The organism is Endozoicomonas sp. SCSIO W0465, from assembly GCF_023716865.1.
In the GTDB taxonomy this organism is placed as follows: Bacteria; Pseudomonadota; Gammaproteobacteria; order Pseudomonadales; family Endozoicomonadaceae; genus Endozoicomonas.
Genome location: NZ_CP092417.1, coordinates 3,897,296 through 4,127,981, shown reverse-complemented (window position 1 = coordinate 4,127,981; position 230,686 = coordinate 3,897,296). Strand labels below are relative to the sequence as shown.

The window sequence follows — 230,686 nt, the reverse complement described above, 5'->3', positions numbered from 1 at the left end:
CTGAAGGAGCAATTCCATCGGTTGAACGGGAATAAAGCCGTAGGTATTGACCGTGAGACAAAGGAGACTTACGGCGTAAAACTGGATGAAAATCTGAAACACCTTCTCCAGCGCATTCGCCGTGGGACTTACAGGCCAAAACCCGCGAGGGTCACTGAAATCCCGAAAGAGGATGGGAGCAAACGGCCACTGGTCATATCCTGCTTTGAAGACAAACTGGTGCAACTTGCAGCCAGTCAAATCCTTGGCAAGATATACGAACCGCTGTTTCTACCGTGCTCATACGGATTCAGGCCCGGCTTGAGTTGTCACGATGCTTTGAGGACTTTGCTGCAGTCCAGTTCCCGAATTCGGGATGGTGCTGTGGTAGAAATTGATATCTGCAAGTACTTCAACAGAATTCCTCACAGGGAGCTGATGAAGATTTTGCGAATGAAGATATCAGACCAGCGTTTTCTCAGGCTGATAGAAGTCCTGATTACAGCACCTGTGATGGAACACAAGCAAGTATCCGACAATCGGGAAGGATGTCCGCAAGGGGCTATCCTGTCGCCAGTGCTGGCCAATATCTATCTGCACTACGTGATAGATGAATGGTTTGCCGAGGTAAGCCGTTCTCACATCAAAGGGCGGGCGGAAATGGTGAGGTACGCTGACGATATGGTATTCCTTTTTGGGGATGCCAGTGAAGCAGAGCGCTTTTATAAAGTGTTGCCAAAACGGTTAGAGAAGTTTGGTCTGGAGTTGCATAGAGAGAAATCGCAGATAATTCCTGCAGGATGGATTGCAGCTCAGAGGGCCAATCAATCAGGTAAGCGTCTTTCGACGTTTAACTTCCTGGGGTTCACCTGTTACTGGGGTAAGATGCGAAAAGGTGGTTGGCGACTGAAGTTCACCAGCCGTAAAGATCGTTTTGCATCGAAGCTCAAAGGGTTAAGGGAGTTCCTCTGGAAGCGCCTGAGTTCTGACCGTGTGCAAACGCTGAAGAGAGCGATTCGGGGGATCAAGGGATGGATCAACTATCATGGGATCACAGACAATCAAGGACGGGTCAGGCAGTTCATTCTGCAAGGCAAACGAACGATCCACAGATGGCTTAATCGTCAGGGAGGAAAAGGATACTTGAGCTGGGGAAAGCTGGTGAAAATTCTTAAAGTGTTGGCGTATCCAGAGAGCTGGAAAACGGTGTCAATGTTCCGGTCTCACCGAACATGTGTGGGGACACGGGTCTATCGGGAGCCGGATGCGGTAATTCCGCAAGTCCGGTTCTGAGGAGGGGCTTGCCCGGGTGACCGGGCAGGTCTACTCACCCCGGAGCCTGCCAGATGCAAAACAATCTATTTATGCCCGAAATCATGAGAGTTTAATGGAGACCTACAGTTCCACAGAGGCCCGGGGTGAGTAGACCTGCCCGGTCACCCGGGCAAGCCCCTCCTCAGAACCTGACTCTTGATCACATCTCTCCAGCGCTGAACTGCCGGGCTATCTGCCAGGTTTTTACCCGATCCTGCAATTTCGCCCAGCCTTCCCATACCACTAACCAGCCGGGCTGCCCTGTATGCTTTGAATCACCCCAACCACCAAGCCGAGCAATCGTTTGAAGCAGCCAAGTGACTGTTGGCGGCTTATCGGGCAACGCTTTTTTTTCATAGGTTAGCCAGAGAACCTGCCATTCATCATCACTGACCACCTCATTCGCGAGTGTTTTTTCACTCCAAAGCTTTCTGTCTTTGTGCTGCCTGTCATTCGGTAACATTAATGCTTCACGGATTTGCATTAGTCTGACAGCGACAAACATTAATATGACCGCAAGTCGTTCAATGTTATCCGGAGATTGCAGACGAAGCCTTTCTACTCCTGCTCCCGATTTCCAAGCCTTATGGAACTCTTCTATTCGCCATCGGAGCTCGTAAAATCGAATGATAGAGCGACAGTCTTCGAATGTTTCAATATCTTCAGTTGTCAATAGTACCCAGTGCAAACGGTCTTCGGAGTCATTGCCAATCTCTTCAGCCGACACAATATTCATAGTTACCGGTTCCGGCCTGCCGCCTGGCCTTTGCGGCGCCTGTATTGTCATCTTCTTTCTTTTGACCTGCAGCGTTGCCTTTCGCTTCTTTCTACCTCCTTTTTGAGGAACCACTATCGTATATTTCCCCAACACTTCAGTCTGAGCTAAGGAATCAAATAATAAGAGTTCGCCATCCACCAGGATTCTGTTTTGTGTAGCTCTTACAACAAACCGCTGTCGGTTATCCAGTTTGTAGTGCATATATTCGTATATATCCGCCTCCCGGTCGCAAACACTGATGATGTCAGGCATTTTACCCCCCATCCTTTGTTCTGTGTTTTCAGAGGCTCTTTGCCACTTAAAGCTTTCCTTTCCCTCGTAAGGTAGCTGACGACGTTGGTTCTTTTTCCCCCGCTGAACGTCCTCTCTAACCCATCGTTCTTGATCAATAAGCCCAATGCTTCGCTCTGTATCCGCATCAACCAAGAAGACAGAGTGGACGTGGAATCCTCTGGTTTTAGAGCCTTCAGGACCTCCAAGATCACCAAGCTCGGATCTGACAGCATGTTTATAACCCAGGGTTGTTGTATCTTCGAGAGCCAGAAGTAGGCGAGACTGTCTCGCTATTTTGGCAGTTGCCTGAAAGCCTGCCTCAGCTATTGCTTCAGGCTTTACGGCCTCATTCTCAATCAGCCGGTAAGCTCCAGTTACCAGTGCGGTATAACCTTCGCATGAAGATGACAAAGAATTACCGGTATGAGCTGAAAGCTCGGCAGCAACTTTGACAAGTCGTTTTGTACGTCGAGTATCGCCCAAATCAGCACATCCAAAAGTTAGTTCTGACCATGGTTTAGGAGAAAGTGGAAGCATGACCTGTTTTATCAGTGAGAAATGATAGAACAAGGTAGCTATTTGTGATCAAGAGACAGCTCAGAACCCGGACTTGCGGAATTACGGGGCTTTTACAGGTTGGCTGATCATTTCAGAGCCTCCTGTCTAATTTTCAAATATAGGTAATCAAGGTCATTGTAACCGCATGCTTTATAGATGATCCGTTTGATAACCCCATTGAAGGCTTCGATTTTCGCGCTGGTTATACGATGCTGGCAGTATGACAGTAACCCTTCTCTAGCTCTGTCTAACCCCTTGGCGAACTTCTTTAACTCGGATATCCCTGTTTCTTTGGCAAGTGCTATCCAGTTGTCCAGGCACTTTCTGGCACAGGCTTTATATTTGTACGTCCATAGCTGTTTTAGCATATCTTTCAGGATATATGCCTGATTGAGATCCTCATTCATGGCTAACAACTCCTTCAGATTACTTTGCCCTTTTGGTGTTAAATTCTCAGGATTTCTGAACAGGTTAAAGCGTTGCCCTTTGATAAACGGCTTGTCCTCTTCTTCTGCCTGTCGCCACTCCCTGCGCCTGATTTGGTCAATCACATCGTTGTAATTGGCAATAATATGAAACTTGTCGTATACAATATCGGCGTTTGGCAGATGCTCTCTCACTGAAGCCTGATAGCTTCCACCACGGTCAATACCAACGCATTCAATGCTTGCTTTTTGTTCTTCTGTCAGACTGGAAAGGAACCGATCCAGAACTTCTTTCTTTTTTCCTTCACCAAGGAACAGCGTTTCACCGGTATCAGCATTCAGAGCAACGGTTAAAAAATGATGCCCCTTACCAATGGATTTTTCATCGATAAGAAGAGCGCGAATACCATCCCGCTTGGGTGCAGGCAGCATCTTCATGAGCATCTCTTTATCCCAGCGACGAGCGGTGCCGCCAGAGATAGCAATGAATTCAGGAACCTTGTCACATGGCATATAGCGGCATAGATGGCTGACATGCCTTTTAAGTCGCTCTGTTGCTTGAGCTTTAGGTGCAAGCCCCGGAGGCGTGACTGTTTCTATATTACCGCAACGAGAGCAACGCCCTTGAAATGCAGTGAAGAGAAGATTTACCTGAAGAGTCCCCAGTGGCAGATCCTGAACGCTTCGATCGTTTGTCTTCATCTGCCCCATAGGTGTTTCGCACTTACTACATCTGACGTGTTGTATACGGCCATCCCGACGGAGATGGACAAAGGCATGTTTGATATTCCAGTCAATATCAATTCGCTCGATTACCCAGCCAGGAAATGCGAACATAGGACGAAGTGATGGGGTTGCAGACATGTCTGATCCTTCAGAAGTTTTGATCCTTACAAATCAATCTTCCTCTGAAGGCTATTTCTGTTGCAACCCCTCACTTTTCATCCGCCAACCTGTAAAAGCCCCGGAATTACCGCATCCGGCTCCCGATAGACCCGTGTCCCCACACATGTTCGGTGAGACCGGAACATTGACACCGTTTTCCAGCTCTCTGGATACGCCAACACTTTAAGAATTTTCACCAGCTTTCCCCAGCTCAAGTATCCTTTTCCTCCCTGACGATTAAGCCATCTGTGGATCGTTCGTTTGCCTTGCAGAATGAACTGCCTGACCCGTCCTTGATTGTCTGTGATCCCATGATAGTTGATCCATCCCTTGATCCCCCGAATCGCTCTCTTCAGCGTTTGCACACGGTCAGAACTCAGGCGCTTCCAGAGGAACTCCCTTAACCCTTTGAGCTTCGATGCAAAACGATCTTTACGGCTGGTGAACTTCAGTCGCCAACCACCTTTTCGCATCTTACCCCAGTAACAGGTGAACCCCAGGAAGTTAAACGTCGAAAGACGCTTACCTGATTGATTGGCCCTCTGAGCTGCAATCCATCCTGCAGGAATTATCTGCGATTTCTCTCTATGCAACTCCAGACCAAACTTCTCTAACCCGAATATTTCATAAATAAGAGCAGGTTCCGCCCAATCACCTGATATGATTGGGTCGACCAAAAAAAGCTTCGGAAGAAGCAATCCGGAACCTGCTATGACGAAACATACACAAGAAACCCTTCGTTTTCACCCTGTTAATGGTAAAACTGTCAGAGCTGACTTTAACGGAGGAGAGTTGTCCTCCGATTTTGGCGCGCTGTTACTGCATGAAATGGCCATCCGCAGTGAGCTAATTCCCCGGCTCGTCAAGGCAATCCAGGACAAACGACATCAATCCTATATTGACCATTCCATGCAGGATCTTCTGACGCAACGAGTGCTTCAAATGGCCTGCGGATATCAGGATGCCAATGACAGCAACCACTTGCGTAAGGACCCGATGTTCAAGCTGGCTGTCGGTCGCAGTCCTCTGAATGCCGAGACCCATCTGGCATCAGCCCCCACATGTTCACGACTCGGGAAGGGCTTGTCCCGCAGGGATATATACGACCTGGCCTACGCCTTTGCAGAGCATTTTCTCAGCAGCTATAAAAAACCGCCCAAGCTGGCAGTCATTGATCTGGACCACACAGCCAGCCTGACCCACGGCGCTCAACAGTATAGCTTGTTCAACACCAAATACGGCAATACCTGCTATTTGCCACTGATGATTTTTGAAGGCTTGAGCGGGAAGTTGATTACAGCCATTCTGCGGCCAGGGAAAACACCCTCAGGACGGGAAAATGCCGCCATTGTTAAACGTCTTTTGACGCTGATCCGGCAGTCATGGCCGAAAACACATCTCATCATCCGGGGAGACAGTCACTTTTCCCAGCCGGAGCTGATGCGCGTTGTTGAGCAGGATAAAGCTGCTGATTACGTGCTGGGTAAAGGCGCTGGGCATCCAACGGCCTTACGGCCAATGTCGGATGAAAGCATGGCGGAAGCTCGCCTCTGCCTGCAAGCACGAACAGCTTACGCTCGATTGAATAAAATTACCGATACCTTACCGAGTGCGTCTGTATGGCGAGGCACAGTATCAGGCGAAGAGCTGGAAAGGGCTGGATACACGTGTCATATATAAGGCTGAAGTGAACCAGATGGGTGATAACCCTCGCTTTGTTGTAACCTCCATCAAGAATGCCTCGGCCCGGTGCATTTATGAGCAGTTCTATTGTCCCAGAGGACAGGATGAAAACTACATCAAACACCTGAAAAATGATCTGTCCTGTGATCGGACATCGGATATGAGCTTTCGGGCGAATGCATTGCGTATGTACTACGCCTGTGCCGCGTATGTTCTGCATTACGAAATGAGAACCACTGTATTGAAGGATACAGAGATGCAGAGGGCTCAGCCTTCAACAGTGATCGCCAAGCTGTTCAAAATTGCCGTTAAGGTGGTGGAGTATAAAGACCGAGTTAAGTTACATCTGCCCAGCAGTAACCCAATGAAAGTGTTGCTACAACGAGTGACGGAAGCTTTTGCTGCCATTCCAGTTCTCAGACCGGGATAACAGACACAGCTTTTCGGTTGGGGAGGCGTTTTATTGGATCAGCTGAAGGAGGTTGAGGGTTCGGTGCGCCTGGTGTCAGGTAAATCGTTATGTTTTTTGACATAAAGCCATGGCGGGACGCAATATCAATGCAGAAAAATACGCTGCTACGATTTGGCAGGCCATGTTTGTTCAAAAAAACATCAGCCGTTCGAGCAGCGTTTATGAAACATTCGGGCTAACGCTCTCGCAAGCTTTTCATGTGCAAGACTGGCATCGCACATACGACAGTTTCAATATTTATCCGACCATTTAAATGGCGACAGAGTTCATCTGCGCTCTCATTTTTCAATACACCATCAACCGTCTGACTTCCTCGGTCTCTAGCTACCATGACTGGTATTTTTCGACAGTCTGTCTTCTTATCACTACCTCGTTTCCTCGCGGGTCTTGGTAGGCCTTTTTTTTGACCTTTGTAACTGTTCAGCACCCCCACATAAATCTGGAATTTTCTGATTTTTATACCATCCTCTTAAGCACCATTTTTCCACAATATTCGCCAGCATGATTCCAGAACTACCCGCAACTATGTCGGCTGAGATTCTCTTGAAAGAGAATGCAGAGCTGCGGATGAGAGTTGCCTGTCTGGAAGAGCGATGTCGAGAATTGGAAGAAAAGGTTGGCAAGAACAGTCAAAACAGCAGCAAGCCGCCATCGTCTGATGGTTATCAAAAACCTTGTAAAAACAGTAATTCTCCAGATCATTCTGACGACCTTTCCGCAGATAAAGATACCGATCCATCGGATGAAAAACCCAATCCTAAAAGTCTGAGACAGTCTTCTGGTAATAAAGCCGGTGGAAAGAAAGGGCATCAGGGCACTTGTCTTAAACAGGTCGATATCCCTGACTATATTGAGTACCTTCCGGTTAAAGAATGCAATAAATGTCAGGCGTCTCTTCTTGATAGTGAGCCGGTCAAATATATTGAACGACAGGTGTTTGAACCAGGGAGACCGGGTGAATTTGAAGTAACGGCCCATAGAGCTGAAGTAAAAATCTGCACTTGTGGTTGTCGGAATCAGGCTGAATTCCCGGAAGGTGTTACCGCTGCCGCACAATATGGCTCAGCCACACAGGCTATGGCCGTCTATCTTAACCAATACCATTTCCTGCCTTTTAAGCGCGTGTCAGAGTATTTTAATACTCTCTATAAAATGAGTGTAAGTGCAGGCACTGTCGCCAATTTTGTGGCCAGAACCTATGAAAATCTGGCTTCTACTGAAGAGGTTATTCGTGACGCCTTGCGGGAATCGTCTGTTGCCGGAGCCGATGAAACGGGTATGCGGGCCGAGGGCTCTTTGCACTGGCTACACGTTATGCGGGATGAACAATGGACGCTCTACTACTTGTCTGAAAAGCGAGGTCGTGAGGCCATGGACACGATGGGCATACTGCTAACATTTGCAGGCGTTCTGGTTCATGATCATTGGAAATCCTATTTTGCATATGCGGCAACTCACGTACTTTGCAATGCCCATCACCTGAGGGAGCTTTTGGGTGTTGTTGATAGGGACAGCAATCAACTGGCGTTGCGATTGATGAAGCTACTGAGGCTTTCCTGGCATTACTGCAAGGGCTTTAAGACCATAGGTATGCTACAGATGCCAAGTGTTGTCTGTGAACGAATCGAGAAGATTTATGACCGGTTGCTTCAGCGGGCTCTAATGATGCGTATTCTGGTTAACTTGAACACCTATTCTGTTTCATTTGAACACCCTGAACTCCTTACACATTGCCCAGTGTGATTTTTAGACCAGGTGTTCAACTGCGTCCAATTTTCCAAGCTTTTTGCGCATGGATTCGCCTTTGAGTTCAATCCGGTGGGCATTGTGCATAAGCCGGTCAAGAATGGCGTCGGCCAGAGTTTCATCACCAATGCTGGCATGCCACTTCCGGGTGGGCAATTGACTGGTAACCAACGTGGAACCTTGCTCGTGCCTGTCATCCATGACTTCCAGCAGATCGTTCCTTTGTTGCTGCGTCAGTGGTTCCAGGCCCCAGTCGTCCAGAATCAGCAAGTCTACTTTTGCCAGTTGTTTCAACTGCCTGCTGTAGCTGCCATCACCGTGGGCAAGGATCAGTTCATCCAGTAGCCTGGACATCCGATAGTACCGGACACTGTAGCCTTTCAGACAAGCCATGTGCCCAAGGGCGCAGGCCAGGTAGCTCTTACCGGAACCACAAGGTCCGGTGATCAACAGGTTCCTGTACCGGTCAAGCCAGCCTCCTCCAGACAGGCTGGCCATCTGGTTCTGTTTGAGACCTCTGGGGTGTTCATAGTCAATGTCGTGTATCCGGGCAGCCAGTTTAAACCGGGCGCTTCTGAGCAGCCGAGCCAGACGTTTATTGTTTCGCTCTGTTTCTTCCTGCTCAGTAAGCAACGACAGTCGTTCTTCAAAGCTAAGGCTACTGTAGGTGCCCGGCTGGTCCAGCTGTTGATTGAGGGCATCTGCCATTCCGGTCAGTCGCAGTGACCTAAGGCGAGCCAGTGTTTCATTGATCATGTTCGCCTCCGGTTATTGATAGCAAATAGCGCCACGAATATTTTCGTGATCATCATGCAAGGGACCTGTCGTTTGTTTTAACTGTGGCTCCAATGGCATCAGGTCTTTGCCTGACTGGAGGATTGATCGGACATTTTTTAACCGATAACCCCCGATGTTCCTGGCATGGGCGCAGGCGTTGTTGAGTCGTTCAGTTCCATATTCCCGCTGCAGGTTTAGCAGCCCCAATGAAGCTCGATAGGCTTGTTCAGGATGCTCCTTGCTATCCAGCAGTGATTGAATAAAACAATAGACTTCCTGACCAATGTCGTTAGCCCAGTTAAGTAAACGCTCAGGCGTCCAATCCTGATGGTGACGATGTCGTTCCGGCATATGAACTGCTAACGTCGTAAATCCACGTGTGTGCTTGCGAGCGTGGCTGGCCACCACTTTACCGTTAGCGTAGATCGTGACGCAGTGCTCAGTCGCCTGTACTTCTACTTCCTGCCTGGCAAGCTGATGGGGAACCGAGTAGGCGTGCCCCTTGCAGATAATATGATAATCCACATTCACCCGGGCCTTGATAAACTCAGCGAACACAAAAGATTGCTTCGGCAGTGGCTTGAGGGCTGGTTCATCCAGTTGTTCAAACGCACTACGTCGCGTTCCTGGCAACTGCTTAAAGGGCTTCAGGTTCAGTTCGATTAACAGCTCACGTATCCGCAGGTTCAGCTCTGCCAGGGTAAAGAACATTTCATGACGAAGCCTGGCCAGTATCCACCGCTCCACTACCTGTACACCGACTTCTGCTTTGGCCTTGTCTTTGGGTTTGTAGGGGCGTGCCGGAATGACTGCCACCTGGTAGTGACAAGCCAGGTGCTGGTATGATGGGTTGAGATCCGGCTCGTACCGACAGGCTTTGATAACTGCGCACTTTGGGTTGTCTGGCACAACAATTTCTGGCACCCCACCAAAGAACTCAAAGGCCCGTTCATGAGACCCCAGCCAGTCCTCTGTTTTTTGTGACAGAGTCGCTTCAGCGTAGGTATAGTTGGACGCTCCCAGCACTGCCACAAATATCTGGGCATTGTGGGCAATTTCGCCGGTGTCCGGGTTGATGATTGGCATGGTTGGCCCGGCATAATCAACAAATAACTTTTCACCTGCATTGTGCAGCTGTCGCATAGATCGCTTTTGACAACCACGCCACTGATTGTAACGGTGACAGTACTGGGCATAGCTGTAGGCATTGAGGGGGTGGGCCTGACAGTATTCTTCCCAGAGTCGTTGTTTGGTCACTTCCTTGCGCTTCAGTTCCTGATGCACCTCAGCCCAGTCAGGATCAATCAACCCTTTTCGATTGGCTATCGAGGCATCGGGAAACAGCGCCTGAATAAGCTCAGGCTCAGATATATCCTCTGCCAGGGGCCAGCTTAATTCCGATTCCTGAAAGGCCTTAACGTAGTTGGATACCGTCCCCACACTGACCCGTACACTGCGGGAAATTTGTCGGAAGCTGAGTTGGCTGCCAAACCGCATCCGGAGTATTTCTAGTAGCTTACGCATGGTAATCCTGTTTTCTGTCATGGCCGGTTCCCTCTCTTGGTACAGATAAGAACGGCCAAAGTTATGGAAAATCAATGCATAAGAAGATATTTGTTAGCTGTATTAGACCGGTTTATGGTCTGTTGAACAGCGTTTCTGGAAGCTTGAACGGTGATTCTGGAAATCATCAAAAAGTGTTCAAAAGAAACCAGAATAGGTGTTCAAGTGTTACCAGAATGGGTGTTCAAGTGTTACCAGAATGAGTGTTCAAGAGTTACCAGAATATGCAAATGAAAGAAGTCGTCTATATGGAGAAGCAACGAGAGGAGCTTAAGCGCAAGAAAGTCAAGAATACTAAAGCTTACAATCTCTTCAAACGACTCACTGAGTTCAAGGCTGAGACACTGCGCTTCATGTCAGATTTTACCATTCCCTTCGATAACAATGGCAGTGAGCGGGATGTTCGAATGGCCAAGTTAAAGCAGAAAATCTCAGGCTGCTTCAGGAGTGCAGACGGTGGTTCTATGTTTGCACGGATTCGCAGCTATTTGTCGTCTGCCAGAAAACAGGGAATGGACATATATCAATCACTTCATAGAGCTGTTCGGAATTACTGTAATATGCCTTTGCTCAGTGCTGAATAGTTACTGACCTTTAAAAGATTCGCGAAAAAAAGTTTCATCGAGTTCGGTAATACCACTGAGTTCTGGTGCCTGATCATGCTCAATGACCTGTAAAAAACGATGTCGCCAACGGAATGATGTATTTAACGAAACTCCGCATTGCTTGGCAGCCGGGCGAAGCGTTAAAGAGTGGGTCATTTCCTCAAGATATGTCGGCCATGCTTCAGGGCGTCTTAAACGGGCCAAAGGTATTTTGGAAAAAGCGTTCAGTGTTTTTCGGCAAACCTTGCACCGAAATCGTTGGCGTTTGTTCCTTTTCCCCAGCGCTGAAGGGCTTCCGATCCACAATGAGGACATTTTGGAGCCCGCACAAAACTAAAACTATCTGTCAGGCAAAGTTTTAGTTGACTATTGAGTCATTTATCAAATCGAGAGAGTACCCATCTGAAATCTGAAATCTGAAACTTAATTAAAGACTTTTTTTCTAAACAAACATAAGTATCTGGCTACTTGCCTTGCTCCCAATATGAAAGCTGTTTACCCTATTACTTGTAAAATATTATCTGGAGATAACAATGCAACCTACAGAAAGCTCTGCCCGTTTATTTGAAAATATTGTGCAGAGAGGTACCAGCTCAGAGATTCATACTCAAGCAACTGCATTCAATAGAAACGTAACTGAAGATGAGATAACCTTAAATCGGGCCAAACAATTATTTTCAGATTACGGTGAAACTCGTAATCAAATAAAATCAGACGACGCATGGTCTAATGTTCGTGAAGCCTGTAAGTCTCAATTAACTCATGTCAAAGGTGTTGCATCAAATTTAAAACCAGCAATAGACCTATGTTTTGCCAAACAATACTTTTCTGATTATCGAGCCACTGGTAATCTAGAAAAACTAGAGTCATGTCAAAATACTTTGTCATTAAATATTGTTGTTACAGACAAAAAAGAAAATGTTTATGCTGTTACTGGCCCTTATAGAGGCAGGGCGTTTCCGCTAGAAGCGTTAGTATTTTCTATAGATGGTCATGAATTTAATGGAATTGACATTCATAAGTGTAATAACAATAAAAAACTGAATGAGCTTTTAGCTCAGTCTATGATGAATCCCATATCTTTTACTATTAATAGAAATGGTCACTCAACAACTTATACATGTTCTGATTTGATTTCTCAGCGACTTAGACGCTGCTTTCAACAAGGGCTATGTAATTTTTTGGAAGTAAGAGTAAATCCATTTTTTCCTTCATGCACTGACCTGTTAGAGTATTTAAATACTGGAATTACAATTCTTCCTAGCCATGACGTTAGAAGAGAATTTAACTCTTTGGAAACAGTTCATGAATCATCGTTTTCAAAGAATATTTCAACATTTAAGATGTTAGGTAGGACTGGTAGAATGCACTATTGCATGTACATAGGAGAAGGGATTTGTTTTGGCATAATTGGTCATAGCAAACTTTACTTTCATACGATTGAAGCAATCATTAATGCCTACGGGAGTTATATCGGAATGCCTCTTCAATACTATGAAGTAATTTATAAAAATGATGAACTTCCACCACATCCTTCCGCAGGAACAGCTTCAGCCATGTAACGTTTGGTTCAAGTGCGCCGTAGGCGTCACTTGGAACCGCTTGGTACGCCCGGCATGGGCATGAACTGATGGGGTGAAAGTCCCCTGTGGGAGAACCTACATCTGACTGGCGGTAAAGACGCCTGCTGATGACAACCACTAGCTTAAGGCAAGTGCAGTCCCGCGAGGGGCTGTGCGGAGGCAGTCTGAGTGCAAAGGTGCGAGCCGACGTACAGAAATCGCATATAAGGCTGAGTCTCTGGGCGAGTGAGCCAAGGATCACAAAGCCCTATGGTTCGTGAGACACGGTAAATGCGGCGGTTGTGCACTGAAAGTTCATGTCCTTATCCGGGGAGATCTGTTCAACATGCGATTGGTAATTCCCAGTTCTCAGCCACTGGTTACAACAGGCTCGGCGAACAGGTCTCATCATCCTGTTCGAGCAAACCCGATGGCAACCAATAGCGCCAGCAGAGGTAACTCCGCGTGGTGATTGGACAGAAGTCAGCAGAGGCCATAGTAGCTGTACGACAGAAGCCATTAACGGATGGGAAGTCGTTAGCGAAGGGCCGAACATCGACGACAAAGAGGAGACTGATTCCCTCAAGGCGATGCAGCCGTCCGGCGACTCACCGTACTTGGCGACAGAATCTTTAACCAGCTTTGAACCATGATCTACTAAATTGCGTACTTGAACCGGCTAATCTGGCAAGTGCATGGAAACAGGTCAAAAGCAACAAGGGTGCTCCGGGTATTGATGCTGACTCTTGATCACATCTCTCCAGCGCTGAACTGCCGGGCTATCTGCCAGGTTTTTACCCGATCCTGCAATTTCGCCCAGCCTTCCCATACCACTAACCAGCCGGGCTGCCCTGTATGCTTTGAATCACCCCAACCACCAAGCCGAGCAATCGTTTGAAGCAGCCAAGTGACTGTTGGCGGCTTATCGGGCAACGCTTTTTTTTCATAGGTTAGCCAGAGAACCTGCCATTCATCATCACTGACCACCTCATTCGCGAGTGTTTTTTCACTCCAAAGCTTTCTGTCTTTGTGCTGCCTGTCATTCGGTAACATTAATGCTTCACGGATTTGCATTAGTCTGACAGCGACAAACATTAATATGACCGCAAGTCGTTCAATGTTATCCGGAGATTGCAGACGAAGCCTTTCTACTCCTGCTCCCGATTTCCAAGCCTTATGGAACTCTTCTATTCGCCATCGGAGCTCGTAAAATCGAATGATAGAGCGACAGTCTTCGAATGTTTCAATATCTTCAGTTGTCAATAGTACCCAGTGCAAACGGTCTTCGGAGTCATTGCCAATCTCTTCAGCCGACACAATATTCATAGTTACCGGTTCCGGCCTGCCGCCTGGCCTTTGCGGCGCCTGTATTGTCATCTTCTTTCTTTTGACCTGCAGCGTTGCCTTTCGCTTCTTTCTACCTCCTTTTTGAGGAACCACTATCGTATATTTCCCCAACACTTCAGTCTGAGCTAAGGAATCAAATAATAAGAGTTCGCCATCCACCAGGATTCTGTTTTGTGTAGCTCTTACAACAAACGCTGTCGGTTATCCAGTTTGTAGTGCATATATTCGTATATATCCGCCTCCCGGTCGCAAACACTGATGATGTCAGGCATTTTACCCCCCATCCTTTGTTCTGTGTTTTCAGAGGCTCTTTGCCACTTAAGCTTTCCTTTCCCTCGTAAGTAGCTGACGACGTTGGTTCTTTTTCCCCCGCTGAACGTCCTCTCTAACCCATCGTTCTTGATCAATAAGCCCAATGCTTCGCTCTGTATCCGCATCAACCAGAAGACAGAGTGGACGTGGAATCCTCTGGTTTTAGAGCCTTCAGGACCTCCAAGATCACCAAGCTCGGATCTGACAGCATGTTTATAACCCAGGGTTGTTGTATCTTCGAGAGCCAGAAGTAGGCGAGACTGTCTCGCTATTTTGGCAGTTGCCTGAAAGCCTGCCTCAGCTATTGCTTCAGGCTTTACGGCCTCATTCTCAATCAGCCGGTAAGCTCCAGTTACCAGTGCGGTATAACCTTCGCATGAAGATGACAAAGAATTACCGGTATGAGCTGAAAGCTCGGCAGCAACTTTGACAAGTCGTTTTGTACGTCGAGTATCGCCCAAATCAGCACATCCAAAAGTTAGTTCTGACCATGGTTTAGGAGAAAGTGGAAGCATGACCTGTTTTATCAGTGAGAAATGATAGAACAAGGTAGCTATTTGTGATCAAGAGACAGATATAACTGAGGTGATACGGGACCATTAGCCCAAGCTTCAATTCTGCTTTGAAATAGCGGCTTATCGTCCCAAACCAAAGACCAGGCTTGGCTGTAGTAGACAAGCTTCTGAAGCTTCATAGCCGACATATCCCCTTGCTTTTTGAGGATATAGGTAGCTATATCGAAGACAGTTGCTTTAGCCATTTCCTTTATCTCTGATGTGTTCATAAATTATCGGCAAGTATACGATAAGTATATAAAAAGGCATATATGCAGCTAATTTATTCATTAGGCTGAACTATTTGATAATTTTTTCGTAACTGTTCAGCACCCCCACATAAATCTGGAATTTTCTGATTTTTATACCATCCTCTTAAGCACCATTTTTCCACAATATTCGCCAGCATGATTCCAGAACTACCCGCAACTATGTCGGCTGAGATTCTCTTGAAAGAGAATGCAGAGCTGCGGATGAGAGTTGCCTGTCTGGAAGAGCGATGTCGAGAATTGGAAGAAAAGGTTGGCAAGAACAGTCAAAACAGCAGCAAGCCGCCATCGTCTGATGGTTATCAAAAACCTTGTAAAAACAGTAATTCTCCAGATCATTCTGACGACCTTTCCGCAGATAAAGGTACCGATCCATCGGATGAAAAACCCAATCCTAAAAGTCTGAGACAGTCTTCTGGTAATAAAGCCGGTGGAAAGAAAGGGCATCAGGGCACTTGTCTTAAACAGGTCGATATCCCTGACTATATTGAGTACCTTCCGGTTAAAGAATGCAATAAATGTCAGGCGTCTCTTCTTGATAGTGAGCCGGTCAAATATATTGAACGACAGGTGTTTGAACCAGGGAGACCGGGTGAATTTGAAGTAACGGCCCATAGAGCTGAAGTAAAAATCTGCACTTGTGGTTGTCGGAATCAGGCTGAATTCCCGGAAGGTGTTACCGCTGCCGCACAATATGGCTCAGCCACACAGGCTATGGCCGTCTATCTTAACCAATACCATTTCCTGCCTTTCCCCCTGTGTCAGCATAGTTGTCGCCTCTCCTGAAATTAGAAATCTCAACAGGGGGCGGTCTATGAGTAATCAATGGCCCGCTATTCAGAAGAGTTCAAAGAGTCCATCATTCAGAAGATGATGCCACCCAATAATGTGCCAGTTTCGCAGTTGGTACGTGAGACTGGTATCTCTGATGTGACCCTGTACACTTGGCGAAAGAAAGCAGTATCTAAAGGAGTGCCTGTGCCGGGCGACGGAAAGAATCCAGATCAATGGACAACTGAAAACAAGTTAGCCGTAATCATTGAAACGGCTGCGTTAAATGAAGCAGAAATGGCTGAATACTGTCGTAAAAAAGGTCTGTTTGCTGAACAAATTCAGCAGTGGAAGGCTGCCTTTATTAACAGTGTTTCTGTCCAGCCTGAAAGTCAGTCAAAACAGCGTAAGGCGCTGTCTGACGAACACAAAAAAAGATAAGAAAACCATCAAAAAGCTTGAGCGTGAACTCAATCGCAAGGACAAGGCGTTAGCAGAAACTGCTGCCTTGCTGGTACTCACAAAAAAGGCCCAAGAGATCTGGGGGGCGCCAGAGGACGATTAGTCTCTCTCCCGGATCGACAAAATGCTGTTAGCCTGATTAAACAGGCAGTTAAAGATGGGGCTCGTCAGTCAAAAGCCTGCAAAGCCCTTGGTCTTACAGAAAGAACTGTACAACGCTGGATGCAGGGTGATGACGTGCGCGCAGATAATCGCAAAAATGCTGACAGGCCAGAACCGGTTAACAAGTTTTCTGAAGCTGAGCGACAGGCGATTGTTGACGTCTGTAACAGCGAGCGGTTCAAAAGCCTTCCGCCCAGCCAGATTGTGCCCACATTGTTAGATGAAGGTCTCTATATGGGGTCTGAAAGGACATTTTACCGGGTGTTGGAGGAAACAGGGCAACAGCATCATCGGGGCAGTGCTGCCAAGCCAAACAGGTATAAGCCAACGTCCTGGTGTGCTACCGGACCCAACCAGGTCTGGTCCTGGGATATTACCTATCTGCGCTCTCCGATACGGGGGCAGTTTTATTACCTGTACTGGTGATAGACATCTTTAGTCGTATGATTGTTACATGGGAAATTCATGAAACCGAATCAGCTGAGCATGCATCAGAAATGATCACTAAAGCCTGTATCAAACAGGGAATTGCAGCCTTGGAGTGGCCACTGGTTCTGCACTCAGATAATGGTAGTCCCATGAAGGGTGGCACTATGCTGTCAACACTGCAGCGTCTTGGGGTCGTGAGCTCATTCAGTCGTCCCCGGGTCAGTGATGATAACCCCTTTTCCGAGGCCATATTCAGAACCCTGAAATACCGCCCTGGTTATCCGCGCACGCCATTTGCTGATCTTGAAGCAGCACGTAGCTGGGTGCATGGTTTTGCCCAATGGTACAACGAAGAGCACAAGCACAGTGGGCTGAAATTTCTGACACCCGGGCAAAGGCATCGTGGTGAAACCAAGGTGCTTATGGCTAACCGCAGAAAGGTTTATGAACAAGCCAAAGAACGTCACCCAGAGCGCTGGGGAAAGAGGTCAACAAGGAACTGGGATCTGGCTGATGAAGTCTGGTTGAATCCCGACAGACCTGCTGATGATCAACTAAGCAAAGCCGCTTAAGTTGAGGCGACAACTATGTTGACAAACACCGCTTTTAAGCGCGTGTCAGAGTATTTTAATACTCTCTATAAAATGAGTGTAAGTGCAGGCTCTGTCGCCAATTTTGTGGCCAGAACCTATGAAAATCTGGCTTCTACTGAAGAGGTTATTCGTGACGCCTTGCGGGAATCGTCTGTTGCCGGAGCCGATGAAACGGGTATGCGGGCCGAGGGCTCTTTGCACTGGCTACACGTTATGCGGGATGAACAATGGACGCTCTACTACTTGTCTGAAAAGCGAGGTCGTGAGGCCATGGACACGATGGGCATACTGCTAACATTTGCAGGCGTTCTGGTTCATGATCATTGGAAATCTATTTTGCATATGCGGCAACTCACGTACTTTGCAATGCCCATCACCTGAGGGAGCTTTTGGGTGTTGTTGATAGGGACAGCAATCAACTGGCGTTGCGATTGATGAAGCTACTGAGGCTTTCCTGGCATTACTGCAAGGGCTTTAAGACATAGGTATGCTACAGATGCCAAGTGTTGTCTGTGAACGAATCGAGAAGATTTATGACCGGTTGCTTCAGCGGGCTCTAATGAAAGAAGTCGTCTATATGGAGAAGCAACGAGAGGAGCTTAAGCGCAAGAAAGTCAAGAATACTAAAGCTTACAATCTCTTCAAACGACTCACTGAGTTCAAGGCTGAGACACTGCGCTTCATGTCAGATTTTACCATTCCCTTCGATAACAATGGCAGTGAGCGGGATGTTCGAATGGCCAAGTTAAAGCAGAAAATCTCAGGCTGCTTCAGGAGTGCAGACGGTGGTTCTATGTTTGCACGGATTCGCAGCTATTTGTCGTCTGCCAGAAAACAGGGAATGGACATATATCAATCACTTCATAGAGCTGTTCGGAATTACTGTAATATGCCTTTGCTCAGTGCTGAATAGTTACATTTTTTCAAGAAAAAGTTCAATCAAAGCACGACTATACACCCTGAACCTTCTCCCAAGTATTGCTGTAAGTCTCATGCCTGGAGTCCAGATAGGCTGCCAAGTCTGAGAGCTTTACCATCATAGGCGATTTTTTGCTGGCGGTGACCCGAACCACCGGAACGGGCAGTTCCTGGGCGGCTGCGGCCATTTTTGCTTTACGCTCACTGAGGCCAAAGAACTCCTGGCAGATCTCTTCCAGTCTGACGTAGGGCTGTTCGTAGCGGGCATATAGCAGCAATTCTGTGTTCATTTCAGTTCCCTGAATTAAAAGTCAATATCCGTATCAAAAACATCAACGCCAGCTGGCGTCAGCTTTGTCGGCTGTGGCCTGCTTGTGGGGTTGTCATTCCATTCGCTGGGTGTTCCTGCTTTTACAGCAAAGTCGTAGGCTCGAATCTTCTGCCAGCGGCCATCTTGAATGGCCTCTATACGGCAGGGTTCTTTCATGTCTCTGGTGTCAGTCAGTTGCTGATAGGCGTCTTCTGTTAACTGAGGGCAGGGGAGGTGGCCGAAGCGTTTTACCCACCACATGACTGCTTTCTGTCGGGCATAACCACCGTGTTGGAAGCAGATCCACTCTCGAATGGTTTCAAGGCCGCAGCGATAGCTGACTTGAATAGAGGGTGGTTTGCCAAACTTTTCATGGATGGAGTAGATGACTTCATCTACTTCAAACCATTCCGGTTCAACCTGGGCAGAGAGCAACGCAGCCGTTGAGGCTTCTGATTCGTGTTTTTCCCTGGCAGGAAATTCATAGCTGCAATCTGGGCAAACCCGCAGGCCTGCGAGTATCAGCGCAAAGCACTCCGGGCACTCTTTGACCTGACTCTTGATCACATCTCTCCAGCGCTGAACTGCCGGGCTATCTGCCAGGTTTTTTACCCGATCCTGCAATTTCGCCCAGCCTTCCCATACCACTAACCAGCCGGGCTGCCCTGTATGCTTTGAATCACCCCAACCACCAAGCCGAGCAATCGTTTGAAGCAGCCAAGTGACTGTTGGCGGCTTATCGGGCAACGCTTTTTTTTCATAGGTTAGCCAGAGAACCTGCCATTCATCATCACTGACCACCTCATTCGCGAGTGTTTTTTCACTCCAAAGCTTTCTGTCTTTGTGCTGCCTGTCATTCGGTAACATTAATGCTTCACGGATTTGCATTAGTCTGACAGCGACAAACATTAATATGACCGCAAGTCGTTCAATGTTATCCGGAGAGGCTCTTGTAGGATTTCAGACTGCTACTGGGTTGAACATTGCTGAAGCCCTTTATCTACAAAGGTTGTCAGCATATTGTCCGGTAATGTTGCCCAATCCTTGTTTTTCGTGACCTACAGTCAGTTTTCACTGTAGAGCAGTTCGTAATCAAAATAGAGCCTCCGGAGATTGCAGACGAAGCCTTTCTACTCCTGCTCCCGATTTCCAAGCCTTATGGAACTCTTCTATTCGCCATCGGAGCTCGTGAAATCGAATGATAGAGCGACAGTCTTCGAATGTTTCAATATCTTCAGTTGTCAATAGTACCCAGTGCAAACGGTCTTCGGAGTCATTGCCAATCTCTTCAGCCGACACAATATTCATAGTTACCGGTTCCGGCCTGCCGCCTGGCCTTTGCGGCGCCTGTATTGTCATCTTCTTTCTTTTGACCTGCAGCGTTGCCTTTCGCTTCTTTCTACCTCCTTTTTGAGGAACCCACTATCGTATATTTCCCCAACACTTCAGTCTGAGCTAAGGAATCAAATAATAAGAGTTCGCCCATCCACCAGGATTCTGTTTTGTGTAGCTCTTACAACAAACCGCTGTCGGTTATCCAGTTTGTAGTGCATATATTCGTATATATCCGCCTCCCGGTCGCAAACACTGATGATGTCAGGCATTTTACCCCCCATCCTTTGTTCTGTGTTTTCAGAGGCTCTTTGCCACTTAAAGCTTTCCTTTCCCTCGTAAGGTAGCTGACGACGTTGTTCTTTTTCCCCCTGAACGTCCTCTCTAACCCATCGTTCTTGATCAATAAGCCCAATGCTTCGCTCTGTATCCGCACAACCAAGAAGACAGAGTGGACGTGGAATCCTCTGGTTTTAGAGCCTTCAGGACCTCCAAGATCACCAAGCTCGGATCTGACAGCATGTTTATAACCCAGGGTTGTTGTATCTTCGAGAGCCAGAAGTAGGCGAGACTGTCTCGCTATTTTGGCAGTTGCCTGAAAGCCTGCCTCAGCTATTGCTTCAGGCTTTACGGCCTCATTCTCAATCAGCCGGTAAGCTCCAGTTACCAGTGCGGTATAACCTTCGCATGAAGATGACAAAGAATTACCGGTATGAGCTGAAAGCTCGGCAGCAACTTTGACAAGTCGTTTTGTACGTCGAGTATCGCCCAAATCAGCACATCCAAAAGTTAGTTCTGACCATGGTTTAGGAGAAAGTGGAAGCATGACCTGTTTTATCAGTGAGAAATGATAGAACAAGGTAGCTATTTGTGATCAAGAGACAGCACAAAGACAGAAAGCTTTGGAGTGAAAAAACACTCGCGAATGAGGTGGTCAGTGATGATGAATGGCAGGTTCTCTGGCTAACCTATGAAAAAAAAGCGTTGCCCGATAAGCCGCCAACAGTCACTTGGCTGCTTCAAACGATTGCTCGGCTTGGTGGTTGGGGTGATTCAAAGCATACAGGGCAGCCCGGCTGGTTAGTGGTATGGGAAGGCTGGGCGAAATTGCAGGATCGGGTAAAAACCTGGCAGATAGCCCGGCAGTTCAGCGCTGGAGAGATGTGATCAAGAGTCAGGTATTGATGGAGTCACTATTGAAGCTTATCCAGACTTTGCCAAACAGCATTGGCCTTCAGTGCGTCAAGCCTTATTGGACGGAACCTACCAGCCATCACCCGTGCGCCGACATGTTATAGAAAAGCCGGACGGCGGTGAGCGTTTGCTGGGAATCCCTACCGTGATGGATAGGGTCATACAGCAGGCCATTGTGCAGGTGCTGACCCCTGTCTTTGATCCGGGTTTCTCTCCAAACAGCTTCGGCTACCGACCGGGACGGTCAGCACACGACGGAGTCCGTCAGGTTAAGCAGTTGATCAACCGGGGGCTGCATTACGCTGTTGACGTTGATCTGAGTAAATTCTTTGATACGGTTAATCACGACGTTTTGATGTCGAGGGTCTCCCGTAAGGTCCGCGACAAACGCCTTCTGAAACTGATTGGTAGCTACCTGCGCTCCGGTGTCATGATTGAGGGCAATGTCTACCCGACCAGGGTTGGCATGCCACAGGGTGGGCCTTTATCACCCTTGCTGTCTAATGTGGTCCTCGACGAACTCGACAAGGAGCTTGAATATCGGGGTCATTGCTTTGCAAGATACTGTGATGATTTTGTGATTCTCGTCAAAAGTCAGCGTGCAGGGGATCGGGTTTGGTTGCTTGTCAGTGATTTAATATTTAGCTTCCGAGCAGGAAAGTATTGCTTATAAAGTTTGGCGAGATCTTGTTTCTCGGAAATTATGGCTGGACAGTCACCGTTAAAGAAGCCTGGCGATCGAATGAATTCTTTTGATCGGAGTGACTCGGCTATCCCAGGCTCTAAAACATCAGCTTTAGCTAAAAAGTCTGCTAGTAGCAAACGGTGCTGAATACGTGGAATACCACTCTGAAAATTTGTTCTACTGTTGCCTACACCTTTTAGGCTGCCGTGGTAGACCATCTCGGTCCACCACGCGTCTTTTAACTCGTCCTGATCATTAAACAGAACTTGCGGGGTGGATACTAAAGCACCCGCCAAATCCTCCAGGCAATTCTGCCGTTGTCGTCCAAAAGCCATATAGCCCACATAGAGTCTCCCGGGCTTTTCGCTTAACGGCACCTCACGAGCAAAGTAAGAATCTTTTTGACGAAGGCCGACAGGGGGAAATACCGCCATGTCACGGCCAAAAAGTGCTCTAACCTGTTCAGATGCCTGACGAATAGTTGCGGTTGAAGCAATAAACTTGGGATAAACGCCACGAGAGACCAAAATCGCTTCGAAACCTACTTCGTAAAGTCCAACAATAGAACCTAACGCTCCTGAAATAAGATGAAGTTCATCCTGTATAATCAGTTCTGGTGGACGATGAGTATCACCTCCGAAGAAAGCGCCTGCGCGGTTTTCCCATGGAAGCCTGGCAAATTTATCGACTGTAGCAATCAATAAGCTAGGTGGCTCCTTGTAGTGCAGCCAAGCGCTAATACCCATACAGCATTACACCTGTAATGGCCGACCTTTATAAGTCCACTTAAAAGGCTTGGCCATTTTCTCATTGAAGAAGTCCACAAACTGGTGGAGACGTGCCTTCAGGTCTTCAGTCGATGTAAAACTGTTTCGTTTCAGAAAGCGCCTTACCAGAATCGAAAACCAGATCTCTATCTGGTTCAGCCATGATGCGTGCTTCGGGGTATAGTGGAACACAATCTTGTGTGACACATCACTCAGGTAAGCAGCCCGTGTTTTCATGCTCTTGAGAATGCCGGATTTGCCTTTCACTCCCAGCTCTTTTTCCGCTGTACCTTCAATCCTGGCGACAGCCTTGACCGCAGCCTCTGACATATGGGTATTCAGACGATCCATGACAAAATGCCAACCTGCTGCAGCAGGATCACTCATCAGCATGCTATCAAGCCAGTCTGCAAAATCCTGTTCCGTCCGCGTATCTCTTACCAGAGGAATAATCTTGCCTGTTACCACATCCATTCCTGCCAGCAAGGCCTGAGTCCCGTGACGTTTATACTCGAACTCACGCTTTTCAATATGCCCGGGCCTCACAGGCTTTCCCGCTGTCAGTGGCTCCAACGCTTGTATGCCTGTTTTTTCATCAAAAGATATAGTGCGAACTCCCTGTTCAGCACGCTCCATAGCCTGACGGTACGTGTCGCATACGTCTGCGCTATGTATTTCGAAGGCTTCATCCCGAGGGGTATCAACCCAACCTTTAACTTTATCGGGACGAATATCGGCCTGATTTTAAAAATCGCCCCACCTGTCTCTGCGAGATCGATGGGACGATGCCTTTATCCTGAGCCGCCATAGCCAGTGAACTTTCAGACCAATGGCTGAATGGGTAACCGTGGTCTTCAGGCTTGTCGCAGGACATGGCGACAATCAAACAGATTTGCTCCTCGGTAAATATCGGTTTTGCACCAGGGCGAGGGGCTTCTTGCAGTTTTTCTAAAACAGCGAGCTCATCACTACGCTCAACCCAATGCTTCCGCCAGCGTGTGACGGTTTCACGGTTACATCCGAGCTCTTTTGTTGTCTCCAGAAGGCTTTTCCCTTCAGCTCCCGCCAATATGATTTTGGCTCTGAGCACTATGGATTGAGAGCTTTTCCGTTGGCGAATAATGAGTTCCAAATCGTTACGTTGTTGTTCTGACAAAATAATCTGCTGGGTATGCTTTGATGGCATCCTTGCTACTACTGTTCAAAAAAAGGAGGCGAATCAAAGCATATTTTTGTGTGTATGGGTATTAGCGCTTTCCTGCACTAGTAAAGTGACTTCTGGTCAAAGTCAGGAATTCACTTCGGACAATCATACTCAACAATCGTTCTCTTTTGCTGAGGCGGGGCATTCATCCAGCTCTGGCTTTCCAGGGCAAGGTGAGATTGATGACTTTAATGTTGTGCCTGTTGCACCTGAGAACGCGTTTCCAGCCTCACTGGCATCAGCGGTTAATGCTGCTTGTTACGGTACAGAAGCTCACCCTATGGCGGTAGCTCTTCACTATGTTATCTATTTTGCTGCTCATATTGGCCAGCACCGCTTTGTTCGGATTGGCAATGGGAAGCACTTTCTGAACTTATATGGCATCTTGGTGGGGCGTACTGGCAAAGTTAAGGGCACAGCAGAATCTCAGGTTGAATGTATCGAACAAGAAGCTACTCAGCGTTTGATCGCCCGGTATGGTTATATACCACCCAGAAGGCGGTCTGGCCTTTCATCTGGGGAAGGTGTGATTCAAGCGATTAAAGACCCTGATGAGGATGACCAGGATAATAAGACACTTCAGGATAAGCGTTTGATGGTTACTGAGTCTGAGTACTCCAACGTCCTTACTCAGGACCAAAGAGTCGGCAATACGTTATCTGTCGTACTTAGAGATGCCTATAATGGTAAGACTCTTGAAAACTCAACAATCAACCCGAGAATCGCCTCCAGCCCGCATATTTGTATTATTGGTCATATTACCCCCCGTGAATTGCAGACGCATAAGTCATTCGCGGCACAGTCTGCTAATGGGGCTTTGAACAGAAATCTAATCATTTATGGCCATCGGGGAAATTATACAGCAACGCCAAGGAGCTACTCTGATGCAGAGCGGAATGATCTGGCTGACTGGTTGGCGAATAGCATCATCCGGGGCAGAGATCAGAAAATTGATGATGATGTGACTGACCGGCAAGCCGGTAAAGAAATGCTGATGTCAGACGATGCCAAAGCAGTTCTTAATGCTGAGTATGAGCGCAGAGAACGTGATCAGGATGCCATGCCTGAACTCCTGGCTAATCTGGTTTCAAGACACCGGGTTTTTGTCTGGCGGCTCTCAGCCATTGTAACTGTTCAGCACCCCCACATAAATCTGGAATTTTCTGATTTTTATACCATCCTCTTAAGCACCATTTTTCCACAATATTCGCCAGCATGATTCCAGAACTACCCGCAACTATGTCGGCTGAGATTCTCTTGAAAGAGAATGCAGAGCTGCGGATGAGAGTTGCCTGTCTGGAAGAGCGATGTCGAGAATTGGAAGAAAAGGTTGGCAAGAACAGTCAAAACAGCAGCAAGCCGCCATCGTCTGATGGTTATCAAAAACCTTGTAAAAACAGTAATTCTCCAGATCATTCTGACGACCTTTCCGCAGATAAAGGTACCGATCCATCGGATGAAAAACCCAATCCTAAAAGTCTGAGACAGTCTTCTGGTAATAAAGCCGGTGGAAAGAAAGGGCATCAGGGCACTTGTCTTAAACAGGTCGATATCCCTGACTATATTCTGACTCTTGATCACATCTCTCCAGCGCTGAACTGCCGGGCTATCTGCCAGGTTTTTACCCGATCCTGCAATTTCGCCCAGCCTTCCCATACCACTAACCAGCCGGGCTGCCCTGTATGCTTTGAATCACCCCAACCACCAAGCCGAGCAATCGTTTGAAGCAGCCAAGTGACTGTTGGCGGCTTATCGGGCAACGCTTTTTTTTCATAGGTTAGCCAGAGAACCTGCCATTCATCATCACTGACCACCTCATTCGCGAGTGTTTTTTCACTCCAAAGCTTTCTGTCTTTGTGCTGCCTGTCATTCGGTAACATTAATGCTTCACGGATTTGCATTAGTCTGACAGCGACAAACATTAATATGACCGCAAGTCGTTCAATGTTATCCGGAGATTGCAGACGAAGCCTTTCTACTCCTGCTCCCGATTTCCAAGCCTTATGGAACTCTTCTATTCGCCATCGGAGCTCGTAAAATCGAATGATAGAGCGACAGTCTTCGAATGTTTCAATATCTTCAGTTGTCAATAGTACCCAGTGCAAACGGTCTTCGGAGTCATTGCCAATCTCTTCAGCCGACACAATATTCATAGTGGCTCTATTTTGATTACGAACTGCTCTACAGTGAAAACTGACTGTAGGTCACGAAAAACAAGGATTGGGCAACATTACCGGACAATATGCTGACAACCTTTGTAGATAAAGGGCTTCAGCAATGTTCAACCCAGTAGCAGTCTGAAATCCTACAAGAGCCTTCATAGTTACCGGTTCCGGCCTGCCGCCTGGCCTTTGCGGCGCCTGTATTGTCATCTTCTTTCTTTTGACCTGCAGCGTTGCCTTTCGCTTCTTTCTACCTCCTTTTTGAGGAACCACTATCGTATATTTCCCCAACACTTCAGTCTGAGCTAAGGAATCAAATAATAAGAGTTCGCCATCCACCAGGATTCTGTTTTGTGTAGCTCTTACAACAAACCGCTGTCGGTTATCCAGTTTGTAGTGCATATATTCGTATATATCCGCCTCCCGGTCGCAAACACTGATGATGTCAGGCATTTTACCCCCCATCCTTTGTTCTGTGTTTTCAGAGGCTCTTTGCCACTTAAAGCTTTCCTTTCCCTCGTAAGGTAGCTGACGACGTTGGTTCTTTTTCCCTGTAAGCACCGAAACCCAATGATCTAAAATCACCGATTTGAAATGACCTCTCGACTAACCACTTCATGGCCGACTTCTCTAGTGTTACCAGCACAGGAGAAAGGAAGCCATGATCAATCGAGAGGACTACCTCATGATACAAAAAGCAAGGGACAAAGGCAGCTACCTTGAAGACATAGCCGATGATGTCGGTTGCTCAGTCAGTACCGTCAAGCGGGCACTCAAACGACAGGGGCCATCACCCAAACGTAAAACCGGTGCCCGGATCAGCAAACTGGAGTCATTCAAACCCATGGTGAACGGCCTGATCGCTGAGAATGTCTGGAACGCTGAGGTGATTTTTTCCCAAATCCGTGAGCAGGGTTATACCGGTGGCATCAGCATTCTACGGGATTACATTCGACCCAGGCGTTCGACACGTAAATGTAAGGCTTCTGCCCGGTACGAAACGTTACCCGGCCACCAACTCCAGCATGACTGGGGTGAACTGATGACCGAGGTTGCCGGTGAACTGCGCAAGGTGTATTTCTCTGTCAATACCCTGTCTCTTGATCACAAATAGCTACCTTGTTCTATCATTTCTCACTGATAAAACAGGTCATGCTTCCACTTTCTCCTAAACCATGGTCAGAACTAACTTTTGGATGTGCTGATTTGGGCGATACTCGACGTACAAAACGACTTGTCAAAGTTGCTGCCGAGCTTTCAGCTCATACCGGTAATTCTTTGTCATCTTCATGCGAAGGTTATACCGCACTGGTAACTGGAGCTTACCGGCTGATTGAGAATGAGGCCGTAAAGCCTGAAGCAATAGCTGAGGCAGGCTTTCAGGCAACTGCCAAAATAGCGAGACAGTCTCGCCTACTTCTGGCTCTCGAAGATACAACAACCCTGGGTTATAAACATGCTGTCAGATCCGAGCTTGGTGATCTTGGAGGTCCTGAAGGCTCTAAAACCAGAGGATTCCACGTCCACTCTGTCTTCTTGGTTGATGCGGATACAGAGCGAAGCATTGGGCTTATTGATCAAGAACGATGGGTTAGAGAGGACGTTCAGCGGGGGAAAAAGAACCAACGTCGTCAGCTACCTTACGAGGGAAAGGAAAGCTTTAAGTGGCAAAGAGCCTCTGAAAACACAGAACAAAGGATGGGGGGTAAAATGCCTGACATCATCAGTGTTTGCGACCGGGAGGCGGATATATACGAATATATGCACTACAAACTGGATAACCGACAGCGGTTTGTTGTAAGAGCTACACAAAACAGAATCCTGGTGGATGGCGAACTCTTATTATTTGATCTTAGGGTAGACATTAAGCTCAAAAAAGGTTCGTTTCCGGCGGCAGAACCCACCTTGAACAGCCACAATAAAGCTTCGAAACCATTATCAATGGCTGAACAAGATGAGTACTGCAAATAGTAGATTAGTTGAAAAAAACTGTTGACCTGTTTCGACCGGTCAGAACTCCTAAGTATGGCGGAACAGCTTGGTTTTACTATACGACAGCGAGATATCCGTCCTTTGGATTTTATCCTCTCACTGATCGATGCCCTCGCTGGTGATGGAAACTGCGATACCCAGGCGGATCTACACCGTAAATTTAACGAGTTGACGGGGCTGAATGTCTCTTATCGTTCTTGGGCAAATCAAGCTAAAAAGGACGCGCTGCCTACTCTTATCCTGTGGCTATGGGTGCAGTGTCTGGAAATATTTTCCCGCAAAGTCATGGCGTTTGATGAAGACAGTCCATTTTCAGAGTTTGAGCACATTCTGATTCAGGACGGTTCGTCACAAGCTGTCTATGATGCCCTGAAAGAAGCATTTCCCGGCAGGTTCTCAACGGTCAGTCCTGCTGCCGTCGAGCTTCATACGACAATGGATCTTCTCACCAACAACCTGGTGCGGGTGCAGCTGACTGAAGATACCCGTTCAGAAAGAGACTGTCTGCCACCACTGCCAACATCCATGGCCTATATCCTGATGCTAATGGATGCCGGTTATTTTGAGCTGGAACTCTTTGCCGCTATTGATGACAGGGAGGGTTCTTTTATCTGCAAGGCACCTCAGAGTATCAACCCGACGATACTCAGCGCGGTACGGGAGGATGGCAAGAATCTCAATCGCTACAAAGGACAAAAACTGAAGGATGTACTGTCTGGCTTCCCCAAAGACCAGTGCCTCGACCTGGATGTAGAATGGCCGGGATTCAAAGCCTGGCCATTCCGCTTGGTTGTCCGCTGGAATGACAAAAAACAGAAGTGGGTTTTCGTTGTGACCAACCTGAACCGGGTGGAGTTCACCTTGAGTGATGTGCTCCAGGCCTATCGTCTACGGTGGCAGATAGAGCTGATTTTCAAAGAGATCAAATCCTATTCAGGGTGGCATCGTTTTAACACCAAATCAGCGACACTGGTGTTTAGCCTGATTCTGATGTCCTTTGTGGTTGTGACGTTGAAAAGGTACCTTGCCCATGCTGCACAGGCGAACCTCTGTGAAAGTGGGAGCATTGAGGAAATCTCGACGCACAAGGTGATGAAAAGTGGGACTCACCTGTTTGGTAATGTGATTTCATCGTTGATGAATGCAGGAAAGTCATTGGTCTCATGCATTAAAAAGCTACTGGACTTCTGGGGAAATAATGCGAAACGAGAACACCCTGCACGGGATGGTTGTTCAGGGCGTACAAGATTAGGCCTTTGTGCGGTGGGTGGGGCTTAATGTCTACCTTAAGATTATTTGATTCCTTAGCTCAGACTGAAGTGTTGGGGAAATATACGATAGTGGTTCCTCAAAAAGGAGGTAGAAAGAAGCGAAAGGCAACGCTGCAGGTCAAAAGAAAGAAGATGACAATACAGGCGCCGCAAAGGCCAGGCGGCAGGCCGGAACCGGTAACTATGAATATTGTGTCGGCTGAAGAGATTGGCAATGACTCCGAAGACCGTTTGCACTGGGTACTATTGACAACTGAAGATATTGAAACATTCGAAGACTGTCGCTCTATCATTCGATTTCACGAGCTCCGATGGCGAATAGAAGAGTTCCATAAGGCTTGGAAATCGGGAGCAGGAGTAGAAAGGCTTCGTCTGCAATCTCCGGATAACATTGAACGACTTGCGGTCATATTAATGTTTGTCGCTGTCAGACTAATGCAAATCCGTGAAGCATTAATGTTACCGAATGACAGGCAGCACAAAGACAGAAAGCTTTGGAGTGAAAAAACACTCGCGAATGAGGTGGTCAGTGATGATGAATGGCAGGTTTCTGGCTAACCTATGAAAAAAAAGCGTTGCCCGATAAGCCGCCAACAGTCACTTGGCTGCTTCAAACGATTGCTCGGCTTGGTGGTTGGGGTGATTCAAAGCATACAGGGCAGCCCGGCTGGTTAGTGGTATGGGAAGGCTGGGCGAAATTGCAGGATCGGGTAAAAACCTGGCAGATAGCTCGGCAGTTCAGCGCTGGAGAGATGTGATCAAGAGTCAGGTCAATACCCTGGGCTTTTCCCGTCGTTTTTTTGCCTGGGCGGCCTTCACTAATGATGCAGAACACACCTATGAAAGCCTCATCCGAAGCTTTGAATGGTTTGGTGGCGTCAGTGCTCAGGTACTGGTTGACAATCAAAAAGCGGCAGTGCTCAAGCATCCCTCTAACGGCAAGGTTCAGTTCAATGAAGGCTTTCTCATGCTGGCAAAGCACTATCAGTTTCAGCCCAAAGCCTGCAAGCCATACAGCAGAGCCCAGACCAAAGGTAAAACCGAACGCATGGTGCGCTACATTAAAGAAAATTTCTTCCAGCGCTACCGCTCGTTTGAAAGCATTGAGCACTTGAACCAGCTGCTGAATGACTGGTTACTCACTGTAGCCGATCAACGGGTACACAAGACCGTTAATGAGCCTGTTTATGAACGGTTTGAACGGGAAAAAACCGAGCTTAAGGCATTACCTGCCATTCCCTTTGATACCAGCTATCGTGAAGTACGACAGGTGCCGATTGATGGTTACATCACTGTCCGCACCAATCGGTACAGCGTTCCATCGGACCTGGCGGGTCAGAAGGTCAGCATCCGGATAGGGCTTGACCGGCGGCTGCGAGTCTATGGGCCGAATGACTCCCTGGTAGCCACCCATACCCTGAAAGATGGGCGTAACCAGTGGCAACAAAACCCTGAGCATCATCGTGCGATTTACGACGAGATCAAGGTAGAAACCCGTGATCTGAGCCGGTACGAGGAGATGATGTCATGACCACCTCCTTAACGACACTGATTGAGCGATTAAAACTCGATCATCTCCATGACAGCCTTGATGCCATTTGTGAACAGGCCAGCAAAAAAGACCTGAACTATCGGGAATTTCTGGCTGAAGCATTAAGCACCGAATGGGCCGGTCGCCATCAGAAAGGCCTTGAGAGCCGCTTGAAGCAGGCAAGGCTACCGTGGTTGAAAACCCTGGAGCAATTCGATTACAGCTTTCAGCCCACTGTTGATCGTAAAGTCGTCAGGGAGCTGTCTGGCCTTGGCTTTGTAGAGCGGGCTGAGAACGTTGTTTTACTGGGACCTCCGGGTGTTGGCAAAACACATCTGGCCATCGCGCTTGCCGTCAAGGCAGCGGAAGCAGGCCATAAGGTCATGTTCATGAGTCTGGACAAGCTGATGACCACCTTGAAAAAGGCACAGCAGGAAAACCGGCTTGAACGACAGATGCAGCTGCTGGCCTATCCAAAGCTTCTGGTTCTGGATGAAATTGGTTACCTCCCAATGGATCAGGATGAGGCCAGCCTTTTCTTCCGGCTCGTTACTCGCCGATATGAAAAGGCAAGCATCATCTTGACCTCCAATAAAAGCTTCGTAGACTGGGGTGAAATCTTCGGTGACCAGGCCATAGCTACTGCTATTCTCGACCGATTGCTTCATCACGCAACCACCTTGAATATCAAGGGTGAAAGTTATCGGTTAAAAGAGAAACGAAAGGCGGGCTTACTGAAAGAACCACCACGGTAATAGTTGCAATTCCTGAAATAACTCAATGAAACTAAACCGGTGAATGAAGGTCAAAACCTTCACAGTTAACGGGTCATCTCAAACCGGTGAAAACAGGTCATTTCAAATCGGTGCTAACATCCCCCGCTGAACGTCCTCTCTAACCCATCGTTCTTGATCAATAAGCCCAATGCTTCGCTCTGTATCCGCATCAACCAAGAAGACAGAGTGGACGTGGAATCCTCTGGTTTTAGAGCCTTCAGGACCTCCAAGATCACCAAGCTCGGATCTGACAGCATGTTTATAACCCAGGGTTGTTGTATCTTCGAGAGCCAGAAGTAGGCGAGACTGTCTCGCTATTTTGGCAGTTGCCTGAAAGCCTGCCTCAGCTATTGCTTCAGGCTTTACGGCCTCATTCTCAATCAGCCGGTAAGCTCCAGTTACCAGTGCGGTATAACCTTCGCATGAAGATGACAAAGAATTACCGGTATGAGCTGAAAGCTCGGCAGCAACTTTGACAAGTCGTTTTGTACGTCGAGTATCGCCCAAATCAGCACATCCAAAAGTTAGTTCTGACCATGGTTTAGGAGAAAGTGGAAGCATGACCTGTTTTATCAGTGAGAAATGATAGAACAAGGTAGCTATTTGTGATCAAGAGACAGGACTTATGGGGGCGTTGCAAGGCCATTGAAGAACAGTTTTGGGCTGATAATGAGGTCAGGAATACTCAAATGAAAAAGAGGTTGCTGCAGGAGAAAGCGGAAGAAGTGTAAGGCGCAATGTGATGTCACACCTTACGAAACCGGCTCAGGCTTTGTGAAAAAATACAGACGGTGAAATTTTGAACCGCTCAGAGAGAGCCTGTATATGGTCTCTTGTCAGGTTTCTTGTTCCGTTCAAAATCATGGATACCAGACTTTTGCTGCCTAGTTCAGTTTTAAGGTCATCTGCCTTTAAGTGGTACTGATCCATCAACGTCCGAAGAATAGCGACACCATCATCCAGTGCTTCGATTCGGCGGTTAAATTCTGAAAACTCTTCTGATTCGTCTTCCCACTTTTCAATAGCGACAGAAAGCACCTCGATCAGTGGCAGGTATCGGTCATAGTCTTCAATCAATTCATCCATTAATTCCAGAGCCTGCTCGTACTCGGCTTCATTGTGGATGCGACTGATGAAACGGGCCTCTGAAAAAAGGGCCACTGCTTTTTCTTTTAAATTGACATATTTCATGCGTCAGCCTCTTTTGTGTACCTTTTGAACAATTTATCGTGCTCTGCGAGTAAGGCAATATGCTTTATATATGTATGGTGCTGGCTTGCAAGGAAACCATATTGCAACCATAATGAAACTATTTATAGTTTCCGAGGTGAGCATATGCCAGCACTGACGATAAAAAACATACCCGATACTCTCTACAACAGGCTAAAAGAGTCCGCTACAGCGAATCACAGAAGCATTAACAGTGAGCTGATTCATTGTCTTGAACAGACGCTACTGCCTAAACGAATAGACGCGTCTGAGCATTTGCAGCGAGCCAGAGAGCTGCGTCGGGACATTGATCCAAGTGTCATTGATATTGACGACATTCAGAATGCGATTAATGAAGGCAGGCCATGATTGTAGCTGATACCAACATACTGGTGTATTTATACCTGCCAACTCAATTCACGCCATATGCGGAAAAGCTGCTTGAGATGGAACCGGTTTGGGTTGCTCCTTATTTGTGGCGGAGTGAATTCAGGAATGTGCTGGCGCTGTATTTAAGAAAAGGCCTGATCACTTACGAGAAAGCACTTCAGATACAGCAGGAGGCTGAACTACTGATGTCTGGCAATGAATACGACATAAAATCCCTCGGTGTTTTATCGCTGGTAAACCAGAGCAATTGTTCTGCATACGACTGTGAATATGTTTCTTTAGCAATGAGCCTTTGCACGAAGCTGTTTACCATGGATAAAAAAGTAATTTCTGAGTTTCCCCGGGTTGCCCGGTCTTTGCAGGGCTTGGAGCTGTAAGTCCCTGCTCAGGTATTCCGGATACTCTTATCATGCGTGCTATGTGTTCTTTTTCTTGGAAGGGCAAACTTGATGGTCTGGATCGTACCAAAGTAACTTGGCTATATGGCGATCCTGGATACAAAATATTCTGGGCTTTCCTTGCAAGTGAAAGGAAAACACTTCGTCTATGTCATCTTGCTTGATCTGCTGAAGTCTATCCTGAGCGGCTTTTGATAATCTCTCGACAGCGATTGCGTGGTGCTGTTTTCCTTCGATTTGAGACCATTCCATACTATCAAAACTGTGGAGTTTTTTTACAATCTCAAGTTCCGTTTCGTGCCTGCTGGCCACGCGAAGGGACCAGCCTTATCAACCGTAGAAAAACGCCAGGATGGCTTGCTATCAATTTGCTGGGGCGGTGTTCTGACTTGCTTGCGATCAACACGCTGCGTTGCCGCTTTAGGTATTTTTTTGTTGTTTCTTTTTGGCACTTATAGCGAACCGTAATACTCAGCCATAGCTTCATGCGTGATAGGTGAGCTGCTGCGGGCTGAATCGGCAAGGCCAGCCCGCGCATTCTGCCAAGGTAGTTCGGCATGAGTTTGATCGCTGAGCCATTGGGCAGACTTATGCCCATAGGCTTGTAGCACGGTATCAATCGTCTCTTTTTGGGGCTCTGACAGGGTTGCCTTGGCCAGGCTGGAGAAGGTACCGGCTGATACCCTGTACATACCACGGTGTACCCCATATAACTCTGACTCTTGATCACATCTCTCCAGCGCTGAACTGCCGGGCTATCTGCCAGGTTTTTACCCGATCCTGCAATTTCGCCCAGCCTTCCCATACCACTAACCAGCCGGGCTGCCCTGTATGCTTTGAATCACCCCAACCACCAAGCCGAGCAATCGTTTGAAGCAGCCAAGTGACTGTTGGCGGCTTATCGGGCAACGCTTTTTTTTCATAGGTTAGCCAGAGAACCTGCCATTCATCATCACTGACCACCTCATTCGCGAGTGTTTTTTCACTCCAAAGCTTTCTGTCTTTGTGCTGCCTGTCATTCGGTAACATTAATGCTTCACGGATTTGCATTAGTCTGACAGCGACAAACATTAATATGACCGCAAGTCGTTCAATGTTATCCGGAGATTGCAGACGAAGCCTTTCTACTCCTGCTCCCGATTTCCAAGCCTTATGGAACTCTTCTATTCGCCATCGGAGCTCGTAAAATCGAATGATAGAGCGACAGTCTTCGAATGTTTCAATATCTTCAGTTGTCAATAGTACCCAGTGCAAACGGTCTTCGGAGTCATTGCCAATCTCTTCAGCCGACACAATATTCATAGTTACCGGTTCCGGCCTGCCGCCTGGCCTTTGCGGCGCCTGTATTGTCATCTTCTTTCTTTTGACCTGCAGCGTTGCCTTTCGCTTCTTTCTACCTCCTTTTTGAGGAACCACTATCGTATATTTCCCCAACACTTCAGTCTGAGCTAAGGAATCAAATAATAAGAGTTCGCCATCCACCAGGATTCTGTTTTGTGTAGCTCTTACAACAAACCGCTGTCGGTTATCCAGTTTGTAGTGCATATATTCGTATATATCCGCCTCCCGGTCGCAAACACTGATGATGTCAGGCATTTTACCCCCCATCCTTTGTTCTGTGTTTTCAGAGGCTCTTTGCCACTTAAAGCTTTCCTTTCCCTCGTAAGGTAGCTGACGACGTTGGTTCTTTTTCCCCCGCTGAACGTCCTCTCTAACCCATCGTTCTTGATCAATAAGCCCAATGCTTCGCTCTGTATCCGCATCAACCAAGAAGACAGAGTGGACGTGGAATCCTCTGGTTTTAGAGCCTTCAGGACCTCCAAGATCACCAAGCTCGGATCTGACAGCATGTTTATAACCCAGGGTTGTTGTATCTTCGAGAGCCAGAAGTAGGCGAGACTGTCTCGCTATTTTGGCAGTTGCCTGAAAGCCTGCCTCAGCTATTGCTTCAGGCTTTACGGCCTCATTCTCAATCAGCCGGTAAGCTCCAGTTACCAGTGCGGTATAACCTTCGCATGAAGATGACAAAGAATTACCGGTATGAGCTGAAAGCTCGGCAGCAACTTTGACAAGTCGTTTTGTACGTCGAGTATCGCCCAAATCAGCACATCCAAAAGTTAGTTCTGACCATGGTTTAGGAGAAAGTGGAAGCATGACCTGTTTTATCAGTGAGAAATGATAGAACAAGGTAGCTATTTGTGATCAAGAGACAGATATAACTGAGGTGATACGGGACCATTAGCCCAAGCTTCAATTCTGCTTTGAAATAGCGGCTTATCGTCCCAAACCAAAGACCAGGCTTGGCTGTAGTAGACAAGCTTCTGAAGCTTCATAGCCGACATATCCCCTTGCTTTTTGAGGATATAGGTAGCTATATCGAAGACAGTTGCTTTAGCCATTTCCTTTATCTCTGATGTGTTCATAAATTATCGGCAAGTATACGATAAGTATATAAAAAGGCATATATGCAGCTAATTTATTCATTAGGCTGAACTATTTGATAATTTTTTCAAGAAAAAGTTCAATCAAAGCACGACTATACACCCTGAACCTTCTCCCAAGTATTGCTGTAAGTCTCATGCCTGGAGTCCAGATAGGCTGCCAAGTCTGAGAGCTTTACCATCATAGGCGATTTTTTGCTGGCGGTGACCCGAACCACCGGAACGGGCAGTTCCTGGGCGGCTGCGGCCATTTTTGCTTTACGCTCACTGAGGCCAAAGAACTCCTGGCAGATCTCTTCCAGTCTGACGTAGGGCTGTTCGTAGCGGGCATATAGCAGCAATTCTGTGTTCATTTCAGTTCCCTGAATTAAAAGTCAATATCCGTATCAAAAACATCAACGCCAGCTGGCGTCAGCTTTGTCGGCTGTGGCCTGCTTGTGGGGTTGTCATTCCATTCGCTGGGTGTTCCTGCTTTTACAGCAAAGTCGTAGGCTCGAATCTTCTGCCAGCGGCCATCTTGAATGGCCTCTATACGGCAGGGTTCTTTCATGTCTCTGGTGTCAGTCAGTTGCTGATAGGCGTCTTCTGTTAACTGAGGGCAGGGGAGGTGGCCGAAGCGTTTTACCCACCACATGACTGCTTTCTGTCGGGCATAACCACCGTGTTGGAAGCAGATCCACTCTCGAATGGTTTCAAGGCCGCAGCGATAGCTGACTTGAATAGAGGGTGGTTTGCCAAACTTTTCATGGATGGAGTAGATGACTTCATCTACTTCAAACCATTCCGGTTCAACCTGGGCAGAGAGCAACGCAGCCGTTGAGGCTTCTGATTCGTGTTTTTCCCTGGCAGGAAATTCATAGCTGCAATCTGGGCAAACCCGCAGGCCTGCGAGTATCAGCGCAAAGCACTCCGGGCACTCTTTGACCTGACTCTTGATCACATCTCTCCAGCGCTGAACTGCCGGGCTATCTGCCAGGTTTTTACCCGATCCTGCAATTTCGCCCAGCCTTCCCATACCACTAACCAGCCGGGCTGCCCTGTATGCTTTGAATCACCCCAACCACCAAGCCGAGCAATCGTTTGAAGCAGCCAAGTGACTGTTGGCGGCTTATCGGGCAACGCTTTTTTTTCATAGGTTAGCCAGAGAACCTGCCATTCATCATCACTGACCACCTCATTCGCGAGTGTTTTTTCACTCCAAAGCTTTCTGTCTTTGTGCTGCCTGTCATTCGGTAACATTAATGCTTCACGGATTTGCATTAGTCTGACAGCGACAAACATTAATATGACCGCAAGTCGTTCAATGTTATCCGGAGATTGCAGACGAAGCCTTTCTACTCCTGCTCCCGATTTCCAAGCCTTATGGAACTCTTCTATTCGCCATCGGAGCTCGTAAAATCGAATGATAGAGCGACAGTCTTCGAATGTTTCAATATCTTCAGTTGTCAATAGTACCCAGTGCAAACGGTCTTCGGAGTCATTGCCAATCTCTTCAGCCGACACAATATTCATAGTTACCGGTTCCGGCCTGCCGCCTGGCCTTTGCGGCGCCTGTATTGTCATCTTCTTTCTTTTGACCTGCAGCGTTGCCTTTCGCTTCTTTCTACCTCCTTTTTGAGGAACCACTATCGTATATTTCCCCAACACTTCAGTCTGAGCTAAGGAATCAAATAATAAGAGTTCGCCATCCACCAGGATTCTGTTTTGTGTAGCTCTTACAACAAACCGCTGTCGGTTATCCAGTTTGTAGTGCATATATTCGTATATATCCGCCTCCCGGTCGCAAACACTGATGATGTCAGGCATTTTACCCCCCATCCTTTGTTCTGTGTTTTCAGAGGCTCTTTGCCACTTAAAGCTTTCCTTTCCCTCGTAAGGTAGCTGACGACGTTGGTTCTTTTTCCCCCGCTGAACGTCCTCTCTAACCCATCGTTCTTGATCAATAAGCCCAATGCTTCGCTCTGTATCCGCATCAACCAAGAAGACAGAGTGGACGTGGAATCCTCTGGTTTTAGAGCCTTCAGGACCTCCAAGATCACCAAGCTCGGATCTGACAGCATGTTTATAACCCAGGGTTGTTGTATCTTCGAGAGCCAGAAGTAGGCGAGACTGTCTCGCTATTTTGGCAGTTGCCTGAAAGCCTGCCTCAGCTATTGCTTCAGGCTTTACGGCCTCATTCTCAATCAGCCGGTAAGCTCCAGTTACCAGTGCGGTATAACCTTCGCATGAAGATGACAAAGAATTACCGGTATGAGCTGAAAGCTCGGCAGCAACTTTGACAAGTCGTTTTGTACGTCGAGTATCGCCCAAATCAGCACATCCAAAAGTTAGTTCTGACCATGGTTTAGGAGAAAGTGGAAGCATGACCTGTTTTATCAGTGAGAAATGATAGAACAAGGTAGCTATTTGTGATCAAGAGACAGCACAAAGACAGAAAGCTTTGGAGTGAAAAAACACTCGCGAATGAGGTGGTCAGTGATGATGAATGGCAGGTTCTCTGGCTAACCTATGAAAAAAAGCGTTGCCCGATAAGCCGCCAACAGTCACTTGGCTGCTTCAAACGATTGCTCGGCTTGGTGGTTGGGGTGATTCAAAGCATACAGGGCAGCCCGGCTGGTTAGTGGTATGGGAAGGCTGGGCGAAATTGCAGGATCGGGTAAAAACCTGGCAGATAGCCCGGCAGTTCAGCGCTGGAGAGATGTGATCAAGAGTCAGGCCATAACCGAAGTCCTCAACGGATTGGTAACGCTCGCCTTTGGGACCGATATAGTGGTCGCACAGATGTTGCCAGACCAGGGGTTCCAGATGGTCGAGGCTATCAATGATGACGGTCTGATACTGATGCTCCGACGTATATAAAGCAGAGAGCGCATCCAGCACATCCTGAAATGAGGTCATCATGGGGAAAGCATCCACCTCTAACTTTCCCAGGCCATCCTCAGTCTGGATAAAAATAGGGTTGGGCGCTCCACAACCTAATGTGGTCTTGCCGACACCGGCCGGGCCATACACTACAATCCGTGGTGCCTTGATGCCGGAAGAACGGCTGATGGATTCCAGAGAGATGGCCATTACTGCACCTCCAGTCGTTCATATTTGACGCTGACTTTTTTCGGTTTTGTCGTGATCGCTTCTGCCACAATGTTGTAGTGGGCTGGGTCAAGGCCTTGCAGGCTCTTCAACTGACGGGTATCAATCTCCAGTTTGGTTCTGACCACCTTGGCAGCGATGGTCTCGGGAATACGGCTTTTCACTTGCTGCCACTTATCCGCATCCAGTGTTCGTGTGAAACCTGACACGGTGGTGACTTTGTAATAGTCGCCCTTGGTGGAGTAGCTCCCTTCGTCTTTGACGCCAACGAAGGTGCATAATTCCTGTTCAATGGCGAGCCGGTGGTCCCTGGCCTGTTGTTCTGCCTGTTTAGCCAGCTCTAACTCGTAGGCGAGTTTGTCCAGCCGTGAAGCGTCATTGCTTTCGGTCATGGCAAGTCCTTTTGTTGTGGTTTGTGAGTTGTGGTTAGTGGGTTGGGGTTAGCCGACAGGTTTCAGGTAATGGTTAAGATCATCCAGCGGTGTGATCTCCACATGCCCGGACTGGTCGGTGAGGTCAATCAACAGATTGTTGATATGAAAGACTTCTGGAAGAACACGCTCAGAACCGGTGTGTTGAACCAGATAGCTGTTCAAATGAACGATGGTGTGCAAGAGAGTGGTGCGAGCAGAATTTGCCTTGCTTCTTAATGTCCTGGCCTGTTGCTCTAACAAGCCAGCCTGGTCTTCAAGTGAAACAACTTCATTGGCGACATCTTCAATAATCTTTCCCTGAGTATCGAGGTCCATTGTTGTCTTACCGTTAAATTGTTATTTGAATTTTTAAACAATAGGTTGCTCCCGGGAGAAAATTCTGTCAAATACTTTTTGAAAAATTTCAACAAAAGATAAAATAGGTTCCTGGAGAGAACCTATTTTTTTAAGGACTGGTACATGCCAACGACGGTGCCAAGGTAGTTATCACGCACCACGTCTACCGGTGTGAACCGTGGGTTGGCAAGGACCAGTATGGATTTGCCATTGAGTTCTTCATAGCTACCCAGTACGGGGGCCGTGTCGTTGAACAGGCAGATATTGCCTAATTCAAGAGAGACTTTGGGATCAATAAAAATTTTGGCCTGCAGAGGGATGTTAATAGCTGATGTACCCGTACTGTCCATAGAACTGCCCCGGGTCACGATACAGAAAGTTAGCTCGCTGCACTCTTCAGGGCAGTATATCCAGGGCGTATTTTCCGGTGTTATCTGTTGAAGAACATAGTCCGCTACAGCTGCATCATCCAGCAGGGGAACCGCTCTACCGGTGGGGGTTTCACGACTGATGCCGGTGGCCAGGTAATCCTGGGAGACGCCCAGCACAGAGGCTATCTTGTATTGAACCATTGTCTCGTTGTGTTCGCTTAAATCCATTTTTGTGCCCAGCCAGACGGAGACCGCAGACCGGGTAACCCCGAGTCGTCGGGCCAGTTCGGTCTGGGAAATTTTCTGTTTGGCCAACAAGATTCTGGTGCGTTCTTTCCAATCCATGATTCAGGTTCTGTTGTTTATTTCCGTCCTCTCATTATTCGTGTTTTAGCAATAGATTGCTACTTTGCTAAAACTGTTGAGCGTTAAATGTAAATCGACATATTTGACAAAGGCCGTTCATAAGGAACAGACTGAAAAACCGCCCACTGAATTTCTACCCAACAGGAGGCCTTATGGATGAGGCTGATATCGCCAGCGAATATCAGAGCCGGGAAATGGAAGCCCTGCTCAAGCATCGCAAAAAGAAGGTATTAACGGCCAAAGACTCTGCGGACCATTGCCAAGAGTGCGGTCTGGAAATTCCCTCCGCAAGACAGATTGCCGTTCCCGGCTGCTCGTTATGTACCCAGTGTGCCGCATGGCTTGAACAGAACAACCCATAACAGGAATAAAGACATGGACGCCAATTTGCCAAACACCACTGCTGAAGCCTGGAAGCTGAATGAGGCCGGTCTTTCTATTGTTCCTCTCGGCTCTCCTTTTGAAACACCGCCTTTATGGTTTGTTGATGGCCGTTGTTCCGGTGACAGGGAGAAAGCCAAAAACGAATGGCCAAAAGCGCCACGGTTTCGCTGGAAGCAGTATCAGGACAAGGCACCAGACGACAGTGCTATTGAGAACTGGGTCAATCTTTACTCCCATACCAACTGGGCCATTATTACCGGCTATGGTGTGGTGGTTGTCGATGCAGACAGCTTGGAAGCCGTTCAGTTTATTGAGGATGGTGCCATTACCCGTTCGCCATTAAGAGTCACCACCAGTAAAGGCAAGCATTACTATTTTCAGGTTAACCCGGATTACCCCGTTCATAACTCCGTCAGAAAGAGCAAAATCGACCTGCGGGGTATAGGTGGTTATGTGGTGGCTCCCGGCAGCACTCACGCAGACGGGACTCTCTATCAGTGGGAAACCGACGGTTATATGGATATCAGCGATATTCACGATCTACCCATGTTGACCCCGGATGATATTGCCACCATCAACGGCTTCAATGGCCAGACAGTGGAAGATAAGCCCGTTGGAGACCTGGGCTTCTCCACTGATCAATACCCGCTACCACACGACGGAAGCAATCTGGCAGAAGGCCAGGGAAGGAACAATGCGGCAGCGAGCATGGCGGGTCAGCTGCTGCGGCAGGATTATTCACTCCGGGAAGTAAAAGCCATTCTGGACCAGTGGAACCAGTCCAATACGCCACCACTGTCTGATTCAGAACTGAACACGACCATTGCCAGTATCTCCCGGACACATAACAACAATAATCCGGGGGCAGCCATTGTGATCGAACCCTTGTCTGCCGCCAAACCGGAATTTGCTTTTAGCCATGTTAAGGAGCTGGTTAAAGGCGTGAAGCCAATTAATTGGTTGATCAAGGGTTTTCTGGAAATGGATAGCCTTTCCCTGATGTTTGGTGAGCCAGCCTGCGGCAAGTCCTTTGCTGCCATTGACCTTGCCTGCTGTGTCGCCACCGGCAACGAGTGGCATGGTAAGCCGGTCAAACGACAGGGCCCGGTTTTCTACATTGCCGGTGAGGGTTTTAATGGTCTCTCCCGGCGTTTAATGGCGTGGCAGGTGGCTCACGGTTATAACCTGCGTAATGCGCCCATCTACGTCAGCCAGTGCTCCGCAGCTTTGACCGATTTAGCCAATGCCCGTCTGGTGAGCAATAGCATTGCAGAAATCGTGGAAGAAACCGGTGGCGTTATCCCCTCCATGATTGTCATCGATACCCTGGCCAGAAACTTCGGGCCTGCGGATGAGAATGCCACCCGGGAGATGAACACCTTTATCAACAATATTGATCAGCTACTGCGCTCCAAATATGAGTGCTGTGTTTTGATTGTGCACCACACCGGGGTCGGCGCGAAGGATCGTGCCCGTGGCAACAGTGCTCTCTAGGGTGCCCTTGATGCGGAGTATGCCGTGGTGAAGTCAGACGACGAGGTGACGATTACCGCAAAGAAGATGAAGGATGCGGACGAGCCTGATCCCATCAAGTTTCTATTTAACCCGGTTCGTTTACCGTTTACAGATGATGATGGTGAACCGCAATACAGTTGTGTACTGCAAAACCTGGACTCAGAGGTCGCACAACAGTTATTGGCAACGAAGCAGGTCGGGGAGGCGCAGAAAGCCATTCTGAGAGTTCTGGAATCGATGATTGCAGAGGCCAGGGAAACGCTGAAATCCCAGAGCCGTGATCCTGATAAAGCGCTGATTGAGGCGAGACAGCTGCGAAAGAAATGTATTGATGGGGCAACGGTAACGGCAAAGAACTGGAGCCGGACCTTTAGTGGCCTTGTGGAGAAAAATCTCCTGATTCAAGACGGTGTTCACATCACTTTATCTGACTTTGCAAAGGAGGCAATTCAGTGAATCTGAATGCTCAAATTTTACTCAGTTTTTTGAACCGCTTATTGAACAAGAGCTGCCTTCAACAGACCGGTGAAGATTTTTTTCAGTTTTTCAGTCTTCAGAAATCTTCACCTGTTTTTTTAACACCTTGATATTGCTGAAGTTACGGGGTTGTGAGCTTTATCTTTTCCTACCTCTTCACCTACCCCTCTCTCTTAAGAGAGGGTAGGCGTGAAGACGAAGTAGGGAAGCTGGCAAAAAACGAGAAGTCAGGAAAAATTTTACAACAATCTTCAGGGAAGGAGAGTTATGAAAATAATTATTGGTATTGATCCGGGGCTGACAGGCGGTATAGCAATACTGAACAGCGAGAATAAGGAATTAATCAGGGTAGAAGATATGCCCACCTCCCCGGAGGGCAGCAAGCAGAAAGTCAACGGCTTTGGCCTGATGAAAATCTTTGAAGGCTATACCCGGCATCAGGTGGACATGGTCTATCTGGAAAAGGTGGGAGCGAGACCAGGGCAGGGTGTGGTGTCTATGTTCAACTTTGGCCGTTCGTATGGGGCTGTGGAAGCCGCAGTCAGTTTAATGGGTTTTCCGCTGACGTATGTTACTCCCCAACGCTGGAAGCGCTCTGCAGGTCTGATGGGTGCTCACAAGGATGCCTCCCGGGGAAAAGTGCTGGACCTCTACCCGGATGCAGACGTTAATCTCAAAAAACACAATGGTCGTGCTGATGCGGTGCTCATTGCCAGATATGGAGAAACGGCATGAAATTTTATTCTGCTCGACAGGCTATTCATGATGCGTATGCGCTCGCATTTTTATCGAAGAGTTTGGATGCTGGACAATTGATTGCACCCGGCAAGATTACAAAAGGGGCAAAAGATATAAACTGGCATCATGTGGATCAGGCAGAGGCTGGCGTTATCTTACACGCTTTATCAACGCTTCAGCCTCACCAGCAAAACTGGGCAGTATGGTGTCATGCACCGAGAATTTCGGAATATCTACCGGAACAAGGGCGCTTTTTTACCTGGCTGAACGATGATGTCTCTATCCGGTTGCTAGAAAGTGAGCGGCACTACCGGCCTGCAACGGCGGATAAAATTCGTGATGTAGTTGCTCTTACGGTGCTGAATTACCGTCACTTTGTATCAACTGACCAATACCTCTATTCCGATAGAGAAGTTCGCAAGCGGTGCGGGATCATCCGGCAAAACTGGTGCCGGGACTTTGTGTTCTGGAAGCATTTATACCTCAACAGGTGTGATCAGTTGGATAGAGTCGTGCTGACGGTGATTGCAGATGCCTGTAAGCGTCATGGGTTGATTGATTTGTGAATGGTGTTGTTTATGTATATCTTGTTGTGGCGAAGTCAGCACCCCAGGCACACCAAGGTTCTATAGCAAAAAGTTATAGGTTGTCATGTTCTCATTAACTGCATGAATCAAAAGGATTTCTTGCTATTCAGTTTTCTGCGCAAAAGGGGGTGGGGATTTTTCACTTGCGCAATGGTTGATGTTTACATATATATTAACATATAGTTCGCCTCAGATATGGATGAGCTTGATAAGTACGAAGGTATACATTGCACGATAGTGTTCTGTAAGGGTGCTAAGGAAAGTCTTGATGAAGTTCTTGCCAAGCATGCACCGCAGCCGATGAAAAGCAAAAAGTTAAAGGCACAGATGTGGTCTCTACTGGCGAGATTGGCTGATGGCCACAGAATGACCAAGGAGAACTTTCCAACAGAAGGGGATCTTCCTGATGGTTCTAAATTTCATGCTATTAAGAAGATTCCACTGCGAGCGTATTTATGGCGATCAAAGAAGTATTCAGGCAAGTATTTTATAAGCCACTTTATTTACAAGGATTTTCAAAAGCTAAAGCCGAAAGATACTACTAAGGTTTGTAATAATTGGCGGGAAATTGAAGAGGGTGATGGATTATGAGTAGCTTTTTTGAAGATTGGGCTAATGAGTCAGAGAGTAATAAAAAAGTGTGCGCTCAGGAAGATCTGATCATGAATGTAACAGAGGATATTCTGGTCATAATGGAAGATAAAGGCATCAGTAAGGCAGAGTTGGCAAGAAAATTATCAAAATCCAGGTCTTATGTTAGCCAGGTGCTTGATGGCGCAAGAAACATGACATTGCGTTCCCTGGCTGACATCTGCTATGCGCTGGATATCAAGCCTACAGTCATGATCAATGATGCCAAAACAGGACTGCGCCTTAATGCCCCTGTGCTCCATCATGACTGGCGTGGCTCTGATAGTGCTAACGTAATTTATTTTCCTGCATCTGCCAGAAAGCGTGAGACCGTTCCCGTCAATGGCGATAATGAACTGAAATTTGCATAATCTATGAACCAGAAATTGCTCAACGAGGCAGGTAGCCAGCTACAGTTTGTCGCAGTTTTTCTGAGGAAGGGACATGTCTTCTTTCATGAAGATATTGAGTCACCCGAATTCTCTGACAAGTTTAAAGTGCAGTCTTTTAAAGGTGTAAGAAGTTATACCGTCAAGGAACTTGAAGCTGAGTCCAGCAACCATTTTTTATACGATTTTGAGTATAGCGTTGGCTTAAGGGCTGCTGATCTGGGGGTCGATGAAGATCAGGATGACTTTTTAAAGGCAGAGATAATTGCTACCTATTCAGTCCGTTATAAATCGGATGATGAAGTTCGCCGAGAGTGTATTGAGGAGTTTCTAAAGAATAATGTTGGCTATCATGTATGGCCATTTTGGCGAGAACATGTACAAAGCTCATGTATGAAAGCGGGTGTAGGCTTACTTCCTGTACCCTTGTATACAGATTTTCAGAAACAGATTAGTACTGAGTCTGACGATTGATGACAGTGAAATTGTTCAAACTTTGACTTTTGATGACGCTTTTGGGATGATTTTCCCAAGCTGAGCAAACCTCACCCCGCTCTTCATAAATAGCGGCGTGGGGTTTTTTATTGCCTCAATTTTCTCCCTGTGCAGGACGCACTTATGACTGACCTCTCCGACCGTCTGGATCGCATTGATGTGAAGCTGGACAAACTGAGCGAGGCAGTATCCCAGCTCGCCAGAATTGAAGAACGCATTTCCCACCAGACTGAAAGCATGAGCCAGATTGATTCCCGGCTGAACGATATGGAAGCCCGGATCAGGACACTGGAACTTCAGAGCAGTTCACGAGGCGTTCTGCTTGCAGGTGTTGAACGGTTTGGCTGGATTGTTATCTCTGCGTTGATCGGCCTGGCTGCATTCTTTTTCAAGAAATAGGCTTCAGGAAATAAAGGCATGATTCCAAGGACGGCAACCAACTATATCGTGATCCATTGCTCGGCCACCAGAGCGGATCAAGGCGTAACCACAGACGATATTCGACGCTGGCATGTGGAAGAGAATGGCTGGTCAGATATCGGCTATCACTGGATTATTGAGCGAGATGGCAAGATTCAGCACGGCAGGCACTCACAGGCTCAGGGTGCTCATGTTCGAGGCCATAACCACGAATCCATTGGCATCTGTATAGTGGGTGGAATGGCAGAAAATGGTGATCCTGAAGACAATTACACATCTCAACAATGGTTGATGCTGGAAATGCTGGTTGAATCCCTGCAGTTGCGTTACCCAGAGGCTCAAGTGGTCGGCCATTACTATTTCACGCCTTACAAAACCTGCCCGAATTTTGTCGTTGAACACTGGCTGGAGTCCATCCAATGAGTTGGGCTGTTGCCATACCCCTGTTGGGAAAAGTGATTGAGCGCATCATTCCTGATCCTGACAAAGCCGCTCAGGCTAAAAATCAACTGGTGGATATGGCGGTCAAAGGTGAGCTGGATGAACTGGCTCAACGTGCCGGAGTTATCAAGGCAGAGGCTCAAGGTGATGGTTGGCTACAACGATCCTGGCGTCCCATTGTGATGCTGGTATTTACTGCCCTGATAGTTGCCAGGTGGCTTGGCTGGTCAGCACCGGATTTATCAGAAGCAGTCGAACTCAAACTGTTCTCCATCGTTCAGATTGGCCTTGGTGGCTACATTGCCAGTCGGGGCATTGAGAAGGTGGCAGACAAGATAAGGCGCTAAGGATGGCAGCAAAGAAATACAAGATGGTAGAGAAGAAGGTCAGCGACCTGATCCCCTATGTGAATAATTCCCGGGTTCACGATGAAGAGCAGATTATTCAGATTTGTTCGTCTATCAAGGAGTTTGGCTTTACCAACCCTGTGCTGATCGACGAAGAAAACGGCGTTATTGCTGGCCACGGCCGTTTGATGGCAGCAAAAAAACTGAACCTGAAAACCGTTCCCTGCATTGTCTTGGCGGGGTTGTCGAAAGCTCAGAAGAAGGCCTACGTCATAGCAGATAATTCTATCGCCCTGAATAGCTCATGGAATATGGACGTGCTATCCCGGGAAGTGGAAGCCCTGCAAGCGGAAGACTTTGATCTGAATATGCTCGGCTTCAACGATGATTTTGTGGTTACCTTGCTGGAATTCAATGACGACAGTGTTCAGCAAACGGATACCCCTGAAGCCTTCAAGGAAGTCAAAGAAAAGGAACTGGCCCATACCTGTCCAAAGTGCGGCTATGAGTTCGATTAACTATCAGGTGCCAACCGTCGCTGAGATTAAGCGGCAGGCTAAAAAGTCGCTGCCAGCGTTTGAAGTGGTCAGCCTGTTTGCCGGTGGCGGTGGCAGCTCAACTGGCTATCGTATGGCCGGTGGCAAGGTTCTGGCGATTAATGAGTTTGTAGAAGAAGCCAGAAAGACCTACAGAGCCAATTGGCCGGATACCCATATTTTTCCTGATGATGTACGTCAGCTAACCGGTGAGGCCATTCTAAAGCAGCTGGTTTTAAAGCCCGGTGAGCTGGATATTCTTGATGGCTCCCCTCCCTGTTCGGCATTTTCAACGGCAGGCAAGCGAGACAAAAACTGGGGCAAGGCGAAGAAGTACAGCGACACTAGCCAGGAGAATGTTGAGGACTTGTTCTTTGAGTACATTCGCATTCTGCGAGAGATTAAGCCAAAGGTCTTTGTCGCTGAAAACGTGGCCGGGTTAAGCATTGGTACCGCCAAGGGTTACCTGAACCAGATTCTCTCGAAACTGAAAAAATCCGGATACTATGTGGAGTGTCGACAGCTGGATGCCCGATTCCTGGGTGTACCGCAAACCCGTAACCGGCTTATCTTTGTCGGTGTTCGTAATGATCTGTTTCTGCCTTCTATGGCGGGCAAACTGCATCCCAGCCCCTTTGATTACGTGGTACCGCTAAAGGCGGCCATAGGTAACTTGAAACTGTCCGACAGTGACCGTGAGTTTACCGATATCAGCAAGCTGGCCACCTACAAATTGCTGAAAACCCTCAAGCCGGGAGAGCAGCACCATAAACGATTCAATCTGATTAAGGCGCATCCCAATAAACCTTCTGGCTGTGTAACCGCTTCATCGGGAGCCAGGGGGACCGCAGCCGTTCACCATTGGGATAACCGTATGTTCAGCGTGGCCGAAGTTAAACGCATTATGTCTATTCCTGATGACTACATTCTGACCGGCAACGATACCAAGAAAATCGAACGCCTTGGCAGAATGGTGCCTCCCCTGATGATGAAAGCCGTCGCTGAGAATATCCAAAAGGTGGTTCTGAATGCACATTCCAACCAACTGGACTTTTAACAATCCGGATATTGCAGAGAATTTCGATGCTCATGTGATTGAGCAACTGCCCTGGTATCCCATGGCTACCGATCTTATCTGCCATCTGGCTCGCTGCTTTCTCCAGGATAATGCAGTACTGGTGGACCTGGGCTGCTCTACCGGGATGATCACCAGAAAGCTGGCTGACGTTATTGAAGATCGGAATATTAAAGCCGTGTCCGTGGATAACTCCAGGGAGATGATTGACAACTTTCAAGGTGTCGGTAAGGCGTTCTATGGCGATATGATGAGCCTGGATCTTTACCCTGAGTTTGACGTCTGTATTCTCTGCCTGTCGCTGATGTTTACTGAGGTCTCAAAACGGAAACAGTTTCTCAGGGGCTTAGCCGCTAAAACGAAAGCCGGTGGCGTGATTATCATCTTGGATAAGATAGAGCCGCCAGCAGGTTATCTTGGTACTTGTATCAACCGGATGAGTATCAAGAACAAGTATGAAAGTGGCGTGGAAGCCAAGGCGATTATCGACAAAGAGCTATCACTTTGCGGAGCGCAGAGACCAGCAACAGAAGGATTATTCGATCAGTTTGGTTTGCACTTTCAGCAGTTCTTTCGGGTGGGTGACTTTGTCGGCTATATCTGGGAGCACAGCGAGGGACCCTAGCGGTTCCCGTTGACTGCGGGTGCGAGGAGGCGCGGATTTTCGTTAGCGGTAGACCTGAAAACGAGGTATACACGGGTATACATTTTTCCATAAAGGCTGAAGAAAGTACTGCATAATCAGCGTATTGCAGGATGCTTTGTGAATCCCAAAATGTATACCACCGGTATACAAACTGTTGGTTCAGTCGCCATCCATGGCCATACAATCAAGCCCGTTGCTTGGTCCGTTCCAGCCACTGATTAATGGTTATCTCTCTGGGAATCCGCTCATTGATCCAGTCATCAATCAGGTGCTCGGTAAGGATGCGAAACTGCTTTTCATCGGGAAAGTCCCAGGGCTCAAATTCCGGATGCTGGTCACACAAGACAGTCCAGAGTTGAGCCGCCAGGGTTTCCGATACTTCATAATCAAAAACGCCAGGAAAGCCTTCTTCATCATTTTTGGCGTTTTCGATTTCACTGATGATCTGGCTGTAACGGCAAAGGTTCTGAATCAGTTCCAGTTCACCATCACCAAATAATTCCGAAGGTGTGCGAGTCTGGTCACTTAATTGATCCAGAACCCCGGCACAGAAATAGTAATGGGTGACCAAATGTTCACTGTTCATAATCAGGACTCCTTATTAATAATCTCTCTTAGGGTAGACATTAAGCTCAAAAAAGGTTCGTTTCCGGCGGCAGAACCCACCTTGAACAGCCACAATAAAGCTTCGAAACCATTATCAATGGCTGAACAAGATGAGTACTGCAAATAGTAGATTAGTTGAAAAAAACTGTTGACCTGTTTCGACCGGTCAGAACTCCTAAGTATGGCGGAACAGCTTGGTTTTACTATACGACAGCGAGATATCCGTCCTTTGGATTTTATCCTCTCACTGATCGATGCCCTCGCTGGTGATGGAAACTGCGATACCCAGGCGGATCTACACCGTAAATTTAACGAGTTGACGGGGCTGAATGTCTCTTATCGTTCTTGGGCAAATCAAGCTAAAAAGGACGCGCTGCCTACTCTTATCCTGTGGCTATGGGTGCAGTGTCTGGAAATATTTTCCCGCAAAGTCATGGCGTTTGATGAAGACAGTCCATTTTCAGAGTTTGAGCACATTCTGATTCAGGACGGTTCGTCACAAGCTGTCTATGATGCCCTGAAAGAAGCATTTCCCGGCAGGTTCTCAACGGTCAGTCCTGCTGCCGTCGAGCTTCATACGACAATGGATCTTCTCACCAACAACCTGGTGCGGGTGCAGCTGACTGAAGATACCCGTTCAGAAAGAGACTGTCTGCCACCACTGCCAACATCCATGGCCTATATCCTGATGCTAATGGATGCCGGTTATTTTGAGCTGGAACTCTTTGCCGCTATTGATGACAGGGAGGGTTCTTTTATCTGCAAGGCACCTCAGAGTATCAACCCGACGATACTCAGCGCGGTACGGGAGGATGGCAAGAATCTCAATCGCTACAAAGGACAAAAACTGAAGGATGTACTGTCTGGCTTCCCCAAAGACCAGTGCCTCGACCTGGATGTAGAATGGCCGGGATTCAAAGCCTGGCCATTCCGCTTGGTTGTCCGCTGGAATGACAAAAAACAGAAGTGGGTTTTCGTTGTGACCAACCTGAACCGGGTGGAGTTCACCTTGAGTGATGTGCTCCAGGCCTATCGTCTACGGTGGCAGATAGAGCTGATTTTCAAAGAGATCAAATCCTATTCAGGGTGGCATCGTTTTAACACCAAATCAGCGACACTGGTGTTTAGCCTGATTCTGATGTCCTTTGTGGTTGTGACGTTGAAAAGGTACCTTGCCCATGCTGCACAGGCGAACCTCTGTGAAAGTGGGAGCATTGAGGAAATCTCGACGCACAAGGTGATGAAAAGTGGGACTCACCTGTTTGGTAATGTGATTTCATCGTTGATAAATGCAGGAAAGTCATTGGTCTCATGCATTAAAAAGCTACTGGACTTCTGGGGAAATAATGCGAAACGAGAACACCCTGCACGGGATGGTTGTTCAGGGCGTACAAGATTAGGCTTCTGTGCAGTGGGTGGAGCTTAATGTCTACCTTAAGAATAATCTCTAGCCAGCATAATGGTCAGAACCCGAACGGTTTTGTTTAAGTCCTCAGGATCTTCAGAACCGTGTTCCAGATCAGGGGCGTAATAATCAAATTTGGCGTTAATGGTGTGACCTTCAAAAGTGAAGTTTAAAAAGTCATGTTCCCCGTAGGGATCATTCTCTTCATTGAACTGATCAAATGCAGCAATGGCCTGAAGCAAGCCCGTTTTATTTTCAATAGCGTGGTGAACGCTGGCGGTCATATTGATTTCATAGCGACAACCGGCTTTTTCTAATTGTTGCTTTATCGTCAAATTTAATAATGACTGCCTGATCAGATCATTATATTTCACTATCTCACTCATATAGTACGTCCTTACTGGTTGGTTAATGTTATTAGCGAGTAATCTAGTTCTCGTCCAAAAACACAACCAATTGAAAACTGTAGATTTTATCCTGAAAAATTAAGTGGAGCCCTACTGCTATCTGGCGACTAAACTTCCCAAGAGCAAGAAACATAAGGGATTGCCAAAAACAGAGGACTCCAAATGCGCAAAAAACGCAACCCGCAGTGTAGTATGGAACTCCATTACGCTCATGAAATCTGCTCCCAGCTTTCCGGTATCTCGCAATGGCTTGACGCCCATCCACAGTTCAATGACTGGATTTATGAGGACTTAAGTTCTGGTGATAAACAGAACACTGGGCGGAACGGACTATCAGCAGAATCCGTTCTTCGTGCGGCACTCCTGAAACAGTATTTGAATTGTGATTATGACTACTTGTCGTTTGTTTTGATGGACTCCATGCTCTTTCGAGACTTTTGTCGCCTCGAACCAAACCAGCGCCCCAGTCGCTCCAGTTTGCATGGGCTCATCAGCCTTCTTACTGCATCTACATGGGAACGGATTAATAACTGTCAGCTAATGACCGCTAAAGATCAGGGTATTGAAAAAGGGCGCACTGTGGCTATTGACAGCACAGTCACCGAATCGGATATCAAACCTCCTTGCGACAGTGATCTTTTAGCCAGTTCCGTTAAAGAAATTTGTCGGCTGCTGGAACGGGGACAAACACTGACAGCGACACCGCTTTATGAATATACCCATCACAACCGAGCCGTAAAAGATGCGGCCAGAAAATGCATCTACGCTGGCAAAGAAGAGCGGCATCAGCATTATAAAAAACTGCTGCAGTTGACCCGAAAATCCCGGAAGGTACTTATCGAAGCTACTGTCACGCTAGCAAACGCCCGTCAGCAGGGGCAGTGTCTCCTGGCTGATGATGCCGACAAGTGGCAGGCCGATGTGGATCACCTGTTACCCCTGGTGGATGCAATAGTCTCCCAGACAGAGCGCAGGGTCTTTAAGGGTGAAAAGGTGCCAGCCCAGGAAAAAGTGGTTAGCCTGTATGAACCCCATACGGATATCATCGTAAAAGACAGGCGGCAAGTACAGTATGGCCATAAACTGAACCTGGTTCAGGGAAAAAGTCGATTGATCCTGGACCTGGTTATTGAGGAAGGTAACCCAGCGGATTCGGACCAATTCATTCCGATGATGGAAAGACAAAAAGAAATTTATGGTCGTGTACCTCGCCAGACAAGCGGTGACGGCGGATACGCGTGTCGCGCTAATTTGGAAAAAGCCAAGGCCATGGGAATCAGCGATGTAGCTTTTAATAAGAAGCGCGGACTTGAAGTCGAAGAGATGACTAAAAGTCAGTATGTGTATAAAACGCTCTTTCGCTTCCGGGCAGGTATTGAAGCGGGAATTTCGTGGCTAAAGAGATGTTTTGGGCTATCACGTTGCCACTGCAAGGGTTCTGAGCGTTTTGATTCTCATTGCTGGTTATCGGTGGTCTGTTACAACCTGGTGATTCTGGCCAGACACCCGGCACCATCCTGATAGCCACCTCCACGCTACATGAAAGTACCTTTCCAGCATGGTGGGAGGATGTTTTCTGCCTGCTTTTCGCGTTTTTCTCCAATATCCGTCCCAGATTAGAGAAAAAAAGGGAAGAGTTTTTGCGGCTCTCTGGAATTTCAGGAAATATCAAAACGCACGTACAATCTAATTATGATTGCCTGATGCGTTTTTGGACGAGAACAATCTATATAGGGTGATTGTTCTGAATTTGCGAAATTGGTCAGGAAATAGGCAGTTTAATTACCGCTGTCGGATTAGACGCTATGGCTTTAATGACTCAGGCAGCATTCGCCAGACAGCAGGGCTTTACCCGAGGGTATGTCACTAAATTAATCAAGAAGGGCGTTATCCAGTTAAAAAATGGCAAGGTGGATTCAGCACAAGCTGAACAGGCGATGAAAGCCAATAGTGATCCGGTGACGTTGATTCGTTCCGATCAATCCACCGATCTTGCACCGTCACAACCGGGAGCCGTTGACTTTGTCACTGCCCGCACCATGCGGGAAGCATTCAAGGCCAAGATGGCCAAACTGGAGTATGAAGAAAAAAGCGGTACCCTGACCGATGCCTCCAGAGTAAAACAGGATGCTTTCAAGGCAGGTAGGATTATCCGGGATGAACTGCTGGCCATTCCTGATCGAATGGCGGATGTGCTGGCGGCGGAGGATGATCCAAGAAAAGTAGGGAAATTACTTCAGGAAGAGCTGGAAGCGATACTTAACGAAATGGTTGCTCGCAAACAATAAAAGTTGCTTCAGGTGAAACCAGGCAGGCTCAAGACAGACCTGGTTCTACGCACAACGAGCCTACACGCAGCCGTCTCGCCATGGGAGCTGAAGCATTTGCTTCAGGTGAAACTGGCATGGGTCAAGGCAAGACCAGTCCTACGCATTACAGATCTACACCTAGGAGGCTGTCCGAGAATAGCCTGATTAAGTATAATCAGGCATCTTCTGCCCACTTTGTTGTTGCCGAAACGGATGTCATCAATCAAATTCAAAGATAACCCTGCTGATTTTGACCAGCACCTGATGTTTCCATCGAACATCTTCGACCTGCTGCCACCAGATCATGATTGCTTCGTTTTTGAAGATATCTTCAAGCATATCGACACCTCTGAAGTGGAAAAGCAGTATCACCATCTTGGCCAGAATGCCTACCACCCACGACTGATTATATCGATCCTGATCTATGCCTATAGCCATGGTGTGTTCAGCTCCAGGGAGATTGAACGGCGCTGCAATCAGGACTTGGCTTTCATGTATATCGCCAAACAGCACTGCCCAAATTTCCGGGTGCTCAGTGACTTTCGTAAAAACCAGGCCACCTTTTTTAAAAGCAGTTTCAAACAGAGCGTGCTGCTCGCCCGGGAACTACAGATGGCCTCGCTGGGCCACATCGCTCTTGATGGTTCCAAATTCAAAGCCGACTCATCAAAGCATAAGGCCATGAGCTACGCACGACTTAAGGCCAAAGAAGCTGAATTAATGGCTGAAGTTGAGGCCCTGATTAAAAAAGCCGAAACCAGTGACAGTGAAGAGGACGATGCTTATCAGCAGGAGACTGGCTACAGCATTCCTGAAGACTTGCAATTCAAGCAGGAACGGTTAGAGAAAATCCAGGAGGCCAAAAAAGCGCTTGAAGAACGGGAACAGGCCCTGAATCCCGATAAGCCGATAGACGACAAAAAGCAAATCAGCTTTGCTGATCATGATGCCAGGATCATGGGTAAAAAAGGCAGTGGCTATCAGTACAGTTATAACGCCCAGATCAGCGTCGACAGCGATAATGGTATCATTGTTGGCCAGCACATCAGCCAGCATGCCAATGACAAGCAGGAAGTAAAGCCTGCACTTGAAGCCATTGCAGAAGCAACAGATAACGCGTCCATTGGCAAAATGAGTGAGGATAATGGCTATTACTCAGGGCCCAACCTGCAAGCGTTTGATGATGCGAACATTGACGCTTACATGGCTACGGATCGACAGGAGAAGCCTGCAACAGAGGGACTGGAAGACTCTGACAGAAAGTTTGTCAAAGCGGATTTTATTTACCATGAAGCAGACGACAGCTTTACCTGCCCTGCCGGTGAGAAGCTGATTTATAACACGGCTAGCAAAGCAAAACACAAAAGCTACCGCGTCAGTAAAGATATCTGCCGGGATTGCCCGTTACGTAAAAGGTGCAGTGGTGACAACAAAGACCCGGGGAAAGTGATTCGCACAGACCGCCACGAAGCCATACGCCAGGCGATGAACCGCAAAATGGAAACCAAAGAGGCCAAAGCGGTTTATGAGCGTCGCAAGGTGATTGCGGAACCGCCTTTTGGCCAAATCAAGAACTCAGGATTCAGAGGGTTCAGTGTCCGGGGTAAGGAAAAAGTGGCTGGAGAATTTTCACTGGTCTGCAGTGCTTATAATTTCAAAAAAATTGTCAAATCGGTTTCAACGGGATCAATCCGTCTTGAAGAAGCAAAAAGGCTTAAAATGGCAGCATAAAGGCAAGCAAAAGGGTAAAAAACGCAATTTTTACCCCAAAACAGGCTAAATTTAGGTCAATATTTGATCAGCCAAGAAAATGCTGAAGCTTTCGTTTTTTCAATAGCTAGTTCTCGTCCAAAAACGCATCAGGCAATCATAATTAGATTGTACGTGCGTTTTGATATTTCCTGAAATTCCAGAGAGCCGCAAAAACTCTTCCCTTTTTTTCTCTAATCTGGGACGGATATTGGAGAAAAACGCGAAAAGCAGGCAGAAAACATCCTCCCACCATGCTGGAAAGGTACTTTCATGTAGCGTGGAGGTGGCTATCAGGATGGTGCCGGGTGTCTGGCCAGAATCACCAGGTTGTAACAGACCACCGATAACCAGCAATGAGAATCAAAACGCTCAGAACCCTTGCAGTGGCAACGTGATAGCCCAAAACATCTCTTTAGCCACGAAATTCCCGCTTCAATACCTGCCCGGAAGCGAAAGAGCGTTTTATACACATACTGACTTTTAGTCATCTCTTCGACTTCAAGTCCGCGCTTCTTATTAAAAGCTACATCGCTGATTCCCATGGCCTTGGCTTTTTCCAAATTAGCGCGACACGCTTAGCGCGACACGCGTATCCGCCGTCACCGCTTGTCTGGCGAGGTACACGACCATAAATTTCTTTTTGTCTTTCCATCATCGGAATGAATTGGTCCGAATCCGCTGGGTTACCTTCCTCAATAACCAGGTCCAGGATCAATCGACTTTTTCCCTGAACCAGGTTCAGTTTATGGCCATACTGTACTTGCCGCCTGTCTTTTACGATGATATCCGTATGGGGTTCATACAGGCTAACCACTTTTTCCTGGGCTGGCACCTTTTCACCCTTAAAGACCCTGCGCTCTGTCTGGGAGACTATTGCATCCACCAGGGGTAACAGGTGATCCACATCGGCCTGCCACTTGTCGGCATCATCAGCCAGGAGACACTGCCCCTGCTGACGGGCGTTTGCTAGCGTGACAGTAGCTTCGATAAGTACCTTCCGGGATTTTCGGGTCAACTGCAGCAGTTTTTTATAATGCTGATGCCGCTCTTCTTTGCCAGCGTAGATGCATTTTCTGGCCGCATCTTTTACGGCTCGGTTGTGATGGGTATATTCATAAAGCGGTGTCGCTGTCAGTGTTTGTCCCCGTTCCAGCAGCCGACAAATTTCTTTAACGGAACTGGCTAAAAGATCACTGTCGCAAGGAGGTTTGATATCCGATTCGGTGACTGTGCTGTCAATAGCCACAGTGCGCCCTTTTTCAATACCCTGATCTTTAGCGGTCATTAGCTGACAGTTATTAATCCGTTCCCATGTAGATGCAGTAAGAAGGCTGATGAGCCCATGCAAACTGGAGCGACTGGGGCGCTGGTTTGGTTCGAGGCGACAAAAGTCTCGAAAGAGCATGGAGTCCATCAAAACAAACGACAAGTAGTCATAATCACAATTCAAATACTGTTTCAGGAGTGCCGCACGAAGAACGGATTCTGCTGATAGTCCGTTCCGCCCAGTGTTCTGTTTATCACCAGAACTTAAGTCCTCATAAATCCAGTCATTGAACTGTGGATGGGCGTCAAGCCATTGCGAGATACCGGAAAGCTGGGAGCAGATTTCATGAGGTACGTAATGGAGTTCCATACTACACTGCGGGTTGCGTTTTTTGCGCATTTGGAGTCCTCTGTTTTTGGCAATCCCTTATGTTTCTTGCTCTTGGGAAGTTTAGTCGCCAGATAGCAGTAGGGCTCCACTTAATTTTTCAGGATAAAATCTACAGTTTTCAATTGGTTGTGTTTTTGGACGAGAACTAGCTAGTTCTCGGACAGCCTCCTAGGAGGCTGTCCGAGAATAGCCTGATTAAGTATAATCAGGCATCTTCTGCCCACTTTGTTGTTGCCGAAACGGATGTCATCAATCAAATTCAAAGATAACCCTGCTGATTTTGACCAGCACCTGATGTTCCCATCGAACATCTTCGACCTGCTGCCACCAGATCATGATTGCTTCGTTTTTGAAGATATCTTCAAGCATATCGACACCTCTGAAGTGGAAAAGCAGTATCACCATCTTGGCCAGAATGCCTACCACCCACGACTGATTATATCGATCCTGATCTATGCCTATAGCCATGGTGTGTTCAGCTCCAGGGAGATTGAACGGCGCTGCAATCAGGACTTGGCTTTCATGTATATCGCCAAACAGCACTGCCCAAATTTCCGGGTGCTCAGTGACTTTCGTAAAAACCAGGCCACCTTTTTTAAAAGCAGTTTCAAACAGAGCGTGCTGCTCGCCCGGGAACTACAGATGGCCTCGCTGGGCCACATCGCTCTTGATGGTTCCAAATTCAAAGCCGACTCATCAAAGCATAAGGCCATGAGCTACGCACGACTTAAGGCCAAAGAAGCTGAATTAATGGCTGAAGTTGAGGCCCTGATTAAAAAAGCCGAAACCAGTGACAGTGAAGAGGACGATGCTTATCAGCAGGAGACTGGCTACAGCATTCCTGAAGACTTGCAATTCAAGCAGGAACGGTTAGAGAAAATCCAGGAGGCCAAAAAAGCGCTTGAAGAACGGGAACAGGCCCTGAATCCCGATAAGCCGATAGACGACAAAAAGCAAATCAGCTTTGCTGATCATGATGCCAGGATCATGGGTAAAAAAGGCAGTGGCTATCAGTACAGTTATAACGCCCAGATCAGCGTCGACAGCGATAATGGTATCATTGTTGGCCAGCACATCAGCCAGCATGCCAATGACAAGCAGGAAGTAAAGCCTGCACTTGAAGCCATTGCAGAAGCAACAGATAACGCGTCCATTGGCAAAATGAGTGAGGATAATGGCTATTACTCAGGGCCCAACCTGCAAGCGTTTGATGATGCGAACATTGACGCTTACATGGCTACGGATCGACAGGAGAAGCCTGCAACAGAGGGACTGGAAGACTCTGACAGAAAGTTTGTCAAAGCGGATTTTATTTACCATGAAGCAGACGACAGCTTTACCTGCCCTGCCGGTGAGAAGCTGATTTATAACACGGCTAGCAAAGCAAAACACAAAAGCTACCGCGTCAGTAAAGATATCTGCCGGGATTGCCCGTTACGTAAAAGGTGCAGTGGTGACAACAAAGACCCGGGGAAAGTGATTCGCACAGACCGCCACGAAGCCATACGCCAGGCGATGAACCGCAAAATGGAAACCAAAGAGGCCAAAGCGGTTTATGAGCGTCGCAAGGTGATTGCGGAACCGCCTTTTGGCCAAATCAAGAACTCAGGATTCAGAGGGTTCAGTGTCCGGGGTAAGGAAAAAGTGGCTGGAGAATTTTCACTGGTCTGCAGTGCTTATAATTTCAAAAAAATTGTCAAATCGGTTTCAACGGGATCAATCCGTCTTGAAGAAGCAAAAAGGCTTAAAATGGCAGCATAAAGGCAAGCAAAAGGGTAAAAAACGCAATTTTTACCCCAAAACAGGCTAAATTTAGGTCAATATTTGATCAGCCAAGAAAATGCTGAAGCTTTCGTTTTTTCAATAGCTAGTTCTCGGACAGCCTCCTAGTCGCTCTGCAGAGGGAGCTGAAGCAGCGCGATTATACTCTATAGCGGGCGTGTTGTTAAGCTGGTATTCTTAACGAAGGAAGCCTTTGAGCTGGTGAACCACACCCCGCAATTGGAGCGGGGACAGTCGAACCAGACTGAGGCTTTTTTTTGGCCTTTGCAAATTTGTGTGATTGATCAGCAGATAAAACAACGCCCCGGTCAACGGGGCGACAATCTCAGCACTTCCAGATTGTTATTATTATTTCCCTGGTGGCCATCCTTGGCCGGTACTTCCATCCTGGAACTGATGCCGAGCAATTTTCCTTTACACCTTTTATCTACCATTTAGCGTGCCAACTTTAATTATCCCCGAATCCCCAAGGGCTAACGAAAATACTGGGTGTCTACAAGATCTTTAGATTTGGGTAGCCGTTACGGCTATTTGTCACGAATATAAACAAACAAGTGTATGAATAGTCCTTATTTTTCAGGCTTTTTCGCAGGTTTAAAGCCAGACACCCGGCTAACAGTATCTGAATGGGCTGACCAGAAACGGATTTTGCCAGCCAAGGCCACCAAAGAAGCTGGCCGATGGCGAACTTCCCGCACACCGTATCTCAAAGAAATTATGGATTGTCTGTCACCATCGTCGCCTGTCGAGTAGGTGGTGTTTATGAAGGGTGCCCAGGTGGGTGGCACCGAATGCGGCAATAACTGGCTTGGTTATGTGATTGACCATACGCCGGGTTCCATGATGTATGTATTGCCCACTCTGGATATGGCCAAGCGAACCTCCAAGCAGCGGATCGCCCCGATGATCGATGAAATGCCGGATCTGCGGGAGAAAGTAAAAGATCCAAGAAGTCGGGATAGCGGAAGGCTCTATTTTGATTACGAACTGCTCTACAGTGAAAACTGACTGTAGGTCACGAAAAACAAGGATTGAGCAACATTACCGGACAATATGCTGACAACCTTTGTAGATAAAGGGCTTCAGCAATGTTCAACCCAGTAGCAGTCTGAAATCCTACAAGAGCCTAGCGGAAATACCCTGCTGACCAAGGAGTTTCCCAATGGTGTGCTGATCTTTACCGGAGCCAATTCAGCGGCGGGCCTGCGCTCGATGCCTGCCCGATTTTTATTTATGGATGAAGTGGATGCCTACGACGATGATGTGGATGGCGAAGGCAGCCCGATCAATCTGGCCATTAAACGAACAGCCACTTTTAGCCGTAACCGCAAAATCCTGATGGTCAGCACGCCCAATATTGCAGAAACCAGCAAGATTGAAGCGGCTTATGAAAGCAGCGATAAACGACACTATCTGGTTCCCTGCAATAGCTGTGGACAGTACCAGCCGATCGTCTGGGCTCAGATCATTTTTGATAACCATGATCCGGCAACCACCCGGTTTGAGTGTGTACAGTGTGGTCATAAGCATTACGAAAAAGACAAACCGAAACTGCTCACTAATGGCTATTGGCAGGCTGAAACTGAAAAGAGCAATAAGGTCGCTGGATTCCACCTGAGTTCGCTTTACAGCCCTAATGGCTGGTACAGCTGGCAAAATGCAGTGGAGGATTTCCTCGCCGCCAAGAGTAACCCGGTACAGTTCAAAGACTGGACCAATACTGTGCTTGGCGAGACATGGACGGAACAAGGTGAGACTGTTGAGCATAGTTTGCTCTACCAGCGACGGGAACATTATCCGGCAGAGGTGCCCTGGTGGGTGGAGATACTGACCGTTGGTTGTGGCTAAGTTACCGTTAATGGTTGAATCAGCTAAACTCCCATAAAATCTACGTTGTAGGGGAGTGATATGCAATCTGAACTCTTCCAGAATTTTATTGATTCCATTTCAACATTAACCAGTGAACAGCGAGACATTCTTAACAACTCGCTCCTTAGTACTCAAATAGAGGTTACCGAGGTAGTAGAAACCACTGACTCTGAACCTGTTTACAGTGAATCTATACCCAATAACGATAATGCAACACCTGACGTAGAAAAGAGCATACTTGCCCAATTTGCCGAAAACCCCAGGTGCCCCAAATGCAAAAGCCATAGCGTTGGTCGCTGGGGCATACGAAATGGCCGACAGCGCTACCACTGCAAGACTTGCGACTCAACGTTTAACGCCTTTAGTGGAACGCCTTTGGCAAGGCTCAGGCACCCTGAAAAATGGAACAAGTACCTCGCAGGTATGACTCACTCTATGGTCTTGCGACCAGCTGCTGCTGAGAATGCCATTGACTTGAAAACTGCGTTCCGCTGGCGTCACCGCTTTCTTGAAGTGATTAATAATGATCAAGCAGAAGAGCTTTGTGGCATTACTGAGCTTGATGAAACATTTTTCCGTGAATCCTTCAAAGGGCAAAGAGAAGGCCTTCCACGGCCAACCCGAAAGCGGGGTAATGATCCCAACAAAGCCCGAAAAGTCCCGGTAATGGTGGCTCGGGACCGTAATCGAAATACCGTTGACGGTGTATTAGAAAACGAAAGTGCTAATGAATTGTGCAGGCATTTAAATGGCCGCATATCGATACAGGCCACGGTCTGTGCGGATGCACACCTCGCTCACGAAAAACTTGCTGACAAGCTTGGATTTGTCTTCAAGGAGCTGGTGACATCAGCAGGTCAACATGTTGTTGAAGGCATCTACCACATCCAGACTGTAAATTCTTATCACAGTCATTTAAAACGCTGGATTGGCGGCGTATTCCAAGGGGTTGCAACTCGTTACCTTCCCCATTATCTGGCCTGGAGGCGAGAACTGACGGCAGCAAAAAAATTAACTGTTGGCCGGTTGATCAGCAGAATTACTGAACATTGGTGCTTCCAACCATTAACGGTAACTTAGCCGTTGGTTGTGATGTCCAGGATGACCGCTTTGAGTTTGAAGTAACTGGCTGGGGAGCTGGAGAGGAAAGCTGGTCTATTGATTATGTCCGTTTATACGGAGACCTCTCCCGACAAGGTATCTGGGATGCGTTGGCCGATATGCTCCACAAAACTTATACCCGTCAGGATGGCACCAAAATGAATGTGGCTCAGGTCTGCATCGATTCTGGTGGCCACTACACCGATGAAGTGTATGCCTTCTGTCGTAAGCAGGGAGCCGATTGGGCGATTCCGGTTAAGGGTTCCTCTCAGGCTGGTAAACCTATCGCCACCTTCCCCAAAACCAAAAATAAGAAAGGGATCTACCTGACACTGATTGGCACCGATACCGCCAAGGAGTTGGTTTATCAGCGTTACCGGGTCTTGGAACCCGGGCAAGGCTACTGCCACTGGCCAATCAAGGACTGCTTTGATGAAGGCTATTTCAAGCAGGCCACCGCAGAAGAAAAGATCAAGAAATACCGGCTCGGTGTGCCTTACTTTACCTGGGATGCCAAGAACCGCCGGAATGAAGCACTGGATTGCCGGGTATACTCACTGGCCGCGATCCGTATTCTTCAGCAGCACCGGGGCATTAATCTGGAGCTACTCGCCAAAGGCCGACCGGCACCAGAAGATACGCCTGATCCTGAATTAGAAGAAACCAGCAACAAGCCAAAAACACTCCGTCGTTCATCCCGCAGTTCTTACCTTCAGAGATAACCTCCATGATTACCGAGACAGAATACCAGGCTCTGAAACGGGCAGTGCTGCTGCGTGAGACCCGCACTGTGGAATTTGAAGGTCGACGGGTGGAGTACAGCAGCTTTGCTGAGATGGAAAGGCGGTTGCAGGCCATTGAGCGTGAATTGGTCAAACAGCAGAAACGCCCGAAGCAGTATGGCATCTATTCATCCAAGGGAGTTTGAGCATGGGATTGCTCACCAACCTGTTTCGTCGTTTCAAAAACTCAGCCTATACCGCTGCCGGTATAGGGCGACGAACCAAAAGCTGGTACGCACCAGGACTTTCCCCGAATACCGCACTCACTGCTGATTTGTCCAAACTGATAAACCGTTCCCGGGCAGCTATCCGCAATGATCCCTGGGCCAGCAGTGGTCTGGAAAAGCTGGTCAGTAATGTGATTGGTCGTGGCATTACCCCAAAGTCACTGGTGGACGTCGATGGTTTACGGGAGCAGCTGCAAAACCTGTTTCTGCAATGGTCGGATGAATCAGACGCTGATGGCTTACTGAGTTTCACCGGTCAGCAATCGCTGATTACCCGTGCCATGTTTGAAGGTGGCGAGTGCTTTGTCAGGCTTCGTCCCCGCAGACTGGAAGATGGCCTAACCGTTCCCCTGCAACTGCAGGTGCTGGAATCCGAGTTTGTCCCCATCAGTTATAACGAGACACTGGATAATGGCCATGTGATTAAGGCCGGGATTGAGTTTAACAAGCTGGGCAAGCGGGTCGCCTATTATTTTCACCGGGAGCATCCCGCCGAGTTTGCTTTTGACAGCACCAGACTGGTGCGGGTGAAGGCCGACAATGTTCTGCATATATTTGAAGCCCTGCGACCCGGTCAGTTGCGCGGCCAGCCATTACTGACTCAGGTATTAGTCAGGCTCTATCACCTGGATAAGTTTGATGATGCCACGCTATTACGGCAGGAAATCGCCAACCTGTTTACCGGCTTTATTAAAAAGCCATCGCCAGAGCAAGACCCTATTGATCCTTTGACCGGCAAGCCACTGGTGTTTGGCGACAATGGTCTACCCATGGTGGCGATGGAACCAGGAACCATGCAGGAGCTGGCACCGGGTGAAGAGGTGGAGTTCAATAACCCACCGGGTACTGCCGCAGACTATCCCAATTTTATGAAGCAGCAGCTGATGGCCATTGCTGCCGGGATTGGCCTGCCTTATGAATTGCTGTCGGGTGATATGGCTGGCGTCAGTGACCGGGCACTGCGTCTGATCATCAATGAGTTCCGTCGCCGCATTCAGCAGATTCAGCATAACCAGATTATCTTTCAGTTCTGTCGGCCGGTCTGGAACCGCTGGCTGGATATGGCGGTGCTGAATGGCTCGGTAGCTATTCCGGACTATGGCAATCAACCAAGAGCCTATCGCCGGGTAAAGTGGATCGCCCACGGCTGGCCCTATATGCATCCGGTTCAGGATATGCAGGCTCAGAAAATGGCAGTCAGAAGCGGATTTAAATCGCGATCTGAAGTAGTCAGCGAACTGGGTTATGACAGCGAGCAGATGGATGGTGAGATTGCCGCCGATAATCGCCGGGCAGATAGCCACTCACTGAGATACGACAGCGATGGCCGTGATCCGGCAAACAGCAAATCTACCAATCAACCAGCAAAGGATGACAGGAATGAGTCATAACCGACAGTGGTACACCTTTAAAAATGTAGCCAACCAGACACCAGAGCTGTTTATCTTTGATGATATTGATGACTGGTACGGCGTTTCGGCACAGAGTGTAGTGGATCAAATTCGTAATCTGGATGCCTCAGAGATCAATGTTCGCCTGAACAGCCGGGGTGGCATGGTGTTTGAAGGCATCGCCATCTATAACGCCCTGCGTCTGCATAAAGCCAATATCCATGTCACCATCGAAGGGCTGGCGGCCAGCATTGCCAGCGTCATTGCCATGGCGGGCGATACGGTCACCATCGCTGAAAACGCCATGATGATGATCCATAACCCCTATGGCTGGGCCCAGGGCGATGCCGAAGCCATGCGCAAAACCGCCGATATTATGGATAAGATCGCGGACAGTATTGCTGTGTCGTACACCGCCAGAACCGGCAAGAGCCTTGAGGAACTGAAGGCGCTGATGGAGTCTGAATCCTGGTTCACCGCCAAAGAAGCCCTGGACATGGGCCTGGTGGATCAGATTGATGAACCGGTGAAGGCCGCTGCCCGCTTTGATCTCTCCATGTTTCGTAATACACCGGATGGCTATGGACGTATTGAGCAAGCTAGTTCTCGTCCAAAAACGCATCAGGCAATCATAATTAGATTGTACGTGCGTTTTGATATTTCCTGAAATTCCAGAGAGCCGCAAAAACTCTTCCCTTTTTTTCTCTAATCTGGGACGGATATTGGAGAAAAACGCGAAAAGCAGGCAGAAAACATCCTCCCACCATGCTGGAAAGGTACTTTCATGTAGCGTGGAGGTGGCTATCAGGATGGTGCCGGGTGTCTGGCCAGAATCACCAGGTTGTAACAGACCACCGATAACCAGCAATGAGAATCAAAACGCTCAGAACCCTTGCAGTGGCAACGTGATAGCCCAAAACATCTCTTTAGCCACGAAATTCCCGCTTCAATACCTGCCCGGAAGCGAAAGAGCGTTTTATACACATACTGACTTTTAGTCATCTCTTCGACTTCAAGTCCGCGCTTCTTATTAAAAGCTACATCGCTGATTCCCATGGCCTTGGCTTTTTCCAAATTAGCGCGACACGCGTATCCGCCGTCACCGCTTGTCTGGCGAGGTACACGACCATAAATTTCTTTTTGTCTTTCCATCATCGGAATGAATTGGTCCGAATCCGCTGGGTTACCTTCCTCAATAACCAGGTCCAGGATCAATCGACTTTTTCCCTGAACCAGGTTCAGTTTATGGCCATACTGTACTTGCCGCCTGTCTTTTACGATGATATCCGTATGGGGTTCATACAGGCTAACCACTTTTTCCTGGGCTGGCACCTTTTCACCCTTAAAGACCCTGCGCTCTGTCTGGGAGACTATTGCATCCACCAGGGGTAACAGGTGATCCACATCGGCCTGCCACTTGTCGGCATCATCAGCCAGGAGACACTGCCCCTGCTGACGGGCGTTTGCTAGCGTGACAGTAGCTTCGATAAGTACCTTCCGGGATTTTCGGGTCAACTGCAGCAGTTTTTTATAATGCTGATGCCGCTCTTCTTTGCCAGCGTAGATGCATTTTCTGGCCGCATCTTTTACGGCTCGGTTGTGATGGGTATATTCATAAAGCGGTGTCGCTGTCAGTGTTTGTCCCCGTTCCAGCAGCCGACAAATTTCTTTAACGGAACTGGCTAAAAGATCACTGTCGCAAGGAGGTTTGATATCCGATTCGGTGACTGTGCTGTCAATAGCCACAGTGCGCCCTTTTTCAATACCCTGATCTTTAGCGGTCATTAGCTGACAGTTATTAATCCGTTCCCATGTAGATGCAGTAAGAAGGCTGATGAGCCCATGCAAACTGGAGCGACTGGGGCGCTGGTTTGGTTCGAGGCGACAAAAGTCTCGAAAGAGCATGGAGTCCATCAAAACAAACGACAAGTAGTCATAATCACAATTCAAATACTGTTTCAGGAGTGCCGCACGAAGAACGGATTCTGCTGATAGTCCGTTCCGCCCAGTGTTCTGTTTATCACCAGAACTTAAGTCCTCATAAATCCAGTCATTGAACTGTGGATGGGCGTCAAGCCATTGCGAGATACCGGAAAGCTGGGAGCAGATTTCATGAGGTACGTAATGGAGTTCCATACTACACTGCGGGTTGCGTTTTTTGCGCATTTGGAGTCCTCTGTTTTTGGCAATCCCTTATGTTTCTTGCTCTTGGGAAGTTTAGTCGCCAGATAGCAGTAGGGCTCCACTTAATTTTTCAGGATAAAATCTACAGTTTTCAATTGGTTGTGTTTTTGGACGAGAACAAGCTAAAAACCCGGCAGAGCCAACTCCGCCACAGAATCAGACGATGGAGCCGCAACCTCAAATTGATTCTGTGGCTATTGCTGATCTTTGTCGTCAGGCTGGTTATGCGGAAAAAACCGCTACAATTCTTAAAGCGGCACTGTCGGAAGATGAGGTCAAGGCTCGACTCGCCAGCTATGACCAGATTAAGAACCTTTGCCAGACAGCAGGCTTCCCGGATAAGGCAGCGGATTTTATAAAAGACGACTGTTCGGTATCTGAGGTGCAAAACAGTCTTCTGGCACTGCTGACTTCCGAAGATGAAACCATCAACAATGCCCTGACGCCCAAACAGCAAGGCCTGAAACCCACCACTTCTGCCATAGATACGCAGGCAATTTACAGTCGGCGTAACCGCACTTAACCCCTGTCTAATATCCTCCAACCAAAAGGACTTTACCCATGAGTGTAAAAACGGAATCGGTCTATACCGGTGAATTTCTGGTGTCTGAAGGCAATAACAGCATCAGCCGTGAGCAGGTACCATTCGCTGCGAACCTGATCATGGAGCCTGGCACCGTGGTCGGCAAAGAATCGGCGACCGGAGCATTCAAGCCCCTTGATCCAGGTGCTTCTGATGGCACTGAAACCGCAGCAGGCATTCTCTACGCTGGCAAGGTGACCGATGCCTCTGGTGGTGACGGTGTGATTATCGCCCGTCTGGCAGAAGTGGTGGACAGTCTGCTGATCTGGCCTGCCGGGATCACCGATGAGCAAAAGGCCACTGCTGTAGATCAACTGGCCGGGATGGATATTATCCTGCGCAGTGAATAACCCTGCCTGATTTTTACCTCTGTAACTCACTCTTAACAAACTTCCGTTATCAAGGAGCGATAACATGCTGGATATTTTTAATGACGATGCGTTCAGCCTTACCAGTCTGACCGCCACCATCAATGAGATGGACTACAAGCCTGGTCGTCTTGGGCAACTGGGACTCTTTCAGGAGAGCGGTATCAATACCACAACCGTCGTGGTGGAAAGCATTAATGGCGAGCTTCGCTTGCTACCCTCTACCGAGCGTGGCGCACCCGCCACTCAGGCCATTGGCGATAAACGTCAGTTGCGCAGCTTTGTGGTGCCCCATATTCCCCATGACAGCACCATTCTTGCAGCAGAAGTGCAGAATGTCCGTCAGTTCGGCAGTGAGGATGCCATGCAGGGAGTACAGGCGGTAGTAAACCAGCGACTGCAGAAGATGAATGCCAACCATGAAGTGACGCTGGAATTTCTGCGCATGGGGGCGCTCAAGGGTGAAATTCTGGATGGCGATGGCAGCACCATACTCTACAACCTGTTTGATGAGTTTGGTGTCACCCAGCAAACCCATGACTTCAAGTTCAGCAGCACGACCACTGACGTTCGTGCCCAGGGCGTCAAAGCCCGTCGTCTGGTGGATGATGCGCTCGGTGCATTGCCTTACAGCGGTCTCCATGCGTTTTGTGGCTCCGACTTCTTTGATGGGCTGGTCGGCCACAAGTCAGTAAAAGAAGCCTACCAGCGTTGGCAGGATGGCGAAGCCCTGCGTACCGATCCCAAGGGCCGGTTCCGTTTTGCGGATATTGATTGGGAAGAGTACCGGGGCTCAGTGGGCGGCAATGACTTTGTTGCCGCCAATGAGGCTTATCTCTACCGTAACTATTCAGCACTGAGCAAAGGCATATTACAGTAATTCCGAACAGCTCTATGAAGTGATTGATATATGTCCATTCCCTGTTTTCTGGCAGACGACAAATAGCTGCGAATCCGTGCAAACATAGAACCACCGTCTGCACTCCTGAAGCAGCCTGAGATTTTCTGCTTTAACTTGGCCATTCGAACATCCCGCTCACTGCCATTGTTATCGAAGGGAATGGTAAAATCTGACATGAAGCGCAGTGTCTCAGCCTTGAACTCAGTGAGTCGTTTGAAGAGATTGTAAGCTTTAGTATTCTTGACTTTCTTGCGCTTAAGCTCCTCTCGTTGCTTCTCCATATAGACGACTTCTTTCATTAGAGCCCGCTGAAGCAACCGGTCATAAATCTTCTCGATTCGTTCACAGACAACACTTGGCATCTGTAGCATACCTATGGTCTTAAAGCCCTTGCAGTAATGCCAGGAAAGCCTCAGTAGCTTCATCAATCGCAACGCCAGTTGATTGCTGTCCCTATCAACAACACCCAAAAGCTCCCTCAGGTGATGGGCATTGCAAAGTACGTGAGTTGCCGCATATGCAAAATAGGATTTCCAATGATCATGAACCAGAACGCCTGCAAATGTTAGCAGTATGCCCATCGTGTCCATGGCCTCACGACCTCGCTTTTCAGACAAGTAGTAGAGCGTCCATTGTTCATCCCGCATAACGTGTAGCCAGTGCAAAGAGCCCTCGGCCCGCATACCCGTTTCATCGGCTCCGGCAACAGACGATTCCCGCAAGGCGTCACGAATAACCTCTTCAGTAGAAGCCAGATTTTCATAGGTTCTGGCCACAAAATTGGCGACAGTGCCTGCACTTACACTCATTTTATAGAGAGTATTAAAATACTCTGACACGCGCTTAAAAGGCAGGAAATGGTATTGGTTAAGATAGACGGCCATAGCCTGTGTGGCTGAGCCATATTGTGCGGCAGCGGTAACACCTTCCGGGAATTCAGCCTGATTCCGACAACCACAAGTGCAGATTTTTACTTCAGCTCTATGGGCCGTTACTTCAAATTCACCCGGTCTCCCTGGTTCAAACACCTGTCGTTCAATATATTTGACCGGCTCACTATCAAGAAGAGACGCCTGACATTTATTGCATTCTTTAACCGGAAGGTACTCAATATAGTCAGGGATATCGACCTGTTTAAGACAAGTGCCCTGATGCCCTTTCTTTCCACCGGCTTTATTACCAGAAGACTGTCTCAGACTTTTAGGATTGGGTTTTTCATCCGATGGATCGGTACCTTTATCTGCGGAAAGGTCGTCAGAATGATCTGGAGAATTACTGTTTTTACAAGGTTTTTGATAACCATCAGACGATGGCGGCTTGCTGCTGTTTTGACTGTTCTTGCCAACCTTTTCTTCCAATTCTCGACATCGCTCTTCCAGACAGGCAACTCTCATCCGCAGCTCTGCATTCTCTTTCAAGAGAATCTCAGCCGACATAGTTGCGGGTAGTTCTGGAATCATGCTGGCGAATATTGTGGAAAAATGGTGCTTAAGAGGATGGTATAAAAATCAGAAAATTCCAGATTTATGTGGGGGTGCTGAACAGTTACTCTCTACCCAACCGGTGCGGATATCTTCAAGACCTGGTTTGCGCCGGCAGATTTTGTGGAAACGGTGAACACCATCGGCCTGCCACGCTATGCCAAGCAGAAGGTGATGGATTTTGAGAAGGGTGTGATTGTTCATACCCAGTCGAATCCACTGCCAATCAACCTACGACCACGGGCAGTGATTAAACTGACCATGAGCTAACCCACAAGCAAGGAGACTGCTCCAATGGATGAAGCTTTCAAAGTGATGGATCACACCATTCTTTCAACCTTTGGGCAGTCGGTTTTACTGACGTTTTCGGATCAGTCATCGCTGGAAACCCTGGGAATCATCAATAAAGAACTGGTGGAACTTGGCAAATATGAGGCTGTTCAGGGTGAATTCACCGTTCTCTCTGTGGATAGTGCCATCTGGCTGAAGCGTGGCGATACCGTATTGGCCAACGGTCAGGTTTATGAAGTGGACCGAAAACTGAAAGACGATGGCTACTTAGCCAAATGGAATATCTATGCTCATTGAACAGGAAGTCAGCGGCGATATTGAAGAACTCACCGCCCTGTTCAAACAGTCCCCGGAAAAAACAGAACAAGCCATTCAAAGAACCCTGTCCAAACTGAGCCGCTGGGCTGAACGGCAAGTGCTGCGTGATATGTCCCGACGCATGAAAGTCTCCCAAAAGGTACTGAAAGAACTGAACCGGATTCGGGTAAGGCTCAATAAAAGCTACGGCAGAAAAGAGCGTTACCTGACCATCTGGATTGGCATTAATGAAGTAGGTGCCCATCGCCTAGGTAACCCAAAACAAACCCGGCGAGGTGTCCGGGTAGGCAGCCACAGTTTTTGGGAAAAAAGTTTTTTGATGCAGCCGGTCAATGCTTCCCGGGAACTGATCTTTGAGCGAAAGGATAACTGGCAACACCGTTACCAACAGTCCAAACGCTCAGGCCGGTGGATGTGGATGGGTTTGCCGCTGGAAAAGAAAACCGTCCGGATCGATAGGAAAGCCGAAACCTCACTGGAAAAAGTCAGCCCTCTACTGGTGCAACGGTTTACCGATCTGCTCCACCAGGAACTCAACTATGCCTTCAACATCGAATCCTGAACGACAGATTATTGAGAGCTTGGTGGAACATCTGAAGCAGGTTTCTGAAAACACGCTCCTTGGCTATTCAGCCACCGGCCAGGAACAGGATTTAGACCTTCCCGCCATCCTGGTGCAGCTGGAATCCATTAATGAAGATCAACGCCAGAGCCAACGGGCAAAGTACCGGATGACGTTTAATATCAGTGCCGTGGCCAAAACCAATAAAGACACCACTTACACCCTGTTGGACTTAACCCGCTCCATTCGGGCGTTATTTACTACTGGTCAACGCTTCACCCCGGAAGCCCGACATATCAGCTTCAGTGAAACCCAGTTCGATATTGCCCCAAGTAATGCCCACTTGTCGTTTGCTGACCTGCAACTGCAGATCGAAGTCATTCTTTAACCCCACCTTCCTGATAAGGAGATAAACCATGTCTACGATGGATCGTAGTTTTATTGGTGCCGGAAGCATCTACATCAAACCTGCTGATGATTCCGCGCCCCTGCTGCCGGTTGGCAACGTCAGCCAGTTTCAATTCAGTTTCGAGGAAGATAAAAAGGAGCTGAAAAACTATCTCGGTGGTGGTGGTAATCGCAACACCATCAGTCGGATATCCTCTATCTCGGCCAGCCTGACCGCACACGACTTTACCGCTGCCAACTTGTCCATGGCGTTGCGTGGTTCTGTGGCAGCCGGTTCAACGACTGTGGTCACAGATGAACTTCATACCAGCTTTGGCGTTGCTGACGAGCTTATCCCGTTTGACAAGCTTCCCGATCTGTCGCAGTCGGTTACGGTTAAAGACAGTCTGGATACCGTCCTGACTGGCGGGGATGATTATGAATTGACCAAGTCCGGTATCAAAGTCATTGGCGGTGGTGGCATTGATAACCTGGGGGTGAAAGTGAGCTATACCCCACTGGCCACCAATATGGTTCAGGCCCTGATTGAATCGGGCAAAGAGTTTGTCCTGTTTATGGAAGGGCTCAACGATGCGCAGGATGGCAAGCCGTTTAATATCCGGGTGCATCGGGTAAAGTTCTCCCCTGTCCAGAACCTTGATTTTATTTCAGACGATTTTGCCGCTATCGCACTGGAACTGGATGTACTGGCAGACAGTACCATTGAGGGCTCCGGTCTGAGTACCTTTATGCAGATTGATCTGGCGCAGTAACCCACCGTTTGCTTCCTTCCATTCAGCCCCTGACTCCTAAAAAGAGCAGGGGCTTTTTTTGATAAAAGACTATGGCCAAAATCAAACAATCCGCGATTCGCTTAGTCCTGAAAGCCAAGGATTTACTGTCCAGGGATGTTAAAAAATCCTCTGCTTCCCTGGATGCCTTCCGGAAAGAGGCGAATAAGCTGAAAGGCCAATTAGAGGAACTGGAAAACACGATGCCGGTCGTGCATTCCGCGAGGCTCAAGATAAGGTCGCCAAGCTTGGCCGGGAAATGGGCAAGACCGACAAGCCCACCAAGGCCATGCAAACGGCCATGGCAAAAGCCCGCAAAGACGTTAAGAAGGCCAATACCGAATACAACCGCCAACGGGATGCGCTGGCCAAGCTTCGGGACTCAATGTCCTCTGCTGGGTTATCGACCAAAAACCTGAAGCAGCAGCAGACCAAGCTCGAACAGCAGCTGAACGAGACCCGGACAGCTTTTAAGCGGGCGGATGAAAGCGCCCGGCAGACAGCGAGAACGCTACGCAATAGCAACCTGAAAAAAACCGCCAAGGATGCCGAATCGGCCAGCACATCCGTCGGCAAGCTTACCCGGCGTTTTCTTGGGCTGGCAGCGGCGACCACAGGGCTTTATGCGTTAAAGCGAAGTATTGAAGGTGTCCTTAAGGCAGGTGACCAATTTGAGCGGCTGAGCGTTCAGATGGAGGCGATTACTGGATCGGCAGAAGGTGCTCAGGAAGCGACCCAGTGGATTAAGGATTTTACCCGGAACACGCCATATCAGCTGAACGAAGTGTCGGAAGCGTTCGTTCGGCTGAAAGCTTTCGGCCTTGATCCTATGGATGGCACCATGCAGGCGCTGGTGGATCAGGCATCCAAACTTGGCGGGGGCATGGATCGCTTAAATGGGATCTCCTTGGCAGTCGGTCAGGCATGGGCAAAGCAAAAGCTGCAGGGCGAGGAAATCCTGCAGATGGTTGAGCGGGGCATCCCGGTGTGGGATTTGCTCCAGAAGGTAACCGGGAAGAACGTTCAGGAGCTGCAAAAACTGTCCTCGGCTGGTCAGATTGGCCGGGATGTTATGCGGGAGCTGATTCTCGAAATCGGACGATCTTCCGAAGGCGCTGCTGCCAGGAATATGAGTCTTCTGTCGGGTTATGTCAGTAACCTGAAAGACAGCTGGCAGCAATTCCAGGATGAGGTGGCCAAGAGCGGGGCTCTGGATTATGCCAGAGAGTCCCTGGCAGGCATCGCTGGTGAAATTGAGCGGATGAACCGTAATGGCCAGCAGTCTGAATTGGCTAAAAAGGTCAGTGATGCCTTTATCGCCATGGGTGACGCTATTAAGCATGCCTTTTCCGGGGTTACCATTGATGGCTTTGTCACCAGTATCCAGTCAGGCTTTAGCACCATCACAGAATCCATGGCTGCGCTGCGGACTGCCTTTGATTTTACCATCTCCACCGTCAAGGGCTTTTTTAATGCCTTTTCTGCGGTGGTTAAGGGCTTTGGCACTGTTTATTCCGGTGTTTTATACGGCATTGTCAAGGTATGGCAGGAAGTAGCCGATGCCTCGGGCTTGGATGGCATTGCTGAAAAGCTGAAAGGAACCACTGATTTTCTTAGCGGCTTGACCAGGGAGTTTGCCCGACAGACGGTCGAGGATGCCAGGGATGTCCGGAATGCGCTGAGCGGGGTATACGACAGCTTTGCCGAAGAAAGCCGAGATGCGGTAAAAACGGGGCTTTTACAGGTTGGCGGATGAAAAGTGAGGGGTTGCAACAGAAATAGCCTTCAGAGGAAGATTGATTTGTAAGGATCAAAACTTCTGAAGGATCAGACATGTCTGCAACCCCATCACTTCGTCCTATGTTCGCATTTCCTGGCTGGGTAATCGAGCGAATTGATATTGACTGGAATATCAAACATGCCTTTGTCCATCTCCGTCGGGATGGCCGTATACAACACGTCAGATGTAGTAAGTGCGAAACACCTATGGGGCAGATGAAGACAAACGATCGAAGCGTTCAGGATCTGCCACTGGGGACTCTTCAGGTAAATCTTCTCTTCACTGCATTTCAAGGGCGTTGCTCTCGTTGCGGTAATATAGAAACAGTCACGCCTCCGGGGCTTGCACCTAAAGCTCAAGCAACAGAGCGACTTAAAAGGCATGTCAGCCATCTATGCCGCTATATGCCATGTGACAAGGTTCCTGAATTCATTGCTATCTCTGGCGGCACCGCTCGTCGCTGGGATAAAGAGATGCTCATGAAGATGCTGCCTGCACCCAAGCGGGATGGTATTCGCGCTCTTCTTATCGATGAAAAATCCATTGGTAAGGGGCATCATTTTTTAACCGTTGCTCTGAATGCTGATACCGGTGAAACGCTGTTCCTTGGTGAAGGAAAAAAGAAAGAAGTTCTGGATCGGTTCCTTTCCAGTCTGACAGAAGAACAAAAAGCAAGCATTGAATGCGTTGGTATTGACCGTGGTGGAAGCTATCAGGCTTCAGTGAGAGAGCATCTGCCAAACGCCGATATTGTATACGACAAGTTTCATATTATTGCCAATTACAACGATGTGATTGACCAAATCAGGCGCAGGGAGTGGCGACAGGCAGAAGAAGAGGACAAGCCGTTTATCAAAGGGCAACGCTTTAACCTGTTCAGAAATCCTGAGAATTTAACACCAAAAGGGCAAAGTAATCTGAAGGAGTTGTTAGCCATGAATGAGGATCTCAATCAGGCATATATCCTGAAAGATATGCTAAAACAGCTATGGACGTACAAATATAAAGCCTGTGCCAGAAAGTGCCTGGACAACTGGATAGCACTTGCCAAAGAAACAGGGATATCCGAGTTAAAGAAGTTCGCCAAGGGGTTAGACAGAGCTAGAGAAGGGTTACTGTCATACTGCCAGCATCGTATAACCAGCGCGAAAATCGAAGCCTTCAATGGGGTTATCAAACGGATCATCTATAAAGCATGCGGTTACAATGACCTTGATTACCTATATTTGAAAATTAGACAGGAGGCTCTGAAATGATCAGCCAACCTGTAAAAGCCCCGTAAAAACAGCAAACGACGCAGCCAAGACCATGACCCAAAGCCAGAGGTTGCTCTGGCAAAATTACGCCGATGAATTGCTCCAAGGTCAGAAGAAAGTTAAGCAAGCAACAGCCGAATCAGCCCAAACCGTCAAAAGTCATTTTGAGGATGCAGCCGATGCCCTCAGCCAGGTAAACGCAGCTGAAACCCGAACGGAACTGGCCAGCCTTGGGGTAGCCTTGGCTGAAGCCTTTTCTCAGGGCACTTTGTCTGCAGAGGAGTATTACGAGGCGACCGAGGCCAGTCGCAAGAAGCTGGCCGAGCTGAAGGCCGAGGCGGAAAACACCAGAGACAGCATAAAAGAAACAGGCGATGCTGCAGAGGAAGCCGGGGATAAGCAAGAGCAATCTTTTGAAAACGCCCAGTCTATTTCTGCTGCTTTAGCCGGTCACTATAACGCAATAACCGCCGAACTGATGGGCATGAGCAGTGCCGCTCACGACGCTTTTGTAGCCATACAACAAGGCGGCAGCTCTGTGGATACCACCGCAGCCAAAGGCAGTATTGAAGACCTGAAAAATGAGCTAAAGGCAACCTCTGCAGAAATCAGCCGGTTGCAAAGCAATCATTATCAATTTGATGTAACCGGTATTGGTCGCTGGCTCAATCAAACATCAACCGCTGCCGCTTATGTGAAAAAACAATTTTTAGAGCAAAGAATTGCCCTTGAACAGCTATTTGAAAGCTATGAACAGGGCGAGATCAATGCCAGAAATTTTGTCCGTGAGGCCGAAGATGCCGCACAAACCATGAACCTGCTCAATCAAACGGATTTAGACCGCCTCAATAACGCCATTGTTTCGGCCAAAAAGAACATGGCCAGCTTAGGCGACAGTTCCCGCAATACCCTCAATAGCCTGCAAGATGAACTGGATGAATTGCAGGGCAGACAATCCGATATTGAGCAGCGTCGTTATCAAAATCAGCGTGATGATTTGCGAGCGCAACAGGCCGAGGCCATTGCTAACGGGGATCAGGAGGCGATCACGAATATTACCTCAGCCCTGCGCATTAGCGAGCAGATTTACAATGAGCGGAGGCGGCAAGCCAATAATGAGAGAACGCAAGCCCTTAAAGATCGCCAGGGAAGCGCAGCGGTATCTACTCCAAGCACCGCTTCACAAACCCCGCAGCGTATTATCCGGCTCGAATATCCGGGGGGCGATGTGAATGTTGGGGTAAAACCGGGGGATGAAACCAAACTGCTGGATGCCCTGAAAAATGCAGGCATGAGGACGGTCTGATGCAACTCGATACCATAACACTCCCCGACGATCTGCTCTGGATCAATGAATTTGAATGGAACCCGGTAGAGCAAACCACCGAGCGCAGCCTGACCGGGGCTTTATTGGTACAGGAAGGACAGTTAGTTCATGGCCGTTCTATTGTTCTTTCTGGCAATGGCGAGGCCGGTTGGGTTTCCCGGCTGACGGTCAAGAGCCTGTTTGCTCTCTCCAAGGCGGTTAGTAAAACTATGACGTTGACGCTCCCGGATAACCGGCAGTTTTCCGTTATCTTTGATCGCTCTAATGGAGCTCCCGTAGAGGCACAACAGCTTATGCCGTTTGCCTACCCGGACGATAGCGACCAATACCTTCTTACCCTTCGATTGCTGACCGTTCACTAAGGCTGAGAGGGGGCGATCGAGACTGTAAATATTCCTTCAGCTTGACGACTGAAAAGCGGGGGGACAGTACCTTATAAATTTTTACTGGAACCCTGGGGCGTTTCAGTTAAATTAGAAGTCAGTGGTAAATCACCTGAGTTTTTTAGCTGAATTGACTGACTGACGATACTGCTCTTGGCGCTCCCTTTCGCGCTTACGGTAAGCGGGATCTTTGCGGAGCTTCCTTTGGCGCTCCCTTTCGCGCTTCCTTTTTCGCTCGACGTAAGCGGGATCTTTACGGAGCTTCCTTTGGCGCTCCCTTTCGCGCTCCCTTCTTCGCTCGACGTAAGCGGGATCTTTGCGAAGCTCCCTTTGGCGCTCCCTTTCGCGCTCCCTTTTTCGCTCGACGTAAGTGGGATCTTTGCGAAGCTCCCTTTGGCGCAACCTGTCGCGCTCCCTTTTGCGCTCGGCAAGTGAAGAACTGCCCTCAACATTAACTTCTGCCTGGGTTGTTTGGTTATCACTTGTAGCTTGATGCGTATATAACGGACTAACGAAAGCAACTGGCCGTAAATCTTGTGAACTATTAGTTCCGGCAGAAAGATTAGTTAACTGTAAACCTGAGCTTGTATGATTCGCTGTTGTTTGCTCTCTAATTTCAAGTTCGTCCCACGATATTAGCTGCTGAAAGGGAGTATTTGGTGTTAGTAATAATGCATCATTAACGGGTTCATAATCAGGCTGGTAAGGAACATATTGATCAAGAATGGATTGCTGTATCTCTTGAATACCTGTTTCAGAAGCGTTTTCTGAATCGAAGTTTGTTAGAGATTCAATGTGGTATTTAATCAATGAGTTAGAATGATCAGCTTCATTTTGATATGTATCTAGTCCGCTATTGTAGATAGAAATGGGGTTCAGCACTTGAACTGGTATGCCTTGATAAATAGGCTGCTGTTCGGTGGTGCCAAATTGCTGTTCTTGATCTACTAAACCTGATGCGCTGGAACAAAGATAAGAAAAAGAAGCATCAAATGAAGGAAGTCGATTGATTTGATCCATTGAATTATTGAACTATCGAATTACAGATTAAGACCACGCTTTCTTATAAAAGTTCCTCCCTTTCACCAAGCATTCACCATTTATTTATGTCAACCAAGCATCTTAAGGTAGACATTAAGCCCCACCCACCGCACAAAGGCCTAATCTTGTACGCCCTGAACAACCATCCCGTGCAGGGTGTTCTCGTTTCGCATTATTTCCCCAGAAGTCCAGTAGCTTTTTAATGCATGAGACCAATGACTTTCCTGCATTCATCAACGATGAAATCACATTACCAAACAGGTGAGTCCCACTTTTCATCACCTTGTGCGTCGAGATTTCCTCAATGCTCCCACTTTCACAGAGGTTCGCCTGTGCAGCATGGGCAAGGTACCTTTTCAACGTCACAACCACAAAGGACATCAGAATCAGGCTAAACACCAGTGTCGCTGATTTGGTGTTAAAACGATGCCACCCTGAATAGGATCTCGACTTTAGAGTCTGTATAAAACGATAATTCGGTCAGCTTTTTATAGTGAAGCAAGCCGAAATCAGTGAACTGTTTTTCCAAGTTCGTTATTACTTCCGTTTTTTGCCTAAAAGCCTTTAGTTATGCTGCTTCTGAATTATCCGGTATTAACTGGTCGATCAGATCGCGAAAATTGAACTCATATTTTTGCTTATATCTGTTCCAGCCCTTGCGAATAGAGAACCTCGGAATAATTCCTGAAAGAGCAATTTTCATCATGCCTGCAGTGGTTGTATCCGGGCTTCTCCAGGGTATCCGAGAAATATTCAGACATGCCTGATTTTTACAAACGGTTAATAACTGCAATAATGCATAGCCTGCCATTTTCAAATGCATCCATCGAAGCAGTGTTCGCAATTTCTGCTGCCATAAATGGCAACAGCCAAAAGCATGTTTGAGTTGGTGAAACATTGGCTCTACCGGCCATCTCCGGGAATAGGCACGAAGCACCTCCAGTCCCTCAAGTTCCGGATTGGTCGAGATGAATATTCTGCTTTCGGTCAGACCTTTGTCATTTTCAAAGCGACTCCAGACGACGCGTACTTCACGACCTTTAAGGAATCTGGCGCGACAGATCAGGGTACGATAACGTATTTTGCGAAATTTGCCGTACATCCATACTGTTGCTTTTTCTTCCGGCAGTTTCTTAACCTGTTCTGTCGTCATCTTGATGCCGTACTTTTTTGGGCGCCCTCGCTTCTTTACGGTGGGTGCTGGCGGCAAAGCATAGAGGGCCCGATTTGAAGGTATCTGACCAACAACTTCTATGTTCATTTCCAGAGCTGGCTTTATCAGTGTCCAGTTCATATACCAGCAATCGGTTAGCAGGCGTAGCACTCGATCCTTCACTTCATTGCGTACCACCCTGAGCATGGCCACGGCAATTTTCAGTTTGCTGGTGTTACCTGAAGCTGGTGTCGGAAATGAGATCACCGGTATGGCGGTAAATACTTCATCTGCAGCCCGCTCAAATATGATGGCCAGGGAAACCCAACACTGCCCCCAGATGTACGTCGGCCGATTGCGTTTCTTGCTGTGTTGATGATGTGTACGACAAGCAGGGGCTTTGTCGGAAAACCGTTCGATTACCCAGTCATCAAGCCCCAGGACCACAGGTTGATTCTCAGGAGCTTTGGAGCAGACCAGACGGATCAAGTGGCGTGCCAAGTTCTTCCATTGCCACTTGCCCTGAGATAGCCAGTGGTGGTAGCTGCTCCACACACAATGAAAATCAATTGTTAACAACGCCTGTGTAACAAAGCCGTCGGCTGAAAGCATGCAACCGAACAGCAGTTCGCAGAACGTTGGTACTGCAGTTGATGATAGCGCTCCAGCAAGAAAGGTTGTATATGAAGCGAGCTCCCTGAGGATTACTTGATGATCTGAAGTGAGCATGGCAACCATCTCGAATTTCGTCATTGGGGATGGTTGCTTTTAGCAGATTATGCGCCGGAACTATTGTGCTCTTAAAACTCTAAAGTCGAGAATAGGATTTGATCTCTTTGAAAATCAGCTCTATCTGCCACCGTAGACGATAGGCCTGGAGCACATCACTCAAGGTGAACTCCACCCGGTTCAGGTTGGTCACAACGAAAACCCACTTCTGTTTTTTGTCATTCCAGCGGACAACCAAGCGGAATGGCCAGGCTTTGAATCCCGGCCATTCTACATCCAGGTCGAGGCACTGGTCTTTGGGGAAGCCAGACAGTACATCCTTCAGTTTTTGTCCTTTGTAGCGATTGAGATTCTTGCCATCCTCCCGTACCGCGCTGAGTATCGTCGGGTTGATACTCTGAGGTGCCTTGCAGATAAAAGAACCCTCCCTGTCATCAATAGCGGCAAAGAGTTCCAGCTCAAAATAACCGGCATCCATTAGCATCAGGATATAGGCCATGGATGTTGGCAGTGGTGGCAGACAGTCTCTTTCTGAACGGGTATCTTCAGTCAGCTGCACCCGCACCAGGTTGTTGGTGAGAAGATCCATTGTCGTATGAAGCTCGACGGCAGCAGGACTGACCGTTGAGAACCTGCCGGGAAATGCTTCTTTCAGGGCATCATAGACAGCTTGTGACGAACCGTCCTGAATCAGAATGTGCTCAAACTCTGAAAATGGACTGTCTTCATCAAACGCCATGACTTTGCGGGAAAATATTTCCAGACACTGCACCCATAGCCACAGGATAAGAGTAGGCAGCGCGTCCTTTTTAGCTTGATTTGCCCAAGAACGATAAGAGACATTCAGCCCCGTCAACTCGTTAAATTTACGGTGTAGATCCGCCTGGGTATCGCAGTTTCCATCACCAGCGAGGGCATCGATCAGTGAGAGGATAAAATCCAAAGGACGGATATCTCGCTGTCGTATAGTAAAACCAAGCTGTTCCGCCATACTTAGGAGTTCTGACCGGTCGAAACAGGTCAACAGTTTTTTTCAACTAATCTACTATTTGCAGTACTCATCTTGTTCAGCCATTGATAATGGTTTCGAAGCTTTATTGTGGCTGTTCAAGGTGGGTTCTGCCGCCGGAAACGAACCTTTTTTGAGCTTAATGTCTACCCTAAGAACCAAGCATAAGGAATTGTTATGGCTATTACTAATAGCGACGTAAAACTCTTCGAAAGCCAGCGCCTCACAGATGAGGAAGACGGTGGCGGTCGGGTGACTGGCAGCGAGGTCATCGATGGCAACGTCAATAATCTATTTCAGGATATTTCCCGGATCGACCGCACCATTGGTGATGTGGCTTTGCGGAAGGCGTTTATCGGGATCAGCACCGATCACAATGATATTTATCTTGGTAGCCATTTGATCCTGACCGAGCCTCCCAAGGATCAGAATGTTTCTGTCTTGTTATTCAATACCGACAGTCAAACTGACGAGCGCCTTGATGCCAGAGACCGGATTGAGAGCTATGTGGTTCCGGGCATTAAAGCATCATGGGAACTGGTAGGCGATCAGCTGGAAGGACAGCGTGCTATTGTCGGCTATCAGCGGGAGGAATTGGCGGTCCCTGAAATTGGTGAGGTCTATAAGCTCACGACACCAGATGGTTTAACGACCCAGTTTATTCGCATTACCGCTGTTGACCATTCCATTGTGACTTTTACCTATAGCAACGGGCAAGAGTATGTGGATTTTACCCGGCGCAAGGTGGAAATGGAGATCAGTGCTCCCTTGGAGACGACCTTTGTCGGAGCGCCACCAGTGCCAGGTGAGCCGGAGGAAGAAACAAGCTCGATTCACCGCACCCAGATAGCTGACACCAGCCGTTACTATGGCATCCAGCCAATGAGCACCAACATTACCGCAGGCGATCTGACGATAAAGGCCGAGAGCGTTTATGCACCGTTGGTGCCGAGTGCCAAGGTAGAAAGCCCGTTGCTGGATCAATACGGTGGCTATACCGGCAAAACGATGGTGGCGACCTCGGCCAGTAACCGATCCATCAGCTGTCGCTTTGTTCATATTACTGGCAACCAGAGCCGCACCTACCTGCAGCGGGGTGTTTTGCCCGGAACACTGACCCTGTCGCTTGATGGCGGAACTTTTGAAGATAACGGCGCAGGCAGTCTGCTCCATAAAAGCGGCACCAATAATTACAGCAAGCTGACCGTGGATTATGAGCTCGGGGAGATTAACGTCTGGCGAGCAAGTAGCTATACCACAGCAACCGCCAATGCCTCCTATCAGCCAGCGGTGGCGATTACCGGAGCGGCGATCAGTGGCGCTATCCCGGTCACCAACCAGAACCGAGGCTTCAATTACACCCTGAACATGGCCGAGGCCAAACCAAGGCCGGGAACACTGGTGGTCAGCTATATCGCCCTTGGCAAATGGCTGACTCTTGATCACATCTCTCCAGCGCTGAACTGCCGGGCTATCTGCCAGGTTTTTACCCGATCCTGCAATTTCGCCCAGCCTTCCCATACCACTAACCAGCCGGGCTGCCCTGTATGCTTTGAATCACCCCAACCACCAAGCCGAGCAATCGTTTGAAGCAGCCAAGTGACTGTTGGCGGCTTATCGGGCAACGCTTTTTTTTCATAGGTTAGCCAGAGAACCTGCCATTCATCATCACTGACCACCTCATTCGCGAGTGTTTTTTCACTCCAAAGCTTTCTGTCTTTGTGCTGCCTGTCATTCGGTAACATTAATGCTTCACGGATTTGCATTAGTCTGACAGCGACAAACATTAATATGACCGCAAGTCGTTCAATGTTATCCGGAGATTGCAGACGAAGCCTTTCTACTCCTGCTCCCGATTTCCAAGCCTTATGGAACTCTTCTATTCGCCATCGGAGCTCGTAAAATCGAATGATAGAGCGACAGTCTTCGAATGTTTCAATATCTTCAGTTGTCAATAGTACCCAGTGCAAACGGTCTTCGGAGTCATTGCCAATCTCTTCAGCCGACACAATATTCATAGTTACCGGTTCCGGCCTGCCGCCTGGCCTTTGCGGCGCCTGTATTGTCATCTTCTTTCTTTTGACCTGCAGCGTTGCCTTTCGCTTCTTTCTACCTCCTTTTTGAGGAACCACTATCGTATATTTCCCCAACACTTCAGTCTGAGCTAAGGAATCAAATAATAAGAGTTCGCCATCCACCAGGATTCTGTTTTGTGTAGCTCTTACAACAAACCGCTGTCGGTTATCCAGTTTGTAGTGCATATATTCGTATATATCCGCCTCCCGGTCGCAAACACTGATGATGTCAGGCATTTTACCCCCCATCCTTTGTTCTGTGTTTTCAGAGGCTCTTTGCCACTTAAAGCTTTCCTTTCCCTCGTAAGGTAGCTGACGACGTTGGTTCTTTTTCCCCCGCTGAACGTCCTCTCTAACCCATCGTTCTTGATCAATAAGCCCAATGCTTCGCTCTGTATCCGCATCAACCAAGAAGACAGAGTGGACGTGGAATCCTCTGGTTTTAGAGCCTTCAGGACCTCCAAGATCACCAAGCTCGGATCTGACAGCATGTTTATAACCCAGGGTTGTTGTATCTTCGAGAGCCAGAAGTAGGCGAGACTGTCTCGCTATTTTGGCAGTTGCCTGAAAGCCTGCCTCAGCTATTGCTTCAGGCTTTACGGCCTCATTCTCAATCAGCCGGTAAGCTCCAGTTACCAGTGCGGTATAACCTTCGCATGAAGATGACAAAGAATTACCGGTATGAGCTGAAAGCTCGGCAGCAACTTTGACAAGTCGTTTTGTACGTCGAGTATCGCCCAAATCAGCACATCCAAAAGTTAGTTCTGACCATGGTTTAGGAGAAAGTGGAAGCATGACCTGTTTTATCAGTGAGAAATGATAGAACAAGGTAGCTATTTGTGATCAAGAGACAGGGCAAATGGCAGGATATTCGTGATCCCGGTAATGGACAGATGACGGGTTCTGGAACCGGCACCATTCTGTTTGCCACCGGCTCGGCAGCGATTACCCTCGATGCGCTGCCCGATCCTGACAGTGCCATTGTATTTAGCTATGTGGCGCAGAATGATGATGATGTAACCATTCGCACAGGCTCGGTGCCGGTGGAGGATATGACCTTCCGGCATACCGTCGAGAAGCCCGGTATTAAACCCGGTTCTATGACGGTGACCTACGTTTCCACCGGGGAGAATAAAACCCTGACCGATCAAGCCAATGGCCTGCTGACGGGGGATGGTAGCGGTGCGATCCACTACGCTCCCGGCGAGTTGAGCTTTAAGCTGGACAATCTTCCTGATAGCGGCACCGAAATACAGCTGACTTATGAAGAAGGCACCAGTGCCGGTGGCGAGGTCATTGTGGCTGTGGATGGTCAGGGAATTATGAGCGGCACTATTCCGGGCGCTCCCTTGCTGCCCGGTTCTATCCAGCTGCAATTTTTGGTCGAACAGTTATCCAACGTGCCGAGTGTTTCCAGAAAAGTCGATGACTGGACAACCTATGAAACCACCAGAAACGTAGCCAAACAAATTGATGATGATACAGCCGGTGGCTGGCGTGGCGTCACGGGGAGCATAGATTACCAGACAGGTGCCTTTACCATTCTGGCTTTGGAGAATTACAACTATCCAGAATGGCGAATTAAAAGAGTTCGTTATGATGGTGCTTATATTCGGGATATAGAGGCCACCAACACCCCCAAAACCCAAACCTTCAATGGCAGCACCATCACCGCCATTGCGCAGGCGAACAACCTCAGTCATGCGCCTTATAACGAGAGCATTACCTCGCCAGAGCTGACTATTGATTTGTTGCCCTTGATGGACAATACCGTTTTGCTCCCCGGCAGCGTGATCTTTGAATGGAATGGTGAAACCTATTTTGACCGGGATGGTTCTCTCTATAAAAATCTGAGTACAGAAACCAATGCCGGTGTTCAGGTCGGCAGGGTGGATTACAGCGGCGGGTTGGCGACACTGGCCAGCTATCCCGATGGCACCGTCAACACGGCCACCATTCAGGCAGCGGCGACCATCGGGGTGGGCTTTGCGATAGATGCGGTGGCTTTCCGCACTCCCGGCGCTCCGATCCGTCAGGGCAGCTTGCAGCTAACGGCGGTGCGGGTGGATAACGGGGATATTATTACGGCGACAGCTGACTTTAATGGAGAGTTTGATACCGCAGAAGTGGTCGGGAGCATCGACGTAACCACAGGCTGGTGTGAGCTTCAGTTTACCGATGGAACTGATCCTATCTATGTCATCCCACAAAGTGTCCGTTATAACTGCGTGGTGGAAACCAGCCTCCCGCTCGATGCTGAATTAATCGGCCTTGACCCGGTGCGTCTGCCTCCTGATGGCAAAGTGCCTATCTATCGAGCCGGGGATATTGTCGTTATCAGTCATACGGCCACCACTGATGCAGGGACGCCAACGGCAGGTCAGGTGATTAACCTGGCTCGTGACCATCAGGCAGAAATAGTGGTGGAAGATAGCGCCGGGGCTCTGCTAGCCAGCGATCAATATACCGTTGACCGGGAGGCAGGCACCGTTACCTTTGCCGATCCGTTGAGCCTGATTGATGCTGACAGTAACCCGCTATCGGCACCCTATACCATCAAGGATCGGGTGGAGCACATGAGCGTATTAAGCGATGTGCAGATCAATGGTGACCTGTCCATTATCTCCCCGGTGCCGTGGGATTTGCCTGCAGGGGAAACCTCGGTCAGCAGTGCTGTCGTATATGGCGATCTTCAGGCGAGAGTAAAAAACTTTTTCAGCCAGAAGGTATGGGACAACGGCGATCCAAACTGGACGGATTACCGGGAAGGCGACCAGACAACTGCCCAATACAACACCATCAACAATCCGGTGGAAGTGACCAACAAGGGCGCTATCTATGGGAAGTGGGCGATCATCTTTACCAGCACCACTACCTTCCAGATTGTTGAGGAAAAGCTCGGGATCATAGCAACCGGCAGCACAACAACGGATACCGCTCCCATTAACCCGGAGGCGGGAGTGCCTTATTTCACATTGAAAGCCGATGGTTGGGGCAGCGGTTGGGCAACGGGTAATGCGATCCGCTTTAACACGGATGGATGCCTTGCGCCGGTTTGGATTTGTCGGACGGTGCTGTCCGGGCAAGGTACGGAAACAAACGATGATTTTACACTGCAGATTCGGGGGGATGCTGACTAATGGCCATTACATTTTATTCATCAGAAGACGCCGGTGCGCCACAGTTTGAAGTGACCCGAAATGTCAGCGGGAATTACCAGAATTCTATTGATAAGGTCATGGATGCGATTCTGGTGACTGGTTACGGCAGCAAGCCGGGTTGTGGCTGGACAAAAGAGATGAGCTCTGATGTTCCTGACAGCAATCGTACCGTTTATAAAAACAAGTCAGCGCATCAGGACGATATGTTTCTTCTGGTTGAAAGCGGTAAAGAAAACTCACTGACGATTCGGATGCAGATAGCGGATATTGTTACCGATCCTGAAACCTACAGTGGTTACAGTCAGGTAATGGCTGGTTGTCAAACGCATGGAGGGCAGCAGTATTGGATGGCTGTGGGTGATGAGCGAACGATTATTTTTCTGTTTTATAGCTGGTACGTCAGGAATAACTCTAACGGAAGCTCTTATTTGCCTTACTGTATTTATGCCGGTGATTTTGAGATCGATGAAGGCAGCAATCATAAAGGTTGGGGATTGCTCGGCAGCTATATGCTCAAAGGAACCTTGGATACCGTCACTCATCCCGGTGACAACAGGGGAACCTTTGGAATTGACAAAAAAAATTATACGTTCAGACCGTTTACACAGATACCCGGTGAAGCGTGGTCAGAAAATGGAATAACAATTAACCTTGCTGCTTTCGAAGGAGGTAGTACGAATTCAGTTGAACGAAGCGCTATCTTTTATGATGTTGCAGACTTTGAAGCAAATGCCAAGGCAAGAAGTCCTTGGTTTATGCTTTTTGGGGCAAACCATATATACCGATTAAGAGGCGCTTACTCTTTTTATCCGTGGCTACGCACATCGAATTCCAGTAATAAAAGAGGCTCTATTTTGATTACGAACTGCTCTACAGTGAAAACTGACTGTAGGTCACGAAAAACAAGGATTGAGCAACATTACCGGACAATATGCTGACAACCTTTGTAGATAAAGGGCTTCAGCAATGTTCAACCCAGTAGCAGTCTGAAATCCTACAAGAGCCATAAAAGAAACTTTATGGAAATCGTATCCGTTAATGGACATGACTATCTTGCCTTGCCTCAATTCAATAATCAGCCTTATGACAGGCCATTGACGGTTTATGTGCAAGTGTCAGGAGACTGGTAATGCTTCAAATCCCTTACGAGTTCTATCCAAAGGAAATCACTTATCAGCATCAGATCAAGGCCAGCATTTCAGTGGATGGTTTGCCCTACAACGGCAGTGCAGAGTTGTTTATGAATGGAGCTACCCGTTACGTCATTGGTTCCATCATTCAAAACGGCGTGGTGCATTTTCAATATCTCCCGGATTCCTTTGGTACTAAATCGTTCTGCTTTCTGGTATACAAAGATGGTCGTCCATATATGAGCGATCTGATTACGGTAGATAACGTGATCATTTACGAGATAGCCATCAGCACCAGCGGAGGCGGCGGTGCGCCAACGGGCGACCCGGCCACCATCAGCGGCAAGGTAGAGCGGGTGCTGGATAATCAGGTTGAAGCCGTTGCAAGGCAGCTGGTGGCCGTTGAGCATAAGCCCGATGGTTCATGGGCGGTGACCGGCAATACGACCAGTGACTCTGAAAACGGCAGCTATACACTGGAAGTGCTGACCGAAGGCGGCGATACCTTTGTGCTGACGGTTGATGAATACGGTGTGCCTTTTACCGCCACAGCAGCAGTCGTCCAAGGTGACATCATTCATCCGACCGTTCCCAATGGCCATGTTTACCGGGTGGAGGCAGGCGGCACCTTGCCAGCCACCGAGCCGACATGGTGGATTGATACCGGCACCAACCATACCCGCACCATCGAAGGCGGCATTACCCTCCGGGCGATTCCATTTTATCGGCCTCTGTCACACGGTCCGATCAAAGCAGAGCCTTTGTCATGAGTTATGAGGTTCCAACGGGGGATTCAGACTTTCGACTAACCGGCGCTCCCTATACCGTGTCATCGTCGGCTATTGCTGACTTTTCCTTTGACGGGAGGCCTTTGGTTTATTTTGCACCGCCTCCCGGTGTGATTCGCCCTTATGAAAGCCAATGGCAAGGGGCACTCAGTCGGCAGCAGGGCTTTTCTGCGGGCTATTCTACCAGTCGGCCTGTTAGTACTACCCGGCGGCAAAGTAGTCAGCAGGCAAAGCCTCTGGAAGCCTCACCGTTTGGGCTGTTTTGGGGGGCTGTGGCTAAAAAGGAAGTGGTGGTCAGCTTTGCTCATGGGGAAAGTGTCTGGAAGGAAGCGGCAACCAGCGATCGCTGGCAGCAGCCTGAGCGTAAGGATACCCACAATATGGGTATCGGTTGGGATAAAAGCATTGAGGCGCAGGATCAGGGGCAAGCCTTACCGTGGAACCATCCACAGGAGCGGGATAGCAATCTATCCGAGGGGATGCAGTCAGTTGATCTGTACGGTTCCAGAAAGTGGCAAAGTCCGGCTTATATTCATCCACAACAACCCCTGAACTTTACCTTCCGGGATATGCAATACCAGCCACAGACAAACGGCTCGGTATTTTTCCAGATTGGTGCCTTTGAAAAAGAAGTCATCGCTGTCCCTGTGGATAGCAAACGACGCTTTACCTTCCAGAGCAACCGAGCCGAAGATCAGCCGGTTATCCTGCCGTGGGGCTTCGGCCAGAAAGCCAGGGATGAAACGGTAACCGGCAACTATGGCGGTGAGACGGACCCGGAGGTCATTGAAAAGCCAGAGCCGGAACAGCCAGAGATCAGGGAGAGCTATTTACTTATGAACGTTATCAGCGTGGTCACCGTACCAGAACGCACCCCTATCGAGCTGAACGATTTAGAAATTGAGTTAGATAGTTCTCGTCCAAAAACGCATCAGGCAATCATAATTAGATTGTACGTGCGTTTTGATATTTCCTGAAATTCCAGAGAGCCGCAAAAACTCTTCCCTTTTTTTCTCTAATCTGGGACGGATATTGGAGAAAAACGCGAAAAGCAGGCAGAAAACATCCTCCCACCATGCTGGAAAGGTACTTTCATGTAGCGTGGAGGTGGCTATCAGGATGGTGCCGGGTGTCTGGCCAGAATCACCAGGTTGTAACAGACCACCGATAACCAGCAATGAGAATCAAAACGCTCAGAACCCTTGCAGTGGCAACGTGATAGCCCAAAACATCTCTTTAGCCACGAAATTCCCGCTTCAATACCTGCCCGGAAGCGAAAGAGCGTTTTATACACATACTGACTTTTAGTCATCTCTTCGACTTCAAGTCCGCGCTTCTTATTAAAAGCTACATCGCTGATTCCCATGGCCTTGGCTTTTTCCAAATTAGCGCGACACGCGTATCCGCCGTCACCGCTTGTCTGGCGAGGTACACGACCATAAATTTCTTTTTGTCTTTCCATCATCGGAATGAATTGGTCCGAATCCGCTGGGTTACCTTCCTCAATAACCAGGTCCAGGATCAATCGACTTTTTCCCTGAACCAGGTTCAGTTTATGGCCATACTGTACTTGCCGCCTGTCTTTTACGATGATATCCGTATGGGGTTCATACAGGCTAACCACTTTTTCCTGGGCTGGCACCTTTTCACCCTTAAAGACCCTGCGCTCTGTCTGGGAGACTATTGCATCCACCAGGGGTAACAGGTGATCCACATCGGCCTGCCACTTGTCGGCATCATCAGCCAGGAGACACTGCCCCTGCTGACGGGCGTTTGCTAGCGTGACAGTAGCTTCGATAAGTACCTTCCGGGATTTTCGGGTCAACTGCAGCAGTTTTTTATAATGCTGATGCCGCTCTTCTTTGCCAGCGTAGATGCATTTTCTGGCCGCATCTTTTACGGCTCGGTTGTGATGGGTATATTCATAAAGCGGTGTCGCTGTCAGTGTTTGTCCCCGTTCCAGCAGCCGACAAATTTCTTTAACGGAACTGGCTAAAAGATCACTGTCGCAAGGAGGTTTGATATCCGATTCGGTGACTGTGCTGTCAATAGCCACAGTGCGCCCTTTTTCAATACCCTGATCTTTAGCGGTCATTAGCTGACAGTTATTAATCCGTTCCCATGTAGATGCAGTAAGAAGGCTGATGAGCCCATGCAAACTGGAGCGACTGGGGCGCTGGTTTGGTTCGAGGCGACAAAAGTCTCGAAAGAGCATGGAGTCCATCAAAACAAACGACAAGTAGTCATAATCACAATTCAAATACTGTTTCAGGAGTGCCGCACGAAGAACGGATTCTGCTGATAGTCCGTTCCGCCCAGTGTTCTGTTTATCACCAGAACTTAAGTCCTCATAAATCCAGTCATTGAACTGTGGATGGGCGTCAAGCCATTGCGAGATACCGGAAAGCTGGGAGCAGATTTCATGAGGTACGTAATGGAGTTCCATACTACACTGCGGGTTGCGTTTTTTGCGCATTTGGAGTCCTCTGTTTTTGGCAATCCCTTATGTTTCTTGCTCTTGGGAAGTTTAGTCGCCAGATAGCAGTAGGGCTCCACTTAATTTTTCAGGATAAAATCTACAGTTTTCAATTGGTTGTGTTTTTGGACGAGAACTAGATATAGACAGCTTCAGCTGGAGCCTGACCGGACAGCTATGGGGAGCGTCCAGCCTGGCCATGATAGAACCGGATGCCAGCGGCCCGAAGCAGATAGAGATAAACATCAACGGCTGGGTCTGGGTATTCATTGTTGACCGTTACAACACAGATAGACGCTTCGGAAATGAGCGTTACACCCTCTATGGCAGCAGCCGAACCCAACTGCTCGCAGCGCCTTATGCGCCACAACGAAGCAAGAGCAACAGTGCCGACCTCAACGCTAAACAGGCGATCATCGAAGAACTGGCCAATACCGGATTCACAGCAACCTATCCTGACCTGAATGATTACAGCACACCGGATTGGATTATGCCCGGAGGCTCATTCAGCTATCAGAACCAGACCGCCATGCAGGTGGTAGCCAAGGTCGCAACTACAGCCGGATCAGTGATTATCCCAAGCCGTGATAATGACCAGGTGAGCATTCAGCCCCGATACCCGGCCAGCCCTTGGCACTGGAATACGGCCACGATGGATAAGATCATTCCGGCCAGTATGGTTATTAGTTTGAGCGCCAACTGGCGACCGGAGCAGGCTTACAATGCGGTCTATGTTTCCGGGACCAATGCTGGCGTGGCGGTCAACGTCAAACGAACAGGAACCAATGGCGATAACCCGGCTCCCGATATTCTGGAAGACTGGCTCACGGAAACGCAGGTCAATACTGAGCGAGGCCGGAATGAGCTGGCCAAGGGTGGCAATCAGAGCATTACCACCATCGAGCTGCCACTGAAGGATACCAATACGGCTTCGGGGTTGATCGAGCCGGGAATGCTGGTAGAAGTACAAGATATAACGGGAGATTGGCGGGGGCTCTGTCTGGCAACCAATATCAGTGCCTCAGGTGTTGGCAGTGTTGTTCAATCTATTGAGCTGGAGCGACATTACTAATGGCCACCACGAATATCTGGCAACAGTTTAGGGCTCTGCTTCCTGGTGGCGGGCGGATCGTTGCTATCATTACCGGCAATAATGGCAACGGTGTAACTGTTCAGCACCCCCACATAAATCTGGAATTTTCTGATTTTTATACCATCCTCTTAAGCACCATTTTTCCACAATATTCGCCAGCATGATTCCAGAACTACCCGCAACTATGTCGGCTGAGATTCTCTTGAAAGAGAATGCAGAGCTGCGGATGAGAGTTGCCTGTCTGGAAGAGCGATGTCGAGAATTGGAAGAAAAGGTTGGCAAGAACAGTCAAAACAGCAGCAAGCCGCCATCGTCTGATGGTTATCAAAAACCTTGTAAAAACAGTAATTCTCCAGATCATTCTGACGACCTTTCCGCAGATAAAGGTACCGATCCATCGGATGAAAAACCCAATCCTAAAAGTCTGAGACAGTCTTCTGGTAATAAAGCCGGTGGAAAGAAAGGGCATCAGGGCACTTGTCTTAAACAGGTCGATATCCCTGACTATATTGAGTACCTTCCGGTTAAAGAATGCAATAAATGTCAGGCGTCTCTTCTTGATAGTGAGCCGGTCAAATATATTGAACGACAGGTGTTTGAACCAGGGAGACCGGGTGAATTTGAAGTAACGGCCCATAGAGCTGAAGTAAAAATCTGCACTTGTGGTTGTCGGAATCAGGCTGAATTCCCGGAAGGTGTTACCGCTGCCGCACAATATGGCTCAGCCACACAGGCTATGGCCGTCTATCTTAACCAATACCATTTCCTGCCTTTTAAGCGCGTGTCAGAGTATTTTAATACTCTCTATAAAATGAGTGTAAGTGCAGGCACTGTCGCCAATTTTGTGGCCAGAACCTATGAAAATCTGGCTTCTACTGAAGAGGTTATTCGTGACGCCTTGCGGGAATCGTCTGTTGCCGGAGCCGATGAAACGGGTATGCGGGCCGAGGGCTCTTTGCACTGGCTACACGTTATGCGGGATGAACAATGGACGCTCTACTACTTGTCTGAAAAGCGAGGTCGTGAGGCCATGGACACGATGGGCATACTGCTAACATTTGCAGGCGTTCTGGTTCATGATCATTGGAAATCCTATTTTGCATATGCGGCAACTCACGTACTTTGCAATGCCCATCACCTGAGGGAGCTTTTGGGTGTTGTTGATAGGGACAGCAATCAACTGGCGTTGCGATTGATGAAGCTACTGAGGCTTTCCTGGCATTACTGCAAGGGCTTTAAGACCATAGGTATGCTACAGATGCCAAGTGTTGTCTGTGAACGAATCGAGAAGATTTATGACCGGTTGCTTCAGCGGGCTCTAATGAAAGAAGTCGTCTATATGGAGAAGCAACGAGAGGAGCTTAAGCGCAAGAAAGTCAAGAATACTAAAGCTTACAATCTCTTCAAACGACTCACTGAGTTCAAGGCTGAGACACTGCGCTTCATGTCAGATTTTACCATTCCCTTCGATAACAATGGCAGTGAGCGGGATGTTCGAATGGCCAAGTTAAAGCAGAAAATCTCAGGCTGCTTCAGGAGTGCAGACGGTGGTTCTATGTTTGCACGGATTCGCAGCTATTTGTCGTCTGCCAGAAAACAGGGAATGGACATATATCAATCACTTCATAGAGCTGTTCGGAATTACTGTAATATGCCTTTGCTCAGTGCTGAATAGTTACGCAACGGTACCAGTCAGGCAGAGCTTCGGGATGGTTCGGTTATTACGGTTAAGGGGGAGTCTGTGAACGTTGGAGAGAAGGTGTTTATTCAGAACGGGGAGGTAAAGGGAGCTGCGCCGAATCTGGCGCAGTACGAAGTGGAAGTGTAAGACGATCAGATCAAGAATAAAGACTCGACCCCCGACCCTTTAGCTTGTTATCAAAAATATCATTTCTACTTACACGATGTTCTGCATGGTACGACTTCTCAGGGTCTTCCAGCAGAATACGTGGCTCCAACTTTGGTCGCTTCTCTTTGCCTATCCAAGTCAGTTCAAGTTTCGTATTACTCATAGCTCAGCCTCAGTAGGGATTTTAATATGCAATGTATCAGTAATATGTAGTTGTTCTACCGGATCACTAGAGTAAGCATTCATCCAACAATGATTTAATGCATTAAAGATGATTGGCATTTGATTTTCAAAATCACTTTGAGTGATGTTGTGAGCCATCCACTTTGCTTTTTTAACTTTATCTCTTCGAGTGCATACAGTTGCCAAATGTTCAGGGTAGTAGTCCTCTAGGCCATTTACGTTAAGCACATGCAGCTGAGAGTTTAACTCTAAGAACCCATTATCTCGTTTAAATGCCTCAAATCTTGGTTGCTTGTTTTGGTCAGGCTGATCGCAAAGAATGGTTAGCTTATTACGATAAATTGGTCGTAATTTGAGTGGATTGAATACATTATTTAAGGCTCTTTTCGGGTTACAGACTGCTCTGCAATGAAAATTGGCCAAAGGCCTTGATATACAATGCCTTCAGGAAACTGCTGGCTAAATATTGCCAAGCCCTGCCACAGGAGGATTCCAGCCTGATTTATGAAATCAGCAGTCTGCAATACGAAAAGAGCCTTATTTAATCCGTTCATTGACTGATTTTGTGCTTCGTCATCACCGCCTGCTGGAAGAATTTGAATTGAAGGTTTGTCCTGATAGAAACGTTGAATAACACCTGTCAGAAAGTGAACTTCGGAAGGCCCTTCTACAATCATAAAGTTTGCAGGCAGTAATAAGTCTGCTGGATTCCCCCCCAATAAATCGAAAACAACACTGTGTTTTTCGGCTAAGTTACCGTTAATGGTTGAATCAGCTAAACTCCCATAAAATCTACGTTGTAGGGGAGTGATATGCAATCTGAACTCTTCCAGAATTTTATTGATTCCATTTCAACATTAACCAGTGAACAGCGAGACATTCTTAACAACTCGCTCCTTAGTACTCAAATAGAGGTTACCGAGGTAGTAGAAACCACTGACTCTGAACCTGTTTACAGTGAATCTATACCCAATAACGATAATGCAACACCTGACGTAGAAAAGAGCATACTTGCCCAATTTGCCGAAAACCCCAGGTGCCCCAAATGCAAAAGCCATAGCGTTGGTCGCTGGGGCATACGAAATGGCCGACAGCGCTACCACTGCAAGACTTGCGACTCAACGTTTAACGCCTTTAGTGGAACGCCTTTGGCAAGGCTCAGGCACCCTGAAAAATGGAACAAGTACCTCGCAGGTATGACTCACTCTATGGTCTTGCGACCAGCTGCTGCTGAGAATGCCATTGACTTGAAAACTGCGTTCCGCTGGCGTCACCGCTTTCTTGAAGTGATTAATAATGATCAAGCAGAAGAGCTTTGTGGCATTACTGAGCTTGATGAAACATTTTTCCGTGAATCCTTCAAAGGGCAAAGAGAAGGCCTTCCACGGCCAACCCGAAAGCGGGGTAATGATCCCAACAAAGCCCGAAAAGTCCCGGTAATGGTGGCTCGGGACCGTAATCGAAATACCGTTGACGGTGTATTAGAAAACGAAAGTGCTAATGAATTGTGCAGGCATTTAAATGGCCGCATATCGATACAGGCCACGGTCTGTGCGGATGCACACCTCGCTCACGAAAAACTTGCTGACAAGCTTGGATTTGTCTTCAAGGAGCTGGTGACATCAGCAGGTCAACATGTTGTTGAAGGCATCTACCACATCCAGACTGTAAATTCTTATCACAGTCATTTAAAACGCTGGATTGGCGGCGTATTCCAAGGGGTTGCAACTCGTTACCTTCCCCATTATCTGGCCTGGAGGCGAGAACTGACGGCAGCAAAAAAATTAACTGTTGGCCGGTTGATCAGCAGAATTACTGAACATTGGTGCTTCCAACCATTAACGGTAACTTAGCCGTGTTTTTCTGTTGGGCGGATTACCTCTATTTGTGTTTTTTTATTTTCCTTGGTTACTTTAAAAAATGACTGCTGTTGATCTTGATCACCATCAGCGATCAAGACAGAAGAGTGCGTTGTGATAAAAACCTGATCATTACCTGCGCCACGGGTTAACTCTAATAATGAGTTTTTTAATTGTCGCTGCCCTGTTGGGTGAAGATGCAATTCCGCCTCATCAATAAAGAAGATGAAAGAGCGGCCTAAGGCTTCTTCTCTTCTAAAGTCAGCATGAGCTTTGATTATAGAGAGCATTAATGCCCTTTGCATACCGTCGCCTTTATCTGCTGCAGTGGTATTTACACCATCATCAAGTTCGGCTAAGTTACCGTTAATGGTTGAATCAGCTAAACTCCCATAAAATCTACGTTGTAGGGGAGTGATATGCAATCTGAACTCTTCCAGAATTTTATTGATTCCATTTCAACATTAACCAGTGAACAGCGAGACATTCTTAACAACTCGCTCCTTAGTACTCAAATAGAGGTTACCGAGGTAGTAGAAACCACTGACTCTGAACCTGTTTACAGTGAATCTATACCCAATAACGATAATGCAACACCTGACGTAGAAAAGAGCATACTTGCCCAATTTGCCGAAAACCCCAGGTGCCCCAAATGCAAAAGCCATAGCGTTGGTCGCTGGGGCATACGAAATGGCCGACAGCGCTACCACTGCAAGACTTGCGACTCAACGTTTAACGCCTTTAGTGGAACGCCTTTGGCAAGGCTCAGGCACCCTGAAAAATGGAACAAGTACCTCGCAGGTATGACTCACTCTATGGTCTTGCGACCAGCTGCTGCTGAGAATGCCATTGACTTGAAAACTGCGTTCCGCTGGCGTCACCGCTTTCTTGAAGTGATTAATAATGATCAAGCAGAAGAGCTTTGTGGCATTACTGAGCTTGATGAAACATTTTTCCGTGAATCCTTCAAAGGGCAAAGAGAAGGCCTTCCACGGCCAACCCGAAAGCGGGGTAATGATCCCAACAAAGCCCGAAAAGTCCCGGTAATGGTGGCTCGGGACCGTAATCGAAATACCGTTGACGGTGTATTAGAAAACGAAAGTGCTAATGAATTGTGCAGGCATTTAAATGGCCGCATATCGATACAGGCCACGGTCTGTGCGGATGCACACCTCGCTCACGAAAAACTTGCTGACAAGCTTGGATTTGTCTTCAAGGAGCTGGTGACATCAGCAGGTCAACATGTTGTTGAAGGCATCTACCACATCCAGACTGTAAATTCTTATCACAGTCATTTAAAACGCTGGATTGGCGGCGTATTCCAAGGGGTTGCAACTCGTTACCTTCCCCATTATCTGGCCTGGAGGCGAGAACTGACGGCAGCAAAAAAATTAACTGTTGGCCGGTTGATCAGCAGAATTACTGAACATTGGTGCTTCCAACCATTAACGGTAACTTAGCCATCAAGTTCTGTATCATAATTTTTGAGAAAATCATCAAAGTTAGGCGTAGCTACACTGAAATTGATTTTTGTGCAATCAGGGAATTGATCTTGTAAATAAATACTCACTTTTTCACTGAGATTATTTAACGCTTGTCTTATTTTTGAATCACCATTCCCGAAGAGGGCTAAGTTACCGTTAATGGTTGGAAGCACCAATGTTCAGTAATTCTGCTGATCAACCGGCCAACAGTTAATTTTTTTGCTGCCGTCAGTTCTCGCCTCCAGGCCAGATAATGGGGAAGGTAACGAGTTGCAACCCCTTGGAATACGCCGCCAATCCAGCGTTTTAAATGACTGTGATAAGAATTTACAGTCTGGATGTGGTAGATGCCTTCAACAACATGTTGACCTGCTGATGTCACCAGCTCCTTGAAGACAAATCCAAGCTTGTCAGCAAGTTTTTCGTGAGCGAGGTGTGCATCCGCACAGACCGTGGCCTGTATCGATATGCGGCCATTTAAATGCCTGCACAATTCATTAGCACTTTCGTTTTCTAATACACCGTCAACGGTATTTCGATTACGGTCCCGAGCCACCATTACCGGGACTTTTCGGGCTTTGTTGGGATCATTACCCCGCTTTCGGGTTGGCCGTGGAAGGCCTTCTCTTTGCCCTTTGAAGGATTCACGGAAAAATGTTTCATCAAGCTCAGTAATGCCACAAAGCTCTTCTGCTTGATCATTATTAATCACTTCAAGAAAGCGGTGACGCCAGCGGAACGCAGTTTTCAAGTCAATGGCATTCTCAGCAGCAGCTGGTCGCAAGACCATAGAGTGAGTCATACCTGCGAGGTACTTGTTCCATTTTTCAGGGTGCCTGAGCCTTGCCAAAGGCGTTCCACTAAAGGCGTTAAACGTTGAGTCGCAAGTCTTGCAGTGGTAGCGCTGTCGGCCATTTCGTATGCCCCAGCGACCAACGCTATGGCTTTTGCATTTGGGGCACCTGGGGTTTTCGGCAAATTGGGCAAGTATGCTCTTTTCTACGTCAGGTGTTGCATTATCGTTATTGGGTATAGATTCACTGTAAACAGGTTCAGAGTCAGTGGTTTCTACTACCTCGGTAACCTCTATTTGAGTACTAAGGAGCGAGTTGTTAAGAATGTCTCGCTGTTCACTGGTTAATGTTGAAATGGAATCAATAAAATTCTGGAAGAGTTCAGATTGCATATCACTCCCCTACAACGTAGATTTTATGGGAGTTTAGCTGATTCAACCATTAACGGTAACTTAGCCCCCGAAGAGCTTTTCAAATTGTTCGACAAAATTGCGGTAGTCATCATCTTTTTCGAGAGTTTCAGATACAAGACCGCTTAACATTTGACCAATCGGAGTCGTGGTTTTATACGCAGATGCATCTTTGAAGTTTTTTGTGGCTTCAATAAATTCAAATCGTGGTATGCAGTTATTAAATGCAGGGTCAGCACCAGTGGGCTGCTTTTTCCACTCATCTTTCTGAGTATTATATAGCAATCTGTCTTTTGTACTTGCTGATGAACGTTTAACCTTCATCTCTGTTGCATTGCCAAGAACTTTGCGTAGTTTTTCCTGATTGGTTTCATTGCTTATTTGTGCTAGACCATCTTGTACGTCTGAAAATACTATTTCAACTTCTACGTGCTCTTCGGCTATGGAATCACAGTGACGGATTTCCTGGATATTTCCCTTTCCATTGTAAAACCATTCTACTGCCTCGAATAAATTCGATTTTCCATGATTGTTCTGGCCAACGAACACATTAAAGCTACTAGGGGTAAATTTTGCTTCTTTGATCGATCTAAAATTTGAGATCTTTATCTCTTTAATCTTCATTCCACACTCCATCGAATGGTAAACAGATCCTGTATATCCGTTTTCTTACTGAGTTTGCCTTCGAGACTTTCGATCAGGGCTTCGCGGCGTTCATCCACCTCATCCTGCTTATCAAATAGGTCGCGGCGTTGTCGGTTGCGCAGGCTTTCCAGCTTGCGTTGCTGTTTTTGCAGAGCCAGCTTTTCCTCCAGCGTGGGAGCAATTTTGGACTCTCTGCGAACTTGTTTGATGTCTTTATCCAGTTGGCGAATGCTTTGTTCCAACCCTTCCTTAAGGTCATCTGCCCAGGCATCCAGCTTATTGGTTTCCTGCTCAAAAAAGCTGAGGTTGCGGTCATTGATCTGCCGGGTAATGGTGTTGCGCTCCTGTTCCAGGGCGCTTTCCATGGCTGAAGTCGCTGTGACTTCATATTCTGAGTTCACCGTGGCTGGCAACTGCATCAGTTTTTGTGTGGTTTCCCCAGGTATTAAAGTGCCATCATCGGTTTCAGCGGCGAAGATCAGGTAATCTTCGGTTTGTTCCAATGATTCCACGGCGTATCGTTGTAGGCATAGGGTTCCGGATTTGCCGGATAGCTTTTCGATAACCGAGATTTTGGCGCTGTGTTGTGAGTAGTGAAAGGTGATTTCTGCGGCCGAAAGTGCTTCTGTTTGAGCCTGATTAATACACCATTGTGCCAAAGGATGAGAGAGCCGATAGGCATGAGGCTGCTCAATCTCCGACGGTTGACCTCGACGCATTAATTGGTATTGGCCGAGTGGAACCGGTTGTAAGTTGCCCTCCGGCAGTGCGTTAAGCTGAAAACTATGATTGTCAGTACTGAATTGAGCGAAGTGTCGCAGCTGATGACAGGATAATAACCAGAACCAGCGACCTACCTTATCCAGCCTTTGTTCCGCAGCATTCAGTTGAATTTTAAGCAGGTCGTGAATGTCTTCATCAAAGTTTTCGATCAAGAGCTGCCGTGTTTGAGTCATCTTCTCATCGATTTCTGACTCTAACTCTTTTTGCAGTTGCTGGAAGGCGGCATCAATGGTTTCCGGTGTTCGGCAGGTTTCATAAATGGCTTGAATCCTTTTCTCAAAGTCCAGACCGGATTCAATGCTGCCCAGTACTTCATCCGACGCGCCGAAGACGCCATCAAATAGATGAAACTTTTCGCTGAGCAGTCGCAGTACCCGCTGATCTGCCTGGTTGGTTTCATTCAGGAAGTTAATAACAACAACATCAAATTTCTGTCCGTACCGGTGGCAGCGACCAATGCGCTGTTCAACTCGTTGCGGGTTCCAGGGCAGGTCATAATTCATTAACAGAGAGCAGAATTGCAGGTTGACACCTTCGGCGGCGGCTTCGGTGGCAATCATTATTTCTGCATCGTTTCGGAAGTGATCGATCAGTGCTGTCCGCCGATCAATTTGGGGCGAACCGCTGACATTGTCCGATTCCTGGTTTTGCTCCAACCATGCCTGATAGATGAGTGTGGCTTCCGGGTGATTGTTGGAACCACTAAAGGTGACGATTTTATCCTCATAACCCTGCTGGCTGAGGAACGCTGCCAGATATTCCTGGGTGCGTTTGGACTCGGTAAAAATAATTGCCTTGCGGGGTGCTCCCATGGCTGACACTTGCTCAAAGCCTTGATTCAAAGCCGTTAGCAGGGCTGTGGTTTTGCTATCCACCTCAATCTTTTCAGCCTGCTTGATGTTTTGATCGAGTTCTTTGATCTCCAGTTGGAGCAGATTGTGATCTATTTCAGTGGTGTCTTCTTGAAGGTCAGTTTCTGACTCTTCCAGATACTCCTGTTCAAGATCATCGCTATCAACCCAGGTGGTTACCAGGTCGGTAGAGTTCTGACCACCTTGCTGAAGGTTTTCCAAACGACCTTTGATGGTATACAGCGTATTGAGTACTGCAGACGTACTGGAAGCTAATAGCTTCCGCAAGATCAAACCAGTGAGATGGCGTTGTCGGTGTGGAAGGGCGTAACTATCTTCTTTCTCCAGCAGGGCTGTGATGCCGTTATAGAGCCGTTGTTCATCCGGTGAAGGGGTAAATGGGACGGTCACGGTTTTACGTTGGGTATAACGGATATACTCCAGTACATCCTTACGAAGGGTTCTGTGAATGAAGCCTTTCAGGCGCTGTTTAAGCTCTAATATAGAACCGTTGTCATTAACATAGTTGTGGCGAAAGACTTTATCATCACCAAACATGTGTTCATCGATCAGGGTGGATAGGCCATACAGCTCCATCAGGGAGTTCTGGAGTGGTGTCGCTGTTAATAGCAGTTTTTTTCGTCCCTGCAGAGCCCGTTTAAGGGACTGCCCCATTTTGTTGCTGGAGCGGTGAGCGTTTCGCAGTTTGTGGGCTTCGTCAATAACCACCAGGTGCCAGGGTTCAATCAATAATTGAGTTTCCAGCCTTGCTGCGTAGTGGTAAGACATGATGACCACTTCGCCATTGCTCAGCGGATTACTGACGCCTTCTTTTTCTAATTGCTTCCAGGTTTTGGCATCGAGAATCTGTGACGGCAGATTGAATTTGTCGAGCAGCTCTTGAGCCCACTGTCTGCGCAATGACGCCGGGCAGATAATCAGGATTCGTCTTTTACGTTCTGCCCAATGTTGGCACAGCACCAAGCCGGCTTCGATGGTTTTACCCAAGCCGACTTCATCCGCCAGAACAACTCCCTGACTTAATGGATTGCTGAGAGTGAACAGTGCGGCATTAATCTGATGTGGATTAAGGTCTACACTGGCATCGAATAACGATTGAGAGAGTCGATCAACACCATTGCCAGCGTGTTGTCGGGTTAGTTCATAGGCGAAATATTTGGCTTGGTGTGGTGTGATCTGCATAAGGCCATGTTTTTTTCAAACTGCGGGTACGCTACCGCCCGTGGATTTTACCGTTGTCTTTTATTGACGCAGGGGAGCGTGGGTCCAGATAGCTCGAATGAGGAATTTATATATAACGAATCATTGTACCCACGAGAAGAGCTAGACGATAGTCGTGCTTAGCGAAGTGGAAAGGGGGAGGTCAGTTTTTTATCTGTTGGAGTACAACTGGCATAAGGATAGTAACGGGGGGAGGAAGCCTGCTCACAAAATAGGCTTACCAAAAATGAAGAAGTACCAAAAAGATACAAAAGCAACGGTACCATTTTTCCGGTATAACATTCACTACGAAATGCAGTGAAGGTACGATTTGGTACCGTTTTTGAGGCTTAGGTTACAATCAAATTGTAACCTAAAATTTTTTCTATCAGTCTAACTCATTGATTTCATTATCAAAATGGTCTGAATGAAATTCGTACCACATCACATTAATAATCCCGAAAGCACAAGCCAGAAGCACACCAAGGATCCAGGCAAAATACCACATTGTTCAGTTCCCTCTCAGTAAAGTGAATGACTTTCTTGTTCAATGCGCTCAGCGGTCATGCGGCCCCAGAGCTTGTAGAAACACCAGATGGTGTAGCCAAGGATGATGGGAACAAACACAACGGCTACACCGGTCATGATGGCCAGCGTCATAAAGCTTGAGGTTGCGTCCCAGAGTGTCAGGCTGAAGGATGGGTCGGTACTGGAAGTCAGTACAAACGGGAACAGGCTGAACCCGGCGGTCATGATGATGCCGGCCTGTGCCAGTGATGAGCAGGTGAAGTTAAGCCCATCCTGTCGGGTGCCGGAGAAGATTATGACGCCAAGGGTGCCCAGGAAGCCGAGCACCGGGGCAATCATCATGATCGGGTATTGGCTGTAGTTATTCAGCCAGGCACCCTGGGCAAGCATGACGGTTTTTTCCAGTGGGTTGGATGGTGCATTGGTGTCCAGAATGCTGGTGACCTGGTATCCGTTGATGTGAGCAACCCAGAAACCACCCATGGCAAAGGCCACCATGGTCAGCAGGGCAGAGTAGCGGGCGACAGTAGCCGCACGGTGACGGATAGGGTCGCCAGAACGCATTTTCTGCCAGACTGCGCCCTGCATGGTCAGCATGGATGCACTGACAACGCCGCACAATAGCGAGAATGGGTTGAGCAGATCAAAGAATGAGCCTGAGAAGCTGGAGCGCATAAAGCCGTCCAGCTCAAAGCCGAAGCCGACAAAGATATTGCCAAAGCCAACGCCAAACACGAGGGATGGGACGATGCCACTGATAAACAGTCCCCAGTCCCAGGCATTACGCCAGCGTGGGTCAGGCAGTTTTGAGCGGTAGTCAAAGGCCATGGGGCGAATCAACAGGGCAAAAAGTACCAGAACCATGGCCCAGTAGAAGCCGGAGAAGGCGGTCGCATAGACGGTCGGCCAGGCGGCAAACAGTGCACCACCGGCGGTGATCAGCCAGACCTGGTTTCCGTCCCAGTGGGGAGCAACCGCATTAATCATGATACGACGTTCAGTGTCGTTTTTGCTCATGAATGGCAGGAGGTTGGCTGTACCCAGATCGTAGCCATCCATAATGGCAAAACCGATAAACAGGACGCCGATCAGTACCCACCAGATAAATCGGAGAATTTCATAATCCATGGTCTTCGCTCCTTATGCTTTGCCCTGGAGGGGACTGTCAGAAACTGAAGCATCATCGGCTAGAGCCTGCTGTTGCTCGAAGTGGTAACGACCGGTATGCAGGCTGCTTGGGCCAAGTTTGGAATATTTCACCAGCAGCCAGACTTCAACGATGGCAAAAATACCGTAGAACAGGGTGAAACCGGCAATACTCAGGTACAAGTCAGTGACCGTCCGGGTGGACGCCGACAGGTAGGTGGGCAGAATACCGGATATAGACCAGGGCTGACGACCGTATTCCGCCACAAACCAGCCCATTTCACTGGCAATCCAGGGCAGAGGCAGGGACCAGAGGCAGAGCTTCAGGAAGAAGCGGCTCTTGTATTCATTACGACGGGCCGTTTTTACAAAGGCCGTCACCAGCAGCAGCAGCATCAGGACGCCGCAGCCAACCATGATGCGGAAAGAGAAGAACAGTGGCCATACTGTTGGAATAGCATCTTCTGCCGCCTGACGGATCATTGCATCGTTGGCTGCAGGGATGTTATCGGTATAACGGGTCAGCAACAGGCCATAGCCAAGGTCGTCCACCACTTCCAGGAAGGCGGCCCGGTTTTCAGGGGTGTCTTCACCGTTTTTCAGTTTCTGCAGCAGGTCATAGGCGACCATACCGCTCTTGATGCGGACGATCTTGTTTTCAATCAGGTCTTTGATACCCGTCACTTCTTCATCCAGAGAGCGGGTGGCAATAATGCCCATCAGGTAAGGAATCTTGATGGCGTAATCGGTTTCCATCTTTTCCTGGTCAGGAATCCCGATCACGGTGAAGCTGGCCGGTGCCGGGTGGGTGTCCCATTCCGCTTCAATGGCGGCCAGTTTTACCTCCTGAACATCGCCCAGCTCATAGCCGGATTCGTCACCCAGGAGAATAACGGACAGAATGGCCGCCAGACCAAACCCGGAAGCCACGGCAAACGAGCGGCGGGCAAAGCCGATATCGCGATGGTTCAGCAGGTAGTAGGCAGAAATGGACAGGACGAAAATAGCGCCCGTGGTATAACCCGCCGCTACCGTATGGATGAACTTGACCTGGGCCACCGGGTTGAACACCAGGTCGGCAAAGCTGGTCATCTCCATGCGCATGGTTTCAAAGTTGAACTCGGCACCGACCGGGTTCTGCATCCAGGCGTTGGCAATCAGAATCCAGAGCGCCGAAAGATTGGTGCCGATGGCCATCAACCAGGTACAGGCCAGATGCTGTACTTTACTTAGCCGGTCCCAACCGAAGAAGAACATACCCACGAAAGTGGATTCCAGGAAGAAGGCCATCAGGGCTTCAATGGCCAGTGGTGCGCCGAAAATATCGCCAACGTAGTGGGAGTAGTAAGACCAGTTGGTACCAAACTGGAACTCCATGGTCAGACCAGTAGCGACACCCACGGCAAAGTTGATACCAAAGAGTTTTCCCCAGAACCGGGTCATGTCCTTGTAGATCTGTTTACCCGTCATGACATAGACGGATTCCATAATGGCAAGGATAAAGGTCATGCCAATGGTCAGTGGCACAAATAGAAAATGATAGAGCGCAGTAATGGCAAATTGAAAGCGCGAGAGATCTATGACTTCTTCCAGAATCATACGACTCCTCCATAGATAAAATTGGAGATACGCCCGGCTACCTGCATCATAGAACGTAATTGTGGCTTCAGCCAGCGGCTCCCATCAGGGTGGCGGGAATCGGGGAGTGTTCCGGTTCCCATGGCCTTGAGTGAAAAAAGGCTTTCGGTGAAATCAGCGAGCTATTGATAGTGGTTCTGGGCAATAAGTAAACAGCAAACGATGGTACCTTATGTAAAAAATTAGGTAGATTTCGGTATACCGCATGCTGTTTGGCTTATTGCTCTGTGGGTGGCAGTACGAACCACTGTAAGCTTTGGATCACTGCTTATGCCATGCCTTTTAAGCTCAAACGGGTAATGGTTTTTTTGGCGTTGTAAAGGTTAATGTGCCAGTTATCTTTTGGCTGTGGAACTTCCATGGCTGAGACATTATCCAGAGAATAGGAAGCACTCAGAGGTGTCTCGTAACGGGCAATAAACTGCAGCCTTTCCAGGCTGGCATTATAGGTTTTCACCAGAAAGTTAATGGTCTGGTCACTCAGTGGCACCCGGTAATAACGGATCAGGTTTTGTGCCAGTTTCTCAGCACTGGCCGCGAGGTTCTTGTCCACGGCGCTGGCCATCGCTTCTCCCCAGGCGGCTTTGGTTCGGGCACTCATCCCCGGCTCAATATTGGCCAGACTGATGGCATTGGCACTTTCGATGGCCCTTTGGATTTGTGGATCGTGCAGATGAATGTAGGGGTCAAGAATGGTCGCGATCTCAATGGCAAGATCACGGGCCACGGCTTCGGTCAGGTTTTTTTCACCGTCTTGCTGTTCCGGGCTTTGCTGGCTGTTTTCACCTGTCGGCAGCGTTTCAAGCAGGGCTTTGGGTAAGTCCGGTGACTCATGGAGGTATTGCCGAATACGTTGAGTGACTTCTGCCTTATCCTCTTCATCCAGTAAAATGGTCTGTTCCGATATGGTCAGACTGCGTTTCAGGTTTTCATTGTTCTGATGCTGATATTTACTGGAGAGTTTCTGCCAGTTCTGCAGGGCGCGCTTTAATTGCAGGCTGTCACGCCCCTGTTTCAGGTAAGCCCTGTGGCTTTCATTGTAGATCTGGAGCGCTTTTTCCAGCTGCTGGCTCTTCGATGTCAGTGTTAACAGGTGTTTTTTTGCCCCTTTTTTCTGGGGGCTGGAAAGGGTCAGCTGACGCGCTTCGTGAACCTGAAGGCTGAGACTGTCCAGGGATTTTGTTGCGATGGCCAGCAGCTTGTGGGTGCTTAGCCCGTTACCACTGCCAATTTCTGAAGGAATCCCGATGTTATTCAGGTAGGTGGTTAATGCCTTTAAACGTGAGTATACCCTGGCACGACTGATGCGCAGGTCATTGCGTTCTTCCTCAAGCTTATCCAGGGCCCTGGCAAGGTCCCAGTGGCCGGTGTACTCAATTTTCAGGTAGGCAATTTCCCGGCCGCAGATCAGTTCGAAACAGAGGGTCAGTATCTCTTCCACGTCGTGGAGGGTCATCAGGTTTTCATTGCCTTCCTCTATGGCGGAAAGGATCCGCTCTATAAAGAGAGGCTCCCGTTTCTGTCCATCGTGGGGGCGGGCAACCACGCCATTAAGGCGCTTTTTCAGCGCTTCGGCGGTCCGTGGGTGGTTCTCATTGAGAGAGCCACGCCTTATCGGTTTCTTCCCTGGCTTCTTCGATAATGTCCTGCATACGGCTGTAAAGGCCGGCGCGACGGAATATTTCAATGCGCTCTGCCTGTTTGGCCAGTTGCTGGTTACCGGTCAGATCTTCAACGGCGGTTGAAACCCACTCAGGGCCGAGATCAAGCTTGCGCAGAAGAATGCCCGCAGAATGAATACGACGCTGCTCTTCGGGCATATTCACCTGACCAAGATCCCGGACCTGGTAGATCAGCTCAGGAATCTGGTCGATCAGGCTGAGGAGATTTATCCGGTCTCTCGCCAGTTGCCGGCCGTGGGTCATGTTGTGAAACAGTCGATAACCGATACCCAGTGCCACGGCGATAACGGAGTAGCCCAGGAAATAAAAAGTCCGCTCAAGGGGCATCATGACCCCGTAGGCAAAATAATGACCAAAATAGGCAGCCATCAGGGTGACGGGACCGGCAGTCCAGGCGTATTGCAGTATGGTGACGCTCCAGGGCTCCTGGTGCGGCGATCTGGCCACTTTCTCGAGCCAGCGCAGGTCACGTCCTTCCAGTTTCAGGTCAACATTTTCCAGCTTCTTTTTCTGTGGCTCTTTCTTATCGGGAGCGTTGTTATGAAGGCCGGTTCCTTTCGACATTTTCGAGTTAACCTGACGGAAGAAAGTTAAATTATCAAAATTATATAAGGCTTTCCTTGTGCGGGTCATATGTAAATGTACGATCGTCTTTCTGATTTTTAAACGTTTGCTGACCAGGGGGAAGCGTTTCCTTTTTGCAAATGGTTGAAATGTTTTTGCTCATTATAAAAAGTGTTTTTTTTATTTTGCCTACAGTTGATTTTACATTGCTTGGTTAACACTCATTTTTTATGATTAAAGTCATTTTCTGGAAATTGATTCTTTTTGGAATCTCAGACCTTTTTGCTGATCTCCAAGAGCCGTATTTGAAAAAGCAAGAGTGAAAAGATTGCTGTTATTTGTCTTATGGTGACAGAAAAAATGAAGGGCGCTAAATGATCGTTCGTTTTTGAGGGAAGCAGGGACCGAAATCCCCTCTGCCTCCTATCTGATGAAAGCAGTGATTAAACAATGATTAACCTGTGTAATCATGATGAATACTCAGGGCTGTGGAATACGAACATCATTGAGGCTTGTGCTGATTGATGTCCGGTTTTTACCTTTCTGCTTTGCCTGGTACATTGCGGTATCCGCTTCCTCGATTATTCTGCCCAAAGAGTTCACATCTCCGGACAGGGCAGAAATACCGATGCTGACGGTTGTGGGCTGACAGTTAGTCCACTGATTGTTTTTTGCATGTTCACTGGCAATGGCGATTCTCATTCGTTCAGCAACACGAAATGCCTGCCAGGGCTTGGTATTGGGTAATAATGCAACAAACTCTTCTCCCCCGTAACGCCCCAGTATGTCTTGATGCCTGAGCGACTTGCGGCAGCTAAGTGCCGTTGTCTTAAGTATCTGGTCTCCGGCGTTGTGGCCCTGCTGGTCATTAAGTTGTTTGAAGTTGTCAATGTCTATAAACAGGGCACAGCATGGTTGAATGGCGTCTTGCTTAAGGAAAGCCTGGATAATAGGTTCAGCTTCCTGGCAGAAGGCCCGACGGTTCAGTAATCCGGTCAGTGGGTCAAGTCTGGCCTGTTGTTGCCAGAAGAGAGATTGTCGATTGGCCTGAAAAAGAGTGCACGTATGGTTGCTGATATCGCTGGCGGTTTGCCAGGTTATGGCATTGCGGTGATGTCTGGAGGGGGCCAGTACCATGAGGACTTTATTCCCGGCATCTATGCTCAGGGGGAATACCCAGTAAATGGTTCCAAACTGGTCTTTAAAATTAATTTTTGTTTCAGTACCTGAAGAGATCACACTGAGCAAGTCGTCTCCGATATCGGGAAGCTGTTGGGCCAAATTGTCAGCGGTTTTAGAGTAGTCAGTTGTTTCTCCGAGGGAAAAGTGCCATTCATCCTGCTGGTGGCAGAGTACCATGGCAGGAACCCGTGGTAATACATCTTCGAAGGTCGCCAGTACTCTCTGGATCATATCATTGTCTGAGAGTGGTGAGTCCGGGTTTTGCAGATGTTCCCGGAGTGCTGTCTCAAATATACGACGCTTTCTGTTGGTAGGAGCGATGGCATTAACCGACATCCGGTGATGCAGGTTCTGCTGGTGGCCATGCCAGTAAAACAGAGGCAGCAGAGCGGCATGAAAAGAGAGGAGTATAAGTTCAGGGTAGGTTGGTAAGCTTCTTGGCCATGCGTCGGTATACCATGACCATGAGAGTAGAAGGAGCATGGCAAGCGCTGAAGGAAGGGTTATTTTTGCCGGACGAATACCATTGTAGAGACAATAGGCAGTTGCCAGGACAACCAGAGTGAAGCTTGCCAGAAGTGCATAGCCAGCCAGTTTTATCGTTGCTTCAGATGTGGTGATTTCTGAGGTGATCCCATAAATGACGAGAGCCATTCCAACGGTGCTTAGTGAAATAATCAATCGGTCCGTTTTGGGGGTGTGGATCGGTAGAAGTGCCAGGGATCGATAGCTGATAATACTGGTAACCAGCACCAGTGCTGTCATCAGAATGAGCCAGTGTCCCGGATCCCCCACCAGCCAGGAGACAGTGTGAAAAATGTCGCCTTCCCACATCAGGATCATCATGTTGGTAGCCAGCATATGGCTGATCAGCAGATACAGGGTTGGGGTTCGCTTCCTGAGGGTCATAAAGATGAAAATCAGGGTAACGATTAGCAGTGTCTGAATCGAACTGGTGGCGGTTTGTTGTTCGTTCAGCGTCTCATAATAATTCAGAGAAGGCCATAACTCAGGATTGAGCGAATTGAGCGCTATTTGATCATGACGTATGTACCATGTTTTTGTTTCCCCGGGCTTGAGTTCCAGCTTTATTGTATTGGGAGCACTACCTGACAGTGAACCATCAATGCCCATTTTTTTTAGTTGGTATCCGTTGTTGACCGGGAGGAAAACATCCAGCTTTTTATGGGGAACCTGGCGGAATACCATCAACCAGTCATGGGGGGAGTAGGGTGATAGTTCAATATCCAGGCGATACCACTTCAGGGGGCTCTCTTCATTGGGAAGTGAACTTTTAAAAAAGTCCGGTGGTGGATCAACCGGCACCAGTTGCAGGTCGGTGATGGCCTCATCACCACTGAGATAAATGGGATCGGCAGACAATGAACTGGACAGCGAGAGCAATAAAATCAGAAACATCAGTTGAAGACAACGGACAGGTTGATAGATTATCAGGCGTTTATTATTTTTTTTGTGTAAATGTTGCATCGAAAACAATAACGACGTCTTTCCCGGCGGAGGAAAGAGTTCCGTATCGACTGCCCGTTGTCCGTTGATTGGGGATAGCAATTTAGCTTCCTCCTTCCTGGAGAAGCAAAGTGTTTAAGACATTCTTACACAGTCGTGGGAGTGCTGTGAAGCATTTCTGTTGGCTTCAAATGGCCCTTTCATGCTTTCAAAGATCGTCACTAAACGATTTGGTTGCTGGTAAATACCAATAGTGCTCTTCATTAGATTTAGCCTGACCGTCCATGGCCTGGAGCGCATTTTATGTTCTTTGCAGTGTTGACAATGTCGCTACGCCAAAGTGCTGCTGTGAAAAAGCAACCCGTTCTTCAATCGGCAGGTCATGCTTGCGCAGCGATTCAATCAATTGAAGTCTGGGTTTGATCCCCTGGCCATTGGCAATCTGAATCGCAAGCCCCGGTCTTGCATTGAGTTCCAGAATCAGCGGTCCAAGGTTTTTATCCAGAACCAGGTCGACCCCCAGATAACCCAGGTTGGTCATCTCATAGCAGGCAGCAGACAGGGATAATATTTTATGCCAGTGAGGCACATTGAGCGTCGAGAAGTTGTGGCCTGTATCTGGATGAGTGCTGACCGGCAAATCATGCTGCACACTTCTGAGGCTGTTACCGGTGGCAATGTCCAGACCGACGCCCACCGCACCCTGATGCAGGTTTGCCTTGCCATCGGATTTTCGGGTGGCCAGGCGCATCATGGCCATTACCGGAAAGCCCCGGAAAACAATAACCCGGATATCCGGTACCCCTTCAAAGCTGTAGTCCTTAAAAATGGGGTCAGCGACGATCAGGCTTTCGATAACGGCAATGTCGGACTTTCCGCCCAGACTGTAGAGGCCGCCCAGGATATTGGAAACATCACGGCTAATGGCGTTAAAGGACAGGCTTTCACCACTGGCCTTGACATACCGGTCACTGTCACGGCCAGTAATCACCAGAATGCCTTTGCCACCACTGCCTTTGGCCGGTTTGATGACAAACTTTTCCAGTGGCTCAAGAATACCCTTTAACTTGCGAATATCGGACTGATATTCAATGACACCAATCAGTTTTGGCACATCAACACCGGCCTTTTCGGCCATGCGTTTGGTGGTCAGTTTGTCATCCACCAGAGGCAGGAGACGCCTGGGGTTATATCGGGAGATATAATTCAGGTTGCGGCTGTTCATGCTCAGTATCCCGGACTCCTTGAGCCGGGAGGGGGTTGCTATTGAGTTTTTTGTCAGCGTGTTTTGCACAAAGCTGTTTAACCATCCCACAAACCATCCCATGGAAGCCGACCTCTACTTTTCAGAATGAACCGAATGAACCGAATCAACCGAATGAACCAGTGGGTAGAACCGCTTGAGTTCAAGCAGCCGATAGCCGGTGTACTGGCCAAGTAGCAGAACAATGCCCAATAAGGTCAGCATCAGTTCAGGAAAGTTGAAGGTTAGCTGTTCAACAATGGGGTTGGACATCAACAGATAACTCATGGTGGCCACCAGAAGACTGCCGCCGCCTTCTTTAAATACATCCTTGGGGCCTTCCTCTTCCCAGAGGATGGACATTCTTTCAATGGTCCATGCCAGAATGATCATCGGGAAGAAAGTAACGGTCAGTGCCTGGGTGATACCCAGCTTCCAGCTCAGGATGCTCATAGCGGCCATGATCAGTATCACCACTATGATGACGGCCCCAAGCCGGGCGACCAGTAGCATGTTCTGCTGGCTGAGGAAAGATCGTATCCATAAACCAATGGACACCAGGGAGATGAAAATCACTAACCCGGGTATTAATTGAGTTTGCAGGAACGCCATGGCAATCAGCACCGGCATAAATGTGCCGGATGTGCGCAGACCGACGACAATTCGCATAAACAGAACCGTCAGCACGCCAATCGGTATCAACAGAATAATCTTAAAGGCATTCTGGACTTCCAATGGCAGGGAGTAGATTGAAAAGTCAATTAATGCGGCACCATCCTGAGTTGCCTGGGTGAGCGCCAGCTCCCTGGTTGGGACATTCTGGGAAATAATAGAGAACTTGACGTCAGAGTTAACGCCGCCCATGACATCCAGGAGTGATTTGGCCCCACGCTGCCAGAGGAAGAAGGCGTCCGGATTACCGGCTTTACCGGTTTTGGGGTCAAAGAGTTGCCATTGCGTGCCATCATACACCTCAATCATGTCCACAATGGGTTGCCGGCGACGGCCATCTTCCAGGTGAAGACCCCGGACAATGCGAGCGGGGATGTTACCCATATGAAGCAGATTGACCAGTAAGTCCGGAAGCCTGACACCTTCTTCCACCATGCCGAGCAGCATATTGGCGTTCTGGTCAGGTTCTTTGGCATTAAACTGGTTGATCATGGTGCCGGCAAAACTTACCGGGTCTGCTGAACGGTCAGTCACCTGGTTTAACAGGCTGGTTGCGGCGGTTTGATAGGGCTCGGGAAGTACAGGAGCAATGAATGGTTCGGGCTGGTCATTAACGCTCGGGCTAATACCGGGCTCCAGGCGGAGCTTAACCTTATAAAACAGATCCTGACGACCGTCCGCTTTACGGGTACTCCAGACAGCACGACGTTGACCGCCATCATTAGTCTGGTTGATACCATAGCCGGGTGAGGCGAAGGATTCATCGAGAATTCTGACATCGGACTGCTGGTCCGGGAGGGTCAGGCTTGCCTGGGCCGCTTCCCCCTGAGCTTTGAAGCTTACCCAGGCTTCAACGCTCCAGACAGTAGAGATATCCTTGCCCAACAAAGGAAAACCCAGTGCAAAGTGTTTGTAAAGGGTTAATCCCAAGCCTGCAACAATCAATACAGCAACCATAAGGCCAAGCTGAAAACGACCTTTCATTCTTTCCCTCGCTTTTTACTGTCTATCTCAACTGAACCCGGCTAAAGGCTGCATGCTGATGAGAGCTTGTGCCTCTCAGGGCTTTCTCCCGCTCAGGGCTGTTTGGTATCAGAAATATACTCTCTGGATACATCCACCAAGGCGCGTTTCTCAAGGAAACGTGCACCGATCAAGGCCGGGAACTCATAGTTTTCCCTGCTACGCAACGTAAATTGTGTCGGTATAAGGATGTCACCAATTCTGGCGTTCAGGGTGATAACGGGACGTCGCTCAGACTCCTCTCCATGACGTTTGATCCGAACGAACCGGGTCACCGGTTCCTGCATGGATATAAGATCACCTGTTGAATTTGCCAGTTGGAAGCGAACCCAGTCTTTGCCATCTTTTTCAAAAAGCTCGATCTCCCGTGCATCGATGGAAGAGGTCAGGGCACCGGTATCAATCCGGGCTTTGAGGACCGTATCGGAATCAGGCAGGGCTACGTGCTCAATAGCTCCAACGGTGGCCAGTCCCTTAATGCTGACAGGTTTGATGATGGCCCTGGTGTATGACTTCTGGGTAACAGGAACCTGAGCTTTGCGGTTATTCGAGCTGACCACCATTTTAGTGGCAATATGCCGCTGATTAACGTCGATAACAGCCAGATCCTGCATAAAGGTACGGCCGATCAAAAGGGGTGACTCATAGTTGCCGCGATCAGTCAGGGAAACCGGCACAGACTGGGTAATGTCACCGATGGTTATGGTCATCATGACCACCGGGCGCTCGACAGATGAGAGCCCGGGACGTTTTATCCGGGTTACACCTTTGACCGGCAGCTCCATCGGCTGAGTACCACTGGAAGTACGATGCAAGTCAAACTTGACCCATTTTTTGCCATCCCGCTCAAAAAATTGGATATTTCTGGCATCCACGGAGCTGTTTTCTGCCCCGGTATCCAACTTTGCCTCTATTTTGAGGTTCAGGTTTGGCAGAGTAGCAGTTTCGTTGATGCCAAGGACGAGTCGGCCATCCTGGTGAGCAGGGGTTTGGATTGTCTGCTCACGAATAGTAATCTCATGGGTCTTGTCAGGAGGCAACGTTGTTTCCTCCGGTCTTGATGGCACCATGGGATGTTCCGACTTCTCCGGGACTGGAACGGGTTGAATAATATCTGAATCATCCTTGGCAGGACGCTCTTTATAAAAAACTGTCTGGCAGCCGGTTAAGATCATGGTTAAAACAAATAAAGCAGGTAGGGCCAAGTTGCGGAACATGTGACAAGCACTACGTTTTTGGGGATTATTAAGGTTCACGCATCTTATGCGTGCAGCCATGGCTGTTGCCTGTTATCAACAAAACATTAGAGCCCTTGACTAAGGAATCTGGTGATAGTGGCTGAAGTATTGGCAACTATAAGGACATGCAGCTTACTTGATCCGTCTTCGCTTGCCAATTGTTAATCGTGACTAAATTCTGATAAGCGTCAAGAAATACGATACCAGTAACAAAGCCACGCAGTGATTAAAGCGTTGTTGTGGCTTTATTATGGCGTTTGACAGTTTGATGCAGGCCTGATGAATAAACCAAGTAGAATAGTTATGAACAATACGACAACAGACGGAAGTAGCCAGACCATATGCACTTCATAGCCGGGAATGATACTGAATGGCTGTAAGAAAGGTTGAAGCTCTGCATAATCGGTTATGCGCAGTACATCGATAATGCTAAGAGTGAAAATGGTAATCAGTGTCGCCCGGTAAGTCAGGACGGGCCTGGGTAGCCAGTCACGAATCAGCCCAAGGAAAATCAACGATATGGATATTGGATATAGAATCAGAAGTACTGGAATGAAGAGGTCAATAATCTCATTCAAGCCCATATTGGCAAAGAATATACAGATTAAACTAATGATGGTAACAATAGTCTTATAGCTCACGTTTTTGAACATTTCATCAAAATACTCACTGCAGGCGGTGATGCAGCCGATCGCTGTTGTCAGACAGGCGAGGGCCACGACGGCAGCCAGTAATGCTGTTCCGGTGGTACCAAAAAGTGTTTCAGCGTAAATGGTCAGGATTTGCCCTCCATTGCCCGGATCCGGTGCTACGTCCCGGCTGGTTGCTCCCAGGTAAAACAGAGACACGTAGACAAGGGCCAATCCAATCGCAGCAATGATTCCAGTGGTAATGCTGTAGTGGAACAGACTGGATTTCTCTTTAATGCCATGTGATTTCAGGTTGGTGATGATGACTATACCGAACATCAGTGCCGCCAGTGCATCCATGGTCATATAGCCCTCAAGGAAACCCTTGATAAACGGTGTTTCGGTATAAGTGCCGATCGCCTGTCCGGGAGTACCGAGAGGGGAAATAATAGGTGAAATGCCCAAAATCACCAACAGGACAATAAGTGCTGGTGTGATCAATTTTCCCACCGATTCCAGTAGTTTCCCCGGGCGAATTGACAGATACCAAGAGATGCTGAAGAAAATCAGACTGAATATAAACCGGGTAAATGCGCTGGGTTCGGAGAGAAAGGGAGTCAGACCGACTTCATAGGATACCAGGGCTGTTCTCGGTACTGCATATAAGGGACCGATGATGAGATAAATACAGGACCCAAGGGCGACTATGATGGACTTGGGCATTTCCCCGCTGATCTCATTAAAGCCACCGCCCACTCTTGATATGGCGACAATGCCCAGCAGTGGAAGACCGACGCCGGTGAGCAGGAAGCCTGCAGCTGCATACCACATGTCTTCACCTGCCAACTGTCCAACCATCGGGGGAAAGATTAAATTGCCTGCCCCAAGAAACATGGCAAACACCATAAACCCCATACCAACAATATTCTGTATACTCAGTTTTTGTTTCATATTTTCAGCATCCAGGATCCCTGATTATTAAATGTTTTGCCGGGATCTGCTCCTTTTTCACCATAAATAGCCTTGAAGGGTACAGATTGCGTGAACAAACTGCCTGCTATCAGTATGGACGCTATCAGTAAAAGTGGTAGTTGGAGTAATTGATGAGCCTCAAGCAGCGTGATCCATCCTGTGGGCAGGAAAGTCAATCATTTAATGACCTCTCGGTGGTGCTGAGCAAAGGTCATCATGGGGCTGATCGTTGCTGATTTGTTGGAAACTTTCCTGTAAGAGGCGGATCAGGGTTTCATGATCACCGGCTTCAAGGAAAATATCCGGGCTTTGGCACAGTCGGGTATCCCAGAGTACTTGCATGTTGTAGAGCTCACCAAAAGGTGGGATGGCTCCGGGTTCGCAGTCCTTGAACCTGCCGTTAAGCTCGTGCTCTGTGGCGAATTGCAGTTTTGAGTTGGTGATTTGGCTCACTTGATGAATGTTTACCCGGTTGGCAGCCGGTAAAATGGCCATCAGGTAGTGATCAAGGCTATCTTTCAGAACAACTGCTTTGGCTAGTTGATGGAGTGGGATCTGAGCAGCGATGGCGCTTTGCAGGGAACTCTTGCTGGGTTGATGCCTGACGGTTTGATAGGGAATGCTCTGTTTTGCAAGGTATTTATAGACTGTGTTAGCAATGCTCATGGTAGAAATCACCCCAGTAAATAATGGCTTGAGGTGAGCAAAGTATAGTCACTGATTCTCCTGTTTCAGTGATAATTGGTATTGCTGCCTGAAAAATGAGCGAAAAGTCCCGACTTAGAGAGACAGCAGGCAATAAAACATGAAGTTTGTTACCAAGAGAAAAATGGTCTGATTAACGAGCGAAGCCAGCCCTCTGGCCCACTCCTGCTCGTCACATGATTCATTAGCTGGCTTGTTACAACCAGCCTTTGCGTTTAAAAAACAGGAAGGTGGCTAAAGCGCTCAACAACATAAGTCCCAGGGCAAGTGGGTAGCCATACTCAACCGAGAGTTCTGGCATGGCTTTGAAATTCATCCCGTAAATACTGGCAATCAGTGTTGGTGGCAGGAACATGACCGCTGCGACTGAGAAAATCTTGATAATGTTATTTTGTTCAAGATTGAGGTAGCCCATTGTGGACTCCATCAAAAAGTTGATCTTTTCGAACAGGAAGCCGGTATGTGGTGTCAGGGATTCAATATCCCGAAGCATATCCCTGATACTGTCTCTCTGTTCATCATTGAGCATGTGATTACATGCACGCATCAGATAGCGAAGTGAGCGCTGGGTATCCAGCAGATTCAATCTGACTTTACCATTCAGGTCCTCCTGAAGTGTGATGGTGCGCAACTGCTCATCAACATCTTTGTACTGATCTGACAGCGCATTCTGGCTAACTTCTTCCAGATCTTCGTAAACCTCTTCCAGGGTATCGGCAAGGTATTCAACCTTGGCATCAAAGAGAGTAATGATAACATCCAGAGGTGTGGTCGCCTTTACGTGCTGGGTTTTCAGGTGTTTACGCATAAGCCGGAATAATCCGGTAGGCTCATCCTGAAGGGTAATCAGCTTATCGGGCCTGAGGTTGAAAGCGACGTTAATATTTCTCAGCTCGTGGCCAGACCTGTGGGGAAACAGCGATCGAATATGAATACCGGATTCGGTTTCAAAGTAGCGGGAAGATATTTCAATTTCACCCAGATCTTCTTCCTCGGGCAGGCAGCCGGGGAAGTGGGTGGTTAACCAGTGGTGCTCATCGCTGTCCGGCTCGGTGGCTTCCAGCCATATAGTGCCCTTGGCCGGTGGGAATTCTGGCGTAACCCGGTCAATGGAAAATTGGTTTCCCTGAGCACTATAGGCAAAGATCATAGTTACTGCCTTATTGATAACGAAGTACATTGACTGGCTCGAAGTCATCGTGCCAGCTACCAAACTTTCTGAATGACCAGATCCTGAATATATCAAAAAACAACGGATCATATTGCCATTTTCAGATTTCAGAATATTGAACGGTTTGCGAACAAGGTTGCGAAAAAAAGGGAGAGGGATTGTACGATAATTGACTTCTATTTTGATAGCAGGAGCGTGACCGTTGCTGATCGTCAGTCAAGATAATATCAATTCCATGTAGGCAGATCGTATCGGATTTTTACGGTGTAATGGCGTCATGACTTGAAGCTTCACGCAGTAAACGGATTAATGCGTTACATATTTCGTTACAGCTTGCAGCCTCCTGAATGGCTTCACCATTGCTGTCGGCAATGATAAAACTGTCTTCAACCTTTTCTCCGAAGGTGGCAACTTTGGCGCCGTGCACCTGCAGATTCAGGTTGGCGAAGGTTTTACCGATCAGGGCAAGCAGTCCCGGCCGGTCTGTGGCGGTAATATCAAGAACCGTTTGTCTGGGCTCAATCTGGTTGCTGATCAGTACGACTGGCTCCCGGTTAAAATAGCGGAGTTGTCGGGGTGTTCTCCGGCGAATCAGGTCAGGAAATTTGTCCGGGGCCGAAAGGGTATTCTGCAAATGAGTCTTGATGTCCAGTATCCGTTCGGCATTGGGGCCGATGGCAGAGCCGTCTTCTTCAAGAACGGTGTAGGTATCAAGGCTGTAGTTACTTCTGGAAGTGATGATTCTGGCATCCTGAATGGCCAGTCCCAGCTGATGGAACGCAGCCACTGTGGCAGCGAACAGGTTGGACTGGTCATGGGTGTAGACAAATACCCGCGAGCCCTGCTGCTCATAACCATCAGCAATTGCCGGAATCAGGATCAGCGGCTTGTTCGAGTCATGCTGAAGAATACCTTCAGTCTGCCAGCTGATTTCATCGCTTTGGTGACGAAGAAAATACTCATCATTAAACTGATCCCAGAGATAGGATATATCTTCCTCTTTTAAGCCTTTTCCAGTAAGCAGGGCCATTGCCCGCTGCTTTGTGTTGGCGATTTGCTCATTCATTTCGGGCAGATTATCGACGCCCCGTTTCAATAGCTGCTGGGTTTGAGAGAAAAGCTGTTGCAACAGAGAATCCCGCCAGCCATTCCAAAGTCCGGGATTGGTTGCGTTAATATCAGCTACCGTAAGCAGATACAGGTACTTGAGTCGCTCCCGGGTTCCGACACGTCGGGCAAAGTCCTGAATGACTTTTGGGTCGGACAGATCTTTTTTCTGAGCGGTGACCGACATAGTCAGGTGTTCCTGTACCAGCCAGACAATCAGTGCTGTGTCTTCTTTATTCAGTCCATGAACACGACAAAATTGCTTTGCATCCACTGCACCCAGCTGGGAGTGGTCTCCTCCACGACCTTTGCCGATATCATGGTAAAGGCCAGCCAGGTAAAGTAATTCCTGTTTGGGAATTCGGTGGATGATTTTTGAGGCGATGGGAAACTGCTGGTGGCTCTTTTGATAGGAAAAGCTTCGCAGGTATTTTATCAATAACAGAGTATGGGCATCGACCGTGAGTGTATGGAAAAGATCATACTGCATCTGTCCTATGATTTTACCAAATTCCGGAAGGTAGCGACCCAGTATGCCATAGCGGGCGAGTCTTCTTAACGTCGCTGTTAATGCATAAGGGGCGCGCATAAGTTCCAGAAACAGCTTTGTGCATCGCGGGTCTTTGCGAAAGGTGCTGTCTACCAGGTGGCGGTAATCTCTCAGCAGTCGTATGGTTTCGGCGGTTGGTCCCTGGATTGTCTGATCCCGGGTAATCAGCACAAACATCTCCAGAATAGCTGGAGGGTATTCGGCAAAAACCTTGTCGTGGATGGTTTCAATGTAGTGATTGCATACCTGAAAACGTTCATTAATAGCATGAACTTCCTGCATGATTCCGGCGCTGAGGATATCGTCGTCAAAATGTTGCAGAAGCAGGTCTTTTAGCTGGCTGACATTCATGACAGTGCGAAAGTAGCTCTGCATGAACTGCTCCACTGCCAAAGCGCCTGTATGATCATGATAACCAAACTGGCTGGCCAGCGTTCGCTGATGATCAAACAGCAGGCGATCTTCTCCACGCCCTGTCAGTGAGTGAAGTGCCCAGCGAATTTTCCAGAGAAATGCCCTGCATCTCTGCAGCTGCTGATATTCAGCATTGCTCAGGAAGCCAAGCTCCAAAAGTTCAGCGGGATCATGAGTTCCGTAGTGCCGTCGGGCCACCCATCCGAGCATGTGCAGATCCCGAAGGCCACCTGGTGAACCTTTGATATTGGGTTCCAGATCGTACTCGGTGTCATTATATTTACGGTGGCGTTTTCGTTGCTCTTCGAATTTCGCCTGAAGATAAAGTTGGCTGGGCCACATGTGTTCAGTGTCAATCGTGTCCAGCAGATGTTCGTGCAGGAATACCGGGCCGGATACAACCCTCGACTCCATCAGATTGGTGATGATGGTCAGATCATTAGCCGCCTGGCTTGCACACTCATCAAGGGAACGGACACTGGATCCCACTTTTAATCCGATGTCCCAGAGCAAGGTCAGAAAACGCTCGATAGCATCCTGATGTTCATTATATTGGTCTTTTTCCAGCAGTATCAAAATGTCGATATCTGACCCCGGATGCAGTTCACCCCTGCCGTATCCCCCGACAGCCAGGAGTGCAATGGGGCAGCCATTATTCCAATTGAGATGCTCCCATGCCAGGCACAGAACCTGATCGATCAACCAGGCTCTGGCAACTACCAGCTGATCTATATCCATACCATCCAGAAACCATTGATCCATTTTGGTTGTGGCTTCCTTCAGGCATTTCTTGTAGGCCGGTATGGGGGTTTTGGCAATAGTTAAGTCCGCCCGGAACTGACTCTTGTTGAAAAGGGCGTCCTTGACAGAGAGTGGGATTTTCTGGAACGGATTGCTCATTATCGGCTGCTGTCTTTTATTGTCGGTGCATGTATTGCTGGTGAATGGCATCGGTATCTGGTTGGTGAGAGTGACCACTATGGGCATGATAAAAGGATTACTGAAAAAAATCAGTACTATAATGATCCGTGGGCTTTTCTGGCTGAACTTGTCTGACAAGTTTCTTGTCAGTTACCTCAGACAACCTCTTATATGTCACTATCGTGTTCAGGTATGAGTAATACGTCACTATGAGTATATTTTCTTCTGGTCAGTTCTGGGTTGCCGTTGACTGGGCAGCAGAAAGCTATAGCGCTTTTCTGATGAAAAAGGAAAGTTTGGTTGACAGTAAAACAGGGGAACCGGGAGTTTTACAGGTCAAAGACGGTGCTTTTGAAGCGGCATTAAAAACCATTGTTGATCCATGGCTGTCTGCTCATGGTGAATTTCCGATCATTCTCTCCGGTCTGGTAGGAGCACGGGAAGGTTGGGTTGAAGTTGCCTATGTTCGTACCCCCTGTTCGAACCGCTCTATTCTGGATGGGGTTGTCAAAGTCCCAGTCAATCAGTTGAAAAATGTATCCATCGTTCCGGGTATTTTGCATTCCGGAGATGAGTATTCTGAGGTCTTGAACGGGGAGGAAGTATCCATCATTGGTGCTATCAAAGACCAGGGGATTTCTAATGGCTGGCTGCTGAAGTCCGGAGCGCACTGTAAGCTTGTCAGGGTAGAAGACGATGCTATCACGCAGCTTTCTACCTATATAACCGGGGAACTATACAGTGTGCTGGATCAACACTCATCACTGTGCCGACATGCTGGCGTTGAGCAAAAAGTCTCCTCTATCGATTTTATGACCGGGGTAAGAACCGCTTTGCAATCCAGTTGCTTGTCCAAAATACTCTTTAGTGTCAGTACTCGCCGACTGGTCAACCAAATAGAGGCTGAACATGTCAGTAGTTACTTATCTGGATTATTAATTGGCCATGAATTTCGGGATTTTAAATCAATGGGGCTGGATGATCTGGTTCTGATTAGCAGTGGTCAGTTGATGGAACTCTATCAACTGGCATTTGATGAGCTATCCATCCAAACAGTATTGGTTGATTCGCAGAGAACTTACCTTTTAGGAGCGCAGTTCATTCTGGAGTCTCTGGAGGATGTCAGTTGAGCCGGAAAGTCAGCTATGCCTTGAAAGACGACAGACAATCAAGGCATAGGAGGAGACTAGAGGTTTTCTTCTTTTCGTTTGGTTAGCACTTCATGGCCTGACGCAGTTACAGCGATGGTGTGTTCCCATTGTGCTGAAGGGCGTCGGTCTCTGGTTACCGCTGTCCATCCATCGCCCAGTAGCCTGGTTCCTTTCTTGCCGGCATTGATCATTGGTTCGATAGTAAATGTCATGCCCTCTTTCAGGACGCAGTCATTTCTGTCGTTATAACCTTCATAGTGGATGACCTGCGGATCTTCATGAAAAACACGGCCAATACCATGGCCACAGTACTCTTCAACCACTGAGAAATGGTTATCGTGGGCATGCCTGGCAATCACATGACCGATATCACTCAGACGGTTACCCGGTTTGACTTGCTCAATTCCCAGATAGAGGCACTCCTGAGTTACCTGTACCAGCCGCTGATTAAATGGTTGAACCTCGCCAACCAGGAACATTTTGCTGGTATCACCATGGTAGCCATCTTTGATCACGGTGATATCGATATTAACCACGTCACCATTTTTCAGGAATTTATTGTCACTGGGAATGCCGTGACAAACGACCTGGTTAATGGAAATACAGGTGGACCTTGGAAAGCCGGGTCTGCCGGGGGCTGCGCCATAATTCAGTGGGGCTGGGATTGCTTTTTGAACATTGACGATATAATCATGACAGATAGTATCCAGCTCGCCGGTCGATACGCCGGGCTTGACATGGGGTTCGATCATTTCCAGCACTTCAGCGGCCAGACGGCCAGCGATGCGCATCTTTTCAATTTCTTCAGGGGTTTTGATGGTTACATTCATTGTCAGGTCAAGCCGCTTAAAGATGCGAAAGTTAATGATAATCCTTGTTATCTTACCAGAATCCCCAAGCGAAGTATGAACATTATTGTATGTCTCGGGTGGCTCCTCGACAGCGCAGGCAAGTTTGATTGGATTTAAAGCAGGTACATCACCGATAAAGCGACAGCCCCAACAGGCACAGCAAGTTGTGCATAGCTGACAAAGTGCCAGAAGCTTGATAGCCAGGTTCTCTGGTCTACATTGGGGTTTGACTTGAACCTGACATCAAGGCTCTTCTTTGAAAAATAATGATCTTCACGTCGGTTCAAACTGAAGAGACCCCACAAGGTGTACCACTTGCAATCCCAGGCATCAGGATCTGATTTGCAGGACTGGTGATAGAAAGGAAAATTTTTCTGATAAACCGTTAACTTCAGTGTGTATTCTGTGTCCGGAGTCAGGTGGTCATCATAGCTGATGGCCTCGTTGGCCAGGAAAATTTTACCGGGGTAATAGAACAGTGATGGTAGATAACTTCGATAAATATTTTTGTCAGGGTTATCGCCATTTTTCAGTTTGAACTCCCAGAGTGTGGAGCGTCGAATTTGCTGGTTGCTTGAGATGGCATTCAGAGTTTGTTGAATGCCTTTGGCTTCATCAATGTAGATAGTGGACTTCAGTCTCTCGCCAAATATAGATGGTTCATAGAGTTGGATTCTCACGATGATATTTTTCAGCTTTTCGGTTACGTCTTCTGATACCTCGCTGAGTGCTGCAGCAGAAAAGTCCTGGGCTCTCATGATCATTGGGTAGCCTTTTTCTTCCCTTGAGCCATTAAGGCCCGGGGCTGATTGCCATACCAAGGGATCAATGTCCTCGTTGTCAAAAGCTTTTGGCAGTGAAAAGGCATTGGGAGAACGCGAGGCAATTCTTTTCTGTGTGTCTACGGTAAAGCTGATCTTGTCATGCCCCCTGAATCGACAGGAAAGGCTATCGGGTTGTTGATTGTGAATATATTGGCTGAGGCTGTATTCATTTTTAGGGTCTTCAATCAACAGTGTTGGTGCTAACTCGGCAGATTGTGACTCCCACCAGCTACTTTTCACGTTGCTGACAGTGATTAGTTCCTCTTCGCCCGGCAGCAGGTCATAGCCATTGGCAAGACGGTCAATGTAGCCAGGGGAACCGGGGCTCCAGTGAGCCTGGTTTTTTTTCAGAAACTCAACATCAAAAACCAGTTTTCCATCACCACCACCACAGTGTTGGCTTTCATGCAAGGTTACATCGGCATAACAGCTTTTGGGTTCTCTATGGCATTGGTTAACCCATTCTGTATCCCCATGCTCAGTGGTTACCATTTTTTCTCCACAAACCTCATAGGTACCACAGGTCAATGCATCTCTGATTAGACGACAGTCCTGCCACTCCCAGTGAAGGTAAGTAGGGTAGTCTATGACCCCTGCCCAGGCTGGTGACGGCTGTTGTCTTAACCGGTCAGCAGCCTCATGGCGGCTGATGTTTTTTAAATCAAGCCATGCTTCTTCATCAAAAGACTCTGGTAAGCGAACGTGAGTGTGATTACTGGCTGAACATCTCAGCTCTTCGAACTGGAAGTTGCGGGTCTGGTACGAGGGAATAACTTGTCCTGGACATGATCTGCTTACTATCCCTCGGGGCTCAGACATTTGAACGCAATAGTTAGCAATATAATAAGGTTCTTGACCAGGAAATGCGTGTGGCTTTAATGGTAAAAGCATGAGAAGCAAAGCCCCATACACAAGCTGCTTTTTGCTAGCCATTACATCAACCTGCGAAAACTTTTGGTTTTATTATGAAAATGGGCATCTTGTAGCAGGGATGCCCATAGCTATATTGTGAAATAGTTAAAAAAGGTGCCTTTTTTTTCTGCGCTCAGAAATGACGTTGTCCCTGGTCAGCATATCAACCACGCTTTGTAGCTTTCTGGCTTCATCAAGGCGGTTTTCCTGGTTTTCCAGCGCGTTGATGCACATGGCAACGGCTCCTTTGAGTGTTCCTGCCTCAACCATCATTACATCGCTTTCAATATCATCATCCAATGCTTCTGATGAGCTGAAAACCTGTCTTGCTTTGAATTGATAGAGGGCTCTTCCCATATCAGAGCTCAGATAATGCTGGCGATACCCGTCACGAACCTTTCTCAGGCCGCCTGAACGGCTAATGGCAAGCTCTTCATCAATATCTTTTTTAATCAGGGCAATGATGAAATATTTGGTGTCCATCTCATTGGATTTACCGGCAACCCAGGTGAGCCATGAACTGACCGATAACCACCTTTTGCTGGCGGAATTTTCAATGGTTACCATCGCTTCCTGAGCAAGATTTCCATAGCGCATGAGTTTGTTTTGATCGTAAACGGGGGCGGCACCAACGGTCATATCGCTTAGATAATAATCCAGATTGAAAATACGCTTGTCATATTCAACCGGGATGCAGCCTATTTGAATACCATAGGTGGCTCTGATGTATGATCTTGCCCAGAATGCATCAATTAACATCTCTTTGGCTCTTAAACTGCCTTCCGGATCGGAAATGGATCGGTATCTTTCTGAAGTGCCGAAGGTGTCAATAAAGGTTTCAATGGCATCTTTGGTAAAGCGGTTGATTCCTTCATCGATGACTCGCTTATCCTGGGTTCGCATAGCCCGTAGCTGCAGCACATTACGTTTCATATCCGCTATCTGTTCTGCAGTAAACAGTGACATCGACTTGAGTTGGTCGCTACTGATTCCGAGCTGCTGATGAAGCATACCGCTCGGCAGGACAATGTTGAAATGGAGCTGACTGACCTGAGAATCAAGCTTTCGCAATGTGGACTGATATTGGTGAACCAGTGGAAGCATGTCAACCTGGCTATCAGGATCTGCGGTTATGTCTGGTCTGAGGGTTGGAAAATGTTCCAGATTATTAACATCTTCAAGGAATAAGTTTGATTCCTGTGTGAACGTCCTCACACTGTCAAGAAATTCCCTCACTGGTATTGGCTGAAGAAGGCTGTCATCAGAAACTTTCTGGAGCTCTGAGGCAACGTTACTTAAGTCTCTCAGGTTGCGACGAAGATCATCAATCGTTTTGAGGAGAATGTCGCCATCACGCTCACCTCGTAAATAAAAAGCCTGGATATATGCTTGCTCGATTTCTGTTCTGTTGGCAAGGTTGATAGTCAATACGTCAGTATTGTCGGGTGTGACATTGACCACCGGAGGAAGTACGATGCCAGCATCTGGTCTGGGGGCTTTTTCGTAATGATCGGGAGATATCTGTTGCTCATGATCATACTCAAACCGGGTTGGTTCTCGCCATGAGGCAGTTCTTGCTGCAACGGTTTCTATCAACGTAAATGAAGTGATTAAGACGCAGAATAATAGACCGCCAGTGACTCTGTTCATTATTTTAACTCTGATGTGTTGAAGTGAGTTGTGTGACTGGTAGATTGACCCTATTGAAAGAATATAGTTCCGTTTGGCTGAGCAAATTGCTTGTTGATGCCCGGAAGAAAATAGCCAGAGTCGCTGCTGATGTTCAGAAAAAGTTTCGAAAACTGTATGGATATGGTATAAAGCGCCACTCGATTTCGAGATTTAAGGTGCGTTGCGCTCAGTCCTGAGGATTGAACAAGACAGGCCTTATTGAACTTGGTATTGAACATAGATCTCACATTCACCGACACATCATTCCGGGTGCCGACTCTCTCTTCAAAGACGCTTTTTCAGGGCTTATTTCTGAGAGAAACTGGTCGAATGCATGGGGTGTTTGGAGGCATAACCCTGAATCAGGAGATTCCCATGACTCAAGTCACTATGCGTGACATGCTCAAGGCTGGCGTGCATTTCGGTCACCAGACCCGCTACTGGAACCCAAAGATGAACAAGTACATCTTTGGTGCGCGCAACAGAATTCATATCATCAACCTTGAGCATACCCTGCCTGCCTTTAATGGCGCACTGAAGTTCATCGGCAAACTGGCTGAAGGCAAGAACAAGGTGCTCTTTGTCGGTACCAAGCGTGCGGCTGGCAAGATCATTCGTGAAGAAGCTGCCCGTTGTGGCATGCCTTACGTTGATCATCGCTGGTTGGGTGGTATGCTGACCAACTACAAAACCATCCGTCAGTCCATCAAGCGCCTGCGTGATCTGGAAGGTCAGCGTGATGACGGTACGTTTGAAAAGCTGACCAAGAAAGAAGCGCTGATGCGCAGCCGTGATCTGGAAAAGCTGGATCGCAGCCTGGGTGGTATTAAAGATATGGGCAGCCTGCCAGACGCACTGTTCGTTATCGATGTTGAGCACGAGCGTATTGCCATTCAGGAAGCCAACAAGCTGGGCATTCCTGTTATCGGTATCGTGGACACCAACTCCAGCCCGGAAGGTGTGGATTACATCATTCCAGGCAATGATGATGCTATCCGCGCGATTCAGCTGTACCTGAGGGCCGCTGCTGATGTGATTCTGGAAGGTCGTGCCCGTGCGAGCACTGGTGCTGAAGACGAGTTCGTAGAAATCGAAGAGTCTTCTGTGGCTGAGTCTCCAAAGGCTGAGGAAGCGGAAGGTTCTGAAGAAGCCTGAGGCTTTGAGGATCCAGCTCCAGGCAGGATCTAGGCAGGCTGGCTAAGTGACCGGCTTGCAGGATAGCTCCCATAAGGGTTGTCCTGAAAAAATAGAGACTGTATGGAGTAGAAGGGGGCTTTGCCCCCTTTTTTCCGATGTACAGATAACTATTCTTTTTCATCTCTGGTCAAGGGGGATGGAATGAGACTGTCAATTTGAGAGGAATCAACCATGGCAGCTATTAGTGCAGCACTGGTAAAAGAACTGCGTGAGCGTACCGGCCTGGGCATGATGGAGTGTAAGAAGGCACTGGTTGAAGCGCAGGGTGACATTGAGGTTGCTATCGAAGAGATGCGCAAGTCTGGTCAGGCAAAAGCCGCCAAGAAGGCTGGCCGCATCGCTGCGGAAGGTATTGTCGCGGTTAAAGTCGCTGACGATGCCAGTTTCGGCGTACTGGTTGAAGTCAACAGCGAAACTGACTTCGTAGCCCGTGACGATAACTTCCTGAATTTTGTTCAGCAGGTTGTTGGTGCGGCGTTTGCCCGTAAAGAAGCTGACGTTAACGCTCTGATGGCAGGCGAACTGGAAGAAGCCCGTCAGGCGCTGGTTCAGAAGATCGGTGAAAACATCGGTGTTCGTCGTATTGCTATCGTTGAAGGCGGTGTGACTGGCTCTTACGTTCACGGTAACAACCGTATCGCCGTTCTGACTCAGCTGGAAGGTGGTGATACTGAGCTGGCTCGTGAAATTGCCATGCACGTTGCTGCTGTTAACCCTCAGGTGGTTAACAAGGAAGATATGCCAGCAGAGCTGCTGGAAAAAGAGAAAGAGATCTTCAAGGCTCAGGCGGAACAGTCTGGCAAGCCTGCGAATATCATCGAGAAGATGATTGAAGGTCGTATCAGCAAGTTCCTGGCAGAAAGCAGTCTGGTTGAGCAGCCTTTTGTTAAAGATCCTGATACCACGGTTGGTGCGCTGGCCAAGAAAGCCGGTGCTACCGTGTCCAGCTTCGTACGCTTTGAAGTTGGTGAAGGTATTGAGAAGGAAGAAGTGGACTTCGCAGCAGAAGTTCGCGCTCAGGCAGGACTGTAATATAAAAGCCAGCCGTCAGGGCTGGCTTTTTCATGTCTATCCGTGAGTGTAATTTAGCCAAACAGACTCGGAAACTGAACATGCCGGCAAGTGATAGTCAACCGAAATACAAGCGCATACTGCTTAAACTCAGTGGAGAAGCTCTGCAGGGTGAAGGTGGGTTTGGTATTGATCCCAGGGTTCTTGATCGTATGGCTCTGGAAATCGGTCAGTTAGTAGGGATCGGTGTACAGGTTGGTATCGTTATTGGCGGTGGAAACCTTTTTCGTGGTGCCGCTTTGAGCAAAGCAGGTCTTGACCGGGTGACCGGCGATCACATGGGAATGCTGGCAACCGTGATGAATGCCCTGGCCATGCGTGATGCCCTTGAACGATCCAATATCAATACCCGGGTAATGTCAGCCATTCCCATGAGTGGTGTTGTTGAGCATTATGATCATCGTCGGGCCATGAGATATCTCAACTCTGGCGATGTGGTGATTTTTTCTGCCGGTACCGGAAATCCATTTTTTACCACTGACTCAGCAGCCTGCCTGAGGGGTATTGAGGTGGGCGTTGATGTTGTCCTCAAGGCCACCAAGGTTGATGGTGTCTATGATAAAGATCCGGTTAAACATGCTGATGCGGTTAAGTTTGATCAGCTGACCTATGATGATGTCCTGGAGCGCAAGCTGGGCGTAATGGATTTGACTGCGATCTGTCTGGTCCGTGATCAGCAGATGCCCGTTCGGGTGTTTAACATGAATAAGCCCGGGGCCCTGTTGAATCTTGTGGTTGGTGGTAATGAGGGAACACTGGTAAACGGGGGTTAATGATGATCAATGAGATTAAAGATGACGCTAGGGAGCGTATGGGCAAAACCATTGAATCGTTGACGGTTGCTTTCAACAAGATTCGAACCGGTCGTGCTCATCCGAGCCTTCTTGATGGTATCAAAGTGTCTTATTACGGCTCAGAAACGCCTCTGAGCCAAATGGCGAACGTATCTGTTGAAGATGGTCGTACACTTGCTGTGCGTGTCTGGGAAAAGCAGGTGGTGCCTGATGTGGAAAAGGCGATTCTGAAGTCTGACCTTGGGCTGAACCCTTCCACTGCAGGCGAAGTCATTCGTATCCCTTTGCCGCCGCTGACTGAAGAAACCCGCAAGGGCTATATTCGTCAGGCACGTCAGGATGCGGAGAATGCCCGCATTGCTATCCGTAATATTCGCCGTGATGCACTTGCTGATATTAAAGAGCTGGAGAAGGAAAAAGAGATTAGTGAAGACGATGAGCGTCGCGGTCAGGATGATGTTCAGAAGTTGACTGATCAGTTTATTGCTGAAGTTGATAAAAATCTTTCTGCCAAGGAAGATGATCTGATGGCGATCTAATGGCTGGTCGTGCTGAATTGGAGTCATTGTCTTATCGGGTTTGTCAGACACTGATCAGGTAGTGATGACCCCGGTCTTTCAGGCGTCAGCTGTCTTTTGATGCGTTGCAGGTGCTTGCTTTTTATGGTGGGCTCCTGCAAGGTTCTACTGTTACCTTTTTTTTACCTGCCAATTTTCAGATTGTCTTAATTCATGGCCAATACATCGTTACAGGGAAAAAGCGGCGTTCAGGGAGTTCCGCCAGAAAAGCTGCCGCGCCATGTGGCTATCATTCTTGATGGAAATAACCGCTGGGCTAAAATGAAACGCCTGCCCGGGCTGGCCGGGCACCGGGCTGGTGTTGACCGGGTTCGTGAAGTGGTTGAGGTCTGCACTGATCAGGGTGTTGAAGTGCTCACGCTGTTTGCATTCAGCAGCGAGAACTGGAACCGGCCAATCATTGAAGTCAATGGCCTTATGGGCCTGTTTCTGAATGTACTCAAGCGAGAGGCCAAGCGGTTAAAGAGAAATCGCATCAGGCTGAAGGTTATTGGAGATGTAACCCGGTTCAGCCCTGAAATACAGAAACATATCCAAGAAGTAGAAGCGCTCACTTCAGGTGATTATGCAGTGACTCTGGTCATTGCTGCCAACTACGGTGGTATGTGGGATATCGCCTCTGCTGCACGCCAACTGGCCGAGAAAGTTGCTCGTGGCGAGCTTGAATCAGAGAGTATTGATGCGTCGGCGATTGAGCAGCACCTCAGTACTTCCGGATTACCCGCGCCCGACCTTTTGATCCGTACCAGTGGCGAGCAGCGAATCAGTAACTTTTTGTTGTGGCAATGTGCTTACAGTGAGTTTTACTTTACCGAAACCTTGTGGCCGGATTTTGGACGTGATGAATTTCAGCAGGCCCTGCTGACTTACGCCCGCCGCCAGCGACGATTTGGCAAAACCAGCGAGCAGGTGGAGGCTGAAACACCGTGTTGAAACAAAGAATTATAACGGCTCTTATATTGGCGCCAGCAGCCCTTGCTGGCGTGTTTTTATTACCATTAACCGGTTTTGGCTTTTTTATTGCCGCGATTATCATGCTGGCGGCCTGGGAATGGGCAAACCTTTCTGGTTTTGAACAACGGTCTGATCGCCTGGCTTATGCGCTGGCTATTGGTGCCTTCTGTGGTCTGACGCTTTTTTTACCTCCCTTTTTGACGCTTGGCCTTGCTGCTGTCTGGTGGTTGATAGCTTTTATTCTGGTCAAACAATACCCGGGGAGTGGTCGCTTGCTTGAGAGCAGGCGACTTAGATTGTTGGCCGGATTGCTGACCCTGGTACCGGCATGGGTGGGTCTTTATCAACTCAAACAAATGACAGACTCAGCCTGGTTGATCGTGACTCTCCTGGTGATGGTCTGGTCGGCCGACTGTGGTGCCTATTTTGCCGGCAAGCGTTTTGGCAAGACAAAACTGATTGAACGGGTCAGCCCGAAAAAAACTCTGGAGGGGCTGGTTGGCGGGGTGCTGTTTTCAATAATGATTTCAAGCCTTGTTACGCTGTGTAGCAGTATCAGTTTTTTTCAGGGGGTGTCGTTATTAATGATAACCATTGTGACCGTTCTGGTTTCCGTTTTGGGAGACCTCTGGGAAAGTGTGTTGAAACGGCACAGGGGGATTAAAGACAGTGGCAGCCTCTTGCCCGGACATGGTGGTGTTCTCGATCGCATTGACAGTCTGACTGCGGCCATCCCGATATTTACTCTCTATGTCATGATAATCAGGGGGGTATAGGTCATGGCTGCATCATGCTCTCAATCCGGAAGGCAGCGGGTTTGTGTGTTGGGGTCCACAGGGTCCATCGGCAAAAGTACCTTGGATGTTATCGCCCGTAACCCGGATCAATACCGTGTGCATTCGCTAATCGCGGGCAGAAATGCCGATGCTATGCTCGAGCAGGCTCGTCAGTTTCAGCCGCAATATATCGTGATGGCGGACGAGCAGGCAGCCCGTGATCTTCGGGCAGATCTTCAGTCTGAAGGCCTGGACATTTCCGTTGAATCCGGTCTGGTGGCGATGGATCAGGTGGTGGCTGATGGTGAGGTCGATTTGGTGATGGCCGCTATTGTTGGTGCTGCAGGGCTTTCACCCACCCTGGCTGCTGTTCGGGCCGGGAAAAAAATTCTTCTGGCGAACAAGGAGGCGCTGGTGATGACTGGTGCTTTATTCATGGACGCTGTTAGGGCCTCTGGCTCTGTTCTCCTGCCCATTGACAGTGAGCATAACGCTATTTTTCAGTGTTTGCCTGCTGATCATTCTATGGGGCTGGCACGGGCCGGGGTTAGAAGAATATTGCTCACCGCATCCGGAGGTCCATTCCGGCAATCGCCTGTAGAAAGCTTTGCCGCAGTGACGCCGGAACAGGCCTGTGCCCATCCAAACTGGAGCATGGGGCGTAAAATTTCGGTAGACTCAGCCACGATGATGAACAAGGGCCTTGAGTTTATTGAAGCGTGCTGGCTATTTAATGCCCGTCCTGAGCAGATAGAGGTGGTGATTCATCCGCAAAGTATTATCCACTCGATGGTGGATTATGAGGATGGTTCGGTGCTTGCCCAGATGGGCAATCCGGACATGAGAACACCGATTGCCCATGCTCTGGCATGGCCGGGAAGAATCCCATCCGGTGTTGCTCCTTTGTCCCTGACCGAGATTGCCAGGCTTGATTTTTATGCTCCGGACATGATCCGATACCGCTGTTTGAAGTTGGCCCAGGAAGCTGCATGCAGTGGTGGTACAGCCGCCGCCATGCTCAATGCTGCCAATGAAGTTGCGGTTGATGCATTTCTGGAACGAAAGCTTCGTTTTGACCGCATACCTGAAGTTATTAATGCAACATTGCAGACCTTACCGGTCATGAGAGCCGGAGACATAGATCAAGTGCTGGAAGCTGACAGAGAAGCCCGCTATCTGGCGCAGAAACAGGTTTCACAAATGCAGGGTGTTGCATGATTTTTGAATCGCTTTGGTCGGAGATAGCCAGTTCAGTGCAGACCCTGTTTGCTTTTGTCGTGACCCTTGGAATACTGGTGAGTATTCACGAATATGGTCACTTCTGGGTTGCCCGTCGGTGTGGCGTTAAAGTGCTTCGGTTCTCCGTAGGTTTTGGTAAGTCGTTATGGAGTTGGACTGACCGCCACGGTACTGAGTACACCATTGCCGCAGTGCCGCTGGGAGGCTATGTCAAGATGCTGGATGAGAGAGAGGGGCCGGTTCCTGATGATGAACGGCACCTCTCCTTCAATAGCAAGCCGGTTCTTTCACGGATTGCCATTGTGGCTGCCGGGCCTGTGGCTAATTTTCTGCTTGCTGTTGTTGCCCTTTGGCTTATGTACCTGGTGGGTGTTCGTACCCTGATGCCTCAGGTTGGCGAAGTAACGCCCGATTCACCGGCTGCCGTTGCCGGCATTCATCCCGGTGATGAAATTGTTGCCGTGAACGGTGTTGAAACGCCCGGCTGGCAGGCTGTGAACATGGAGCTGCTGGCCTACATTGGTGAAAGCCGAAATCTTAATGTTTCTATCCGGGCCGGAGAGCCCGGAGCAGCCTCACAGGGCGCTGTCAGAGATAAAAGTATCGCTGTAGTTGACTGGCTGGTAAATGAAGAGCAGCCAAATCCTGTGCGCTCCCTGGGTATTGTGCCTTACTCACCACCAATCCCTGCTGTGATTGGCCAGTTGGCTGAAGATGGCGCTGCTGCGAGGAATGGTCTCAAGTCAGGTGATAAAATCCTGCGTGTTAATGAGGAGACGGTCGTTGACTGGATGCACTTTGTAGAAGTGGTCCGTGATAATGCGGGTCAGCCTCTGCAATTGCTGGTTGAGCGGGGTGGCGTTAGTCAGGCTATTCAGTTGACCCCGGGCAGTCGATCCACGGATGGGGTGACAACCGGGTTTATTGGTGCCGGTGTCCAACCGGTTTCCTGGCCAGACACCATGATTCGTCACTTGCAGTTCGGAGCGATTGAGTCGCTGGTGAAAGGCGCCCAGGCCACCTGGTCACTGACGACTATGACACTAGAGTCCCTCTGGAAGATGGTTGTGGGGCTGGTTTCTGTTAAAAACTTGAGCGGCCCGATAACCATTGCTAAAGTGGCGGGCGCGTCACTTGAGTCTGGCCTGGAAAATTTTCTCTATTTTCTGGCAATGTTAAGCGTCAGCCTTGGGGTGCTGAACCTGCTTCCGATACCCGTGCTGGATGGAGGTCACCTGCTTTTCTATCTTGTTGAAATGGTCAGGGGGAAACCTCTCTCTGAGAAAACTCAGGCACTGGGGTTGAAAATCGGGGTAACGTTTGTTGTCGGAGTGATGATGCTGGCCATGTATAACGACCTTAGTCGCCTCTTTCAATGATATAGGGCATCAGAAAGCCGATGCGCTTTCTGGAATGGCTGTAATAGATGCATTGGTTTAACCATCGAATAGCCAGACGAAAGAGCCGCATTTTGCGCTCTGCGTATCTGCAAACCATGAATAGCGGTGTGGAAATTGATGAGAATGTTTTTCACGTTAATGCGAAATGAACACGGATAAGAACGGATTCCATGAAGCGATCACTGTTGTCTCTGCTGATTGGCTCTCTAGCCATTGCGCCTGCCGCCCAGGCTTTCGTCGTCTCAGATATCCGGATTGATGGCCTTCAAAGGGTTTCAGCCGGGACAGTTTTTAATGCCCTGCCTGTTGAGGTTGGTGATGATATTGAGTCACCGGATATTGCCGGGGCCGCTCGTGCGCTCTATCAGACCGGGTATTTCAATGACATTCGTATGGCCCGTGAGGGCGATGTGCTGGTGGTTTCGGTTGTTGAACGACCATCCATCAGCACCATAGAGATTAAGGGCAATAAGGCGATCAAGACAGAAGACCTGATGACGGGCCTGGAGCGCTCTGGTCTGGCAGAAGGTGAAATTTTCCAGCAGGCCACGCTAGAAGCTATCCGTCTTGAGCTTGAGCGTCAATACGTAGCCCAGGGGCGTTATGGTGCACGCATAACTGCTGATGTTGAGGCCCAGCCGCGTAACCGGGTAAAGCTGCGTATTAATGTCAAAGAAGGTAAAGTGGCTACCATCCAGCATGTCAATGTTGTGGGCAATACAGCCTTCCCCAGGGAGGAGCTTATTGACCTCTTTGAACTGCAGAAAGCTGAATGGTATCAATTCTTCAGTTCAGCAGATAAATACTCCCGAGAGAAACTGTCCGGTGACTTGGAGCGTTTGCGGTCGTGGTACCTGGATCGGGGGTATATCAACTTCAATATAACCTCGACCCAGGTTTCCATCAGTCCTGACAAGCAGAGTGTCTATATCACGGTCAACGTTGATGAGGGTGATGAGTACACAGTCAGTGACGTTAAGCTTGCCGGCGACCTGATTATTCCCGAAGAAGAGGCCAGAAAACTGCTGCTGGCTCAGCCAGACCAGGTGTTCTCCCGTAAGCTGATCACGACCACCGAAGAGATTCTGAGTCGCCGTCTTGGCAATGAAGGGTACACTTTTGCCAATGTGACGGGGATTCCCAAGCCTGATCATGAAAACAAAACGGTTGAGTTGACCTTTTTTGTTGATCCGGGACGCAGAGCGTATGTCCGACGCATCAACTTCTCCGGAAATACCAAGACAGACGATGAGGTATTACGTCGGGAAATGCGCCAGATGGAGGGCTCTTCTGCCAATACCCAGAAGATTGAGCAGTCCAAGGTGCGGCTTGAACGCCTCGGGTTTTTCAAGGAAGTTAATGTGGAAACGCCCCCTGTTCCGGGAACCAGCGACCAGATTGATGTGAATTACACCGTAGAGGAGCAGCCTTCCGGCAGTGTGACCGCCAGTATCGGTTACTCCCAGTCTGATGGTCTGTTGCTCGGAGGCTCTGTCAGCCAGAGCAACTTCCTGGGAACCGGAAACAAGGTGACGGTTGGTCTGAATAAAAGTGATGTCAGCCAGCTTTATAATTTCAGCTTTATGGATCCCTATTACACCGTTGACGGAGTATCCCGGGGTTTTGATGTCTACTATCGAACCTACGACTACAGTGATTCGGACATCTCCAGTTATGCGGCTGACACCTTTGGCGGTAACGTCCGTTTCGGGTATCCATTGTCTGAAACAGAATCTGTTAATTTCAGTGTCGGGATTGATGGTACTGAGATCACCACTGGTTCTGGCACGCCTCAGGTCATTCTGAAGTATCTGGATGAAGAAGGGCGTAAGTTTACCAATATCAAGACGTCGCTGGGCTGGTCGCAATCAGAGCTGAACCGCGGGTTACTGCCAACGGCGGGCTTTTCTCAGAGCGTATCGTTATCTGCTGCGATTCCGGGCTCAACGACCACATTTTATAAACTGGTGTATCGGGGGCAGTACTTTCAGCCCATTACCCGCAGTCTGACGGCGCGTTTTGCCACTCGTCTTGGGTATGGTGGTGCCTATGGTGACACAACTGAAATGCCGTTCTTTGAAAACTTCTATGCGGGTGGTTTTGGTTCTGTCAGAGGTTACAAGGATAACTCGCTTGGGCCCAAGGCGCCGCAAAGTGATGATCCGGGTGACTTTAACAGTATGGGGGGGGATGTACTGATTGAAGGTACGGTCGAAGTGCTGTTCCCGTTGCCATTCGTGAAAGATCAGCGCTCATTGAGAACCAGTGTTTTCTTTGACTTTGGTAATGTCTTTGATACGACTTGTCCTACCGGTGTTGATATGGTGGGTTGTTATAAACCAGATCTGGCAGAGTTACGATACAGTACAGGTGTTGGTCTGACCTGGATTACTCCTTTAGGCCCGCTGACATTCAGCCTGGCGAAAGCGCTTAATGTTAAAGACAAAGATAAGGATGAAACCCAGACCTTCCAATTCTCCCTGGGGACTCCCTTCTAACACACCATCATTTTGTTATGCCTTCTGAATAGAAGGCATTTTACGTAATTACATTTTACGTAATTAAAAGGTGCTATCAGGCACCTTTTCTTTATAATGTGCCCTTTTCCGCTTTCAGGAGATGTATTTTGAAAACGATCAGACTGGCATTCCTGGCCCTGATTATGCTGACCCCTCTGGCTAATGCCGCCACTACCGGCACTATAATTGGTGTGCTTGATACGGTGATGGTGTTGAGTGAATCCAATGCCGGTAAACAATACGCCAAAAAGTCTGAGGCCAAGTTTAAGCCTCAACTGGTCGCTTTGCAGAAGCTAGAGGGCGAAGTGCGTAATATGCAGGAAAAGTTGCAGAAAGACGGCCCAACCCTGAGTGCTGATCAGTTGAAAGTTCGTCAGCTGGAGTTACAGCGCAAATATGAAGACTGGCAAATGAAGGGACGGCAGTATCAAACTGACAGAGCGGAAGCGGATAATGCGGAGCGTGAAAAGCTCCGCCCAAAACTGCAGGCAGCCATCGATAAGGTCGTCAGTGAGTTAAAGCTGGATCTGGTGATTGATCGTCAGATGACCATCTATGCCAGTCCTGGAATTGATATCACCCGCAAGGTCATTGAAAGCCTCAATCAGATGAAGTAATGAATCATGACTGATGTTTATACGTTGTCCGAACTGGCAGAAAAGTGCAATGCCCAGCTGCAGGGAGATGCGGATAAGCAGATTTCAGGCCTGAATACCCTTCAGCATGCGCAGGGGCATGAGTTAAGCTTTCTGGCTAACCCGGCTTATGCCAAGTACCTGGAAACCACAGAGGCAGGTGCGGTCATTCTCAGTCCTGATGCTGTTAGTGTTTATTCTGGAAATGTCCTGATTCTTGATAATCCGTATCTGGGTTATGCCCGGTTGTCTGCCCTGTTCGACCCTGATCGTGGCGGCAATGAAGGTATCCACCCCAGTGCAGTGGTTGATGAGACAGCGACTGTTGATTCCAGCGCTGCCATTGGTGCCAATGTGGTTATTGAGGCAGGGGTACATATTGCAGCAGGTGCTCGAATTGACGCAGGCACAGTGATTGGTCACGACTCCATCATCGGTTCGGATGTCCATCTTCATCGCAATGTGACGGTCTGCCATGGTGTCACCATTGGCGATAGAACGATCATCCATTCCGGAGCAGTGATTGGTGGTGATGGTTTTGGCAATGCGTACGCTGATGGTCGCTGGCACAAAATAGCCCAGATTGGTGGGGTCGTGATCGGCTGCGATGTTGAAATAGGAAATAATACCTGTATTGATCGCGGTGCACTGGGTAATACGGAAATACACCGTGGTGTTCGCCTGGATAACCTGATCCAGATTGCTCACAATGTAGTGATTGGCGAGAATACAGCCATTGCGTCCGGTGTCGGTATTTCCGGAAGTACAACCATTGGTAAAAATTGTACTATTGCCGGAGCAGCCGGTTTTGCCGGTCATCTGACCATTGCGGATGGTACGTTTATCAGTGGCATGGCCATGATTACCCGCTCAATTACCAAGGCTGGTTCCTATTCCTCGGGTACAGGCTTCATGGAAAGTCGCGAGTGGCGGAAAAACGTGATTCGTTTCCGGCAATTGGATGACCTGGCCAGGCGGGTTAAACAGTTGGAGAAACAGCGATACTGACTATAAGTACCCTGTAGCTTCTCTGCCAACTGCCGGTGAGTATTTTGATGGTAAAGAAAAGGCTGGTTTTCCAGCCTTTTTCCGTTGCATTGAAGATTAGAGTTTATGGCGAATGAGACGAATTGAGGAAATTAAGCAGATCCTGCCCCACCGGTATCCTTTTCTGCTGGTGGATCGGATTCTTCATGTGGATATAGAAAATGGCACCATCGACTGTCTTAAAAATGTATCCAGTAATGAACCACATTTTAATGGTCATTTCCCTCAGCATCCGGTGATGCCGGGAGTGTTGATTATTGAAGCGATGGCTCAGTCGGCAGGTATCCTTGGTTATCACATTCGCAAGACGGATGGCGATACAATCTACTATTTCGCCGGAGTGGATAAAGTCCGTTTTCGTACCCCCGTAGTGCCCGGTGATCAGTTGATTCTCCGTTCAAAACTGTTGGCACTGAAACGGGATATCTGGAAATTTGCCTGTGAGGCGGTAGTTGATGGTAGTATTGTCTGCTCTGCAGAAGTTACGTGTGCAAGAAAGGAAATAAAATCTTGAGCGACACACTCTCCGTTACTGACTCTGAAGCTGCTGAAGCCATTGGCCCATTGACAGCAGATATTCATTCAAGCGCAAAGGTTCATCCGACAGCTATTGTCGAACCGGGTGCCCGCATTGGAGAAGGCGCTGAAGTTGGGCCATGGACTTATATCGGACCGGGTGTTGAAGTGGGTACAGGAACCCGCATCAACTCTCATGTGGTGATTAAGGGGCCAACGGTTATCGGGAAAAATAACCGCATTTTTCAGTTTTCCAGTGTTGGTGAAGAGTGTCAGGATAAAAAATACGCTGGTGAAGCCACTCGTCTGGTGATTGGCGATAACAATATCATCCGTGAAGGCTGTACGATTCATCGCGGTACGATCCAGGATCAATGGTTGACTGCCATTGGTAGTAATAATTTGTTGATGGCCTATGTTCATGTTGCCCATGACTGTGTTATTGGCGACAACTGTGTTATTGCCAATAATGCGGCACTTGCCGGTCATGTTATTGTTGGTGACAGTGTAATCCTCGGTGGTTATACCACTGTACATCAGTTCTGTAAGATTGGTTCCTTCAGTATGAGCGCTGCCCATTCGGCCCTGTTCAAAGATTTACCGGCATTTATTATGTCCAGTGGTAATCCTGCTCAAGCTCATGGCATGAATTTCGAGGGCATGCGGCGCCGGGGATACACACCTGAACTGATCAGCAAACTGAGACAATGCTATAAGATTATTTACCGTCAGGGTCTGAGAACCGCTGAAGCGATTGATCGGCTCGAGAGCATGGCGCCGCTGCCGGAAATTCAACTGCTGATTGACTCTCTGAAGTCATCAACTCGGGGTATTACCCGTTGATGCTACCGGTGAACTCATCCTCAGAGCCATCATTACGCGTTGCGCTGGTTGCAGGAGAAGCCTCAGGTGATATTCTCGGGGCCGGGCTGATTCGGGAAATTAAACGGCATTACCCAGATGCCTACTGCTATGGTATCGGCGGTCCTTTGATGCAGTCAGAGGGTTTTGCCAGTTTGTTTCCAATGGAACGGTTATCGGTGATGGGACTGGTTGAGGTTCTGGGGCGTCTTCGTGAACTGCTTGGCATTCGGAAGCAGCTAAGAGAGCGGTTGATTGCGGATCAGCCCGATGTATTTATTGGCATTGATGCCCCTGATTTTAACCTGTCCCTTGAACGAAAGCTAAAAGCTTCCGGTATTCCAACCGTGCATTATGTCAGTCCGCAGGTGTGGGCCTGGCGTGAAGGACGGTTGAAGAAAATTCGCCAATCTGTTGACCATATGCTGGCCCTGTTGCCGTTTGAAGTGGATTATTACAGGGGCCATGGTGTACCTGTGACCTTTGTCGGACACCCTCTGGCTGACCAGATTCCGATGAATCCTGATCAGGATGCAGCCAGGCGGACGTTGGGTGTCAGTAATGGTGATGGGCCGGTGATCGGACTTTTGCCGGGCAGCCGTAAAGCAGAGGTTGCCAAACTTGGTCAATTATTTCTTGAGACAGCACGCTTGCTCAGGAAAGATTTTCCTGATGCCCGTTTTTTGATTCCCTGCGTCAATGAGCGACGAAAAAAACAGATTCTACCCATTGTCGGTGAGTTTCCGGATCTTGATGTTACGGTCTATGATGGTCAGGCGCAGTCGGTTATGGCTGCAGCGGACGCGATACTGATCGCCTCGGGAACGGCGGTTCTTGAAGCAGCACTGCATAAAAAGCCGCTGGTTGTCAGTTATAAAATGGCGCCGCTGAGTTTTGCCGTCATCAGCCGGATGGTTAAGGTCAACTATGTCTCTCTGCCAAACCTTCTGGCAAACAGAGCGTTGGTACCTGAAGTGTTGCAGGATGACGCTACCCCTGAAAACCTTCGAATTTTTATGAAGAAGGCGATTGAGGATCAGGGTTACAGGCAGGCTCTTAAGCAGTCTTTCATGGGGATTCATCAGCAACTCAAGCAGAATGCCAGCAGGCTGGCCTTTGAAGCGGTTAGGTCGGTCATTCAGCAGGCTAAGAGCCTTTAGCGGGTAGGAAGCCTTTAGCAGGTAGGAGGCCTTTAGCGGGTTGAAAGCCTTCAGCGGATAGAGAATTGATGAAACAAAACCAACTTGACTGGCGTGAAACCAGTGATCCGGGAATAATCATTGCTGGCGTTGATGAAGTCGGTAGAGGCCCACTTTGTGGGCCGGTGATTGCTGCTGCAGTAGTCCTGGGTCCTACTCGCCCGATTAAAGGTTTGGATGATTCTAAAAAGCTTTCGGAAAAAAGGCGGGAAGCGCTGTTCGATGTTATCTGTAACAATGCCCTGGCCTGGTCGCTAGGCAGGGCTGAGGTAGCAGAAATCGACGAACTGAATATTCTGCATGCCACCATGCTCGCTATGCAGCGGGCTGTGAAAGGGTTGTCGGTTAAACCCGAACTGGCTTATATTGATGGTAACCGATGCCCCAGTCTCTCCTGTCGAGCTGAAGCTATTATCAAGGGCGATAGTCGTGTTGCTGAGATTGCTGCCGCCTCCATTATTGCCAAGGTTACCCGTGACCGGGAGATGCAGTTGATGGATGAGGAGTGGCCCGGGTATGGTATTTCCAAGCATAAAGGCTACCCGACAAAAATGCATCTGGAAGCCTTAAGGAAATTAGGACCCACTCCAGTTCATCGCCGTTCGTTTAAGCCTGTGAGAGAGTTGCTGGTTGATAAACGCCTTTGAATGCCTTGAAATCTCTTTTGGTTACGTTTCCGACGCTTGCCGCGAACTACTTAAAGAACTAGCATCGTCACCCGTCACCCACCCCTTAGAGTGGGTGATTTATTCTAACTTTGGATTTTTTGCTTTTTCTGGAGTTTGATTGTCCGGAAAGGTCTTTCTTTTATTTTGTGGGCTTTTCTGCGCGTTAAATGATGCTTCCGCATTGCTACGTTCTTCACCGATAATCAAGCTTCCTCTGGCCAGTAATTCATTAAATGTCCTGTCTGAGTCTTCAAAAAAAGTAGCGTTCAGGGAATAGGCCTTTTCATCATCGGTGATATCGGTATTAAAGATATTTCGGCCGATCTCGGACAGGATGTTGGACGTAAATACTGATGCATTTTCGACCATGGACTTATAGTAATCCCTTTCTGTAGTGGCAATTATGGTTTTGTTTTTCACTTCTGCTAACTTTCTTTTCAGTGCTTCAGTTTCTTTCGATAATTTGTAATATTCATGGTCAATTATGAGTTGGCTTCCTTCCAGACCCTCGTCAAAATAATAAAAACTATCTGTTCTATATATTCCATAGGTTGTTCTGCAGGATGTCCAGGGCAGATTCATATCATCCATGATCTCATCAAGCCTGTCAGATTCCTGGTAATCATAAATATATTTGGCAATGGCCTGATATTGTTTATAGTGTTTACGTTCTTTGGGTTGGCTCATGATCTCATCCCAGCCACCCCCATCGGATTCCTCTGGATCACTGTCCATTCCGGCAAAGAGTTCAGGATATTGTGTTTTCAGTTCTTTGGCAGCATAACTGGTCAGGGAGCTGGCTATATCGAATTGCTCGGCATTCAAAAGGTAGCAGTCTTCATTATCGTTAATGTCATCGGCTATTTCTGCTGTTTGCATCGAAGGGGGGGGCGGAGGTGGATCAATAGGATAAGCTGCAGAGGAAAGTTTATTTTTAAACTCATGGATATTGATGTTTCGACTGTGAATTTTATGTTGCTGGGGTGATGAGTTGGTGGCTTCTAATTGCCTGATCTGTGTTTTGGATATATCAGGTGCGGTTTGTTGGTTGTCTGTGGGTTGAGAAGCTGTATTCTGGAGGGAGGTAGAACGATCTGCTTCTCTCACGGGTAGTTGCAAAGGAAAATAATTCATGATCAGGCTAACCCCTTGAGGCAATCTGGTATCTGTGAGCTTTATGGATTTTGTTTCAAGCGATAGTAGAAAGACGGTTGAATCGGTCGTTCAGCGCCAGTGTCGGGAATAAGTTACCTGACAATATCGAACAGGAGCTGATCAAGAATTGTAATAATAATAAACTACCTTTTATTGCGGACCAACAACGCGTTTCTCATGACCATCGAACAATAGCACATTTTCAAAACCTTTTTATATTTTATACGGCTTGGAATAATTCACAGATCAATCGTTGAATGAAGGGGGAGAGATGAAGGGTGAGAGGAATCATCTGATGATTTAGGAAATCAATGTATGAGTTTTTAATGTCAGGAAATTAATAGTGTTAACGAGTGTTTCTCAACTGTGTTTTGTTTTACTTTCAGACTATCTTGTTTGTTTTATTGGATTTAACTATTTCTTTAAATATTAATTTGTTAGGAGTGTCTCTTCATTGTTATCATAACCTGATTGCCATTCAGGACTGCCTTCATCCATGACAGCACGATTTATCCACTTACGGGTGCATACCGAATTTTCCCTCAGCGACGGACTGGTGCGGATAAAACCGCTGCTCAGCGCCATTTCTGCTTCTGGTTCTCCAGCGGTTGCTGTGACTGACCAGTCTAACCTCTGTGCGCTGGTGAAGTTTTATTCGGGGGCCATGGGAGCGGGTATCAAGCCGATTTGTGGCGCTGATCTGTGGGTGGAAAATCCGTCGGATGAGCATGCACCGTCCCGCCTGGTGCTGCTGTGTATGGATGAGCAGGGTTATCACAATCTGACCGAGCTGATATCCAGGGCGTTTATGGAAAATCAACGCCATGAAAAAGCGCTGGTCAAACGGGAGTGGATCATGACTCAGTCTGAGGGTCTGATTGCCCTCTCCGGAGCCAGAGAAGGTGAAATTGGTCGGGCATTGTTGGCTGGCAAGAAGCCGCTTGCCGGTCAGTTACTGCAGGCGTGGATGGAGGCATTTCCTGATCGTTTCTATCTGGAACTTCATCGTACCAACCGGGCAGGGGATGAAGAGTGCGTTCATGGTTCAGTGGATCTGGCGGCAGAGTTCAACTGTCCGGTGGTGGCGACCAATGATGTAATGTTCATGACCCGGGATGATTTTGAAGCCCATGAATCCAGGGTGTGCATCGGAGAAAGCGTGGTTCTGGATGATCCCCGCCGTGAACATCGCTACAGTGAGGAGCAGTACCTGAAGTCCGAGCAAGAAATGGTTGAGCTCTTTGCGGATATCCCCGAAGCACTGGCCAACTCCGTGGCGATTGCCCAGCGTTGTTCTATCAATGTCAAGCTGGGTGAGTACTTTTTGCCGGAATATCCCGTGCCAGAAGGTAAAACCATGGATCAGTTTTTCCGTGAGTTTTCCCATAACGGCCTGACGGAGCGGCTGGCGTTTCTGTTTGATACTTCGGCACCAGACTTTCCGGAAACCGAGAAACTCTATCGCGACCGACTGGACTTTGAGCTGAATACCATTCTGCAAATGGGATTTCCGGGTTACTTTCTGATCGTAATGGACTTTATCCAGTGGTCTAAAAATAATGGTATTCCCGTTGGCCCCGGTCGTGGTTCCGGTGCCGGTTCACTGGTGGCTTATGCCCAGAAAATCACCGATCTGGACCCGATCAAATACGACCTGCTGTTTGAGCGATTCCTGAACCCGGAGCGGGTGTCGATGCCCGATTTTGACGTTGACTTCTGTATGGAAGGCCGGGACCGGGTAATTGATTATGTGGCCCGAACCTATGGGCGAAATGCGGTTTCCCAGATCATCACCTTCGGTACCATGGCGGCCAAGGCGGTGGTGCGGGATGTGGCCCGGGTTCAGGGTAAATCCTATGGTCTGGCAGATCGTCTTTCCAAAATGATTCCTTTTGAAATCGGCATGACGCTCAGTAAGGCCTTCGAACAGGAAGAAGCCATTCGGGAGTTTCTGGAGTCCGATGAAGAGGCGGCCGAAATCTGGGAGATGGCGCTGAAGCTGGAAGGGGTCACCCGAAATGTCGGTAAGCACGCCGGTGGTGTGGTGATTGCCCCCACCAGGTTGACGGACTTTGCACCGCTTTACTGTGATGAGCACGGTAAAGGGGTGGTCACCCAGTATGACAAGAATGATGTGGAATACGCGGGCCTGGTTAAGTTTGACTTCCTTGGTCTGCGTACACTGACCATTATTGACTGGGCTCTGAAGTTGATTAACCCCCGCCGGGCGCAGCGGGGTGAAGAGCCTCTGGCCATTGAAGCCATCGATCTTGAAGATAAAAGCGCCTACGACATGCTGAAGCGGGCGGAAACCACCGCCGTATTCCAGCTGGAATCCCGGGGGATGAAAGATCTGATCAAGCGTCTGCAGCCAGACTGCTTTGAAGATATTATCGCTTTGGTGGCTCTGTTCCGTCCCGGTCCGTTGCAGTCCGGGATGGTGGACAACTTTATTAACCGTAAGCATGGCCGCGAGGAACTCTCGTTCCCGGATGCCCAGTATCAGCACGAGTCGCTTCAGCCTATTTTGCAGCCCACTTACGGTATTATCCTGTATCAGGAGCAGGTTATGCAGATTGCTCAGGTGCTGGCCGGTTACACCCTGGGCGGTGCGGATATGCTGCGCCGGGCCATGGGTAAGAAAAAACCGGAAGAGATGGCCAAACAGCGGACGGTCTTTGAAGAGGGTGCGATCAGCCAGGGGGTTGATGGTGAGCTGGCCATGAAGATCTTTGACCTGGTGGAGAAGTTCGCTGGTTACGGCTTTAACAAATCCCACTCGGCAGCCTATGCCCTCGTTTCGTATCAGACGCTGTGGCTGAAAGCCCACTATCCATCGGAGTTTATGGCGGCGGTCATGAGCTCCGATATGCAGAATACCGATAAGGTGGTGACCTTTATCGAAGAGTGTCGGGATATGGGGCTTACCGTGTTGCCGCCCAGCGTGAACAGCGGTGAATATATGTTCGGTGTTAATGATGATGGGCATATCGTTTATGGTCTGGGTGCGATCAAAGGGGTGGGTGAAGGCCCTATAGAAGCCATTGTCAGGGCACGTAATGAAGGTGGGCCATTCAAGGATCTGTTTGATTTCTGTGAGCGGGTGGATGCCAAAAGCATCAACAAACGAGTGCTGGAGGCATTGATCAAGTCGGGAGCACTGGATCTGCTTGGTCCTGCTCCGGAAAAGCCAGGGCAATTGAATTTTAACCGTGCCGTGCTTGAATCGAGCCAGCTTGAGGCAATCAAAGCGGCGGATCAGGCGGCAAAGAGCCTGGATTCCGGCCATATGGATATGTTTGGTGCCCTGGTGCCTGCCGGGGAAGAAGATGTCTATGACACCTACCTGAAAACCAGCGAATGGACGGATAAGGTTCGCCTGGGTGGAGAGAAGGATACCCTGGGGCTCTATCTGACCGGTCACCCTATTGATGAATACGAAAGTGAAATCCGCCACTTTATCCGAAACCGTATCAAGGATCTGCAGCCTGCCCGTGGCGATAGCCAGAATATTGCCGGGCTGGTGGTGGATATGCGGGTGATGAAAAACAAGAAAGGGGACAAAATGGCGTTTGTTACCCTGGATGATCGTACTGGAAGGATTGAGGTGTCGGTGTTTGCCGATGTGTTTGCCGAGTATCAACACCTTCTGCATAAAGACGCGGTGCTGGTGGTGGAAGGCGAAGTCACGTTTGATGATTATTCCGGTAGTCTGAAAGTCCGCTCGAAGCGAGTGATGAAAGTGGTGGATGCCCGCAGCCATTACGCCCGCCGTCTGGTTCTAGAGGTTTCTCATGAGCAGATTGACGGTCATTTTGGGCGAAAGCTGTCGTCGATGCTGGGTGAGCAGCCGGGGCAACTTCCAATCAGGATTGATTACCGCCGGGAAGATGCCTGTGCCAGTCTGATGCTGGGTGAGCAGTGGCTGGTCAGTCCCAGTGATGAGCTGGTGCTGGAACTCAGGCAGTGGCTTGGTAAAAATGCTGCGAAAGTTGAGTATGCTTAGGAGGCTGACCGAGAATAGCGCCCGTCTAGGAGGCTGTCCGAGAACTAGCTATTGAAAAAACGAAAGCTTCAGCATTTTCTTGGCTGATCAAATATTGACCTAAATTTAGCCTGTTTTGGGGTAAAAATTGCGTTTTTTACCCTTTTGCTTGCCTTTATGCTGCCATTTTAAGCCTTTTTGCTTCTTCAAGACGGATTGATCCCGTTGAAACCGATTTGACAATTTTTTTGAAATTATAAGCACTGCAGACCAGTGAAAATTCTCCAGCCACTTTTTCCTTACCCCGGACACTGAACCCTCTGAATCCTGAGTTCTTGATTTGGCCAAAAGGCGGTTCCGCAATCACCTTGCGACGCTCATAAACCGCTTTGGCCTCTTTGGTTTCCATTTTGCGGTTCATCGCCTGGCGTATGGCTTCGTGGCGGTCTGTGCGAATCACTTTCCCCGGGTCTTTGTTGTCACCACTGCACCTTTTACGTAACGGGCAATCCCGGCAGATATCTTTACTGACGCGGTAGCTTTTGTGTTTTGCTTTGCTAGCCGTGTTATAAATCAGCTTCTCACCGGCAGGGCAGGTAAAGCTGTCGTCTGCTTCATGGTAAATAAAATCCGCTTTGACAAACTTTCTGTCAGAGTCTTCCAGTCCCTCTGTTGCAGGCTTCTCCTGTCGATCCGTAGCCATGTAAGCGTCAATGTTCGCATCATCAAACGCTTGCAGGTTGGGCCCTGAGTAATAGCCATTATCCTCACTCATTTTGCCAATGGACGCGTTATCTGTTGCTTCTGCAATGGCTTCAAGTGCAGGCTTTACTTCCTGCTTGTCATTGGCATGCTGGCTGATGTGCTGGCCAACAATGATACCATTATCGCTGTCGACGCTGATCTGGGCGTTATAACTGTACTGATAGCCACTGCCTTTTTTACCCATGATCCTGGCATCATGATCAGCAAAGCTGATTTGCTTTTTGTCGTCTATCGGCTTATCGGGATTCAGGGCCTGTTCCCGTTCTTCAAGCGCTTTTTTGGCCTCCTGGATTTTCTCTAACCGTTCCTGCTTGAATTGCAAGTCTTCAGGAATGCTGTAGCCAGTCTCCTGCTGATAAGCATCGTCCTCTTCACTGTCACTGGTTTCGGCTTTTTTAATCAGGGCCTCAACTTCAGCCATTAATTCAGCTTCTTTGGCCTTAAGTCGTGCGTAGCTCATGGCCTTATGCTTTGATGAGTCGGCTTTGAATTTGGAACCATCAAGAGCGATGTGGCCCAGCGAGGCCATCTGTAGTTCCCGGGCGAGCAGCACGCTCTGTTTGAAACTGCTTTTAAAAAAGGTGGCCTGGTTTTTACGAAAGTCACTGAGCACCCGGAAATTTGGGCAGTGCTGTTTGGCGATATACATGAAAGCCAAGTCCTGATTGCAGCGCCGTTCAATCTCCCTGGAGCTGAACACACCATGGCTATAGGCATAGATCAGGATCGATATAATCAGTCGTGGGTGGTAGGCATTCTGGCCAAGATGGTGATACTGCTTTTCCACTTCAGAGGTGTCGATATGCTTGAAGATATCTTCAAAAACGAAGCAATCATGATCTGGTGGCAGCAGGTCGAAGATGTTCGATGGGAACATCAGGTGCTGGTCAAAATCAGCAGGGTTATCTTTGAATTTGATTGATGACATCCGTTTCGGCAACAACAAAGTGGGCAGAAGATGCCTGATTATACTTAATCAGGCTATTCTCGGACAGCCTCCTAGGCGACCCCGTAGCGAGGGTGGCAGAAAATTGAGGATAAAAAGCCGGAAATTTTTGGTGAATAGTGGTTCTATTTGCTAAAAATTTCCGGCTTTTTAGATCAATTTGCTGCCACCGCAGTAGGGCAGTCTATTCTCGGCCAGCCTCCCGGTACATGGTTTCAATGAGTTTGACGGGTTGTCGTTACCATAAGCCTCTGCACTCCGTTCGTCCTGAAGCCGCCGAAGGGCGCAAACTCCGGCCCATGATAGATCGTGCCAAACACCCTTCGACTCCGCTCAGGATGAACGGAGATGGTACACGTCATCTTGCTCATTACGGGAGTGAACGACTGGCATAAACCAGGTTAGTAATGTGCCAGCTCTGATTTTCCGCCCCTCCGGGATAAATCTCGCCCTGTCCGGTCGTGTTATACCACTCACGGAAACCGGGGCGTTGTTTACCGATGGCCTCCAGTGCCATGAGCAAATCCCTGTTCGCCTTTGTCTTATCCATAAATTTTTTCAGTACATCAGCAACCCGGCACTCAATCTGTGGCCAGACCAGAAAACCGCGGCTTTGCTGCAAAAGAACAATTTCATAATCGGAAGCCATATTGATGGGTGAGAACGCTTTCAATCCGGCAGGGGTGAGCTGTGAGCGAATCAAATCCACCACTGCCGGGTGATCCTCCTGATCAACCAGCCCCAGCTCAATGGCCAGGGCCAGCCCTTGCAGGTTAACCTCCTTCCCCTGCAAAAATGCCGTATTTTGTGCCACCAGAGCGGGAATGTAGTCCTCCGGTGCTATTGGCTGATGCTTTACCTTGTGGTCAGAGTTGACAAAATCCAGCGGAGCGAACACACCTTTGGGGTAGATAAAGGTTTTCTTGATCTGTTGACGGAGCTGATCAATTGGTTGCCGGAGGGGTTGGTCATTCATCAGAGCGCTGATAATTCCGGATGTTGGCTCGTGCCCAGCCGGGAAGTGCTTTTTTAACCCGCTGGCTAACTCAGGGCCAATTTTGTCATAGTGACGAACCAATCCGCTGAAACCCTGATACAAAAAACAGGCGTTGCTGCACAACAGTTTTTGCAGCAGGAATGTATCGAGCATGTCTCGGTTATCACTGCCCTGAGGCAGGCTGGTTTCCGGATCGAGCACATGCTGATCCAGGTAGGTCATGGCGCTGGCCAAGCTTGGTATCAACGCCCGGACCTGGTCGATTTGTGCATCGCTGGTGGCGAGGTCGAGTAACTTGGTAAACGAGCGAATAAAGTGAATTTCGCTGTCGGTAGTGCCAGGCGTCAGGGTGGCGAGAGTATCGGTCAAAAAGCCTTTCAGGGTATGGCTTGGCTGAGGCAGGGTCAGGCCATCGTTCCGAGCCTTTTCTGATATTTCCCGGTAGATTGTTTTTAGTCCATCGACCCGTTTTTTCAGTTCTGGCAGTGCCAGGGTTTTCACGTCTGTGGCGCTCAGATGCGGTAGCTGGTTGACCGCTTCGGGGTAGTTGGCCTGCAGAAACTTTTGCAGCTGGGTATACCAGCCCGATCCGTTGTCACCGCCAAGCATTCTTAGATAGACAAATTCACCCAGCAGCGGTTCCGGAATCACTACCTGAGGTATCAGGCCGCTGGCGCATTGATGGTTGGCAATGGTGGTCAGTGAGTTCAGCAGGGAAGAAAAAGACTCGGGACAGGCAATGTCCTTTTCGTTCAGAGTGTTGATCATAATGCCAAAGTCGCGCATCCATACAGTTTGCCCGTAACGTCCGCCGAGGGAGGCAGGCAAGCCCTGGCTGATCAAACGTTGTTGGAATGTTTGGGCCAGTCGCAGTTTGTCCTCGCCGCGCTGACTGTTTATAAACTGGTTAATGGCTGATTTGAGCGCCTGGACCAACCCCTGGTGCCGACTGCGGTTGCCATTGGAATACGCTTCCCAATAATCGGCAACGCCTTTTTTCTTCAATGTTTCAATGACCCGCTGGCGAAAACCAGCGACTTGGGGGATTGCAATGGCATCGTTGTCATCAGTGCCATCTTCATGGCCATAAATCATCAGGTTGAAAACCCGCTGTTGTTCGGGAGTCAGGTGCTCATAACCGGTGGTGAAGTCGTATCCGGCCAGATCGTTGCCAAGGAGGTCAAGAATTTCATCGGTGACCATGCCTACGCGCACGCCATTGACTTGCACCGGCACGGGAATGGACTCGCCACGATAGCGCTGATCACGAATCTCAATGCAGGCGCAGGCCACATCGGTAACCTCTTTATTCTCAGATTGGGTGTCAACCCGCAGGCCATTTTCAAAACTGACCAGAATTTGCTCGTGCTCGACTGGCATGCACTCGGCTAGCTTTGGCTTGGCAAGGATGGCTTTGACTTCGTTAATGCGGCTTTCAGCACCCTTCCTGATATCTTCACCCACTGGCTGGGTCGGTATATGTCGTATGGAGGGTTTAATCGCAACCAACATGGCAGGCCCGAAAATAGAGGTAAGGATTTCCTCACCAGCTTTTATTTTCTGAGGATTCTGAGAGGTATAAACAGTTTGATGGCCGCTTGCGGGGAAGAACCCCTGAAGGCCACCTGCAGGGGAGGAACCCTGGTAGCCAGCGTTAGAGGAAATCATAATTTTTAGTCTGCCTCTTTGAATTATCGGAATGAGCATTTGATCACTATTGGATAAACACTTTGACAAGCAACGGGGTTTTTGGTTCTTGCTTTATGGTTGTTGTCCAGTTTTTGTTTTTTGAATCAGGTAGCTTCCGGGAACAGGATGCCGACTGTTTTTCTACGATATTGTTTTAAGAGAGTGAGCCATTGCGCTTCTGTTGTTCCTGAGGACTATCCCTGAAGACTACATACCGTTGATTTGTTTACAGGCAATTACGCTTTTTAACTCGACTTTCCGGCGGTGTTTACGTATTTTGAACCCTATTTACTGTCCGGCCATGATAAGTGGATTTCATGAACCCGAATTACCTGGATTTTGAACAGCCAATTGCTGAACTGGAAGCCAAGATAGAAGAGCTTCGGCTGGTCAGCAGCGATGCAGAACTGAATATTACTGAAGAGATTGCGACACTGCAGGATAAGTGCCGCAGTCTGACGGATGCCATTTTCAGCAACCTGTCTTCATGGCAGGTGGCTCAGCTGGCCAGGCATCCCAGGCGGCCATATACGCTGGATTATATTCGCCATATTTTCACCGAGTTTGACGAACTCCATGGTGACCGCCATTTTGCCGACGACCCTTCCATTGTTGGAGGCATGGCTCGACTGGATGGTCGACCGGTCATGGTGATTGGCCATCAGAAGGGTCGTGAGATCGAAGAGAAGGTCCGCCGGAATTTCGGTATGCCTAAACCGGAAGGTTACCGTAAAGCCTGTCGCCTGATGGAAATGGCTGAGCGTTTCAATATGCCTATTCTGACGTTTATCGATACGCCGGGGGCTTACCCAGGCATCGGGGCAGAGGAACGCGGGCAGAGTGAAGCGATTGCTTACAATCTGGCGGTTATGTCGCGCCTGAAAGTACCGGTAATTTCCACTGTTATTGGTGAGGGTGGCTCCGGTGGCGCATTGGCCATTGGTGTTTGTGATCATCTGGTGATGATGGGTTATTCAACCTACTCCGTTATTTCGCCTGAAGGCTGTGCCTCCATACTCTGGAAAAAAGCCGAGTACGCTCCTGCTGCTGCGGAGGCCATGGGAGTCACTGCCGGTCGTTTGCAGGAGCTGGGTCTGGTGGATACCCTGGTGGAAGAGCCATTGGGCGGTGCGCACCGTGATCCGGAAGCAGCGGCTGCCAGTCTGAAAGCAACGCTGGTGGCTCAGCTGGACACCCTTTCAGCACTGGACAGCGATACGTTGCTGGCAAACCGTTACCAGAAAATCAGGGACTTCGGGGCGCTTTGATCTTAACAACGAGGGCAAAACCGATTGCAAAAAACAGCTCAGAGATCACTTCTTGTTACCCGCTCAGTCCTGAGTGGGTACTTGGCCAACTGTCTTCACGTTTGCCACTGCCCGTTTCTGAATGCCCTTTGACGGTTGCCTTTAGTGGCGGTGTCGATTCTACCGCTTTACTCCATTTGCTGATTTGCCTGCGTGACAAAGGTCGTATTGCTGGTGTGCGCGCCGTTCATGTTCATCACGGATTGAGCGGTTATGCTGATCAGTGGGCTGAGCACTGTCAGTCCGTATGTAAGCAGTGGAAGGTACCATTAACGGTTGCCAGGGTGTCTCTTGACCATGCGGCGGGCTATGGTTTGGAGCAGGCTGCCAGGGATGCTCGATACCGGGTATTTGTTAATGCTGTCAAGCAGGGTGGTTGTCTGTTGCAGGGGCATCATCGTGATGATCAGGCTGAGACGGTTCTGCTCAGATTGTTCAGGGGGACAGGTGTTGATGGTGTTCAGGGAATGCCGGAAAAAAGGAGCCTGGGTAACGGGCTGCTGTTCCGGCCTCTATTGAATGTGCCAAGATCCGCGATTGAAGTTTATGCCCGGTCAAATAACCTTCAATCCATTGAAGATGACAGTAATATCGATGAGCGCTTTTCCCGTAACTTTCTTCGTCAGCGACTGATTCCCATGGTTGAAGCCCGCTGGCCGGGGGCCTCTGCACGGCTGGTTGAATTTGCCCGGGATGTGGGGCAGATGAATCAGAGTCTTGAGCAGCAAACCAGGGTGCAGTTGGATAACTGTATTGACTATCGTCCACAATGGCTGCTTGACCAGCAACCGCTGATAAATCTGGCAACTCTGCAATCGCTTGATGCCAGTGCACAACGACGAGTGATTCGCCGGTGGTTGAAGTTGCAGGGAGTAAAACCCCCCACCAGAGAAACCCTTGAACAGATCTTTAATGAAGTTGTTGGAGCCCGAAATGATGCCGGGCCTCTGCTGAAGATTTCCGCTCGATTTACGCTGACCCGTTATCAGCAAATGCTAGTGGTACTGGATGAAGAAGTGAGCTTACAGCCGTTTGAGCCCATGCTGTGGGATTGGCAAAAAGAACCAGTACTCGTGCTGGGGGGCAGGGCTCTGATCTGTAACTCCGGGCAGGCGCATGATGGCAAAACGATCCGACTACCGCAAAAAACACTGCAGTTGAAACGTCGTTGCCATATATCAGGTGATGAAAAGTTTGCCATTACCGGACGGCAAGGCCGAAAAACACTGAAAAAATGGCTTCAGGACTATAAAGTGCCACCCTGGCTGAGAGAGTATCTTCCCTTGGTGTTTGATGATGACCGAATGGTGGCTGCTCCCGGTCTCTGGAGTTGTGTTGATGACCGTTCAGGCAATGCTGACGGTATTTCTCTCAGCTGGAAAGGCGCCAGATAATATCAATTTCCTTCGGAAAACCGAGAGGGTGTAATGGCCCGTTATCCAACAATTCGGTGGATAACGGTTTTACGTTTGCCGCCGGTTTTGGTATCCTGATGTCCCATCTTGAGACTCTCTTTTCACCCCGCTTTAATTCAGATTCACAGCAGGTAAGCATGACGCGTTATATTTTCGTCACCGGCGGTGTTGTTTCCTCGTTAGGTAAAGGCATCGCATCGGCATCTCTCGCCGCCATTCTTGAGGCCCGTGGTCTCAAGGTGACGATGCTCAAGTTGGACCCTTACATCAACGTTGATCCGGGTACCATGAGCCCTTTCCAGCATGGCGAGGTTTTCGTTACTGAGGATGGTGCAGAGACTGACCTGGACCTGGGCCATTATGAGCGTTTTATCCGTACCACCATGAAACAGGGTAATAACTTTACCTCTGGCCGGATTTACCAGGACGTTCTGCGTAAAGAGCGCCGTGGCGACTATCTGGGGGGAACTGTACAGGTGATTCCGCACATCACTGATGAGATCAAGCGCCGGGTGGTTAACGGTGCTGGTGATGCGGACATTGCCCTGGTTGAAGTGGGTGGTACGGTCGGGGATATAGAATCCCAGCCATTTCTGGAAGCCATTCGCCAGCTGAAGGTAGAACTCGGCTCTCAACGTGCCATGCTGATGCACCTGACGCTGGTGCCTTACATCAAAACAGCCGGTGAAACCAAAACCAAGCCAACCCAGCACTCAGTTAAAGAGCTGCGTTCGATTGGCCTTCAGCCAGATATTCTGGTGTGTCGCAGCGAGCATTACATTGATGCCTCTGCCCGCCGCAAGATTGCACTGTTTACCAACGTAGAAGAGCGTGCAGTTATCTCTCTGGAAGATGCTGACAGTATCTATAAAATTCCAAGGATGTTGCACGAGCAGGGACTGGATCAGATCATTGTGGATCGCTTCAGTCTGGGCTGTCAGGAAGCTGATCTGTCTGAGTGGGACGATGTGGTGGATCGTGAGTTTAACTACTCCGAAGAGATCACCATCGCCATGGTCGGCAAGTACATGGAGCTGCTGGATGCCTATAAGTCGCTGATTGAGGCGATCAAACACGCTGGCCTGAAAACCCGTACCAAGGTCAATATTCGTTATATCGACTCTGAAACTATTGAACAGGATGGACTGTCTGTTCTTGAAGGCGTTTCCGCCATTCTGGTTCCGGGTGGCTTTGGTCACCGTGGAGTTGAAGGTAAAATTGAGACCGTACGCTATGCCCGTGAGAACAGGATTCCTTTCCTGGGTATCTGTCTTGGCATGCAGGTGGCTGTCATTGAATACGCTCGACACGTTGCTGGTCTGGAAGGGGCAAACAGTACTGAGTTTGATCGTCAGACGGCCCATCCGGTGGTCGGCCTGATCACTGAGTGGATTGACGCTGATGGCATGGTTGAACAGCGTGACGAAGGTTCTGATCTGGGTGGTACCATGCGTCTCGGTGCTCAGAACTGCAGTTTGGTTGCCGGTACTCACTCCCGTGAAGCGTATGGCCGGGATGTCATTACCGAGCGTCACCGCCACCGTTATGAAGTGAATAACCATTACGTTGAAACACTGGAAGACGCAGGTCTTGTGATTGCCGGTCGTTCAGAAGATGATGCCAAGGTGAGTAGCCTGGTAGAAATCGTTGAGATACCTGATCATCCATGGTTTGTAGCCTGTCAGTTCCATCCGGAATTTACCTCAACGCCACGTGATGGCCACGGACTGTTTTCTGCCTTTATTAATGCAGCCCAGGCTTTCAAGCACGCTTCTCACTGAAGCCGACCGATTATGCCTGTTTTGTGGGTTTCTGTAGCAAGCCTGAAGGAACGTTTGTGAACAGCAAAATTGTTGATGTTAGTGGAATTCAGGTCGCTAATGATCTGCCGTTTGTCCTGTTTGCCGGGATGAACGTGCTGGAATCAAGAGATCTGGCCATGAAAGTGGCGGAAGAGTATGTACGGGTTACCGAAAAACTCGGTATACCTTATATTTTCAAGGCTTCTTTTGATAAGGCTAACCGTTCGTCAATCGCCTCCTATCGAGGTCCGGGAATTGATGAAGGGTTGAAAATTTTTCAGGAACTGAAAGCGACTTTTGGCTTTCCGGTGATTACCGATGTCCATGAGCCTCATCAGTGCCAGTCTGTGGCTGAAGTGGTGGATGTGATTCAGCTGCCAGCGTTTCTGGCCCGCCAGACTGACCTGGTGGAAGCCATGGCAAAAACCGGTGCTGCCATTAACATCAAGAAGCCTCAGTTTCTCAGCCCCGGCCAGATGGGGAATATCACGGACAAATTCCGTGAAGCGGGTAATGACCGTTTGATTCTCTGCGAGCGTGGTGTGAACTTTGGTTATGACAACCTGGTAGTCGATATGCTGGGTTTTCATACCATGAAGCAGGTGAGTGGCGGTGCACCGGTTATCTTCGATGTGACCCACTCTTTGCAGTGTCGTGACCCCATGGGTGCTGCCTCCGGTGGTCGTCGTCATCAGGTGACTGAACTGGCCCGCGCCGGTATGGCAGTGGGGCTGGCAGGGTTGTTCCTGGAAGCGCATCCGGACCCGGACAATGCCCGCTGTGATGGTCCTTCGGCTCTGCGTTTATCCATGCTGGAACCATTCCTGGCTCAGATGAAAGCACTGGATGAGCTGGTTAAGTCCTTTAAGGACCTGGATACTCACTGATAAGCCTTCACTCTGATAAATAAGCCTCCTTTTTATAAGGAGGTTTATTCTCAAGCCACTGCATTTAATCATTTTAAACAGGCTTAAAAGGCCTGAGCACAAATGCACCGGTCATTTCAAAAAGAGCATTGCTATTCAGATTGATCAATTCTTACCAAATTCGAATTATACTGCCATACCTCGTAGAGGCTGATATCGGGGAGTCATGTAACAGCTCAAAAATCAGGGTAAACTCATGAGATCAACTATGCCCAAACCATTGATAGCAATGGTATTGGGGAAAATATCAGTTTTTACCCAAACTTTCTGAGCAGTTACTAAGCTACTCAGGGGCTACACCTTTACTCGATCATTTTTTCAACAGAGTCGGTTTCCAGCAGCATATGCGACAGCTGATAGTAAGTGAAAATATGCCATCCCTGGTTTTGAGAACCAGAAGGGACGAATGAGCCTGTTTTTTTGTCCATCAGGTAATATTCATTGAAATTCTCAAGTTTGGACACTTTGTCATGTATCTTCCGCGCCAGTTCGAGGTACTCTGGGTTATTGGTGGCATTGTACATAATCATAAGGGCAATGCCGCAGCGCAGCAGTTTATCGGGCCAGAATGTGAAGCCTTTGTTTTCTACCATGTAGCGCTTATTCTCGCCACTGTTACCCATAGGGATAAATAACTGACCGTCATTATTGTAGAATTGCTGAAACAGAATGGCGACATCCGGATAATTTTCCCGGGGTACCGCACCCGCTATGACAGCCCAAGCCAGGCCGAAGGGGTCAGTGATGCTGCCATCTTTGAATTTTTGTGCGTCCGGTAGTGCTTCTCTTTCAGCAATCATCTCTTTAATGATCGGGCCGGGTTGTACCGGGTTGGCAACCTTATGCTCACTGCGCACAAACCAGCGGGGGTTAAATTGTTGGTTGGCATCAAAGAGCAAATGTGTTCTCAGGTTATTCTGTAACTGCTGGCTTAAGCTGGCAAGCACCGTTTCAGCGTCACTGTCTTTCAAAAGCTTGAGCGAATCTGGCAGATATTGGGCGGCTTTATTCAATTCCTGCGAGAATACGGCACTGTCAAGATGGCTCGAAATGCTATGGAGACTTTTCAGGCCATCCAGCAGAATCGCCGCATTAGTCAGCAGACAGCTATTGGCCAGGATGTCATTAAAAATATCAAGATAGTCAGCCCCGACAGGCAGCCCCTGATTATCTATAACATTGGTGTAAACGTAGATAAGTGCTCTAACTACCATGGGCGTTAATTGATGTCCACTGGCGTGTGCCTCTGACGTGTCTGTAGCCAATGCTTTGAGGTACTTGCCACAGAGCGATAGTATATTGATTTCCGGGTCAGTGGTGCCAGGAGTCAGCCTGGCCAAATTGTCGGTTATGTAGTTTCTTAACAAGAAACTGGGTTCAGGAAACTTGATTGGTGGATCGGCCGGTGTTGTTTTTTTCAGGTTTTCAATAAGCTGATATACCCAGGTGATTTGCGCTTTCAAGTTTTCGGGAGGCGTTGTCTGCACGTAAGTGTGTGCACTTTCATCATCCAGGGTAAATAAATCCGGTAGTTGCCCCCCCGGCAAAAAGTGGGGATATTTATTAAAAAACCTCTCTACTTTTTCACGATATCCCCGTTCAATGACCCGCGCCCTGATAAAGTCACTGTCGTTGTTTACCAGAACGATGGGTAGTGCTCCATATTTATTGTGCTGATAACCCGGAAAACTCTGGTTGCTGTTGGGCTCAAGCTTATCAACCTGGTGATCCATAAATGCCAGCAGGACGTCACCCACCTCCTTCAGACCATTTCGATGTGTAAGCACCTGATCAACACTCATCATGCGGTCATCGCGAGCCCATGTGGTACCTTGATAGTGAGTTAATTTCCCTTTGGCCACACTGGCTGGAAGGTGCTGGTCAATACCCAGCAGTACCAGTTCCCGGCACTTTTCTATCTTGGCTGAATGGGCAATCGGCAAGGATATATTTCTGGAAACAATGGGGTGTCCGGATAATGGCTGGAAATTTGAAGGGGTCTGTTCCATAGTTCCCGTGGTGGGTTGTGAGACTGTATTAGTCGTCATTCCGGCAGAACCTACAGCAGTTCCTGAGGGATTGGGTGGTGATTGTATTGATGTTGAAGAGGTAGGGTTTTGGGTGGGGTTCATAGAACATTTCCTTATTAATAATAATTTATTGAAAAATACCTTCGCTTCTTTTTGATTCAACTGAACAGAAATAGTTCCCATGGTCAGGATTTTTTACACAGATTCTATTCCCCGGCAGTCTTGAGTCAGTCGTAACTGTTCAGCACCCCCACATAAATCTGGAATTTTCTGATTTTTATACCATCCTCTTAAGCACCATTTTTCCACAATATTCGCCAGCATGATTCCAGAACTACCCGCAACTATGTCGGCTGAGATTCTCTTGAAAGAGAATGCAGAGCTGCGGATGAGAGTTGCCTGTCTGGAAGAGCGATGTCGAGAATTGGAAGAAAAGGTTGGCAAGAACAGTCAAAACAGCAGCAAGCCGCCATCGTCTGATGGTTATCAAAAACCTTGTAAAAACAGTAATTCTCCAGATCATTCTGACGACCTTTCCGCAGATAAAGGTACCGATCCATCGGATGAAAAACCCAATCCTAAAAGTCTGAGACAGTCTTCTGGTAATAAAGCCGGTGGAAAGAAAGGGCATCAGGGCACTTGTCTTAAACAGGTCGATATCCCTGACTATATTGAGTACCTTCCGGTTAAAGAATGCAATAAATGTCAGGCGTCTCTTCTTGATAGTGAGCCGGTCAAATATATTGACGACAGGTGTTTGAACCAGGGAGACCGGGTGAATTTGAAGTAACGGCCCATAGAGCTGAAGTAAAAATCTGCACTTGTGGTTGTCGGAATCAGGCTGAATTCCCGGAAGGTGTTACCGCTGCCGCCAATATGGCTCAGCCACACAGGCTATGGCCGTCTATCTTAACCAATACCATTTCCTGCCTTTTAAGCGCGTGTCAGAGTATTTTAATACTCTCTATAAAATGAGTGTAAGTGCAGGCTGTCGCCAATTTTGTGGCCAGAACCTATGAAAATCTGGCTTCTACTGAAGAGGTTATTCGTGACGCCTTGCGGGAATCGTCTGTTGCCGGAGCCGATGAAACGGGTATGCGGGCCGAGGGCTCTTTGCACTGGCTACACGTTATGCGGGATGAACAATGGACGCTCTACTACTTGTCTGAAAAGCGAGGTCGTGAGGCCATGGACACGATGGGCATACTGCTAACATTTGCAGGCGTTCTGGTTCATGATCATTGGAAATCCTATTTTGCATATGCGGCAACTCACGTACTTTGCAATGCCCATCACCTGAGGGAGCTTTTGGGTGTTGTTGATAGGGACAGCAATCAACTGGCGTTGCGATTGATGAAGCTACTGAGGCTTTCCTGGCATTACTGCAAGGGCTTTAAGACCATAGGTATGCTACAGATGCCAAGTGTTGTCTGTGAACGAATCGAGAAGATTTATGACCGGTTGCTTCAGCGGGCTCTAATGAAAGAAGTCGTCTATATGGAGAAGCAACGAGAGGAGCTTAAGCGCAAGAAAGTCAAGAATACTAAAGCTTACAATCTCTTCAAACGACTCACTGAGTTCAAGGCTGAGACACTGCGCTTCATGTCAGATTTTACCATTCCCTTCGATAACAATGGCAGTGAGCGGGATGTTCGAATGGCCAAGTTAAAGCAGAAAATCTCAGGCTGCTTCAGGAGTGCAGACGGTGGTTCTATGTTTGCACGGATTCGCAGCTATTTGTCGTCTGCCAGAAAACAGGGAATGGACATATATCAATCACTTCATAGAGCTGTTCGGAATTACTGTAATATGCCTTTGCTCAGTGCTGAATAGTTACAGTCAGTCAAACCGGATTAACTGAAAAGTGAGGGCAGCCTTCTTGGCAGAGGATCAGGGAAGTGCAAGAAAGATTATCCGGTCCAGTCGACGTTTCGTTGTGTGCTCATGGAAACGTTACCAGGCTCTGCTTACTGGAGAGCTGACCGGAGAGGCTGCATGCCCCTCCAGATCAGTGATAAAAGGTGTTAGCCAAAGTTACCGGCAATATAGTCGCGGGTCTTCTGGTGGTCGGCGTTATGGAAGATTTTCTCGGTAGGGCCGAATTCCATTAATTCACCAAGGTACATGAACCCCGTGTAATCAGAGATCCGCATCGCCTGCTGCATATTATGGGTCACAATCACGATGGTGTACTTTTCCCGTAGTTCGGTAATCAACTCTTCGATGGCTGCTGTGGCCAGAGGGTCCAGTGCGGAGGTTGGCTCATCCATCAGAATGACTTCAGGCTTCAGGGCAATAGTGCGTGCAATGCACAGGCGCTGTTGCTGTCCACCAGACAGGCTGCTGGCATCTGCATTCAGTTTGTCTTTTACCTCTTTCCACAGGTGGGCACGTTTCAATGCTTTTTTGGCACGCACCGCCATTTGTGGGGCTGACATACCGCCCTGCATTTTCAGGCCAAACGTGATGTTGTCATAGATGGACATGGGGAATGGGGTTGGTTTCTGGAAAACCATGCCGACCTTGGAGCGCAAGGCGTTTAAGTCTACATTGCTCTTGAGAATATCCTCACCGTCCAATAACACTTCACCTTCCGCATGCTGAGTACCGTAAAGGCCATAGATACGGTTCATAGTGCGCAGCAGTGTGGATTTACCACAACCGGATGGGCCGATCAGTGCGGTGACCCGGTTGTTGTAAATGGGCATGTTGATGTTTTTCAACGCAGGCTCAGCACCTTTGTTGTAGTAAAAATTCAGATCCTTAACTTCCATACGTGGCATCGGGTTGGCACTGTCCAGTTCGGTCATTTCGACGTCGCAAACTGGCTGAATACTGTCGATATGCTCAGGACGTTCCTCGATAACAATGTGCGCGTTATTATTCATGGTCATTTGGTAGCCTTTCTTGCTTTCAGCCAGCGAGGTAACACGGTGGCCAGAATATTAATCATCAGAATAAAAGTGGCGATCAGCAGAGCGCCGGCCCAGGCCAGCTCATTCCATGACTGATAAGGGCTCATGGCGTACTGGTAAATGGTCACAGGCAGGTTGGCCATGGGTTGGCTCATGTCCGTGGTCATGTAGTTGCTGTTCAGCGCGGTAAATAGCAGGGGGGCGGTTTCACCGGTAATACGGGCCATGGCCAGCAGGACGCCGGTGATAATGCCGGGACCGGCAGCGCGATAGCAGAGTTTGGTAATAACCTGCCAGCGAGGAGCTCCCAGGCCGCTGCCTGCTTCTTTTAAGGTGGTGGGTACCAGGCGCAGCATCTCTTCCGTGGTGCTGACAATGATGGGCAGTGCCAGAATGGCCAGAGCCGTAGCGCCTGCCCAGCCAGAGAATGAACCGGTTGTGACCACGACCATTTTATAAACAAACAGACCAATCAGGATTGATGGTGCGCTCATCAGCATGCCGTTCAGAAAGCGCAGCATCTCCGCTGCCCTGGACGACTTATTGCTTTCGGATAACCAGGTGCCGGCCAGAATGCCCAGTGGGGTGGCAATAACAATACCCAGAGTAGTAAGAATCAAACTGCCAACAATGGCGTTCTTCAAACCGCCATGGCTCCCCGGTCCGGGTGTTAGCTCGGTGAAAATAGGTAGCCCCATGCCGGCAATACCCTTGCCAACCAGGCTATACAATACGCTGGATAAAACAACCAGGCCAAACAGTGCAGACAGTACACAGAAACCGATAAAGGCCTGATTTTTGAGTTTTCGTAATGACATCACCGACTCCTTAACGCTTTCTCAACAGGATGCGCGCTGCACCCATCACCACAAAGGTCAGGATGAAGAGCACCAGCCCCAGGCTGATCAATGAGGCAATATGCATCTCATTGGTGGCCTCATTGAACTGCTGGGCAATGGTGGAGGAGATGGAGCTGGCTGGCATAAACAGTGATGTCTCAATGCGGTTGGCACCGCCAATAACAAAAGCAACGGCCATGGTTTCACCCAGGGCCCGGCCAAGACCCAGAATACCGGCACCGACAGCGGCATTTTTGATGGTAGGCAGCAGTACCCGGGTAATGACTTCATAGGGTGTGGCGCCAATGCCGTATGCCGCTTCACGCACCACATTGGGAACGGTTTTCAGGGCGTCGCGGGTCAGGGCGGTGATGATCGGCAGGATCATAAACGACAGAATGATTCCGGCAGTCAGCAGGCCGATGCCGATAGGGGGACCATCAAACCAGGGGCCGATGAGTGGGATGTTTACCAGGTTTTCCAGTGCCCAGAACTGGAAACCTTCAGAGAACCAGGGGGCGAAGACAAACAGGCCCCACATGCCGTAGATAATGCTGGGCACTGCAGCCAATAGCTCGATGGCCATACCTACCGGCTTGCTGATCCAGTCCGGTGCCAGCTCGGCCAGAAAAATGGCAGTGCCAAGGCCAACGGGAATGGCGATGACAATGGCGATCAACGATGAAACCAAGGTACCGTATATCGCTGCAGCGGCACCAAATTCACCACCGACGGGATCCCAGGTGTTGCTAAAGATAAAGCCGGGGCCGAACTTGGCAAGTGCCTGCCAGCCGCCATCGATCAAAGAGAGAATGATGCCGATCAGCACCAGGAAAATGAGCACGGCACTGGCAAAACTGAGGCGATGAAAGATGGAATCGCCGTTGATAGCGCCAGGTCGTAATGTGAGAGCACTGGTAGTGGAATGCATAACTGTCAGGGAGAAACGGGTATTCCCCCGTTTCTCGAAAGGCCTGCCTCAAGATGGGTTTATTGGATAATCTTGTTGCCGTTAGTGGTCAGCTGTTCTTTCCAGGTGTTTTCAACCAGTTCAATGACGCTGTCTGGCATGGGGATGAAGTCCAGTGCTTCGGCCATCTCACCGCCGTTTTCATAACTCCAGTCAAAGAACTTGACGATTTCTCTGGCACGGCCGGCATCAACCTGGTCCTTGTGCATCAGAATGAAAGTCGCTGCGGTCATTGGCCAGGAGTCAGCACCAGGCTGGTTATTCAGCAGCAGGCGGAAACCCGGAGCATTTTTCCAGTCAGCGTTCATTGCCGCCGCCTGGAAGGTTTCCATGGTGGGCTGCAGGAATTTGCCTTCAGCACTGGCCAGCTGGGTGTGACTCAGGTTGTTTTGCTTGGCAAAGGCGTACTCAACGTAGCCAATGGCGCCACGGGTGCGGCGGACAAAGTTGGCCACACCGGCGTTGCCGTTAGCGCCAATGGTGGTAGCTGCTTTTGGCCAGGTGATATCGGTGTTGGTGCCGACGTCGTTTTTCCAGGTTTCACTCACCCGGCTCAGGTAGTCCGTGAAGTTATAGGTGGTTCCGGAACCGTCTGAACGATGTACCACATAAATGGATTGTCCCGGAATTTTCAGATCCGGATTGATGGTGGTTATGCGCTCGTCATTCCACTTTTTGATCTTGCCCATATAGATGTCAGCGACAATGTTGCCGGTCAGCTTCAGGTCACCTGGTTCAATACCCGGAATATTGACCACCGGCACAATAGCACCCATCACCATTGGGAACTGGATCATGCCTTCATCACCGAGTCTCTGTTGATCCAGAGGCGCATCGGTGGCACCAAAATCAACCGTTTTGGCAGTAATCTGGCGAATACCGCCACCGGAACCGATGGCCTGGTAGTTAATTTTTACGCCGGTTTCCCGGTTATACTCTTCTGCCCACTTGGCATAGATCGGGTGCGGAAAGCTGGCGCCAGCACCGTTGATTGACTGTGCACTGGCTGCTGTGGAAAAAACAGCAGCAGCTAATACTGAGGATACGACAACTGACTTTAAGAACGTCATGGTTCTTTTCCTCCGAAAACGCTTTGAGAGTGTTTGTGTTTGATGGAAGAAAGAATAAGGGGAGAATGTTACAGAAATATTTCTTGTATATTGCAGTTGTATGACATTTTGTTCTGCTTTGAGGTTGTGGCAGCTGGCTAACGTAAAGAGCCAGGGTCAGAAAATCGCCTTCTGGTTCCACCATCGTGTTAACTGGTATGCCCTGAGGCATGCAGGACCCAATGAAAGCTGGATTCTGGTATACCAAGTGACAGTGGCGCAGCTGAAAACCTGCTGATTATCTTTATGGATAGAGATTCAAAGGGGTGTTTTTTCGGATCGCAAAGGCGTTTTAATCATTTAGCTCCAAACAGTTACTACCATCTTTATGAGCCGCCACCGCCAAGTTATCAATCACCTACTGAAGGTGGCTTAAGCAATAATATCTACCGTAAGTTCTCAAAAAGCGCTGGAAGCAGGATAATTTCGGTCAGTCACCTATCCTCTCAGCATGGCTTTTTCAGAACACCAGCAGCTACAACCTGAAGATCTACTGAGATTCATCACTCAGCAACAAGAGCAAATCATTCAGCTCACAGAGCAGGTAGAATTGCTGCCACTGATGTGCCGCAAGGATCAGTCAGGAATGGAACCACCTCTTTTCATGTTCAGGAGCTGACGGTACAAACAGCCAATATTGAATATCTTTTAGAGCAATGGGTGACAGCCAATGGACAAACCATTACGGCTAAACCGCCAGCCTGCCTTTATGGACATCATTACGCGGGCCGATGCTGCAGGCCTGCGTTCTGCACCAATATCACGTTACTGCAACATCATCAATAACGAGTCCTTTGCCTGGTTCGAGAGCACAGACAGCAAAAGCCGGGAAAACTTCGTAAGTTTACTGCACCGCCCATGGACCTCGATAAATGATTGTTGATAAGAGTCAGAGTATTTTGTCTATTGAAAGTGACTCCCAAAAGTTTTCATTGATAACAAAATTCTCTGATGAAAGTAGTTCATCAATATATTCTGGTAGTTCCAGATTCTTGAGACCTATAGATTCTATAATTCGTGAAACTAAATTCTCGTTCGGAAAGCCTTTACCATGTCAGATGGAAGAAATGGAGCTCAGCAGTTGCCGGTCAAGCTGGCCATCCTTCTGGAGGCCCGGTAGCTTCAGCAGCGTGTCCACGTCCCTGGCTTTGGGCAGGCCTTTACCATGACAGATGGAAGAAATGGAGCTCAGCAGTTGCCGGTCAAGCTGGCCATCCTTCTGGAGGCACGGTAACTTCAGCAGCGTGTCCACGTCCCCGACTTTGGGAAAGCCTTTTCCATTGCAGATGGAAGAAATGGAACTCAGCAGTTGCCGGTCAAGCTGGCCATCCTTCTGGAGGCTCGGTAGCTTCAGCAGCGTGTCCACGTCCCCGGCTTTGGGAAAGCCTTTTCCATTGCAGATGGAAGAAATGGAACTCAGCAGTTGCCGGTCAAGCTGGCCATCCTTCTGGAGGCTCGGTAGCTTCAGCAGCGTGTCCACGTCCCCGGCTTTGGGAAAGCCTTTAGTATGACAGATAGAAGAAATGGAGCTCAGCAGTTGCCGGTCAAGCTGGCCATCCTTCTGGAGGCTCGGTAGCTTCAGCAGCGTGTCCACGTCCCCGGCTTTGGGAAAGCCTTTACCATTACAGATGGAAGAAATGGATGTAATAAATGGATAACATGCTATTGCTTGTACATCACGGTCTTCAATCCGCAGGAACTCGTTAATGTTTTTCTTTGTTCTTGAGCTTCCTTCGCCCCTCAAGAGCATGCTGGTAATCGTACCCGTGTTCTTAACTGTTCTTTCCACACTACTAAAATAAATGCCAAGCTTGGATACCAGTTGGACTTTCGACTCATTCGGGCAAGAATTAACCAGCTTATCCAGCGTTGGTTTGACGGTGATTTTGCGTTCCTGGCAAAGGCCCTTTAATTGATCTAAAGTCGCTATCAATGAATCTTGTTGATACTCATTTTCACGATCCGGTCGTTTTCTTTTAAATTTTTCATCCTGTACTGCATCTTCAATGTGAGAAACATTTCTCTTTAAAGATACTTTCTCTTTAGGGAACTCATAATTATCGATGGTTGGGTGGCTGTTCCCAATGGGTTCTTGTCTTGATACGTGCCGACCTGAATAGAAAGAGCTTGATGGTCTGGATGGTGTTGTGTGATCACTACCAGAAGACAACCCTGTGGAATTCGCACTCCCCGTCGCCAGACTTGATTCATTATAGAGTGGGGTCATTATGTCACCAGATTGAATCCGTGGCTGATCAGGCTTCCGTATAACATGGCTTCACTGGCTCTTTGGTGATTCCCGGAGCCTGTGAGACCGATGTCGTTCATAAAGGTTTTCCGGGCTTTCTCACTCAGGAAGTGGACATCCTGATATTGCGCCAGTATACGCTGCCATTTCTTTGCGAATTTATGCTCCCTGAGATAGCCGATGGTTTCTGCATTCAGCACATAGGTCCGGTACGGGCGATGCAGTAACGTCAGGAAATTTTGGTGGAACGATTCGTGGCTTTTGGTAATCAGGTTACTGAGCTCCCTTGACGAGATAGAAACAACTATGTTACTGCCGTTATCGTCTTGGCTATCGGATGGTTTGGTGTTTGGCTTTATATCTGGTTTTGGGTTCAGCTTTTTCAAGCGAGTGATTTCGTTTTCCAGAATCTTTATCCGTTCCTGAAGCTGAACAATGTGCTCCTGCTGCTGAGTTATGAAGGCAAGCAGCTTTTCAGTAGAAAGGTTATCAAGCGATGTATTCATGAACCTGAAAGGTAGACTGTAGAGACGGTATTTTCCTCAAAATATTAGTTTTTGAGGACATACCGGGTTTGCTAATTATTAGCACCAATTTATTGCACTAACTCTTCAAGCCAGTCAGGGTTGTTGTCGTCCAGTTCTGACTCTGTCGAGAAGAAATCAAAATCCGGATTCCAAAAATCAATGTCGTTTAGTCCAGGAGGATCTTTTTTTCGGTTTTCAAAGGCTATAAGCCATGCGTTGTGTGTCTGTTCATTCACATCATGATGGTCGATTTTTTCGAGAACACTCGTTAATTGCGTAGTCGTCATTCTTCCCCGATAAGGTTCCAGTACTTCAAGTTCTGCATTTCCCAACACCTGAAAACAATTCAGCTCTTTCATCGCAGTTTCAAAGGTAGCCTGCGGCCCCTGGACGCTGCTGTTGGAAACCTGGTCTGGAGTTGGCGTGATTGCCCGGGGTCGTGGCTGAGCGATTGCTGTTACTGCTGGTGTTTTTGTTGCCTCAATCTGTTCCAACTTTGCAGCCACCGCGTTTTTAACGAGGTCTGGAACAACGCCGTCTTTATCACCCCGGATCACCGGGCTGAGTGCCGTGCATAAATCGGCGGTTAGCTGGCCGTTGCTGGCATAGTGGGCCAGAGATGACCAGACCGCAGGCTTTAATGGTAAGTTGGATTTGATGATAGTAATAATCAGAGACAGTGGCAGCAGTGGTGCTGTTTTATTATGCTCGGCTTTCCTGGTCTCTTTGGCTCTTTCTTGCATTTGAGCTAATTTATCCTCAAGCCTGATCGCATAGTGATCGCGCTTGTCCTGAGGCTTTTCATACCATTGTTCTGTGAATTCGGTTGCCTTGAAAAAGGCGGTCAACTGTTCCAATGTCCAGTTCTTTATGACAAAACCGGTATCAGTGAGGGTAAACTCTGGCTTTTGGAGTACAACCGTTTTGCCATCGAGGGGTATGACCGTGAGCCTTTGCTTCTTGAATTGATACTCTGTTTGTTGCAGCTCAAACAACATGGCAGTAATAAAGTGCCACAGGCGTTCCTGTCCCGTCATGGTGTGATCACCATCGACAATCACCCTTCTTTTATCAACACTGGTCACTCGGGTTGAAAAACAGAGAGCGGGTATCTTCTCGTGTCCCGGTAGATAGTGATTTGTCAGCAGCATTCCTTCCAGCAACCGTTGCTGAATCGTTACCTCAGGAGCGGTTTCAGGTGTAGCCTGATAGTCAAGACAGGCATCCATGAATTGCTGCATTTTTTGTGGCCCGAGTACCCGGTGTGACCGGTACCATTGTGAGAGGGTGGGCACGGTCTTGAATAGCTCGTCCATCTTGTCAGCGTTTGAGCGGTTATCCACGGACTGTGGCCAGAGAATCTCCAGCATCATGCGTTTAGACAGCGTGTACTCAAGTCGCTGCTCAAGCTGTTGGCGGAGTGGTTTTAATGCATCCCACTGCGCATGGGTTGGGGCAGGCTTCAGGTTTCTGCACAGTTCAAGGTATTCCAGCCTCTCAGGTTCCGGGAACTGCGTTAGTGCATGTTTCGTTAAAGCCAGTGGTGCAGGAATGGATAATGCCTTGGTGAGTGCCTCTTTATAGCGTGGATTTTCACGATGCATTGCAATCCAGAACCGGATGCCAGGTCCTCCATGGATAGCCAGTATCGGCAGCAAGGATTTCAATGCAGCAAGAACAGCCACTCCTTCATTTTGTGAGCTTTTGTGGGCAGCCAGATATTGTTGAAATTCTGTAATTTCCATGTGCCATTTTGCGGGAGCAGAGAAGAACAGCGCCAGTGCTTTCATTTGACTTGATTCTAAAAGATCATCATCGTCATCACTGCTGTCCTCTCCAATGTCCGTAGGATAACCATGCTGTTTAAGGTATTGGCGGAGTATGTTCTCCGTGTCAGTCAGTTTTTCTACTGAGGGCAAACCAAATGCTGGAAATAGGCGGCAAGCAACTTTAAGCAAATTCTTCTGATTATCAGAAGGTAACCAGTTAACAAAGGCTTCCACCTTCACTTTGTCGGGCAAGCCCCTACTGCTCATCATGGAGGAAAAGACCCGCAGCAGTTCCAGGCTGAATTCGCCGTTCACCTGCCAGCACTCCCACGCTTTGAGCGCTTCCACCTTCGCTTTGTCGGGCAAGCCTTTGCCATGACACATGGAGGAAAAGGCCCGCAGGAGTTCCAGGCTGAATTCGCCGTTCACCTGCCAGCACTCCCACGCTTTGAGCGCTTCCACCTTCGCTTTGTCGGGCAGGCCCCTAGTGCTCATCATGGAGGAAAAGGCCCGCAGCAGTTCCAGGCTGAATTCGCCGTTCACCTGCCAGCACTCCCACGCTTTGAGCGCTCCCACCTTCGCTTTGTCGGGCAAGCCCCTACGGCTCATCATGGAGGAAAAGGCCCGCAGCAGTTCCAGGCTGAATTCGCCGTTCACCTGCCAGCACTCCCACGCTACGCACGCTTCCACCTTCGCTTTGTCGGGCAAGCCTTTGCCATTACACATGGAGGAAAAGGCCTTCAGCAGTTCCAGGCTGAATTTGCCGTTCACCTGCCAGCATTCCCACGCTTTGAGCGCTTCCACCTTCGCTTTGTCGGGCAAGCCCCTACTGCTCATCATGGAGGAAAAGGCCCGCAGCAGTTCCAGGCTGAATTCGCCGTTCACCTGCCAGCACTCCCACGCCACGCACGCTTCCACCTTCGCTTTGTCGGGCAAGCCTTTGCCATGACACATGGAGGAAAAGGCCCGCAGCAGTTCCAGGCTGAATTCGCCGTTCACCTGCCAGCACTCCCAAGCTTTGAGCGCTTCCACCTTCGCTTTGTCAGGCAAGCCTTTGCCATTACACATGGAGGAAAAGGCCCGCAGCAGTTCCAGGCTGAATTCGCCGTTCACCTGCCAGCACTCCCACGCTTTGAGCGCTTCCACCTTCGCTTTGTCGGGCAAGCCTTTGCCATTACACATGGAGGAAAAGGCCCGCAGCAGTTCCAGGCTGAATTCGCCGTTCACCTGCCAGCACTCCCACGCTTTGAGCGCTTCCACCTTCGCTTTGTCGGGCAAGCCCCTACTGCTCATCATGGAGGAAAAGGCCCGCAGCAGTTCCAGGCTGAATTCGCCGTTCACCTGCCAGCACTCCCATGCTTTGAACGCTTCCACCTTTGCTTTGTCGGGCAAACCTTTGCCATTACACATGGAGGAAAAGGCCCGCAGCAGTTCCAGGCTGAATTCGCCGTTCACCTGCCAGCACTCCCACGCTTTGAGCGCTTCCACCTTCGCTTTGTCGGGCAAGCCTTTGCCATTACACATGGAGGTAATCTGTTTCAAGCATGGGTTAGCAGCAACCGCCTGAATGTTTTCCTCGCTTTCTTCTGCAAACTTCTTTATCTGAGTCTTACAGCTGAGCATGCTGGTAAGGCAGCTGGTATTGGTAATCTGCCGGGTATTTACCGCTAAAAAGAACGTGTTGGCCTTAGCAAAATAGTCTGTGAAAATCGGAGCTTCATTAACAATGCTGAAGCTTTTTAACCTGGAAAAGAGCGAATGAGCGGGCGGCTTCCCCCTGTCTCGCGATAATTGGATTTTCCTGTCATTGAGGGTTTTCAGCAGTATCCCGGCATTCTTTAGTACTGCTTGTATTTCTTGATTATTTAAATGTGTTCGTAGTTCATTTTGCTGGCTTACAGAAAATTCTGAAATTAACGTATCAGGGGCAATTGCTGCAGTGAGCGGTACCTCCTCCATTGGTTCAGGCATGTCCTGCACCGTAGCTGAGGTGGACTCATTGCCAGTTAACGTTATCTGGCCGCTTGCTGTGGGTAGATTTCTTGATTCGGGCCGGACCACGGCTATAGGACGGGAATCTTCGGGCGCTATGGCTGGTTCGGTCTCCATCGGCTCCGGATGACCCTGAACCAATGTACAAGGAGAGCACGCAATGCTGTTGCTGTTGCTGTTGCTGTTGGCAGTAACACGTCTGGGCTTTATGGGTGGAGTGATCCCGCATTCAGGTTGCTGTTGATGCGGAGGGAAGATTCCGGTACCCGTTGTTGTCTGTTCCACCTGGTAACCTGCCATGATTCGCTTTCTTTTGCGTTTTCGGCTGGTTGTCGGCTTGTCCTTTCCTGATTCAGTAAATGTTAACGGGGATACCGTATCTGCGGTTGCCGAGGAGGAAGGTGAGTGCATGGCTTATATCAAGTTTTTTTCCAGTAGGTGAATCGTCCGGGGATAACAGCAATAAGCAGGTAATAGTTTGCTTCCATATATTCTGACCTAATCAGTAAATAGTTCCATACCCTGGTTTCCGGGGCTTTAGGCTGACTACATCTTCATTCATGATTTGCTGGAAAAAGTATTTAAAACCAAACTTCTGCCAACTTATTGATATTTTCCTGAAATCGGTCGTCCAAGGATCAACAGATACTCAGTAATACCATCATGCTGCCTATGCAATGCCAGATTAAGAACCTGAACCACCCTGGCCTGGTTGCTGGAATGTGTTGGGAACTAAAGATAGCTGAATATATCGATGCGCGTATACCAAATGTTTGAGCAATTTCAAACACCCATTAATTAAACTGCCAATTTTTGGTCGACGGATATTCAGCGCGGGTTTGCTAATTATTAGCACCAATTTATTGCACTAACTCTTCAAGCCAGTCAGGGTTGTTGTCGTCCAGTTCTGACTCTGTCGACAAGAAATCAAAATCCGGATTCCAAAAATCAATGTCGTTTAGTCCAAGAGGATCTTTTTTTCGGTTTTCAAAGGCTATAAGCCAAGCGTTGTGTGTCTGCTCATTCACATCATGATGGTCAATTTTTTCGAGAACATTCGTTAATTGCGTAGTCGTCATTCTTCCCCGATAAGGTTCCAGTATTTCAAGTTCTGCATTGCCCAACACCTGAAAACAATTCAGCTCTTTCATCGCAGTTTCAAAGGTAGCCTGCGGCCCCTGGACGCTACTGTTGGAAGCCTGGTCTGGAGTTGGCGTGATTGCCCGGGGTCGTGGCTGAGCGATTGCTGTTACTACTGGTGTTTTTGTTGCCTCAATCTGTTCCAACTTTGCAGCCACCGCATTTTTAACGAGGTCTGGAACAACGCCGTCTTTATCACCCCGGATCACCGGGCTGAGTGCCGTGCATAAACCGGCGGTTAGCTGGCCGTTGCTGGCATAGTGGGCCAGAGATGACCAGACAGCAGGCTTTAATGGTAAGTTGGATTTGATGATAGTAATAATCAGAGACAGTGGCAGCAGTGGTGCTGTTTTATTATGCTCGGCTTTCCTGGTCTCTTTGGCTCTTTCTTGCATTTGAGCTAATTTATCCTCAAGCCTGATCGCATAGTGATCGCGCTTGTCCTTAGGCTTTTCATACCATTGTTCTGTGAATTCGGTTGCCTTGAAAAAGGCGGTCAACTGTTCCAATGTCCAGTTCTTTATGACAAAACCGGTATCAGTGAGGGTAAACTCTGGTTTTTTGAGTACGACCGTTTCGCCATCGAGGGGTATGACAGTGAGCCTTTGCTTCTTGAATTGATACTCTGTTTGTTGCAGCTCAAACAACATGGCAGTAATAAAGTGCCACAGGCGTTCCTGTCCCGTTATGGTGTGATCACCATCGACAATCACCCTTCTTTTATCAACACTGGTCACTCGGGTTGAAAAACAGAGAGCGGGTATCTTCTCGTGTCCCGGTAGATAGTGATTTGTCAGCAGCATTCCTTCCAGCAACCGTTGCTGAATCGTTACCTCAGGAGCGGTTTCAGGTGTAGCCTGATAGTCAAGACAGGCATCCATGAATTGCTGCATTTTTTGTGGCCCGAGTACCCGGTGTGACCGGTACCATTGTGAGAGGGTGGGCACGGTCTTGAATAGCTCGTCCATCTTGTCAGCGTATTTTGAGCGGTTATCCACGGACTGTGGCCAGAGAATCTCCAGCATCATGCGTTTAGACAGCGTGTACTCAAGTCGCTGCTCAAGCTGTTGGCGGAGTGGTTTTAATGCATCCCACTGCGCATGGGTTGGGGCAGGCTTCAGGTTTCTGCACAGTTCAAGGTATTCCAGTCTCTCAGGTTCCGGGAACTGCATTAGTGCATGTTTCGTTAAAGCCAGTGGTGCAGGAATGGATAATGCCTTGGTGAGCGCCTCTTTATAGCGTGGATTTTCACGATGCATTGCAATCCAGAACCGGATGCCAGGTCCTCCATGGATAGCCAGTATCGGCAGCAAGGATTTCAATGCAGCAAGAACAGCCACTCTTTCATTTTGGGGGCTTTTGTGGGCAGCCAGATATTGTTGAAATTCTGTAATTTCCATGTGCCATTTTGCGGGAGCAGAGAAGAACAGCGCCAGTGCTTTCATTTGACTTGATTCTAAAAGATCATCATCGTCATCACTGCTGTCGTCTCCAATGTCCGTAGGATAACCATGCTGTTTAAGGCATTGGCGGAGTATGTTCTCCTTTTCAGTCAGTTTTTCTCCTGAGGGCAAACCAAAGGCTGTAAATAGGCGGCAAGCAACTTTAAGCAAATTCTTCTGATTATCAGAAGGTAGCCAGTTAACAAAGGCTTCCACCTTCGCTTTGTCGGGCAAGCCTTTGCCATTACACATGGAGGAAAAGGCCCGCAGCAGTTCCAGGCTGAATTCGCCGTTCACCTGCCAGCACTCCCACGCTTTGAGCGCTTCCACCTTCGCTTTGTCGGGCAAGCCTTTGCTCACATGGAGGAAAAGGCCCGCAGCAGTTCCAGGCTGAATTCGCCGTTCACCTGCCAGCACTCCCACGCGAGCGCTTCCACCTTCGCTTTGTCGGGCAAGCCTTTGCCATTACACATGGAGGAAAAGGCCCGCAGCAGTTCCAGGCTGAATTCGCCGTTCACCTGCCAGCACTCCCACGCTTTGAGCGCTTCCACCTTCGCTTTGTCGGGCAAGCCTTTGCCATACACATGGAGGAAAAGGCCCGCAGCAGTTCCAGGCTGAATTCGCCGTTCACCTGCCAGCACTCCCACGCTTTGAGCGCTTCCACCTTCGCTTTGTCGGGCAAGCCTTTGCCATTACACATGGAGGAAAAGGCCCGCAGCAGTTCCAGGCTGAATTCGCCGTTCACCTGCCAGCACTCCCACGCTTTGAGCGCTTCCACCTTCGCTTTGTCGGGCAAGCCTTTGCCATTACACATGGAGGAAAAGGCCCGCAGCAGTTCCAGGCTGAATTCGCCGTTCACCTGCCAGCACTCCCACGCTTTGAGCGCTTCCACCTTCGCTTTGTCGGGCAAGCCTTTGCCATGACACATGGAGGAAAAGGCCCGCAGCAGTTCCAGGCTGAATTCGCCGTTCACCTGCCAGCACTCCACGCTTTGAGCGCTTCCACCTTCGCTTTGTCGGGCAAGCCTTTGCCATGACACATGGAGGAAAAGGCCGCAGCAGTTCCAGGCTGAATTCGCCGTTCACCTGCCAGCACTCCCACGCTTTGAGCGCTTCCACCTTCGCTTTGTCGGGCAAGCCTACTGACACATGGAGGAAAAGGCCCGCAGCAGTTCCAGGCTGAATTCGCCGTTCACCTGCCAGCACTCCCACGCTTTGAGCGCTTCCACCTTCGCTTTGTCGGGCAAGCCTTTGCCATACACATGGAGGAAAAGGCTCGCAGCAGTTCCAGGCTGAATTCCGTTCACTGCCAGCACTCCACGCTTTGAGCGCTTCCACCTTCGCTTTGTCGGGCAAGCCCCTACTGCTCATCATGGAGGAAAAGGCCCGCAGCAGTTCCAGGCTGAATTCGCCGTTCACCTGCCAGCACTCCCACGCTTTGAGCGCTTCCACCTTCGCTTTGTCGGGCAAGCCTTTGCCATGACACATGGAGGAAAAGGCCCGCAGCAGTTCCAGGCTGAATTCGCCGTTCACCTGCCAGCACTCCCACGCTTTGAGCGCTTCCACCTTTGCTTTGTCGGGAAAGCCCCTGCTGCTCATCATGGAGGAAAAGGCCCGCAGTAGTTCCAGGCTGAATTCGCCGTTCACCTGCCAGCACTCCCACGCTTTGAGCGCTTCCACCTTCGCTTTGTCGGGCAAGCCTTTGCCATGACACATGGAGGAAAAGGCCCGCAGCAGTTCCAGGCTGAATTCGCCGTTCACCTGCCAGCACTCCCACGCCACGCACGCTTCCACTTTCGCTTTGTCGGGCAAGCCTTTGCCATTACACATGGAGGCAATCTGTTTCAAGCATGGGTTAGCAGCAACCGCCTGAATGTTTTCCTCGCTTTCTTCTGCAAACTTCTTTATCTGACTCTTCAAGCTGAGCATGCTGGTAAGGCAGCTGGTATTGGTAATCTGCCGGGTATTTACCGCTAAAAAGAACGTGTTGGCTTTAGCAAAATAGTCTGTGAAAATCGGAGCTTCATTAACAATGCTGAAGCTTTTTAACCTGGAAAAGAGCGAATGTGCGGGCGGCTTCCCCCTGTCTCGCGATAATTGGATTTTCCTGTCATTGAGGGTTTTCAGCAGTATCCCGGCATTCTTTAGTACTGTTTGTATTTCTTGATTATTTAAATGTGTTCGTAGTTCATTTTGCTGGCTTACAGAAAATTCTGAAATTAACGTATCAGGGGTAATTGCTGCAGTGAGCGGTACCTCCTCCATTGGTTCAGGCATGTCCTGCACCGTAGCTGAGGTGGACTCATTGCCAGTTAAGGTTATCTGGCCGCTTGCTGTGGGTAGATTTCTTGATTCGGGCCGGACCACGGCTACAGGGCGGGAGTCTTCGGGCGCTATGGCTGGTTCGGTCTCCATCGGCTCCGGTTGACCCTGAATCAATGTACAAGGAGAGCACGCAATGCTGTTGCTGTTGCTGTTGCTGTTGGCAGTAACACGTCTGGGCTTTATGGGTGGAGTGATCCCGCATTCAGGTTGCTGTTGATGCGGAGGGAAGATTCCGGTACCCGTTGTTGTCTGTTCCACCTGGTAACCTGCCATGATTCGCTTTCTTTTGCGTTTTCGGCTGGTTGTCGGCTTGTCCTTTCCTGATTCAGTAAATGTTAACGGGGATACCGTATCTGCGGTTGCCGAGGAGGAAGGTGAGTGCATGGCTTATATCAAGTTTTTTTCCAGTAGGTGAATCGTCCGGGGATAACAGCAATAAGCAGGTAATAGTTTGCTTCCATATATTCTGACCTAATCAGTAAATAGTTCCATACCCTGGTTTCCGGGGCTTTAGGCTGACTACATCTTCATTCATGATTTGCTGGAAAAAAATATTTAAAACCAAACTTCTGCCAACTTATTGATATTTTCCTGAAATCGGTCGTCCAAGGATCAACAGATACTCAGTAATACCATCATGCTGCCTATGCAATGCCAGATTAAGAACCTGAACCACCCTGGCCTGGTTGCTGGAATGTGTTGGGAACTAAAGATAGCTGAATATATCGATGCGCGTATACCAAATGTTTGAGCAATTTCAAACACCCATTAATTAAACTGCCAATTTTTGGTCGACGGATATTCAGCGCGGGTTTGCTAATTATTAGCACCAATTTATTGCACTAACTCTTCAAGCCAGTCAGGGTTGTTGTCGTCCAGTTCTGACTCTGTCGACAAGAAATCAAAATCCGGATTCCAAAAATCAATGTCGTTTAGTCCAAGAGGATCTTTTTTTCGGTTTTCAAAGGCTATAAGCCAAGCGTTGTGTGTCTGCTCATTCACATCATGATGGTCAATTTTTTCGAGAACATTCGTTAATTGCGTAGTCGTCATTCTTCCCCGATAAGGTTCCAGTATTTCAAGTTCTGCATTGCCCAACACCTGAAAACAATTCAGCTCTTTCATCGCAGTTTCAAAGGTAGCCTGCGGCCCCTGGATGTTACTGTTGGAAACCTGGTCTGGAGTTGGCGTGATTGCCCGAGGTCGTGGCTGAGGGATTGCTGTTACTACTGGTGTTTTTGTTGCCTCAATCTGTTCCAACTTTGTAGCCACCGCGTTTTTAACGAGGTCTGGAACAACGCCGTCTTTATCACCCCGGATCACCGGGCTGAGTGCCGTGCATAAATCGGCGGTTAGCTGGCCGTTGCTGGCATAGTGGGCCAGAGATGACCAGACCGCAGGCTTTAATGGTAAGTTGGATTTGATGATAGTAATAATCAGAGACAGTGGCAGCAGTGGTGCTGTTTTTTTATGCCCGGCTTTCCTGGTCTCTTTGGCTCTTTCTTTCATTTGAGCTAATTTATCCTCAAGCCTGATCGCATAGTGATCGCGCTTGTCCTGAGGCTTTTCATACCATTGTTCTGTGAATTCGGTTGCCTTGAAAAAGGCGGTCAACTGTTCCAATGTCCAGTTCTTTATGACAAAACCGGTATCAGTGAGGGTGAACTCTGGCTTTTGGAGTACAACCGTTTCGCCATCGAGGGGTATGACCGTGAGCCTTTGCTTCTTGAATTGATACTCTGTTTGTTGCAGCTCAAACAACATGGCTGTAATAAAGTGCCACAGGCGTTCCTGTCCCGTCATGGTGTGATCACCATCGACAATCACCCTTCTTTTATCATCACTGGCCACTCGGGTTGAAAAACAGAGAGCGGGTATCTTCTCGTGTCCCGGTAGATAGTGGTTTGTCAGCAGCATTCCTTCCAGCAACCGTTGCTGAATCGTTACCCCGGGAGCGGTTTCAGGTGTAGCCTGATAGTCAAGACAGGCATCCATGAATTGCTGCATTTTTTGTGGCCCGAGTACCCGGTGTGACCGGTACCATTGTGAGAGGGTGGGCACGGTCTTGAATAGCTCGTCCATCTTGTCAGCGTATTTTGAGCGGTTATCCACGGACTGTGGCCAGAGAATCTCCAGCATCATGCGTTTAGACAGCGTGTACTCAAGTCGCTGCTCAAGCTGTTGGCGGAGTGGTTTTAATGCATCCCACTGCGCATGGGTTGGGGCAGGCTTCAGGTTTCTGCACAGTTCAAGGTATTCCAGCCTCTCAGGTTCCGGGAACTGCGTTAGTGCATGTTTCGTTAAAGCCAGTGGTGCAGGAATGGATAATGCCATGGTGAGTGCCTCTTTATAGCGTGGATTTTCACGATGCATTGCAATCCAGAACCGGATGCCAGGTCCTCCATGGATAGCCAGTATCGGCAGCAAGGATTTCAACGCAGCAAGAACAGTCGCTCTTTCATTTTGGGGGCTTTTGTGGGCAGCCAGATATTGTTGAAATTCTGTAATTTCCATGTGCCATTTTGCAGGAGCAGAGAAGAACAGAGCCAGTGCTTTCATTTGACTTGATTCTAAAAGATCGTCATCGTCATCACTGCTGTCGTCTCCAATGCCCGTAGGATAACCATGCTGTTTAAGGCATTGGCGGAGTATTTGCTCCTTGTCAGTCAGTTTTTCTCCTGAGGGCAAACCAAAGGCTGGAAATAGGCGGCAAGCAACTTTAAGCAAATTCTTCTGATTATCAGAAGGTAGCCAGCCAACAAAGGCTTCCATCTTCGCTTTGTCGGGCAAGCCTTTGCCATTACACATGGAGGAAAAGGCCCGCAGCAGTTCCAGGCTGAATTTGCCGTTCACCTGCCAGCACTCCCACGCTTTGAACGCTTCCACCTTCGCTTTGTCGGGCAAGCCTTTGCCATTACACATGGAGGAAAAGGCCCGCAGCAGTTTCAGGCTGAATTCGCCGTTCACCTGCCAGCACTCCCATGCTTTGAGCGCTTCCACCTTCGCTTTGTCGGGTAAGCCTTTGCCATTACACATGGAGGAAAAGGCCCGCAGCAGCTCCAGGCTGAATTCGCCGTTCACCTGCCAGCACTCCCACGCTTTCAGTGCTTCCACCTTCGCTTTGTCGGGCAAGCCTTTGCCATGACACATGGAGGAAAAGGCCCGCAGCAGTTCCAGGCTGAATTCGCCGTTCACCTGCCAGCACTCCCACGCTTTGAGCGCTTCCACCTTCGCTTTGTCGGGCAAGCCTTTGCCATGACACATGGAGGAAAAGGCCCGCAGCAGTTCCAGGCTGAATTCGCCGTTCACCTGCCAGCACTCCCACGCTTTGAGCGCTTCCACCTTCGCTTTGTCGGGTAAGCCTTTGCCATACACATGGAGGAAAAGGCCCGCAGCAGTTCCAGGCTGAATTCGCCGTTCACCTGCCAGCACTCCCACGCTTTGAGCGCTTCCACCTTTGCTTTGTCGGGCAAGCCCTTGCTCATCATGGAGGAAAAGGCCCGCAGCAGTTCCAGGCTGAATTCGCCGTTCACCTGCCAGCACTCCCACGCTTTGAGCGCTTCCACCTTCGCTTTGTCGGGCAAGCCTTTGCCATGACACATGGAGGAAAAGGCCCGCAGCAGTTCCAGGCTGAATTCGCCGTTCACCTGCCAGCACTCCCACGCTTTGAGCGCTTCCACCTTCGCTTTGTCGGGCAAGCCTTTGCCATGACACATGGAGGAAAAGGCCCGCAGCAGCTCCAGGCTGAATTCACCGTTCACCTGCCAGCACTCCCACGCTTTGAGCGCTTCCACCTTCGCTTTGTCGGGCAAGCCTTTGCCATTACACATGGAGGAAAAGGCCCGCAGCAGTTCCAGGCTGAATTCGCCGTTCACCTGCCAGCACTTCCCACGCTTTGAGCGCTTCCACCTTCGCTTTGTCGGGCAAGCCCCTACTGCTCATCATGGAGGAAAAGGCCCGCAGCAGTTCCAGGCTGAATTCGCCGTTCACCTGCCAGCACTCCCACGCTTTGAACGCTTCCACCTTCGCTTTGTCGGGCAAGCCTTTGCCATGACACATGGAGGAAAAGGCCCGCAGCAGTTCCAGGCTGAATTCGCCGTTCACCTGCCAGCACTCCCACGCTTTGAGCGCTTCCACCTTCGCTTTGTCGGGCAAGCCTTTGCCATTACACATGGAGGAAAAGGCCCGCAGCAGTTCCAGGCTGAATTCGCCGTTCACCTGCCAGCACTCCCACGCTTTGAGCGCTTCCACCTTCGCTTTGTCTGGCAAGCCCCTACGGCTCATCATGGAGGAAAAGGCCCGCAGCAGTTCCAGGCTGAATTCGCCGTTCACCTGCCAGCACTTCCACGCTTTGAGCGCTTCCACCTTCGTTTTGTCGGGCAAGCCCCTACTGCTCATCATGGAGGAAAAGGCCCGCAGCAGTTCCAGGCTGAATTCGCCGTTCAGCTGCCAGCACTCCCACGCTTTGAACGCTTCCACCTTCGCTTTGTCGGGCAAGCCTTTGCCATGACACATGGAGGAAAAGGCCCGCAGCAGTTCCAGGCTGAATTCGCCGTTCACCTGCCAGCACTCCCACGCTTTGAGCGCTTCCACCTTCGCTTTGTCGGGCAAGCCTTTGCCATTACACATGGAGGCAATCTGTTTCAAGCATGGGTTAGCAGCAACCGCCTGAATGTTTTCCTCGCTTTCTTCTGCAAACTTCTTTATCTGAGTCTTACAGCTGAACATGCTGGTAAGGCAGCTGGTATTGGTAATCTGTCGGGTATTTACCGCTAAAAAGAACGTGTTGGCCTTAGCAAAATAGTCTGTGAAAATGGGAGCTTCATTAACAATGCTGAAGCTTTTTAACCTGGAAAAAAGCGAATGAGCGGGCGGCTTCCCCCTGTCTCGCGATAATTGGATTTTCCTGTCATTGAGGGTTTTCAGCAGTATCCCGGCATTCTTTAGTACTGCTTGTATTTCTTGATTATTTAAATGTGTTCGTAGTTCATTTTGCTGGCTTACAGAAAATTCTGAAATTAACGTATCAGGGGTAATTGCTGCAGTGAGCGGTACCTCCTCCATTGGTTCAGGCATGTCCTGCACCGTAGCTGAGGTGGACTCATTGCCAGTTAAGGTTATCTGGCCGCTTGCTGTGGGTAGATTTCTTGATTCGGGCCGGACCACGGCTATAGGACGGGAATCTTCGGGCGCTATGGCTGGTTCGGTCTCCATCGGCTCCGGATGACCCTGAACCAATGTACAAGGAGAGCACGCAATGCTGTTGCTGTTTGGCAGTAACACGTCTGGGCTTTATGGGTGGAGTGATCCCGCATTCAGGTTGCTGTTGATGCGGAGGGAAGATTCCGGTACCCGTTGTTGTCTGTTCCACCTGGTAACCTGCCATGATTCGCTTTCTTTTGCGTTTTCGGCTGGTTGTCGGCTTGTCCTTTCCTGATTCAGTAAATGTTAACGGGGATACCGTATCTGCGGTTGCCGAGGAGGAAGGTGAGTGCATGGCTTATATCAAGTTTTTTTCCAGTAGGTGAATCGTCTGGGGAAAACAGCAATAAGCAGGTAATAGTTTGCTTCCATATATTCTGACCTAATCAGTAAATAGTTCCATACCCTGGTTTCCGGGGCTTTAGGCTGACTACATCTTCATTCATGATTTGCTGGAAAAAATATTTAAAACCAAACTTCTGCCAACTTATTGATATTTTCCTGAAATCGGTCGTCCAAGGATCAACAGATACTCAGTAATACCATCATGCTGCCTATGCAATGCCAGATTAAGAACCTGAACCACCCTGGCCTGGTTGCTGGAATGTGTTGGGAACTAAAGATAGCTGAATATATCGATGCGCGTATACCAAATGTTTGAGCAATTTCAAACACCCATTAATTAAACTGCCAATTTTTGGTCGACGGATATTCAGCGCGGGTTTGCTAATTATTAGCACCAATTTATTGCACTAACTCTTCAAGCCAGTCAGGGTTGTTGTCGTCCAGTTCTGACTCTGTCGACAAGAAATCAAAATCCGGATTCCAAAAATCAATGTCGTTTAGTCCAAGAGGATCTTTTTTTCGGTTTTCAAAGGCTATAAGCCAAGCGTTGTGTGTGTCTGCTCATTCACATCATGATGGTCAATTTTTTCGAGAACATTCGTTAATTGCGTAGTCGTCATTCTTCCCGATAAGGTTCCAGTATTTCAAGTTCTGCATTGCCCAACACCTGAAAACAATTCAGCTCTTTCATCGCAGTTTCAAAGGTAGCCTGCGGCCCCTGGATGTTACTGTTGGAAACCTGGTCTGGAGTTGGCGTGATTGCCCGGGGTCGTGGCTGAGGGATTGCTGTTACTACTGGTGTTTTTGTTGCCTCAATCTGTTCCAACTTTGTAGCCACCGCGTTTTTAACGAGGTCTGGAACAACGCCGTCTTTATCACCCCGGATCACCGGGCTGAGTGCCGTGCATAAACCGGCGGTTAGCTGGCCGTTGCTGGCATAGTGGGCCAGAGATGACCAGACCGCAGGCTTTAATGGTAAGTTGGATTTGATGATAGTAATAATCAGAGACAGTGGCAGCAGTGGTGCTGTTTTTTTATGCCCGGCTTTCCTGGTCTCTTTGGCTCTTTCTTGCATTTGAGCTAATTTATCCTCAAGCCTGATCGCATAGTGATCGCGCTTGTCCTGAGGCTTTTCATACCATTGTTCTGTGAATTCGGTTGCCTTGAAAAAGGCGGTCAACTGTTCCAATGTCCAGTTCTTTATGACAAAACCGGTATCAGTGAGGGTGAACTCTGGCTTTTGGAGTACAACCGTTTCGCCATAGAGGGGTATGACAGTAAGCCTTTGCTTCTTGAATTGATACTCTGTTTGTTGCAGCTCAAACAACATGGCAGTAATAAAGTGCCACAGGCGTTCCTGTCCCGTCATGGTGTGATCACCATCGACAATCACCCTTCTTTTATCAACACTGGTCACTCGGGTTGAAAAACAGAGAGCGGGTATCTTCTCGTGTCCGGGTAGATAGTGCTTTGTCAGCAGCATTCCTTCCAGCAACTGTTGCTGAATCGTTACCCCGGGAGCGGTTTCAGGTGTAGCCTGATAGTCAAGACAGGCATCCATGAATTGCTGCATTTTTTGTGGCCCGAGTACCCGGTGTGACCGGTACCATTGTGAGAGGGTGGGCACGGTCTTGAATAGCTCGTCCATCTTGTCAGCGTATTTTGAGCGGTTATCCACGGACTGTGGCCAGAGAATCTCCAGCATCATGCGTTTAGACAGCGTGTACTCAAGTCGCTGCTCAAGCTGTTGGCGGAGTGGTTTTAATGCATCCCACTGCGCATGGGTTGGGCAGGCTTCAGGTTTCTGCACAGTTCAAGGTATTCCAGCCTCTCAGGTTCCGGGAACTGCGTTAGTGCATGTTTCGTTAAAGCCAGTGGTGCAGGAATGGATAATGCCTTGGTGAGTGCCTCTTTATAGCGTGGATTTTCACGATGCATTGCAATCCAGAACCGGATGCCAGGTCCTCCATGGATAGCCAGTATCGGCAGCAAGGATTTCAATGCAGCAAGAACAGCCACTCCTTCATTTTGTGAGCTTTTGTGGGCAGCCAGATATTGTTGAAATTCTGTAATTTCCATGTGCCATTTTGCGGGAGCAGAGAAGAACAGCGCCAGTGCTTTCATTTGACTTGATTCTAAAAGATCATCATCATCACTGCTGTCGTCTCCAATGTCCGTAGGATAACCATGCTGTTTAAGGCATTGGCGGAGTATGTTCTCCTTTTCAGTCAGTTTTTCTCCTGAGGGCAAACCAAAGGCTGGAAATAGGCGGCAAGCAACTTTAAGCAAATTCTTCTGATTATCAGAAGGTAGCCAGTCAACAAAGGCTTCCACCTTTGCTTTGTCGGGCAAGCCTTTGCCATGACACATGGAAGAAAAGGCCCGCAGCAGTTCCAGGCTGAATTCGCAGTTCACCTGCCAGCACTCCCACGCTATGAGCGCTTCCACCTTCGCTTTGTCGGGCAAGCCTTTGCCATGACACATGGAGGAAAAGGCCCGCAGCAGTTCCAGGCTGAATTCACCGTTCACCTGCCAGCACTCCCACGCTATGAGCGCTTCCACCTTCGCTTTGTCGGGCAAGCCTTTGCCATGACACATGGAGGAAAAGGCCCGCAGCAGTTCCAGGCTGAATTCACCGTTCACCTGCCAGCACTCCCACGCTATGAGCGCTTCCACCTTCGCTTTGTCGGGCAAGCCTTTGCCATGACACATGGAGGAAAAGGCCCGCAGCAGTTCCAGGCTGAATTCGCCGTTCACCTGCCAGCACTCCCACGCTTTGAGCGCTTCCACCTTCGCTTTGTCGGGCAAGCCTTTGCCATGACACATGGAGGAAAAGGCCCGCAGCAGTTCCAGGCTGAATTCGCCGTTTACCTGCCAGCACTCCCACGTTTTGAGCGCTTCCACCTTCGCTTTGTCGGGCAAGCCTTTGCCATTACACATGGAGGAAAAGGCCCGCAGCAGTTCCAGGCTGAATTCGCCGTTCACCTGCCAGCACTCCCACGCTTTGAGCGCTTCCACCTTCGCTTTGTCGGGCAAGCCCCTACGGCTCATCATGGAGGAAAAGGCCCGCAGCAGTTCCAGGCTGAATTCGCCGTTCACCTGCCAGCACTCCCACGCTTTGAGCGCTTCCACCTTCGCTTTGTCAGGCAAGCCTTTGCCATGACACATGGAGGAAAAGGTCCGCAGCAGTTCCAGGCTGAATTCGCCGTTCACCTGCCAGCACTCCCACGCTTTGAACGCTTCCACCTTCGCTTTGCCGGGCAAGCCTTTGCCATGACACATGGAGGAAAAGGCCCGCAGCAGCTCCAGGCTGAATTCGCCGTTCACCTGCCAGCACTCCCACGCTTTGAGCACTTCCACCTTCGCTTTGTCGGGTAAGCCTTTGCCATTACACATGGAGGAAAAGGCCCTCAGCAGTTCCAGGCTGAATTTGCCGTTCACCTGCCAGCACTCCCACGCTTTGAACGCTTCCACCTTCGCTTTGTCGGGCAAGCCTTTGCCATTACACATGGAGGAAAAGGCCCGCAGCAGTTTCAGGCTGAATTCGCCGTTCACCTGCCAGCACTCCCATGCTTTGAGCGCTTCCACCTTCGCTTTGTCGGGCAAGCCTTTGCCATTACACATGGAGGAAAAGGCCCGCAGCAGTTCCAGGCTGAATTCGCCGTTCACCTGCCAGCACTCCCACGCTTTGAGCGCTTCCACCTTCGCTTTGTCGGGCAAGCCCCTATGGCTCATCATGGAGGAAAAGGCCCGCAGCAGTTCCAGGCTGAATTCGCCGTTCACTTGCCAGCACTCCCACGCTTTGAGCGCTTCCACCTTTGCTTTGTCGGGAAAGCCCCTGCTGCTCATCATGGAGGAAAAGGCCCGCAGCAGTTCCAGGCTGAATTCGCCGTTCACCTGCCAGCACTCCCACGCCACGCACGCTTCCACCTTCGCTTTGTCGGGCAAGCCTTTGCCATACACATGGAGGAAAAGGCCCGCAGCAGTTCCAGGCTGAATTCGCCGTTCACCTGCCAGCACTCCCACGCCACGCACGCTTCCACCTTCGCTTTGTCGGGCAAGCCTTTGCCATTACACATGGAGGTAATCTGTTTCAAGCATGGGTTAGCAGCAACCGCCTGAATGTTTTTCTCGCTTTCTTCTGCAAACTTCTTTATCTGAGTCTTCCATCTGAGCATGCTGGTAAGGCAGCTGGTATTGGTAATCTGCCGGGTATTTACTGCTAAAAAGAACGTGTTGGCCTTAGCAAAATAGTCGGTGAAAATCGGAGCTTCATTAACAATGCTGAAGCTTTTTAACTTGGAAAAAAGCGAATGAGCGGGCGGCTTCCCCCTGTCTCGCGATAATTGGATTTTCCTGTCATTGAGGGTTTTCAGCAGGATCCCGGCATTCTTTAGTACTGCTTGTATTTCTTGATTATTTAAATGTGTTCGTAGTTCATTTTGCTGGCTTACAGAAAATTCTGAAATTAACGTATCAGGGGTAATTGCTGCAGTGAGCGGTACCTCCTCCATTGGTTCAGGCATGTCCTGCACCGTAGCTGAGGTGGACTCATTGCCAGTTAACGTTATCTGGCCGCTTGCAGTGGGTAGATTTCTTGATTGGGGCCGGACCACGGCATAGGGCGGGAATCTTCGGGCGCTATGGCTGGTTCGGTCTCCATCGGCTCCGGATGACCCTGAATCAATGTACAAGGAGAGCACGCAATGCTGTTGCTGTTGCGCAGTAACACGCCTGGGCTTTATGGGTGGAGTGTCCCGCATTCAGGTTGCTGTTGATGCGGAGGGAAGTTCCGGTACCCGTTGTTGTCTGTTTCACCTGGTAACCTGCCATGATTCGCTTTCTTTTGCGTTTTCGGCTGGTTGTCGGCTTGTCCTTTCCTGATTCAGTAAATGTTAACGGGGATACCGTATCTGCGGTTGCCGAGGAGGAAGGTGAGTGCATGGCTTATATCAAGTTTTTTTCCAGTAGGTGAATCGTCGGGGATAACAGCAATAAGCAGGTAATAGTTTGCTTCCATATATTCTGACCTAATCAGTAAATAGTTCCATACCCTGGTTTCCGGGGCTTTAGGCTGACTACATCTTCATTCATGATTTGCTGGAAAAAATATTTAAAACCAAACTTCTGCCAACTTATTGATATTTTCCTGAAATCGGTCGTCCAAGGATCAACAGATACTCAGTAATACCATCATGCTGCCTATGCAATGCCAGATTAAGAACCTGAACCACCCTGGCCTGGTTGCTGGAATGTGTTGGGAACTAAAGATAGCTGAATATATCGATGCGCGTATACCAAATGTTTGAGCAATTTCAAACACCCATTAATTAAACTGCCAATTTTTGGTCGACGGATATTCAGCGCGGGTTTGCTAATTATTAGCACCAATTTATTGCACTAACTCTTCAAGCCAGTCAGGGTTGTTGTCGTCCAGTTCTGACTCTGTGGACAAGAAATCAAAATCCGGATTCCAAAAATCAATGTCGTTTAGTCCAAGAGGATCTTTTTTTCGGTTTTCAAAGGCTATAAGCCAAGCGTTGTGTGTCTGTTCATTCACATCATGATGGTCGATTTTTTCGAGAACACTCGTTAATTGCGTAGTCGTCATTCTTTCCCGATAAGGTTCCAGTATTTCAAGTTCTGCATTTCCCAACACCTGAAAACAATTCAGCTCTTTCATCGCAGTTTCAAAGGTAGCCTGCGGCCCCTGGATGCTACTGTTGGAAATCTGGTTTGGAGTTGGCGTGATTGCCCGGGGTCGTGGCTGAGGGATTGCTGTTACTACTGGTGTTTTTGTTGCCTCAATCTGTTCCAACTTTGCAGCCACCGCATTTTTAACGAGGTCTGGAACAACGCCGTCTTTATCACCCCGGATCACCGGGGTGAGTGCCGTGCATAAACCGGCGGTTAGCTGGCCGTTGCTGGCATAGTGGGCCAGAGATGACCAGACCGCAGGCTTTAATGGTAAGTTGGATTTGATGATAGTAATAATCAGAGACAGTGGCAGCAGTGGTGCTGTTTTTTTATGCTCGGCTTTCCTGGTCTCTTTGGCTCTTTCTTTCATTTGAGCTAATTTATCCTCAAGCCTGATCGCATAGTGATCGCGCTTGTCCTGAGGCTTTTCATACCATTGTTCTGTGAATTCGGTTGCCTTGAAAAAGGCGGTCAACTGGTCCAATGTCCAGTTCTTTATGACAAAACCGGTATCAGTGAGGGTAAACTCTGGCTTTTGGAGTACAACCGTTTCGCCATAGAGGGGTATGACAGTAAGCCTTTGCTTCTTGAATTGATACTCTGTTTGTTGCAGCTCAAACAACATGGCAGTAATAAAGTGCCACAGGCGTTCCTGTCCCGTCATGGTGTGATCACCATCGACAATCACCCTTCTTTTATCAACACTGGTCACTCGGGTTGAAAAACAGAGAGCGGGTATCTTCTCGTGTCCCGGTAGATAGTGTTTGTCAGCAGCATTCCTTCCAGCAACCGTTGCTGAATCGTTACCCCGGGAGCGGTTTCAGGTGTAGCCTGATAGTCAAGACAGGCATCCATGAATTGCTGCATTTTTTGTGGCCCGAGTACCCGGTGTGACCGGTACCATTGTGAGAGGGTGGGCACGGTCTTGAATAGCTCGTCCATCTTGTCAGCGTATTTTGAGCGGTTATCCACGGACTGTGGCCAGAGAATCTCCAGCATCATGCGTTTAGACAGCGTGTACTCAAGTCGCTGCTCAAGCTGTTGGCGGAGTGGTTTTAATGCATTCCACTGCGCATGGGTTGGTGCAGGCTTCAGGTTTCTGCACAGTTCAAGGTATTCCAGCCTCTCAGGTTCCGGGAACTGCGTTAGTGCATGTTTCGTTAAAGCCAGTGGTGCAGGAATGGATAATGCCTTGGTGAGTGCCTCTTTATAGCGTGGATTTTCACGATGCATTGCAATCCAGAACCGGATGCCAGGTCCTCCATGGATAGCCAGTATCGGCAGCAAGGATTCCAACGCAGCAAGAACAGCCACTCTTTCATTTTGGGGGCTTTTGTGGGCAGCCAGATATTGTTGAAATTCTGTAATTTCCATGTGCCATTTTGCGGGAGCAGAGAAGAACAAAGTCAGTGCTTTCATTTGACTTGATTCTAAAAGATCATCATCGTCATCACTGCTGTCGTCTCCAATGTCCGTAGGATAAGCATGCTGTTTAAGGCATTGGCGGAGTATTTGCTCCTTATCAGTCAGTTTTTCTCCTGAGGGCAAACCAAAGGCTGGAAATAGGCGGCAAGCAACTTTAAGCAAATTCTTCTGATTATCAGAAGGTAGCCAGCCAACAAAGGCTTCCATCTTCGCTTTGTCGGGCAAGCCTTTGCCATTACACATGGAGGAAAAGGCCCGCAGCAGTTCCAGGCTGAATTTGCCGTTCACCTGCCAGCACTCCCACGCTATGAGCGCTTCCACCTTCGCTTTGTCGGGCAAGCCTTTGCCATGACACATGGAGGAAAAGGCCCGCAGCAGTTCCAGGCTGAATTCGCCGTTCACCTGCCAGCACTCCCACGCTTTGAGCGCTTCCACCTTCGCTTTGTCGGGTAAGCCTTTGCCATTACACATGGAGGAAAAGGCGCAGCAGTTCCAGGCTGAATTCGCCGTTCACCTGCCAGCACTCCCACGCTTTGAGCGCTTCACCTTCGCTTTGTCGGGCAAGCCTTTACCATACACATGGAGGAAAAGGCCCGCAGCAGTTCCAGGCTGAATTCGCCGTTCACCTGCCAGCACTCCCACGCTTTGAGCGCTTCCACCTTCGCTTTGTCGGGCAAGCCTTTGCCATGACACATGGAGGAAAAGGCCCGCAGCAGTTCCAGGCTGAATTCGCCGTTCACCTGCCAGCACTCCCACGCTTTGAGCGCTTCCACCTTCGCTTTGTCGGGCAAGCCTTTGCCATTACACATGGAGGAAAAGGCCGCAGCAGTTCCAGGCTGAATTCGCCGTTCACCTGCCAGCACTCCCACGCTTTGAGCGCTTCCACCTTCGCTTTGTCGGGCAAGCCCCTTGCTCACATGAGGAAAAGGCCCGCAGCAGTTCCAGGCTGAATTCGCCGTTCACCTGCCAGCACTCCCACGCTTTGACGCTTCCACCTTCGCTTTGTCGGGCAAGCCTTTGCCATGACACATGGAGGAAAAGGCCCGCAGCAGTTCCAGGCTGAATTCGCCGTTCACCTGCCAGCACTCCCACGCTTTGAGCGCTTCCACCTTCGCTTTGTCGGGCAAGCCTTTGCATTACACATGGAGGAAAAGGCCCGCAGCAGTTCCAGGCTGAATTCGCCGTTCACCTGCCAGCACTCCCACGCTTTGAGCGCTTCCACCTTCGCTTTGTCGGGCAAGCCTTTGCCATACACATGGAGGAAAAGGCCCGCAGCAGTTCCAGGCTGAATTCGCCGTTCACTTGCCAGCACTCCCATGCTTTGAGCGCTTCCACCTTCGCTTTGTCGGGCAAGCCCCTACTGCTCATCATGGAGGAAAAGGCCCGCAGCAGTTCCAGGCTGAATTCGCCGTTCACCTGCCAGCACTCCCACGCCACGCACGCTTCCACCTTCGCTTTGTCGGGCAAGCCTTTGCTATTACACATGGAGGAAAAGGCCCGCAGCAGTTCCAGGCTGAATTCGCCGTTCACCTGCCAGCACTCCCACGCCACGCACGCTTCCACCTTCGCTTTGTCGGGCAAGCCTTTGCCATTACACATGGAGGCAATCTGTTTCAAGCATGGGTTAGCAGCAACCGCCTGAATGTTTTCCTCGCTTTCTTCTGCAAACTTCTTTATCTGAGTCTTACAGCTGAACATGCTGGTAAGGCAGCTGGTATTGGTAATCTGCCGGGTATTTACCGCTAAAAAGAACGTGTTGGCCTTAGCAAAATAGTCTGTGAAAATCGGAGCTTCATTAACAATGCTGAAGCTTTTTAACCTGGAAAAAAGCGAATGTGCGGGCGGCTTCCCCCTGTCTCGCGATAATTGGATTTTCCTGTCATTGAGGGTTTTCAGCAGGATCCCGGCATTCTTTAGTACTGCTTGTATTTCTTGATTATTTAAATGTGTTCGTAGTTCATTTTGCTGGCTTACAGAAAATTCTGAAATTAACGTATCAGGGGTAATTGCTGCAGTGAGCGGTACCTCCTCCATTGGTTCAGGCATGTCCTGCACCGTAGCTGAGGTGGACTCATTGCCAGTTAACGTTATCTGGCCGCTTGCAGTGGGTAGATTTCTTGATTGGGGCCGGACCACGGCTACAGGGCGGGAATCTTCGGGCGCTATGGCTGGTTCGGTCTCCATCGGCTCCGGATGACCCTGAATCAATGTACAAGGAGAGCACGCAATGCTGTTGCTGTTGGCAGTAACACGCCTGGGCTTTATGGGTGGAGTGGTCCCGCATTCAGGTTGCTGTTGATGCGGAGGGAAGGTTCCGGTACCCGTTGTTGTCTGTTTCACCTGGTAACCTGCCATGATTCGCTTTCTTTTGCGTTTTCGGCTGGTTGTCGGCTTGTCCTTTCCTGATTCAGTAAATGTTAACGGGGATACCGTATCTGCGGTTGCCGAGGAGGAAGGTGAGTGCATGGCTTATATCAAGTTTTTTTCCAGTAGGTGAATCGTCCGGGGATAACAGCAATAAGCAGGTAATAGTTTGCTTCCATATATTCTGACCTAATCAGTAAATAGTTCCATACCCTGTATCCGTTTCCGGGCTTTAGGCTGACTACATCTTCATTCATGATTTGCTGGAAAAAATATTTAAAACCAAACTTCTGCCAACTTATTGATATTTTCCTGAAATCGGTCGTCCAAGGATCAACAGATACTCAGAATACCATCATGCTGCCTATGCAATGCCAGATTAAGAACCTGAACCACCCTGGCCTGGTTGCTGGAATGTGTTGGGCACTAAAGATAGCTGAATATATCGATGCGCGTATACCAAATGTTTGAGCAGTTTCAAACACCCATTAATTAAACTGCCAATTTTTGGTCGACGGATATTCAGCGCGGGTTTGCTAATTATTAGCACCAATTTATTGCACTAACTCTTCAAGCCAGTCAGGGTTGTTGTCGTCCAGTTCTGACTCTGTCGACAAGAAATCAAAATCCGGATTCCAAAAATCAATGTCGTTTAGTCCAAGAGGATCTTTTTTTCGGTTTTCAAAGGCTATAAGCCAAGCGTTGTGTGTCTTCATTCACATCATGATGGTCAATTTTTTCGAGAACACTCGTTAATTGCGTAGTCGTCATTCTTCCCGATAAGGTTCCAGTATTTCAAGTTCTGCATTGCCCAACACCTGAAAACAATTCAGCTCTTTCATTGCAGTTTCAAAGGTAGCCTGCGGCTCCTGGATGCTACTGTTGGAAACCTGGTCTGGAGTTGGCGTGATTGCCCGGGGTCGTGGCTGAGGGATTGCTGTTACTACTGGTGTTTTTGTTGCCTCAATCTGTTCCAACTTTGCAGCCACGGCATTTTTAACGAGGTCTGGAACAACGCCGTCTTTATCACCCCGGATCACCGGGCTGAGTGCCGTGCATAAACCGGCGGTTAGCTGGCCGTTGCTGGCATAGTGGGCCAGAGATGACCAGACCGCAGGCTTTAATGGTAAGTTGGATTTGATGATAGTAATAATCAGAGACAGTGGCAGCAGTGGTGCTGTTTTTTATGCCGGCTTTCCTGGTCTCTTTGGCTCTTTCTTCATTTGAGCTAATTTATCCTCAAGCCTGATCGCATAGTGATCGCGCTTGTCCTGAGGCTTTTCATACCATTGTTCTGTGAATTCGGTTGCCTTGAAAAAGGCGGTCAACTGGTCCAATGTCCAGTTCTTTATGACAAAACCGGTATCAGTGAGGGTAAACTCTGGCTTTTGGAGTACAACCGTTTCGCCATAGAGGGGTATGACAGTAAGCCTTTGCTTCTTGAATTGATACTCTGTTTGTTGCAGCTCAAACAACATGGCAGTAATAAAGTGCCACAGGCGTTCCTGTCCCGTCATGGTGTGATCACCATCGACAATCACCCTTCTTTTATCAACACTGGTCACTCGGGTTGAAAAACAGAGAGCGGGTATCTTCTCGTGTCCCGGTAGATAGTGGTTTGTCAGCAGCATTCCTTCCAGCAACCGTTGCTGAATCGTTACCCCGGGAGCGGTTTCAGGTGTAGCCTGATAGTCAAGACAGGCATCCATGAATTGCTGCATTTTTTGTGGCCCGAGTACCCGGTGTGACCGGTACCATTGTGAGAGGGTGGGCACGGTCTTGAATAGCTCGTCCATCTTGTCAGCGTATTTTGAGCGGTTATCCACGGACTGTGGCCAGAGAATCTCCAGCATCATGCGTTTAGACAGCGTGTACTCAAGTCGCTGCTCAAGCTGTTGGCGGAGTGGTTTTAATGCATCCCACTGCGCATGGGTTGGGGCAGGCTTCAGGTTTCTGCACAGTTCAAGGTATTCCAGCCTCTCAGGTTCCGGGAACTGCGTTAGTGCATGTTTCGTTAAAGCCAGTGGTGCAGGAATGGATAATGCCTTGGTGAGTGCCTCTTTATAGCGTGGATTTTCACGATGCATTGCAATCCAGAACCGGATGCCAGGTCCTCCATGGATAGCCAGTATCGGCAGCAAGGATTTCAACGCAGCAAGAACAGCCGCTCTTTCATTTTGGGGGCTTTTGTGGGCAGCCAGATATTGTTGAAATTCTGTAATTTCCATGTGCCATTTTGCGGGAGCAGAGAAGAACAGAGCCAGTGCTTTCATTTGACTTGATTCTAAAAGATCGTCATCGTCATCACTGCTGTCGTCTCCAATGCCCGTAGGATAACCATGCTGTTTAAGGCATTGGCGGAGTATTTGCTCCTTGTCAGTCAGTTTTTCTCCTGAGGGCAAACCAAAGGCTGGAAATAGGCGGCAAGCAACTTTAAGCAAATTCTTCTGATTATCAGAAGGTAGCCAGCCAACAAAGGCTTCCATCTTCGCTTTGTCGGGCAAGCCTTTGCCATTACACATGGAGGAAAAGGCCCGCAGCAGTTCCAGGCTGAATTTGCCGTTCACCTGCCAGCACTCCCACGCTTTGAACGCTTCCACCTTCGCTTTGTCGGGCAAGCCTTTGCCATTACACATGGAGGAAAAGGCCCGCAGCAGTTTCCAGGCTGAATTCGCCGTTCACCTGCCAGCACTCCCATGCTTTGAGCGCTTCCACCTTCGCTTTGTCGGGCAAGCCTTTGCCATTACACATGGAGGAAAAGGCCCGCAGCAGTTCCAGGCTGAATTCGCCGTTCACCTGCCAGCACTCCCACGCTTTCAGTGCTTCCACCTTCGCTTTGTCGGGCAAGCCTTTGCCATGACACATGGAGGAAAAGGCCCGCAGCAGTTCCAGGCTGAATTCGCCGTTCACCTGCCAGCACTCCCACGCTTTGAGCGCTTCCACCTTCGCTTTGTCGGGCAAGCCTTTGCCATGACACATGGAGGAAAAGGCCCGCAGCAGTTCCAGGCTGAATTCGCCGTTCACCTGCCAGCACTCCCACGCTTTGAGCGCTTCCACCTTCGCTTTGTCGGGTAAGCCTTTGCCATTACACATGGAGGAAAAGGCCCGCAGCAGTTCCAGGCTGAATTCGCCGTTCACCTGCCAGCACTCCCACGCTTTGAGCGCTTCCACCTTTGCTTTGTCGGGCAAGCCCCTACTGCTCATCATGGAGGAAAAGGCCCGCAGCAGTTCCAGGCTGAATTCGCCGTTCACCTGCCAGCACTCCCACGCTTTGAGCGCTTCCACCTTCGCTTTGTCGGGCAAGCCTTTGCCATGACACATGGAGGAAAAGGCCGCAGCAGTTCCAGGCTGAATTCGCCGTTCACCTGCCAGCACTCCCACGCTTTGAGCGCTTCCACCTTCGCTTTGTCGGGCAAGCCTTTGCCATGACACATGGAGGAAAAGGCCCGCAGCAGCTCCAGGCTGAATTCACCGTTCACCTGCCAGCACTCCCACGCTTTGAGCGCTTCCACCTTCGCTTTGTCGGGCAAGCCTTTGCCATTACACATGGAGGAAAAGGCCCGCAGCAGTTCCAGGCTGAATTCGCCGTTCACCTGCCAGCACTTCCACGCTTTGAGCGCTTCCACCTTCGCTTTGTCGGGCAAGCCCCTACTGCTCATCATGGAGGAAAAGGCCCGCAGCAGTTCCAGGCTGAATTCGCCGTTCACCTGCCAGCACTCCCACGCTTTGACGCTTCCACCTTCGCTTTGTCGGGCAAGCCTTTGCCATGACACATGGAGGAAAAGGCCCGCAGCAGTTCCAGGCTGAATTCGCCGTTCACCTGCCAGCACTCCCACGCTTTGAGCGCTTCCACCTTCGCTTTGTCGGGCAAGCCTTTGCCATTACACATGGAGGAAAAGGCCCGCAGCAGTTCCAGGCTGAATTCACCGTTCACCTGCCAGCACTCCCACGCTTTGAGCGCTTCCACCTTCGCTTTGTCTGGCAAGCCCCTACGGCTCATCATGGAGGAAAAGGCTCGCAGCAGTTCCAGGCTGAATTCGCCGTTCACCTGCCAGCACTCCCACGCCACGCACGCTTCCACCTTCGCTTTGTCGGGCAAGCCTTTGCCATTACACATGGAGGTAATCTGTTTCAAGCATGGGTTAGCAGCAACCGCCTGAATGTTTTCCTCGCTTTCTTCTGCAAACTTCTTTATCTGAGACTTACAGCTGAACATGCTGGTAAGGCAGCTGGTATTGGTAATCTGCCGGGTATTTACCGCTAAAAAGAACGTGTTGGCCTTAGCAAAATAGTCTGTGAAAATCGGAGCTTCATTAACAATGCTGAAGCTTTTTAACCTGGAAAAAAGCGAATGTGCGGGCGGCTTCCCCCTGTCTCGCGATAATTGGATTTTCCTGTCATTGAGGGTTTTCAGCAGGATCCCGGCATTCTTTAGTACTGCTTGTATTTCTTGATTATTTAAATGTGTTCGTAGTTCATTTTGCTGGCTTACAGAAAATTCTGAAATTAACGTATCAGGGGTAATTGCTGCAGTGAGCGGTACCTCCTCCATTGGTTCAGGCATGTCCTGCACCGTAGCTGAGGTGGACTCATTGCCAGTTAACGTTATCTGGCCGCTTGCAGTGGGTAGATTTCTTGATTGGGGCCGGACCACGGCTACAGGGCGGGAATCTTCGGGCGCTATGGCTGGTTCGGTCTCCATCGGCTCCGGATGACCCTGAATCAATGTACAAGGAGAGCACGCAATGCTGTTGCTGTTGGCAGTAACACGCCTGGGCTTTATGGGTGGAGTGGTCCCGCATTCAGGTTGCTGTTGATGCGGAGGGAAGGTTCCGGTACCCGTTGTTGTCTGTTTCACCTGGTAACCTGCCATGATTCGCTTTCTTTTGCGTTTTCGGCTGGTTGTCGGCTTGTCCTTTCCTGATTCAGTAAATGTTAACGGGGATACCGTATCTGCGGTTGCCGAGGAGGAAGGTGAGTGCATGGCTTATATCAAGTTTTTTCCAGTAGGTGAATCGTCTGGGGAAACAGCAATAAGCAGGTAATAGTTTGCTTCCATATATTCTGACCTAATCAGTAAATAGTTCCATACCCTGGTTTCCGGGGCTTTAGGCTGACTACATCTTCATTCATGATTTGCTGGAAAAAATATTTAAAACCAAACTTCTGCCAACTTATTGATATTTTCCTGAAATCGGTCGTCCAAGGATCAACAGATACTCAGTAATACCATCATGCTGCCTATGCAATGCCAGATTAAGAACCTGAACCACCCTGGCCTGGTTGCTGGAATGTGTTGGGAACTAAAGATAGCTGAATATATCGATGCGCGTATACCAAATGTTTGAGCAATTTCAAACACCCATTAATTAAACTGCCAATTTTTGGTCGACGGATATTCAGCGCGGGTTTGCTAATTATTAGCACCAATTTATTGCACTAACTCTTCAAGCCAGTCAGGGTTGTTGTCGTCCAGTTCTGACTCTGTGGACAAGAAATCAAAATCCGGATTCCAAAAATCAATGTCGTTTAGTCCAAGAGGATCTTTTTTTCGGTTTTCAAAGGCTATAAGCCAAGCGTTGTGTGTCTGTTCATTCACATCATGATGGTCGATTTTTTCGAGAACACTCGTTAATTGCGTAGTCGTCATTCTTTCCCGATAAGGTTCCAGTATTTCAAGTTCTGCATTTCCCAACACCTGAAAACAATTCAGCTCTTTCATCGCAGTTTCAAAGGTAGCCTGCGGCCCCTGGATGCTACTGTTGGAAATCTGGTTTGGAGTTGGCGTGATTGCCCGGGGTCGTGGCTGAGGGATTGCTGTTACTACTGGTGTTTTTGTTGCCTCAATCTGTTCCAACTTTGCAGCCACCGCATTTTTAACGAGGTCTGGAACAACGCCGTCTTTATCACCCCGGATCACCGGGGTGAGTGCCGTGCATAAACCGGCGGTTAGCTGGCCGTTGCTGGCATAGTGGGCCAGAGATGACCAGACCGCAGGCTTTAATGGTAAGTTGGATTTGATGATAGTAATAATCAGAGACAGTGGCAGCAGTGGTGCTGTTTTTTTATGCTCGGCTTTCCTGGTCTCTTTGGCTCTTTCTTTCATTTGAGCTAATTTATCCTCAAGCCTGATCGCATAGTGATCGCGCTTGTCCTTAGGCTTTTCATACCATTGTTCTGTGAATTCGGTTGCCTTGAAAAAGGCGGTCAACTGTTCCAATGTCCAGTTCTTTATGACAAAACCGGTATCAGTGAGGGTAAACTCTGGTTTTTTGAGTACGACCGTTTCGCCATCGAGGGGTATGACAGTGAGCCTTTGCTTCTTGAATTGATACTCTGTTTGTTGCAGCTCAAACAACATGGCAGTAATAAAGTGCCACAGGCGTTCCTGTCCCGTTATGGTGTGATCACCATCGACAATCACCCTTCTTTTATCAACACTGGTCACTCGGGTTGAAAAACAGAGAGCGGGTATCTTCTCGTGTCCCGGTAGATAGTGATTTGTCAGCAGCATTCCTTCCAGCAACCGTTGCTGAATCGTTACCTCAGGAGCGGTTTCAGGTGTAGCCTGATAGTCAAGACAGGCATCCATGAATTGCTGCATTTTTTGTGGCCCGAGTACCCGGTGTGACCGGTACCATTGTGAGAGGGTGGGCACGGTCTTGAATAGCTCGTCCATCTTGTCAGCGTATTTTGAGCGGTTATCCACGGACTGTGGCCAGAGAATCTCCAGCATCATGCGTTTAGACAGCGTGTACTCAAGTCGCTGCTCAAGCTGTTGGCGGAGTGGTTTTAATGCATCCCACTGCGCATGGGTTGGTGCAGGCTTCAGGTTTCTGCACAGTTCAAGGTATTCCAGCCTCTCAGGTTCCGGGAACTGCGTTAGTGCATGTTTCGTTAAAGCCAGTGGTGCAGGAATGGATAATGCCTTGGTGAGCGCCTCTTTATAGCGTGGATTTTCACGATGCATTGCAATCCAGAACCGGATGCCAGGTCCTCCATGGATAGCCAGTATCGGCAGCAAGGATTCCAACGCAGCAAGAACAGCCGCTCTTTCATTTTGGGGGCTTTTGTGGGCAGCCAGATATTGTTGAAATTCTGTAATTTCCATGTGCCATTTTGCGGGAGCAGAGAAGAACAGAGCCAGTGCTTTCATTTGACTTGATTCTAAAAGATCGTCATCGTCATCACTGCTGTCGTCTCCAATGTCCGTAGGATAAGCATGCTGTTTAAGGCATTGGCGGAGTATTTTCTCCTTGTCAGTCAGTTTTTCTCCTGAGGGCAAACCAAAGGCTGTAAATAGGCGGCAAGCAACTTTAAGCAAATTCTTCTGATTATCAGAAGGTAGCCAGTTAACAAAGGTTTCCACCTTCGCTTTGTCGGGCAAGCCTTTGCCATGACACATGGAGGAAAAGGCCCGCAGCAGTTCCAGGCTGAATTCGCCGTTCACCTGCCAGCACTCCCACGCTTTGAGCGCTTCCACCTTCGCTTTGTCGGGCAAGCCTTTGCCATTACACATGGAGGAAAAGGCCCGCAGCAGCTCCAGGCTGAATTCGCCGTTCACCTGCCAGCACTCCCACGCTTTGAGCGCTTCCACCTTCGCTTTGTCGGGCAAGCCTTTGCCATGACACATGGAGGAAAAGGCCCGCAGCAGTTCCAGGCTGAATTCGCCGTTCACCTGCCAGCACTCCCACGCTTTGAGCGCTTCCACCTTCGCTTTGTCGGGCAAGCCTTTGCCATGACACATGGAGGAAAAGGCCCGCAGCAGTTCCAGGCTGAATTCGCCGTTCACCTGCCAGCACTCCCACGCTTTGAGCGCTTCCACCTTCGCTTTGTCGGGCAAGCCTTTGCAATGACACATGGAGGAAAAGGCACGCAGTAGTTCCAGGCTGAATTTGCCGTTCACCTGCCAGCACTCCCACGCTTTGAGCGCTTCCACCTTTGCTTTGTCGGGCAAGCCCCTACTGCTCATCATGGAGGAAAAGGCCCGCAGCAGTTCCAGGCTGAATTCGCCGTTCACCTGCCAGCACTCCCACGCTTTGAGCGCTTCCACCTTCGCTTTGTCGGGCAAGCCTTTGCCATGACACATGGAGGAAAAGGCCCGCAGCAGTTCCAGGCTGAATTCGCCGTTCACCTGCCAGCACTCCCACGCTTTGAGCGCTTCCACCTTTGTTTTGTCGGGCAAGCCCCTACTGCTCATCATGGAGGAAAAGGCCCGCAGCAGTTCCAGGCTGAATTCGCCGTTCACCTGCCAGCACTTCCACGCTTTGAGCGCTTCCACCTTCGCTTTGTCGGGCAAGCCCCTACTGCTCATCATGGAGGAAAAGGCCCGCAGCAGTTCCAGGCTGAATTCGCCGTTCACCTGCCAGCACTTCCACGCTTTGAGCGCTTCCACCTTCGTTTTGTCGGGCAAGCCCCTACTGCTCATCATGGAGGAAAAGGCCCGCAGCAGTTCCAGGCTGAATTCGCCGTTCACCTGCCAGCACTCCCACGCTTTGAACGCTTCCACCTTCGCTTTGTCGGGCAAGCCTTTGCCATGACACATGGAGGAAAAGGCCCGCAGCAGTTCCAGGCTGAATTCGCCGTTCACCTGCCAGCACTCCCACGCTTTGAGCGCTTCCACCTTCGCTTTGTCGGGCAAGCCTTTGCCATTACACATGGAGGCAATCTGTTTCAAGCATGGGTTAGCAGCAACCGCCTGAATGTTTTCCTCGCTTTCTTCTGCAAACTTCTTTATCTGAGTCTTACACCTGAGCATGCTGGTAAGGCAGCTGGTATTGGTAATCTGCCGGGTATTTACCGCTAAAAAGAACGTGTTGGCCTTAGCAAAATAGTCTGTGAAAATCGGAGCTTCATTAACAATGCTGAAGCTTTTTAACCTGGAAAAAAGTGAATGTGCGGGCGGCTTCCCCCTGTCTCGTGATAATTGGATTTTCCTGTCATTGAGGGTTTTCAGCAGTATCCCGGCATTCTTTAGTACTGCTTGTATTTCTTGATTATTTAAATGTGTTCGTAGTTCATTTTGTTGGCTTACAGAAAATTCTGAAATTAACGTATCAGGGGTAATTGCTGCAGTGAGCGGTACCTCCTCCATTGGTTCAGGCATGTCCTGCACCGTAGCTGAGGTGGACTCATTGCCAGTTATCGTTATATGGCCGCTTGCTGTGGGTGGATTTCTTGATTGGGACCGGACCACGGCTATAGGGCGGGAGTCTTCGGGCGCTATGGCTGGTTCGGTCTCCATCGGCTCCGGTTGACCCTGAATCAATGTACAAGGAGAGCACGCAATGCTGTTGCTGTTGGCAGTAACACGCCTGGGCTTTATGGGTGGAGTGGTCCCGCATTCAGGTTGCTGTTGATGCGGAGGGAAGGTTCCGGTACCCGTTGTTGTCTGTTCCACCTGGTAACCTGCCATGATTCGCTTTCTTTTGCGTTTTCGGCTGGTTGTCGGCTTGTCCTTTCCTGATTCAGTGAATGTTAACGGGGATACCGTATCTGCGGTTGCCGAGGAGGAAGGTGAGTGCATGGCTTATATCAAGTTTTTTCCCAGTAGGTGAATCGTCTGGGGAAAACAGCAATTAAGCAGGTAATAGTTTGCTTCCGTATATTCTGACCTAATCAGTAAATAGTTCCATATCCTGGTATCCAGGGCTTTAGGCTGACTACATCTTCATTCATGATTTGCTGGAAAAAATATTTAAAACCAAGCTTCTGCCAACTTATTGATATTTTCCTGAAATCTGTCGTCCAAGGATCAACAGATACTCAGGAATACCATCATGCTGCCTATGCAATGCCAGATTAAGAACCTGAACCACCCTGGCCTGGTTGCTGGAATGTGTCGGGCACTAAAGATAGCTGAATATATTGATGCGCGTATACCAAATGATTCTGAGGCTGGTAATGCTGGGTTCAGATGACAGCACAAATGTAGTTGAGAGGTTTGGTTGGTGTAAGACACATCAGGATAATGGAACAGCTCACAGTATCGTTTCACAAAGTCCTGAGCGGATGATGGGGTGGGGGGGGGGAATTTGGTAAAGCTTTTTGATCCCGTTGTAGTATGGTCAGAGGGAATGGAATATCATCGGCAGCGAAGTCAACTCCTGATTTTTTTGCCATTAATCTCTTTTCACTCAGCATCTTAACGGTTTCAGCCTGCCTCGGGGGCAGGGTAATACGGGGAGGTTTGTCAAAGTCGATATTAAGCCTTGAAGCATCGCGTTGATTGGCTGCCAGTGCATCTTTATGTTTCGCGATGTCTCTGAGTGCTGACTCTATATTCTGGTATCTCACAGGGGGGATTGGGGCAACTAATTTCTCCTCTTGCTGATACATTCTTATCTTGACAGCTTCAGTGATATCAATTCCTTTTTTATTAGTGACACCGGATACTCCCTGATTGCAAAAATACTGTTTTACAGGTGTCATGGATTTCGGGTACATATAATGTGGTAAATCTTTCCCTCTCCCCTTTACCTTCCTCAATAGCTTTCTTCGCCATTGATGTTCCGTATTTGGGTTTGCTTCCGTCCCTAAAACCTGCGTACTACTGTTTTCTTTTAATGCCTCCTTGAAGAACTCATAGTGTGGAGCATAATCATTTTTTGTTTCAGAGAGGTAGGCGTCCAGCTGATATTGAGTTACCGGAAGCTTGATGTTGGTTTCTACGTTTATGTAAAAAAGAGTAAATAACTGTTCTACTTGATTGATCATTAGCTGAGCGGTAATAGCACCGGTTCCTGCCTGATAAAAAACTTTGTCAACCCTGACTTTACCAGAAGTACCAAGCTGGTTTGCCAGTTCACTTCCTTCAATAATTTCTACAGTATCAATATCCAGTTTTTCAGTCTCGCCTGGAATGTAAACCATACTTGAAGTTTCAAAGCGAATTGAAAAAAAACGTTCTGGATCATCATCGGGAAAAAAACTATGGAGCGGGCAAGAATCTCCTGTTGATGAGGGTTTATCTGAAATAGCTTCGTGATGTTGTCTATCTTCGGCAGAAATCAATATATAGGGAAAAGCGTCAGTAACATGACCAGGTATCTTGCCTGAAGAAATTGTCTCTGGCTGATGATGGTTGCTTGCTCGATCCAACTGAAGGTAGCTTTGGAAAAAGGTTGAAACAGTAACCGTCATATTCAGGAATTTGCTAACAACACCGGTACCCGGAGGGTGATCCGTGTTTATTAAAGAAGTGTAATTTGATGTTATGCTGAACATTTGGTTATCTCTGTTTTCTTCCGTATGTAAAACTCAAAATTACCTTAATTGATACGACGGTTGTTATTTCTTTAAGTAGTCCTTTTTATAGGATCCGATTGTCAATAATTTTGACCACTAATTTGTAATATGGTTCCATTTTATTGCTGGTTTTTCCCTGTTCTGTAATTTTTTCAGGTTAACTGACCGGTGTTTTGTGCGTGGCCGGTGTTGTTTTGTGAATTTAACAGTTAATTACTTAATGTTTTGTTTTTCAATATGTTAGGGTCAAAATGTTATTAAAGTCTGGCGAAAGTAGTTTAAGATAATTATCTATTAGTGGTGCTTCTATGCAGTAAGGATTTGTTTATACCCTTAGGCTATGTACTGCTGGAATGAAATTTCTAAATTTCGTGAAAAGCCATATTGTTAATTGGTTTTAGAATCCGTTTATTGTTAATTTTCTTCAGAAAGCCCTATCTGACCTATCATTCTCGGCATTGACCAGGAGGCCTGATATGGAGAATACCACTGTTGAGCTGGAAATTGATGCTGATCACTGTTTTGAAATAGGTGAGGTGATTGTACCGGGGGATACTCACTTCGAAATGACGATAAAAGGGGATACCGAGCAACAGGCAAATGACCAGATGACAAAGATGGAAGTGCTGGCAAACAGTATTTCAGATCACTGCCAGATAAAGAAAACAGTGAACGATCATGGGGGTAGTGTCACCATTGATGCCATGTTTGACTTTGATTGCACGGCAGAAAAACTGATTTTCGAGTTGTATCTAAGGTAGTAACTTTACTTATAGTGGCATTGCTGTTTGATGAATATTTGGCCGTTGTCGCTTTGTTTAAACGATCGTTAACAGCCGATTGACAGTAATTCACAACGACGATCAAAAATCCACGAAGCTCAATGTTGACGCGGTGTCCAGCGAAATTGTAAGGCTTTGACACAGGATTTTCCGGTGGTATAGTTGCCGCTCCCGTAACAATGCCGCAACAATTTTACGGTATTGCTTACCTCTCACTTGAAATTTCCGAATTCTTCACCCGGAGTATCTCATGACCGCTATCAAGGAAATCAAGGCTCGCGAAGTCCTCGATTCTCGTGGTAATCCCACTGTTGAAGCTGACGTCATCCTTGAGTCTGGTGCCTTTGGTACTGCCTGTGCTCCCAGCGGCGCTTCCACTGGTTCCCGCGAAGCCCTGGAGCTGCGTGATGGTGACAAATCCCGCTACCTGGGCAAGGGCGTTCTGAAAGCCGTTGCCAATGTTAACGGTCCTATCCGTGAAGCACTGCTTGGTTTTGATGCCAATGACCAGCGTGGTCTGGATCAGAAGATGATCGATCTGGACGGCACTGACAACAAGGCCAAGCTGGGCGCCAACGCTATCCTGGCGGTGTCTCTGGCGGCTGCCAAAGCTGCTGCAGCTGACAAAGGCATGCCCCTGTACGCTCACATTGCTGAGCTGAACGGTACTGCCGGTCAGTACACCATGCCAGTTCCTATGATGAACATCCTGAACGGTGGTGAGCACGCTGACAACAACGTCGATATCCAGGAATTCATGATTCAGCCAGTGGGCGCCAGGAACTTCGCTGAAGCGCTGCGCATGGGTGCTGAAGTATTCCACGCCCTGAAGAAAGTTCTGTCCGACAAAGGTCTGAACACTGCAGTGGGCGATGAGGGTGGTTTTGCCCCCAACCTGGCTTCCAATGCTGACGCTCTGGCAGTCATCAAAGAAGCGGTTGCTGCGGCCGGTTACACTCTGGGCACCGACATCACTCTGGCTATGGACTGTGCTGCTTCCGAGTTCTACGAAGATGGCAAGTACAACCTGAAGGGCGAAGGCAAAGTCTTCACCTCCAACGAGTTCTCTGACTACCTGAAAGGTCTGACTGAAGAATACCCGATCATCTCCATCGAAGATGGTCTGGATGAATCTGACTGGGACGGCTTCAAGTACCAGACAGAGCTGCTGGGCGACAAGATCCAGATCGTTGGTGACGACCTGTTTGTAACCAACACCAAGATCCTGAAAGAAGGTATCGATAAGGGCATCGCTAACTCTATCCTGATCAAGTTCAACCAGATCGGCTCCCTGAGCGAAACTCTGGATGCGATCAAGATGGCGAAAGACGCTGGTTACACTGCCGTTATCTCTCACCGTTCCGGTGAAACCGAAGACGCTACCATTGCTGACCTGGCGGTAGGTACCTGCGCTGGCCAGATCAAGACCGGTTCCCTGTGCCGTTCTGACCGGGTAGCCAAGTACAACCAGCTGATCCGTATCGAAGAGCAGCTGGAAGGCAAAGCGCCTTACCGTGGTATTGCTGAATTCAAGCGTGCCTGATGAGCAGTCACTGCTGATTGAAAGGGGAGGCTTTGAGCCTCCCTTTTTTTATTACTTGAGTTGTTGCTTGTGAATCCTGATTTCTTGTAATAACGTCCATTAATGTGAAGCAGTTCTCATATAGATCATATGTTAAACCACTGGCGCTCCTGTTAAAATCCATCACTAAACTCCAATAACTCATTGACAACGCTCCCTGGTTTCAGCTTCAGACGTCTTGTTTTTTTGGTGTTACCCATACTGATGGATAGTTACGGTTTAAAGCGGAACTGATGATGAAAAAACTGGCATTAGCCCTGTTGACACTGCTGCTGGTTTACCTTCAAACCAGGCTCTGGATTGGTGAAGGCAGTATGGCTGAATTACTGACGCATAAAGACAATCTTGAGCGTTTCAGGCTGGAAAATGAACGTTTGTATCAACGTAATCGCCTGTTGGCCAAAGAAGTTGTGGAGTTGCAGCAAGGGATGGAAACCGTCGAGGAGAGGGCGCGGCAGGAGCTGGGTATGATTCGCAGTGACGAAACGTTCTTTCTGATTTACGATTAAACCGGACCAATCTTTTTCCTGTATTGGTTTCGGGGGCTTTCCTGAACAGGCTCCCGGGTGTTCAACTGAAGGGTGCCATAGTGAGTAGCGCAGAAACCATGAACACGGTTCGTTACTGGGCGGTTGTTCCGGCAGCAGGTGTTGGCCGCCGGATGAATGTCGACATTCCCAAGCAGTACCTTGAAATCAAAGGCAAGCCTCTGATGGTACATACTCTGGAACGATTGCTGGATTTTCCAAGACTGGAAAAGATAGTGATGGTTCTTGATCGTGACGATGAGTACCACCAATCGATTGAACTATTGAGAAATCCGAGAGTTCTCCTTGCCCAGGGAGGGGAAGAGCGTTACCACTCGGTACTCAATGGTTTGAGCGTGCTGCTGGAGATTGGCAGCCCCAATGACTGGGTGCTGGTTCATGATGTAGCCCGCCCCTGTATTCGTCGTTCAGATATGGACTGGCTAGTTAATCAGCTTAATGACCATCCTGTCGGAGGGCTGCTCGGTAGTCCTGTTACTGATACCATCAAGAGAGCCGGAGGCGATGGTCTTGTGTCCCAAACGGTAGACCGTCAGGGACTCTGGCACGCCATGACACCGCAGATGTTTCGTCTGGGAATGCTGCACGAGGCAATGGCGAAAGCGATAGCAGACAGGATGCCGGTGACTGATGAGGCCAGTGCCATTGAATACTCTGGAAAACAGCCAGTCATGGTGAAAGGGCATGCCGATAATATCAAGGTAACCCGTGGAACTGATCTGGCACTGGCCTCTCTGTATTTAGAACAGCAGTCGAAACTAATTGAGGTTACTTGATGCGTATTGGTCATGGTTTTGATGTTCACCGCTTCTCTGATAGTGAGCGTGAAGGGGATTATATTGTGCTGGGGGGGGTGAAAATCCCTCATACTCATGGGTTAATCGCGCATTCTGATGGCGATGTGCTGCTTCATGCCCTTTGTGATGCGCTGTTGGGAGCGGCAGGACTGGGTGATATTGGCAAGCATTTTCCTGATACCGATGATCGTTATTCTGGCATTGATAGTCGCAAGTTACTTCGTCATGTTATTGCCCTGCTTGAAGAACAGGGTTTGGCTCCGGTCAATATGGACAGTACTATTATTGCCCAGTCTCCTAAAATGGCGCCGCACATTGATCAGATGCGGCTGAATATCAGTGAAGACATGGGAATCCATCCGTCGCTGGTGAACGTCAAGGCAACTACGACTGAAAAGCTGGGCTATACCGGTAGAAAAGAGGGTGTTGCTGTTCACGCCGTTATTCTGTTGAAAGAGTTGAAAGACCCGGGGGCATGATCCAGAGCATGGAGCCTCCCGGATAGCAGGCCCGCTATTCAATATTATTTCCCGGTATGACCTTTCAATCACTGCATTAAACGCGGTATTGTTTATTATTAATTGTATTTTGTTGAGTTCGCATCATGGATGCCGATGTACCAATGCCTGCCGATTATTCCATTGATTGGTGTTATGCTTTTGGCGGCCCTTTGGGTAACTGTCTTTTCAAGTCCTGTCATGACGATTTTCTTGTTGATGAGCTACTGCCTTTTGAGCCGGAAGGTGAAGGCGAACACCTCTTTCTGCTGATTGAAAAAAAAGGTGAGAATACGGACTGGGTGGCAGGGCTTCTGGCGAGGCATGCCGGTGTTAGAAGACAGTCGGTCAGTTATGCCGGGCGCAAGGATCGCCATGGAACTACACGTCAATGGTTTTGTGTTTCCCTGCCGGGTATGGCTGATCCTGACTGGAGTGGGCTGGAGAGTAGCTCCATACGAATCATCCGGCAGGCCCGCCACAGGAAAAAACTGAAAACCGGAGTCCTGAAAGCCAATGATTTTTGTATCACCTTGCGGAATATTGATGCAGAACCTGCCGTGGTCAATGCCCGGTTAGAGCAAATTTCCCGTGAAGGGGTGCCTAATTACTTCGGTGAGCAGCGTTTTGGCCATCATGGGCGAAATATTGAAAAAGCCGTTGAGATGCTGGCCGGAAAATTCAGGGTCCAGCGTAATAAACGGTCGGTATATCTGTCTGCCGCCCGGTCCTGGCTTTTTAACCGGGTACTTTCTGAAAAGGTCAGGGAGGGGGTCTGGAACCGGTATCTTTCAGGTGATGCTTTAGGGTTTCCGGATAGTAACAGTTTGATTTTCGAGGCCCCGGATGACGCTATGATGACCCGTCTGGACAGGGGAGAGTTAAGTCCGACTTCACCGTTATGGGGGAGAGGAACGTCGAAAGTGGCTGATCAGGCTCTGGCTTTTGAGCACTCTGTTACTGCTGGATACCCTCAACTTTGTGATGGCCTTGAGAGGGTTGGTTTGCTGCAGGAGCGACGAGTCAACCGTCTGCTGCCCCGGCAGTTGACCTGGTTGTGGGAAAGTGGTTCGAAAGGAAACTCACTGGTATTGCGCTTCCAACTGCCAAAGGGCTGTTTTGCGACATCGGTACTCAGGGAGTTATTTGATTGCCATGAAGAACAACTTGGAATAATTCAGGATTGATGGACTATGACCATATTGCTATCGAATGATGATGGGGTTACCGCCAGGGGATTGGCCCTTTCGTTTGAAACCATGAAATCACACGGACAATGCTGGGTAGTAGCTCCGGACAATGACTGTTCCGGCAAGGGGCATTCCCTCACTTTGAGCCGGCCACTGCGCATGAAAGAGCATGCCAATGGTTTCTTCAGTGTGGATGGCACGCCTGCCGATTGTGTTAATCTTGCCGCCAGCGGGCTGTTTGGCCGTCTACCGGAGCGCGTAGTTTCCGGTATTAACAGTTGCGCAAATCTGGGGGATGATGTTCTCTACTCAGGGACTGTGGCTGCTGCCATGGAAGGGCGCATGCTGGCAAAAACAGCCATAGCCATTTCTTCCTGCGGCAGAGAAGATCAGCACCTGCAAGTCAGTGCCAGAGTATTACATGATTTGATGCTGCGCCTTGATGATCTGGCTTTGCCTAAAGGTACTATTCTCAATGTCAATGTGCCGGCCTGTCCTTATGAAGATATCCGCGGAATGAAAGTGACCCGGCTGGGCCAGCGCGATCGGTCAAAACCTCCGGTAAAAATGACCGATCCCCGAGGTAATACCATCTGGTGGATTGGTGGCATTGGTCAGCCTCTTGTTGCTGAAGAGGGAACGGATTTCCATGCAGTGGCTTCTGGCTATGTATCCATTACCCCGTTGCAATATGATAAAACCGGTCATGCAACGTTATCACTGATGGAGGATTGGCTTGGAGCCTGTGTATGAGGGATCTTGAAATTGATGGTATCGGTATGACGTCACGCCGGACCAGAGAGCGACTGATTCAGCGTCTGCAGGATCAGGGCATTCAGTCCACGACAGTTCTGAATGCCATTCGCACCATTCCCCGTCATCTTTTTCTTGATGAGGCATTGGCCCATCGTGCTTATGAAGACACAGCACTGCCGATTGGTCACAACCAGACGCTGTCCCAGCCGTATATTGTAGCCAGAATGACGGAAGTACTGTTGGCCCCGGGTGAACGAAACAAGGTGCTGGAAATTGGTACCGGATCCGGTTACCAGACAGCGGTGCTTGCTTCTCTGGTGGCTAAGGTCTATTCCGTGGAACGCATCAGACCATTGCAGGAGAAGGCAAGGCAGAGACTGTCAAGATTATCTCTCAATAATGTACGTCTGCGTCATACTGATGGTGGTATGGGGTGGCCTGGGGAAAGTCCATTTGATGGCATCGTGGTAACGGCGGCACCCGGGAAAATCCCTGAAGAATTGTTAAGCCAGCTTTCCCCAGAAGGTGGCAGGCTGGTGATTCCCGTGGGGGGAAGCGATGTTCAGGATCTTGTGCTGGTGACCAGAAATGGTGATGAGTATCAGCGAAAGGTGTTGGAAGCTGTCCGGTTTGTACCGTTGCTGGCTGGCGTTATAGGCTGATACTTGATCAAAAGACGTTGCGTTCTTTTTTTCAACGTACCCAAGCTACAAGTAGTCAGTCCGGGATGGCTGATGGTTATTATTACCCTTTACCTAACCTCTGCTCCAAAGGTCATAACATGTCGAATCTTTCTTCTTACTTTGCCCTGATAGCCAAGGGAATAGCCATGGGGGCTGCAGATGTTGTGCCGGGCGTTTCCGGTGGCACCATCGCGTTTATTACCGGTATTTATGACCGGCTGTTGAATGCATTGAAAAGTATAAACCCATCGTTATTAAAAGTACTTGGTCACGAAGGTGTTGCAGGTATATGGCGAAGGATAGACGGCACGTTTCTGGTGTGTGTATTCGGTGGCGTACTCACCAGCATTCTGTTATTTGCCCATGTTATCACCTGGTTTCTGGTTACCTGTCCAGAGATGCTTTGGGCATTCTTTTTTGGTCTGATTCTGGTATCCGGGCTGCATATGATTCGTCAGGTCCATCACTGGAACATTTCGACCCTTTTCACCCTGATCGCTGGTATTGTGATCGCTTATGCAGTAGGTGTTTTAACACCAAACAGTCTTGAGCCAGAGCCGGTGATCCTGTTTTTTGCCGGTGCCATTGCGATCTGCGCCATGATTCTGCCGGGGATTTCCGGTAGCTTTATTCTACTGATGATGGGACTGTATAGCCCGGTGATTGATGCCGTTAAGAGTTTGAATTTCACTGTGCTGATGATCTTTGGCCTCGGCTGTATTGGGGGGTTGCTCAGCTTTTCCCATGTCTTGTCATGGCTTTTAAAAAAGCACCGTGACCTGGCAATTTCATTGCTGACCGGCTTGATGCTCGGGGCTCTGGGCAAAGTTTGGCCATGGAAGGTGACATTGGAATCACGGGTTAACAGCTCTGGAGATTTGGTTCCTCTGATTCAGACTAATGTTTCTCCGATGAATTATGAGGGGATTACCGGGCAGCCTGCTTATCTGGTTGAATCTATTGGACTGATGATTTTTGCCATTGTTTTGGTGGCGATAATTGAGTGGAAAGGTAGTAGAAAGCACTGAGCTGGCACGCAGGTAAAGGTAAAAATGCCAATATTTGTATAATATTTTAAATTATTAATTATTTTTTATATCACGTTATTTAATAAAAAGTTCTTGAGATTATGTCGGGTAGTGGAGTTGATAAAGTGTTGGATTTCATGAAAATCACTCGGATTAGTTTGAGTGATTGCTCAAAAAAAATACTTTTTCTAACAGCCTGCCTGCTAATTGCGAGTTGCAGCCATGATCCGGCCAGGGTCATAGTTACTGACCTGAGATCACCACCGAAGGTGACTTCAGGTCAACATATTGTGCAAAGAGGTGAAACTCTTTACGCCATTGCCTGGTTTTATAGCCGAGATTTCAGAGAGTTGGCCCAAAATAATAACATTCGAAGCCCTTACACCATCTATCCGGGTCAGAAAATAAATTTATCTATCCGCCGGTATGAGGCTGTCAAGCCTTCGGGAACGCCAGCCAGTCAACCTAAAGAGGTAGTTGCCAAAAGCAATGTTCCGGTCAAAAAATACACAATGAAAAGTCCGGCACAAAAAAGTTCCTCTTTTACCAGCGGAGGTTGGCAATGGCCTGCGGACGGAAAAATTATTTCCGCTTATTCGCTCCAAATGCCCGTTAACAAAGGGATTGATATTGGCGGCAAATTAGGAGAGCCTGTTAAGGCAGCAGCCAGTGGTAAGGTAGTGTACGCAGGAAGTGACCTGTCCGGCTATGGCAGGCTGATTATTTTGAAACATAATAGTAGCTATCTGAGCGCATATGCGCACAACAGGGATCTATTGGTGCATGAGGGAGACTCAGTTAAAGCGGGCCAGAAGATAGCCGAAATAGGTTCTACAGGAACGACGGAGCCTAAGCTGCACTTCGAAATTCGGCGTGATGGTAAACCGGTCGACCCGATGGGATACCTGCCAGGGCGCTGATAACGAAGGTCAGTGGCTGTTTGTAGTAGAGGGATCTCACGGGTGTCGGAGCAGCCTTGGGTTGCCCGACATAGAGTGGGACTTTCGGATAGGACTAACTCTTATGGCATCGAAGAGGGATGACGCAGAGCTAAGCAGTTATGCTGACGATGTAATCCAGGGACAGGATGGATTGAGCCCGGACGGAAATTCCGGTGAACTCATTGAAATGGTTGACGAGAGCGATGATATCGATAAGCCGCAATCTACGGTTGTGTCTTCGATAAATGCCAGTCGTCGAAAAGAAGATGACGGGTTTTACAAAGCCATCGATGCAACCCAGCTATACCTGAATGAGATTGGCTTTTCACCGCTCCTCACCCCCGAGGAAGAGGTTCACTACGCCCGCCTCGCCCGAAAAGGGGTGGAAGCAGGCAGGCGCCGTATGATTGAAAGTAATCTGCGGCTGGTTGTTAAAATCTCCAGGCGCTATGTCAATCGAGGTCTGACACTGCTTGATCTGATTGAGGAAGGTAACCTTGGTCTGATTCGTGCGGTTGAGAAATTTGATCCTGAACGTGGATTCCGTTTTTCAACTTACGCTACCTGGTGGATACGACAGACGATTGAGCGGGCGATCATGAACCAGACCCGTACCATTCGTCTGCCTATTCATGTTGTTAAAGAACTGAACGTCTATCTCAGGGCTGCCAGGGAATTAACCCAGAAGCTGGATCATGATCCCAGTCCGGAAGAAATAGCGCAGCTGCTGGATAAGCCGGTCGCTGATGTCAAGCGGATGCTCGGTCTCAATGAGCGGGTGACTTCGGTTGATACGCCACTGGGACCTGACTCTGATAAATCCATTCTGGATACGATTTCTGACGAGAAAGGCGCTGACCCGGCAGAACTGTTACAGGACCTGGATCTTAATGATAGTCTCGACCGTTGGTTAGGTGAGCTATCAGAAAAACAGAGAGAGGTGGTTGCCCGCCGGTTTGGGCTGAGGGGCTACGAAACCAGTACGCTTGAGGAAGTCGGTAAAGAGATTGGTTTGACCCGTGAACGGGTAAGACAGATTCAGGTCGAGGCATTGAAACGGCTTCGCTCTATTCTTGAAAAGCAGGGTTTGTCAGGGGAGTCTCTGTTTAATTGATGGTCGGGTATTGAATCACTGTCAATAAAAAAGCCATGGATAACTCTCATGGCTTTTTTATCATTGTTCCTCAGCAATCACTCTATTGAACTCAGCGTTCCAGCTGGTCCAGCTTGCCCTTCACACCATCCCACTCTGCTGCATCAGGGAGAGGATCTTTTTTCTCGGTGATGTTTTCCCAGACGTCAGCGAGAACGGCGTTCAGTTCGATGAACTCCTGCTGATCTTCGGGAACCTCATCTTCGGAGAAAATAGCGTTTGCCGGACACTCTGGCTCACAAAGAGCGCAGTCAATACATTCATCCGGGTGAATAACCAGGAAGTTTGGTCCTTCATAGAAGCAGTCCACAGGACAGACTTCCACGCAATCGGTGTATTTGCACTTGATGCAGTTTTCACCCACTACGAAAGCCATGGTGGTTAAACTCCATTTGATCTGACTAAAAAACGTACCGTCCGGTTTTACTGTTTTTTCCGTGAGGACAACCAGTGTTCCGGAAGCATTTCATCATGAGACCTGAAACATTACGATGACGATACAAAAAGTTCGGGCAAGTTTACCAGAGTTGTAATCCCGCTGGATAGCGGGGATTACCATAACCTTATACCCTGAGGGCTCAGAAGAGTAATCGGGGTATAAAAATGACCTGTTATTTGCTCAGCCCCTTGTCAGCCCTTTGAGAGTATAGAGCAGTTCCAGAGCTTGGCGGGGTGTCAGGTTATCCACGTCTGTTTTATCCAGAACCTCAACAGCCGGGTGTGGTTCAGGACTGGCAAACAGGTCAGCCTGAGGCGTAAAAGCAGCTTTACCCGATGGTTTTGCGACAGGCTGTGAGAGTGCTGGTTCATGCTGTTCCAACATGGCCAGTTTCTGTCGTGCCTGGTTTATGACATGCCGTGGTACTCCGGCCAGTTGTGCCACCTGCAGGCCATAGCTCTGGTTGGCAGGGCCTTCCTGCACCGCATGGAGAAAGACAATACGATCGTCGTGTTCCGTTGCATTGAGATGTACGTTCACGACCGTATGGCATTCTTCCGGTAACTGGGTTAGCTCGAAGTAGTGAGTGGCAAACAGAGTAAATGCGCGTACTGAATCAGCCAGATATTGAGCGCAGGCCCAGGCCAGCGATAGCCCGTCGAAAGTGCTTGTTCCGCGACCGATTTCGTCCATCAGCACCAGGCTTTGGTCGGTGGCATTGTGAAGAATATTGGCAGTTTCCGTCATTTCCACCATAAAGGTTGAACGACCACCGGCCAGGTCATCCGAAGAACCGATACGGGTAAAAATTCGATCGACCAGACCAATACGGGCCTGAGATGCGGGAACAAAACTGCCAATATGGGCGAGTAATACAATCAGTGCCGTCTGTCGCATATAGGTCGATTTACCACCCATATTAGGGCCGGTGATAATCAACATTCGGCGTTGAACATTGAAGGTGACATTGTTTGCCACAAAGGGTTCGTCCAGCACCTGCTCAACAACCGGGTGGCGGCCTTCAACAATGGTAATCCCGGGGCTTTGCAAAATTTCAGGACGGCAGAAATTCAGTGTCTCAGCCCGTTCCGCCAGATTGCTGAGTACATCCAGTTCAGACAGCGCCATGGAGCACTCCTGAAGCGGCCCCAGTTGTTCCACCAGTCCGTCCAGAAGCTCATCGTAGAGTGCTTTTTCCCGGGCCAGAGCCCGACTCTTACTGGATAACGCCTTGTCTTCAAACGATTTCAGCTCCGGGGTAATAAAGCGTTCGCTATTCTTCAGGGTCTGACGGCGAATGTAGTCTACCGGGGCATTTTCAGATTCCCGACGGCTCAACTCGATATAGTAACCGTGTACCCGGTTATAGCCCACTTTCAGGCTGGGCAGGCCGGTGCGCTCACGCTCCCGTAATTCCATTTGAACCAGATAGTCGCCAGCATTTTCACTGATAGAACGAAGTTCATCCAGTTCGGCATCAAAACCTTCGCCGATCACGCCACCGTCACGGATCACCACGGGAGGGTTCTCGATGATCGCCCGGGTCAATAATGCTTCGAGTTCAGGGTGTTCACTGATACCTTCTGCCAGTTGCTGTATAGACTGACTGTTAATCGTTGCAAGTTGTTGCTGCAGTTCTGGCAGTTGCTGCAGGGCATCCCTTAATCTTGCCAGATCTCGTGGCCGGGCAGACTTGAGGGCAACCCTGGCAAGAATGCGTTCAATGTCGCCGATATTTTTGAGAATGGGGTAGAGGGTCTCAAAATGAAAGCCCTCTTTCAGGGCCGTGATGGCTGACTGCCGTGCCTGCAGTTTCTCAATAGTGCGCAGTGGGCGATTGATCCAGCGTCCCAGCAAACGACTACCCATGGCGGTTGCAGTGCGATCCAGTACGGCTGCTACCGTGTGCTCCCGGCCACCATTCATATTGGTGGTCAGTTCCAGATTTTTCCGGCTGGCGGCATCCAGTACCACACTCTCTTCCCGGTTTTCCTGGAACAGGGCGCGAATATGGGGCAGAGCGGTTCGTTGTGTTTCCCGGGCATACTGCAGCAGACAGCCAGCAGCCTCAATAGCCAGTGTTAAGTGGCTGCAGCCAAACCCATCAAGACTTTGTGTCTGGAACTGTCGGGTTAATTGCTCAACAGCACTCTCATGATCGAAGTCCCATGGCGGACGTTTGCTGGAACCGGGGCGGCGGAGCAATATTTCGGGCCAGTTGCGGTCATCATTCAGCAATACTTCGGCAGGACTCAGCCGTTCCACCTCTGACAGCAGAGCTTCCTCACCAGCGACTTCCAGTACCGTAAACCGGCCACTGCTGATATCAAGGAATGCCAGTCCATAGCAGTTTTCCCGCCGGGTGACTGCCATCAGCAGATTATCCTGACGCTCATCCAGCAACGCCTCATCACTGACGGTACCGGGGGTCAAAATGCGCACCACCTTGCGCTCAACGGGTCCCTTGCTGGTTGCCGGATCACCAATCTGCTCGGCAATGGCAACGGACTGACGCAACCGGATCAACCTGGCCAGATAACCCTCCATGGCATGGTATGGGATACCCGCCATGGGTATCGGTTCACCACCCGACTGCCCGCGTTTGGTCAGGGTAATATCCAGAAGGTGAGCTGCCTTTTTGGCATCGTCATAAAACAGTTCATAGAAATCACCCATGCGGTAAAACACCAGGTGATCCCTGTGCTGCTGTTTGATGCGCAGATATTGCTGCATCATTGGAGTGTGATTAGCAAGGTCAGTATTGGTCATTGAGCAAAAAAACGATTGTCTGTCTGGTCTGATGTTGCAGCCAGCTTTACTGGATACAGTTTCAGTAATAAATAGTAAATCGAAATAAATGAAATAGGATTGTGCAAATATAGTATCAGCTGATCAGGCTGAATGTCTTCCTGTCGAATGTCTTCCTGTCAAGGGGAGAGCTTAGTCTACAGGGTATCTTATCATTTATTATTTTAGGACTTACGCATTGACAACAGGCTCTAAAATTTGATAATGCCAAAAAACAGATGTCTTCAGGGATGAAAGTGAGAACTACCACTCGACCGACCACTGCACGATGCACTCTTGCAAAATACATTGGCTTTTTGATTAGTGAGCCAAAATCATCAACATGCACAAGACTGGCCGAGGTTACCGACTTTTCTCACGATAGCGCAAACCGCTTTCTTAAGCGTGAAAACTATCAGCCCAAAGATATGTACGATGAAGCAGTCAAAAGTTTAAACCCTATTGGCGGCACCCTGAGCGTTGATGACAGCGTGCTCGACAAACCTTATAGCTACTCCGTGGCACTGGTTGGCCACTTTTGGTCGGGTAAACATCACCGAGTGGTTAAGGGAGTTAACCTCATCACCCTTTATTACACCGACGTATCCGGGCGCCATATGCCGGTGAATTACAGGATATACGACAAATCGGAAGACAAGACAAAAAACGACTACTTCCGTGAAATGTTGATTGAAGTGCTGGTATGGGGGCTGAAGCCAGCGTTCGTTACCGGTGACTCCTGGTACAGCTGCACGACTAACCTGAAGACGATTAAAAACCATCAGACTGGGTTTATGTTTGCCGTTGAGAAAAACAGGACAGTATCACTGGAAAAAGGTAAATGGCAGCAGGTTCAACACCTCGACATCCCCGACAATGGTCTGGATGTATGGCTCAAAGACTTCGGTAAGATCCGGTTGTTCAGGACGATGCTAAAAGACCAGCGTCGCCACTACGTGGTTTACTTGCCAGAGGAAGTCCCTTTTGAACGCAATGACTTCAAGCAGATCCATGACCAGCACTGGCAGATCGAACAGTTTCACAGGGCGATCAAGCAGGTTTGCCATATTGAGCACTTTCAGGTTCGCAGCGAACGACCCGTCAGAAACCATATATTTGCTGCAATTTTAGCTTTTGTTTATCTCCAGAAAATGCAGATAGAGCAGGAGTTTACGAATATTTATCAGCACCAACGGGGGCTGTTTAAAGAGACAATAGGCGCTTTCATTGAGAGTTTTGCAAAGGGGAAGGATCACCTCCTACCAAAATTTATCGGTGTCATCAATGCGTAAGTCCTATATTTATAACTTGTTCCTGAAAGAAAAACCGGAACAGTTCTCTTCCCTCACAATGTATCTGTTGCTGGTGTTTGATAGTCAGCAGGTTGATCATCGGATGTCCAGCCTGGCCTGACCAGTCCCGTATTGGTGGACGGGATAAACATTACTGACGGTTTGGAACATATTGGGAAAGTGGATGTCTTATCTGGCACTGGCTTTTTACGTTGACAGCCAGCCATTCTACCCGGATAAGTTCAAGGAGTGTCGTTATGCAGGTTAGTAATGCGACTGCCCCAGGATCAGTCGTGGATCAGCATACAGCAACTGAGGCAAGTCCATTAAAGAGCGGTTTGTTTCATCGATTCAGGTGTTTTTACTATCGACATGATGCGGTCGAAGGGACCAAAGCCAATTTAATACCCTGTGGAACCACGACATTCGCATTGGCTGGCGCAGGTGCGTGTGCAGGTGGATATATCGCTCAAAATATAACCGTTAAAACCCTGGAGGAGGGTGCCAATCTGGCTGATCGGGTGGTTGCTAAAATTGAAGGTTTCATTAAGGAATATCCCATGGTAATTGGTGCGATGGTCGGTGGAGCTGCCGCTGTTACCGGGATCCACATGCTTGGAAGCAGTTTGAAGCCAATCGTCAGGGATGGCATCGAGAGTGTCAGGGATGGCATCGAGAGTGTCAGGGATGGTCTGAGGTGTCAGCTACAAAAACAACGTCAACTTATCAGTCACCATCAGGATTTAATTGAAAAACATCGCAAGGCGGTGGAGATACTGATCCCTCATCTTCCGGAAGAAAATGCAGTGTATCAACGTATGATGAATAGGAGTTATCAAGTAAACCTGCAGCGTTACAATCATTATGCTGACAGTAAAGCCGCAGAGTTAAAAGCGTACATAAAAGAGATAATCCATCAGCGGGAAATAGATTTAATTCTTCAGCGGAACAGCAACAGCTGGTTCAGAAATTTTTTTGGAAGAGAAGCACCCCGCAAATACCCGCGAGAATTTAGTGAAGTGCGTCTAGCTTTATCAACATTCATGCAGATCAAAAATTATGAATCGCAAAAGGATTTGCTGAAGGTACTTAAATCTGTGTTGACTGATGTGGAACTCGGTAAAGTCAGGTGTATCCTTTCTGACTTTCCATTTCACCCGGATTTATGGATGACACCGGGTTTTATTGAAACGAGCATTGATGACCTTCATAAGCAGATATCTTCAGAGAAAAAGAAAATCAAACAAATAGAGTTACGCATCAAACAGATACTGCAACAATATTCAACTCTTCAACCTGATGAGAACGAAAGGATTCCTTACCCCCCCCCGGTAGAAGAGTTCAATGGCGATATGCCTGATTGAGAGTACGTGTCCAGGCTCAGCCAAGAGTCCATTCTTTTTCTGGTTAGCAGATATAATGTTCGAGCAGATCAAACACATTCCCGTTATTTGTGCAGTAAACTGATCTGAGTCTTGATCAAGGTGGGGCTGTTGCCAATGAAAGTAAAAACGATCTGTGCGGTGTTTGCGGTAATCATGCTTGTGGGATGTGAGTCGCATGATGACAAACCCATAGTCGATAACAAAACTGCTGAAGCCATCTGTAAGGCTAAAGCCAACCTGCCCGGCGGCTGGACAACATCTGAAGTCACTCCAGAGGTACAGAAGGCGACGAATCTGGTGATCAAGGGAATGGAAAAGACGGCCAAAGTGAAAAAAATGCTGGCCGTTCATTCCCAGATTGTTAATGGTGTGAATTACGCCCTGGAGTTTCAACTGGAAAACGGCACGATCTGGAGTGCCATTGTCTACCGTGATCCGGAAGGAAAATACAATATTACACAGACTCCGATTCCGGGACTGTTCTGTGACCACTGAGCAGGTTAATGCCTGATCGGCTGTCGTATCTTTTGATCTTCAATTATATGGTGTGAATACTTCATCTTTCTTATGATGGGTTCTGACTTGATGAAGCCACAGGAGAGGGGTGGTGACAGCCAGCAGGCCCATTGCGTAGAGCATTTTCCAACCCAGCCCCCAAGCCAGCATCAGGCAGAACAGGCAGCCAGGTACGGTTACCCAGTGGTATTTAGCGGGCAACAGTCGAAAGGCGGCCAGCATTGAAGCAAAATAAATAATGACGAAAACCCCGTTGACCCAGGAAACCAGGTCTTCCAGATTCTGATCCGTAAAGTGGGTCATGATCACAATCACAGCCATGATCAATAGAACGCTCACCAGGGCACGCTCGGAAACACCATGACGATTCTGTTGACAGAACCAGGCTGGTAACACACCCTCCTGACTGAAGCTAAGCATCAGGCGAATCAGGCTGGCGGTGTAGACATTGACGGTTGCAACACCACCTGCCAACCCGAGGATTCCGATGACTTGAGCACCCAGTCCACCCATTAACTTATCAAACACGCCAGCCATTGCCAGAGGTGTTGTCACCGGTATGGACAGTATTAACCATGTGCAGGCCAGATAAATACAGCCAACGATGGCAACGCCAATCATAATGGCTGGTTTCAGGTCTTTCTCAGGATTTCGGAAGTCACCAGCCAGGTGGGACATCGCTTCCATGCCGAGAAAACTCCAGAAAGCAAGCCCGGCTGCTTGCAGAATCATGCCGTTGCCAGGGGTGGCTTTTTGCGGCATGGCAGGTACATCAACCACACCCCAGACCATCATCATCAAACCCAGTACCGAGATGATAGAAAGGGTCAGTATCAGCTGGAGGGTGGCAGAGATATGGATGCCCCGAAAATTCAATCCATAGAGCAGCAGCAGGAAGGCTAATTGCACTGCAATGGCTATTGAGTCGGGCACCATAAACAGGGCATCGATAAACTGGTAGGTCATGATGATGGCAGCTGGTGCACCCAGGGGAACGGCACACAGGTAAATAATGCCGATGGTTCTGCCTGCCACAGAGCCAAAAGCCTTCTCAACAAAATAGGCCGGTCCCGCCGCGTGGGGAAACCGGCTGGCCAGACTGGCAAATACCAGTGCTACGGGAATAATGGTCAGGGTGAGTAGAACCCAGGCCCACAGCGCACCGTAGCCTGCCAGTTGTATGGTGAACTGAGGAAGAATAAACACGCTGGTGCCCAGCAGGGTAGTGGCGAGCAGCCCTGCTCCCTGCCAGCGTCCAATCCCGGATATTTGTACCTGCACTCTGTTTACTACCTCCGGGACATCTGTGTCATCTGTTGGTATGACGTTAGGTTAAGGCCTTTACTATAGAACAGATTGACTTAACATTCTGTCTGTGAATCAGCCGCAGTCTTCCGTTTCTTAACGGATCAACAAGCCCGGGCAGAATAACATGGTCATTAAGGGGTAATAAACCCGGCGGTTGGTAACTATAAGGTGGCCAGGGCCTGTTCCATAGCATTAGCCACTTCATGCTGCCCATTGGTATCCGGGAAAATGAGGAAGGCAATAACTACTCAGTCAAACGACACTTGAAGCTTGATAGCTGGCTCGTTACAAATCATAACAATCAGACCCATAACGCTACCGACTTATACGCACCATCTCTTTCCCCGACTATAGCTTTTGGATAAGCTACGCCGTTATTTAGACGGGCTAATGGCTGGTACCTGGCCCCTGGTTTTCGAACCGAACTTCACCTGTTGGGGACAACGATGATTATTAAACCAAGGATTCGTGGATTTATCTGTACAACCACCCACCCGTTAGGTTGCGAAGCCAATGTGCAGGAGCAGATTGCCTATACCCGGTCACTGGGTCCTGTAGCCAATGGTCCCAAAAAAGTACTGGTGATCGGTTCTTCCAGTGGTTATGGGCTGGCTTCCCGTATTACCGCCGCTTTTGGCTCCGGCGCTGCGACTATTGGTGTGTTCTTTGAGAAGCCGGCCACTGCCACCAAACCGGGTACGGCTGGCTGGCACAATTCTGCGGCCTTTGACAAACTGGCCCATGAGTCTGGCCTCTATGCCAAAAGCCTGAATGGCGATGCCTTCAGCCACACGGCAAAAGAGAAGACGATTGAGCTGATCAAGCAGGATCTTGGTCAGGTGGATATGGTGGTTTATTCATTGGCATCACCAGTACGCAAGCTGCCGGATAGCGGAGAGGTAATCCGCTCGGTATTGAAGCCGATGGGTGAACCCTATCGCGCCACTGCTGTTGATACTAACAAGGATACCTTGTTTGAAGCCACGGTAGAGCCTGCTACGGAAGAAGAAGTTGCAGCTACGGTGACAGTGATGGGTGGTCAGGACTGGGAGCTTTGGATAAATGCACTGTCTGAAGCGGGGGTCCTGGCGGAGGGTTGCAAGACCGTAGCGTACAGCTACATTGGTACTGAGCTGACATGGCCTATCTACTGGGATGGTGCTTTGGGTGAGGCTAAGAAAGATCTGGATCGTGCTGCTCACGCGCTTGATGATCAAATGAAAGCAGTTCATGGCTCCGCAAATATCGCCGTTCTGAAGAGTGTGGTGACCCAGGCCAGTTCTGCAATTCCGGTAATGCCTCTTTACATCTCAATGGTGTTTAAAAAGATGCGTGAAGAGCGGGTCCACGAAGGGTGTATCGAGCAAATCAATCGTATGTTCCGTGAGCGCCTCTATCGGGCAGATGGCAAGGCGCCTGAAGTTGATGAAAGTGATCGACTGCGTCTGGATGATCTGGAGCTCAGGGAAGATATCCAGAAACATTGTCAGGAGATCTGGCCACAGCTGACCAACGAAAATCTGACAGAGCTGACCGACTACATTCTCTACAAAGAGGAGTTTTTGAAGCTGTTTGGTTTTGGTATTGATGGTGTGGATTATGATGCCGATGTTAATCCCCTGGTGCCTTTTGAGGTTATTGATATCTGACAGGAATATTCGGGGAGGCCAGGATTGATCAACTCCCCTTGTACCAGGAGCTGCAATCCTGTATCCAGTCCATTAAAGCACTGCTGCCTGAAACTGCTAAAACGGGTAGCATTCATCAACGGCTTACGGGACGTGTTTTATTCAAATAGTCCTGCTGAAGAATGTACATCCTTAAGGCATCACAGTACTGGCCATTGGTGAAATATTCCTGAACCATTCGGCCTTCTTCAATAAAGCCGGTTTGTTGATAAAGGTGAATGGCTTTCTTGTTATCAATGGCCACAACCAGATACACCTTGTTCAGGTTAAGTATGGTAAAGGCGTAGTCCAGAGCTGATTTAATCAATACGCGTGCGTGACCTTGCCCCTGGTGCCCTGGTGCAATAATGATCTGAAACTCGGCTTTACGATGCACATAATCAATCTCGATCAACTCTACCAGACCGATAGATTCCGCATCATTACGCTCAGTAGCCGTGTGCTCAGCAACGAAACGGCGCTCAGTATTGTCATGGATATGCTTACCATAAAGGTCTTCCAGTTCATCGAAAGACTCGTAGGGCTCTTCAAACCAGTAGGACATAATACTGCGGTTATTATTAAGCGAGTGCACAAACCGCAGATCTTTCTTTTCCAGTGCTCTCAATCGGATACTGCTTTTCATCCGGGAATCTCGTCAGTCAGAAATCGACTCTCTATTTTAATAAGGCTTTTGCTGATTTGTCGGTATTTGTGGTGCAGAAGTCTCGGTATTCTATGTGATTGCAGGGGGAAATGACTATATTGTTTTTCTCGTATTTCAATGGTTTTATGTGTTCAGGGGAAGAATTCCAGAATTCAGGCGTTAGTTCCAGTTCATATCGTTGAAAGGTTTGACTCGGAGAGGTTAAGCGGAGGTGTAGTTCGGGATCTTTGGCCTCTGGCAGACTGACGTCACTGCCTTTTTAAAAATATTAGTTATCTGTTGTTTTTCCATCTGGAAATCATCGGTAATTCTCAGGTAAGTAGCTGGCCATATGGAATCGAATATTTCTGGCTACTTGGGCTGGTACTATGCGAGGCACAACGGAGGGAGCATAGCCGTAGCTAGTTCTCGTCCAAAAACGCATCAGGCAATCATAATTAGATTGTACGTGCGTTTTGATATTTCCTGAAATTCCAGAGAGCCGCAAAAACTCTTCCCTTTTTTTCTCTAATCTGGGACGGATATTGGAGAAAAACGCGAAAAGCAGGCAGAAAACATCCTCCCACCATGCTGGAAAGGTACTTTCATGTAGCGTGGAGGTGGCTATCAGGATGGTGCCGGGTGTCTGGCCAGAATCACCAGGTTGTAACAGACCACCGATAACCAGCAATGAGAATCAAAACGCTCAGAACCCTTGCAGTGGCAACGTGATAGCCCAAAACATCTCTTTAGCCACGAAATTCCCGCTTCAATACCTGCCCGGAAGCGAAAGAGCGTTTTATACACATACTGACTTTTAGTCATCTCTTCGACTTCAAGTCCGCGCTTCTTATTAAAAGCTACATCGCTGATTCCCATGGCCTTGGCTTTTTCCAAATTAGCGCGACACGCGTATCCGCCGTCACCGCTTGTCTGGCGAGGTACACGACCATAAATTTCTTGGCTCTATTTTGATTACGAACTGCTCTACAGTGAAAACTGACTGTAGGTCACGAAAAACAAGGATTGGGCAACATTACCGGACAATATGCTGACAACCTTTGTAGATAAAGGGCTTCAGCAATGTTCAACCCAGTAGCAGTCTGAAATCCTACAAGAGCCAATTTCTTTTTGTCTTTCCATCATCGGAATGAATTGGTCCGAATCCGCTGGGTTACCTTCCTCAATAACCAGGTCCAGGATCAATCGACTTTTTCCCTGAACCAGGTTCAGTTTATGGCCATACTGTACTTGCCGCCTGTCTTTTACGATGATATCCGTATGGGGTTCATACAGGCTAACCACTTTTTCCTGGGCTGGCACCTTTTCACCCTTAAAGACCCTGCGCTCTGTCTGGGAGACTATTGCATCCACCAGGGGTAACAGGTGATCCACATCGGCCTGCCACTTGTCGGCATCATCAGCCAGGAGACACTGCCCCTGCTGACGGGCGTTTGCTAGCGTGACAGTAGCTTCGATAAGTACCTTCCGGGATTTTCGGGTCAACTGCAGCAGTTTTTTATAATGCTGATGCCGCTCTTCTTTGCCAGCGTAGATGCATTTTCTGGCCGCATCTTTTACGGCTCGGTTGTGATGGGTATATTCATAAAGCGGTGTCGCTGTCAGTGTTTGTCCCCGTTCCAGCAGCCGACAAATTTCTTTAACGGAACTGGCTAAAAGATCACTGTCGCAAGGAGGTTTGATATCCGATTCGGTGACTGTGCTGTCAATAGCCACAGTGCGCCCTTTTTCAATACCCTGATCTTTAGCGGTCATTAGCTGACAGTTATTAATCCGTTCCCATGTAGATGCAGTAAGAAGGCTGATGAGCCCATGCAAACTGGAGCGACTGGGGCGCTGGTTTGGTTCGAGGCGACAAAAGTCTCGAAAGAGCATGGAGTCCATCAAAACAAACGACAAGTAGTCATAATCACAATTCAAATACTGTTTCAGGAGTGCCGCACGAAGAACGGATTCTGCTGATAGTCCGTTCCGCCCAGTGTTCTGTTTATCACCAGAACTTAAGTCCTCATAAATCCAGTCATTGAACTGTGGATGGGCGTCAAGCCATTGCGAGATACCGGAAAGCTGGGAGCAGATTTCATGAGGTACGTAATGGAGTTCCATACTACACTGCGGGTTGCGTTTTTTGCGCATTTGGAGTCCTCTGTTTTTGGCAATCCCTTATGTTTCTTGCTCTTGGGAAGTTTAGTCGCCAGATAGCAGTAGGGCTCCACTTAATTTTTCAGGATAAAATCTACAGTTTTCAATTGGTTGTGTTTTTGGACGAGAACTAGCTATGTGACCGGAGTTGTAACGAAGCAGAGTGCCGGCACAAGGAGTCAGAAATATATGATTTCATATGGTTAGCTACTTAAGTCGTTCAAAAAGGGGGCTAACTTTGGCAAGTAACTCGTATAATCGTCCCTGATTATTAATGGATGGTGAAGGATTGGCAGCTTCAGCTTTGCTCTGATGTCGTTTTCTGGTACCAATAGAGCTATGATGCAAAGTGACAGTTGCGAGAACACTGTCCTTTAAACAAGAAAAAATAAATAACAAAAAAGCGAGTTACCTCATGTCTTCTGCTCCCAACCTGTCACAGGAAAGCATTGTTATTGTTTCCGCTGCCCGTACCCCAATGGGTGGATTTCAGGGTGACTTGTCGTCTGTGGCGGCAGTTGAACTGGGTACCATTGCTATCAAATCAGCCCTGGAGCGGGCTGGTATTGCTCCGGAGAATGTATCAGAAGTACTAATGGGCTGTGTATTGCCAGCAGGCACTGGCCAAGGGCCTGCCCGTCAGTCTGCATTGCATGCAGGCATTCCTGTTCATGTACCCACAACCACGCTGAACAAGCTTTGTGGTTCGGGTATGAAGACGGTCATGCTGGGAGCAACTCAGCTGAAAACCGGTGAAGCCGATCTGGTGGTTGCCGGTGGTATGGAAAGTATGACCAATGCCCCTTATCTGTTGGATAAGGCCCGGGGCGGGATGCGACTTGGCCATGGTCAGATAAAGGATCATATGTTCACCGATGGTCTGGAAGATGCCTACCGGGGCATGGCCATGGGTGTCTTTGCCCAGGAAACCGCAGACCGGTTTGGCTTGACCCGTGAAGCGATGGATGATTATGCGCTGGCTTCCCTGGAGCGGGCGAACAAGGCTATAGAATCGGGTGCTTTTGCTGAGGAAATAGTGCCTGTTGTAACCCGTAAAGGACTGGTTGACATTGATGAGCAGCCCGGAAAAGCCAAGCCTGAGAAAATCCGGAAGTTGCGTCCAGCATTTACTGAGGACGGGACAGTCACGGCAGCAAACTCCAGCTCTATTTCCGATGGTGCAGCGGCTTTGGTGTTGATGAGAGAAGAGGATGCCAAAGCCCGGGGTTTACAACCCATTGCCAGAATTACTGGCTACCAGAGCCATGCTCAAAAGCCTGAAGAGTTTACCATTGCTCCCGTAGACTGTATTCGCAAGCTGCTGGAAAAAATTGACTGGCAGGCCTGTGATGTGGATCTGTTTGAGGTGAATGAAGCTTTTGCCGTGGTGGCTATGATGGCCATTCGTGAGCTGAATCTGGATCATAATAAAGTCAACATCCATGGTGGTGCCTGCGCACTTGGTCACCCTCTGGGGGCCAGTGGTGCCCGTATTCTGGTCACTCTGTTGCATGCCCTGAAAAAGACCGGTGGGTGCAGGGGCATCGCTTCACTCTGCATCGGTGGTGGCGAAGCCACGGCTATTGCCGTTGAGATGTTGTAAAAGTACCTGACGACACCTTTCGTGTTCTTTCGTGTTCTTTCGTGTTCTTTCGTGTTCTTTCGTGTTCTTTCGTGTGAGAATCATTCCGGTGTGCAGTGCGTTACCCATTCCTGAAAATGCCGCATGCCCCGGGCCTCACAAATAATAAAATACAAGAGGCGGCATTTTTATATGGACTATAACCTTTCTGAAGAGCAAGTTGCCTTTCGTGATCTGGCCCGACAATTTGCCGACGCTGAACTGGCACCCCATGCAGCGCAGTGGGATCTTGATGCTCATTTTCCGGTGGATGTGATCAAGGCAGCGGGGGGGCTTGGTTTCTGTGCCCTGTATACCCATGAGTCCATGGGTGGGTTGGGATTGTCCAGGCTGGATTCCCATATTGTTTTTGAACAGCTGGCCATGGGATGTACGGCAACAACCGCCTATATCACCATACATAATATGGTTACCTGGATGATCAGTGAATTTGCCTCAGAGCGGATTAAATCGGATTGGGGAGAAGGTTTGGTTAGTGGTAACCAGTTGTCTTCCTATTGCCTTACCGAACCCGCAGCTGGCAGCGATGCGGCATCCTTGAAAACCAGGGCCGTCCGGGATGGCGATGATTACCTGCTTAATGGCTCGAAAATGTTTATTTCCGGTGCCGGAAGTACGGATCTGCTATTGGTCATGGCAAGGACCGGTGAAGATGGGCCGAAAGGCATTTCAGCCTTTGCCGTTCCGGCTGATATGGAAGGTATCCAGTATGGTAAGAAAGAAGAAAAGATGGGTTGGAATGCCCAGCCAACCCGACTGATTTCATTTGACAATGTTCGTATTCCGGCAGACCACTTGCTGGGCGTGGAAGGCCAGGGCTTCTCTTTCGCGATGAAGGGACTGGATGGTGGTCGAATCAATATTGCCACCTGCTCCATAGGTACGGCGCAGCAGGCGCTGAATACGGCGCGTGCTTATATGAAAGAGCGTAAGCAGTTTGGCCGCGAACTGGCTGGTTTTCAGGCTTTGCAGTTCAAACTGGCAGATATGAATACGGAGCTGGTGGCCGCCCGGCAGATGGTTCGGCTGGCTGCCTTCAAACTGGATCGTCAGGACCCTGAGGCAACAGCATACTGCGCCATGGCCAAGCGTTTTGCTACGGATATCGGGTTTCAGGTCTGTAATGAAGCCCTGCAGATTCATGGCGGTTATGGCTATATCAAGGAGTATCCCCTGGAGCGTCATGTGCGGGATAACCGGGTACATCAGATTCTTGAGGGAACCAATGAAATTATGCGACTGATTGTCGCCCGTCGTTTGCTCTCTGAAAGCATTTCTCAAACGGGTATGGAGTTACAGTGATTATGTCTGAGTTTTTGTCTGAAAAGTCTGAAAAGTCTGAAAAGTCTGAAAAGCTGCATCTCGCCTTTGAAGGACGTACTGCCATTCTTACCCTGGATCATCCACCGGCGAATACCTGGACGCCGGAAAGTCTGGATGAGCTGGGACAGATTATTCAGGAGTTGAACCGTAAATCCGATGTGATTGCCCTGATTATCACGTCGGCGTCAAAGAAGTTTTTCAGTGCAGGTGCTGACTTAAAACGCTTTGATAACCTGACTCCGGATGAAGCCCGTCCCTTTGCTGAGAGCTTTGGCAGGGCTTTTGAAGCACTCAGTGATTTTTCGGGTCTCAGCATAGCAGCCATCAACGGTTATGCCATGGGAGGAGGGCTTGAAGTAGCGCTGGCCTGTGACCTTCGTATTGCTGAAGAGGGAGCCATCATGGCTTTGCCTGAAGCGGCTGTTGGATTATTACCCTGTGCCGGTGGAACTCAGAATCTTACCCGGCTAGTGGGAGAGGCCCGGGCCAAGCGTATGATCCTCTGTGGGGAGAAAGTGGATGCTGAAAAAGCGTTGAAGATCGGACTGGTAGAGGAAAAAGTGGGCAGTGGTGAGAGCCTGGAGCGGGCAAAAGCTCTGGCGGCTGATGCTGGAAAGCAGAGTCCTGACGCTCTGAGAGCGTGTAAAAAACTGGTGCAGATGGGGCGTTCCGGTTTCTCAAGAGAGGCATTGCCAACGGAGAGAGAGCTGTTCCTTGAGTTGTTTAAAGGAAAGAATCAGCAGGAAGGTGTCAGTGCATTTCTCGAGAAACGTAAACCTGAGTGGCATTATGAGTAATTATTAAAGTGGAGAGGCTTTTTATGAAGAGGCATTTTATAAAAAGGCTTTTTATAAAATGCCTTTGCATGTAAAGCCTTGCGTCAGGCCGCTTTGAATATGGCTGTTTTCCATAAGGATCATAATAATGACAAAAATTGCATTTATCGGCCTTGGTAATATGGGTGGCCCCATGGCACAGAACCTGGTGAAAGCCGGGTATGATGTTTGTGGTTTTGATCTGGTTCCCGAGGCTCTGGATCAATTGGCACAAGCCGGAGGCTCAAAGGCCGGGTCCATGAGAGAGGCTGCACAGGGCGCCAGGGTAGTGATCAGTATGTTACCCGCCGGCAAGCATGTTGAATCGCTCTATCTGGGGGATGATGGGCTCTTTAACATCATTGATCGCAGTTCTCTGGTCATTGATTGCAGCACCATTGAGGCTGAGGTTGCCAAAAAAGTCGGGGAACGGGCAGAAGAGCAGGGCATTAGTTTTATTGATGCACCGGTTTCCGGTGGAACAGCCGGTGCTGCAGCCGGAACACTGACGTTTATGGTGGGAGGCAGTGCCGGGATCGTAGAGCAGGCCAGACCCTATCTCGAGGTAATGGGGCAGAATATCTTCCATGCTGGCGGTGCAGGTGCGGGGCAACTAGCGAAGATCTGCAACAATATGCTGTTGGCTGTTCTTATGACCGGCACTTCGGAAGCACTTAAGCTGGGTATCGATAATGGTCTTGATCCAGCAGTACTCGCAGAAATCATGAACAAAAGTTCAGGCGGGAACTGGGTGCTTGAAAAGTATAATCCGGTGCCTGGCGTCATGCCCGAGGCGCCTGCCAGTAATGGTTATCAGGGTGGTTTTATGGTGGGGCTTATGGCCAAGGATCTTGGTTTGGCCCTGAATACCGCTGCTGGTAGCAAGACTGCAACGCCCATGGCTTCGCTGGCTGATAACCTGTACAAAATGCATGCCATTCGTACTGGTAGCACTAAGGACTTTTCAAGCATTATTCAGCTGTATGATCCCGTTAATTAATGCAGGGCAGCGCTAATCCCCATGCAAATTGAGCGATACCAGGTGCAAACAACTGACCCGGTTGTTCAGTGGCTGATGGTGGCCAAAAAGACGGGCAGATCCAGGTTACCATCTTTTCGCTAAAAGCTTTGGCATAACTGGCGTTTATGAGTTTTTTGGGCTAGGAATATAACGAAATAATCAGGCAAAAAGCCGGATGTTACATTGGTGTCATTTGCTGTTAACCGATGAGGTAATCATGAATAATCAATCTGGCATTCGGCCCCTGACTCAGACCTGCCACGGTTCCTTATTAATCGGTAATCCTGCTGATACAAGTACATCAGATAATGTGTCAGCAGTCTCTTCCTACTGTAGAACAGGAGGCGTTAAGCGAAGTGCATCTGTTGTGGCTGCGCCCTGCAACCTTCTTTCAGAGGCATCAGCAAAATCACCTGACATAGCAACGCCGGTAAAAGCGCACACTCTTGAGCAAAGAGAGTTGCACTCTTCATTGCCGTTGGCGTTAGAACTGAGCGATCAGGTTCGCAAGGAGGTCACCCGTCAGTTGGAAGCAAGCGAAAAATGCAATGTGTTTTTTCTGACTGATGTATGGAAAAAGGTCCGTTTCACCGAGTCAGCAAAGCAGCGCATGCTTGACGATGAGATTTCTCAGAGGGACATTGATAATGCGTTAACCACGTCCGAGGGTGAACACGAAATTTTAGACCAATCCACCCCAAGGTCTGATGGATATTATTTCGTTAACAGTCCAAAAGTAAATCAACATCTTGCCAAGTCAACCTACAATAATCGCTGTTTTCCTTTTTATACCCCTATGATCGTATTCGAATGCTTGGGTCGATCCAATGATAGGTGGGAAGTTGCGGGTTATGGTATCTCCCATGAAATTCCGTTGCCGTTAGTTAATTCCAGATACATTAAAATTAATGAAGAAGTATGCGGTTCTGATTGTTGTGGTGTTGTTGAACCACAGTTTTCAGTCAGTGTCGAAAAGTACATAGCAGACGAGGTTGCCCGTCGTTTCAGCGAAACCCTTAACGTCTTTTACCAAAACCTGAATGCCAGTATGCCAGACAACGAAAAAGTGGACTTCTTATATCATCTTATGACTCCCCAGGCACCTGACCATTCCCCGGTATATGATGCGGTCGGTGGTGACCGGAAAAAGCACCCGGAAAAGCCCCGTTTGGCTGCCGATGAGTTTATGTATCGTATCCGCTTCGCCCCGGGTGGCCCTGCATTTAACGAGCTATGTGAAAAACAACCCCTGTATAGGCAAGGCACAATCTAATGAATGGTCACTCCATTGATTTGGCTCAATGTTTTGCTCTGATATTGTTCTAATTTTGAACAATGGTGTCAGATAACGGTTCTGTTTTTGTAAATCAGGTTATACAATTCCACGAATTAACTGTAGTTCTGACCGGCTAACCGGTCGCCAGTGAT

The 230,686-nt window shown here is 48.8% G+C and carries 226 protein-coding genes and 5 pseudogenes (1 of these 231 only partly in view); 123 read left to right on the top strand and 108 right to left on the bottom strand.

Annotation, left to right across the window (positions count from 1 at the left end):
• Positions 1-1,272, top strand: partial view of a group II intron reverse transcriptase/maturase gene (gene ltrA, locus MJO57_RS18620; RefSeq protein WP_252017820.1) — the 3' portion only. It extends 123 nt beyond the left edge of the window; the window shows 1,272 of its 1,395 coding nt (coding positions 124-1,395); its start codon lies off the left edge, out of view; it ends in the stop codon at positions 1,270-1,272.
• 181 nt (positions 1,273-1,453) lie between these two features.
• Here the strand turns inward: ltrA and MJO57_RS18615 are convergent, their stop codons facing one another.
• From MJO57_RS18615 to MJO57_RS18605, 3 genes are all read right to left on the bottom strand, one after another.
• Positions 1,454-2,881, bottom strand: a complete 1,428-nt coding sequence (locus MJO57_RS18615; protein ID WP_252017676.1) for an IS4 family transposase — start codon at positions 2,879-2,881, stop codon at positions 1,454-1,456.
• A gap of 107 nt (positions 2,882-2,988) precedes the next feature.
• Positions 2,989-4,191, bottom strand: coding sequence for an ISL3 family transposase (locus MJO57_RS18610; protein ID WP_252017687.1), 1,203 nt, complete (start codon positions 4,189-4,191; stop codon positions 2,989-2,991).
• 77 nt (positions 4,192-4,268) lie between these two features.
• A complete protein-coding gene (locus MJO57_RS18605; RefSeq protein WP_252017818.1) occupies positions 4,269-4,910 on the bottom strand; it encodes a hypothetical protein in 642 nt (213 codons plus the stop codon).
• A gap of 13 nt (positions 4,911-4,923) precedes the next feature.
• Between MJO57_RS18605 and MJO57_RS18600 the strand changes: the two are divergent.
• Positions 4,924-6,325: pseudogene (locus tag MJO57_RS18600) on the top strand (IS1380 family transposase).
• A gap of 206 nt (positions 6,326-6,531) precedes the next feature.
• Here MJO57_RS18600 and MJO57_RS18595 read toward each other — a convergent pair.
• Together MJO57_RS18595 and MJO57_RS18590 are read right to left on the bottom strand one after the other, a co-directional pair.
• Positions 6,532-6,785, bottom strand: a pseudogene (locus tag MJO57_RS18595) (IS1595 family transposase); the annotation flags it as partial.
• A complete protein-coding gene (locus MJO57_RS18590) occupies positions 6,733-6,870 on the bottom strand; it encodes a hypothetical protein (RefSeq protein WP_252017816.1) in 138 nt (45 codons plus the stop codon). The pseudogene MJO57_RS18595 and the gene MJO57_RS18590, both read right to left, overlap by 53 nt.
• On the opposite strand from MJO57_RS18590, the gene MJO57_RS18585 reads away from it, so the two are divergent.
• Positions 6,869-8,110 carry an IS66 family transposase gene (locus MJO57_RS18585; RefSeq protein WP_252017814.1) on the top strand — a complete coding sequence of 414 codons (1,242 nt, stop codon included), beginning with the start codon at positions 6,869-6,871 and terminating at the stop codon, positions 8,108-8,110. The genes MJO57_RS18590 and MJO57_RS18585 overlap by 2 nt on opposite strands.
• A 3-nt stretch (positions 8,111-8,113) precedes the next feature.
• On the opposite strand, the gene istB (MJO57_RS18580) is transcribed toward MJO57_RS18585, so the two are convergent.
• Together istB (MJO57_RS18580) and istA are read right to left on the bottom strand one after the other, a co-directional pair.
• Positions 8,114-8,869: an IS21-like element helper ATPase IstB gene (gene istB, locus MJO57_RS18580; RefSeq protein ID WP_252017309.1), complete on the bottom strand. Its 756-nt coding sequence runs from the start codon at positions 8,867-8,869 to the stop codon at positions 8,114-8,116.
• A 12-nt stretch (positions 8,870-8,881) separates the two neighbouring features.
• Positions 8,882-10,435 (bottom strand): IS21 family transposase, encoded by a 1,554-nt coding sequence (istA, locus tag MJO57_RS18575; RefSeq protein ID WP_252017310.1) that lies wholly within the window; start codon positions 10,433-10,435, stop codon positions 8,882-8,884.
• 221 nt (positions 10,436-10,656) lie between these two features.
• On the opposite strand from istA, the gene MJO57_RS18570 reads away from it, so the two are divergent.
• Positions 10,657-11,037 carry a transposase gene (locus MJO57_RS18570; RefSeq protein WP_252017813.1) on the top strand — a complete coding sequence of 127 codons (381 nt, stop codon included), beginning with the start codon at positions 10,657-10,659 and terminating at the stop codon, positions 11,035-11,037.
• Positions 11,038-11,040: 3 nt separating this feature from the next.
• On the opposite strand, the pseudogene MJO57_RS18565 reads toward MJO57_RS18570, so the two are convergent.
• A pseudogene (locus tag MJO57_RS18565) lies at positions 11,041-11,393 on the bottom strand (IS1595 family transposase); the annotation flags it as partial.
• A 198-nt stretch (positions 11,394-11,591) separates the two neighbouring features.
• On the opposite strand from MJO57_RS18565, the gene MJO57_RS18560 reads away from it, so the two are divergent.
• The gene (locus MJO57_RS18560) at positions 11,592-12,620 is read left to right on the top strand and encodes a hypothetical protein (RefSeq protein WP_252017811.1); all 1,029 of its coding nucleotides are present in this window, start codon (positions 11,592-11,594) and stop codon (positions 12,618-12,620) included.
• 750 nt (positions 12,621-13,370) lie between these two features.
• Here the strand turns inward: MJO57_RS18560 and MJO57_RS18555 are convergent.
• The 4 genes from MJO57_RS18555 to MJO57_RS32830 form a co-directional block, all read right to left on the bottom strand.
• Positions 13,371-14,126 (bottom strand): IS4 family transposase, encoded by a 756-nt coding sequence (locus MJO57_RS18555; RefSeq protein ID WP_252017809.1) that lies wholly within the window; start codon positions 14,124-14,126, stop codon positions 13,371-13,373.
• 23 nt (positions 14,127-14,149) lie between these two features.
• Complete coding sequence (locus MJO57_RS18550) at positions 14,150-14,794, bottom strand: transposase DNA-binding-containing protein (RefSeq protein WP_252017807.1); 645 nt, start codon at positions 14,792-14,794, stop codon at positions 14,150-14,152.
• A 38-nt stretch (positions 14,795-14,832) separates the two neighbouring features.
• Positions 14,833-15,039, bottom strand: coding sequence for a Panacea domain-containing protein (locus MJO57_RS18545; protein ID WP_252017756.1), 207 nt, complete (start codon positions 15,037-15,039; stop codon positions 14,833-14,835).
• 77 nt (positions 15,040-15,116) lie between these two features.
• Complete coding sequence (locus MJO57_RS32830) at positions 15,117-15,242, bottom strand: hypothetical protein (RefSeq protein ID WP_256491695.1); 126 nt, start codon at positions 15,240-15,242, stop codon at positions 15,117-15,119.
• On the opposite strand from MJO57_RS32830, the gene MJO57_RS18540 reads away from it, so the two are divergent.
• The 5 genes and pseudogenes from MJO57_RS18540 (at position 15,241) to MJO57_RS18525 (ending at position 18,432) form a co-directional block, all read left to right on the top strand.
• Positions 15,241-15,888 carry a DUF6444 domain-containing protein gene (locus MJO57_RS18540; RefSeq protein ID WP_252017805.1) on the top strand — a complete coding sequence of 216 codons (648 nt, stop codon included), beginning with the start codon at positions 15,241-15,243 and terminating at the stop codon, positions 15,886-15,888. The genes MJO57_RS32830 and MJO57_RS18540 overlap by 2 nt on opposite strands.
• Before the next feature lie 39 nt (positions 15,889-15,927).
• A pseudogene (locus tag MJO57_RS18535) lies at positions 15,928-17,498 on the top strand (IS3 family transposase).
• Positions 17,499-17,513: 15 nt separating this feature from the next.
• Positions 17,514-17,900, top strand: a complete 387-nt coding sequence (locus tag MJO57_RS18530; protein ID WP_371924640.1) for a transposase — start codon at positions 17,514-17,516, stop codon at positions 17,898-17,900.
• On the top strand, positions 17,843-18,004 hold the full coding sequence (locus MJO57_RS33340; RefSeq protein WP_371924639.1) for a hypothetical protein: 162 nt from the start codon (positions 17,843-17,845) through the stop codon (positions 18,002-18,004). The genes MJO57_RS18530 and MJO57_RS33340 overlap by 58 nt, the downstream gene beginning before the upstream one ends.
• Before the next feature lie 11 nt (positions 18,005-18,015).
• Complete coding sequence (locus MJO57_RS18525; RefSeq protein ID WP_252017803.1) at positions 18,016-18,432, top strand: transposase; 417 nt, start codon at positions 18,016-18,018, stop codon at positions 18,430-18,432.
• 37 nt (positions 18,433-18,469) lie between these two features.
• Here MJO57_RS18525 and MJO57_RS18520 read toward each other — a convergent pair whose 3' ends face one another.
• The 4 genes from MJO57_RS18520 to MJO57_RS18505 all read right to left on the bottom strand — a co-directional run bounded on the left by MJO57_RS18520 (position 18,470) and on the right by MJO57_RS18505 (position 20,905).
• Positions 18,470-18,727 carry a pyocin activator PrtN family protein gene (locus MJO57_RS18520; protein WP_252017754.1) on the bottom strand — a complete coding sequence of 86 codons (258 nt, stop codon included), beginning with the start codon at positions 18,725-18,727 and terminating at the stop codon, positions 18,470-18,472.
• A gap of 14 nt (positions 18,728-18,741) precedes the next feature.
• A complete protein-coding gene (locus MJO57_RS18515) occupies positions 18,742-19,656 on the bottom strand; it encodes a hypothetical protein (RefSeq protein ID WP_252017801.1) in 915 nt (304 codons plus the stop codon).
• A gap of 183 nt (positions 19,657-19,839) precedes the next feature.
• Positions 19,840-20,106, bottom strand: coding sequence for a transposase (locus MJO57_RS18510; protein WP_252017799.1), 267 nt, complete (start codon positions 20,104-20,106; stop codon positions 19,840-19,842).
• A 154-nt stretch (positions 20,107-20,260) separates the two neighbouring features.
• Positions 20,261-20,905, bottom strand: coding sequence for a transposase DNA-binding-containing protein (locus MJO57_RS18505; RefSeq protein ID WP_252017797.1), 645 nt, complete (start codon positions 20,903-20,905; stop codon positions 20,261-20,263).
• Between the two features lie 44 nt (positions 20,906-20,949).
• On the opposite strand from MJO57_RS18505, the gene MJO57_RS18500 reads away from it, so the two are divergent.
• Together MJO57_RS18500 and MJO57_RS18495 are read left to right on the top strand one after the other, a co-directional pair.
• Entirely contained in the window at positions 20,950-21,246 is a 297-nt protein-coding gene (locus tag MJO57_RS18500) for an IS4 family transposase (RefSeq protein ID WP_252017795.1), read from the top strand.
• 112 nt (positions 21,247-21,358) lie between these two features.
• Positions 21,359-21,946, top strand: a complete 588-nt coding sequence (locus tag MJO57_RS18495; RefSeq protein ID WP_252017793.1) for a reverse transcriptase domain-containing protein — start codon at positions 21,359-21,361, stop codon at positions 21,944-21,946.
• On the opposite strand, the gene MJO57_RS18490 is transcribed toward MJO57_RS18495, so the two are convergent.
• From MJO57_RS18490 to MJO57_RS18480, 3 genes are all read right to left on the bottom strand, one after another.
• Entirely contained in the window at positions 21,868-22,704 is an 837-nt protein-coding gene (locus MJO57_RS18490) for a hypothetical protein (RefSeq protein ID WP_252017791.1), read from the bottom strand. The two genes, MJO57_RS18495 and MJO57_RS18490, sit on opposite strands and share 79 nt — an antisense overlap.
• 6 nt (positions 22,705-22,710) lie before the next feature.
• Positions 22,711-23,361, bottom strand: coding sequence for a transposase (locus MJO57_RS18485; RefSeq protein WP_252017790.1), 651 nt, complete (start codon positions 23,359-23,361; stop codon positions 22,711-22,713).
• A gap of 82 nt (positions 23,362-23,443) precedes the next feature.
• A complete protein-coding gene (locus MJO57_RS18480) occupies positions 23,444-23,911 on the bottom strand; it encodes a helix-turn-helix domain-containing protein (RefSeq protein WP_252017788.1) in 468 nt (155 codons plus the stop codon).
• A gap of 85 nt (positions 23,912-23,996) precedes the next feature.
• On the opposite strand from MJO57_RS18480, the gene MJO57_RS18475 reads away from it, so the two are divergent.
• Complete coding sequence (locus MJO57_RS18475; protein WP_252017786.1) at positions 23,997-25,148, top strand: DUF3987 domain-containing protein; 1,152 nt, start codon at positions 23,997-23,999, stop codon at positions 25,146-25,148.
• Positions 25,145-25,366: pseudogene (locus tag MJO57_RS32825) on the top strand (DUF6444 domain-containing protein); the annotation flags it as partial. The gene MJO57_RS18475 and the pseudogene MJO57_RS32825, both read left to right, overlap by 4 nt.
• Before the next feature lie 140 nt (positions 25,367-25,506).
• Here the strand turns inward: MJO57_RS32825 and MJO57_RS18465 are convergent.
• Together MJO57_RS18465 and MJO57_RS18460 are read right to left on the bottom strand one after the other, a co-directional pair.
• Entirely contained in the window at positions 25,507-26,082 is a 576-nt protein-coding gene (locus tag MJO57_RS18465; protein WP_252017317.1) for an IS4 family transposase, read from the bottom strand.
• A gap of 51 nt (positions 26,083-26,133) precedes the next feature.
• Positions 26,134-26,676: a hypothetical protein gene (locus MJO57_RS18460; RefSeq protein WP_252017784.1), complete on the bottom strand. Its 543-nt coding sequence runs from the start codon at positions 26,674-26,676 to the stop codon at positions 26,134-26,136.
• Positions 26,677-26,776: 100 nt separating this feature from the next.
• Here MJO57_RS18460 and MJO57_RS18455 point away from each other — a divergent pair, with 100 nt between their 5' ends.
• Genes MJO57_RS18455 through istB (MJO57_RS18425) form a run of 7 tightly spaced genes read left to right on the top strand, consistent with a single transcriptional unit; the run spans position 26,777 to position 31,640 of the window.
• On the top strand, positions 26,777-27,205 hold the full coding sequence (locus tag MJO57_RS18455) for a hypothetical protein (RefSeq protein WP_252017782.1): 429 nt from the start codon (positions 26,777-26,779) through the stop codon (positions 27,203-27,205).
• Positions 27,206-27,243: 38 nt separating this feature from the next.
• Positions 27,244-28,062, top strand: a complete 819-nt coding sequence (locus MJO57_RS18450; protein WP_252017780.1) for an IS4 family transposase — start codon at positions 27,244-27,246, stop codon at positions 28,060-28,062.
• A 21-nt stretch (positions 28,063-28,083) separates the two neighbouring features.
• Positions 28,084-29,361, top strand: coding sequence for an IS4 family transposase (locus MJO57_RS18445; RefSeq protein ID WP_256491693.1), 1,278 nt, complete (start codon positions 28,084-28,086; stop codon positions 29,359-29,361).
• Positions 29,361-29,912: an IS4 family transposase gene (locus MJO57_RS18440; RefSeq protein ID WP_252017776.1), complete on the top strand. Its 552-nt coding sequence runs from the start codon at positions 29,361-29,363 to the stop codon at positions 29,910-29,912. The genes MJO57_RS18445 and MJO57_RS18440 overlap by 1 nt, the downstream gene beginning before the upstream one ends.
• Positions 29,894-30,112 carry a hypothetical protein gene (locus MJO57_RS18435; protein ID WP_252017774.1) on the top strand — a complete coding sequence of 73 codons (219 nt, stop codon included), beginning with the start codon at positions 29,894-29,896 and terminating at the stop codon, positions 30,110-30,112. The genes MJO57_RS18440 and MJO57_RS18435 overlap by 19 nt, the downstream gene beginning before the upstream one ends.
• A complete protein-coding gene (locus MJO57_RS18430) occupies positions 30,109-30,885 on the top strand; it encodes a DDE-type integrase/transposase/recombinase (protein ID WP_252017772.1) in 777 nt (258 codons plus the stop codon). Before MJO57_RS18435 ends, MJO57_RS18430 begins: the two co-directional genes overlap by 4 nt.
• Positions 30,882-31,640 (top strand): IS21-like element helper ATPase IstB, encoded by a 759-nt coding sequence (gene istB / locus MJO57_RS18425; protein ID WP_252017770.1) that lies wholly within the window; start codon positions 30,882-30,884, stop codon positions 31,638-31,640. The genes MJO57_RS18430 and istB (MJO57_RS18425) overlap by 4 nt, the downstream gene beginning before the upstream one ends.
• Before the next feature lie 102 nt (positions 31,641-31,742).
• Here istB (MJO57_RS18425) and MJO57_RS18420 read toward each other — a convergent pair whose 3' ends face one another.
• On the bottom strand, positions 31,743-32,222 hold the full coding sequence (locus tag MJO57_RS18420; RefSeq protein ID WP_252017768.1) for a transposase DNA-binding-containing protein: 480 nt from the start codon (positions 32,220-32,222) through the stop codon (positions 31,743-31,745).
• Between the two features lie 44 nt (positions 32,223-32,266).
• Here MJO57_RS18420 and MJO57_RS32820 point away from each other — a divergent pair, with 44 nt between their 5' ends.
• Complete coding sequence (locus tag MJO57_RS32820) at positions 32,267-32,392, top strand: hypothetical protein (RefSeq protein ID WP_256491692.1); 126 nt, start codon at positions 32,267-32,269, stop codon at positions 32,390-32,392.
• A 34-nt stretch (positions 32,393-32,426) separates the two neighbouring features.
• On the opposite strand, the gene MJO57_RS18415 is transcribed toward MJO57_RS32820, so the two are convergent.
• Positions 32,427-32,852 carry a type II toxin-antitoxin system HigA family antitoxin gene (locus MJO57_RS18415; protein WP_252017766.1) on the bottom strand — a complete coding sequence of 142 codons (426 nt, stop codon included), beginning with the start codon at positions 32,850-32,852 and terminating at the stop codon, positions 32,427-32,429.
• A 144-nt stretch (positions 32,853-32,996) separates the two neighbouring features.
• Here MJO57_RS18415 and MJO57_RS18410 point away from each other — a divergent pair, with 144 nt between their 5' ends.
• Together MJO57_RS18410 and MJO57_RS18405 are read left to right on the top strand one after the other, a co-directional pair.
• Positions 32,997-33,239: an Arc family DNA-binding protein gene (locus MJO57_RS18410; protein WP_252017764.1), complete on the top strand. Its 243-nt coding sequence runs from the start codon at positions 32,997-32,999 to the stop codon at positions 33,237-33,239.
• Positions 33,236-33,637, top strand: a complete 402-nt coding sequence (locus tag MJO57_RS18405; protein WP_252017762.1) for a type II toxin-antitoxin system VapC family toxin — start codon at positions 33,236-33,238, stop codon at positions 33,635-33,637. The genes MJO57_RS18410 and MJO57_RS18405 overlap by 4 nt, the downstream gene beginning before the upstream one ends.
• A 39-nt stretch (positions 33,638-33,676) precedes the next feature.
• Here MJO57_RS18405 and MJO57_RS18400 read toward each other — a convergent pair whose 3' ends face one another.
• The 11 genes from MJO57_RS18400 to MJO57_RS18350 all read right to left on the bottom strand — a co-directional run bounded on the left by MJO57_RS18400 (position 33,677) and on the right by MJO57_RS18350 (position 40,645).
• Positions 33,677-33,970: a hypothetical protein gene (locus MJO57_RS18400; protein ID WP_252017760.1), complete on the bottom strand. Its 294-nt coding sequence runs from the start codon at positions 33,968-33,970 to the stop codon at positions 33,677-33,679.
• Between the two features lie 140 nt (positions 33,971-34,110).
• On the bottom strand, positions 34,111-34,350 hold the full coding sequence (locus MJO57_RS18395) for a Panacea domain-containing protein (protein ID WP_252017758.1): 240 nt from the start codon (positions 34,348-34,350) through the stop codon (positions 34,111-34,113).
• Positions 34,351-34,384: 34 nt separating this feature from the next.
• Positions 34,385-35,812 carry an IS4 family transposase gene (locus MJO57_RS18390; RefSeq protein ID WP_252017676.1) on the bottom strand — a complete coding sequence of 476 codons (1,428 nt, stop codon included), beginning with the start codon at positions 35,810-35,812 and terminating at the stop codon, positions 34,385-34,387.
• 38 nt (positions 35,813-35,850) lie between these two features.
• Entirely contained in the window at positions 35,851-36,057 is a 207-nt protein-coding gene (locus MJO57_RS18385; protein ID WP_252017756.1) for a Panacea domain-containing protein, read from the bottom strand.
• Positions 36,058-36,194: 137 nt separating this feature from the next.
• Positions 36,195-36,452 carry a pyocin activator PrtN family protein gene (locus MJO57_RS18380; RefSeq protein ID WP_252017754.1) on the bottom strand — a complete coding sequence of 86 codons (258 nt, stop codon included), beginning with the start codon at positions 36,450-36,452 and terminating at the stop codon, positions 36,195-36,197.
• 14 nt (positions 36,453-36,466) lie between these two features.
• Entirely contained in the window at positions 36,467-37,039 is a 573-nt protein-coding gene (locus MJO57_RS18375; RefSeq protein ID WP_252017752.1) for a hypothetical protein, read from the bottom strand.
• On the bottom strand, positions 37,036-38,463 hold the full coding sequence (locus MJO57_RS18370; RefSeq protein ID WP_252017676.1) for an IS4 family transposase: 1,428 nt from the start codon (positions 38,461-38,463) through the stop codon (positions 37,036-37,038). Before MJO57_RS18370 ends, MJO57_RS18375 begins: the two co-directional genes overlap by 4 nt.
• A gap of 192 nt (positions 38,464-38,655) precedes the next feature.
• Positions 38,656-39,171, bottom strand: a complete 516-nt coding sequence (locus tag MJO57_RS18365; protein ID WP_252017750.1) for an AAA family ATPase — start codon at positions 39,169-39,171, stop codon at positions 38,656-38,658.
• A complete protein-coding gene (locus tag MJO57_RS18360) occupies positions 39,171-39,581 on the bottom strand; it encodes a hypothetical protein (RefSeq protein WP_252017748.1) in 411 nt (136 codons plus the stop codon). The genes MJO57_RS18365 and MJO57_RS18360 overlap by 1 nt, the downstream gene beginning before the upstream one ends.
• A 48-nt stretch (positions 39,582-39,629) precedes the next feature.
• A complete protein-coding gene (locus MJO57_RS18355) occupies positions 39,630-39,938 on the bottom strand; it encodes a hypothetical protein (RefSeq protein ID WP_252017746.1) in 309 nt (102 codons plus the stop codon).
• Between the two features lie 122 nt (positions 39,939-40,060).
• Positions 40,061-40,645: a helix-turn-helix domain-containing protein gene (locus tag MJO57_RS18350; RefSeq protein ID WP_252017745.1), complete on the bottom strand. Its 585-nt coding sequence runs from the start codon at positions 40,643-40,645 to the stop codon at positions 40,061-40,063.
• Positions 40,646-40,848: 203 nt separating this feature from the next.
• Between MJO57_RS18350 and MJO57_RS18345 the strand changes: the two genes are divergently transcribed.
• From MJO57_RS18345 to MJO57_RS18280, 14 genes are all read left to right on the top strand, one after another.
• Positions 40,849-41,058, top strand: coding sequence for a TraR/DksA C4-type zinc finger protein (locus tag MJO57_RS18345; protein WP_252017744.1), 210 nt, complete (start codon positions 40,849-40,851; stop codon positions 41,056-41,058).
• 13 nt (positions 41,059-41,071) lie between these two features.
• Complete coding sequence (locus MJO57_RS18340) at positions 41,072-42,574, top strand: AAA family ATPase (RefSeq protein ID WP_252017743.1); 1,503 nt, start codon at positions 41,072-41,074, stop codon at positions 42,572-42,574.
• 24 nt (positions 42,575-42,598) lie between these two features.
• Positions 42,599-43,051, top strand: a complete 453-nt coding sequence (locus MJO57_RS18335; RefSeq protein WP_252017742.1) for a hypothetical protein — start codon at positions 42,599-42,601, stop codon at positions 43,049-43,051.
• A 288-nt stretch (positions 43,052-43,339) separates the two neighbouring features.
• The gene (locus tag MJO57_RS18330; RefSeq protein WP_252017741.1) at positions 43,340-43,807 is read left to right on the top strand and encodes a hypothetical protein; all 468 of its coding nucleotides are present in this window, start codon (positions 43,340-43,342) and stop codon (positions 43,805-43,807) included.
• Positions 43,804-44,376, top strand: coding sequence for a hypothetical protein (locus MJO57_RS18325; protein ID WP_252017740.1), 573 nt, complete (start codon positions 43,804-43,806; stop codon positions 44,374-44,376). Before MJO57_RS18330 ends, MJO57_RS18325 begins: the two co-directional genes overlap by 4 nt.
• Positions 44,377-44,592: 216 nt before the next feature.
• Complete coding sequence (locus MJO57_RS18320; RefSeq protein WP_252017739.1) at positions 44,593-44,988, top strand: hypothetical protein; 396 nt, start codon at positions 44,593-44,595, stop codon at positions 44,986-44,988.
• Complete coding sequence (locus MJO57_RS18315) at positions 44,985-45,398, top strand: helix-turn-helix transcriptional regulator (protein WP_252017738.1); 414 nt, start codon at positions 44,985-44,987, stop codon at positions 45,396-45,398. Before MJO57_RS18320 ends, MJO57_RS18315 begins: the two co-directional genes overlap by 4 nt.
• Positions 45,399-45,401: 3 nt before the next feature.
• Positions 45,402-45,890, top strand: coding sequence for a hypothetical protein (locus tag MJO57_RS18310; RefSeq protein WP_252017737.1), 489 nt, complete (start codon positions 45,402-45,404; stop codon positions 45,888-45,890).
• A gap of 144 nt (positions 45,891-46,034) precedes the next feature.
• Positions 46,035-46,310 (top strand): hypothetical protein, encoded by a 276-nt coding sequence (locus tag MJO57_RS18305; protein WP_252017736.1) that lies wholly within the window; start codon positions 46,035-46,037, stop codon positions 46,308-46,310.
• A gap of 18 nt (positions 46,311-46,328) precedes the next feature.
• Complete coding sequence (locus MJO57_RS18300; RefSeq protein ID WP_252017734.1) at positions 46,329-46,754, top strand: N-acetylmuramoyl-L-alanine amidase; 426 nt, start codon at positions 46,329-46,331, stop codon at positions 46,752-46,754.
• On the top strand, positions 46,751-47,119 hold the full coding sequence (locus MJO57_RS18295) for a 3TM-type holin (protein WP_252017732.1): 369 nt from the start codon (positions 46,751-46,753) through the stop codon (positions 47,117-47,119). The genes MJO57_RS18300 and MJO57_RS18295 overlap by 4 nt, the downstream gene beginning before the upstream one ends.
• Positions 47,120-47,142: 23 nt before the next feature.
• Entirely contained in the window at positions 47,143-47,637 is a 495-nt protein-coding gene (locus tag MJO57_RS18290; RefSeq protein ID WP_252017730.1) for a ParB/Srx family N-terminal domain-containing protein, read from the top strand.
• Entirely contained in the window at positions 47,624-48,712 is a 1,089-nt protein-coding gene (locus MJO57_RS18285; RefSeq protein ID WP_252017728.1) for a DNA cytosine methyltransferase, read from the top strand. The genes MJO57_RS18290 and MJO57_RS18285 overlap by 14 nt, the downstream gene beginning before the upstream one ends.
• Positions 48,684-49,355 (top strand): trans-aconitate 2-methyltransferase, encoded by a 672-nt coding sequence (locus MJO57_RS18280; protein WP_252017726.1) that lies wholly within the window; start codon positions 48,684-48,686, stop codon positions 49,353-49,355. The genes MJO57_RS18285 and MJO57_RS18280 overlap by 29 nt, the downstream gene beginning before the upstream one ends.
• Positions 49,356-49,560: 205 nt before the next feature.
• On the opposite strand, the gene MJO57_RS18275 is transcribed toward MJO57_RS18280, so the two are convergent.
• Complete coding sequence (locus MJO57_RS18275; protein WP_252017724.1) at positions 49,561-49,962, bottom strand: hypothetical protein; 402 nt, start codon at positions 49,960-49,962, stop codon at positions 49,561-49,563.
• A 168-nt stretch (positions 49,963-50,130) separates the two neighbouring features.
• Between MJO57_RS18275 and MJO57_RS18270 the strand changes: the two genes are divergently transcribed.
• Complete coding sequence (locus MJO57_RS18270; RefSeq protein WP_256491593.1) at positions 50,131-51,408, top strand: IS4 family transposase; 1,278 nt, start codon at positions 50,131-50,133, stop codon at positions 51,406-51,408.
• 8 nt (positions 51,409-51,416) lie between these two features.
• On the opposite strand, the gene MJO57_RS18265 is transcribed toward MJO57_RS18270, so the two are convergent.
• Positions 51,417-51,773, bottom strand: coding sequence for a DUF3768 domain-containing protein (locus MJO57_RS18265; RefSeq protein ID WP_252017723.1), 357 nt, complete (start codon positions 51,771-51,773; stop codon positions 51,417-51,419).
• 183 nt (positions 51,774-51,956) lie between these two features.
• On the opposite strand from MJO57_RS18265, the gene MJO57_RS18260 reads away from it, so the two are divergent.
• The 3 genes from MJO57_RS18260 to MJO57_RS18250 all read left to right on the top strand — a co-directional run bounded on the left by MJO57_RS18260 (position 51,957) and on the right by MJO57_RS18250 (position 55,834).
• Positions 51,957-53,315, top strand: a complete 1,359-nt coding sequence (locus tag MJO57_RS18260) for an ISNCY family transposase (protein WP_252017721.1) — start codon at positions 51,957-51,959, stop codon at positions 53,313-53,315.
• 284 nt (positions 53,316-53,599) lie between these two features.
• Positions 53,600-54,082, top strand: coding sequence for a hypothetical protein (locus tag MJO57_RS18255; RefSeq protein ID WP_252017719.1), 483 nt, complete (start codon positions 53,600-53,602; stop codon positions 54,080-54,082).
• A gap of 234 nt (positions 54,083-54,316) precedes the next feature.
• On the top strand, positions 54,317-55,834 hold the full coding sequence (locus MJO57_RS18250; RefSeq protein WP_252017502.1) for an IS1182 family transposase: 1,518 nt from the start codon (positions 54,317-54,319) through the stop codon (positions 55,832-55,834).
• A 311-nt stretch (positions 55,835-56,145) separates the two neighbouring features.
• Here the strand turns inward: MJO57_RS18250 and MJO57_RS18245 are convergent, their stop codons facing one another.
• Both MJO57_RS18245 and MJO57_RS18240 read right to left on the bottom strand, forming a co-directional pair.
• On the bottom strand, positions 56,146-56,415 hold the full coding sequence (locus MJO57_RS18245; protein ID WP_252017717.1) for a transposase: 270 nt from the start codon (positions 56,413-56,415) through the stop codon (positions 56,146-56,148).
• Positions 56,379-57,521, bottom strand: a complete 1,143-nt coding sequence (locus tag MJO57_RS18240) for an ISNCY family transposase (RefSeq protein ID WP_252017715.1) — start codon at positions 57,519-57,521, stop codon at positions 56,379-56,381. The genes MJO57_RS18245 and MJO57_RS18240 overlap by 37 nt, the downstream gene beginning before the upstream one ends.
• Before the next feature lie 234 nt (positions 57,522-57,755).
• Between MJO57_RS18240 and MJO57_RS18235 the strand changes: the two genes are divergently transcribed.
• The 8 genes from MJO57_RS18235 to MJO57_RS18200 all read left to right on the top strand — a co-directional run bounded on the left by MJO57_RS18235 (position 57,756) and on the right by MJO57_RS18200 (position 65,331).
• Complete coding sequence (locus MJO57_RS18235; protein ID WP_252017502.1) at positions 57,756-59,273, top strand: IS1182 family transposase; 1,518 nt, start codon at positions 57,756-57,758, stop codon at positions 59,271-59,273.
• Positions 59,274-60,056: 783 nt separating this feature from the next.
• On the top strand, positions 60,057-60,302 hold the full coding sequence (locus MJO57_RS33335) for a phage terminase large subunit family protein (protein ID WP_371924638.1): 246 nt from the start codon (positions 60,057-60,059) through the stop codon (positions 60,300-60,302).
• Between the two features lie 105 nt (positions 60,303-60,407).
• Entirely contained in the window at positions 60,408-61,142 is a 735-nt protein-coding gene (locus MJO57_RS18225; RefSeq protein WP_256493355.1) for a terminase gpA endonuclease subunit, read from the top strand.
• A 60-nt stretch (positions 61,143-61,202) separates the two neighbouring features.
• A complete protein-coding gene (locus MJO57_RS18220; RefSeq protein WP_252017335.1) occupies positions 61,203-62,243 on the top strand; it encodes an IS1595 family transposase in 1,041 nt (346 codons plus the stop codon).
• The gene (locus MJO57_RS18215) at positions 62,216-62,986 is read left to right on the top strand and encodes a terminase gpA endonuclease subunit (RefSeq protein WP_252017711.1); all 771 of its coding nucleotides are present in this window, start codon (positions 62,216-62,218) and stop codon (positions 62,984-62,986) included. The genes MJO57_RS18220 and MJO57_RS18215 overlap by 28 nt, the downstream gene beginning before the upstream one ends.
• Positions 62,987-62,991: 5 nt before the next feature.
• Positions 62,992-63,192 carry a phage head-tail joining protein gene (locus tag MJO57_RS18210; RefSeq protein WP_101746114.1) on the top strand — a complete coding sequence of 67 codons (201 nt, stop codon included), beginning with the start codon at positions 62,992-62,994 and terminating at the stop codon, positions 63,190-63,192.
• A 2-nt stretch (positions 63,193-63,194) separates the two neighbouring features.
• Positions 63,195-64,664 carry a phage portal protein gene (locus MJO57_RS18205; protein WP_252017709.1) on the top strand — a complete coding sequence of 490 codons (1,470 nt, stop codon included), beginning with the start codon at positions 63,195-63,197 and terminating at the stop codon, positions 64,662-64,664.
• The gene (locus MJO57_RS18200; RefSeq protein ID WP_252017707.1) at positions 64,654-65,331 is read left to right on the top strand and encodes a head maturation protease, ClpP-related; all 678 of its coding nucleotides are present in this window, start codon (positions 64,654-64,656) and stop codon (positions 65,329-65,331) included. Before MJO57_RS18205 ends, MJO57_RS18200 begins: the two co-directional genes overlap by 11 nt.
• A 137-nt stretch (positions 65,332-65,468) precedes the next feature.
• Here MJO57_RS18200 and MJO57_RS18195 read toward each other — a convergent pair whose 3' ends face one another.
• Positions 65,469-66,830 (bottom strand): ISNCY family transposase, encoded by a 1,362-nt coding sequence (locus MJO57_RS18195; protein WP_252017318.1) that lies wholly within the window; start codon positions 66,828-66,830, stop codon positions 65,469-65,471.
• Between the two features lie 208 nt (positions 66,831-67,038).
• On the opposite strand from MJO57_RS18195, the gene MJO57_RS18190 reads away from it, so the two are divergent.
• From MJO57_RS18190 to MJO57_RS18180, 3 genes are all read left to right on the top strand, one after another.
• On the top strand, positions 67,039-67,371 hold the full coding sequence (locus MJO57_RS18190; RefSeq protein WP_252017705.1) for a hypothetical protein: 333 nt from the start codon (positions 67,039-67,041) through the stop codon (positions 67,369-67,371).
• A gap of 38 nt (positions 67,372-67,409) precedes the next feature.
• Positions 67,410-67,781 carry a head decoration protein gene (locus tag MJO57_RS18185; RefSeq protein ID WP_252017703.1) on the top strand — a complete coding sequence of 124 codons (372 nt, stop codon included), beginning with the start codon at positions 67,410-67,412 and terminating at the stop codon, positions 67,779-67,781.
• Between the two features lie 64 nt (positions 67,782-67,845).
• Positions 67,846-68,679, top strand: coding sequence for a major capsid protein (locus MJO57_RS18180; protein WP_252017701.1), 834 nt, complete (start codon positions 67,846-67,848; stop codon positions 68,677-68,679).
• Here the strand turns inward: MJO57_RS18180 and MJO57_RS18175 are convergent.
• The gene (locus tag MJO57_RS18175; protein WP_252017330.1) at positions 68,646-70,160 is read right to left on the bottom strand and encodes an IS66 family transposase; all 1,515 of its coding nucleotides are present in this window, start codon (positions 70,158-70,160) and stop codon (positions 68,646-68,648) included. The genes MJO57_RS18180 and MJO57_RS18175 overlap by 34 nt on opposite strands.
• On the opposite strand from MJO57_RS18175, the gene MJO57_RS18170 reads away from it, so the two are divergent.
• The 10 genes from MJO57_RS18170 (at position 70,159) to MJO57_RS18125 (ending at position 77,255) form a co-directional block, all read left to right on the top strand.
• On the top strand, positions 70,159-70,317 hold the full coding sequence (locus tag MJO57_RS18170) for a hypothetical protein (RefSeq protein WP_252017700.1): 159 nt from the start codon (positions 70,159-70,161) through the stop codon (positions 70,315-70,317). The genes MJO57_RS18175 and MJO57_RS18170 overlap by 2 nt on opposite strands.
• Positions 70,272-70,451 carry a major capsid protein gene (locus MJO57_RS18165; protein WP_305881931.1) on the top strand — a complete coding sequence of 60 codons (180 nt, stop codon included), beginning with the start codon at positions 70,272-70,274 and terminating at the stop codon, positions 70,449-70,451. The genes MJO57_RS18170 and MJO57_RS18165 overlap by 46 nt, the downstream gene beginning before the upstream one ends.
• Positions 70,452-70,475: 24 nt before the next feature.
• On the top strand, positions 70,476-70,769 hold the full coding sequence (locus MJO57_RS18160) for a head-tail joining protein (RefSeq protein ID WP_252017696.1): 294 nt from the start codon (positions 70,476-70,478) through the stop codon (positions 70,767-70,769).
• A complete protein-coding gene (locus MJO57_RS18155) occupies positions 70,759-71,352 on the top strand; it encodes a hypothetical protein (protein WP_252017695.1) in 594 nt (197 codons plus the stop codon). Before MJO57_RS18160 ends, MJO57_RS18155 begins: the two co-directional genes overlap by 11 nt.
• Entirely contained in the window at positions 71,330-71,740 is a 411-nt protein-coding gene (locus MJO57_RS18150; protein WP_252017693.1) for a DUF6838 family protein, read from the top strand. Before MJO57_RS18155 ends, MJO57_RS18150 begins: the two co-directional genes overlap by 23 nt.
• 28 nt (positions 71,741-71,768) lie before the next feature.
• Complete coding sequence (locus MJO57_RS18145; RefSeq protein ID WP_252017691.1) at positions 71,769-72,512, top strand: hypothetical protein; 744 nt, start codon at positions 71,769-71,771, stop codon at positions 72,510-72,512.
• Positions 72,513-72,789: 277 nt separating this feature from the next.
• Complete coding sequence (locus MJO57_RS18140; protein WP_252017689.1) at positions 72,790-74,286, top strand: tape measure protein; 1,497 nt, start codon at positions 72,790-72,792, stop codon at positions 74,284-74,286.
• A gap of 77 nt (positions 74,287-74,363) precedes the next feature.
• On the top strand, positions 74,364-75,566 hold the full coding sequence (locus MJO57_RS18135; RefSeq protein WP_252017687.1) for an ISL3 family transposase: 1,203 nt from the start codon (positions 74,364-74,366) through the stop codon (positions 75,564-75,566).
• A 52-nt stretch (positions 75,567-75,618) separates the two neighbouring features.
• Complete coding sequence (locus MJO57_RS18130; RefSeq protein WP_252017685.1) at positions 75,619-76,872, top strand: hypothetical protein; 1,254 nt, start codon at positions 75,619-75,621, stop codon at positions 76,870-76,872.
• Complete coding sequence (locus tag MJO57_RS18125; protein ID WP_252017683.1) at positions 76,872-77,255, top strand: hypothetical protein; 384 nt, start codon at positions 76,872-76,874, stop codon at positions 77,253-77,255. The genes MJO57_RS18130 and MJO57_RS18125 overlap by 1 nt, the downstream gene beginning before the upstream one ends.
• 129 nt (positions 77,256-77,384) lie before the next feature.
• Here the strand turns inward: MJO57_RS18125 and MJO57_RS18120 are convergent, their stop codons facing one another.
• From MJO57_RS18120 to MJO57_RS18100, 5 genes are all read right to left on the bottom strand, one after another.
• The gene (locus tag MJO57_RS18120; RefSeq protein WP_252017681.1) at positions 77,385-78,296 is read right to left on the bottom strand and encodes a hypothetical protein; all 912 of its coding nucleotides are present in this window, start codon (positions 78,294-78,296) and stop codon (positions 77,385-77,387) included.
• Positions 78,297-78,410: 114 nt separating this feature from the next.
• Positions 78,411-78,716, bottom strand: coding sequence for a hypothetical protein (locus MJO57_RS18115; protein ID WP_252017680.1), 306 nt, complete (start codon positions 78,714-78,716; stop codon positions 78,411-78,413).
• Positions 78,717-78,885: 169 nt separating this feature from the next.
• On the bottom strand, positions 78,886-80,223 hold the full coding sequence (locus MJO57_RS18110; protein ID WP_252017304.1) for a transposase: 1,338 nt from the start codon (positions 80,221-80,223) through the stop codon (positions 78,886-78,888).
• A gap of 55 nt (positions 80,224-80,278) precedes the next feature.
• Entirely contained in the window at positions 80,279-81,223 is a 945-nt protein-coding gene (locus tag MJO57_RS18105) for an IS4 family transposase (protein WP_256491682.1), read from the bottom strand.
• A gap of 1,427 nt (positions 81,224-82,650) precedes the next feature.
• Entirely contained in the window at positions 82,651-84,078 is a 1,428-nt protein-coding gene (locus tag MJO57_RS18100; RefSeq protein WP_252017676.1) for an IS4 family transposase, read from the bottom strand.
• A 44-nt stretch (positions 84,079-84,122) separates the two neighbouring features.
• Here MJO57_RS18100 and MJO57_RS18095 point away from each other — a divergent pair, with 44 nt between their 5' ends.
• The 4 genes from MJO57_RS18095 to MJO57_RS18080 all read left to right on the top strand — a co-directional run bounded on the left by MJO57_RS18095 (position 84,123) and on the right by MJO57_RS18080 (position 89,339).
• Entirely contained in the window at positions 84,123-86,423 is a 2,301-nt protein-coding gene (locus tag MJO57_RS18095) for a hypothetical protein (protein WP_252017674.1), read from the top strand.
• Entirely contained in the window at positions 86,423-87,382 is a 960-nt protein-coding gene (locus tag MJO57_RS18090) for a hypothetical protein (RefSeq protein WP_252017672.1), read from the top strand. The genes MJO57_RS18095 and MJO57_RS18090 overlap by 1 nt, the downstream gene beginning before the upstream one ends.
• 191 nt (positions 87,383-87,573) lie before the next feature.
• The gene (locus MJO57_RS18085; protein WP_252017670.1) at positions 87,574-88,344 is read left to right on the top strand and encodes a hypothetical protein; all 771 of its coding nucleotides are present in this window, start codon (positions 87,574-87,576) and stop codon (positions 88,342-88,344) included.
• The gene (locus MJO57_RS18080) at positions 88,341-89,339 is read left to right on the top strand and encodes a hypothetical protein (protein WP_252017668.1); all 999 of its coding nucleotides are present in this window, start codon (positions 88,341-88,343) and stop codon (positions 89,337-89,339) included. Before MJO57_RS18085 ends, MJO57_RS18080 begins: the two co-directional genes overlap by 4 nt.
• Positions 89,340-89,476: 137 nt before the next feature.
• Here MJO57_RS18080 and MJO57_RS18075 read toward each other — a convergent pair whose 3' ends face one another.
• On the bottom strand, positions 89,477-90,838 hold the full coding sequence (locus MJO57_RS18075; protein WP_252017318.1) for an ISNCY family transposase: 1,362 nt from the start codon (positions 90,836-90,838) through the stop codon (positions 89,477-89,479).
• A 199-nt stretch (positions 90,839-91,037) separates the two neighbouring features.
• Here MJO57_RS18075 and MJO57_RS18070 point away from each other — a divergent pair, with 199 nt between their 5' ends.
• On the top strand, positions 91,038-91,910 hold the full coding sequence (locus MJO57_RS18070; RefSeq protein ID WP_252017666.1) for a hypothetical protein: 873 nt from the start codon (positions 91,038-91,040) through the stop codon (positions 91,908-91,910).
• Between the two features lie 181 nt (positions 91,911-92,091).
• Entirely contained in the window at positions 92,092-93,606 is a 1,515-nt protein-coding gene (locus MJO57_RS18065; protein ID WP_252017330.1) for an IS66 family transposase, read from the top strand.
• A gap of 333 nt (positions 93,607-93,939) precedes the next feature.
• Here the strand turns inward: MJO57_RS18065 and MJO57_RS18060 are convergent, their stop codons facing one another.
• Together MJO57_RS18060 and MJO57_RS18055 are read right to left on the bottom strand one after the other, a co-directional pair.
• On the bottom strand, positions 93,940-94,386 hold the full coding sequence (locus MJO57_RS18060) for a hypothetical protein (RefSeq protein ID WP_252017664.1): 447 nt from the start codon (positions 94,384-94,386) through the stop codon (positions 93,940-93,942).
• Positions 94,338-94,781 (bottom strand): hypothetical protein, encoded by a 444-nt coding sequence (locus tag MJO57_RS18055; RefSeq protein WP_252017662.1) that lies wholly within the window; start codon positions 94,779-94,781, stop codon positions 94,338-94,340. Before MJO57_RS18055 ends, MJO57_RS18060 begins: the two co-directional genes overlap by 49 nt.
• On the opposite strand from MJO57_RS18055, the gene MJO57_RS18050 reads away from it, so the two are divergent.
• Positions 94,776-95,816 (top strand): IS1595 family transposase, encoded by a 1,041-nt coding sequence (locus MJO57_RS18050; RefSeq protein ID WP_252017335.1) that lies wholly within the window; start codon positions 94,776-94,778, stop codon positions 95,814-95,816. The two genes, MJO57_RS18055 and MJO57_RS18050, sit on opposite strands and share 6 nt — an antisense overlap.
• Here MJO57_RS18050 and MJO57_RS18045 read toward each other — a convergent pair.
• Entirely contained in the window at positions 95,813-96,247 is a 435-nt protein-coding gene (locus MJO57_RS18045; protein WP_252017660.1) for an ATP-dependent endonuclease, read from the bottom strand. The genes MJO57_RS18050 and MJO57_RS18045 overlap by 4 nt on opposite strands.
• Here MJO57_RS18045 and MJO57_RS18040 point away from each other — a divergent pair.
• Positions 96,242-97,282 carry an IS1595 family transposase gene (locus MJO57_RS18040; RefSeq protein ID WP_252017335.1) on the top strand — a complete coding sequence of 347 codons (1,041 nt, stop codon included), beginning with the start codon at positions 96,242-96,244 and terminating at the stop codon, positions 97,280-97,282. The two genes, MJO57_RS18045 and MJO57_RS18040, sit on opposite strands and share 6 nt — an antisense overlap.
• Here MJO57_RS18040 and MJO57_RS18035 read toward each other — a convergent pair.
• The 17 genes from MJO57_RS18035 to glnD all read right to left on the bottom strand — a co-directional run bounded on the left by MJO57_RS18035 (position 97,279) and on the right by glnD (position 120,841).
• On the bottom strand, positions 97,279-97,479 hold the full coding sequence (locus tag MJO57_RS18035) for a hypothetical protein (protein WP_252017658.1): 201 nt from the start codon (positions 97,477-97,479) through the stop codon (positions 97,279-97,281). The genes MJO57_RS18040 and MJO57_RS18035 overlap by 4 nt on opposite strands.
• Positions 97,452-98,492 carry an IS1595 family transposase gene (locus MJO57_RS18030; RefSeq protein WP_252017335.1) on the bottom strand — a complete coding sequence of 347 codons (1,041 nt, stop codon included), beginning with the start codon at positions 98,490-98,492 and terminating at the stop codon, positions 97,452-97,454. The genes MJO57_RS18035 and MJO57_RS18030 overlap by 28 nt, the downstream gene beginning before the upstream one ends.
• A gap of 60 nt (positions 98,493-98,552) precedes the next feature.
• The gene (locus MJO57_RS18025; protein WP_252017656.1) at positions 98,553-99,134 is read right to left on the bottom strand and encodes an AAA family ATPase; all 582 of its coding nucleotides are present in this window, start codon (positions 99,132-99,134) and stop codon (positions 98,553-98,555) included.
• Positions 99,131-101,992: an SNF2-related protein gene (locus tag MJO57_RS18020; protein ID WP_252017654.1), complete on the bottom strand. Its 2,862-nt coding sequence runs from the start codon at positions 101,990-101,992 to the stop codon at positions 99,131-99,133. Before MJO57_RS18020 ends, MJO57_RS18025 begins: the two co-directional genes overlap by 4 nt.
• A gap of 406 nt (positions 101,993-102,398) precedes the next feature.
• A complete protein-coding gene (gene cydX, locus MJO57_RS18015) occupies positions 102,399-102,518 on the bottom strand; it encodes a cytochrome bd-I oxidase subunit CydX (protein ID WP_067518539.1) in 120 nt (39 codons plus the stop codon).
• A 14-nt stretch (positions 102,519-102,532) separates the two neighbouring features.
• Complete coding sequence (cydB, locus tag MJO57_RS18010; RefSeq protein ID WP_252017652.1) at positions 102,533-103,666, bottom strand: cytochrome d ubiquinol oxidase subunit II; 1,134 nt, start codon at positions 103,664-103,666, stop codon at positions 102,533-102,535.
• Between the two features lie 12 nt (positions 103,667-103,678).
• Positions 103,679-105,283, bottom strand: coding sequence for a cytochrome ubiquinol oxidase subunit I (locus MJO57_RS18005; protein ID WP_252017650.1), 1,605 nt, complete (start codon positions 105,281-105,283; stop codon positions 103,679-103,681).
• A 307-nt stretch (positions 105,284-105,590) separates the two neighbouring features.
• A complete protein-coding gene (locus MJO57_RS18000; RefSeq protein ID WP_252017649.1) occupies positions 105,591-106,868 on the bottom strand; it encodes a hypothetical protein in 1,278 nt (425 codons plus the stop codon).
• A gap of 46 nt (positions 106,869-106,914) precedes the next feature.
• Entirely contained in the window at positions 106,915-107,568 is a 654-nt protein-coding gene (locus MJO57_RS17995) for a hypothetical protein (RefSeq protein WP_252017647.1), read from the bottom strand.
• Between the two features lie 480 nt (positions 107,569-108,048).
• Positions 108,049-110,169, bottom strand: a complete 2,121-nt coding sequence (locus MJO57_RS17990; protein ID WP_252017645.1) for a diguanylate cyclase — start codon at positions 110,167-110,169, stop codon at positions 108,049-108,051.
• 349 nt (positions 110,170-110,518) lie between these two features.
• Positions 110,519-111,544 carry an alpha-L-glutamate ligase-like protein gene (locus tag MJO57_RS17985; protein ID WP_252017643.1) on the bottom strand — a complete coding sequence of 342 codons (1,026 nt, stop codon included), beginning with the start codon at positions 111,542-111,544 and terminating at the stop codon, positions 110,519-110,521.
• Positions 111,545-111,556: 12 nt separating this feature from the next.
• The gene (locus MJO57_RS17980) at positions 111,557-113,116 is read right to left on the bottom strand and encodes an inactive transglutaminase family protein (RefSeq protein WP_252017641.1); all 1,560 of its coding nucleotides are present in this window, start codon (positions 113,114-113,116) and stop codon (positions 111,557-111,559) included.
• 92 nt (positions 113,117-113,208) lie between these two features.
• The gene (locus MJO57_RS17975; RefSeq protein ID WP_252017639.1) at positions 113,209-114,432 is read right to left on the bottom strand and encodes a RimK/LysX family protein; all 1,224 of its coding nucleotides are present in this window, start codon (positions 114,430-114,432) and stop codon (positions 113,209-113,211) included.
• Positions 114,433-114,641: 209 nt separating this feature from the next.
• On the bottom strand, positions 114,642-115,973 hold the full coding sequence (gene brnQ, locus MJO57_RS17970) for a branched-chain amino acid transport system II carrier protein (protein WP_252017637.1): 1,332 nt from the start codon (positions 115,971-115,973) through the stop codon (positions 114,642-114,644).
• A 201-nt stretch (positions 115,974-116,174) separates the two neighbouring features.
• Entirely contained in the window at positions 116,175-116,660 is a 486-nt protein-coding gene (locus tag MJO57_RS17965; RefSeq protein ID WP_252017635.1) for an aminoacyl-tRNA deacylase, read from the bottom strand.
• A 235-nt stretch (positions 116,661-116,895) separates the two neighbouring features.
• Positions 116,896-117,849, bottom strand: coding sequence for a magnesium/cobalt transporter CorA (gene corA, locus MJO57_RS17960; protein ID WP_252017633.1), 954 nt, complete (start codon positions 117,847-117,849; stop codon positions 116,896-116,898).
• Between the two features lie 280 nt (positions 117,850-118,129).
• Positions 118,130-120,841, bottom strand: a complete 2,712-nt coding sequence (glnD, locus tag MJO57_RS17955; RefSeq protein ID WP_252017631.1) for a [protein-PII] uridylyltransferase — start codon at positions 120,839-120,841, stop codon at positions 118,130-118,132.
• A gap of 230 nt (positions 120,842-121,071) precedes the next feature.
• On the opposite strand from glnD, the gene MJO57_RS17950 reads away from it, so the two are divergent.
• The gene (locus MJO57_RS17950) at positions 121,072-121,992 is read left to right on the top strand and encodes a 2-dehydro-3-deoxygalactonokinase (protein WP_252017629.1); all 921 of its coding nucleotides are present in this window, start codon (positions 121,072-121,074) and stop codon (positions 121,990-121,992) included.
• Between the two features lie 56 nt (positions 121,993-122,048).
• On the opposite strand, the gene map is transcribed toward MJO57_RS17950, so the two are convergent.
• From map to MJO57_RS17935, 3 genes are all read right to left on the bottom strand, one after another.
• On the bottom strand, positions 122,049-122,843 hold the full coding sequence (gene map / locus MJO57_RS17945; protein ID WP_252017627.1) for a type I methionyl aminopeptidase: 795 nt from the start codon (positions 122,841-122,843) through the stop codon (positions 122,049-122,051).
• A 134-nt stretch (positions 122,844-122,977) separates the two neighbouring features.
• The gene (locus MJO57_RS17940; RefSeq protein WP_252017626.1) at positions 122,978-124,621 is read right to left on the bottom strand and encodes a hypothetical protein; all 1,644 of its coding nucleotides are present in this window, start codon (positions 124,619-124,621) and stop codon (positions 122,978-122,980) included.
• A gap of 84 nt (positions 124,622-124,705) precedes the next feature.
• Complete coding sequence (locus MJO57_RS17935; RefSeq protein WP_252017624.1) at positions 124,706-126,250, bottom strand: hypothetical protein; 1,545 nt, start codon at positions 126,248-126,250, stop codon at positions 124,706-124,708.
• A gap of 396 nt (positions 126,251-126,646) precedes the next feature.
• Between MJO57_RS17935 and rpsB the strand changes: the two genes are divergently transcribed.
• From rpsB to rnhB, 15 genes are all read left to right on the top strand, one after another.
• Complete coding sequence (gene rpsB / locus MJO57_RS17930; RefSeq protein WP_252027063.1) at positions 126,647-127,426, top strand: 30S ribosomal protein S2; 780 nt, start codon at positions 126,647-126,649, stop codon at positions 127,424-127,426.
• Positions 127,427-127,639: 213 nt separating this feature from the next.
• Positions 127,640-128,500, top strand: a complete 861-nt coding sequence (gene tsf, locus MJO57_RS17925; protein WP_252017622.1) for a translation elongation factor Ts — start codon at positions 127,640-127,642, stop codon at positions 128,498-128,500.
• 80 nt (positions 128,501-128,580) lie between these two features.
• Complete coding sequence (pyrH, locus tag MJO57_RS17920) at positions 128,581-129,312, top strand: UMP kinase (protein WP_252017620.1); 732 nt, start codon at positions 128,581-128,583, stop codon at positions 129,310-129,312.
• A gap of 2 nt (positions 129,313-129,314) precedes the next feature.
• Positions 129,315-129,872, top strand: coding sequence for a ribosome recycling factor (frr, locus tag MJO57_RS17915; RefSeq protein WP_252017618.1), 558 nt, complete (start codon positions 129,315-129,317; stop codon positions 129,870-129,872).
• A 192-nt stretch (positions 129,873-130,064) separates the two neighbouring features.
• Positions 130,065-130,844 carry a polyprenyl diphosphate synthase gene (gene uppS / locus MJO57_RS17910; RefSeq protein WP_252017617.1) on the top strand — a complete coding sequence of 260 codons (780 nt, stop codon included), beginning with the start codon at positions 130,065-130,067 and terminating at the stop codon, positions 130,842-130,844.
• On the top strand, positions 130,838-131,641 hold the full coding sequence (locus tag MJO57_RS17905; protein ID WP_252017615.1) for a phosphatidate cytidylyltransferase: 804 nt from the start codon (positions 130,838-130,840) through the stop codon (positions 131,639-131,641). The genes uppS and MJO57_RS17905 overlap by 7 nt, the downstream gene beginning before the upstream one ends.
• Before the next feature lie 3 nt (positions 131,642-131,644).
• On the top strand, positions 131,645-132,859 hold the full coding sequence (gene ispC, locus MJO57_RS17900) for a 1-deoxy-D-xylulose-5-phosphate reductoisomerase (protein ID WP_252017613.1): 1,215 nt from the start codon (positions 131,645-131,647) through the stop codon (positions 132,857-132,859).
• Positions 132,856-134,259, top strand: coding sequence for a sigma E protease regulator RseP (gene rseP, locus MJO57_RS17895; protein WP_252017611.1), 1,404 nt, complete (start codon positions 132,856-132,858; stop codon positions 134,257-134,259). The genes ispC and rseP overlap by 4 nt, the downstream gene beginning before the upstream one ends.
• A gap of 191 nt (positions 134,260-134,450) precedes the next feature.
• On the top strand, positions 134,451-136,778 hold the full coding sequence (gene bamA, locus MJO57_RS17890; RefSeq protein WP_252017609.1) for an outer membrane protein assembly factor BamA: 2,328 nt from the start codon (positions 134,451-134,453) through the stop codon (positions 136,776-136,778).
• 128 nt (positions 136,779-136,906) lie between these two features.
• Complete coding sequence (locus MJO57_RS17885; protein WP_252017607.1) at positions 136,907-137,416, top strand: OmpH family outer membrane protein; 510 nt, start codon at positions 136,907-136,909, stop codon at positions 137,414-137,416.
• Positions 137,417-137,422: 6 nt separating this feature from the next.
• The gene (gene lpxD, locus MJO57_RS17880) at positions 137,423-138,442 is read left to right on the top strand and encodes a UDP-3-O-(3-hydroxymyristoyl)glucosamine N-acyltransferase (protein ID WP_252017605.1); all 1,020 of its coding nucleotides are present in this window, start codon (positions 137,423-137,425) and stop codon (positions 138,440-138,442) included.
• 112 nt (positions 138,443-138,554) lie between these two features.
• Positions 138,555-138,995, top strand: coding sequence for a 3-hydroxyacyl-ACP dehydratase FabZ (gene fabZ / locus MJO57_RS17875; protein ID WP_252017603.1), 441 nt, complete (start codon positions 138,555-138,557; stop codon positions 138,993-138,995).
• A gap of 62 nt (positions 138,996-139,057) precedes the next feature.
• The gene (gene lpxA / locus MJO57_RS17870) at positions 139,058-139,840 is read left to right on the top strand and encodes an acyl-ACP--UDP-N-acetylglucosamine O-acyltransferase (RefSeq protein ID WP_252027062.1); all 783 of its coding nucleotides are present in this window, start codon (positions 139,058-139,060) and stop codon (positions 139,838-139,840) included.
• The gene (gene lpxB / locus MJO57_RS17865; RefSeq protein ID WP_252027061.1) at positions 139,840-141,018 is read left to right on the top strand and encodes a lipid-A-disaccharide synthase; all 1,179 of its coding nucleotides are present in this window, start codon (positions 139,840-139,842) and stop codon (positions 141,016-141,018) included. The genes lpxA and lpxB overlap by 1 nt, the downstream gene beginning before the upstream one ends.
• Before the next feature lie 68 nt (positions 141,019-141,086).
• Positions 141,087-141,704, top strand: a complete 618-nt coding sequence (gene rnhB / locus MJO57_RS17860) for a ribonuclease HII (RefSeq protein ID WP_252017601.1) — start codon at positions 141,087-141,089, stop codon at positions 141,702-141,704.
• A 99-nt stretch (positions 141,705-141,803) separates the two neighbouring features.
• Here the strand turns inward: rnhB and MJO57_RS17855 are convergent, their stop codons facing one another.
• Complete coding sequence (locus MJO57_RS17855; RefSeq protein WP_252017599.1) at positions 141,804-142,859, bottom strand: hypothetical protein; 1,056 nt, start codon at positions 142,857-142,859, stop codon at positions 141,804-141,806.
• A 517-nt stretch (positions 142,860-143,376) separates the two neighbouring features.
• Here MJO57_RS17855 and dnaE point away from each other — a divergent pair.
• Entirely contained in the window at positions 143,377-146,886 is a 3,510-nt protein-coding gene (gene dnaE, locus MJO57_RS17850; RefSeq protein WP_252017597.1) for a DNA polymerase III subunit alpha, read from the top strand.
• 154 nt (positions 146,887-147,040) lie between these two features.
• Here dnaE and MJO57_RS17845 read toward each other — a convergent pair whose 3' ends face one another.
• Positions 147,041-148,558 carry an IS1182 family transposase gene (locus MJO57_RS17845; RefSeq protein ID WP_252017502.1) on the bottom strand — a complete coding sequence of 506 codons (1,518 nt, stop codon included), beginning with the start codon at positions 148,556-148,558 and terminating at the stop codon, positions 147,041-147,043.
• 388 nt (positions 148,559-148,946) lie between these two features.
• On the bottom strand, positions 148,947-151,241 hold the full coding sequence (locus tag MJO57_RS17840; protein ID WP_252017595.1) for a DUF84 family protein: 2,295 nt from the start codon (positions 151,239-151,241) through the stop codon (positions 148,947-148,949).
• Positions 151,242-151,579: 338 nt separating this feature from the next.
• Between MJO57_RS17840 and accA the strand changes: the two genes are divergently transcribed.
• The 4 genes from accA to kdsA all read left to right on the top strand — a co-directional run bounded on the left by accA (position 151,580) and on the right by kdsA (position 156,673).
• Entirely contained in the window at positions 151,580-152,530 is a 951-nt protein-coding gene (gene accA / locus MJO57_RS17835; protein WP_252017593.1) for an acetyl-CoA carboxylase carboxyl transferase subunit alpha, read from the top strand.
• A complete protein-coding gene (gene tilS, locus MJO57_RS17830; RefSeq protein ID WP_252017591.1) occupies positions 152,527-153,963 on the top strand; it encodes a tRNA lysidine(34) synthetase TilS in 1,437 nt (478 codons plus the stop codon). The genes accA and tilS overlap by 4 nt, the downstream gene beginning before the upstream one ends.
• Before the next feature lie 158 nt (positions 153,964-154,121).
• Positions 154,122-155,765 carry a CTP synthase gene (locus MJO57_RS17825; RefSeq protein WP_252017589.1) on the top strand — a complete coding sequence of 548 codons (1,644 nt, stop codon included), beginning with the start codon at positions 154,122-154,124 and terminating at the stop codon, positions 155,763-155,765.
• 56 nt (positions 155,766-155,821) lie between these two features.
• A complete protein-coding gene (gene kdsA / locus MJO57_RS17820) occupies positions 155,822-156,673 on the top strand; it encodes a 3-deoxy-8-phosphooctulonate synthase (protein ID WP_252017587.1) in 852 nt (283 codons plus the stop codon).
• A 341-nt stretch (positions 156,674-157,014) separates the two neighbouring features.
• Here the strand turns inward: kdsA and MJO57_RS17815 are convergent, their stop codons facing one another.
• Positions 157,015-158,760 (bottom strand): hypothetical protein, encoded by a 1,746-nt coding sequence (locus MJO57_RS17815; RefSeq protein WP_252017585.1) that lies wholly within the window; start codon positions 158,758-158,760, stop codon positions 157,015-157,017.
• A 177-nt stretch (positions 158,761-158,937) separates the two neighbouring features.
• The gene (locus MJO57_RS32815) at positions 158,938-159,066 is read right to left on the bottom strand and encodes a hypothetical protein (protein ID WP_256491671.1); all 129 of its coding nucleotides are present in this window, start codon (positions 159,064-159,066) and stop codon (positions 158,938-158,940) included.
• Between MJO57_RS32815 and MJO57_RS17810 the strand changes: the two genes are divergently transcribed.
• From MJO57_RS17810 to MJO57_RS17800, 3 genes are read left to right on the top strand one after another with little or no spacing between them, the layout of a single operon-like run.
• Positions 159,065-159,532, top strand: a complete 468-nt coding sequence (locus MJO57_RS17810) for a DUF6444 domain-containing protein (protein WP_252017583.1) — start codon at positions 159,065-159,067, stop codon at positions 159,530-159,532. The two genes, MJO57_RS32815 and MJO57_RS17810, sit on opposite strands and share 2 nt — an antisense overlap.
• A complete protein-coding gene (locus MJO57_RS17805) occupies positions 159,496-159,717 on the top strand; it encodes a hypothetical protein (RefSeq protein ID WP_252017582.1) in 222 nt (73 codons plus the stop codon). Before MJO57_RS17810 ends, MJO57_RS17805 begins: the two co-directional genes overlap by 37 nt.
• 6 nt (positions 159,718-159,723) lie before the next feature.
• Positions 159,724-160,575, top strand: coding sequence for an IS66 family transposase (locus MJO57_RS17800; protein WP_252017580.1), 852 nt, complete (start codon positions 159,724-159,726; stop codon positions 160,573-160,575).
• A gap of 191 nt (positions 160,576-160,766) precedes the next feature.
• Here MJO57_RS17800 and pstB read toward each other — a convergent pair whose 3' ends face one another.
• Genes pstB through pstS form a run of 4 tightly spaced genes read right to left on the bottom strand, consistent with a single transcriptional unit; the run spans position 160,767 to position 164,536 of the window.
• The gene (gene pstB, locus MJO57_RS17795) at positions 160,767-161,636 is read right to left on the bottom strand and encodes a phosphate ABC transporter ATP-binding protein PstB (RefSeq protein WP_252017578.1); all 870 of its coding nucleotides are present in this window, start codon (positions 161,634-161,636) and stop codon (positions 160,767-160,769) included.
• Positions 161,633-162,475 carry a phosphate ABC transporter permease PstA gene (pstA, locus tag MJO57_RS17790; RefSeq protein ID WP_252017576.1) on the bottom strand — a complete coding sequence of 281 codons (843 nt, stop codon included), beginning with the start codon at positions 162,473-162,475 and terminating at the stop codon, positions 161,633-161,635. Before pstA ends, pstB begins: the two co-directional genes overlap by 4 nt.
• A 10-nt stretch (positions 162,476-162,485) precedes the next feature.
• On the bottom strand, positions 162,486-163,427 hold the full coding sequence (gene pstC, locus MJO57_RS17785; protein WP_252017574.1) for a phosphate ABC transporter permease subunit PstC: 942 nt from the start codon (positions 163,425-163,427) through the stop codon (positions 162,486-162,488).
• 59 nt (positions 163,428-163,486) lie between these two features.
• Positions 163,487-164,536, bottom strand: coding sequence for a phosphate ABC transporter substrate-binding protein PstS (gene pstS, locus MJO57_RS17780; protein WP_252017572.1), 1,050 nt, complete (start codon positions 164,534-164,536; stop codon positions 163,487-163,489).
• A 709-nt stretch (positions 164,537-165,245) separates the two neighbouring features.
• Here pstS and MJO57_RS17775 point away from each other — a divergent pair.
• Complete coding sequence (locus MJO57_RS17775) at positions 165,246-165,458, top strand: hypothetical protein (RefSeq protein WP_252017570.1); 213 nt, start codon at positions 165,246-165,248, stop codon at positions 165,456-165,458.
• A 171-nt stretch (positions 165,459-165,629) separates the two neighbouring features.
• Here the strand turns inward: MJO57_RS17775 and MJO57_RS17770 are convergent, their stop codons facing one another.
• From MJO57_RS17770 to MJO57_RS17760, 3 genes are all read right to left on the bottom strand, one after another.
• Positions 165,630-166,508, bottom strand: a complete 879-nt coding sequence (locus tag MJO57_RS17770) for a hypothetical protein (RefSeq protein ID WP_252017568.1) — start codon at positions 166,506-166,508, stop codon at positions 165,630-165,632.
• Positions 166,509-166,801: 293 nt separating this feature from the next.
• The gene (locus MJO57_RS17765; protein WP_252017566.1) at positions 166,802-167,329 is read right to left on the bottom strand and encodes a hypothetical protein; all 528 of its coding nucleotides are present in this window, start codon (positions 167,327-167,329) and stop codon (positions 166,802-166,804) included.
• Positions 167,330-167,418: 89 nt separating this feature from the next.
• Complete coding sequence (locus MJO57_RS17760; RefSeq protein ID WP_252017565.1) at positions 167,419-170,742, bottom strand: hypothetical protein; 3,324 nt, start codon at positions 170,740-170,742, stop codon at positions 167,419-167,421.
• A 1,032-nt stretch (positions 170,743-171,774) separates the two neighbouring features.
• On the opposite strand from MJO57_RS17760, the gene MJO57_RS33330 reads away from it, so the two are divergent.
• Complete coding sequence (locus tag MJO57_RS33330; protein WP_371924637.1) at positions 171,775-171,888, top strand: DUF4277 domain-containing protein; 114 nt, start codon at positions 171,775-171,777, stop codon at positions 171,886-171,888.
• Between the two features lie 83 nt (positions 171,889-171,971).
• On the opposite strand, the gene MJO57_RS17755 is transcribed toward MJO57_RS33330, so the two are convergent.
• From MJO57_RS17755 to MJO57_RS17740, 4 genes are read right to left on the bottom strand one after another with little or no spacing between them, the layout of a single operon-like run.
• A complete protein-coding gene (locus MJO57_RS17755; protein WP_252017563.1) occupies positions 171,972-174,053 on the bottom strand; it encodes a hypothetical protein in 2,082 nt (693 codons plus the stop codon).
• Entirely contained in the window at positions 174,050-174,244 is a 195-nt protein-coding gene (locus tag MJO57_RS17750) for a hypothetical protein (protein WP_252017561.1), read from the bottom strand. The genes MJO57_RS17755 and MJO57_RS17750 overlap by 4 nt, the downstream gene beginning before the upstream one ends.
• A complete protein-coding gene (locus MJO57_RS17745) occupies positions 174,208-174,585 on the bottom strand; it encodes a hypothetical protein (RefSeq protein ID WP_252017559.1) in 378 nt (125 codons plus the stop codon). Before MJO57_RS17745 ends, MJO57_RS17750 begins: the two co-directional genes overlap by 37 nt.
• Positions 174,500-175,621, bottom strand: a complete 1,122-nt coding sequence (locus MJO57_RS17740) for a hypothetical protein (RefSeq protein WP_252017557.1) — start codon at positions 175,619-175,621, stop codon at positions 174,500-174,502. Before MJO57_RS17740 ends, MJO57_RS17745 begins: the two co-directional genes overlap by 86 nt.
• A gap of 1,033 nt (positions 175,622-176,654) precedes the next feature.
• On the opposite strand from MJO57_RS17740, the gene MJO57_RS33325 reads away from it, so the two are divergent.
• Positions 176,655-176,768, top strand: coding sequence for a DUF4277 domain-containing protein (locus MJO57_RS33325; RefSeq protein ID WP_371924637.1), 114 nt, complete (start codon positions 176,655-176,657; stop codon positions 176,766-176,768).
• Positions 176,769-176,851: 83 nt separating this feature from the next.
• Here the strand turns inward: MJO57_RS33325 and MJO57_RS17735 are convergent, their stop codons facing one another.
• Positions 176,852-179,449 carry a hypothetical protein gene (locus tag MJO57_RS17735; RefSeq protein WP_252017555.1) on the bottom strand — a complete coding sequence of 866 codons (2,598 nt, stop codon included), beginning with the start codon at positions 179,447-179,449 and terminating at the stop codon, positions 176,852-176,854.
• Between the two features lie 390 nt (positions 179,450-179,839).
• The gene (locus tag MJO57_RS17730; protein WP_252017554.1) at positions 179,840-180,745 is read right to left on the bottom strand and encodes a hypothetical protein; all 906 of its coding nucleotides are present in this window, start codon (positions 180,743-180,745) and stop codon (positions 179,840-179,842) included.
• A gap of 1,021 nt (positions 180,746-181,766) precedes the next feature.
• On the opposite strand from MJO57_RS17730, the gene MJO57_RS33320 reads away from it, so the two are divergent.
• On the top strand, positions 181,767-181,880 hold the full coding sequence (locus tag MJO57_RS33320) for a DUF4277 domain-containing protein (protein ID WP_371924637.1): 114 nt from the start codon (positions 181,767-181,769) through the stop codon (positions 181,878-181,880).
• Between the two features lie 300 nt (positions 181,881-182,180).
• On the opposite strand, the gene MJO57_RS17725 is transcribed toward MJO57_RS33320, so the two are convergent.
• From MJO57_RS17725 to MJO57_RS17715, 3 genes are read right to left on the bottom strand one after another with little or no spacing between them, the layout of a single operon-like run.
• A complete protein-coding gene (locus MJO57_RS17725) occupies positions 182,181-183,374 on the bottom strand; it encodes a hypothetical protein (protein ID WP_252017553.1) in 1,194 nt (397 codons plus the stop codon).
• Positions 183,326-185,494 (bottom strand): hypothetical protein, encoded by a 2,169-nt coding sequence (locus MJO57_RS17720; RefSeq protein ID WP_252017552.1) that lies wholly within the window; start codon positions 185,492-185,494, stop codon positions 183,326-183,328. Before MJO57_RS17720 ends, MJO57_RS17725 begins: the two co-directional genes overlap by 49 nt.
• Positions 185,458-185,742 carry a hypothetical protein gene (locus MJO57_RS17715; RefSeq protein WP_252017551.1) on the bottom strand — a complete coding sequence of 95 codons (285 nt, stop codon included), beginning with the start codon at positions 185,740-185,742 and terminating at the stop codon, positions 185,458-185,460. Before MJO57_RS17715 ends, MJO57_RS17720 begins: the two co-directional genes overlap by 37 nt.
• A 1,017-nt stretch (positions 185,743-186,759) precedes the next feature.
• Here MJO57_RS17715 and MJO57_RS33315 point away from each other — a divergent pair.
• Positions 186,760-186,873, top strand: a complete 114-nt coding sequence (locus MJO57_RS33315) for a DUF4277 domain-containing protein (RefSeq protein WP_371924637.1) — start codon at positions 186,760-186,762, stop codon at positions 186,871-186,873.
• Between the two features lie 83 nt (positions 186,874-186,956).
• Here the strand turns inward: MJO57_RS33315 and MJO57_RS17710 are convergent, their stop codons facing one another.
• The 10 genes from MJO57_RS17710 to MJO57_RS17665 all read right to left on the bottom strand — a co-directional run bounded on the left by MJO57_RS17710 (position 186,957) and on the right by MJO57_RS17665 (position 195,266).
• Positions 186,957-187,973: a hypothetical protein gene (locus MJO57_RS17710; RefSeq protein WP_252017550.1), complete on the bottom strand. Its 1,017-nt coding sequence runs from the start codon at positions 187,971-187,973 to the stop codon at positions 186,957-186,959.
• On the bottom strand, positions 187,970-189,157 hold the full coding sequence (locus MJO57_RS17705) for a hypothetical protein (RefSeq protein ID WP_252017549.1): 1,188 nt from the start codon (positions 189,155-189,157) through the stop codon (positions 187,970-187,972). Before MJO57_RS17705 ends, MJO57_RS17710 begins: the two co-directional genes overlap by 4 nt.
• Positions 189,158-189,228: 71 nt before the next feature.
• Positions 189,229-189,549 (bottom strand): hypothetical protein, encoded by a 321-nt coding sequence (locus MJO57_RS17700; RefSeq protein WP_252017548.1) that lies wholly within the window; start codon positions 189,547-189,549, stop codon positions 189,229-189,231.
• Positions 189,550-189,645: 96 nt separating this feature from the next.
• The gene (locus MJO57_RS17695; protein WP_252017547.1) at positions 189,646-189,795 is read right to left on the bottom strand and encodes a hypothetical protein; all 150 of its coding nucleotides are present in this window, start codon (positions 189,793-189,795) and stop codon (positions 189,646-189,648) included.
• Positions 189,796-189,871: 76 nt separating this feature from the next.
• Complete coding sequence (locus tag MJO57_RS17690; RefSeq protein ID WP_252017546.1) at positions 189,872-190,384, bottom strand: hypothetical protein; 513 nt, start codon at positions 190,382-190,384, stop codon at positions 189,872-189,874.
• Between the two features lie 1,220 nt (positions 190,385-191,604).
• On the bottom strand, positions 191,605-191,766 hold the full coding sequence (locus tag MJO57_RS17685) for a hypothetical protein (protein ID WP_252017545.1): 162 nt from the start codon (positions 191,764-191,766) through the stop codon (positions 191,605-191,607).
• A gap of 51 nt (positions 191,767-191,817) precedes the next feature.
• Positions 191,818-192,090 carry a hypothetical protein gene (locus MJO57_RS17680; RefSeq protein ID WP_252017544.1) on the bottom strand — a complete coding sequence of 91 codons (273 nt, stop codon included), beginning with the start codon at positions 192,088-192,090 and terminating at the stop codon, positions 191,818-191,820.
• Between the two features lie 144 nt (positions 192,091-192,234).
• Entirely contained in the window at positions 192,235-193,686 is a 1,452-nt protein-coding gene (locus tag MJO57_RS17675; RefSeq protein WP_252017543.1) for a hypothetical protein, read from the bottom strand.
• On the bottom strand, positions 193,679-194,425 hold the full coding sequence (locus tag MJO57_RS17670; RefSeq protein WP_252017542.1) for a hypothetical protein: 747 nt from the start codon (positions 194,423-194,425) through the stop codon (positions 193,679-193,681). Before MJO57_RS17670 ends, MJO57_RS17675 begins: the two co-directional genes overlap by 8 nt.
• Positions 194,426-194,753: 328 nt before the next feature.
• A complete protein-coding gene (locus MJO57_RS17665) occupies positions 194,754-195,266 on the bottom strand; it encodes a hypothetical protein (RefSeq protein ID WP_252017541.1) in 513 nt (170 codons plus the stop codon).
• A gap of 1,018 nt (positions 195,267-196,284) precedes the next feature.
• Here MJO57_RS17665 and MJO57_RS33310 point away from each other — a divergent pair.
• The gene (locus MJO57_RS33310; RefSeq protein WP_371924637.1) at positions 196,285-196,398 is read left to right on the top strand and encodes a DUF4277 domain-containing protein; all 114 of its coding nucleotides are present in this window, start codon (positions 196,285-196,287) and stop codon (positions 196,396-196,398) included.
• A gap of 83 nt (positions 196,399-196,481) precedes the next feature.
• Here the strand turns inward: MJO57_RS33310 and MJO57_RS17660 are convergent, their stop codons facing one another.
• Positions 196,482-199,808: a hypothetical protein gene (locus MJO57_RS17660; protein ID WP_252017540.1), complete on the bottom strand. Its 3,327-nt coding sequence runs from the start codon at positions 199,806-199,808 to the stop codon at positions 196,482-196,484.
• Positions 199,809-200,829: 1,021 nt separating this feature from the next.
• Between MJO57_RS17660 and MJO57_RS33305 the strand changes: the two genes are divergently transcribed.
• Entirely contained in the window at positions 200,830-200,970 is a 141-nt protein-coding gene (locus MJO57_RS33305; protein ID WP_371924636.1) for a DUF4277 domain-containing protein, read from the top strand.
• 73 nt (positions 200,971-201,043) lie between these two features.
• Here MJO57_RS33305 and MJO57_RS17655 read toward each other — a convergent pair whose 3' ends face one another.
• Positions 201,044-202,192: a hypothetical protein gene (locus MJO57_RS17655; RefSeq protein ID WP_252017539.1), complete on the bottom strand. Its 1,149-nt coding sequence runs from the start codon at positions 202,190-202,192 to the stop codon at positions 201,044-201,046.
• A gap of 581 nt (positions 202,193-202,773) precedes the next feature.
• Between MJO57_RS17655 and MJO57_RS17650 the strand changes: the two genes are divergently transcribed.
• From MJO57_RS17650 to rpoS, 11 genes are all read left to right on the top strand, one after another.
• Positions 202,774-203,058 carry a DUF406 family protein gene (locus MJO57_RS17650; protein ID WP_252017538.1) on the top strand — a complete coding sequence of 95 codons (285 nt, stop codon included), beginning with the start codon at positions 202,774-202,776 and terminating at the stop codon, positions 203,056-203,058.
• Positions 203,059-203,329: 271 nt separating this feature from the next.
• Positions 203,330-204,622, top strand: coding sequence for a phosphopyruvate hydratase (gene eno / locus MJO57_RS17645; RefSeq protein ID WP_252017537.1), 1,293 nt, complete (start codon positions 203,330-203,332; stop codon positions 204,620-204,622).
• 275 nt (positions 204,623-204,897) lie between these two features.
• Positions 204,898-205,170: a septum formation initiator family protein gene (locus tag MJO57_RS17640; RefSeq protein WP_305881930.1), complete on the top strand. Its 273-nt coding sequence runs from the start codon at positions 204,898-204,900 to the stop codon at positions 205,168-205,170.
• An 80-nt stretch (positions 205,171-205,250) separates the two neighbouring features.
• Positions 205,251-205,985: a 2-C-methyl-D-erythritol 4-phosphate cytidylyltransferase gene (ispD, locus tag MJO57_RS17635; RefSeq protein WP_252017535.1), complete on the top strand. Its 735-nt coding sequence runs from the start codon at positions 205,251-205,253 to the stop codon at positions 205,983-205,985.
• On the top strand, positions 205,985-206,485 hold the full coding sequence (gene ispF, locus MJO57_RS17630; protein WP_305881889.1) for a 2-C-methyl-D-erythritol 2,4-cyclodiphosphate synthase: 501 nt from the start codon (positions 205,985-205,987) through the stop codon (positions 206,483-206,485). Before ispD ends, ispF begins: the two co-directional genes overlap by 1 nt.
• 125 nt (positions 206,486-206,610) lie before the next feature.
• Entirely contained in the window at positions 206,611-207,690 is a 1,080-nt protein-coding gene (gene truD / locus MJO57_RS17625) for a tRNA pseudouridine(13) synthase TruD (protein ID WP_252017533.1), read from the top strand.
• A gap of 6 nt (positions 207,691-207,696) precedes the next feature.
• Positions 207,697-208,446 carry a 5'/3'-nucleotidase SurE gene (surE, locus tag MJO57_RS17620; RefSeq protein WP_252017532.1) on the top strand — a complete coding sequence of 250 codons (750 nt, stop codon included), beginning with the start codon at positions 207,697-207,699 and terminating at the stop codon, positions 208,444-208,446.
• Positions 208,443-209,111: a protein-L-isoaspartate(D-aspartate) O-methyltransferase gene (locus tag MJO57_RS17615; protein ID WP_252017531.1), complete on the top strand. Its 669-nt coding sequence runs from the start codon at positions 208,443-208,445 to the stop codon at positions 209,109-209,111. The genes surE and MJO57_RS17615 overlap by 4 nt, the downstream gene beginning before the upstream one ends.
• A 119-nt stretch (positions 209,112-209,230) precedes the next feature.
• Positions 209,231-210,160, top strand: coding sequence for a DUF368 domain-containing protein (locus MJO57_RS17610; RefSeq protein ID WP_252017530.1), 930 nt, complete (start codon positions 209,231-209,233; stop codon positions 210,158-210,160).
• A gap of 101 nt (positions 210,161-210,261) precedes the next feature.
• Positions 210,262-211,080: a peptidoglycan DD-metalloendopeptidase family protein gene (locus MJO57_RS17605; protein ID WP_252017529.1), complete on the top strand. Its 819-nt coding sequence runs from the start codon at positions 210,262-210,264 to the stop codon at positions 211,078-211,080.
• Between the two features lie 103 nt (positions 211,081-211,183).
• Positions 211,184-212,215, top strand: a complete 1,032-nt coding sequence (gene rpoS / locus MJO57_RS17600; protein WP_252017528.1) for an RNA polymerase sigma factor RpoS — start codon at positions 211,184-211,186, stop codon at positions 212,213-212,215.
• A 91-nt stretch (positions 212,216-212,306) separates the two neighbouring features.
• On the opposite strand, the gene fdxA is transcribed toward rpoS, so the two are convergent.
• Entirely contained in the window at positions 212,307-212,630 is a 324-nt protein-coding gene (fdxA, locus tag MJO57_RS17595) for a ferredoxin FdxA (RefSeq protein WP_252017527.1), read from the bottom strand.
• A gap of 243 nt (positions 212,631-212,873) precedes the next feature.
• Entirely contained in the window at positions 212,874-215,462 is a 2,589-nt protein-coding gene (gene mutS / locus MJO57_RS17590; protein ID WP_252017526.1) for a DNA mismatch repair protein MutS, read from the bottom strand.
• Positions 215,463-215,737: 275 nt separating this feature from the next.
• Here mutS and MJO57_RS17585 point away from each other — a divergent pair, with 275 nt between their 5' ends.
• The 4 genes from MJO57_RS17585 (at position 215,738) to MJO57_RS17575 (ending at position 218,652) form a co-directional block, all read left to right on the top strand.
• On the top strand, positions 215,738-216,772 hold the full coding sequence (locus MJO57_RS17585) for a transposase (protein WP_252026884.1): 1,035 nt from the start codon (positions 215,738-215,740) through the stop codon (positions 216,770-216,772).
• A complete protein-coding gene (locus MJO57_RS32810; RefSeq protein ID WP_256491658.1) occupies positions 216,765-216,893 on the top strand; it encodes a hypothetical protein in 129 nt (42 codons plus the stop codon). The genes MJO57_RS17585 and MJO57_RS32810 overlap by 8 nt, the downstream gene beginning before the upstream one ends.
• A 172-nt stretch (positions 216,894-217,065) precedes the next feature.
• On the top strand, positions 217,066-218,136 hold the full coding sequence (locus MJO57_RS17580; RefSeq protein ID WP_252017525.1) for a hypothetical protein: 1,071 nt from the start codon (positions 217,066-217,068) through the stop codon (positions 218,134-218,136).
• Between the two features lie 120 nt (positions 218,137-218,256).
• Entirely contained in the window at positions 218,257-218,652 is a 396-nt protein-coding gene (locus tag MJO57_RS17575) for a cystatin domain-containing protein (protein ID WP_371924887.1), read from the top strand.
• A gap of 39 nt (positions 218,653-218,691) precedes the next feature.
• Here the strand turns inward: MJO57_RS17575 and yjeH are convergent, their stop codons facing one another.
• Positions 218,692-219,954, bottom strand: a complete 1,263-nt coding sequence (gene yjeH / locus MJO57_RS17570; RefSeq protein ID WP_252017523.1) for an L-methionine/branched-chain amino acid transporter — start codon at positions 219,952-219,954, stop codon at positions 218,692-218,694.
• A 473-nt stretch (positions 219,955-220,427) separates the two neighbouring features.
• Here yjeH and fabV point away from each other — a divergent pair, with 473 nt between their 5' ends.
• Positions 220,428-221,630, top strand: a complete 1,203-nt coding sequence (fabV, locus tag MJO57_RS17565) for an enoyl-ACP reductase FabV (protein ID WP_252017522.1) — start codon at positions 220,428-220,430, stop codon at positions 221,628-221,630.
• A 115-nt stretch (positions 221,631-221,745) separates the two neighbouring features.
• Here fabV and speG read toward each other — a convergent pair whose 3' ends face one another.
• The 3 genes from speG to MJO57_RS17550 all read right to left on the bottom strand — a co-directional run bounded on the left by speG (position 221,746) and on the right by MJO57_RS17550 (position 224,451).
• Positions 221,746-222,294, bottom strand: a complete 549-nt coding sequence (speG, locus tag MJO57_RS17560) for a spermidine N1-acetyltransferase (protein ID WP_252017521.1) — start codon at positions 222,292-222,294, stop codon at positions 221,746-221,748.
• A 627-nt stretch (positions 222,295-222,921) separates the two neighbouring features.
• Entirely contained in the window at positions 222,922-223,251 is a 330-nt protein-coding gene (locus tag MJO57_RS17555) for a transposase (protein ID WP_256493344.1), read from the bottom strand.
• Between the two features lie 120 nt (positions 223,252-223,371).
• Positions 223,372-224,451, bottom strand: a complete 1,080-nt coding sequence (locus tag MJO57_RS17550; protein ID WP_252017520.1) for an ISNCY family transposase — start codon at positions 224,449-224,451, stop codon at positions 223,372-223,374.
• A gap of 421 nt (positions 224,452-224,872) precedes the next feature.
• On the opposite strand from MJO57_RS17550, the gene MJO57_RS17545 reads away from it, so the two are divergent.
• The 5 genes from MJO57_RS17545 to MJO57_RS17525 all read left to right on the top strand — a co-directional run bounded on the left by MJO57_RS17545 (position 224,873) and on the right by MJO57_RS17525 (position 230,531).
• A complete protein-coding gene (locus MJO57_RS17545) occupies positions 224,873-226,060 on the top strand; it encodes an acetyl-CoA C-acyltransferase (protein ID WP_252017519.1) in 1,188 nt (395 codons plus the stop codon).
• 171 nt (positions 226,061-226,231) lie between these two features.
• Entirely contained in the window at positions 226,232-227,401 is a 1,170-nt protein-coding gene (locus MJO57_RS17540; protein WP_252017518.1) for an acyl-CoA dehydrogenase family protein, read from the top strand.
• Between the two features lie 2 nt (positions 227,402-227,403).
• Complete coding sequence (locus MJO57_RS17535) at positions 227,404-228,219, top strand: enoyl-CoA hydratase (RefSeq protein ID WP_252017517.1); 816 nt, start codon at positions 227,404-227,406, stop codon at positions 228,217-228,219.
• A 127-nt stretch (positions 228,220-228,346) separates the two neighbouring features.
• Positions 228,347-229,237, top strand: a complete 891-nt coding sequence (gene mmsB, locus MJO57_RS17530; RefSeq protein WP_252017516.1) for a 3-hydroxyisobutyrate dehydrogenase — start codon at positions 228,347-228,349, stop codon at positions 229,235-229,237.
• A gap of 238 nt (positions 229,238-229,475) precedes the next feature.
• A complete protein-coding gene (locus MJO57_RS17525; RefSeq protein WP_252017515.1) occupies positions 229,476-230,531 on the top strand; it encodes a hypothetical protein in 1,056 nt (351 codons plus the stop codon).
• The last annotated feature ends 155 nt before the right edge of the window (positions 230,532-230,686 follow it).

What these genes read in the sequence shown, in the direction of transcription:
- glnD (WP_252017631.1), bottom strand. Translation starts at nt 120,841, where the DNA reads ATGAGCAATCCGTTCCAGAAAATCCCACTCTCTGTCAAGGACGCCCTT.
- MJO57_RS17995 (WP_252017647.1), bottom strand. Translation starts at nt 107,568, where the DNA reads ATGTCGAAAGGAACCGGCCTTCATAACAACGCTCCCGATAAGAAAGAG.
- MJO57_RS18480 (WP_252017788.1), bottom strand. Translation starts at nt 23,911, where the DNA reads ATGCCATCAAAGCATACCCAGCAGATTATTTTGTCAGAACAACAACGT.
- mutS (WP_252017526.1), bottom strand. Translation starts at nt 215,462, where the DNA reads ATGACCAATACTGACCTTGCTAATCACACTCCAATGATGCAGCAATAT.
- MJO57_RS17730 (WP_252017554.1), bottom strand. Translation starts at nt 180,745, where the DNA reads ATGTTCAGCTGTAAGACTCAGATAAAGAAGTTTGCAGAAGAAAGCGAG.
- MJO57_RS18420 (WP_252017768.1), bottom strand. Translation starts at nt 32,222, where the DNA reads ATGCTTCCACTTTCTCCTAAACCATGGTCAGAACTAACTTTTGGATGT.
- MJO57_RS18240 (WP_252017715.1), bottom strand. Translation starts at nt 57,521, where the DNA reads ATGCGCAAAAAACGCAACCCGCAGTGTAGTATGGAACTCCATTACGTA.
- MJO57_RS33335 (WP_371924638.1), top strand. Translation starts at nt 60,057, where the DNA reads ATGAAGGGTGCCCAGGTGGGTGGCACCGAATGCGGCAATAACTGGCTT.
- MJO57_RS17825 (WP_252017589.1), top strand. Translation starts at nt 154,122, where the DNA reads ATGACGCGTTATATTTTCGTCACCGGCGGTGTTGTTTCCTCGTTAGGT.
- MJO57_RS18405 (WP_252017762.1), top strand. Translation starts at nt 33,236, where the DNA reads ATGATTGTAGCTGATACCAACATACTGGTGTATTTATACCTGCCAACT.
- MJO57_RS18345 (WP_252017744.1), top strand. Translation starts at nt 40,849, where the DNA reads ATGGATGAGGCTGATATCGCCAGCGAATATCAGAGCCGGGAAATGGAA.
- corA (WP_252017633.1), bottom strand. Translation starts at nt 117,849, where the DNA reads ATGATCTTTGCCTATAGTGCTCAGGGAAACCAATTTTCCATTGACCGG.
- MJO57_RS17940 (WP_252017626.1), bottom strand. Translation starts at nt 124,621, where the DNA reads ATGGCTAGCAAAAAGCAGCTTGTGTATGGGGCTTTGCTTCTCATGCTT.
- istB (WP_252017770.1), top strand. Translation starts at nt 30,882, where the DNA reads ATGACCACCTCCTTAACGACACTGATTGAGCGATTAAAACTCGATCAT.
- frr (WP_252017618.1), top strand. Translation starts at nt 129,315, where the DNA reads ATGATCAATGAGATTAAAGATGACGCTAGGGAGCGTATGGGCAAAACC.
- MJO57_RS18205 (WP_252017709.1), top strand. Translation starts at nt 63,195, where the DNA reads ATGGGATTGCTCACCAACCTGTTTCGTCGTTTCAAAAACTCAGCCTAT.
- MJO57_RS18195 (WP_252017318.1), bottom strand. Translation starts at nt 66,830, where the DNA reads ATGCGCAAAAAACGCAACCCGCAGTGTAGTATGGAACTCCATTACGTA.
- MJO57_RS17640 (WP_305881930.1), top strand. Translation starts at nt 204,898, where the DNA reads ATGAAAAAACTGGCATTAGCCCTGTTGACACTGCTGCTGGTTTACCTT.
- MJO57_RS17815 (WP_252017585.1), bottom strand. Translation starts at nt 158,760, where the DNA reads ATGACGACTAATACAGTCTCACAACCCACCACGGGAACTATGGAACAG.
- rseP (WP_252017611.1), top strand. Translation starts at nt 132,856, where the DNA reads ATGATTTTTGAATCGCTTTGGTCGGAGATAGCCAGTTCAGTGCAGACC.
- MJO57_RS18435 (WP_252017774.1), top strand. Translation starts at nt 29,894, where the DNA reads ATGGCAGGTTTCTGGCTAACCTATGAAAAAAAAGCGTTGCCCGATAAG.
- MJO57_RS17775 (WP_252017570.1), top strand. Translation starts at nt 165,246, where the DNA reads ATGGACAAACCATTACGGCTAAACCGCCAGCCTGCCTTTATGGACATC.
- MJO57_RS18465 (WP_252017317.1), bottom strand. Translation starts at nt 26,082, where the DNA reads ATGAATATTGTGTCGGCTGAAGAGATTGGCAATGACTCCGAAGACCGT.
- MJO57_RS18160 (WP_252017696.1), top strand. Translation starts at nt 70,476, where the DNA reads ATGGATGAAGCTTTCAAAGTGATGGATCACACCATTCTTTCAACCTTT.
- MJO57_RS33310 (WP_371924637.1), top strand. Translation starts at nt 196,285, where the DNA reads ATGCTGCCTATGCAATGCCAGATTAAGAACCTGAACCACCCTGGCCTG.
- MJO57_RS18280 (WP_252017726.1), top strand. Translation starts at nt 48,684, where the DNA reads ATGCACATTCCAACCAACTGGACTTTTAACAATCCGGATATTGCAGAG.
- MJO57_RS17650 (WP_252017538.1), top strand. Translation starts at nt 202,774, where the DNA reads ATGGAGAATACCACTGTTGAGCTGGAAATTGATGCTGATCACTGTTTT.
- MJO57_RS18065 (WP_252017330.1), top strand. Translation starts at nt 92,092, where the DNA reads ATGATTCCAGAACTACCCGCAACTATGTCGGCTGAGATTCTCTTGAAA.
- MJO57_RS18390 (WP_252017676.1), bottom strand. Translation starts at nt 35,812, where the DNA reads ATGCTTCCACTTTCTCCTAAACCATGGTCAGAACTAACTTTTGGATGT.
- MJO57_RS18070 (WP_252017666.1), top strand. Translation starts at nt 91,038, where the DNA reads ATGATAGAACCGGATGCCAGCGGCCCGAAGCAGATAGAGATAAACATC.
- MJO57_RS18510 (WP_252017799.1), bottom strand. Translation starts at nt 20,106, where the DNA reads ATGACAATACAGGCGCCGCAAAGGCCAGGCGGCAGGCCGGAACCGGTA.
- MJO57_RS18170 (WP_252017700.1), top strand. Translation starts at nt 70,159, where the DNA reads ATGCTGGCGAATATTGTGGAAAAATGGTGCTTAAGAGGATGGTATAAA.
- rnhB (WP_252017601.1), top strand. Translation starts at nt 141,087, where the DNA reads ATGAAACAAAACCAACTTGACTGGCGTGAAACCAGTGATCCGGGAATA.
- MJO57_RS18120 (WP_252017681.1), bottom strand. Translation starts at nt 78,296, where the DNA reads ATGGATCAAATCAATCGACTTCCTTCATTTGATGCTTCTTTTTCTTAT.
- MJO57_RS18485 (WP_252017790.1), bottom strand. Translation starts at nt 23,361, where the DNA reads ATGGAGCGTGCTGAACAGGGAGTTCGCACTATATCTTTTGATGAAAAA.
- istA (WP_252017310.1), bottom strand. Translation starts at nt 10,435, where the DNA reads ATGACAGAAAACAGGATTACCATGCGTAAGCTACTAGAAATACTCCGG.
- accA (WP_252017593.1), top strand. Translation starts at nt 151,580, where the DNA reads ATGAACCCGAATTACCTGGATTTTGAACAGCCAATTGCTGAACTGGAA.
- MJO57_RS17840 (WP_252017595.1), bottom strand. Translation starts at nt 151,241, where the DNA reads ATGATTTCCTCTAACGCTGGCTACCAGGGTTCCTCCCCTGCAGGTGGC.
- pstB (WP_252017578.1), bottom strand. Translation starts at nt 161,636, where the DNA reads ATGACCATGAATAATAACGCGCACATTGTTATCGAGGAACGTCCTGAG.
- MJO57_RS33305 (WP_371924636.1), top strand. Translation starts at nt 200,830, where the DNA reads ATGCTGCCTATGCAATGCCAGATTAAGAACCTGAACCACCCTGGCCTG.
- MJO57_RS17715 (WP_252017551.1), bottom strand. Translation starts at nt 185,742, where the DNA reads ATGCTCAGATGGAAGACTCAGATAAAGAAGTTTGCAGAAGAAAGCGAG.
- surE (WP_252017532.1), top strand. Translation starts at nt 207,697, where the DNA reads ATGACCATATTGCTATCGAATGATGATGGGGTTACCGCCAGGGGATTG.
- MJO57_RS18550 (WP_252017807.1), bottom strand. Translation starts at nt 14,794, where the DNA reads ATGCTTCCACTTTCTCCTAAACCATGGTCAGAACTAACTTTTGGATGT.
- MJO57_RS18530 (WP_371924640.1), top strand. Translation starts at nt 17,514, where the DNA reads ATGTTGACAAACACCGCTTTTAAGCGCGTGTCAGAGTATTTTAATACT.
- bamA (WP_252017609.1), top strand. Translation starts at nt 134,451, where the DNA reads ATGAAGCGATCACTGTTGTCTCTGCTGATTGGCTCTCTAGCCATTGCG.
- speG (WP_252017521.1), bottom strand. Translation starts at nt 222,294, where the DNA reads ATGAAAAGCAGTATCCGATTGAGAGCACTGGAAAAGAAAGATCTGCGG.
- MJO57_RS18330 (WP_252017741.1), top strand. Translation starts at nt 43,340, where the DNA reads ATGAAAATAATTATTGGTATTGATCCGGGGCTGACAGGCGGTATAGCA.
- lpxD (WP_252017605.1), top strand. Translation starts at nt 137,423, where the DNA reads ATGACTGATGTTTATACGTTGTCCGAACTGGCAGAAAAGTGCAATGCC.
- MJO57_RS18515 (WP_252017801.1), bottom strand. Translation starts at nt 19,656, where the DNA reads ATGTTTGTCGCTGTCAGACTAATGCAAATCCGTGAAGCATTAATGTTA.
- pstA (WP_252017576.1), bottom strand. Translation starts at nt 162,475, where the DNA reads ATGTCATTACGAAAACTCAAAAATCAGGCCTTTATCGGTTTCTGTGTA.
- MJO57_RS18540 (WP_252017805.1), top strand. Translation starts at nt 15,241, where the DNA reads ATGATTCCAGAACTACCCGCAACTATGTCGGCTGAGATTCTCTTGAAA.
- MJO57_RS18200 (WP_252017707.1), top strand. Translation starts at nt 64,654, where the DNA reads ATGAGTCATAACCGACAGTGGTACACCTTTAAAAATGTAGCCAACCAG.
- istB (WP_252017309.1), bottom strand. Translation starts at nt 8,869, where the DNA reads ATGATCAATGAAACACTGGCTCGCCTTAGGTCACTGCGACTGACCGGA.
- MJO57_RS18050 (WP_252017335.1), top strand. Translation starts at nt 94,776, where the DNA reads ATGCAATCTGAACTCTTCCAGAATTTTATTGATTCCATTTCAACATTA.
- MJO57_RS17845 (WP_252017502.1), bottom strand. Translation starts at nt 148,558, where the DNA reads ATGTCATCAATCAAATTCAAAGATAACCCTGCTGATTTTGACCAGCAC.
- MJO57_RS18020 (WP_252017654.1), bottom strand. Translation starts at nt 101,992, where the DNA reads ATGCAGATCACACCACACCAAGCCAAATATTTCGCCTATGAACTAACC.
- MJO57_RS33325 (WP_371924637.1), top strand. Translation starts at nt 176,655, where the DNA reads ATGCTGCCTATGCAATGCCAGATTAAGAACCTGAACCACCCTGGCCTG.
- pyrH (WP_252017620.1), top strand. Translation starts at nt 128,581, where the DNA reads ATGCCGGCAAGTGATAGTCAACCGAAATACAAGCGCATACTGCTTAAA.
- MJO57_RS18130 (WP_252017685.1), top strand. Translation starts at nt 75,619, where the DNA reads ATGACCCAAAGCCAGAGGTTGCTCTGGCAAAATTACGCCGATGAATTG.
- MJO57_RS18440 (WP_252017776.1), top strand. Translation starts at nt 29,361, where the DNA reads ATGTCTACCTTAAGATTATTTGATTCCTTAGCTCAGACTGAAGTGTTG.
- MJO57_RS18290 (WP_252017730.1), top strand. Translation starts at nt 47,143, where the DNA reads ATGGTAGAGAAGAAGGTCAGCGACCTGATCCCCTATGTGAATAATTCC.
- MJO57_RS18320 (WP_252017739.1), top strand. Translation starts at nt 44,593, where the DNA reads ATGGATGAGCTTGATAAGTACGAAGGTATACATTGCACGATAGTGTTC.
- fdxA (WP_252017527.1), bottom strand. Translation starts at nt 212,630, where the DNA reads ATGGCTTTCGTAGTGGGTGAAAACTGCATCAAGTGCAAATACACCGAT.
- MJO57_RS18365 (WP_252017750.1), bottom strand. Translation starts at nt 39,171, where the DNA reads ATGGCCATCTCTCTGGAATCCATCAGCCGTTCTTCCGGCATCAAGGCA.
- MJO57_RS18265 (WP_252017723.1), bottom strand. Translation starts at nt 51,773, where the DNA reads ATGAGTGAGATAGTGAAATATAATGATCTGATCAGGCAGTCATTATTA.
- uppS (WP_252017617.1), top strand. Translation starts at nt 130,065, where the DNA reads ATGGCCAATACATCGTTACAGGGAAAAAGCGGCGTTCAGGGAGTTCCG.
- MJO57_RS17690 (WP_252017546.1), bottom strand. Translation starts at nt 190,384, where the DNA reads ATGTTCAGCTGTAAGACTCAGATAAAGAAGTTTGCAGAAGAAAGCGAG.
- MJO57_RS18005 (WP_252017650.1), bottom strand. Translation starts at nt 105,283, where the DNA reads ATGATTCTGGAAGAAGTCATAGATCTCTCGCGCTTTCAATTTGCCATT.
- MJO57_RS17740 (WP_252017557.1), bottom strand. Translation starts at nt 175,621, where the DNA reads ATGCTCAGCTTGAAGAGTCAGATAAAGAAGTTTGCAGAAGAAAGCGAG.
- MJO57_RS17810 (WP_252017583.1), top strand. Translation starts at nt 159,065, where the DNA reads ATGATTCCAGAACTACCCGCAACTATGTCGGCTGAGATTCTCTTGAAA.
- MJO57_RS32810 (WP_256491658.1), top strand. Translation starts at nt 216,765, where the DNA reads ATGCGTAAGTCCTATATTTATAACTTGTTCCTGAAAGAAAAACCGGAA.
- MJO57_RS18185 (WP_252017703.1), top strand. Translation starts at nt 67,410, where the DNA reads ATGAGTGTAAAAACGGAATCGGTCTATACCGGTGAATTTCTGGTGTCT.
- fabZ (WP_252017603.1), top strand. Translation starts at nt 138,555, where the DNA reads ATGAGACGAATTGAGGAAATTAAGCAGATCCTGCCCCACCGGTATCCT.
- MJO57_RS18110 (WP_252017304.1), bottom strand. Translation starts at nt 80,223, where the DNA reads ATGACGAAATTCGAGATGGTTGCCATGCTCACTTCAGATCATCAAGTA.
- MJO57_RS18140 (WP_252017689.1), top strand. Translation starts at nt 72,790, where the DNA reads ATGGGCAAGACCGACAAGCCCACCAAGGCCATGCAAACGGCCATGGCA.
- MJO57_RS17765 (WP_252017566.1), bottom strand. Translation starts at nt 167,329, where the DNA reads ATGAATACATCGCTTGATAACCTTTCTACTGAAAAGCTGCTTGCCTTC.
- MJO57_RS17705 (WP_252017549.1), bottom strand. Translation starts at nt 189,157, where the DNA reads ATGTGTAATGGCAAAGGCTTACCCGACAAAGCGAAGGTGGAAGCGCTC.
- MJO57_RS18505 (WP_252017797.1), bottom strand. Translation starts at nt 20,905, where the DNA reads ATGCTTCCACTTTCTCCTAAACCATGGTCAGAACTAACTTTTGGATGT.
- MJO57_RS18300 (WP_252017734.1), top strand. Translation starts at nt 46,329, where the DNA reads ATGATTCCAAGGACGGCAACCAACTATATCGTGATCCATTGCTCGGCC.
- MJO57_RS17855 (WP_252017599.1), bottom strand. Translation starts at nt 142,859, where the DNA reads ATGAATTATTTTCCTTTGCAACTACCCGTGAGAGAAGCAGATCGTTCT.
- MJO57_RS18150 (WP_252017693.1), top strand. Translation starts at nt 71,330, where the DNA reads ATGCCTTCAACATCGAATCCTGAACGACAGATTATTGAGAGCTTGGTG.
- MJO57_RS18520 (WP_252017754.1), bottom strand. Translation starts at nt 18,727, where the DNA reads ATGAACACAGAATTGCTGCTATATGCCCGCTACGAACAGCCCTACGTC.
- MJO57_RS18235 (WP_252017502.1), top strand. Translation starts at nt 57,756, where the DNA reads ATGTCATCAATCAAATTCAAAGATAACCCTGCTGATTTTGACCAGCAC.
- MJO57_RS18360 (WP_252017748.1), bottom strand. Translation starts at nt 39,581, where the DNA reads ATGACCGAAAGCAATGACGCTTCACGGCTGGACAAACTCGCCTACGAG.
- cydX (WP_067518539.1), bottom strand. Translation starts at nt 102,518, where the DNA reads ATGTGGTATTTTGCCTGGATCCTTGGTGTGCTTCTGGCTTGTGCTTTC.
- MJO57_RS18275 (WP_252017724.1), bottom strand. Translation starts at nt 49,962, where the DNA reads ATGAACAGTGAACATTTGGTCACCCATTACTATTTCTGTGCCGGGGTT.
- rpsB (WP_252027063.1), top strand. Translation starts at nt 126,647, where the DNA reads ATGACTCAAGTCACTATGCGTGACATGCTCAAGGCTGGCGTGCATTTC.
- MJO57_RS18250 (WP_252017502.1), top strand. Translation starts at nt 54,317, where the DNA reads ATGTCATCAATCAAATTCAAAGATAACCCTGCTGATTTTGACCAGCAC.
- MJO57_RS18295 (WP_252017732.1), top strand. Translation starts at nt 46,751, where the DNA reads ATGAGTTGGGCTGTTGCCATACCCCTGTTGGGAAAAGTGATTGAGCGC.
- MJO57_RS17975 (WP_252017639.1), bottom strand. Translation starts at nt 114,432, where the DNA reads ATGGCTGCACGCATAAGATGCGTGAACCTTAATAATCCCCAAAAACGT.
- MJO57_RS17980 (WP_252017641.1), bottom strand. Translation starts at nt 113,116, where the DNA reads ATGAAAGGTCGTTTTCAGCTTGGCCTTATGGTTGCTGTATTGATTGTT.
- MJO57_RS18450 (WP_252017780.1), top strand. Translation starts at nt 27,244, where the DNA reads ATGCTTCCACTTTCTCCTAAACCATGGTCAGAACTAACTTTTGGATGT.
- MJO57_RS18080 (WP_252017668.1), top strand. Translation starts at nt 88,341, where the DNA reads ATGAGTTATGAGGTTCCAACGGGGGATTCAGACTTTCGACTAACCGGC.
- MJO57_RS17605 (WP_252017529.1), top strand. Translation starts at nt 210,262, where the DNA reads ATGTCGGGTAGTGGAGTTGATAAAGTGTTGGATTTCATGAAAATCACT.
- MJO57_RS18040 (WP_252017335.1), top strand. Translation starts at nt 96,242, where the DNA reads ATGCAATCTGAACTCTTCCAGAATTTTATTGATTCCATTTCAACATTA.
- MJO57_RS18355 (WP_252017746.1), bottom strand. Translation starts at nt 39,938, where the DNA reads ATGGACCTCGATACTCAGGGAAAGATTATTGAAGATGTCGCCAATGAA.
- MJO57_RS18135 (WP_252017687.1), top strand. Translation starts at nt 74,364, where the DNA reads ATGTCTGCAACCCCATCACTTCGTCCTATGTTCGCATTTCCTGGCTGG.
- MJO57_RS32830 (WP_256491695.1), bottom strand. Translation starts at nt 15,242, where the DNA reads ATGCTGGCGAATATTGTGGAAAAATGGTGCTTAAGAGGATGGTATAAA.
- brnQ (WP_252017637.1), bottom strand. Translation starts at nt 115,973, where the DNA reads ATGAAACAAAAACTGAGTATACAGAATATTGTTGGTATGGGGTTTATG.
- MJO57_RS18285 (WP_252017728.1), top strand. Translation starts at nt 47,624, where the DNA reads ATGAGTTCGATTAACTATCAGGTGCCAACCGTCGCTGAGATTAAGCGG.
- rpoS (WP_252017528.1), top strand. Translation starts at nt 211,184, where the DNA reads ATGGCATCGAAGAGGGATGACGCAGAGCTAAGCAGTTATGCTGACGAT.
- eno (WP_252017537.1), top strand. Translation starts at nt 203,330, where the DNA reads ATGACCGCTATCAAGGAAATCAAGGCTCGCGAAGTCCTCGATTCTCGT.
- MJO57_RS17760 (WP_252017565.1), bottom strand. Translation starts at nt 170,742, where the DNA reads ATGCTCAGCTGTAAGACTCAGATAAAGAAGTTTGCAGAAGAAAGCGAG.
- MJO57_RS18585 (WP_252017814.1), top strand. Translation starts at nt 6,869, where the DNA reads ATGATTCCAGAACTACCCGCAACTATGTCGGCTGAGATTCTCTTGAAA.
- MJO57_RS18560 (WP_252017811.1), top strand. Translation starts at nt 11,592, where the DNA reads ATGCAACCTACAGAAAGCTCTGCCCGTTTATTTGAAAATATTGTGCAG.
- MJO57_RS18610 (WP_252017687.1), bottom strand. Translation starts at nt 4,191, where the DNA reads ATGTCTGCAACCCCATCACTTCGTCCTATGTTCGCATTTCCTGGCTGG.
- lpxB (WP_252027061.1), top strand. Translation starts at nt 139,840, where the DNA reads ATGCTACCGGTGAACTCATCCTCAGAGCCATCATTACGCGTTGCGCTG.
- MJO57_RS17965 (WP_252017635.1), bottom strand. Translation starts at nt 116,660, where the DNA reads ATGAGCATTGCTAACACAGTCTATAAATACCTTGCAAAACAGAGCATT.
- MJO57_RS17610 (WP_252017530.1), top strand. Translation starts at nt 209,231, where the DNA reads ATGTCGAATCTTTCTTCTTACTTTGCCCTGATAGCCAAGGGAATAGCC.
- MJO57_RS18410 (WP_252017764.1), top strand. Translation starts at nt 32,997, where the DNA reads ATGCCAGCACTGACGATAAAAAACATACCCGATACTCTCTACAACAGG.
- MJO57_RS17655 (WP_252017539.1), bottom strand. Translation starts at nt 202,192, where the DNA reads ATGACGGTTACTGTTTCAACCTTTTTCCAAAGCTACCTTCAGTTGGAT.
- MJO57_RS18075 (WP_252017318.1), bottom strand. Translation starts at nt 90,838, where the DNA reads ATGCGCAAAAAACGCAACCCGCAGTGTAGTATGGAACTCCATTACGTA.
- MJO57_RS18315 (WP_252017738.1), top strand. Translation starts at nt 44,985, where the DNA reads ATGAGTAGCTTTTTTGAAGATTGGGCTAATGAGTCAGAGAGTAATAAA.
- MJO57_RS18175 (WP_252017330.1), bottom strand. Translation starts at nt 70,160, where the DNA reads ATGATTCCAGAACTACCCGCAACTATGTCGGCTGAGATTCTCTTGAAA.
- MJO57_RS18260 (WP_252017721.1), top strand. Translation starts at nt 51,957, where the DNA reads ATGCGCAAAAAACGCAACCCGCAGTGTAGTATGGAACTCCATTACGCT.
- MJO57_RS17660 (WP_252017540.1), bottom strand. Translation starts at nt 199,808, where the DNA reads ATGCTCAGGTGTAAGACTCAGATAAAGAAGTTTGCAGAAGAAAGCGAG.
- dnaE (WP_252017597.1), top strand. Translation starts at nt 143,377, where the DNA reads ATGACAGCACGATTTATCCACTTACGGGTGCATACCGAATTTTCCCTC.
- MJO57_RS18310 (WP_252017737.1), top strand. Translation starts at nt 45,402, where the DNA reads ATGAACCAGAAATTGCTCAACGAGGCAGGTAGCCAGCTACAGTTTGTC.
- MJO57_RS18210 (WP_101746114.1), top strand. Translation starts at nt 62,992, where the DNA reads ATGATTACCGAGACAGAATACCAGGCTCTGAAACGGGCAGTGCTGCTG.
- fabV (WP_252017522.1), top strand. Translation starts at nt 220,428, where the DNA reads ATGATTATTAAACCAAGGATTCGTGGATTTATCTGTACAACCACCCAC.
- MJO57_RS17990 (WP_252017645.1), bottom strand. Translation starts at nt 110,169, where the DNA reads ATGTTTCTGATTTTATTGCTCTCGCTGTCCAGTTCATTGTCTGCCGAT.
- MJO57_RS17665 (WP_252017541.1), bottom strand. Translation starts at nt 195,266, where the DNA reads ATGTTCAGCTGTAAGTCTCAGATAAAGAAGTTTGCAGAAGAAAGCGAG.
- pstC (WP_252017574.1), bottom strand. Translation starts at nt 163,427, where the DNA reads ATGCATTCCACTACCAGTGCTCTCACATTACGACCTGGCGCTATCAAC.
- MJO57_RS17535 (WP_252017517.1), top strand. Translation starts at nt 227,404, where the DNA reads ATGTCTGAGTTTTTGTCTGAAAAGTCTGAAAAGTCTGAAAAGTCTGAA.
- MJO57_RS18525 (WP_252017803.1), top strand. Translation starts at nt 18,016, where the DNA reads ATGCCAAGTGTTGTCTGTGAACGAATCGAGAAGATTTATGACCGGTTG.
- MJO57_RS17545 (WP_252017519.1), top strand. Translation starts at nt 224,873, where the DNA reads ATGTCTTCTGCTCCCAACCTGTCACAGGAAAGCATTGTTATTGTTTCC.
- MJO57_RS33315 (WP_371924637.1), top strand. Translation starts at nt 186,760, where the DNA reads ATGCTGCCTATGCAATGCCAGATTAAGAACCTGAACCACCCTGGCCTG.
- MJO57_RS18085 (WP_252017670.1), top strand. Translation starts at nt 87,574, where the DNA reads ATGCTTCAAATCCCTTACGAGTTCTATCCAAAGGAAATCACTTATCAG.
- MJO57_RS32815 (WP_256491671.1), bottom strand. Translation starts at nt 159,066, where the DNA reads ATGCTGGCGAATATTGTGGAAAAATGGTGCTTAAGAGGATGGTATAAA.
- MJO57_RS18455 (WP_252017782.1), top strand. Translation starts at nt 26,777, where the DNA reads ATGATACAAAAAGCAAGGGACAAAGGCAGCTACCTTGAAGACATAGCC.
- MJO57_RS33330 (WP_371924637.1), top strand. Translation starts at nt 171,775, where the DNA reads ATGCTGCCTATGCAATGCCAGATTAAGAACCTGAACCACCCTGGCCTG.
- MJO57_RS18220 (WP_252017335.1), top strand. Translation starts at nt 61,203, where the DNA reads ATGCAATCTGAACTCTTCCAGAATTTTATTGATTCCATTTCAACATTA.
- MJO57_RS18255 (WP_252017719.1), top strand. Translation starts at nt 53,600, where the DNA reads ATGGCTTTAATGACTCAGGCAGCATTCGCCAGACAGCAGGGCTTTACC.
- MJO57_RS18125 (WP_252017683.1), top strand. Translation starts at nt 76,872, where the DNA reads ATGCAACTCGATACCATAACACTCCCCGACGATCTGCTCTGGATCAAT.
- MJO57_RS18615 (WP_252017676.1), bottom strand. Translation starts at nt 2,881, where the DNA reads ATGCTTCCACTTTCTCCTAAACCATGGTCAGAACTAACTTTTGGATGT.
- MJO57_RS17525 (WP_252017515.1), top strand. Translation starts at nt 229,476, where the DNA reads ATGAATAATCAATCTGGCATTCGGCCCCTGACTCAGACCTGCCACGGT.
- MJO57_RS18305 (WP_252017736.1), top strand. Translation starts at nt 46,035, where the DNA reads ATGACTGACCTCTCCGACCGTCTGGATCGCATTGATGTGAAGCTGGAC.
- MJO57_RS18370 (WP_252017676.1), bottom strand. Translation starts at nt 38,463, where the DNA reads ATGCTTCCACTTTCTCCTAAACCATGGTCAGAACTAACTTTTGGATGT.
- MJO57_RS17685 (WP_252017545.1), bottom strand. Translation starts at nt 191,766, where the DNA reads ATGAAGACACACAACGCTTGGCTTATAGCCTTTGAAAACCGAAAAAAA.
- MJO57_RS18415 (WP_252017766.1), bottom strand. Translation starts at nt 32,852, where the DNA reads ATGAAATATGTCAATTTAAAAGAAAAAGCAGTGGCCCTTTTTTCAGAG.
- MJO57_RS33320 (WP_371924637.1), top strand. Translation starts at nt 181,767, where the DNA reads ATGCTGCCTATGCAATGCCAGATTAAGAACCTGAACCACCCTGGCCTG.
- MJO57_RS18025 (WP_252017656.1), bottom strand. Translation starts at nt 99,134, where the DNA reads ATGAAGATTAAAGAGATAAAGATCTCAAATTTTAGATCGATCAAAGAA.
- MJO57_RS17540 (WP_252017518.1), top strand. Translation starts at nt 226,232, where the DNA reads ATGGACTATAACCTTTCTGAAGAGCAAGTTGCCTTTCGTGATCTGGCC.
- MJO57_RS18545 (WP_252017756.1), bottom strand. Translation starts at nt 15,039, where the DNA reads ATGGCTAAAGCAACTGTCTTCGATATAGCTACCTATATCCTCAAAAAG.
- MJO57_RS18145 (WP_252017691.1), top strand. Translation starts at nt 71,769, where the DNA reads ATGTCTACGATGGATCGTAGTTTTATTGGTGCCGGAAGCATCTACATC.
- map (WP_252017627.1), bottom strand. Translation starts at nt 122,843, where the DNA reads ATGAATGTAACCATCAAAACCCCTGAAGAAATTGAAAAGATGCGCATC.
- ispF (WP_305881889.1), top strand. Translation starts at nt 205,985, where the DNA reads ATGCGTATTGGTCATGGTTTTGATGTTCACCGCTTCTCTGATAGTGAG.
- MJO57_RS18100 (WP_252017676.1), bottom strand. Translation starts at nt 84,078, where the DNA reads ATGCTTCCACTTTCTCCTAAACCATGGTCAGAACTAACTTTTGGATGT.
- MJO57_RS18155 (WP_252017695.1), top strand. Translation starts at nt 70,759, where the DNA reads ATGCTCATTGAACAGGAAGTCAGCGGCGATATTGAAGAACTCACCGCC.
- MJO57_RS17675 (WP_252017543.1), bottom strand. Translation starts at nt 193,686, where the DNA reads ATGTGTAATGGCAAAGGCTTGCCCGACAAAGCGAAGGTGGAAGCGTTC.
- MJO57_RS18380 (WP_252017754.1), bottom strand. Translation starts at nt 36,452, where the DNA reads ATGAACACAGAATTGCTGCTATATGCCCGCTACGAACAGCCCTACGTC.
- pstS (WP_252017572.1), bottom strand. Translation starts at nt 164,536, where the DNA reads ATGACGTTCTTAAAGTCAGTTGTCGTATCCTCAGTATTAGCTGCTGCT.
- MJO57_RS18325 (WP_252017740.1), top strand. Translation starts at nt 43,804, where the DNA reads ATGAAATTTTATTCTGCTCGACAGGCTATTCATGATGCGTATGCGCTC.
- MJO57_RS17615 (WP_252017531.1), top strand. Translation starts at nt 208,443, where the DNA reads ATGAGGGATCTTGAAATTGATGGTATCGGTATGACGTCACGCCGGACC.
- MJO57_RS18395 (WP_252017758.1), bottom strand. Translation starts at nt 34,350, where the DNA reads ATGTACAGGGTATCAGCCGGTACCTTCTCCAGCCTGGCCAAGGCAACC.
- MJO57_RS18590 (WP_252017816.1), bottom strand. Translation starts at nt 6,870, where the DNA reads ATGCTGGCGAATATTGTGGAAAAATGGTGCTTAAGAGGATGGTATAAA.
- MJO57_RS17985 (WP_252017643.1), bottom strand. Translation starts at nt 111,544, where the DNA reads ATGGGATGGTTTGTGGGATGGTTAAACAGCTTTGTGCAAAACACGCTG.
- MJO57_RS18030 (WP_252017335.1), bottom strand. Translation starts at nt 98,492, where the DNA reads ATGCAATCTGAACTCTTCCAGAATTTTATTGATTCCATTTCAACATTA.
- MJO57_RS18180 (WP_252017701.1), top strand. Translation starts at nt 67,846, where the DNA reads ATGCTGGATATTTTTAATGACGATGCGTTCAGCCTTACCAGTCTGACC.
- MJO57_RS17950 (WP_252017629.1), top strand. Translation starts at nt 121,072, where the DNA reads ATGAGTATATTTTCTTCTGGTCAGTTCTGGGTTGCCGTTGACTGGGCA.
- MJO57_RS18340 (WP_252017743.1), top strand. Translation starts at nt 41,072, where the DNA reads ATGGACGCCAATTTGCCAAACACCACTGCTGAAGCCTGGAAGCTGAAT.
- MJO57_RS18490 (WP_252017791.1), bottom strand. Translation starts at nt 22,704, where the DNA reads ATGGGTATTAGCGCTTGGCTGCACTACAAGGAGCCACCTAGCTTATTG.
- MJO57_RS17935 (WP_252017624.1), bottom strand. Translation starts at nt 126,250, where the DNA reads ATGAACAGAGTCACTGGCGGTCTATTATTCTGCGTCTTAATCACTTCA.
- MJO57_RS17550 (WP_252017520.1), bottom strand. Translation starts at nt 224,451, where the DNA reads ATGCGCAAAAAACGCAACCCGCAGTGTAGTATGGAACTCCATTACGTA.
- tsf (WP_252017622.1), top strand. Translation starts at nt 127,640, where the DNA reads ATGGCAGCTATTAGTGCAGCACTGGTAAAAGAACTGCGTGAGCGTACC.
- MJO57_RS18090 (WP_252017672.1), top strand. Translation starts at nt 86,423, where the DNA reads ATGGCCATTACATTTTATTCATCAGAAGACGCCGGTGCGCCACAGTTT.
- ispC (WP_252017613.1), top strand. Translation starts at nt 131,645, where the DNA reads ATGGCTGCATCATGCTCTCAATCCGGAAGGCAGCGGGTTTGTGTGTTG.
- MJO57_RS18385 (WP_252017756.1), bottom strand. Translation starts at nt 36,057, where the DNA reads ATGGCTAAAGCAACTGTCTTCGATATAGCTACCTATATCCTCAAAAAG.
- mmsB (WP_252017516.1), top strand. Translation starts at nt 228,347, where the DNA reads ATGACAAAAATTGCATTTATCGGCCTTGGTAATATGGGTGGCCCCATG.
- cydB (WP_252017652.1), bottom strand. Translation starts at nt 103,666, where the DNA reads ATGGATTATGAAATTCTCCGATTTATCTGGTGGGTACTGATCGGCGTC.
- truD (WP_252017533.1), top strand. Translation starts at nt 206,611, where the DNA reads ATGGATGCCGATGTACCAATGCCTGCCGATTATTCCATTGATTGGTGT.